At 72.1% G+C, this 230,686-nt stretch carries 166 protein-coding genes, 5 tRNA genes and 1 pseudogene (1 of these 172 running past the window's edge); 75 read left to right on the plus strand and 97 right to left on the minus strand.

Translation table 11 applies throughout. The annotated features are described in order from the left end of the window. The 18 genes and pseudogenes from gatB to ACSRUE_RS45905 form a co-directional block, all read right to left on the minus strand. A protein-coding gene (gene gatB / locus ACSRUE_RS45820; protein WP_441289070.1) for an Asp-tRNA(Asn)/Glu-tRNA(Gln) amidotransferase subunit GatB crosses the window boundary here: on the minus strand, positions 1 to 490 show its 5' portion. It extends 968 nt beyond the left edge of the window; the window shows 490 of its 1,458 coding nt (coding positions 1–490); the start codon lies at positions 488 to 490; the stop codon falls past the left edge of the window. A gap of 51 nt (positions 491 to 541) precedes the next feature. After that, positions 542 to 1,216, minus strand: coding sequence for a NuoI/complex I 23 kDa subunit family protein (locus ACSRUE_RS45825; protein WP_437761792.1), 675 nt, complete (start codon positions 1,214 to 1,216; stop codon positions 542 to 544). Between the two features lie 13 nt (positions 1,217 to 1,229). Then, positions 1,230 to 2,996 (minus strand): complex I subunit 1/NuoH family protein, encoded by a 1,767-nt coding sequence (locus ACSRUE_RS45830; protein WP_437761793.1) that lies wholly within the window; start codon positions 2,994 to 2,996, stop codon positions 1,230 to 1,232. Beyond that, positions 2,993 to 4,675 carry a 2Fe-2S iron-sulfur cluster-binding protein gene (locus tag ACSRUE_RS45835; RefSeq protein WP_437761794.1) on the minus strand — a complete coding sequence of 561 codons (1,683 nt, stop codon included), beginning with the start codon at positions 4,673 to 4,675 and terminating at the stop codon, positions 2,993 to 2,995. Before ACSRUE_RS45835 ends, ACSRUE_RS45830 begins: the two co-directional genes overlap by 4 nt. A 79-nt stretch (positions 4,676 to 4,754) precedes the next feature. Further along, complete coding sequence (locus tag ACSRUE_RS45840) at positions 4,755 to 5,969, minus strand: NADH-quinone oxidoreductase subunit D (RefSeq protein WP_437744025.1); 1,215 nt, start codon at positions 5,967 to 5,969, stop codon at positions 4,755 to 4,757. Positions 5,970 to 5,972: 3 nt separating this feature from the next. Next, positions 5,973 to 6,626 carry an NADH-quinone oxidoreductase subunit C gene (locus tag ACSRUE_RS45845; RefSeq protein ID WP_437761796.1) on the minus strand — a complete coding sequence of 218 codons (654 nt, stop codon included), beginning with the start codon at positions 6,624 to 6,626 and terminating at the stop codon, positions 5,973 to 5,975. Continuing rightward, on the minus strand, positions 6,623 to 7,168 hold the full coding sequence (locus ACSRUE_RS45850; RefSeq protein WP_437769906.1) for an NADH-quinone oxidoreductase subunit B: 546 nt from the start codon (positions 7,166 to 7,168) through the stop codon (positions 6,623 to 6,625). The genes ACSRUE_RS45845 and ACSRUE_RS45850 overlap by 4 nt, the downstream gene beginning before the upstream one ends. A gap of 26 nt (positions 7,169 to 7,194) precedes the next feature. Further along, complete coding sequence (locus tag ACSRUE_RS45855) at positions 7,195 to 7,551, minus strand: NADH-quinone oxidoreductase subunit A (protein WP_437862831.1); 357 nt, start codon at positions 7,549 to 7,551, stop codon at positions 7,195 to 7,197. Positions 7,552 to 7,818: 267 nt separating this feature from the next. Beyond that, positions 7,819 to 8,925: a hypothetical protein gene (locus ACSRUE_RS45860; protein ID WP_437943796.1), complete on the minus strand. Its 1,107-nt coding sequence runs from the start codon at positions 8,923 to 8,925 to the stop codon at positions 7,819 to 7,821. Positions 8,926 to 9,304: 379 nt separating this feature from the next. Continuing rightward, positions 9,305 to 11,833, minus strand: a complete 2,529-nt coding sequence (locus tag ACSRUE_RS45865) for an MXAN_6577-like cysteine-rich protein (RefSeq protein WP_441289071.1) — start codon at positions 11,831 to 11,833, stop codon at positions 9,305 to 9,307. A gap of 226 nt (positions 11,834 to 12,059) precedes the next feature. Then, complete coding sequence (locus tag ACSRUE_RS45870; RefSeq protein WP_441289072.1) at positions 12,060 to 15,011, minus strand: MXAN_6577-like cysteine-rich protein; 2,952 nt, start codon at positions 15,009 to 15,011, stop codon at positions 12,060 to 12,062. Between the two features lie 134 nt (positions 15,012 to 15,145). Next, a complete protein-coding gene (locus ACSRUE_RS45875) occupies positions 15,146 to 16,345 on the minus strand; it encodes an alpha/beta fold hydrolase (RefSeq protein WP_441289073.1) in 1,200 nt (399 codons plus the stop codon). 4 nt (positions 16,346 to 16,349) lie between these two features. Further along, entirely contained in the window at positions 16,350 to 16,478 is a 129-nt protein-coding gene (locus tag ACSRUE_RS45880; protein WP_441289074.1) for a hypothetical protein, read from the minus strand. Between the two features lie 690 nt (positions 16,479 to 17,168). Further along, positions 17,169 to 18,131, minus strand: a complete 963-nt coding sequence (locus ACSRUE_RS45885) for a TIGR02757 family protein (RefSeq protein ID WP_441289075.1) — start codon at positions 18,129 to 18,131, stop codon at positions 17,169 to 17,171. After that, positions 18,128 to 19,819, minus strand: a complete 1,692-nt coding sequence (locus tag ACSRUE_RS45890) for a sensor histidine kinase (RefSeq protein ID WP_437761803.1) — start codon at positions 19,817 to 19,819, stop codon at positions 18,128 to 18,130. Before ACSRUE_RS45890 ends, ACSRUE_RS45885 begins: the two co-directional genes overlap by 4 nt. 12 nt (positions 19,820 to 19,831) lie before the next feature. After that, positions 19,832 to 21,610, minus strand: a complete 1,779-nt coding sequence (locus tag ACSRUE_RS45895; protein ID WP_441289076.1) for a GAF domain-containing protein — start codon at positions 21,608 to 21,610, stop codon at positions 19,832 to 19,834. 491 nt (positions 21,611 to 22,101) lie between these two features. Next, complete coding sequence (locus ACSRUE_RS45900; protein ID WP_441289077.1) at positions 22,102 to 22,743, minus strand: DsbA family protein; 642 nt, start codon at positions 22,741 to 22,743, stop codon at positions 22,102 to 22,104. Between the two features lie 195 nt (positions 22,744 to 22,938). Further along, a pseudogene (locus ACSRUE_RS45905) lies at positions 22,939 to 23,022 on the minus strand (hypothetical protein); the annotation flags it as partial. A gap of 330 nt (positions 23,023 to 23,352) precedes the next feature. Here ACSRUE_RS45905 and ACSRUE_RS45910 point away from each other — a divergent pair. The 7 genes from ACSRUE_RS45910 to ACSRUE_RS45940 all read left to right on the plus strand — a co-directional run bounded on the left by ACSRUE_RS45910 (position 23,353) and on the right by ACSRUE_RS45940 (position 34,665). Continuing rightward, complete coding sequence (locus tag ACSRUE_RS45910) at positions 23,353 to 25,803, plus strand: hypothetical protein (RefSeq protein ID WP_441289078.1); 2,451 nt, start codon at positions 23,353 to 23,355, stop codon at positions 25,801 to 25,803. A gap of 1 nt (position 25,804) precedes the next feature. Continuing rightward, the gene (locus ACSRUE_RS45915) at positions 25,805 to 28,213 is read left to right on the plus strand and encodes a hypothetical protein (protein ID WP_441289079.1); all 2,409 of its coding nucleotides are present in this window, start codon (positions 25,805 to 25,807) and stop codon (positions 28,211 to 28,213) included. Positions 28,214 to 28,347: 134 nt separating this feature from the next. Beyond that, positions 28,348 to 28,692, plus strand: coding sequence for an HU family DNA-binding protein (locus ACSRUE_RS45920; protein ID WP_437297590.1), 345 nt, complete (start codon positions 28,348 to 28,350; stop codon positions 28,690 to 28,692). Positions 28,693 to 28,846: 154 nt separating this feature from the next. Further along, positions 28,847 to 30,076 (plus strand): tyrosine--tRNA ligase, encoded by a 1,230-nt coding sequence (tyrS, locus tag ACSRUE_RS45925; RefSeq protein ID WP_441289080.1) that lies wholly within the window; start codon positions 28,847 to 28,849, stop codon positions 30,074 to 30,076. Next, positions 30,069 to 31,115, plus strand: coding sequence for a hypothetical protein (locus tag ACSRUE_RS45930; RefSeq protein WP_437761808.1), 1,047 nt, complete (start codon positions 30,069 to 30,071; stop codon positions 31,113 to 31,115). The genes tyrS and ACSRUE_RS45930 overlap by 8 nt, the downstream gene beginning before the upstream one ends. A gap of 42 nt (positions 31,116 to 31,157) precedes the next feature. Beyond that, positions 31,158 to 33,269: an alpha/beta hydrolase gene (locus ACSRUE_RS45935; protein WP_441289081.1), complete on the plus strand. Its 2,112-nt coding sequence runs from the start codon at positions 31,158 to 31,160 to the stop codon at positions 33,267 to 33,269. A 58-nt stretch (positions 33,270 to 33,327) separates the two neighbouring features. Then, positions 33,328 to 34,665 (plus strand): metallophosphoesterase, encoded by a 1,338-nt coding sequence (locus ACSRUE_RS45940; RefSeq protein WP_441289082.1) that lies wholly within the window; start codon positions 33,328 to 33,330, stop codon positions 34,663 to 34,665. 36 nt (positions 34,666 to 34,701) lie between these two features. Here ACSRUE_RS45940 and ACSRUE_RS45945 read toward each other — a convergent pair whose 3' ends face one another. The 7 genes from ACSRUE_RS45945 to ACSRUE_RS45975 all read right to left on the minus strand — a co-directional run bounded on the left by ACSRUE_RS45945 (position 34,702) and on the right by ACSRUE_RS45975 (position 42,181). Beyond that, positions 34,702 to 35,310 (minus strand): DUF2914 domain-containing protein, encoded by a 609-nt coding sequence (locus ACSRUE_RS45945; RefSeq protein ID WP_441289083.1) that lies wholly within the window; start codon positions 35,308 to 35,310, stop codon positions 34,702 to 34,704. A gap of 240 nt (positions 35,311 to 35,550) precedes the next feature. Next, on the minus strand, positions 35,551 to 36,885 hold the full coding sequence (locus ACSRUE_RS45950) for a multicopper oxidase family protein (RefSeq protein WP_441289084.1): 1,335 nt from the start codon (positions 36,883 to 36,885) through the stop codon (positions 35,551 to 35,553). A 1-nt stretch (position 36,886) separates the two neighbouring features. Beyond that, a complete protein-coding gene (locus tag ACSRUE_RS45955; protein ID WP_441289085.1) occupies positions 36,887 to 38,368 on the minus strand; it encodes a TolC family protein in 1,482 nt (493 codons plus the stop codon). After that, positions 38,358 to 38,708 (minus strand): hypothetical protein, encoded by a 351-nt coding sequence (locus ACSRUE_RS45960; RefSeq protein WP_441289086.1) that lies wholly within the window; start codon positions 38,706 to 38,708, stop codon positions 38,358 to 38,360. The genes ACSRUE_RS45955 and ACSRUE_RS45960 overlap by 11 nt, the downstream gene beginning before the upstream one ends. Before the next feature lie 391 nt (positions 38,709 to 39,099). Then, positions 39,100 to 40,002 (minus strand): hypothetical protein, encoded by a 903-nt coding sequence (locus ACSRUE_RS45965; RefSeq protein WP_441289087.1) that lies wholly within the window; start codon positions 40,000 to 40,002, stop codon positions 39,100 to 39,102. 23 nt (positions 40,003 to 40,025) lie between these two features. Beyond that, positions 40,026 to 41,561: a S53 family peptidase gene (locus ACSRUE_RS45970; protein WP_441289088.1), complete on the minus strand. Its 1,536-nt coding sequence runs from the start codon at positions 41,559 to 41,561 to the stop codon at positions 40,026 to 40,028. Positions 41,562 to 41,680: 119 nt separating this feature from the next. Continuing rightward, complete coding sequence (locus ACSRUE_RS45975; RefSeq protein WP_441289089.1) at positions 41,681 to 42,181, minus strand: hypothetical protein; 501 nt, start codon at positions 42,179 to 42,181, stop codon at positions 41,681 to 41,683. 518 nt (positions 42,182 to 42,699) lie between these two features. Between ACSRUE_RS45975 and ACSRUE_RS45980 the strand changes: the two genes are divergently transcribed. The 3 genes from ACSRUE_RS45980 to ACSRUE_RS45990 all read left to right on the plus strand — a co-directional run bounded on the left by ACSRUE_RS45980 (position 42,700) and on the right by ACSRUE_RS45990 (position 45,633). Continuing rightward, positions 42,700 to 43,590 carry a homocysteine S-methyltransferase family protein gene (locus tag ACSRUE_RS45980; RefSeq protein ID WP_441289090.1) on the plus strand — a complete coding sequence of 297 codons (891 nt, stop codon included), beginning with the start codon at positions 42,700 to 42,702 and terminating at the stop codon, positions 43,588 to 43,590. 168 nt (positions 43,591 to 43,758) lie between these two features. Next, positions 43,759 to 44,451, plus strand: coding sequence for a glutathione S-transferase N-terminal domain-containing protein (locus tag ACSRUE_RS45985; RefSeq protein ID WP_437761819.1), 693 nt, complete (start codon positions 43,759 to 43,761; stop codon positions 44,449 to 44,451). A 495-nt stretch (positions 44,452 to 44,946) separates the two neighbouring features. Then, on the plus strand, positions 44,947 to 45,633 hold the full coding sequence (locus ACSRUE_RS45990) for a hypothetical protein (RefSeq protein ID WP_441289091.1): 687 nt from the start codon (positions 44,947 to 44,949) through the stop codon (positions 45,631 to 45,633). A 283-nt stretch (positions 45,634 to 45,916) separates the two neighbouring features. Here ACSRUE_RS45990 and purU read toward each other — a convergent pair whose 3' ends face one another. The 3 genes from purU to ACSRUE_RS46005 all read right to left on the minus strand — a co-directional run bounded on the left by purU (position 45,917) and on the right by ACSRUE_RS46005 (position 48,071). Then, positions 45,917 to 46,810, minus strand: a complete 894-nt coding sequence (gene purU / locus ACSRUE_RS45995; protein WP_437719484.1) for a formyltetrahydrofolate deformylase — start codon at positions 46,808 to 46,810, stop codon at positions 45,917 to 45,919. Between the two features lie 94 nt (positions 46,811 to 46,904). After that, positions 46,905 to 47,642, minus strand: coding sequence for a histidine phosphatase family protein (locus tag ACSRUE_RS46000; protein WP_012233128.1), 738 nt, complete (start codon positions 47,640 to 47,642; stop codon positions 46,905 to 46,907). Between the two features lie 123 nt (positions 47,643 to 47,765). Continuing rightward, entirely contained in the window at positions 47,766 to 48,071 is a 306-nt protein-coding gene (locus ACSRUE_RS46005) for a hypothetical protein (protein WP_437761821.1), read from the minus strand. A gap of 317 nt (positions 48,072 to 48,388) precedes the next feature. Here ACSRUE_RS46005 and ACSRUE_RS46010 point away from each other — a divergent pair, with 317 nt between their 5' ends. Then, on the plus strand, positions 48,389 to 48,994 hold the full coding sequence (locus ACSRUE_RS46010; protein WP_441289092.1) for a hypothetical protein: 606 nt from the start codon (positions 48,389 to 48,391) through the stop codon (positions 48,992 to 48,994). Between the two features lie 28 nt (positions 48,995 to 49,022). On the opposite strand, the gene mgtE is transcribed toward ACSRUE_RS46010, so the two are convergent. Together mgtE and ACSRUE_RS46020 are read right to left on the minus strand one after the other, a co-directional pair. Continuing rightward, complete coding sequence (mgtE, locus tag ACSRUE_RS46015; protein ID WP_441289093.1) at positions 49,023 to 50,357, minus strand: magnesium transporter; 1,335 nt, start codon at positions 50,355 to 50,357, stop codon at positions 49,023 to 49,025. 333 nt (positions 50,358 to 50,690) lie between these two features. Next, complete coding sequence (locus ACSRUE_RS46020; protein WP_441289094.1) at positions 50,691 to 51,461, minus strand: Maf family protein; 771 nt, start codon at positions 51,459 to 51,461, stop codon at positions 50,691 to 50,693. 178 nt (positions 51,462 to 51,639) lie between these two features. On the opposite strand from ACSRUE_RS46020, the gene ACSRUE_RS46025 reads away from it, so the two are divergent. After that, positions 51,640 to 53,373 (plus strand): right-handed parallel beta-helix repeat-containing protein, encoded by a 1,734-nt coding sequence (locus ACSRUE_RS46025; protein WP_441289095.1) that lies wholly within the window; start codon positions 51,640 to 51,642, stop codon positions 53,371 to 53,373. 16 nt (positions 53,374 to 53,389) lie between these two features. Here the strand turns inward: ACSRUE_RS46025 and ACSRUE_RS46030 are convergent, their stop codons facing one another. Next, positions 53,390 to 53,602: a hypothetical protein gene (locus tag ACSRUE_RS46030; RefSeq protein WP_441289096.1), complete on the minus strand. Its 213-nt coding sequence runs from the start codon at positions 53,600 to 53,602 to the stop codon at positions 53,390 to 53,392. 45 nt (positions 53,603 to 53,647) lie between these two features. Beyond that, the gene (locus ACSRUE_RS46035) at positions 53,648 to 55,354 is read right to left on the minus strand and encodes a serine/threonine protein kinase (RefSeq protein WP_441289097.1); all 1,707 of its coding nucleotides are present in this window, start codon (positions 55,352 to 55,354) and stop codon (positions 53,648 to 53,650) included. Positions 55,355 to 55,833: 479 nt separating this feature from the next. Between ACSRUE_RS46035 and ACSRUE_RS46040 the strand changes: the two genes are divergently transcribed. Next, a complete protein-coding gene (locus tag ACSRUE_RS46040) occupies positions 55,834 to 56,808 on the plus strand; it encodes a tetratricopeptide repeat protein (RefSeq protein ID WP_441289098.1) in 975 nt (324 codons plus the stop codon). A gap of 18 nt (positions 56,809 to 56,826) precedes the next feature. Here ACSRUE_RS46040 and ACSRUE_RS46045 read toward each other — a convergent pair whose 3' ends face one another. Then, the gene (locus ACSRUE_RS46045; protein ID WP_441289099.1) at positions 56,827 to 58,200 is read right to left on the minus strand and encodes a hypothetical protein; all 1,374 of its coding nucleotides are present in this window, start codon (positions 58,198 to 58,200) and stop codon (positions 56,827 to 56,829) included. 392 nt (positions 58,201 to 58,592) lie between these two features. Here ACSRUE_RS46045 and ACSRUE_RS46050 point away from each other — a divergent pair, with 392 nt between their 5' ends. Then, the gene (locus ACSRUE_RS46050; protein WP_441289100.1) at positions 58,593 to 59,570 is read left to right on the plus strand and encodes a hypothetical protein; all 978 of its coding nucleotides are present in this window, start codon (positions 58,593 to 58,595) and stop codon (positions 59,568 to 59,570) included. A 46-nt stretch (positions 59,571 to 59,616) separates the two neighbouring features. Here ACSRUE_RS46050 and ACSRUE_RS46055 read toward each other — a convergent pair whose 3' ends face one another. From ACSRUE_RS46055 to ACSRUE_RS46085, 7 genes are all read right to left on the minus strand, one after another. Further along, on the minus strand, positions 59,617 to 60,357 hold the full coding sequence (locus ACSRUE_RS46055; RefSeq protein WP_441289101.1) for a hypothetical protein: 741 nt from the start codon (positions 60,355 to 60,357) through the stop codon (positions 59,617 to 59,619). Positions 60,358 to 60,400: 43 nt separating this feature from the next. Continuing rightward, the gene (locus ACSRUE_RS46060) at positions 60,401 to 63,064 is read right to left on the minus strand and encodes a hypothetical protein (protein WP_441289102.1); all 2,664 of its coding nucleotides are present in this window, start codon (positions 63,062 to 63,064) and stop codon (positions 60,401 to 60,403) included. A gap of 1,604 nt (positions 63,065 to 64,668) precedes the next feature. Next, entirely contained in the window at positions 64,669 to 65,574 is a 906-nt protein-coding gene (locus ACSRUE_RS46065) for a hypothetical protein (protein WP_437761833.1), read from the minus strand. A gap of 10 nt (positions 65,575 to 65,584) precedes the next feature. Then, complete coding sequence (locus tag ACSRUE_RS46070) at positions 65,585 to 66,442, minus strand: hypothetical protein (RefSeq protein WP_441289103.1); 858 nt, start codon at positions 66,440 to 66,442, stop codon at positions 65,585 to 65,587. A gap of 273 nt (positions 66,443 to 66,715) precedes the next feature. After that, positions 66,716 to 68,296, minus strand: coding sequence for a vWA domain-containing protein (locus ACSRUE_RS46075; protein ID WP_441289104.1), 1,581 nt, complete (start codon positions 68,294 to 68,296; stop codon positions 66,716 to 66,718). Between the two features lie 11 nt (positions 68,297 to 68,307). Continuing rightward, positions 68,308 to 69,831: a hypothetical protein gene (locus ACSRUE_RS46080; RefSeq protein WP_441289105.1), complete on the minus strand. Its 1,524-nt coding sequence runs from the start codon at positions 69,829 to 69,831 to the stop codon at positions 68,308 to 68,310. A gap of 388 nt (positions 69,832 to 70,219) precedes the next feature. Next, a complete protein-coding gene (locus ACSRUE_RS46085; RefSeq protein ID WP_441289106.1) occupies positions 70,220 to 71,377 on the minus strand; it encodes a zinc-dependent alcohol dehydrogenase in 1,158 nt (385 codons plus the stop codon). A 323-nt stretch (positions 71,378 to 71,700) separates the two neighbouring features. Between ACSRUE_RS46085 and ACSRUE_RS46090 the strand changes: the two genes are divergently transcribed. The 7 genes from ACSRUE_RS46090 (at position 71,701) to ACSRUE_RS46120 (ending at position 81,791) form a co-directional block, all read left to right on the plus strand. Continuing rightward, on the plus strand, positions 71,701 to 72,588 hold the full coding sequence (locus ACSRUE_RS46090) for a DUF58 domain-containing protein (RefSeq protein ID WP_437743979.1): 888 nt from the start codon (positions 71,701 to 71,703) through the stop codon (positions 72,586 to 72,588). A 1-nt stretch (position 72,589) separates the two neighbouring features. Further along, entirely contained in the window at positions 72,590 to 74,656 is a 2,067-nt protein-coding gene (locus ACSRUE_RS46095; RefSeq protein WP_441289107.1) for a vWA domain-containing protein, read from the plus strand. A 260-nt stretch (positions 74,657 to 74,916) separates the two neighbouring features. Next, a complete protein-coding gene (locus tag ACSRUE_RS46100; RefSeq protein WP_437761840.1) occupies positions 74,917 to 76,125 on the plus strand; it encodes a hypothetical protein in 1,209 nt (402 codons plus the stop codon). A gap of 21 nt (positions 76,126 to 76,146) precedes the next feature. After that, positions 76,147 to 78,537, plus strand: coding sequence for a DUF2169 domain-containing protein (locus tag ACSRUE_RS46105; RefSeq protein WP_441289108.1), 2,391 nt, complete (start codon positions 76,147 to 76,149; stop codon positions 78,535 to 78,537). Continuing rightward, entirely contained in the window at positions 78,534 to 80,279 is a 1,746-nt protein-coding gene (locus tag ACSRUE_RS46110) for a pentapeptide repeat-containing protein (RefSeq protein WP_441289109.1), read from the plus strand. Before ACSRUE_RS46105 ends, ACSRUE_RS46110 begins: the two co-directional genes overlap by 4 nt. After that, on the plus strand, positions 80,276 to 80,833 hold the full coding sequence (locus ACSRUE_RS46115; protein WP_441289110.1) for a DUF3540 domain-containing protein: 558 nt from the start codon (positions 80,276 to 80,278) through the stop codon (positions 80,831 to 80,833). Before ACSRUE_RS46110 ends, ACSRUE_RS46115 begins: the two co-directional genes overlap by 4 nt. A 7-nt stretch (positions 80,834 to 80,840) precedes the next feature. After that, positions 80,841 to 81,791, plus strand: coding sequence for a S41 family peptidase (locus ACSRUE_RS46120; protein WP_441289111.1), 951 nt, complete (start codon positions 80,841 to 80,843; stop codon positions 81,789 to 81,791). 18 nt (positions 81,792 to 81,809) lie between these two features. On the opposite strand, the gene ACSRUE_RS46125 is transcribed toward ACSRUE_RS46120, so the two are convergent. Both ACSRUE_RS46125 and ACSRUE_RS46130 read right to left on the minus strand, forming a co-directional pair. Next, entirely contained in the window at positions 81,810 to 84,728 is a 2,919-nt protein-coding gene (locus tag ACSRUE_RS46125) for a hypothetical protein (RefSeq protein ID WP_441289112.1), read from the minus strand. A gap of 321 nt (positions 84,729 to 85,049) precedes the next feature. Then, positions 85,050 to 85,565, minus strand: coding sequence for a hypothetical protein (locus tag ACSRUE_RS46130; RefSeq protein ID WP_441289113.1), 516 nt, complete (start codon positions 85,563 to 85,565; stop codon positions 85,050 to 85,052). A gap of 358 nt (positions 85,566 to 85,923) precedes the next feature. On the opposite strand from ACSRUE_RS46130, the gene ACSRUE_RS46135 reads away from it, so the two are divergent. Continuing rightward, positions 85,924 to 87,651, plus strand: coding sequence for an FG-GAP repeat domain-containing protein (locus tag ACSRUE_RS46135; protein ID WP_441289114.1), 1,728 nt, complete (start codon positions 85,924 to 85,926; stop codon positions 87,649 to 87,651). An 8-nt stretch (positions 87,652 to 87,659) separates the two neighbouring features. Here ACSRUE_RS46135 and ACSRUE_RS46140 read toward each other — a convergent pair whose 3' ends face one another. The 4 genes from ACSRUE_RS46140 to ACSRUE_RS46155 form a co-directional block, all read right to left on the minus strand. Then, positions 87,660 to 88,259 carry a Uma2 family endonuclease gene (locus ACSRUE_RS46140; RefSeq protein ID WP_441289115.1) on the minus strand — a complete coding sequence of 200 codons (600 nt, stop codon included), beginning with the start codon at positions 88,257 to 88,259 and terminating at the stop codon, positions 87,660 to 87,662. A gap of 124 nt (positions 88,260 to 88,383) precedes the next feature. Beyond that, on the minus strand, positions 88,384 to 88,932 hold the full coding sequence (locus tag ACSRUE_RS46145) for a hypothetical protein (protein ID WP_441289116.1): 549 nt from the start codon (positions 88,930 to 88,932) through the stop codon (positions 88,384 to 88,386). A gap of 1 nt (position 88,933) precedes the next feature. Next, positions 88,934 to 90,307, minus strand: coding sequence for an AAA family ATPase (locus ACSRUE_RS46150; protein ID WP_441289117.1), 1,374 nt, complete (start codon positions 90,305 to 90,307; stop codon positions 88,934 to 88,936). A gap of 127 nt (positions 90,308 to 90,434) precedes the next feature. Next, on the minus strand, positions 90,435 to 91,583 hold the full coding sequence (locus ACSRUE_RS46155) for a serine/threonine-protein kinase (protein WP_441289118.1): 1,149 nt from the start codon (positions 91,581 to 91,583) through the stop codon (positions 90,435 to 90,437). A gap of 392 nt (positions 91,584 to 91,975) precedes the next feature. Here ACSRUE_RS46155 and ACSRUE_RS46160 point away from each other — a divergent pair, with 392 nt between their 5' ends. Next, positions 91,976 to 95,137: a VWA domain-containing protein gene (locus ACSRUE_RS46160; protein WP_441289119.1), complete on the plus strand. Its 3,162-nt coding sequence runs from the start codon at positions 91,976 to 91,978 to the stop codon at positions 95,135 to 95,137. 48 nt (positions 95,138 to 95,185) lie between these two features. Here ACSRUE_RS46160 and ACSRUE_RS46165 read toward each other — a convergent pair whose 3' ends face one another. Continuing rightward, positions 95,186 to 96,580: a styrene monooxygenase/indole monooxygenase family protein gene (locus ACSRUE_RS46165; protein WP_441289120.1), complete on the minus strand. Its 1,395-nt coding sequence runs from the start codon at positions 96,578 to 96,580 to the stop codon at positions 95,186 to 95,188. 634 nt (positions 96,581 to 97,214) lie between these two features. Between ACSRUE_RS46165 and ACSRUE_RS46170 the strand changes: the two genes are divergently transcribed. The 4 genes from ACSRUE_RS46170 to pyrE are packed head-to-tail and all read left to right on the plus strand — an operon-like array spanning position 97,215 to position 99,298. Beyond that, positions 97,215 to 97,643 (plus strand): bactofilin family protein, encoded by a 429-nt coding sequence (locus ACSRUE_RS46170; RefSeq protein WP_437761876.1) that lies wholly within the window; start codon positions 97,215 to 97,217, stop codon positions 97,641 to 97,643. A gap of 54 nt (positions 97,644 to 97,697) precedes the next feature. After that, positions 97,698 to 98,012 carry a bactofilin family protein gene (locus ACSRUE_RS46175; RefSeq protein ID WP_012233083.1) on the plus strand — a complete coding sequence of 105 codons (315 nt, stop codon included), beginning with the start codon at positions 97,698 to 97,700 and terminating at the stop codon, positions 98,010 to 98,012. A gap of 3 nt (positions 98,013 to 98,015) precedes the next feature. Next, entirely contained in the window at positions 98,016 to 98,723 is a 708-nt protein-coding gene (locus tag ACSRUE_RS46180) for a bactofilin family protein (protein ID WP_441289121.1), read from the plus strand. Further along, positions 98,720 to 99,298, plus strand: coding sequence for an orotate phosphoribosyltransferase (gene pyrE / locus ACSRUE_RS46185; protein ID WP_441289122.1), 579 nt, complete (start codon positions 98,720 to 98,722; stop codon positions 99,296 to 99,298). Before ACSRUE_RS46180 ends, pyrE begins: the two co-directional genes overlap by 4 nt. An 89-nt stretch (positions 99,299 to 99,387) precedes the next feature. Here pyrE and glyQ read toward each other — a convergent pair whose 3' ends face one another. Beyond that, on the minus strand, positions 99,388 to 100,335 hold the full coding sequence (gene glyQ / locus ACSRUE_RS46190; RefSeq protein ID WP_441289123.1) for a glycine--tRNA ligase subunit alpha: 948 nt from the start codon (positions 100,333 to 100,335) through the stop codon (positions 99,388 to 99,390). A gap of 245 nt (positions 100,336 to 100,580) precedes the next feature. Here glyQ and ACSRUE_RS46195 point away from each other — a divergent pair, with 245 nt between their 5' ends. Both ACSRUE_RS46195 and ACSRUE_RS46200 read left to right on the plus strand, forming a co-directional pair. Further along, a complete protein-coding gene (locus tag ACSRUE_RS46195) occupies positions 100,581 to 101,147 on the plus strand; it encodes a MarR family winged helix-turn-helix transcriptional regulator (protein WP_441289124.1) in 567 nt (188 codons plus the stop codon). A 61-nt stretch (positions 101,148 to 101,208) separates the two neighbouring features. Further along, a complete protein-coding gene (locus ACSRUE_RS46200) occupies positions 101,209 to 103,035 on the plus strand; it encodes a chloride channel protein (protein ID WP_441293200.1) in 1,827 nt (608 codons plus the stop codon). A 5-nt stretch (positions 103,036 to 103,040) separates the two neighbouring features. On the opposite strand, the gene ACSRUE_RS46205 is transcribed toward ACSRUE_RS46200, so the two are convergent. Next, on the minus strand, positions 103,041 to 104,255 hold the full coding sequence (locus ACSRUE_RS46205) for a pyridoxal-phosphate-dependent aminotransferase family protein (RefSeq protein WP_437761881.1): 1,215 nt from the start codon (positions 104,253 to 104,255) through the stop codon (positions 103,041 to 103,043). A gap of 390 nt (positions 104,256 to 104,645) precedes the next feature. Beyond that, a complete protein-coding gene (locus ACSRUE_RS46210; RefSeq protein ID WP_437761882.1) occupies positions 104,646 to 104,903 on the minus strand; it encodes a GlsB/YeaQ/YmgE family stress response membrane protein in 258 nt (85 codons plus the stop codon). 433 nt (positions 104,904 to 105,336) lie between these two features. Between ACSRUE_RS46210 and ACSRUE_RS46215 the strand changes: the two genes are divergently transcribed. Next, on the plus strand, positions 105,337 to 105,636 hold the full coding sequence (locus ACSRUE_RS46215; protein WP_437943745.1) for a CsbD family protein: 300 nt from the start codon (positions 105,337 to 105,339) through the stop codon (positions 105,634 to 105,636). Positions 105,637 to 105,766: 130 nt separating this feature from the next. Here the strand turns inward: ACSRUE_RS46215 and ACSRUE_RS46220 are convergent, their stop codons facing one another. Beyond that, positions 105,767 to 107,134, minus strand: coding sequence for a sigma 54-interacting transcriptional regulator (locus ACSRUE_RS46220; protein WP_441289125.1), 1,368 nt, complete (start codon positions 107,132 to 107,134; stop codon positions 105,767 to 105,769). Positions 107,135 to 107,520: 386 nt separating this feature from the next. Here ACSRUE_RS46220 and ACSRUE_RS46225 point away from each other — a divergent pair, with 386 nt between their 5' ends. The 3 genes from ACSRUE_RS46225 to ACSRUE_RS46235 are packed head-to-tail and all read left to right on the plus strand — an operon-like array spanning position 107,521 to position 110,729. Further along, positions 107,521 to 108,906: a cystathionine beta-synthase gene (locus ACSRUE_RS46225; RefSeq protein WP_441289126.1), complete on the plus strand. Its 1,386-nt coding sequence runs from the start codon at positions 107,521 to 107,523 to the stop codon at positions 108,904 to 108,906. Positions 108,907 to 108,940: 34 nt separating this feature from the next. Continuing rightward, positions 108,941 to 109,210, plus strand: a complete 270-nt coding sequence (locus tag ACSRUE_RS46230) for an acyl carrier protein (RefSeq protein ID WP_012233072.1) — start codon at positions 108,941 to 108,943, stop codon at positions 109,208 to 109,210. 10 nt (positions 109,211 to 109,220) lie between these two features. Continuing rightward, positions 109,221 to 110,729 carry an AMP-binding protein gene (locus tag ACSRUE_RS46235; protein ID WP_441289127.1) on the plus strand — a complete coding sequence of 503 codons (1,509 nt, stop codon included), beginning with the start codon at positions 109,221 to 109,223 and terminating at the stop codon, positions 110,727 to 110,729. 231 nt (positions 110,730 to 110,960) lie between these two features. Here the strand turns inward: ACSRUE_RS46235 and ACSRUE_RS46240 are convergent, their stop codons facing one another. The 4 genes from ACSRUE_RS46240 to ACSRUE_RS46255 all read right to left on the minus strand — a co-directional run bounded on the left by ACSRUE_RS46240 (position 110,961) and on the right by ACSRUE_RS46255 (position 115,389). Next, a complete protein-coding gene (locus ACSRUE_RS46240) occupies positions 110,961 to 111,428 on the minus strand; it encodes a carboxymuconolactone decarboxylase family protein (protein ID WP_441289128.1) in 468 nt (155 codons plus the stop codon). Between the two features lie 310 nt (positions 111,429 to 111,738). Then, positions 111,739 to 113,277, minus strand: a complete 1,539-nt coding sequence (pdxR, locus tag ACSRUE_RS46245) for a MocR-like pyridoxine biosynthesis transcription factor PdxR (RefSeq protein ID WP_441289129.1) — start codon at positions 113,275 to 113,277, stop codon at positions 111,739 to 111,741. A gap of 79 nt (positions 113,278 to 113,356) precedes the next feature. Next, the gene (locus ACSRUE_RS46250) at positions 113,357 to 114,523 is read right to left on the minus strand and encodes a hypothetical protein (RefSeq protein ID WP_441289130.1); all 1,167 of its coding nucleotides are present in this window, start codon (positions 114,521 to 114,523) and stop codon (positions 113,357 to 113,359) included. A 341-nt stretch (positions 114,524 to 114,864) separates the two neighbouring features. Then, the gene (locus tag ACSRUE_RS46255; protein WP_441289131.1) at positions 114,865 to 115,389 is read right to left on the minus strand and encodes a hypothetical protein; all 525 of its coding nucleotides are present in this window, start codon (positions 115,387 to 115,389) and stop codon (positions 114,865 to 114,867) included. 467 nt (positions 115,390 to 115,856) lie between these two features. Here ACSRUE_RS46255 and ACSRUE_RS46260 point away from each other — a divergent pair, with 467 nt between their 5' ends. Together ACSRUE_RS46260 and ACSRUE_RS46265 are read left to right on the plus strand one after the other, a co-directional pair. Next, positions 115,857 to 119,816: a serine/threonine-protein kinase gene (locus ACSRUE_RS46260; RefSeq protein ID WP_441289132.1), complete on the plus strand. Its 3,960-nt coding sequence runs from the start codon at positions 115,857 to 115,859 to the stop codon at positions 119,814 to 119,816. A gap of 1,243 nt (positions 119,817 to 121,059) precedes the next feature. Further along, positions 121,060 to 122,061: a squalene/phytoene synthase family protein gene (locus ACSRUE_RS46265; RefSeq protein WP_441289133.1), complete on the plus strand. Its 1,002-nt coding sequence runs from the start codon at positions 121,060 to 121,062 to the stop codon at positions 122,059 to 122,061. On the opposite strand, the gene ACSRUE_RS46270 is transcribed toward ACSRUE_RS46265, so the two are convergent. From ACSRUE_RS46270 to ACSRUE_RS46290, 5 genes are all read right to left on the minus strand, one after another. Further along, positions 122,049 to 122,417, minus strand: a complete 369-nt coding sequence (locus ACSRUE_RS46270; RefSeq protein ID WP_012233064.1) for a response regulator — start codon at positions 122,415 to 122,417, stop codon at positions 122,049 to 122,051. The two genes, ACSRUE_RS46265 and ACSRUE_RS46270, sit on opposite strands and share 13 nt — an antisense overlap. Continuing rightward, positions 122,414 to 124,558, minus strand: a complete 2,145-nt coding sequence (locus tag ACSRUE_RS46275) for a HAMP domain-containing sensor histidine kinase (protein WP_441289134.1) — start codon at positions 124,556 to 124,558, stop codon at positions 122,414 to 122,416. The genes ACSRUE_RS46270 and ACSRUE_RS46275 overlap by 4 nt, the downstream gene beginning before the upstream one ends. A gap of 285 nt (positions 124,559 to 124,843) precedes the next feature. Next, positions 124,844 to 125,554 (minus strand): glycosyltransferase family 2 protein, encoded by a 711-nt coding sequence (locus ACSRUE_RS46280; protein ID WP_441289135.1) that lies wholly within the window; start codon positions 125,552 to 125,554, stop codon positions 124,844 to 124,846. Positions 125,555 to 125,649: 95 nt separating this feature from the next. Continuing rightward, positions 125,650 to 126,087 carry a rhodanese-like domain-containing protein gene (locus ACSRUE_RS46285; RefSeq protein ID WP_437761894.1) on the minus strand — a complete coding sequence of 146 codons (438 nt, stop codon included), beginning with the start codon at positions 126,085 to 126,087 and terminating at the stop codon, positions 125,650 to 125,652. A 33-nt stretch (positions 126,088 to 126,120) separates the two neighbouring features. Beyond that, positions 126,121 to 127,344, minus strand: a complete 1,224-nt coding sequence (locus tag ACSRUE_RS46290; protein WP_441289136.1) for a DUF1015 domain-containing protein — start codon at positions 127,342 to 127,344, stop codon at positions 126,121 to 126,123. Between the two features lie 265 nt (positions 127,345 to 127,609). On the opposite strand from ACSRUE_RS46290, the gene ACSRUE_RS46295 reads away from it, so the two are divergent. Then, positions 127,610 to 129,268 carry a helix-turn-helix domain-containing protein gene (locus ACSRUE_RS46295; protein ID WP_441289137.1) on the plus strand — a complete coding sequence of 553 codons (1,659 nt, stop codon included), beginning with the start codon at positions 127,610 to 127,612 and terminating at the stop codon, positions 129,266 to 129,268. Continuing rightward, positions 129,261 to 130,838 carry an ArnT family glycosyltransferase gene (locus ACSRUE_RS46300; RefSeq protein ID WP_441289138.1) on the plus strand — a complete coding sequence of 526 codons (1,578 nt, stop codon included), beginning with the start codon at positions 129,261 to 129,263 and terminating at the stop codon, positions 130,836 to 130,838. The genes ACSRUE_RS46295 and ACSRUE_RS46300 overlap by 8 nt, the downstream gene beginning before the upstream one ends. A gap of 32 nt (positions 130,839 to 130,870) precedes the next feature. Here the strand turns inward: ACSRUE_RS46300 and ACSRUE_RS46305 are convergent, their stop codons facing one another. Then, entirely contained in the window at positions 130,871 to 131,887 is a 1,017-nt protein-coding gene (locus tag ACSRUE_RS46305) for an OmpA family protein (protein WP_441289139.1), read from the minus strand. Positions 131,888 to 132,040: 153 nt separating this feature from the next. Between ACSRUE_RS46305 and ACSRUE_RS46310 the strand changes: the two genes are divergently transcribed. The 3 genes from ACSRUE_RS46310 (at position 132,041) to ACSRUE_RS46320 (ending at position 135,776) form a co-directional block, all read left to right on the plus strand. Then, the gene (locus tag ACSRUE_RS46310; protein WP_437761899.1) at positions 132,041 to 132,994 is read left to right on the plus strand and encodes a LysM peptidoglycan-binding domain-containing protein; all 954 of its coding nucleotides are present in this window, start codon (positions 132,041 to 132,043) and stop codon (positions 132,992 to 132,994) included. Continuing rightward, positions 132,991 to 134,226: a serine/threonine-protein kinase gene (locus tag ACSRUE_RS46315; RefSeq protein ID WP_437761900.1), complete on the plus strand. Its 1,236-nt coding sequence runs from the start codon at positions 132,991 to 132,993 to the stop codon at positions 134,224 to 134,226. Before ACSRUE_RS46310 ends, ACSRUE_RS46315 begins: the two co-directional genes overlap by 4 nt. A 104-nt stretch (positions 134,227 to 134,330) precedes the next feature. Continuing rightward, positions 134,331 to 135,776 carry an Ig-like domain-containing protein gene (locus ACSRUE_RS46320; RefSeq protein ID WP_441289140.1) on the plus strand — a complete coding sequence of 482 codons (1,446 nt, stop codon included), beginning with the start codon at positions 134,331 to 134,333 and terminating at the stop codon, positions 135,774 to 135,776. Positions 135,777 to 135,779: 3 nt separating this feature from the next. Here ACSRUE_RS46320 and ftsH read toward each other — a convergent pair whose 3' ends face one another. Continuing rightward, a complete protein-coding gene (ftsH, locus tag ACSRUE_RS46325; protein WP_437761902.1) occupies positions 135,780 to 137,639 on the minus strand; it encodes an ATP-dependent zinc metalloprotease FtsH in 1,860 nt (619 codons plus the stop codon). A gap of 256 nt (positions 137,640 to 137,895) precedes the next feature. Here ftsH and ACSRUE_RS46330 point away from each other — a divergent pair, with 256 nt between their 5' ends. Continuing rightward, positions 137,896 to 138,855: a DUF58 domain-containing protein gene (locus tag ACSRUE_RS46330; protein ID WP_437761903.1), complete on the plus strand. Its 960-nt coding sequence runs from the start codon at positions 137,896 to 137,898 to the stop codon at positions 138,853 to 138,855. Then, the gene (locus tag ACSRUE_RS46335; RefSeq protein ID WP_437761904.1) at positions 138,852 to 141,008 is read left to right on the plus strand and encodes a VWA domain-containing protein; all 2,157 of its coding nucleotides are present in this window, start codon (positions 138,852 to 138,854) and stop codon (positions 141,006 to 141,008) included. Before ACSRUE_RS46330 ends, ACSRUE_RS46335 begins: the two co-directional genes overlap by 4 nt. A gap of 96 nt (positions 141,009 to 141,104) precedes the next feature. Here the strand turns inward: ACSRUE_RS46335 and panB are convergent, their stop codons facing one another. The 18 genes from panB to ACSRUE_RS46425 all read right to left on the minus strand — a co-directional run bounded on the left by panB (position 141,105) and on the right by ACSRUE_RS46425 (position 160,206). After that, positions 141,105 to 142,052: a 3-methyl-2-oxobutanoate hydroxymethyltransferase gene (gene panB, locus ACSRUE_RS46340; protein ID WP_437761905.1), complete on the minus strand. Its 948-nt coding sequence runs from the start codon at positions 142,050 to 142,052 to the stop codon at positions 141,105 to 141,107. Between the two features lie 207 nt (positions 142,053 to 142,259). Beyond that, entirely contained in the window at positions 142,260 to 142,889 is a 630-nt protein-coding gene (locus ACSRUE_RS46345; RefSeq protein ID WP_441289141.1) for a GNAT family N-acetyltransferase, read from the minus strand. 21 nt (positions 142,890 to 142,910) lie between these two features. Beyond that, a complete protein-coding gene (locus ACSRUE_RS46350; RefSeq protein WP_437761907.1) occupies positions 142,911 to 145,163 on the minus strand; it encodes an HD domain-containing phosphohydrolase in 2,253 nt (750 codons plus the stop codon). Positions 145,164 to 145,559: 396 nt separating this feature from the next. Continuing rightward, positions 145,560 to 149,843 carry a DNA-directed RNA polymerase subunit beta' gene (gene rpoC / locus ACSRUE_RS46355; protein WP_437761908.1) on the minus strand — a complete coding sequence of 1,428 codons (4,284 nt, stop codon included), beginning with the start codon at positions 149,841 to 149,843 and terminating at the stop codon, positions 145,560 to 145,562. Positions 149,844 to 149,984: 141 nt separating this feature from the next. Then, positions 149,985 to 154,121, minus strand: coding sequence for a DNA-directed RNA polymerase subunit beta (gene rpoB / locus ACSRUE_RS46360; protein WP_437761909.1), 4,137 nt, complete (start codon positions 154,119 to 154,121; stop codon positions 149,985 to 149,987). Between the two features lie 366 nt (positions 154,122 to 154,487). Beyond that, positions 154,488 to 154,874 (minus strand): 50S ribosomal protein L7/L12, encoded by a 387-nt coding sequence (rplL, locus tag ACSRUE_RS46365; protein ID WP_437297491.1) that lies wholly within the window; start codon positions 154,872 to 154,874, stop codon positions 154,488 to 154,490. 98 nt (positions 154,875 to 154,972) lie between these two features. Continuing rightward, positions 154,973 to 155,503, minus strand: a complete 531-nt coding sequence (gene rplJ / locus ACSRUE_RS46370; RefSeq protein ID WP_437761910.1) for a 50S ribosomal protein L10 — start codon at positions 155,501 to 155,503, stop codon at positions 154,973 to 154,975. Between the two features lie 3 nt (positions 155,504 to 155,506). Next, entirely contained in the window at positions 155,507 to 156,217 is a 711-nt protein-coding gene (gene rplA / locus ACSRUE_RS46375) for a 50S ribosomal protein L1 (protein WP_012233042.1), read from the minus strand. 149 nt (positions 156,218 to 156,366) lie between these two features. Continuing rightward, the gene (gene rplK / locus ACSRUE_RS46380; RefSeq protein WP_437761911.1) at positions 156,367 to 156,810 is read right to left on the minus strand and encodes a 50S ribosomal protein L11; all 444 of its coding nucleotides are present in this window, start codon (positions 156,808 to 156,810) and stop codon (positions 156,367 to 156,369) included. A gap of 117 nt (positions 156,811 to 156,927) precedes the next feature. Then, positions 156,928 to 157,458 carry a transcription termination/antitermination protein NusG gene (nusG, locus tag ACSRUE_RS46385; protein WP_012233040.1) on the minus strand — a complete coding sequence of 177 codons (531 nt, stop codon included), beginning with the start codon at positions 157,456 to 157,458 and terminating at the stop codon, positions 156,928 to 156,930. Positions 157,459 to 157,488: 30 nt separating this feature from the next. After that, positions 157,489 to 158,118 carry a preprotein translocase subunit SecE gene (gene secE, locus ACSRUE_RS46390; RefSeq protein ID WP_437761912.1) on the minus strand — a complete coding sequence of 210 codons (630 nt, stop codon included), beginning with the start codon at positions 158,116 to 158,118 and terminating at the stop codon, positions 157,489 to 157,491. Between the two features lie 88 nt (positions 158,119 to 158,206). Continuing rightward, positions 158,207 to 158,279, minus strand: a tRNA-Trp gene (locus ACSRUE_RS46395). 29 nt (positions 158,280 to 158,308) lie between these two features. After that, positions 158,309 to 158,479, minus strand: a complete 171-nt coding sequence (rpmG, locus tag ACSRUE_RS46400; RefSeq protein WP_012233038.1) for a 50S ribosomal protein L33 — start codon at positions 158,477 to 158,479, stop codon at positions 158,309 to 158,311. Positions 158,480 to 158,488: 9 nt separating this feature from the next. Then, a complete protein-coding gene (tuf, locus tag ACSRUE_RS46405; protein WP_437761913.1) occupies positions 158,489 to 159,679 on the minus strand; it encodes an elongation factor Tu in 1,191 nt (396 codons plus the stop codon). 52 nt (positions 159,680 to 159,731) lie between these two features. After that, positions 159,732 to 159,807 (minus strand) — tRNA-Thr (locus ACSRUE_RS46410). Positions 159,808 to 159,823: 16 nt separating this feature from the next. Beyond that, positions 159,824 to 159,896, minus strand: a tRNA-Gly gene (locus ACSRUE_RS46415). 74 nt (positions 159,897 to 159,970) lie between these two features. Beyond that, positions 159,971 to 160,052: transfer RNA gene (locus ACSRUE_RS46420), tRNA-Tyr, on the minus strand. A gap of 81 nt (positions 160,053 to 160,133) precedes the next feature. Further along, positions 160,134 to 160,206 (minus strand) — tRNA-Thr (locus ACSRUE_RS46425). Positions 160,207 to 160,942: 736 nt separating this feature from the next. On the opposite strand from ACSRUE_RS46425, the gene ACSRUE_RS46430 reads away from it, so the two are divergent. Continuing rightward, entirely contained in the window at positions 160,943 to 162,751 is a 1,809-nt protein-coding gene (locus ACSRUE_RS46430) for a serine/threonine-protein kinase (protein WP_441289142.1), read from the plus strand. A gap of 220 nt (positions 162,752 to 162,971) precedes the next feature. Further along, entirely contained in the window at positions 162,972 to 163,232 is a 261-nt protein-coding gene (locus ACSRUE_RS46435; protein ID WP_441289143.1) for a hypothetical protein, read from the plus strand. A 187-nt stretch (positions 163,233 to 163,419) separates the two neighbouring features. On the opposite strand, the gene ACSRUE_RS46440 is transcribed toward ACSRUE_RS46435, so the two are convergent. Further along, entirely contained in the window at positions 163,420 to 164,901 is a 1,482-nt protein-coding gene (locus ACSRUE_RS46440) for an MXAN_5187 C-terminal domain-containing protein (RefSeq protein WP_441289144.1), read from the minus strand. A gap of 5 nt (positions 164,902 to 164,906) precedes the next feature. After that, a complete protein-coding gene (locus tag ACSRUE_RS46445) occupies positions 164,907 to 165,659 on the minus strand; it encodes a hypothetical protein (protein WP_437761917.1) in 753 nt (250 codons plus the stop codon). Between the two features lie 217 nt (positions 165,660 to 165,876). Between ACSRUE_RS46445 and ACSRUE_RS46450 the strand changes: the two genes are divergently transcribed. The 8 genes from ACSRUE_RS46450 to ACSRUE_RS46485 all read left to right on the plus strand — a co-directional run bounded on the left by ACSRUE_RS46450 (position 165,877) and on the right by ACSRUE_RS46485 (position 174,630). Then, complete coding sequence (locus ACSRUE_RS46450) at positions 165,877 to 167,343, plus strand: prolipoprotein diacylglyceryl transferase (protein WP_437761918.1); 1,467 nt, start codon at positions 165,877 to 165,879, stop codon at positions 167,341 to 167,343. A 3-nt stretch (positions 167,344 to 167,346) separates the two neighbouring features. Then, complete coding sequence (gene hisIE / locus ACSRUE_RS46455; RefSeq protein WP_441289145.1) at positions 167,347 to 168,036, plus strand: bifunctional phosphoribosyl-AMP cyclohydrolase/phosphoribosyl-ATP diphosphatase HisIE; 690 nt, start codon at positions 167,347 to 167,349, stop codon at positions 168,034 to 168,036. 116 nt (positions 168,037 to 168,152) lie between these two features. Next, positions 168,153 to 169,073: a hypothetical protein gene (locus tag ACSRUE_RS46460; RefSeq protein ID WP_441289146.1), complete on the plus strand. Its 921-nt coding sequence runs from the start codon at positions 168,153 to 168,155 to the stop codon at positions 169,071 to 169,073. A 51-nt stretch (positions 169,074 to 169,124) separates the two neighbouring features. Next, a complete protein-coding gene (locus tag ACSRUE_RS46465) occupies positions 169,125 to 170,762 on the plus strand; it encodes a BamA/TamA family outer membrane protein (RefSeq protein ID WP_437761921.1) in 1,638 nt (545 codons plus the stop codon). Between the two features lie 113 nt (positions 170,763 to 170,875). Next, positions 170,876 to 171,637, plus strand: a complete 762-nt coding sequence (locus tag ACSRUE_RS46470; protein ID WP_437761922.1) for a hypothetical protein — start codon at positions 170,876 to 170,878, stop codon at positions 171,635 to 171,637. Positions 171,638 to 171,743: 106 nt separating this feature from the next. Next, positions 171,744 to 172,352 carry a precorrin-2 dehydrogenase/sirohydrochlorin ferrochelatase family protein gene (locus tag ACSRUE_RS46475; RefSeq protein WP_437761923.1) on the plus strand — a complete coding sequence of 203 codons (609 nt, stop codon included), beginning with the start codon at positions 171,744 to 171,746 and terminating at the stop codon, positions 172,350 to 172,352. Positions 172,353 to 172,517: 165 nt separating this feature from the next. Continuing rightward, the gene (locus ACSRUE_RS46480) at positions 172,518 to 173,675 is read left to right on the plus strand and encodes a PEGA domain-containing protein (protein WP_441289147.1); all 1,158 of its coding nucleotides are present in this window, start codon (positions 172,518 to 172,520) and stop codon (positions 173,673 to 173,675) included. Between the two features lie 10 nt (positions 173,676 to 173,685). Further along, positions 173,686 to 174,630, plus strand: a complete 945-nt coding sequence (locus ACSRUE_RS46485) for a hypothetical protein (RefSeq protein WP_441289148.1) — start codon at positions 173,686 to 173,688, stop codon at positions 174,628 to 174,630. A gap of 45 nt (positions 174,631 to 174,675) precedes the next feature. Here the strand turns inward: ACSRUE_RS46485 and hflX are convergent, their stop codons facing one another. Next, a complete protein-coding gene (gene hflX / locus ACSRUE_RS46490) occupies positions 174,676 to 176,544 on the minus strand; it encodes a GTPase HflX (protein ID WP_441289149.1) in 1,869 nt (622 codons plus the stop codon). 227 nt (positions 176,545 to 176,771) lie between these two features. Here hflX and ACSRUE_RS46495 point away from each other — a divergent pair, with 227 nt between their 5' ends. The 10 genes from ACSRUE_RS46495 to ACSRUE_RS46540 all read left to right on the plus strand — a co-directional run bounded on the left by ACSRUE_RS46495 (position 176,772) and on the right by ACSRUE_RS46540 (position 187,915). Beyond that, positions 176,772 to 177,839: a homoserine kinase gene (locus ACSRUE_RS46495; RefSeq protein ID WP_441289150.1), complete on the plus strand. Its 1,068-nt coding sequence runs from the start codon at positions 176,772 to 176,774 to the stop codon at positions 177,837 to 177,839. Positions 177,840 to 178,061: 222 nt separating this feature from the next. After that, the gene (locus ACSRUE_RS46500) at positions 178,062 to 178,955 is read left to right on the plus strand and encodes a M48 family metallopeptidase (protein WP_437761928.1); all 894 of its coding nucleotides are present in this window, start codon (positions 178,062 to 178,064) and stop codon (positions 178,953 to 178,955) included. A 44-nt stretch (positions 178,956 to 178,999) separates the two neighbouring features. Then, positions 179,000 to 180,817, plus strand: a complete 1,818-nt coding sequence (locus ACSRUE_RS46505; protein WP_437761929.1) for a dynamin family protein — start codon at positions 179,000 to 179,002, stop codon at positions 180,815 to 180,817. 127 nt (positions 180,818 to 180,944) lie between these two features. Further along, on the plus strand, positions 180,945 to 181,673 hold the full coding sequence (locus tag ACSRUE_RS46510; protein ID WP_272097502.1) for a GTP-binding protein: 729 nt from the start codon (positions 180,945 to 180,947) through the stop codon (positions 181,671 to 181,673). Further along, on the plus strand, positions 181,670 to 183,274 hold the full coding sequence (locus ACSRUE_RS46515) for a sensor histidine kinase (protein WP_441289151.1): 1,605 nt from the start codon (positions 181,670 to 181,672) through the stop codon (positions 183,272 to 183,274). The genes ACSRUE_RS46510 and ACSRUE_RS46515 overlap by 4 nt, the downstream gene beginning before the upstream one ends. 10 nt (positions 183,275 to 183,284) lie before the next feature. After that, complete coding sequence (thiL, locus tag ACSRUE_RS46520; RefSeq protein WP_441289152.1) at positions 183,285 to 184,274, plus strand: thiamine-phosphate kinase; 990 nt, start codon at positions 183,285 to 183,287, stop codon at positions 184,272 to 184,274. A gap of 42 nt (positions 184,275 to 184,316) precedes the next feature. Then, a complete protein-coding gene (locus ACSRUE_RS46525; protein ID WP_441289153.1) occupies positions 184,317 to 184,592 on the plus strand; it encodes a type II toxin-antitoxin system Phd/YefM family antitoxin in 276 nt (91 codons plus the stop codon). Next, on the plus strand, positions 184,571 to 184,876 hold the full coding sequence (locus tag ACSRUE_RS46530) for a type II toxin-antitoxin system RelE/ParE family toxin (protein ID WP_441289154.1): 306 nt from the start codon (positions 184,571 to 184,573) through the stop codon (positions 184,874 to 184,876). The genes ACSRUE_RS46525 and ACSRUE_RS46530 overlap by 22 nt, the downstream gene beginning before the upstream one ends. Positions 184,877 to 185,221: 345 nt before the next feature. Beyond that, complete coding sequence (locus ACSRUE_RS46535; RefSeq protein ID WP_441289155.1) at positions 185,222 to 186,778, plus strand: AAA family ATPase; 1,557 nt, start codon at positions 185,222 to 185,224, stop codon at positions 186,776 to 186,778. Positions 186,779 to 186,784: 6 nt separating this feature from the next. Then, a complete protein-coding gene (locus ACSRUE_RS46540) occupies positions 186,785 to 187,915 on the plus strand; it encodes a hypothetical protein (RefSeq protein WP_441289156.1) in 1,131 nt (376 codons plus the stop codon). A gap of 152 nt (positions 187,916 to 188,067) precedes the next feature. Here ACSRUE_RS46540 and ACSRUE_RS46545 read toward each other — a convergent pair whose 3' ends face one another. The 6 genes from ACSRUE_RS46545 to sppA form a co-directional block, all read right to left on the minus strand. Then, the gene (locus ACSRUE_RS46545; protein ID WP_441289157.1) at positions 188,068 to 189,735 is read right to left on the minus strand and encodes a hypothetical protein; all 1,668 of its coding nucleotides are present in this window, start codon (positions 189,733 to 189,735) and stop codon (positions 188,068 to 188,070) included. Between the two features lie 30 nt (positions 189,736 to 189,765). Further along, on the minus strand, positions 189,766 to 193,926 hold the full coding sequence (locus ACSRUE_RS46550) for a PAAR-like domain-containing protein (RefSeq protein WP_441289158.1): 4,161 nt from the start codon (positions 193,924 to 193,926) through the stop codon (positions 189,766 to 189,768). Between the two features lie 158 nt (positions 193,927 to 194,084). After that, positions 194,085 to 194,873: a hypothetical protein gene (locus tag ACSRUE_RS46555; protein WP_441289159.1), complete on the minus strand. Its 789-nt coding sequence runs from the start codon at positions 194,871 to 194,873 to the stop codon at positions 194,085 to 194,087. Positions 194,874 to 195,076: 203 nt separating this feature from the next. Then, positions 195,077 to 195,586, minus strand: a complete 510-nt coding sequence (locus ACSRUE_RS46560; RefSeq protein WP_441289160.1) for a hypothetical protein — start codon at positions 195,584 to 195,586, stop codon at positions 195,077 to 195,079. Positions 195,587 to 195,924: 338 nt separating this feature from the next. Continuing rightward, positions 195,925 to 199,335, minus strand: coding sequence for a vitamin B12-dependent ribonucleotide reductase (locus tag ACSRUE_RS46565; protein WP_441289161.1), 3,411 nt, complete (start codon positions 199,333 to 199,335; stop codon positions 195,925 to 195,927). Positions 199,336 to 199,851: 516 nt separating this feature from the next. Continuing rightward, positions 199,852 to 201,651 (minus strand): signal peptide peptidase SppA, encoded by a 1,800-nt coding sequence (gene sppA / locus ACSRUE_RS46570; protein WP_441289162.1) that lies wholly within the window; start codon positions 201,649 to 201,651, stop codon positions 199,852 to 199,854. A gap of 446 nt (positions 201,652 to 202,097) precedes the next feature. Here sppA and ACSRUE_RS46575 point away from each other — a divergent pair, with 446 nt between their 5' ends. The 3 genes from ACSRUE_RS46575 (at position 202,098) to ACSRUE_RS46585 (ending at position 206,065) form a co-directional block, all read left to right on the plus strand. Continuing rightward, complete coding sequence (locus ACSRUE_RS46575; protein WP_441289163.1) at positions 202,098 to 203,690, plus strand: ribonuclease J; 1,593 nt, start codon at positions 202,098 to 202,100, stop codon at positions 203,688 to 203,690. Further along, the gene (locus ACSRUE_RS46580) at positions 203,687 to 204,772 is read left to right on the plus strand and encodes a CHAD domain-containing protein (RefSeq protein ID WP_441289164.1); all 1,086 of its coding nucleotides are present in this window, start codon (positions 203,687 to 203,689) and stop codon (positions 204,770 to 204,772) included. The genes ACSRUE_RS46575 and ACSRUE_RS46580 overlap by 4 nt, the downstream gene beginning before the upstream one ends. 171 nt (positions 204,773 to 204,943) lie before the next feature. After that, positions 204,944 to 206,065 (plus strand): hypothetical protein, encoded by a 1,122-nt coding sequence (locus tag ACSRUE_RS46585; RefSeq protein WP_441289165.1) that lies wholly within the window; start codon positions 204,944 to 204,946, stop codon positions 206,063 to 206,065. 61 nt (positions 206,066 to 206,126) lie between these two features. Here the strand turns inward: ACSRUE_RS46585 and ACSRUE_RS46590 are convergent, their stop codons facing one another. From ACSRUE_RS46590 to ACSRUE_RS46605, 4 genes are all read right to left on the minus strand, one after another. Continuing rightward, positions 206,127 to 206,696 carry a peptidylprolyl isomerase gene (locus ACSRUE_RS46590; protein WP_437761939.1) on the minus strand — a complete coding sequence of 190 codons (570 nt, stop codon included), beginning with the start codon at positions 206,694 to 206,696 and terminating at the stop codon, positions 206,127 to 206,129. Positions 206,697 to 206,884: 188 nt separating this feature from the next. Further along, on the minus strand, positions 206,885 to 208,096 hold the full coding sequence (locus ACSRUE_RS46595; protein WP_441289166.1) for a thiolase family protein: 1,212 nt from the start codon (positions 208,094 to 208,096) through the stop codon (positions 206,885 to 206,887). Between the two features lie 218 nt (positions 208,097 to 208,314). After that, on the minus strand, positions 208,315 to 209,106 hold the full coding sequence (locus ACSRUE_RS46600; RefSeq protein ID WP_441289167.1) for a TPM domain-containing protein: 792 nt from the start codon (positions 209,104 to 209,106) through the stop codon (positions 208,315 to 208,317). 14 nt (positions 209,107 to 209,120) lie between these two features. Then, positions 209,121 to 209,747 carry a LemA family protein gene (locus ACSRUE_RS46605; RefSeq protein WP_441289168.1) on the minus strand — a complete coding sequence of 209 codons (627 nt, stop codon included), beginning with the start codon at positions 209,745 to 209,747 and terminating at the stop codon, positions 209,121 to 209,123. Between the two features lie 214 nt (positions 209,748 to 209,961). On the opposite strand from ACSRUE_RS46605, the gene ACSRUE_RS46610 reads away from it, so the two are divergent. The 5 genes from ACSRUE_RS46610 (at position 209,962) to ACSRUE_RS46630 (ending at position 215,162) form a co-directional block, all read left to right on the plus strand. Continuing rightward, positions 209,962 to 210,498, plus strand: a complete 537-nt coding sequence (locus ACSRUE_RS46610) for an ureidoglycolate lyase (RefSeq protein ID WP_437743888.1) — start codon at positions 209,962 to 209,964, stop codon at positions 210,496 to 210,498. A 15-nt stretch (positions 210,499 to 210,513) separates the two neighbouring features. Next, positions 210,514 to 211,350 (plus strand): TrmH family RNA methyltransferase, encoded by an 837-nt coding sequence (locus tag ACSRUE_RS46615; RefSeq protein WP_441289169.1) that lies wholly within the window; start codon positions 210,514 to 210,516, stop codon positions 211,348 to 211,350. Positions 211,351 to 211,363: 13 nt separating this feature from the next. Continuing rightward, positions 211,364 to 212,032 carry a hypothetical protein gene (locus ACSRUE_RS46620; protein ID WP_441289170.1) on the plus strand — a complete coding sequence of 223 codons (669 nt, stop codon included), beginning with the start codon at positions 211,364 to 211,366 and terminating at the stop codon, positions 212,030 to 212,032. A gap of 226 nt (positions 212,033 to 212,258) precedes the next feature. Next, positions 212,259 to 214,628, plus strand: coding sequence for a (Fe-S)-binding protein (locus ACSRUE_RS46625; RefSeq protein ID WP_441289171.1), 2,370 nt, complete (start codon positions 212,259 to 212,261; stop codon positions 214,626 to 214,628). A 369-nt stretch (positions 214,629 to 214,997) separates the two neighbouring features. Further along, positions 214,998 to 215,162, plus strand: a complete 165-nt coding sequence (locus ACSRUE_RS46630; protein WP_157906386.1) for a hypothetical protein — start codon at positions 214,998 to 215,000, stop codon at positions 215,160 to 215,162. 70 nt (positions 215,163 to 215,232) lie between these two features. Here ACSRUE_RS46630 and ACSRUE_RS46635 read toward each other — a convergent pair whose 3' ends face one another. Then, positions 215,233 to 217,599, minus strand: coding sequence for an autotransporter assembly complex protein TamA (locus tag ACSRUE_RS46635; protein ID WP_441289172.1), 2,367 nt, complete (start codon positions 217,597 to 217,599; stop codon positions 215,233 to 215,235). 272 nt (positions 217,600 to 217,871) lie between these two features. On the opposite strand from ACSRUE_RS46635, the gene ACSRUE_RS46640 reads away from it, so the two are divergent. From ACSRUE_RS46640 to gspC, 3 genes are all read left to right on the plus strand, one after another. After that, the gene (locus ACSRUE_RS46640) at positions 217,872 to 218,432 is read left to right on the plus strand and encodes a ubiquinol-cytochrome c reductase iron-sulfur subunit (protein ID WP_441289173.1); all 561 of its coding nucleotides are present in this window, start codon (positions 217,872 to 217,874) and stop codon (positions 218,430 to 218,432) included. Then, on the plus strand, positions 218,429 to 220,222 hold the full coding sequence (locus tag ACSRUE_RS46645) for a cytochrome b N-terminal domain-containing protein (RefSeq protein ID WP_441289174.1): 1,794 nt from the start codon (positions 218,429 to 218,431) through the stop codon (positions 220,220 to 220,222). Before ACSRUE_RS46640 ends, ACSRUE_RS46645 begins: the two co-directional genes overlap by 4 nt. Before the next feature lie 297 nt (positions 220,223 to 220,519). Then, on the plus strand, positions 220,520 to 221,479 hold the full coding sequence (gene gspC / locus ACSRUE_RS46650) for a type II secretion system protein GspC (RefSeq protein WP_441289175.1): 960 nt from the start codon (positions 220,520 to 220,522) through the stop codon (positions 221,477 to 221,479). Positions 221,480 to 221,505: 26 nt separating this feature from the next. Here gspC and ACSRUE_RS46655 read toward each other — a convergent pair whose 3' ends face one another. Continuing rightward, positions 221,506 to 223,107: a serine/threonine-protein kinase gene (locus ACSRUE_RS46655; RefSeq protein WP_441289176.1), complete on the minus strand. Its 1,602-nt coding sequence runs from the start codon at positions 223,105 to 223,107 to the stop codon at positions 221,506 to 221,508. A gap of 160 nt (positions 223,108 to 223,267) precedes the next feature. After that, a complete protein-coding gene (locus ACSRUE_RS46660; RefSeq protein WP_441289177.1) occupies positions 223,268 to 223,870 on the minus strand; it encodes a hypothetical protein in 603 nt (200 codons plus the stop codon). Between the two features lie 473 nt (positions 223,871 to 224,343). Here ACSRUE_RS46660 and treS point away from each other — a divergent pair, with 473 nt between their 5' ends. Both treS and ACSRUE_RS46670 read left to right on the plus strand, forming a co-directional pair. Beyond that, the gene (gene treS / locus ACSRUE_RS46665; RefSeq protein ID WP_441289178.1) at positions 224,344 to 227,739 is read left to right on the plus strand and encodes a maltose alpha-D-glucosyltransferase; all 3,396 of its coding nucleotides are present in this window, start codon (positions 224,344 to 224,346) and stop codon (positions 227,737 to 227,739) included. A 16-nt stretch (positions 227,740 to 227,755) separates the two neighbouring features. Further along, on the plus strand, positions 227,756 to 228,334 hold the full coding sequence (locus tag ACSRUE_RS46670) for a hypothetical protein (protein WP_441289179.1): 579 nt from the start codon (positions 227,756 to 227,758) through the stop codon (positions 228,332 to 228,334). A 164-nt stretch (positions 228,335 to 228,498) separates the two neighbouring features. Here ACSRUE_RS46670 and ACSRUE_RS46675 read toward each other — a convergent pair whose 3' ends face one another. Then, positions 228,499 to 230,061: a protein kinase domain-containing protein gene (locus ACSRUE_RS46675; protein ID WP_441289180.1), complete on the minus strand. Its 1,563-nt coding sequence runs from the start codon at positions 230,059 to 230,061 to the stop codon at positions 228,499 to 228,501. Positions 230,062 to 230,686 lie beyond the last annotated feature (625 nt).

Consider the following 230,686-nt stretch of genomic DNA (forward strand, 5'->3'; position numbering starts at 1 on the left):
GGAGGTCGGGCTCGCCGACGATCTCGATGAGCGGCGTGCCGGCGCGGTTGAGATCGACGACCGACAGGCCGCCGATGCCGTGGACGTTCTTGCCGGCGTCCTCCTCCATGTGGACGCGCGTGATCCCCGCGCGCGTCTTGCCCGCCTCGGTCTCGATCTCGAGCTGGCCGCGCAGCGCGAGCGGCCGATCGAACTGGCTGATCTGGAAGCCCTTCGGCAGGTCGGGGTAGAAGTAGTTCTTCCTCGCGAAGACGCTGCTCTCCTGGACGGCGCAGCCGAGCGCGAGCGCGGCGCTCACCGCCATCCGGACCGCCTCGCGGTTCAGGACCGGGAGCGCCCCCGGGAGGCCGAGGCAGACCGGGCACGTGTGCGTGTTCGGCGGGTCGCCGAAGCTGGTCGCGCAGCCACAGAACGCCTTGGTCCGGGTGAGGAGCTGCGCGTGGACCTCGAGCCCGATGACCGCCTCGAAGGAGCCGTACGTCGTCGCCATGACCCGGCCTTCTAGCAGAACCTCGGCCGGACGAGAGGCGAGATGCCCGGCTCAGTGATCCGCGTGGTCGCGCGAGAGGCCAGGGTGCGTCGGGTCGCCCGGCTCGTGGCGCTTGTTCGCCGTCAGCCGCGAGCCCGATCGATCGGAGAGGCTCATGAGGAGATCGCGCCGGTAGATGAACTGCTCGCGCGAGTCGTAGGGCACCGCGTGGAGGCCCGTATCCATGCGGATGGCGTCGACGGGGCACGCCTCGACGCAGAAGCCGCAGAAGACGCAGCGGAGCTCGTCGATGACGAAGCTGCTCGGGTACCGCTCGTATCCCTTCCGCCGATCGCCGTCGGGGTACTCGGCCGGCTCGATCGCGATGCACTGCGCCGGGCACGCCGTCGAGCAGCAGAGGCACGCGACGCAGCGGGGCGAGTTGTCCTCGCGCAGCGTGAGCCGGTGGATGCCCCGGAAGCGCTCCGGGTAGGGGCGCTTCTCCTCGGGGTAGCTGATCGTCGTGACGCCCGGCTCGAGCGCGTGGAGCACCGGGTCGGGCTTCTGGCCGAGCACCATCTCCTTCGTGTTCTTGAAGAAGTGCTTCATCGTGATCCCCAGGCCCCTGACCACCTCGGGGATGTAGGCCTGGACGTCGGCGCTCCGGGTCGGGCGCGGAATGGGCTTGCCGGCGATCGGCCTGCCGGCCGGCTTCGTCCACGTGGTGCTGGGGGTAGCTCTCGCCATGTGAGATCCTCCTCTATGCCTGCTGCGGCGACGCCTTGGTGCCCCCCGCCGCCGCCGCGAACCGGGAAGCGGTGGAGTTGACGGTGCGCTGGCGCTCGATCGGCTCGAGGAGGCCGGCGATCAGCGCCACGACCGCCGCGAACCCGCCCAGGGCGACGATCGCGTGGGTGACGTCCGCCGCGACCTGGAGACCGCCGACGAGCCCCGCGGGCGCCGAGTCGACGGCCAGCACGACGATGCCCGTGACCATCATGTTGACGATCGTGAGCGGCAGGAGCTTCGTCCAGCCGAGCCGCATCACCTGGTCGTAACGGAAGCGCGGCAGCGTCCAGCGGAAGAAGACCTGCACCCACGCCATGAGGATCGTCTTGCCGAAGAACGCCAGCACGTAGGTCAGGCTCACGGCGACGTGGGTCATCTTGTACTGGAAGAGCGTCGCGTCGCCGAAGGCGATGTTGATGCCGTCGCGGTCCAGGAACGGCAGGTGATAGCCGCCGAAGAAGAGCGTGACGAGGAGCGCGCTCGACGTGATGAGCTCCACGTACTCGCCCGTCATGAACATGCCGAACTTCATCCCGGAGTACTCGACGAAGTAGCCGGCGACGATCTCGCTCTCGCCCTCGGGCTGATCGAACGGGATGCGCTTCGTCTCGGCCGCGAGGGCCGCGAGGAACAGGATGAACGCGAGCGGCTGGACGAAGATCCCCCACGCGTGCTCGGCCTGCCACTGCACCATGTCGCCGAGCCGGACGCTGCCGTAGATGATGAAGAGCCCGACGACGCTGAGGCCCATCGCGACCTCGTAGCTGACCATCTGGCTCGCGGCGCGCAGGCCGCCGAGCAGCGAGAACTTGTTGTCGCTCGCCCAGCCGGCGAGCGCGGCGCCGATGATGCCGGTGCCCGCCATCGCGAAGATGTAGAGGATGCCGACGTTGAGGTCCGCGACCTGGAGGTTCACGACGTGGCCGCCGCACGTGAACGCCTGGTCGACCGTCCGCTTGAGCAGCGGGAGGTCCCCGAAGCCGAAGACGCCGTCGCCGTTGTCCTCGAAGCACAGCTTGTCGCCGAACGGGATGACCGCGAACGTCACGAGCGCCGGGAACATCGCGAGCAGCGGCGCGAGCGAGTGGAGGAGCCGGTCGGCGTTCTTCGGGATGAAGTCCTCCTTCCAGATCATCTTGATCGCGTCGGCCGCGGCGTGGAGCGTGCCGAGGAGCCGCAGCGGGATCTTGCCCTCGGGCACGCGCAGCGCCGCGTAGGCGCCCGTCACGAGCAGGAGCGCGCCGAGCAGCACGCACGCGATCCGCGCGACGACGGGCGCCGCCGTGAGCGGGACCGCCTGCGTCAGGAAGAAGACCGCGACGTGGGCCATGACGCCCCCGTAGAAGATGCTGCGCGGCTCGACGCGGGCGAGCGCCTCTTCGGCCGGGTTGATCGGGCCGCCGCTGCGGGCCGACGCGCAGAACACGATCAGCCCGAGCCAGGCCACGGCCACCGCGAACTGCGCGGCGGCCACCATCGTCTCGGCCGCGGCCGGCGCGGACGCCGGGCGCGTCGCCGTGAACACGGAGAGGGCCGCGAGCAGCGCCGGCGGGAAGAACACGATGCCCCGCACGACCAGGGACGGCAGGTAGACGACCGCCCGGTTCGGGCCGACGCGGTCCTGCACCATCGCGCCCTGGCGCCGGTCGGCCCAGGTGGCGATCGCCGCCATGTTCAGCAGGAACAGGACGACGATGAGGATCTTGACGATCGCGAGAACGAGCTCGACGCTGGTCATGCCGTGGCCTCCGTCTTCTTCGGCTCAACCCGCGCGCCGTCGGCGACGGCGGGCGCCGGCGCGGCGTTCGCAGAGGGCGCCGCGGCCCCGGCTGGCCCACCAAGCGCCGCGCCGGGCGGCATCGCGCGGCGGAGCTCGGCCAGGGTCTTCCACCCGGTCTCGTACCCGAGCGCGCGCCCGAGCCGGCCGATGAGCTCCCAGGCCGGGCGCGCGTCGCCGTGCGGGAGCAGCGCCCGCTCGCTCCGCTGCGCCAGGCCCTTCCCGTTCACGTACGTCCCCTCGGCCTCGGCCCAGGAGCACGCCGGCAGCGCGACGCGCGCGGCCTTCGCGAGCGGCCCCTCGTGGGCGGCGATCGTCACCACCCCCTTCAGCCGCGAGAACGCCCGCTGCGCCTCGCCCGCGTCGACCTCGAGGTCCGACCCGAGGGCGAGCACGTACGCGTAGTGCCCGGACGCGATCCCCTGGAGCAGCTCCGCGACCGGGCGCGGCGGGGTCGCCGCCGCGATCTGCACGGCGCCGCAGGTGTTCGGGTTCTTGTCCTCGCTGATGAGGATGTCGTCGCCCTGGCCGAGCGGCTTGCCCGACACGAAGAAGTCGGTCGCGCCGAGGTACGTCGTGGCGAGGTGGTAGAGCGCGAAGTTGTCCTCGTTCGAGTGCTGCGCCGACAGGACGATCGCGACCTTCTGCGGGTCGTCGCCGTGGCCGGCGAGCTGCTCCTTGGCCGCGGCGAGCGCGTCGTCGAGGCTCGCGTCGTCGTTGCCGACGAGCGCCGTGAGCAGCCGGCCATCGACCGCGTGCCGGTACGAGAGCATGCCCTCGTCGCACATCCAGTACGTGTTGACCGCCATGTTCTCGCGGGGGCGGTGCCGGTACGGCGTGTTGTTGCGCGGATCGTAGTCGAGGTAGGCGTTGCAGCCCGTCGCGCAGCCCTGGCAGACGGTCCGGGCGCTGCGGAGGAACCAGACGCGCGCCTTGAACCGGAAGTCGCGCGACGTGAGCGCGCCGACCGGGCAGACGTGCTCGGTCATGAGCGTGTAGTTGTGGTCGAGCTCGCGCCCCGGCGAGACCGTGATCTCCCCGAGGTTGCCGCGCTCGCGGACGGAGAGCACCGGATCCCGGGCGAGCTCGTTGCAGACGCGGATGCACCGCGTGCAGACGATGCAGCGCTCGGCGTCGTACACGATGGTCGGGCCGAAGGTGACCGCCTTCGGCTTGTGCACGGGCTCCTGCCGCATCCGCTTGCCCTTGCGCTGGTGCTCCAGCCAGTAGTCCTGGAGGCGGCACTCGCCGGCCTGGTCGCAGATCGGGCAGTCGACCGGGTGGTTCAGCAGCAGGAGCTCCTGCACCGCCGAGCGCGCCTCGGACACGTGGTCGCTGTTGTCGGACAGCACCTCCATGCCGTTCGCGCAGGCCATCTGGCAGGCCGGCTGGAGCTTCGGCTTCGCCGCCGGCACGTAGTCCTGCTTCGCCGCGTCCCAGCGGAGGATGTCGAGGCTCATCGCCGGCCGCCCCGGCGGCGGCATCACCTCGACCAGGCACATCCGGCAGTTGGCGGCGACGCTGAGGCCCGGGTGCCAGCAGTAATGGGGGATGTCGATCCCGGCGCGGTGCGCCGCGCGGATGATCGTGTCACCGCTCTCGAAGGGGATCTCCCTTCCGTCGATCTTGATCGTAGGCATCGTGCTCTCGATTCCCGGCGGGGCCGCGGAGGGCCCTTGCTTTCCTAAGTCGATGACGGGAGCGCTCCTCGCGCCGTCGCTAGTGGTCGCACTCCCCGCCGATCATGTTGAGGGAGCCGAAGGTCGGCACGACGTCGGGGATCATCAGCCCGGTGATGAGCTGGGAGAGCCCCTGCGTCGTGGCGAAGCACGGCGGACGGATGCGCACGCGGTACGGCGTGCCGCTGCCGTCGGACACCAGGTAGAAGCCGAGCTCGCCGTTGCCGGCCTCGGTGTACGAGTAGCACTCGCCCGCGGGCACCTTGATGCCCTCCATGACGATCTTGAAGTGCTGGATGGTCGCCTCGATGGTCGTGTAGACCTCCTCCTTCGGCGGCAGCACGATGCGCGGATCGTCGATGTTGACGGGCCCCTCGTCGGGCATCTGCTCGAGCGCCTGCTCGATGATCCTCCCCGCCTGGCGGATCTCCTCCTGGCGGCACATGAACCGGTCGTAGTTGTCGCCCCGCGTGCCGACCGGCACGTCGAAGTCGAAGCGGTCGTAGACCATGTACGGGTTCGCCCGGCGCACGTCGTAGGGCACGCCGGTCGCCCGAAGCACGATGCCGGTCCAGCCGAGCGCGAGCGCGTCCTCCTGCGAGATCTGCCCGACGCCGTCGAGGCGGTCGAGGAAGATGCGGTTCTTGAGGATGAGCTTCTCGGCGTCGTTCACGAGCGCGAGCACGCGCGCGAGGCCCACGCGGACCATCGCCTTGAAATCGGCCGTGGGCGGCCGCGCCATGCCGCCGACGCGGCCGAAGCTGTGCGTCAGGCGCGCCCCCGTCTCCTCCTCGAAGATCTCCCAGAAGATCTCGCGCGCGCGGCACAGGTAGAGGAACGGCGTGAAGGCGCCGAGCTCCATGGCCATGGCGCCGCTGCAGATCATGTGATCGCAGATGCGCGCCAGCTCGCCGAGGATCACGCGGTAGTACTGGCAGCGCTCGGGCACCGTGACGCCGAGCATCTTCTCGACCGCCAGCGCGAAGCCGACGTTGTTGAGCATCGGCGAGACGTAGTTGAGCCGGTCGACGTACGGGAAGACCTGCGACCACGTGCCGCGCTCGCACATCTTCTCGAAGCCGCGGTGCAGGTAGCCGATCTGCACGTCGGCCTTGTTGATCGTCTCACCGGACAGCTCGAGCACGATGCGCACCGTGCCGTGCATCGCCGGGTGGGACGGCCCCATGTTGAGGAGCATCGGCTCGCTCGGTAGGTCGAGCTCGGCCTCGTCCAGCTCGCGATCCAGGGGTTCCATGGGTCAGCTCCGCTCCTCCAGCGCGCCCGCGCGCTTGCCGTTGCTCACGGCCTCGTCTCCGTCGATCGACGCCCCAGGGCCGTGCAGCGCGAAGTCGTGCGACTGGCGGCCGAAGCTCATGCCCTCGTCGGGGCCGAACGGCGGCAGCTTGCCGGTGTTCGGCACGTCCCGGAACGGGATGAGCGGCTGGATGCGGTTGGCCGGGTAGTCCTTGCGCAGGGGGTGCCCCTCGAACTCCGGGTACATCAGGATGCGCCGGAGATCCGGGTGCCCCTTGAAGACGATGCCGAGCAGGTCGTAGCACTCGCGCTCGAACCAGTTCGCGCCCTTCCACACCGGGACGATCGAGTCGATCTCGGCGCCGTTGCCCTCCTCGTCGCCGACGCGCGCCTTGATCCGGACGCGGTGGTTGCGCTCGAGCGACCGCAGGTGGCAGACCACCTCGAAGCGGGGCACGTCGCCGCGCCAGAGGTAGTCGACCGCGGTCAGGTCGACGAACATGTTCATCAGGGTCCGCGGGTCGTTGCGGAGGAACAGGGCGGCGTCGCGCCACACGGCGGGATCGAGCACCGCCGTGTCGTCGCCGAACTGCGAGTGCGTCTCCAGGACGGCGCCCGGGAACTGCGCCGTGAGGAGCTCTAGGACCTTCTTGCTCATGGCAGGCTCCGCTCCTTGCGCTGGAGGGCGATGAGGTGCTCCGTCGTCTGCGCCGGGTCCTCGCGCGGCTTGACGATCGCCGGCGTGCGATCGCCGCGCGCGATCTTGTCCTGGAGCAGCATGAGGCCGTCGAGCACCGCCTCGGGGCGCGGCGGACAGCCCGGCACGTAGACGTCGCAGGGGATGATCTTGTCGATGCCGGCGAGGGTCGTGTAGTTGTCGTAGAAGCCGCCGCACGAGGCGCACGTGCCGAAGGCGAGCACCCACTTCGGGTCCGCCATCTGCTCGTAGATGCGCTTGAGCGCGGGCGCCTGGCGCTGGCTGATGGTCCCCACCACCCAGAGCAGGTCGGCCTGGCGCGGCGAGAAGCGCGGCACCTCGGCGCCGAACCGCGCCATGTCGAAGCGCGGGCTCGCCATCGCCATGTACTCCATGCCGCAGCAGGCCGTCACGAACGGGTACTGGAACAGCGAGTACTTCTTCGCCCAGTTCAGCAGCGCGTCCACGCGCGTGGTCGCGAAGCCGTGCTCGGAGCCCTCCATCACCCGCGTCGAGGGCCCACCGGCCTTCACTTCTCCCATTCCAGAGCTCCCTTCTTCCACACGTACACGAGCGCCACGACGAGCAGCGCGACGAACGAGCTCATCGTCGCGAGGCCCGTCCACCCGAGCGTGCGGAACTGGACCGACCACGGGTAGATGAGCACCGCCTCGATGTCGAACACGACAAAGAGGATCGCCGTCAGGTAGAACTTCACGCTCGGCTTGACGAACCGCCCGCCCGTCGAGTCGCTGCCGCACTCGTACGGGATCATCTTCTCGGGCGTCGGGTTCTTCGGGCCGAGCAGCGACGTCAGCGTGAACATCGCGAGCGCGATGATCGCGGCGACGAGAAACAGCAGGAACAGGGGGATGTAGGTGGCCATCGAGAGAGCACTCCTACGCGTCGACCCCCTGGAGGGGTCGACCATCTCGCCGAAACGCGCGGCGTCTCGGGGCGAGACCTCGGGGCCCGCGGCCCCGAACCATGCAGTCCAAAAGGTGAGAGCGACGCGGCGATGCTGCCTGAAGCAGCAAAAATCCGAGCGATCCCGGCTTAATCCGCGCCGGATCTAGTCGGCCGCCGCGGGGGTGTCAATGGAGGCGGTCGGTCAACTGGTGGGCAACCGGCCAGCCGCCGGGGGGCCGCGATCCTAGGAGCGGTTCGCGGCCAGGACCAGCCCTCGCCACGCGGTGAGCGCCGTCCCCAGGGTGGCCTCGATCTCCCGGATCTCCTCCACCATGTCGGCGTCCGCCACGCCCACGCTCCGCGCCTCGCGGACGCAGGCGAGGGCGGCGACGAACTTCTTGCGCTGCACGAACGCCCGCGCGAGCAGCGGCCAGATCTGCTTCGGCGGGGCCCCGAGGTTGGCGGCGCGCCGGAGGGGGCCGATGGCCTCGCCCGCCCGGCCGTCGTCGAGCATGGCCTCGCCCAGCCGGCGGAAGATGTCGCCGGCCGCGGCCCCGTCGTGCGCGTACTGGACGGCGAGGCGCATGACCTCCTCGCCCTGGTGCTCCTCGCCGAGCTTGACGCACGCGGTGCCGAGGAGGCCGAGGCCCTTGGCGATCAGGCTGCGGGCGTCCGGGGTGAGCATCTGCCCCTCGGGCGTGCGCAGGAAGATCGCGAGCGGGGCCGGCCAGGTGCCGAGCAGCTGGATCACCTTCGGGAAGTCGCCGCGCTGCGAGGCGACCTCGGCCTCGGCGACCTTCGTGAGGTCGATGGCGGAGCGCGCGCCGGCCGACGCGCGCTCGAGCTCGTCGCGCACGTGCGAGCGGATGCGGGCGCGGAACTCGTTGAGCTCGTGGGTCTCCTCGATGCCGTCGCGCAGGAGGAGGAGGCGCGAGGTCTTCCCCTCGACGGCCAGCTTGCGGAGGCTGTAGCCGTAGAGCGGGGCGAGCAGCAGGTAGCGGACGCCGATGTGGAGCTGGATGCCCTCGAGGTCGGTGTCCCGCTCGGGCGCGGGCGGCGTGGTGTCCTCCGTGAGGAGGGCGCCGACGAGGCGGTGGCGGAAGTCCGCGAGCGTGAGCCGCTGGACGTCGCCGTCGATGTCCTCCTCGCCCGGCGGCGCGATAACGAAGTCGACCAGGGTGTTGTCCGGGTTGCGGCGGTCGACGGTGAGCGCCGTGATGCGGGCGCCCGTAATCATCGAGAAGGCAAAGAACGCCTCGCCCACGATCTCGCAGAGCGCCTGGAAGCTGCCGATGCCGTCGCCTATGCGCTCGAACCAGCCGTCGGTCCGAACGGCATCGAGAGAGAACACGCGTTCCTTTGGCATGGTTCGACCCGGATCACAGGGGCGCGTCCCGGACGACGGGCGCAAGTCCCAAGGGGGCCGAGACTCGCACGGGAGGGCGCCGCTCTCAAGAAAACTCCTAGGGCGTGCGCGTCGACACGTCGCCCGCGTACCTCGCCCGCGTCGCTCACCGACGAGAGCGCTGGCCGCCTTCCATGGCTCCCTGTCGCTCCATGCCGCTCCACCTGCCCCCACGCGCGCCGAGCCGCGCCTCCCCTCCCCGGCCCGTGGCCCTCGAGCCCCCCGGCTCGCCGCAGCGACCGACCCGCCACAGCCGCCGTGCCACCCCGCTCCCCGCTCCCCGCTCCCCGCCGGCCGGCGGGTCACCGAGCGAGGCGCGCCCCGCTCAAGGGAGAGCGGCGATGTTGAGGATGAGATTGCCGGAAGCGGCGCGCCGGCTGTCGCCGATGATCGTGATCACCTGCCCTTCGGTGAGGGTCACGGTCACGCGCGAGCTGGCCATGACCGCGTTGTCGTTGCACGCGAGCTCGGGGCCGGAGCAGCTGTCGCCGTCGTGCACGTGAAGGACGGTGTCGAAGTTCGACGGCAGGGTGTCGATGACGTAGGTCCCGTCCGCCGGCGCGGTGAAGCGATAGACCCTGTCGTTGCCGCTCGACGGGACGCAGCTCGGTGTGGCCGAGTTCGGCTGGAACAGGGTGGAGCCCATCGCCGTCTGCGGGACCGTCGAGCCGAGGTCGATGGGGTTCCCGCAAGTGCCGTCCCCATCGAACAGGCTGATGTTGAGCGTGAACGCGCCCGCGGCATCGGCTTCAGCGCCGTCGACCACGACGACGGTCTCCTGCCCCGCGGCGAGCGGCACCACGAGCCGCGACTGGACGACCACGGCGTTGTCGTTGCAGCCGAGCACCTCCCCGCCGCACGAGCCGGCGCGCACGTGGACGACCGTGTCGAAGCTCGATCCGAACGTATCGAAGACGTACAATCCGTCGGCCGGCGCCGTGAAGCTGTACGCCCTGTCTGCGCCGCCGGGCATGCCGCACGGCGCGCTCACGTAGTCGCCGGCGCCGACGGTCGTCCCCGACACGGTCTGCGGGACGACCGACTCCAGCGCCATCTCCGGGCACGGGGGGCTCGGGGTGCCGCTCACGTTGAGCGTGTACGCGCCGTGCTTCCCGGACGCGCCGTCCACGACCACATACGCCGTCTGCCCCTGCGCGAGGGGCGTGGACACCTGCGATTGGTACGACAAGCCCTCCGCGTCGTCGCTGCACCCCAGCAAGGCGCCCGTGCAGCTGCCGTCGTGAACGTGGAGCACCGTGTCGAAGGTCGAGCCGATCGTATCGAATGTGTACCGGCCGGCGATGGGCGCCGTGAAGCTGTAGCTGACCTCGGGGGAATTGCCCTTGGCGCAGTCCGGCGGGGGCTGGAGGACGTCGTCGAGGCCTGACGTGCGGCCCGTGACCGTCTGCGGGTAGGTGGAGCCGAGATCCACCATGGGGCACGCGGGCGGGGCCCACGCGGCGACGTTCAGCGTATAGGGCCCACGCGCGCCCTCGAAGCCGTCGACGACCGCCACGACCTTCTGGCCGGCGCTGAGCTCCACCGTGGCGCGCGACTGCGACCCTTCTCCTGAGTCGTCGGAGCAGGTGAGCACGTCGCCATCACACGCGCCGTCGTGCAGCTCCAGGATCGTGTTGAACCCGGAGCCGAAGGTATCGAATACATACTTCCCGGCCGCCGGCGCCGTGAAGCTGTAGCTCGCGTCGGGGCTGTCTGCGACTCCGCAACTCGGCCTGATCGCGTCGCCGAAGTGCTCGGTGTTGCCGGTGACGGTCGCCGGGAGCGCAGCGTCTATCACCCACCCAGGGCACTTCGGCGGATCCGCCTTCCCCATGTTGAGCGTGAAATCGCCTTCCGCTCCGTCGAAGCCGGTCACGACGATGAGGACCTGCTGGCCCGCCTCGAGGACCGCGCGGACCCTCGATTGGAGGACCCCGGTGGCCATGTCATCGTTGCAGGCGAGCTGAGCGCAGGTGGTCGCTCCCAGCACCCCGATGGCGGTATCGAAGGTGGACCCGACGGTGTCCAGCGTGTATGTCCCCGCCACGGACGGCGTGAAGCGGTAGACCCGCTCCGACGAGCCGGCGGCCACGCACGCGAGATCGTAGTTCGTCTCGCCGCCGACGGTGGTCCCCGTGATCGTCTGCGGGAAGATGTCGCTGAGCTCGTCGTACGTCCCGAGGACGCAGGTGCAGGCGCCTGCCTGGCATACCGCCCCTCGCCCGCACGCGACGCCGCAGGCGCCGCAGTGGAGCTGGCTCGTCTGCAGATCGGCGCACGCGCCTTTACACGCCGCGAGACCTGCGGGGCAGGCGCAGACGCCCTCGACGCACAGCTGGGCAGGCGCGCAGCTGGATTCACACTCGCCGCAGTTGCGCCTGTCGCTCAGCACATCCACGCAGGCGCCGTCGCACTCCGTGAGGTCACCCGCGCATGCGCAGGAGCCGTCCGCGCAGACGCGCCCCTCCGCGCACGCGACGCCGCAATCGCCGCAGTTCCGCAGGTCGGTCTCGAGGTTCACGCATTTGCCTGAGCAGTCGGTCTGGCCTTCTCCGCACTTCTCTCCGCCCCCGACGCCGCTCCCTATGCCGCCGCCGCCCTCGCCGCCGCCGCCCTCGCCGCAGCGTCCCTTCACGCAGAGCTGCCCCTCTTCGCAGGCGCCGCCGCACGCGCCGCAGTGCTCGGCGTTCGCCTGGAGCTCGACGCACTCTCCATTGCACCGCGACAGCCCGTCTGGGCACTCGCCCGACGCGCTGGGGCTCTCCGCGCAGGATGCCGCGAGGACGCCCCCCGCAGCCAGGAGCAGCGCGGCGGACGACAGGGCGGGCCTGGGGCGCGATCCGGATCTGTTCATAGCCATCCTTGGGGTGCGTGGCCGCTCGAGGCGCGCGGATAACGAGGCGCGCGCCAGGATACGCCCACGGCCGACGCATCCGCAACCGGCGGGGGTGCTCGGCTGGCGGCGCGCAGGTCGAGCCGCGGCCCGGACCGCGCTCGCCGCGCCGCGGAGAGGCGCCCTCGCGGGCTCGACGCGACAGATGCCGTCGTCAGGCCGGCCCCAGGGCACATCCAGCGCGGACTCAGAGCTTGGCGATCTTCAGCGTGAAGTCGCCGGACGCGCCGTTATACCCGTCGACGACCACGGTGATGGTCTGGTTGGGGGCGAGCTCCATCTGTACCTTCGACGCTTGCGAGCTGGTCAGATCGTCGTTGCATTGTAGCTCGGTGCCGGCGCAGCCGCGCGCGTGGACGTGAAGGACGGTGTTGAACGACGACCCGATCGTGTCGATGACATAGGTGCCCCGGATCGGGGCGGTGTAGGTGAACACCGTCTCCGGAGAGGACACGGTCGCTGCGGACACGCATTTCGGCCGCACCGCGTCGGGCTGGCCGCGCGTGGAGCCGGTCCTGGTGAGCGACAGCGGCGATCCGAGGTGGATCGCCGTCGCGCAGGTCCCCGGGCCGGTGAACCGGTCCACCTGGAGCACGTAGTCGCCGGAGCTCGTGCCGAGGCCGTCGACGACGGCGAGGACGGTTTGATCGGCGGCCAGGCCGAGGGCGACACGCGACTGCTTCCCGTCCGTGTTGTCGTTGCACCCGAGCGACGTCCCCTCGCAGCTCTCGTTCAAGATCTGGAGTATCGTATCGAAGCTCGATCCGAACGTGTCGAAGATGTAGAGCCCGTCCTCCGGCGCGGTGAAGCGGTAGATCATGTCGGGAGCGTTCGACGAGGAGCCGCAGGCCGGGCGAACGGACTCCGGTCGCTCCGCGGTGCTCCCTGTCACGAGCTGCGGGACGACGGAGCCGAGATCGATCGCCGTCGAGCAGGTGCCGCCGCCGGAGAACGGCGCAATGTTGAGCGTGAAATCGCCCGACGCGCCCGCGGCGCTGCCGTCCACGAGGAGGACGATCGTTTGCCCCTCGTCGAGCTCCAGCGTCAGCCGCGACGGCGAGCTTCCCAGCGCGTCGTCGTTGCACGCGAGCTCGGCCCCGGAACAGCTGCCGTCGAGGACGGAGAGCGCCGTATCGAGGCTCGATCCGAACGTATCGACGATGTAGGTGCCGGCCGCGGGCGCGGTGAAGCGGTAGGTCACCTCGCCGGCGCCGCTGCCGCAGCTCGGGCGCAGGACGTCGGCCGCATCCGCGGTGCTCCCCGTCACCGTCTGAGGCACCGTCGAGCCGAGATCGATCAGCGGGCACGGGAGGACGAAGGTCTGGCTCACGTTGAGCTGGAAGGCGCCGGAGGCGACTGCAGCGTAGCCGTCCACGACGACGGCGATGGTCTCTCCCTCGCGGAGCATCACCTTCACCTGCGATTGCCGGCCAGAGGTGTCGTCGTTGCACGCGACGCTCTCGCCGCTGCATGTCCCCTCGTGGACGTGCAGGACCGTGTCGAAGGAGGAGCCGAAGGTATCGAAGGTGTAGAGCGCTGTCGCCGGCGCGGTGAAGGCATAGGTGGCCTCGGGGCCGCTGTCGCTGGTGCAGGGCGACGGGACGGCGCTCACGCGATCCGGGATAGCCGTGGTGCCCGTCACCGTCTGCGGAAACGTGGCGCCGAGCGTGAGCTCCGGACAGGGAGGCGGCACGAACTCGGAGACGTTGAGCGTGAATGGCCCGGAGCCGCCGTCGACGCCGTCGACGACCGCGACGACCGTCTGGCCCTCGGCGAGGCTCGCGACGAGGCGCGACGTCTTGGCTCCCATGGCATCGTCGTTGTCGTTGCAAGAGATCACCGTCCCGGAGCAGGACCCCCTGCGCAGCTCGAGGACGGTATCGAACGTGGAGCCGGACGTGTCGAAGACGTACCTGCCAGCGCGCGGCGCGGTGAAACTGTAGCTCGCGTCGGGGGTGTCGATTGAACCGCAACCCGTCGAGACGGCGTCGCCGAGCCCCCATGTGTCCCCGGTGACGCTCTGCGGGAGAGCCGTCGCGAGGGTGTCGAGCGGGCACGCCGGCGGCGCCATCCGGTCGAGGTGAAGGGCGAAGTCGCCCTGCGCGCCGTCATAGCCCGAGACGACGAGGAGGACGCTCTGCCCTTGCTCGAGGGCCACCGAGGCGCTGCCCGTCACGGCTCCCCCGTGATCGTCGTTGCACGCGAGCTCCTCGCAGGCGTCGAAGTCCAGGACGCCGATGGCGGTGTCGTAGCTCGACCCGGCGGTGTCGAACCTGTACCTGCCGGCCTCCTCCGCCGTGAACCTGTAGACGAACTGGGTCGAGCCGACTCCCATGCAGGCGAGCGGGAAATAGGTCTCCGCGCCGACCGTGGTGCCCGTCAGGAGCCGAGGGACCGTCGAGCCGATGTCCTCGTAGTCGCCGGCGGCGCAGGCGCACGCGCGCTCCCGGCAAAACAGCCCCGGGGCGCACGCCGCGCCGCACGCGCCGCAATGCGCCGGGTCGACGGCCAGATCGACGCACCTGCCGCCGCAGACCGCGAAGCCCTCGTCGCAGGCGCACGCCCCCTCCACGCACGTCTCGTGGAGAGGGCAGCGGGCCTCGCAGGCCCCGCAATGCAGCGGATCGCTCTCCACGTCCACACAGCCGCCGCCGCACGCGGTGAAGCCGGAGGCGCAGCGGCAGGCGCCGCCCTCGCACCGCTGTTCGGCCGCGCATTCCTGGCCGCAGCCCCCGCAATGGGCGGCGTCGGTGGCGAGGTCGACGCAGCCGCTGCTGCACGCCACGAGGCCGGAGGCGCACAGCTCGCCGCCCGCTCCGCCCGCTCCGCCCGCGCCGCCCGCTCCGCCCGCGCCGCCAGCGCCCGCTCCGCCCGCGCCCGCGCCCCCGTCGACGCACACGCCCGCCTCGCACCGCGTCCCGCTCGCGCAGACGCCGTCGCAGCCGCCGCAGTGGTCCGGATCGGCCTGCGTGTCGAAGCACGCTCCCCCGCACGGCGTGAGGCCGTCATCACACGGCGCGGCGGCCGAGTCCCCCGCGCAGGACGCGGCGAGGGCGGCAAGGGCGACAAGCGCCGCGATCGTCAGCCAGAGCGCCGTCGACGACGGCTCGAATCTGGCGCGCAATCCGGGGTGACTCATGAACATCCTTCGGCGGACAGGCCGGCCACCGCGTGGCTCCGAGAGATCCGGCGCCGAGGATACGCCTCTTCGCTTTCGCGCTGCAATCGTCGATCACCGCACTTCCACGCGCGCGCGTTCGACCTCCACGGGCGTCAGGCGGCCGGGAGATCCGGCATCGGAGCGGCCTCGTCGGATGTCGGCTGACGCGCCTGGATGGCCTCCAGCGCCACAGCGCCCGTCTCGGGCCCCGGCGCGTCTTCGGCCTGCAGCTCGGGGCCGAGGAAACGAGCGATCGGCTCGAAGAGCTCGACGCCTGTATAGGCGCCGACGGCCAGATCGCCGTGACCGTAATCTTCCCGCGCTCCGAAGTCGCGCCCGAGCACGAGAAAGCGCTTCGGCGTCTCCGGGCGATCGCGCCCCCATGCGTCGAACGCCGCGCGCACCGCCGAGGCGGGGGCTATCCTGTCGGCGCTGCCCGCGATGAACAGGGCCGGCGCCGCGACCGAGGCGAGGCCGTCCAGGGCCCTCTCGCCGTCCACGCGGATCTCCCCGTCGCTCGCCATCCACGCGGCGAAGTCGGCGTTCAGCGCAGCAGGGATGTCTTCGATGCAGTTGACGAGCGCGAGCCGCGTGACGCCGGGAGGCACGTTGCGCGGGTTGGCCACGGCGTGATGGATCGGCGTCGGCAGCCACTCCGACGCGAACGCGACGCTGCGTGCCATGAGGCGGAGCGGGACGCCCGGCAACAGCCGGCCCGGCACGAAGCGCATGAGGCGCACCGGCGTGGTGAGCCGGCCAGGCGAGCCGACGAGGACGACCCGGCGGACCCGATCGCCGGCGACGCTCCGGCCAAGCGCCGCATAGAGGAGCATGCCCCCCATGGAGAAGCCGACATAATCCAGCGAACGGGCGCCGGTGCGCTCCAGGATCGCCTCGATGGCGCAGGGAAGATCGTACCGGACCATGGCGGAGAACCGGACGCTGCGGCGCTCGGCGCGGGTGAGGAGGCGGCCGCTGCGCAACGTCAGCAGCCACACGTCGCGCCCGAGCGTGGCGAGGTGGCGAGCGAGCGAGTAATCGGGGTGGATGTCCTGGTTCCTGTGGTTCGCGGCGAGCCCGTGGACCAGCAGGATCGGCGGCAGGTCCGGCTGCGCCGCCGCGCCGTCCGGGCGCGGGACGCGGCGGATCTCGATCGTCGCGCCATCCTCGGTCCGCAGGACCTCTTCCACGCTGTACTCGAGCGGCAGCGTCAGCCGCTTGACCCAGTAAAGGAGGTGCGCCCACAGCCCGATCGCCGCCAGCGCCGCGAGCGCCAGCGCCACCAGGACGGTTGCCCCGAATGTCCAGACCATACGGTCAATCTACCTGCTGGCGCTGCTTCCGCATGCAGGCAACCTCGACATTCTTTTCACCGGGCAGGATGGACGGAACACAGGCCAGTCGCTCGTCGAGGCCGCAACCCAGTTCGCTCGCCTGGATGATCATGAATCCATGGGAACAGCACGTTTCACGATCATCTCCTGCAGCGCGTGAAAAAGTCACACAGCGTCCCGGAAGCCACTCCACCCCATCGCGCCGGACAGCACGTGGGGCGACTGCCCCTGGCGGAAACGCACGTTGGCAGCGGCTCGTTTTCCCTGGGATTCGCGTCTCGCGGGGACATGATCATGTGCCCAGGCCTACCGGGGCGCGAGATCGAGAGCTCCAGCACAGGCGTGCACAAAGGTTCCAGATCTACCAGCCCGGAACGTGGCATGCGGATCGCAACACACGAGGGCGAGGAGAGAGCTGGCAAGGGTCCCGTAAGCACCCGGGAAAGGGGGCACGGCAGGAAGAACGCCGCAGCAGAGCTCGGGGGGGCTCGGTTGCGGCGCTCTTCTTGCCGTGCCGTCTGCCGGACGGCCGCGCTCACGCGCTTGCCGGAGACAAAATGAAAAAAGCGCCTCGCGGACCTGGGGGGGGAAGGTCTCCGCGACGGCGCTCGCCTGTCATTTTGCAGGCTCTGTGCCGACCCACGTCGAACAGAGTTTCAAATACTTACGCACAGCACAACCAGCCACCATTGCATGGTTGAAAATCACAGTTGCAATCCGATTCAAATTCGAAGGCCCTCGCGTTCTCGATCTGATCGGGGTTGTAGCTGTCCCGGACGGAAATCTGCCGCGCGGGGCGTGTTCACTCGTCCCAGTGGCGGCAGACCGGCTTCACGCCGCACCCCTGGCAGCGGACCGGATCGCGCCGCGACGGGCATTGCTGGAGCATGCCGAGGTGGCAGAGGGCGAAGTCGTACTTGACGGGGTCGGCTGGATCGAAGCCGCGGAGGGCCGCGGTGATCTCCTCTGCCGTCTTCCAGGTGGCGCCCCTGCGATCGGTGAGCCCGATATTGTAGCCGAGCTTCTCGATGTGCGTGTCGACCGGGATGAGGAGGGCCGACGGGGGCACCGGCCACAGGCCGAGGTCCACGCCGTCCGCAGGGCGGATCATCCACCGCAGCAGGAGCATGAGCCGCTTGGCGGCGCTGCCCTTCTCGGGATCGGGGAGGATGTGCGCGGCTCCGCGGTCGTCCGGGCGCCGGTCGAGGCCGCCGGCGCGTCGGATCGCCCGCACCCAGGCCCCGAGGGCCTGGCGCAGGTCGCGGGTGCGCGAGAGCTCGGCCGCAAAGGCGGCGCCGAGCGAGCCCGAGGCCCGCTGCACCCGCCGCGCGCCGACGATCAGCCCGACGAGGTCGCGATCGCGGTAGATCCGGTGCCGGAAGCCGCGCAGCCGCGCCGAGACGGCCCGGGCGTCGTCCGCGGTGAGGGCGATCTCCGGCCCGAGGCGATCGAGCGCCTCGCCGATCTTGGCGTGCAGCGCCTTCACGTTGCCGAAGGCGAGCGACGCGGCGATGAGCGCCACGAGCTCCTGATCGGCCGGGTCCGTGTAGCGATGGACGAAGGAGACCGGGTCTCGCGCGCGGCGCTCCTCGACGGCGCACCGCGCGCGCACCCCGTCGAGCGCCGCCTTGACCGCGGCGCCCCGCGCGGCGTACGGCCGCGGGGGCGCCGCCTCGACCGCGGCGTCCTTCCGCTGCCGGGGCGCCGCCTTGACCGCGGCGTCGCCCGGCCGGGGCGCCGCCTCGCCGCTCCCGCGCGCCCTCACGGCGACCCCGCGTCCGGCGCCGGCTCGGCCACGACCGGCTCGGCGTTCGCGGCGCGCTCTTGCGCCTCCCGGTCGTGCTCCAGCGCGGGGAGCGACACGACGAACGCGCTGCCGCGCCCGTCGTCGGTGAGCGGGCTCTCGACCCGCACGGCGCCGCCATGGCTCTCGGCGATGTGCTTCACGAGCGCGAGCCCGATCCCGCTGCCGCGCACCTGCCGCTCGCTCGCCCGCCGCCCGCGCGCGAAGCGCTCGAAGATGTGCTTCTGCTCGTCGGGATCGATGCCCGGCCCGCGGTCGCTCACCCGGATGGTGACCTGCCTCGCCTGGCGCGTCAGCGCGGCGAGGCGCCCCCCTCCCCCGCCCTCGACCTCCACCGCGACGGCGACGCGGCCGCCGTCCTTCGCGTACTTGAGCGCGTTGTCGAGCAGGTTCACGAGGGCGAGCTCGAGCGCGCGCGCGTCGATCAGCGCCTCGGGCAGCCCCTCGGCGATCGTGAGCTCGACGGTCATCTCCTCGCGCTCGGCGCGGTAGCGGTACATGTCGACGGCGCGCGTGGCCACCTCGGCGACGCTCCCGCGCGCGAACTCGTAGGCGGCCTTGCCCCGCTCGACGCGGGCGAAATCGAGGACGTTCTCGATGAGCGCGGTGAGCCGCTCGCTCTCGCTCACGATGATCTGCAGGTACTGGCGGCGCTTCTCGTCGTTGGGGACGCGGCCGCCGAGGAGGAGCTCGCCGAACATGCGGACCAGCGAGAGCGGCGTCTTGAGCTCGTGGGACACGTTCGCGACGAAGTCGCTCTTCAGCGCCGCGAGCCGCCGCTCGTTCACGGAGGCGAGCACCACGATCGCGAGCCCGGCCAGCGCCACCAGGGCCGAGAAGCCGACCATCAGGATCTCGATCAGGCGCTGCCGCTCGACCTTCTCGCCGAGCTCCTCGGCCGTGGTGAGCGCCATCTGGAGGCGCCAGTTGTAGAGCGTGGTCGGGAAGGGGCGCCCGACGGTGAACTCGCCGCCGATGATGGGCGGGCCGAACACGATGCGGCCCTCCTCGTCGATGACGTTCATCCGGCTCTTCTCGCGATCGAGGTCGCGGAACAGCCGGGGCATCACCTCGTGGACCAGACGCGGCACCTCGTGCCACGCGACGACGAGGAACCTGCGCCCCGCGTGCTCGCGCTGCCAGTAGCTCACGAGCAGGCTCTGCTGATCGATGACGTGGTGGAGGTGGCGCAGCTCGGTCGTGTCGCCCCCGAAGTTCATCTGCGGCAGGAGGCGGGCGAGCAGGAGCTTGCGGAAGGCGTCGTCCTCCCGCCCGGACGCGCCGCGCGAGGCGAACGCGAGCACGTCGTGCGCCGCGTTGTCCATGTCGAGGACCAGGATGGCGCGCACGGTCGGCGTCTCGCGGGCCGCCGTGGGGAGCCACCGCCGCGCGATGACCGAGAGGTTCGCCACGTCGACGTGCGCGGCGACGACGCTGTCCTGGGCGATGATCAGCTTGTCGAGCCGGTCGACGCGCTCGTCGGCGAGGGTGAGCGTCGCGTCGAAGACGGTCTGCTGCCGCGCCTTCTCGATCTGCAGCGTCGTGCGCAGGGCGATCCCGCCGAGCACGAGCACGGCGACGACGATGGCGGGGACGAGGGCGAAGTACGGGACGCGATGGCGCTTCCCGGCGGAGGGGAGGAGGTCCATCGCGCGGCTCCGCTAGCGGGCGGCCTTCTTCGCCCCCGCGGTCACGAGGCCGGGCTCGAGGACCACGCCGCGCGCCCCGACGAACTCGGCGAACTGCTGGCCGATGTAGGTGAGCGCGTTGCCGTCGCTCTCGGAGAACGGCTTGCCGTCGAGCGGGTTTCCGATCTCGAGGAGGCCGAGGTAGCGGCCCGCGAGCTCGACGGGCGAGCAGATGACGCTCCGGAGCTCGACACCGATCGCCTTCCACCGCTCGTCCATGGCGCGCTCGTCCTTGGCCGCGTCGGGCACCACGACGGCGCGCCTCGACCGCATCGCGGCCAGCGGGAGCGGCGCCCGCTCGGACAGCCTGGCGAGGAGCGCGCTCTTGCCGCCGTACTGCCGGACGACCACGAACTCGCGCCGATTGATGTCGAACAGCGACACGAGGCCGAGGGCGCACGGGATCTTGTCGAGCGTGAGCGCGAGGATGAAGTCGGCGCCCGCGAGGGTGTCCTGGAGGAAGTGCAGGTCGCTGCACGCCTCGAACAGCTCGGCGATGAGGTCGTCGCCGGAGAGGCGCCCGTTCTTCGGAGGGAAGGAGGAGCGCCGCCGCGGCGGCGCCGGCGTGGGGGCAGCGACCTCGGGCGGCTCCGGGACGAGCTGGAGACGTGACGGCGCCCCCTGCTGGTCGGCCGGCACCGCGAGCAGCACCACGTCGGCCGGCGGCGTGAGGGCTGGCCGCGGCAGGTCCGCAGAATGCGCGGCGACCGGCGGCGCAGCGTCCGCAGGCGGCGCAGCGTCCGCGGGCGGCGCCGCGTCCGCAGGCGGCGCCGCATCCGCAGGCGGCGCCGCGTCCGCAGGCGGCGCCGCGTCCGCAGGCGGCGCGGCAACCGGCGGCGCTACGTCCGCAGGCGGCGCGACGGCCGGCGGTGAACCATCCGCCGGCGGCGCGGCAGCCGGCGGCACGGCGACCGGCGGCGCCACGTCCGCGGGCGGCATGGCCGGCGGCGGTGCGGTGCCGCCGGTGCGCGGGCGGAACTGGATCTCGGGCTCGGCCGAGCGCCAATCTTTCCAGGCGAGGGTCGCGAGCGGGCTGCGCTGAGGCCGGCCGTCGAAGACGTGATCGAACACGGCGATATGGATGAACTTGCCCGGCCGCGCGTCGTCGATGCGCTGCCGTGCGCGCTCGAGCCGATCGACCAGCAGCGCGCTGACGAGATCGCGCGGGGTGCCGGTCGCGACCGCATAGACGAGCTCTCGGTAGGTGAGCGGCGAGCGCTCGGACGGGTTCTCCTCGCGCTGCGAGATGAGCTGATACGGCGGCAGCTCCGCGGGCGCTCGCTCCGGCTCGGCGCCTCGCTCCTGCGGCGCATCCCGCCCCGGCGCGGCCTCCCCGCCTTTCGCCGGTTGCGCCTGGGCGCCCGCTGGCTCCGGGACGAGGAGCGCGGTCCCCATCGAGATGAACGGGACCGTGGGCGCGATCGGGCGCTTCCTTGCGACACGCTCCGCAGGCTCGGCCGGCTTTGGAGAGGCCGCCCCGGCCGGGGAGGCGCCCGCCGGCGTGTCGGTCCCGTCCGTCAGCGCCGCGTCGTCCGGGGCGCGCTGCACGACGTACCGCACGCGCGTCGCCGGATCGATCGCTCGGTAGCCGCTCTCCAGCAGATCCACCGAGAAATTGTTGAGCGGGCCGCCATCGCCGCGGAGCGCCCGAGCCTTCTGCAGCGCGGGCTGCCACTGCGGGGCCTCGACGCACACCTTCCTGCTCGGCGGAGCGTTCTGGCCTAACGACGAGATCTCGACGAACCAACGCATCGTTTGCGGTTCCAATCCGCGCTGGCGCTGACTGGGTGGCGCGCTCTGGCGCGAAGATCGTTCTACTCGACGCGCGCGAGAGGGGTCAACGCGCAGGCCGCACGGGAGCGCGCAGAGGGCGCGCGGACGCCGTTGGAGGATGGCGCGAAATCTTCTCAACCGGGACCGGCAAGAAGAATCAGGCCTGTCCTGAAATCGCGCCGCCCGCGCGGCGAGGTGAGGCGCCCGCGGCCGAACCCGTTCGCCCACTGAACGGCCGCCGGGTATCCCCGCGTGGGCAGGAGGTCACCCGCTGTCGAGCCGCGCGCGCCATGACGCGCGCGGTGAATGGAACCACCCCGCGTCGTTCGTCTCCAGGCCATCCGCCGTCCTGCGCACAAGCGGGATACCCCGCGTACATCCGATCCAGCCCGGAGGACGCTCCGTGAGGCTCAACGCTGCATATCGCTTCGTGCGCAGCTCGACCCCTGCAAGGGGCCCGCGCACGCTCGCTATCCCGTCTGGCCGACCGCCGCAGGGGGCTGGGCCGGCGTCGGCTGCGCTGCGCCCGGCTGGGCCGCGGGCTTGCCGGCGCCGTGAAGCGACTCTTTCGTGGGGGGATCGTGCGGGCCGAGCGCCCTGTCGACGAGCCGCTTGAAGCGCATGGTCCCCTGCGCCCCGCTGACAAAGTAGTCGTTGATGGCGAAGGACGGCGTGCCGGTGATGTGCAGGCGCTCGGCGAGCTTCCGGTCCGCCTCGACCGCCGCGCGGTGCGCTCCCGAGTCGAGCGCGGCGCGGAACTTCGCGACGTCGAGGCCAATCGCGGCCGCGTGGCGCTCGAGCGCCGCGCGGCCGAGCCCATTCTCGGACGGGTCCTCCCACAGGCGCTGCGCCATCGCCCAGAAGCCGGCCTCGCCCTTCTGCCGGAACGCCTCGATCGACGCCTCGGCGGCGAGGGGCGCCCGCGCGTGGGAGGGGAGCGGGTTGTGCTTGAAGACGAGGCGCAGCTGAGCGCCGTACTTCCTTTCGAGGCCGTCGACGGTGGGGGCGACCTTGCGACAGAACGGACACTCGAAGTCCGAGGACATGACCAGCGTGACCGGCGCGCCCGGGTTGCCCCGGATCGGCGACCCGTCGACAGGCACCTTCCACACGGTCGTATCCTCGGGGGCCGGCGGCGAGGGCGGCTTCGGGGCCGGAGCGGGCGCCTTGTTCCGCTCGGACAGGGCCGCGTAGACGCGCTCCTGCGGGACGCCGGATCGCCGGAGATCCTCGGCCGCCCGGAGCTGCTCGTCGATGAGGGTCCGGAACTTGTCGATAGGCCACGCCCCGCTGACGAACCCCCCGTTGACGAAGGTCGCCGGGGTCCCGTGGATGCCCAGGCCCTGGCCGGCCTCGAGGTCCCGGTCGATCTTCGGCGCGTGCCGCTGCTCGTCGAAGGCCGCGCGGAACGCCGCCCGATCGGCGCCGGCCTCGGCGGCCCACGCCTCGAACGACTCCGGCCGGAGGAGGCAACGGAAAAAAAAGAGCGCCCGCTCGACGGCGGGGGGGGGAGACCGTCACGGGCGCTCTGCAGCTGCTCATTGAGCAGGATGCGGGCCAAGAGCTTCCCTTCCGAGTTCGTGGACTTTCGCTAGTAAAATGTCTTTCCCATTTCAATCCTGAAGCAGCCGCTTGCAAACGTGCTGGGCAGAGCTGGCGGCGCCACGTTCGCGGGTGGGCTCCTCGGGTCAGGCTGCGTGAAAGTCGTGTAAAAGAGCCGCGTGTCACCGTCCAGCGCCGACCCTGGTTCCCCCTCGCCGCCCGGAAGCGCAGCTCCCCGACCGAGCAGCACCTCCCCCGACGGAACGGACGGAACCGGCGACACCGAGACCACCGCCTCCCGGGGCGCCGGCCCGGCGGTGCCACCCGGCTGGCTCGATCGCCTGGTCGCGGCCTGGCCGCGCGTCGATCCGATCCTGTTCGCCGCCTACGCGGGGGCATGCGTCCTCTACGCCGCCGTCGCGTTCTACAGCGCGATGCACCAGCAGACGGGCGGCATGTGGTCGGCGCCGCTCGACGACGTCTTCATCCACTTCGATTACGCCCGCGCCACCGCGCGCGGGTACCCGTTCGAGTGGTCCGAGGGCAACGGCTTCTCGAGCGGGAACACGAGCCTGAGCTACCCGTTCGTCCTCGCCCTCGGTTATCTCGTCGGCTTCCGCGGCGTCCTGCTGATGCAGTGGGCGGCGATCGTCGCGTGCACCTCGATGCTCGGCTTCCTGCTCGTCGGCGCGCGGCTCCTCGAGCCCGTCGGGCGCTGGGCGAAGTACCTGCTGCCGCCCGTGGCGCTCTCCATCGGCGCGCTCGACTGGTCGCTGTTCAGCGGGATGGAGAACGCCTTCCACCTCGGCGTCTGGGCGCTCGCCACCCTCGCCGCGCTCTCGGTCGCCCGCGCGGCCGACGCGCCGCGCGAGCCGGCAACGCGGACGACGCGGACGACGCGGACGACGCGGACGACCGACGACGCGCGTGCCGCGGCGCCGCCGAAGCGCCTCGCCCACCTCGGCTGGGCCGCCGGCCTCGCCGGCGCGCTCCTTTACGCCACCCGGCCGGAGTCGGTCGTCTGCGTGGCGGCGCTGAGCGTGTACGCGGCCATCGCCGTGAGGCGGGCCCACGGCGCGCGCGCGGCGATCGCGACCCTGCTCCGGACGTCGGTGCCCGGCGCGCTCGCGTGCCTCGCCCAGGCGGTCGCCAACCGCGTGTTCACCGGCGAGTGGGCGGCGAGCGGCGCCATCGCCAAGCTGGCGCTGAACAACCCGTACATGACGTCCTCCGAGAAGTGGGACACCTACGAGTTCCTCGCGACGTACGTCGTCGCCCGCAACACCAACCACCACTTCTCGGACGCCCTCCCCTGGGGCTGGCTCGTGCCCGCCGTCGCGCTCGTCCCCCTCGCCTCGCGCAAGACCCGCGGGGCCGCGGCGCTGCTCTGGGTCCAGGTCGTCGGGTGGCTCGCGCTCGTGTCCCTGAACGGTCAGGTCCGCTGGCAGAACGAGCGCTACACCATGCCCGCGGTCGCCTGGCTGCTGGTGCTTGCGGCGATGGGGCTCGCGCTGCTCGTCGCGCGCGCCGCGTGGGCCAGCGGCGACGAGCGCCGCCAGCAAGGGCGGCCGGAGAGCGCCCCGGCCGGGCTCAGAGCGCGGCTCGGGGCCCTCGGCGGCCTCGCGGCCGCGGCCCGCGGCGGCGCCGTGGCGCGCGGCCTCTGGTGCGCGCGCGTCGCGCTCGCCCTCGCCGTGGCCGCGCTCTTCTGGGCGCACCAGCTGCCCAGGATGCGCGACCAGATCTGGTTCTTCGGCCGCGCCAGCCGCAACATCCGCGATCAGCACCTCGTCGCCGGCAAGCTCCTCGCCCAGCTCGACGTGCGCCGCGTCCTCGTCGGCGACGCGGGCGCGCTCCTCTACGCGTCGGACCGGCCCGGCCTCGACCTCATCGGGCTCGGCGGCTACCACGATCTCCCGTTCGCGCGCGCGGGCGTCCACGGCCTGGGCGCCTCGCTGGAGCTCATCGAGCGCATCCCCGCCGACGACCGCCCCGACACGCTGGCCATCTACCCGGGCTGGTGGGGCAACCTCCCGGCCATCTTCGGCAGGCGGATCGCCGCGATCCCCGTCGTCGGCAACGTGATCTGCGGCGGCGCGGAGAAGGTCATCTACCAGGCCGACTGGAGCCCGCTCGCGCACGGCGAGGCGCCCGCGTCGATGCGCGAGGACGAGCGGATCGTCGACGAGCTCGACGTCGCCGACCTCGTGAGCGAGCGGGAGCACGGCTACGCCTTCCCGCGGCCTCAGGCCGGCTTCGTCGGCTTCAGCGTCCTCCCGGATCCGCGCGGATCAGGGCACGATCGCTTCGACGCGGGGCGCGCCATCCCGGGCGGCAGGAGCGAGGCGGCCCGCCTGCGCGCCCCCCGCGAGGGCCAGGGCAGGCTCGTGGTCCGCACCGCCGCGCCCCGCGCCGCCACGATCCGCGTGACGGCGGACGGCCGGGAGATCGGCCACCTCGCGCTCAAGAGGGGCGACGGCTGGACGGAGGCCTCGCTCGACCTCCCCGAGGGCCTGCCCGAGACGTTCACGCTCACGCTCACGCCGGTCGACGGGGAGTGGGTCGATCACCACGTCTGGATCCTCGAGCGCCCCGCGCGCGGCGCCGGCGCGCGCCCGCTCGCTGGACAGTGACGTGCGCGCCGGCCTGCCCCGCGACCCCGCGCAATGGATCGCGCTCGCGCTCGCCGTCGCCGCGGTGCTCGCCGGCGCCTGGCTCCTCCGCCGCTCGCCCGCCGCCGCGCGGGCCGGCCCCGCGCCTCCACGCCCCGGCGCCGCGCGCTCGGGCCGCGCCCCCGCGCCCCGCTCCGGCGCGGCCCTGGGCGCCGCGATCGCCGCGGCCCTCTCGGTCGTCGCGGCGCTGCTCTCGGCCGCGTACGTCGCGGTCTACCTGCGGGGCGGCCCCCGCATCATCGACGCGACCAGCTACTGGCTCGAGGCGCGCGCGATGGCGGCCGGCTACCTCGCGTGGCCCCTCGACGAGCCCGCGGCCTCCGTGCTCGGTCGCTTCCTCGTCCGCAGCGACGCGGCGGGCGACACGATGGCCGGGCCCTCCGGCGCGAACCGCGCGGCCGAGGTCGCGGTCCTCTTCCCCCCGGGCTACCCCGCCCTGCTCGCGCTGGGCTTCCTCGCGGGCGCGCCGCTCGCGGTCGGCCCAGCGCTCGCCGCGGCGCTCGCGATCGCCACCTACGACCTGGCCGCGCGGTTCGCGCCGGAGGGCCCGGCCCCGTCCGGGAGCGCCGCGCCGATCCGCTTCGTCCCGCTCGTCGCCGCGCTCTTCTCGGCGCTCTGCGCCGCGCTCCGCTACCACACGGCCGACACGATGTCCCACGGGCTCGCGGCCCTCTGCTTCACCGTCGCGCTCGCGTCGGCGCGGCGCGCGCTCGACGAGGCCCGCGCCGCCGCATCGACGGGCGCCGCGACGGGGCCCCTCGGTCCGGCGGTCCGCGCCGCCGCGCTCGCCGGGCTCGCCGCCGGCTGGCTCGCGGCGACGCGCCCGCCGAGCGCGCTCGCCCTCGCCGCGACGCTGCCCTTCGTGATCCTGCCGGCGATCGCGCCGGGGAGCGCGGCGGCCGGTCCGCGCGAGGGCGATCCGCCGCCGCGCCCCTCGCCGCGGCTCGCGCGGCTCGCCGCGGCGATGGCGATCGGCGCCCTCCCCGGCCTCGCGCTGCTCGCGGCCCACCAGCGCGCCGCGACGGGCGCCTTCGCCTCGTCGCAGGCCGCGTACTACGCGGTCTCGGACGGCCCGCCCGGCTGCTTCCGCTACGGCTTCGGCGCCGGCGTCGGCTGCCTCGGCGAGCACGGCGACTTCGTCCGTCACAACCTCGCGGAAGGATACGGCTTTCTGGCTGCTGCCGGCACGACGCTGCGCCGCCTGAAGCTCCACCTCGTGGACGCGCTCAACGCCGAGCCGCTCGCGCTGCTCGTGCTCGCCGGCGCCGTGATCGCCTGGCGGCGGCCGCGCTCGCGCGCCCTCGCGATCGCCCCGCTCCTCCAGATCGCCGCGTACGCCCCCTTCTATTTCGACGGCAACTACCCGGGAGGCGGCGCGCGCTTCTTCGCCGACGTGCTGCCGGTGGAGCACGTCCTCGCGGCGATGGCCGCCCTCGCGCTCGCCGAGCGCGCTGCGACGGCGGCGCGCGCGGAGCACGGCCCCGCGCGCCGGCGTGGCGCGCTCCTCCCGACAGCGCTCCTCCCGACAGCGCTCCTCGCGGCGGCGCTCCTCGCGGCGGCGCTCCCGCTCGCCGGCTTCGCCTTCCGCGCGGGCTTCGAGCACGCCGCGCTCCGCGATCGCGAGGGCGGCTTGCCCATGTTCGACCCCGCCGCCGTCGCGCGCGCGGGCGTCTCGCGCGGCCTCGTGTTCGTCGACACCGATCACGGCTTCAACCTCGGCTTCGATCCCGCGCCGGAGGACGTCGCGGTGCTGCGCTACCGGGGCGACGCGATCGACCGCATGGCGTGGGAGGCCCGCGGTCGCCCCCCCGCGTACCGCTACCGCTTCGCGATCCCGGACGGAGGCGGCCTCGCCTCGGTCTCGATCACGCCGCTCGTCTTCGACGCCGAGCCGCCCGGCGAGGCCCGCATCGAGGGCGAGTCGCTGTGGCCGCCCCGCGACCAGCGCGGCGCCTTCGCGCTGCCCGAGCACGCCGGCGGCACATGCGCGTCGGGCGGGCGCGTGCTCGCGGTGCACGCGGCGGGGCGCGGCGAGGCCGTCGTCCGGGTCGGCCTGCCCGCCCCCTGGCTCCGCGGCGCCCGGATCAGCCCGCGCGTGGCGCTCTCGGGCGACGGCGCCGGCGAGGTGCGCCTCCTCGTCGACGGCGTCCAGCGCCACGTCTGGCGGGTCGGGCCCGCCGCGCCGAGCCCCCCGGGCGCGCCGCTCGCCTGCGCCGAGCTCCCGCCGCACCCGATCCCGGAGGACGCCGTCGGAATCGAGCTCGCCCTCGCCCGCGAGGACGCGGCGGCGACCGGGGAGGCGGTGCAGGGGGAAGCCCTCTTCGCGCTCGACGCGCTCTCCGTTGTGGGCGGGAATTCGGTTGACCGCTAGTCCCGTAACATGCGAGCTTTTCATAGGATTCTGTTGTCGTGCGGCTCCTGGAGCGGCGCATCCCCTGGAGCACTGCGGTGGAAAGCGGCAAGTCGAGCGCCGGCGGCGGTCCGCTCGGGTGGGGGAGGTGGACCATGACGAAAAGCGAGCTCATCGACGCGATCGCGGGACGGGGGGAGCTCACCAAGGCTCGAGCGGAGCTCGTGGTGAACTGCGTCTTCGACGCGATGACGCAGGCGCTCCAGCGCAACGAAGGCATCGAGATCCGCGGGTTCGGCAGCTTCACGGTCAGGCCGTACAAGCCCTACAGCGGCAGGAACCCGCGCACGGGCCAGCCGGTGCCCGTGCCCGCCAAGCGCCTTCCGTTCTTCAAGGTCGGCAAGGAGCTCAAGGAGCTCGTCAACGCGAGCCGCGCGTACGCGATCTCGGGTGACGACGACGACGAGGACGAGGACGACGAGGAGACCGACGACGAATGAGAGGCCGCGCGGCGCGTCCATGACGTGACGCGCCGCACGACGTGACGGCGTCGCACGCGGCGCCCTGATCGCGCCCCACGCCCTCGTCGCCGGCGCGCCGAGGCGCGTCGCCCCCCTGGCGGGCGGTTCCGCTGCGCGGTAGAAGCGGGCCCCCATGGTCCCCGCCGAACGTCAGCTCCAGATCCTCTGCAAGGGTGTCGTCGACCTCCACGTCCGAGCCGAGCTCGAGGAGCGGATCCGCGAGGGCAAGCCGCTGCGCGTGAAGGCCGGCTTCGACCCGACGCGGCCCGATCTCCACCTCGGCCACACGGTGGTGATGCAGAAGATGCGGGAGTTCCAGGAGCTCGGGCACCACGTGGTCTTCGTGGTCGGCGACTTCACGGCGATGGTCGGCGATCCGACCGGCAAGAACGAGCTGCGCCCGCGGCTCTCGCGCGAGGAGGTCGTCGCCGCGGCGGAGACCTACCAGGCGCAGGCGTTCAAGGTCCTCGACAAGAACAGGACCGAGGTCCGCTACAACTCCGAGTGGCTGAACAAGCTCGATCCGACGCAGATGATCGAGCTCTGCGCGAAGTACACCGTCGCCCGCATGCTGGAGCGCGACGACTTCAAGAAGCGCTACGAGGAGGCGCGGCCCATCTACGTGCACGAGTTCATGTACCCGCTCCTCCAGGCCTACGACTCGGTCGAGCTCGAGGCCGACATCGAGCTCGGCGGCACCGATCAGCTCTTCAACCTGCTCGTGGCGCGCGACCTGATGCCCCGCTACGGCAAGCGCGCCCAGATGGTGATGACGATGCCGCTCCTCGAGGGCACGAACGCGCGCGTCGAGGACGGGAAGGTCGTCGGCGCCAAGATGTCGAAGAGCGCGGACAACTACGTCGGCATCACCGAGCCGCCGTTCGACATGCTGCAGAAGCTGATGCTCGTCGATGACGGCGTGATCTGGCGGTACATGGAGCTCCTGTCGTCGCGCCCGCCCGAGGAGATCGCCGCCCTGCGGGAGGCGGTCCTCCGCGGCGAGCAGGGCGTCATCGGGGTGAAGGAGCTCTTCGCGCAGGAGATCGTCACCCGCTTCCACTCGGCGGACGACGCGCGCGCGGCCCTCGAGCGGCGCCGCAGCGTCGCGGCCGGCGGCCTGCCGGAGAACATCGAGGAGCTCCAGGTCGCGAGCGACCGCGACACGATCCCGATCGGCAACGCGCTGGCGCTGGCGGGGCTCGCCGAGTCGACCTCCGCGGCGCGGCGCCTCGTGAAGGGCGGCGCTGTGCACCTCGAGGGCGAGGTGGTCAAGGACGAGCAGCTCAAGCTCGAGCGTGGGAAGCGCTACCTGGTCCGCGTCGGCTCGAAGAACCGCCGCTTCGCCTACCTCGTCGTTGGCTGACGCGCCCGGGCGAGCGCCCCGCCGGCGCGCCGTGCTCGGCGGCGTCCTGGGCTGCGCCCTCGGCCTCGCGCTGCCCTCGTGCGGCGGCGCGCCGCGGCCGCCCGCCCGGCCGAGCCCGCCGCTGCCGCCGCTCGCCACGGCGGACCTGACGCGCCTCCTGCCGCAGGCGGGGCTCAGGTGGCTGATCCTCGTCCGGCCCCGCGAGGTCGCGGCGGTGCCGTGGCTCATCCCGTCGATCGCGCTCGTGGCGCCCGAGGAGAACCTGGCCCGGCACGCCCGCGCGACAGGCGTCGATCTGCGGCAGGTGCGCGAGGCCGCGATCGCGTCGTACGCGGGCGCGGGGCCGGCGGGCGGCGCCACGCTCTACGTGGCGCGCCACAGCGGCGATCCGCGCGCCATCGAGCGCCTCTTCCGGCGGCGGCTCACCGGCAAGGAGCGGCGCGCGCTCGATCGCCCCGACGTCGTGCGCGTGACGGGCGACATCGGCACGAAGCCGCACGCGCTGGTGCTGCTCGGCGAGGACGTGGCCTGCGTGCAGGACGGCGGCAGCCCGCTGCGCGGGCCGGCGCGCGTCGCGTCGCTGTACGCGCTCGGGCGCCTCAAGCGCTCGCCGGCGGCGCTCTCGGGCGGCCCGCTGCGCGCGCTCGAGGCCCGCCTCGGCCCGGCGCCCGTGCGCGCATTCGCGCCGGGGCCGTTCGACGGGGAACTCGCCCGCGGCGCGCGGGGGCTGCTCGCGGCGGCGACCGCCGTGGGGGCGGCCGCGAGGCCGAGCGCGCGCGAGGGGATCGCGCTCGCGATCGCGGTGGCGGGCGACTTCTCGACGAGCGGGGAGGCCGCCTCGGAGGAGCTGCTCGCGGCCTGGAACGAGCTGGCGGGCGGCTCGTTCGGCCACCTGCTCGGGCTGGACGCGCCGGTCGAGCCGCCGCTCGCCACCCACGCGCCGGACGCGGTGGCCGTCGCGGTCGAGCTGAACCCCCGGGCGCTCGCCCGGGGGCTCGCGGCGGCGACGGGCGAGCGGCTCGCCGAGATGCTGCGGTAGGCGCGGCGGCGCCTCACCGGTAAATTGGGTGCCGTCAGCGCCATGCCCACCACGACCAGCGGCTTCTTCCTGCAATGCGCCTCCCGCGGCACGCTCGAGCTCCTCTTGCCCGCCGCCGACGCGCCGTTCGGCGTCGAGCACCACCGCCGCGAGGACGCCTCCGGGCCGTGGCGGCACGTGGCGACGTTCGCCAGCGGCCTCGGCCCGGTCGAGGCGGTGTCGCTCATCCAGAGCAACTTCGGCGATCCAGGCCACCTCGAGGCGGTGGCGCGCATCGGGGATCGGCTCGCCGCGTTCTGGTGCGCGCCCTCGAGCGAGCCGTCGTGGACCGAGCCGCGCTTCTTCGCGGACGGCGCGGCCGGCGACCCCGCCCTGATCCAGGGCGGCTTCGGGGGCAAAGGCAACTTCGAGCTCGTGGTGCCCCACGCGGGCGGCGGGATCGCGCACTACCACCGCGACAACGACACCGCGGAGCTCGGCTGGCGCGGCCCGGTGATCTTCGGCGAGGGGCTCGGTCGATTCGAGGCGGTCGCGATGATCCAGCGCGTGGCCGGCGCGCCGCCGGGGCCCCACGCGCCCGGCGACCTCGAGGTCGTCGCGCGCGTCGGCGATCGCCTGGTGATGTTCCGGCGCTCTCCCGGGTCCGGGGCTGCGTGGCACGGCCCGGAGGAGGTGGTCTCCGGGGTCCGCGGGGCACCGGCGCTCGTCCGGAGCACGATCGGCGGACCTGGGACGCTCGAGCTGTTCTCGCCGCTCGCGCGCGTGGGGCTCGCGCGGTGGTGCCGTGACGACGGCGCCCCCGGGGCGCGCTTCCGCGGTCCGACGGTGTTCGCCACCGATCTGGGCCGGTGCGAGGCGGTCTCGGTGATCGAGAGCTGGCCGCTCGGGCGAATCGAGCTCGCCGTGCGCGCCGAAGGGCGGATCGTCCACGCGACGCGCGACGGCGCGGTCTGGTCGCAGCGCGCGATCGTCGGCAACGCGTCCCCTTCCCCGGCAGATGTCCCTTCTCCGGCGACGCTCCCTCCGCCTGCCACAACGACGAATCGCCCGCCTGCGGCGACGACCTCTCGCCCGCCCGCCGCCACGACGAATCGCCCGCCCGCGGCGACGACCTCTCGCCCGCCCGCCGCCACGACGAATCGCCCGCCCCCCTCCACGAGCTCGCCTCCGCCCGCGCCGCTCCCCACCGGCGCTTCGCCGCGGCTGCGCGCCGGGCCGCACCGGGCGGGGTTCCGGCGCATCGGCGCGCTCTCGCTGTCGGCGGACGCCTGCTACCCCGACACGTGGCCGTTCCAGGGCGCGATTTACCGGTGCCCCGCGCGGAGCGCCGCGCTGCTCTACTACCCCGCGTCCGCGGACGGCGAGGAGGCGCCGCTCTCCCCGGGAGGCCCGTTCCCGGTCATCGCGATCGCCCACGAGCGGCGCCTCGCCACGAGCGCGGCCACCACCGGGTCGCCCGCGGGTCTTGCCCAGGACTACCGCCAGCTCGCCGGCGTGATGGCGCACCTCGCGCGCTGGGGCTTCGTCGTCGTCGCGCCCGATCTCTCGTGGCTCACGCCCGACGACGCGCCGCTGCGCCGCGCCGCGGTGCTCCGGGACGCGCTCACGCACCTCCGCGCCGGCTCCCGGGGCCCGCTCCTGGCCGACTTCGCTCGGGTGGGCCTGCTCGGCCACGGGCTCGGCGCGCAGGCGGCGCTCGCGCTCGCGCTCGACGCGGCTTGCCCGTTCGACGTCCGCGCCCTCGCGCTCCTCGCGCCGGCGGGCGCCCCCGAGCGCGCGCTGTCCATCGACGCGCTCGCGCCTCGGCCGGTGCTGGTCGTCCGCGGCACCGCGGACCCCATCGCCGCCGCGGTCCCGGCGGCGCTCTACGACCGCGCGCGCGCTCCGAAGCACCTCGTGACCCTGCCCGGCGCGAACCACTTCGGCTACACGACGTCGCTCGGCCTCGCCGAGCCGCTCGACGGCCACGCCGGGCTCTCGCGGCGCGAGCAGCAGGCGATCGCGATGGGCTACCTCGCCGCGTTCTTCAATGGCTACCTCCGGGACGCGCGCGGCGACCTCGACGCGCTCTCGGGCAAGGCGTCGCTCGAGGGGCTCGAAGCGCGCGAGATCCCGGTCAGCGCCGAGCTGCCTGACGGAGCGGCTGGCTCCTAGGCGCAGCCGGCGGGGCCGCGGCCGGACGCGCGATCGACGCGATGCTACTTTCCGTCGCGTGTACCAGCTCGGCGGCCTCGTCGTCACGCTCGTCAACGGCCTCCTCGGCCTGATCCTCTGGCGGCGGCTGCGCGCGGCATTCCCTCGACATGGGGCGATGATCAGCGGGCTCTGCGCCGCCGGGCTGCTGCTGGCCGCCCTCCCGGCGCTGCTCATGGCCGCGGCGAGCTTCTCGGGGCTGCGCGCGCTCCAGCGCCACGCGCCGGAGCCGCTGGCGCTGATCGCCATGGGCGCGCAGGTGGGCCTGCTCCTCTACGGGTCGCTCCTCGGGCTCGCCGCGCTCACGAGCGCGGCCGTCCGGGCGCTCCGCCGGCTCCGGCCGCCCCGGAACGCCCGGCCTGCGGCCGATGCCCAGCCTGCGACGAACGCGCAGGCCAGCGCCGGCGCTCAGGCCGATCCAGCCGCTCAGGACGTCCGCGGGCCTGCGGAGGTCGAGGCCCGGCCGGAGGCCGTCGACGAGCGCCGCCGCCGCCTCGTCGTCGGCGCGACGTGGGCGCTTCCCGCGGCGGCGGTCGCGGTGTCGATGGGCGGCGTGCTCGCGTCGCGCCAGCGTCCGGTCGTCGTGAGGCTCGCGCTGCCGGTGCGCCGCGAGCTGACGAGCCTGCACGGCGTCACCATCGCGCAGCTCAGCGACGTGCACGTCGGCAGCTTCATGGACGCGGAGCGGCTCGACGAGCTCCGCGACGCCATGAACGCGATCCGCGCGGACATCCACGTCGTCACGGGCGATCTGCTCGATCACCACGTCTCGCAGCTCGAGCTGTCCGCGCGGCTGCTCCGGGGCCTGCGCCCCGCCCGAGGGCAGCTCTTCTTCTGCATGGGCAACCACGAGTACATCGCCGCCCGGTCGGCCAGCGCGGGGGCGATCGTGAAGGGCCTCGAGGAAGCGGGCGCCCAGGTGCTCGTCGACGAGGCGCGGGAGGTCCGCATCGGCGGCGATCGCCTGTGGATGGGCGCCATCGACTACCCGAGCCGCGCGCGCCCAGGAGAGCCCGCCCGGCGCCCGACGCGCGACGGGCTCGATCGAGCGCTCGGCCAGATGCGGGACGACGGCGCGCCGCGCGTCCTCCTCAGCCACCACCCGGGCACGTTCCGCACCGCGCGCGAGCTGCCGTTCGATCTGATGCTGTCCGGCCACACGCACGGCGGGCAGATCTCGCTCGGCCGGATCGGCGATTACGCGCTCACACCGATGCTGCCCGCCGGGCTCTACCACAACGGGCATTACGAGCACGGCGGCCGGCGCCTCCACGTCAACGCCGGCGCCGGGGGCTGGCTGCCGGTCCGCATCAACTGTCCGCCGGAGATCACGCTCGTCGAGCTCGTGCCCGCGTGACGCCGCAGCCTCGTGGATGCGCCCGGCCGCCCTCGGCTACAGCGTCACCTCGAACGGCGCGCGCGCGAGCTCCTCGCCCGTCTCCGACCGCACGACAGCCGTCCACTCCCCCGCCTTCCGCGCCCCGCGCGTGAACGCCCACGTCCGCCACCGCGGCGACGGCCCGACCCCGAGCGTCACGTTCCCGATCGGCTCCCCGCCGCCCGGCGGGACGAACGCCACCGTCACCTCGCCCTCCACGTCGCCCCGGTTCTCGACCTCCAGGTACGCATAGAGCCGCGGTGTCTCCGGCGCGTGGAACGTCGTCCCCGGCGCCACCGGCTCGCGGTCCTTCACCCCCTCCGCGATCACCAGCCGCTTCACCTTCAGCTCCGCCCCCCTCCCCTTCTCCTTGGCCGCACGGCTCCCCTTGCCCCCCTTGTCCGCCACGACATTCGCGTCCGGCGCGGGCGCCGTCACCGTCGCGGCCGGCAGGCCTGCGGGCGCCGCCGCCGTGACGGCTGCAGGCTCGGGGCACTGCGTCACCGCGGGGCACGCGGCAGCGGCCGGCGCCGGAGGCCGCGCGTCGTGACGCTCGCCGCAGCCGACGAGCGAGACCGTGCAAAGCGCCAGATACGTCATCCGTCGAGCCATCTTCATTGCCATCGAAGCACTCCTCCGCGATCCGGGGCGTCCCGGCCTCGCCACCGGATATGGCAAGGCGTGGACCGCTTCTGGCTCATTGAAATCACTGAAGATTTTGGCTGACCTGTGGTCGATCGGCCGCGCCCCGTGTGTCCATCGAGACGGCCGACCCGCGCCGCCGCGATCGACCCGAGCCCCCGGCCTCCTCGATTCGACGCGCGGACGAGGTACCGACCGCGAGCTTTCGCTCGCGTCGAGAGATCACCCGCCCGGCTTCCCTCCAGAAGCGGGGTCAATCCCGTCCGCCCGCATCCGCTCGGCGCTCGCCGGCCCGGCCACGGTGCCGGCCGGGTGCACATACCACCCGGCCGGATCCGCCTTGTCCGGATCGTCGCGGACCTTGAGGACGGTGAACATTCCCCCCATGTCGATGTACGAGAACGGCCCGGCCCCGCCGCGCATCGGCAGGCTGTTCGCGGGGATCGGCATGGACATCTCGCCCATGCCGCCCATCCCCGTGGTCCCCATCGTCATGTAGCCGGGCATCACGCGGCGCATCCGCCGATCGAGCGCGCGGGTCTCGGCGCCGACCATGTTCGGCAGGCCATGGCCCATCTGCATCATCGTGTGATGGGTCATGTGGCAGTGCACCGCCCAGTCGCCCGGCTCCTCGGGGACGAACTCGATGACCCGCGTGCTGCCCACCGGGACCAGGACCGTCGTCTCCGGGTACTGGGCCGACTCGGGGACAAACCCGCCGTCCGTCGCCGTGACCTGGAACGACAGGCCGTGCAGGTGGATCGGGTGGTGATCCATCGGGCCGAGGTTCCCGAGGCGCACGCGCACGCGCTCGCCGCGGCCGACGACGAGCGGCGCCGTCGCGGGGAACGCCTTGCCGTTGAACGTGAGGACGTTGAAATCGCTCATCGCGTTCGGGTCGGGCCGGCGCGCCCCCGCGTTGATCTTCCACTCGTGCGTCATCAGCACGAAATCCCGGTCCACGCGCGGCCCCCTGGGCCTCCTCGGGTGCACGACGAACATCCCCACCGCGCCCAGCGCGATCTGGGTCATCTCGTCGAAATGCGAGTGGTACATGTACGTCCCCGGATACCGCGCGACGAACTCGTAAACATACGTCTCGCCGGGCTCGATCGGGCGCTGGGTGAGCCCGGCGACTCCATCCATGCCGTTCGGCAGCACGAGGCCGTGCCAGTGGACCGTGGTGGCCTCCGGCAGGCGGTTCGTCACGTAGATGCGCAGGCGATCGCCCTCGACCGCCTCGATGGTCGGGCCGGGCGTGCTCCCGTTGTAGCCCCACACCTCGCTCTTCAGGCCGGGGGCGATCTCGTGCTCGAGGGGGCCGGCGACGAGGTGGCCGACCTTCACGCCGTCCACCACGCGCAGCGGGAGCGTGCTGCCGTTCGGCGTCACCACGGCGGGCTGCCCCCCGGGCGCCGCGGTCCGGCGAGGCGGGGCCGTTGCGGCGCCCCCGGCGGGCGGCGCGCCGGGGCGCTGCTGCGCGTGGGCGAGCCCTTGCGTGAGGATGGCGGCGCCGGCGGCCAGACCGCCCGCGTGGATGAAAGCACGTCGATCCATGTCAATGCCCTCCTTCGCCGGTGGCCGGGGCCCTCGGCATCGCCGCGGGAGCTCCGGCCCCCGCGGCCTCGACGCGGCGCCCTGCCAGGAGCGCGTCGAACGCAGCCTTCGCCGTCCAGTGCTCGCGCAGCGCCTCGACCGCCGCGAGCTCGGCGTCGAGCTGCGCTCGGCGCGCCGAGAGCAGCTGGAAGACCCCGACCTGCATCGCGTTGTACTGGAGCAACGTCTGCTCCATCACCCGCTTGCGCGCCGGGAGGATCACGCGCGCGTAGTGCCGCGCGCGCGCGTGCGCGAACGAGAGCCGGCTCTGCGCCTCGCGGACCGCCGAGCGGACGTCGACGGCGCGCCCGTGGTAGCGCTCGAGCAGGCCGTCGAACTCCGCCGCCTGCGCGGCCTCGGCGCCCTGCCGCCGATCGAAGAGCGGGAGCGAGAGCCGGACCCCGGCGCCGAGGACCCACGGGTGCTCGTGCGCCTCGCCGCCCGCGCCGAGCTCCCGCTCGCCGTGCACGCCGATCGCCACGTCCGGCACCCAGCCCTCGGCGCGCAAGGCCCCGGCGCGCCCCGCCGCCGCCTCGAGCCGGCTGCGCAGCTCCGCGAGCTCGAGGCTCGCCCTCAAGGCCAGCGACTCCGCGCGCGGCGGCGTCGCGAGCGCCTCGGGCGCCGCGGGGACCGCGCCGGCGATCGTCCAGGAGGTCGCCGCACCGGAGAGGCCGAGCAGCCGGGTGAGCCGCTCGCGCTGCGAGAGGAGCTCCAGCTCCATCTGCGCGGCCGTGACGCGCGCCTCCTCGTAGCCCGCCTCCTGCGTCGCCACGTCGAGCTCCGGGACGTTGCCCGCCTCGAAGAGCGCGCGGGCGGCGTCGCGGGCCGCGGCGAACGCGTCGAGCGCGCGGTTCGCGATGCCGAGGCGCTGCTCCGCCGCCTGCGCGGCGTAGAACGCGGCGCGCACCTGGTAGCCGAGATCGACGACCGCGCCCGCGGCGCGGTAGCGCGCGGCCTCGTGCTCCGACCGCGCCGCCCTCGCGCGGAGCGGCGAGAGGAGCGCCGACGTGAGGTCGATCTCGACCTCGAGCTCGAGGTGCGCGTGCTCGACCCCCTCCTGCACCGGCGTGACGCCGATCGCGATCTCCGGGTTCGGCAGCTTGCCCGCCTGCTCGAGGTTGCCCCGCGCGACGCCGACCTCCTTCAGCACGGCGCGCAGCTCGCGGTTGTTGAGCAGCGCGATCCGCACCGCGGCGTCCGCGGTGAGCGGCTGCCGCGGCGCCTGGCCGAGGGCGCGCGCGCCGTCGGCCGGCGCCGGATCGACCTCCTCCGACGCCGCGCTCGGCGGGAGCTCGACGCGGGACAGCTCGCGGATCCGCGCCATGTCGGCGGTCGACGACGGGGCGGCGCAGCCGGCCGCGGCCGCCGCGGAGAGCGCGAGGCCCGCCGCGAGCGGCAGGAGGCACGAGGCGCGCGCGCGGGCTCGCCGACGTTCAGTGCGCATGGACGGGCTCCTCGGACGTGGCAGCCGCCGGGCCGCCCTCCGGCGGCCTCGCCGGCGCCGGGCCGTGATGATGGTGGTGGTGGTGGTGCTGGTGAGGGTCGGCGCCGGCGCCCGCGGCCCCCGCCGGATCGAGCCCGACCCAGCCTGCGGCGGGCTCGCCGGGCAGCGGAGGCTCCTCCGAGAGGGCGACGCCGATCCGCGGCGAGGGAGCTTCCGCGGCCTGCGGTGAGGCAGCAGAGGACGCGGGGAAGCTCGCGGGAAGGCTGCGCGGCGCGCAGCCGGCGAGCGCAGCGACGAGCATCAGCAGGGCGTTCGGGCCGGCGGGGTGAGGTGATTTCATGGAAGCCGCTCCAGCGTGGCGAGTGCGATCACGTGCGGGGCCCGAGGGCGACCGCGCCCCGCACCGGCTTCATGCCGCATTTGAGCTCGAGCGCTCCAGAGCTCAGCGCAGGAAGTTGGATCGCCAACAGTGTCGTCCCGGGTTGCATGCATGGCCGACGCGCGCGGCCCGGCGGTATTACACGTCGCCGCCCCTCGCCGCGCGCGGTCAGGCGTGGATGTACACGAGCGTCCCGCCCTTGTCGTTGAACGCGGCGTGCCAGCCCTCGGGGACGGGGGGATCGGTCCACGCGAACAGCCACGCCGCGTCGGCGGGCGCGAGGTTCACTCGACCCGCCGAGCAGCCACAGCAGCTCAACGCGCGCGCTCCCCCTCGCGTCGCCGAGCGGCGTTTACCAGCGCGGGTCGCCGTCGATCAGCCAATCCAGCGCCCTTCGGGTCTCCTCGGCGACAGGCCCGTCGTACCGGTGGCCGGCCTCCTTGCTGCGCGCCACGCGAGCGGGCACCCCTGCCTTGTCGAGGCGCGCCGCGGCCGCGGCCGCGGCGCCGCCGCACCCGGCCTGCGCGCAGACGAAGAGGACCCGCTGCCCGCCGCCGTCCGCGAACGCCTTGGCCGTCGCCGGGGTCCACTTGTCGTGTCCGCCCTCGACCAGCACGAGGCGCGGGAAGAGCGCCGCCCGGCGCGCGGCGATCGCAGAGCCCATGATCGCGCCCAGCGAGAAGCCTGTATAGATCACCGCGCCGGGATCCACGTGCTCGGGAAAGCGCGCCCGCAGCGCCGCGAGCCCCGCGTCGATCTCCTTCTCCAGGCGGGCGTTGCTCTCGTAGGTGAAGCGGACGTCGCTCGCCGACGGCGAATCGGGCCGCGCGACGCCCCTCGGGCACAGGACGAAGACGCCGTCTCCCACGATGTCGCGCCACACCTGGCACTGCCACTCGGGCCGATCGTAGTTGCCGTGCGACGCGATGAGCACGGGACGCCGCGCGGTGGCGCCGATCGGCACCGACACCACGGCGCTCGGAAACCCCTCGACAGGCAGCTCCACGAACGGCGCGCCCGCGCGGAGCGGCGCAGCCCCCGCAGCAGCGGCCGCCGCGTCCCCGTCGGCGGCCGCCGGCGTCGCGCCGCCGTCCGCGGCCTGCGCTGCCTCTTCCCGCGCCGGGGCGGGCGCGACGCTGGGCGGCGCGGGCGCCGGACCGGCGGAGCGGCCTGGGCGGTCGCAGCCGAGCGCCGCCGCCGCAAGGAGCGGAAGCGACACGAGCGAGAGGAACAGGAACGCGACAGGGAACGCCATCCGACCCAGAGGATGACGCTTTCCTACGGGAGCGCCTCCGCGAGCTTGTCCGCGAGCGGAGCGCCCCAGCCGGTCGGATAGTCCCAGCCGGGCCCCGCGCTGAACCCCTCGGCGGTCTTGCCCTCGGTGATGTCGCGGAACGCGGCCTGCACGCCCGCATCGGTGTAGAGCGCCCGGTTCAGCCACCCGGCGACGGGCTTGCCCTGCGCGATCCGGTGGCTGTTCACCGACGCCATCAGCCCGGCGAACACCGGCGCCGCGAACGAGGTGCCGCCGCGCTGATCCCACTCGCCCAGGAAGTAGAGCCAGTACGGGAACTTCGACGACGCGCCCAGCGCGACATCGGAGACCGCGCGCGTGCCCTGCGCGTCCGTCACGACGCTCTCCTGCCACCACGGCGTATCGAAGGCGCGCGATCGGCCCGAGCCGGAGCCGCTCCACGCCACCTCGCGCGCGACCTCGCCGCCGTCGCCGAGCTCGAGCACCGTCCCGCCGACGCTCGTCACGTACGGGCTCGACGACGGCACGTCGGGCCTGCTCGAGTCGCCGCTCGCGACGACGATCGTCATCCCGAGCGCCGCGCCCATGCGCGCCGCCTCGTTGTATTGCTCGCGGATCGGCTGCGCCTCCGTCTCCTCGCGGTGCGCGAACGACGTCGAGAGCACCGACACCTCGCCGGCAGCGATCGCCTCGTTCCACGCATAGAGGATGGAGTGGGTGCGCGCGTCCGGCCCCTGGTACGCGATGAGCTCGGCCTCGGGCGCCATCGCGCCCGACCACTGAATGTCGAGCGTGCTCTCGACATAACGCGTGGAGATCGGATCCGCGGTGACCACTTCGACGGGGTTGTCCCGCGAGAGAATGCCGAACGACCGCCAGAACGACTGGAGATCCCGGGTCTTGAACGTCGCCCCGACCACGACGCCGAGCTTCACGCCCTGCCCGCCGTGGCCGCCGGTGTGGAGCCCTTCGACCCCGTAGGCCCGCGCGATCTGCGCGGGCGTGTACCCCTGCTCCGGCTCCGGCGGAGGGTCCGTCTCGATCGCGCCCCCCTCGGCCGGGAGCGGACCGGTGTCGGCGGGGATCTCGACCGAGATGACGCCCGACGCGAGGTCGATGATCCGCTGCGGCGGCCTGAGCGGATCGAGCGCGCCGAACGTGCGGAGCGGCTTGCCGCCGGCCGCGGGGTTCTCGCGCTCGAAGTCGCGGAGCTCGGTGTCAAACGCGGTGTTGAACTGCTCGACCGTGCCCGCGAACTCGAGCAGGAGCCGGTTCTTGGACCGCCGCCGGATCTCCATCCCCTGCTGGACGAGCCAGTCTTCGACGGCCGCGACGTCGCTCTCGGACGGGGCGTGGCGCTCCATCCAGGTCTCGACCGACATGTACTTCCGGAACGTGTCCGGCTTCCCGGGATCGTACATGTCCTCGATCGCGCTCTCGAGCCCGGGGACATCCCGGGTCGGGAACCCCATCAGCGCGCGGAAGCGGTCCTCCTCCGGCGCCGCGCCGAAGTCCATGTAGATCCCCGCGAGCGGCCGGGGAAGGCCGCTCGGGAGCACGGGTCCGTCTTTTCCGCACGCCGTGCCCCCGAGGGCGAGCAGCGCAGCGCACCAAACCGAGAGCGAACGCATCGACGAGGCCCTGCGAGCGAGGGGGGAAGGAGTCCGTCAGGCGAGGCTCAGCACCACACGTGCTCGATGAGGTAGCAGGTGTAAGTGCCCGGCAGCCATGTCTCGGGGCGCCCGCCGGTCACGTTGTCGATACAGTCCTCGCAGAAGGCGTGGATGCAGTCGGGGTCGGTGCTCTGCGGCTTCGCCCCGGGGCCCGCCGGGGGCTCCTCGGAGTAGAAGAACCCGTCGGTCCTCAGCTGGTCGAGCTCGCTCTCCGACAGCTTGCCGAAGGCGGCCTCGTTCGAGGAGATGCTGAACCGCTCGCCCGACGCCTCGGTCAGGACGGGCGCCGGGTAGTCGCCGTGGTCCGCCTGCTCGATGGCGGCCATCTGCTCCGAGAGCAAGATCTCCTTGCCGTTGCCGGTGGAGAGCTTGATGCGCGCGTAGTCGATGGCCCCCCCGGAGTAATCGAGGGCGTAGACCGTGTCTCGGCTCATGTCGAGGTTCAGGAACTCGCTCGTCTCGAGGGCCTTCGAGACCTCCGCCTGGGTGATCCGCTCGTGCGCCACCGCGTCATCGACGGGAGCCTCCTCCGACGCGCTGCATCCGGCAAACCCGGCCACTGCGATGACGCCAAGCGCAAGACTGAGAGCGAGCGATTTGGAAGAACGGATGGACTGTCGAATCATGATGGCGTTCCTTTCTTATGGGCTCACTGACGGCGCTCGCCTGGCCTCGCGCGGGCCAGCGGGAGCTCCCCCATGTCGGTCCTGCGTCGCTCCTGCAAACGATCGCTTGCTTGTCGGACCCCACGACTCCGGCGAGTCGAGTGGAATGAGGGGAAGATGAATTCATTTCAACGGTGCCGCAGGCCCCCCATACCTGGCAAGTAATTTCCCGGCGCGAAAGAGATTTCCATCGTTCTTTCTGCCGCACAGTGGTCGGGACGGTGCACCGTGCGGGGCCTCGCTTACCCCGAGCCGCAGACGGGCCATGACCCGACTCAGGGGTTGCCGTGGAAGCCGGCCGCGGACATACCGGAGCCTACATGGTGGACGTGGCCAGATCGCCGCTCGGTTCAGCTGCTGTGTCCGCCGAGGCTGCCATCGTGGTCCTCGACGGCCCGCTCGGGACCGAGCTCGCCGCGCGCGGGGTCGCGACGCCGGCGCCGCTCTGGAGCGCCGCGGCCCTGCTCGATGCGCACGGCCGCGACGTGGTCCGCGCGATCCATCGGGATTACGCGCGCGCGGGCGCGACGGTGCACACGGCGAACACGTTCCGCACCAAGCGGAGGCAGGCGGGCGCCGCCTGGGCCGAGCTGGCCGCGGGCGCGGTCTCGCTGGCGCGCGAGGCCGTGCGCGGCGAGGGCCCACAGCACCGGGTCGCCGGCAGCATCGCGCCGCTCGAGGATTGCTACCGGCCCGACCTGAGCCCTGCCGACGCGCGGCGGGAGCACCGTGAGCTCGCGCAGGCGCTCGCGAGGGCGGGCGTCGACCTCCTCCTCTGCGAGACGTTCCCGCATGTCGGCGAGGCGCTCGTGGCGCTGGAGGAGGCGGTCGCCACGGGCGTCAAAGCCTGGGTGTCGTTCACGGCGGGTCCGGGGTCGGATCTGCTCTCGCCCGAGGACATCGGGCTCGCCGCGCGGGAGGCGGCCTCCCGCGGCGCGAGTGCCGTGCTCGTCAACTGCACCCCTGCGACTCGCACGCTCGCGCACATCGAGCGGCTCGCGGCGTGCGGCGTCCCGTTCGGGGCCTACGCGAACGCGGGCGCCGAGGCCGAGGGGCTCGGCTGGGGCGTTGGCGTCGACCAGCGCGGCTCGGCGGCCGCGCGTTATGCGGAGCTCGCGCGCCGCTGGATCGAGGCGGGCGCCACGATCGTGGGCGGGTGCTGCGGGACGGGGCCCGGGCACATCGCGGCGCTGCGCGCGCTCGTCGACGGGGCGAGGCCCGCGCGCGAACCGGCGGGATCGCCGCGCTGAGGCGGCGCGCCCAAACGCCGGTTGCTCCCCCCGGGGCGACGTGCCACCGGTTGTCCGACGAGCCGGGCGGCGCCAGCGCGAAGCGGCGCGGCGCCCGGCAGACACGATCCATCGCCTGAGACAGCACGCCGTCGCGATCGGCGACGACCCACGGACACGGAGCACAAGATGATCGATCTCTATTACTGGCCCACCCCGAACGGCTGGAAGATCAGCATAATGCTCGAGGAGACGGGCCTCCCCTACAGGCTCGTCCCGGTCAACATCGGGCGGGGCGAGCAGTTCAAGCCGGAGTTCCTCGCGATCAGCCCCAACAACCGGATGCCCGCCATCGTCGATCACGACCCGCCGGGCGGCGGGGCGCCGATCTCCGTGTTCGAGTCGGGCGCGATCCTGCTCTACCTCGCGGAGAAGACGGGCAAGTTCATCCCCTCGGACGTCCGCGGTCGTTACGAGGTGACCCAGTGGCTCATGTGGCAGATGGGCGGCCTCGGCCCCATGAGCGGCCAGGCGGGCCATTTCAGTCACTATGCGCCGGAGAAGATCCCCTATGCGATCGAGCGCTATACCAACGAGGTACGCCGGCTCTATGGCGTGATGGACAAGCGGCTCGCGGACCGGCCTTTCCTGGCGGGCGAGTACTCGATTGCCGACATGGCGAGCTATCCCTGGGCGATGCCGCACGAGCGGTACGGGGTGTCGGCCGACGAGCTCCCGAACTTCAAGCGGTGGCTCGATGCGGTGCGCGCGAGGCCCGCCGTCGAGCGCGGGCTCGCGGTCGGAAATGAGCTGCGGAACGCGAGCCAGCCGATGGACGACGAGGCGAAGAAGTGGCTGTTCGGGAAGAAGCCCGAGGCGTGAGCCGCCCGTCCCGCACGCGCAGAGTCCGCGCCCCCCGCGATCGCGCGGTGGTGCGCCCTGGGCGCGCGGCGCCTCGCTGACGGACTGCGACCGGGGCGGACAGACCAAGCGTCAACGCGCCGTCCAGCACGCCAGCGCGCCGCGGGCGACGCACCACAGAGCGTCCTGAGCAGGGCGGGGCCACCAGCGCAGCGCGCCCTGCCGTCAGGGCTTCACGGGGCGCGCGGGGCCGCTGGTGCGCCCTGGCTGGACCCGACACGTCCTTTCGCCGGAGAAAAGGGGAATGAGCGCGCCCCGACGATCCGCTCACCCCGGATCGCGCGGGCTCCGCTGCGGGGCGCCGATCGCGCTGCATTCACGCCCTCGCGGACGTCAAGCACGCCGGGAGCGGAAACGTCTGCACAGCTCCACCAGGCACACACTCTGCTCTGCGGTGAGCCGAGATGTCTGGGCCTGGTGGGCCCTCGCGGACATCGGGGGGAAACGATCATGTCGATGCATAGCAAGATGTTGGTGCCTGCATTTCTTCTGGCGGCTCTGGCCGCCGGTTGTACGGTGAATACGGACGAGGCGGACTTCGATCAAACCGATCTCGGTGACGACGAGATCGGGGCCGTCGACCAAGCGTTGGAGGAGGAGAGAGGCGGATTCGTGGGGATGGGCGCGGCGCAGCTCGCGCCCGGACAGGCCCAGATGGGCCCGAGCAAGGGCGAGATGTTCCCCAGCAAGGGCGTGCTCGGACCCAGCAAGGGCCAGATGCTCCCCAGCAAGGGCCAGATGCTCCCCAGCAAGGGCGCGCTCGGACCGAGCAAGGGCGAGATGTTCCCCAGCAAGGGCGCGCTCGGACCGAGCAAGGGCGCGCTCGGGCCCAGCAAGGGCGAGGTGTTCCTTGGCAAGGGCACGCTCGTGCCGAGCCAGGCCGGGATATTCCCCGGGCAGGCACAGGTGCCGTCCAAGGCCGGGTTCGGCGGTTATGCCGGCCAGCAGTCCAGCCATGGGATCCAGGGCTATGCTGGCCAGCACTCCAGCCATGGGATCCAGGGCTATGCTGGCCAGCAGGCCAGCCTCGGCCAGGCCGCCATCTCCCAGTCGGGCGTTCATGGCCAGTCGGCCGCCCTCGGGCAGCTCGCGCCCGGCCAGCACGGCCAGATCACCGCGCCCGGCCAGCAGGGCCGGCCCTAACGCCTCGCGCGCGCGCTCATCGGGCTCCCAGGAGAGCGCGCCCGGCCGCGCGCACCTCCCCCGCGCTCGATCGCCCAGATTGCCCCGGCCGCCAGGTCGGTCGGGGCACTGTTCTGGAGATCCGCAGCGGTCTCCACCCACCTCTGCACCATGCCGAGCAGAGCGGCGGTCTCCCGCACAGGAGACGGGCCCAGATCGGCGTTTTCGGCGCGGAAGCGCACTCCGGTGCGCTGAGCACCGAAAACGCCGAGGTGGGCCCGTATCCGAAGCGGGTGACCGTCGCTCAAAAAACGACGGTGCGGCGGCCCTCGACGATGACCCGCCGCTCCAGGTGCGCCCGGACGGCGCGAGAGAGGACGAGCCGCTCCACGTCACGCCCCATCCGGGTCATCTCCTCGGGGCCCATCTGGTGATTCACGCGCGCCACGTCCTGCTCGATGATCGGCCCCTGATCCAGGTCCCGCGTCGCATAGTGCGCCGTCGCGCCGATGAGCTTCACGCCGCGCGCGTGCGCCTGGTGGTAAGGCTTCGCGCCCTGGAACGCCGGCAGGAATCCATGGTGGATGTTGATGACGGGCGGCGCCTCATCGAGCATCTGCTCGGAGAGGATTTGCATGTACCGCGCCAGGACGACGAGATCGACATGGTGCCTCTTCAGCAGGTGAAGCACCTGACGCTCCTGCTCGCGCTTGGTCTCCGGGGTGATCGGGATGCAGAAGAAAGGGATTCGAAAGCTCTCGGCCACCGCCTCGAGCGTGGGGTGGTTGGAGATCACGAGCGGGATCTCGCAGCGAAGCTCGCCCGCGCGCTGCCGGAGCACCAGATCGTAGAGGCACGCAGGATCCCTCGTGACGAGGATCGCCATCTTCGGGACGTGATCGCTGTATTCCACCGACCATCGCGCCGAGAGCGACGCGGCGAGCTCGCGAAAGGCAGCCTCGATCGCGCCGCGGGTGGCCGAGCCGCCCAGGGCGGCGACGGCGGCCGGCGAGGCGAGGCCGGACAGATCGACGACGAGACGCATGAAGAAGCGCGGGCCCTCGTCCATGAACGCATCGGTGTGATTGCTCGCGTCGATGATGTTCAGGCCGATGTCGTAGAAGAACCCCGCGAGTCGCGCGACGAGCCCGGGCTGGTCGGGAGCGGCGATGAGGAAGGTTGCGTGAACGGGACCCATCATACGGGTCATGTAGCTCGCCCCGAGGCGGAGGCGCAAGCGCGAGGGCCGGGAGGGACCGCGGGCGGGCGGCTGCCTGGCTGCCTGCCGCGCGCTAGCGCCCCTCGCCGCTCTCGGAGGACGGCGGCCCAGACGGATCATCCACGAGCCTCGGCGCCAGCGTGGAGAGCTCCGCCCAGGGGATGCGCACGGTCCGCTCGACGTCGCGCAGGTGCGCGCTGTCGTTGTAATAGATGAGGTGCCAGGCCTCGGCCCGACCCCAGCGCCGCCTTCGCTGCCAGTGGGTGAGCGAGGTGTGGCGGGTGGCGAAGTGCGCGCTCGGGAAGGCGAGCGCGTTCATCCTGAAGAAGTGGAGGAACGCGACGTCGATGAAGCCGCCGTGGGTGACGACGACGATCGTCCGCCCCTCGTGCTCACGGGTGACGCGATCGAGGGCGACGGAGACCCGAAGCATGAACTGAGCCCAGCTCTCTCCACCGGGGCTCGCCGGCCGGTACGGCTCGCGCTCGAAATCGATCGCGTAGCGCACCATCGCCTCGCCGACCGGCATCCCGTCCGCCTCGCCGGGGCGGAGCTCCTGGACCTCGTCGTCGAGCGTGACGGGCAGCCCCAGGGCGGGAGCGACGATCTCGGCCGTCTGCTGCGCCCGGCGATAGGTGCTGGCGATCAGGACGTCGGCGGGGATCTCGCGCGTCGCGGCCAGGCGATCGCGCAGGCGCTCCGCCTGGAGGACGCCGAGCTGCGTCAGCCCGGTGTCCCCGCGCATCCCGCCCACGATATGGTTCACGTTGACCAGCGCTTCTCCATGCCGGATGAGATAGAGGTTCGTCACGATCTGAGCCTCCGAGGCGCGCGACCTTGTGGGGGGGAGGGCCGCGCGGGGCGGTCCGCGCTCGCTAGGAAGAGCAAGGCCCCCCTCGAATGTCAAGGGTTTGTACCGCCGCCGCGCGGGCGCTCAGGGACAGCCGTGGAAGAGCGCGAAGAGGGCCGCGCTCTCGGAGCAGACCTGCTCGTCGCGCAGGGCGCTGCAGAAGTCGTCCTCCGTGAGGAAGGCCTTCTTTCCGGTGCTGCCCTCGATGCAGGAGATCGAATAGACGAACCGCGAGGCGCCCTCCCCGGGCAAGCCTGGGATCTCCAGCTCGGAGCCTTCGCCCACCTGCGAGCCGCTGCCTCCGGCGTCCTCCGGCGGATCGACGCCGAGCAACGGGAGCACCAAGATGGGAAAAATGCTGAAGAGACCGGCCACGAAATTCGGGATCATGGGTTTACCTCCAACGTCGATGGAAAGGCATCCTCGTACGAGGTAGCCATTGCAGCTGTCGAATCCAACATGCATCCGACAGGCCAGCTCGGGTCGTGTCCGCCCATTGCACAGCGCGCGCGAGCGCGGGGCGAGCCCGCGCGCGCGATCGTTCGAATGCGCGGGCCGCCTGCCCCGTCCGGGTCGGAGGGGCGCGCGGGTCGCCGCCGCGCCGTCACGCCGCGCCGGACCGGCCCGCCCGGGCGCGGCGCGCTGCACCGCCCTTGCCAGCTCGCTCGGACATGGCCTACAAGGCGGGCCATCTGAAGGAGACCCTCATGCACCGTCGCAGCTTCATCGCGGCCGCGCTGCTCGGCTTCGCGGCCCTCGCCGGGTGCGGGCCGCGCTGGCGCGTCGTGACCCAGGCGAGCCCAGACACGTTCGTCGGCCAGCGGTATTTCGCCCTGATGCCCATCGACTACGTGGGCCTGTTCATCCTCGACCAGCGCGAGGACCAGTACCTCGCGAGCAAGGACGCGGACGATCACCAGCGCTTCGTGGCGGACAAGGAGTCCATCAACGAGGAGTTCACGAAGGCCCTGGTCGCCGCCGCCCAGGAGGAGGGCATCGAGGTCGCGCCGTCCGACGGCCCCACGTCGGCGCCGTTCGTGATCAAGCCCTATGTCGGCTACATGAATCCAGGCTTCTACGCCGTCGTCTCCTCGGCCCCGAGCCAGATCCGGCTGACGCTCCGGCTCACGACGCCGGACGGCAGGGTGCTCGATGAGGTCCAGTTCTCGAGCCGCACGGCGTCGCCCATCCCGAACACGAACCTGAGCTCCGCGGACGCGGACAAGCTGAAGCCCGGCGGCCGCTGGCGCGAGGACGGGCGCGTGATCGGCGCGTATGTGGCGCGCTACCTGGCGTCGCGCGTCAGCCCCTAGGCCCGCGCCGCCCGGGCGCTCCCCCGCTTCACAGCAGCACCCCGCGGAGCAGGAGCTCGGCCACGCTGAAGTAGATCACGAGGCCGGAGACGTCGACGAGGGTCGCGACGAACGGGGCCGAGGCGCTCGCCGGGTCGAAGCGGAGCGCCCGGAGCACGAACGGCAGGAGCGCCCCCGCCAGCGTGCCCCAGGTCACGACGCCGACCAGGCTGATCGCGACGGTCAGGGCGAGGAGCGTGTAGTGCGGGCCATAGGCCCCGAACAGCTTCTCCCAGGCGATGACGCGCGCGAAGCCGATGGTCCCGAGGATCCCGCCGAGCGCGAGGCCCGACGCGAGCTCCCGGCGGCTGACGCGCCAGAAGTCGGCGAGCCGGATCTCGCCGAGCGCCATCGCCCGGATGACCAGCGTCGTCGCCTGAGAGCCGGAGTTGCCCCCGCTCGAGATGATGAGCGGCACGAAGAGGGCGAGCACGACGGCGCGGGCGATCTCGTGCTCGTAATACCCCATCGCCGTGGCGGTGAGGAGCTCGCCCACGAACAGCGCGGACAGCCAGCCCGCGCGCTTGCCGAGCATCCTGGAGAGGGGGGTCCGGAGGTAGGGCGCGTCGAGCGCCTGCATGCCGCCGAGCTTCTGGATGTCCTCGGTCGCCTCCTCTTCCACGACGTCCACGATGTCGTCCGCGGTGACGATCCCCTTCATCCGACCCTCGCTGTCGACGACGGGTATCGCCACGAGATCGTGCTCCGCGAAGGTCCGCGCCACCGCCTCCTGGTCGGCGTCCTCGTTGACCGACACGACGTCGGTCTTCATCACGTCGCTGACGCGCCGGTCGCCGGGGGCGATCATGAGCTGCCTGAGCGACACCACGCCGCGCAGCCGCTGCTCGGCGTCGAGCACATAACCGTAGTAGATGGTCTCGAGGTGATCCCTGGCCTGCCGCTTCAGATAGCTGATCGCCTGGTCGACCGTCGCCTCCGGCCGCACGCGCGCGAACCACGGGCTCATCAGCCCGCCGGCCTCGTCCTCGGCGTACGCGAGGAGCGCGATCACCTCGCGCCGCGTCGGGTCGTCGAGCAAGGAGAGGAGCTCCGCCTGGTCGGCCGGTGACACCTCGAGGAGGAGGTCCGCCACGTCGTCGGGCGCGAGCAGGCGGAGCCACAGCTTGCGTTCGCCCTTCGTGAGGCCCACGAGGAGCGCGGCCTGGTCGGCCGTGGGGAGACCCTCGAAGAAATCCTCCGCCTCCTCGCGCCGCAGGCGGCGATAGGCCTGCACCCGCTCCTCGTTCTCCAGGGCCGACCAGGACAGGGTCAGATCAGCCGCCGTGAGCGCCTCGGCCGCGTTGAAGGGCGGGCGTTCCATCATCGCCTCACCTCGTCGAGCGCCTGGCCCGCCCCGTCGGCGTCGCCCGGCAGAAGATGCTCATTCGTGAGGGCCCAGCGGCAGGCTCGACCCTGGAACCACGGTTAGCAACGGGCGCGCCACGGCCGCCCCTCCCTGGGAGCCCCGGCACGCACAGCGCCGCGCCCCCCCGCCTGCGCCGCCGGACAGCGGAGCGCCAGGGGCAGCCGGCAACTTCCTGGTTCCCTCGGGCGTCTTCTCGGCGCTCGGCGACGCGCATGGCGCGTTTTGGCGGGAACCTACCGTATCTCCCAGGATGCAGGCGCTTTCTCCGGCCTGCGTGGAGCCTGCCGGCGCTCAGGCGCGCGCGGGCGGGTCGAGCCGATCGACCCCGAAGCGGCGCAAAAGGCGGCAGAGCGGGACGAGCGGCAGCCCCACGATGGCCGCCTCGTCGGCGTGGCGCACGTCGTCGAACAGCCACGGTCCGTGGTTCTCGAAGAGGTACCCTCCCGCGCTGCCGATGGGCCGATCCAGCTCGACATAGCGGCGGATCTGCGCGCGGCCGAGCGGGCGGACGCGGAGCTCCACCGTGACGGTCTCGGCCAGCGTCCGCGGCTCGCCGGCCGCGAGCGGCACCCCCGGCGGCGCGTGCACCGCGACGGCGGTGTGGAGCGCGTGGACGCGCCCCGAGAGCCGCCCGAGCTGGTCAGCCGCCTCGTCGAGCGAGGCCGGCTTGCGGAGGAGCTCCCCATCGAGCTCGAGCGCCTGATCGGCGCCGATGATCAGGGCGCCTTGCCGCGCGCGCGCGAGGCTCAGCGCCTTGCCCTCCGCGAAGAGGCGGGCGCACGCGAGGGGCGACGTCCCCTCGGGCGCGATCTCCTCGAACGCCGGCGCGACGGCCTCGTACGCGAGCCCGAGGCGATCGAGGAGCGCCCTCCGGAACGGAGACGTGGAGGCGAGGACGACCGGGAACATGGTCGGCTCCATGACACGGAACGGCGCGCGCGCCGAGAGGAACCGCCCGCCTCGCCCCTCGCGCTCCTCCAGCCCCTCGCGCTCCTCCCGCGCTTCACCCGCGCAACCCTGCTCTTCACGCTCTTCGCGGCGTTCGCACCGATTTGCTGTCATTTACCAAAATTTATCGAGAAATGGCAGACGGCGAGGATTACCAGCAATGGTTAAACCCGCTGGGCACACGGGAATAACGGCAGGAATTCCCGCCGTCGGGTGTCGCCTGAATTACCCATCATGCATTTCATTAAAAAGCAGCTTGCACTCGGACTCTACAGCACGCGACAGTACGCCAATGCAGCAACTCAACACAAGGCACCTCGTCACACTCTCTCTCGTCGCGCCGGGCATCGGGCTCTCCGTGCTGCTCGCCGCCTCGCCGGCGAGCGCAGCGACGTACGAGGTGGGGCGAGGCAAGCCTCATGCGAGCCTCGCGGAGGTCGCCCCTCGCCTCGCTGCCGGGGACGTGGTTCTGGTCGAGGGCGACGCGACCTATCCGGGGGATCTGTTCTTCAAGAAATCGGGCACCGAGGCGCAGAAGATCACGATCCGCGGCGTTCGCGTGAACGGCCGCCGCCCCGTCCTATCGGGGGGGAAGAACACCGTCGTCTTCGCTGGCAATCACTATACCTTCGAAGGCTTCGACATCACCGGCGGCTCGGGCCGCTGCGTGTTCAACAAAGCGCACGACATCACGATCCGCGACTCGGTGGTGCACCATTGCGCCGGGCACGGGATCCTCGGCGCCGACTCCGAGTCGGGCTCCCTCACGCTGGAGTACGTCGAGGTCTATGCCTGCGGCTCGGGCGACACCAGGCACCCCATCTACATCGCGACCGACGAGGAGACGCGCCTCGGCTCGGTGTTCCGCATGCGGCACTGCTACGTGCACGACGGCAATGGCGGCAACAACGTGAAGAGCCGCGCGGAGCGGAACGAGATCTATTACAACTGGATCGAGGGCGCGAAATACCACGAGCTCGAGCTGATCGGGCCGGACGGCCAGGACGAGGGGCTCGCGCGCGAGGACTCCGACGTCGTCGGCAATGTCATCGTCCAGACCGGCCAGCACTTCGCCGTGCGCGCCGGGGGCGACGGCACGGGGCAGACGTGGGGTCGCTTCCGGTTCGTCAACAACACGTTCCTGCTCGCCCCCGGGTCGCGGCCGGCGATCAGGATGTTCGACGGGATCGAGAGCGTCGAGCTGAGCAACAACGTGTTCTATCGGCGCGGCGGCGGCGGCGTGGAGGTCTATGTCGACAGGAGCGCGACCTGGAAGAGCGGAACGGCGTTGATCTCGGGCGCCAACAACTGGGTGCCCACCGGCTCCTCGGCCATCCCCGCGGCGTGGACAGGCACGGTGCGGGGCACCGACCCCGGCTTCACCAACCTCAGCGCGCTGGATCTCCGACCGGCGTCGAACAGCCCGCTCGTCAACGCCGGCTCCAGCGCGACGCCGAGCCCGGCAGGGCACCCGTTCCCGAAGCCGCTCACCGTGCCGCAGTCCTCGCCCAAGAGGGGCGGCCGCGCGACCAGCGGACCGCTGCTGCGTCCGGTCGCTGGCGCGATCGACATCGGCGCCTACGAGTCCGGCTCCAGCCTCGCGGCGTTCGCGATGAGGGCCGCGGACGGCGATCGGGACCTCGACGACGGCGACAGCAGCGCCGCGGAGGAGGCGTGGAACGTCGGCGGCGATGCCGCCCCGAGCGACGGTGAGGCGGACGCCAGCGACACCGACGACGTCGACGCCAGCGACGTCGATGCCAGCGACGCCGACGCCAGCGACGTCGACGCCAGCGATGCCGACGCGTCCGCCGGCGACTGCGCCGCGGACGGCGACGACACCGCTGCGTGCTCCGAGGCCGCGCAGGGCAACGCGGACGCCGCGCACGACGCCCACGCCAGCGCGTGCAGCGTCGGCGGTGCGCTCGCGGGCGGTCCGGTCGCCGGATCGGGGGCGTTCCTCGCCGGGGCGGCGGCGCTCCTCGGCGCCGCCCTCCGGCGGCGCAGCCGCCACGCCAGGGCGTGAGCCGCAGCGCGAGCCCTCAGGCGACGCGCGCGCGCAGCGAGCGACGCGCGGACGCCGGGTCGGGCAGCTGAAACGCCGCGGAGCTCTCCCCGCCGCCCACGTGGATCGTGAGCGCGGTCGGGGGGAGCGCCGCGAGCAGATCCTCGTCGGTCCTGTCGCCGCCGAGCGCGATCACCACCGCGTCGGGCCCCATCATGGCGAGCACCCGCGGCACGATCACCCCCCTCACGAATCAGGGGCTAGCCGATGGTGCTCGTCGGGCGCGCCCTGATCGCTACCGGTCGATCCGGATCGACGGCGCCGTGTTCTCCGGAGGGCTGGGCTTCGATGTGGCCGTGGGGGTTGCGGGGCGAACGGGCCGGCCCCAGTTTCGCCTGCCGCCCGAGCTCGTGTTCGACGGCGGGTCCTCGGTCTTCGCAGGCGCCGCCACCTGCGCGAGCCGCGCGACGGTCTGCACGGACATCTCCGACGGCCCCTGGACGATGGAGTAGGGCTGGAAGCCTTCCTTCTGCAGGGTCAGCCGGCGAGGCGACGCGCGCACCTGCTCGTTCGCGATCGAGAGCTGGAGCGGCGTCTGCCCGAGCGATTGCCCGTCCTCCAGGACGTCGGCGCCCGCCGGGATCGACTCGATGATCAGCATGAACGAGGGCGCGCCCTTGTGCTCGGTGGGCGTGCCGGTCGCCGCGGGCGCGGTCGTCGGCGCGGTCGGGACCTCGGGCGTGGCCTCGGGCTGCGCGGGCTTGCGGGTCAGCGCGAACGCGCCCGCCGCCACGACGACCGCGCCGATCGCGGCAAAAATCACCGCCTTGCGTCCGCCGCCGGAGGGGGCCTCCTGCGCGCCGGTCGCGCCCTTGGACGCGCCCGCCGCGGTCGCGGCGGCGCCCGGGCCCGAGCCGAGGCCCGAGGTGCGCCCGCTCGGATCGTCGTCAGTCGACGGCGCCGGGAGCGTCACCGCATCCTTGAGCGCTTGCACTGTGGACGAACGCGACGAGATCTGCACACCGGGCAGCGACTCGAACGAGGTGATCTGCGTGCCGCCGAACGCGGTCGTCACGCCCATGCCGCGGGCGCACTCGCCGAGGCCCTGGATGAGGGCGTCCATCGTCGCGGGCCGGCCGTCCGGATCCTTCGCGAGGCAGCGCATCACGAGCGCCTCGAGCGGCTCCGGGATGTCGACGTCCGGGTTCCGCTCCTTCATGCGCGGCACCGGCTGCTGGAGGTGCGCCATCAGGATCTGGATCGACTTCTCGGACTCGAACGGGACCTTCCCGCAGAGCATCTGGTAGAGGATGACGCCGAGCGAGTAGATGTCGGTCCTGAGATCGACCTTGCCGTGCGAGATCTGCTCCGGCGACATGAAGCGGGGCGAGCCCAGGAACGCGCCCTGCTGCGTGAGCTCCTCCGAGTCGTCGCCCAGCTGCTTCACGAGGCCGAAGTCGAGGATCTTGACCGCCTCCTCCGCGTCCTCGTTGGAGACGAGCATGATGTTCGACGGCTTGAGGTCGCGGTGGACGACGCCGTGCTTGTGCGCCTCGCGCAGCCCGCGCGCGATCTGCCGCGCGATGCGCATCGCCTCGGGCGGCGGCAGGCGCCCCTGCCGGCGCACGCGCCGGAAGAGCGTCTCGCCCTCGAGGAACTCCATCGCCATGAAGAACCGGTCCTGATCGTCGGCCTCGATGCGGCCGTAGTCGAAGACGGTGACGATGTTCGGGTGCTGGAGGCGCGCGAGGATGCTCGCCTCGAGGAAGAAGCGCTTGTGGAAGTTCGGGTCGAGCTGCCTCGAGGCCTGGTTCGGGATCAAGACCTTGATCGCCACCGGGCGCCCGAGCGGGATCTGCTCGCCGCGATAGATCGTGCCCATGCCGCCGGTCGCGAGCTGGGAAAGGATCTTGAACTTTCCGTTGAGCACCTTTCCGAGCAACGGATCGATCGGCTCGCTGCGCGCTACTTCATCGACGACGTTTTCGTTGGCACCACTCATATGAACTCCGTCGCCTTCCCCGTGCGGGCGCGGGCGAGCCCTCCCCTCGGTGACGATGCCTCGCGATGCGTGAGCCTGGACCTCATGATCGTGGGGAGCGTCGGCGCGTGGGGCCGTCGGGGCAGTCTAAACGGAAGAAATGTCCTTGGCGACCTTTCCTCGATCGCCTCCACGATCGCCCCCTTCGTGAGGCAGGGGCCCCCGGTCGAGAGGCCGATCGAGAGGCCGTCCGGGAGGCGCCGCACCATGCGCCGTGCGCCATAGCCCCGATTGACGGGAACCGCCAGTTGCTGGCATCGAGCGTCTGCATCGCACCTTCGCGCCACGAGATCCTGCGAGCAGAGTACACTGCTCCGCGCCCGCGCGATGCTCTTCCGATCATCCTTGGCGTGCGCCGCCGCCGGACGCCGGCCGGTGCGCGCCGGACGTCCCTGCCGGCCTTCTCGCCCTCCCGGGTGGGGACGAGGTAGTAGAGGAGGATGCGACCGGATCGCGCCGTGCTGCGCTGGTGGAGGGGGAGAGAGTACCGGCGCCTACTCGACGTGGCCGCGTCCGAGCTCGCCGGCTCGCGCCACGCCGACGCGGAGGCGACATGCGCGCGGGCGCTCCGGCTCGCCGAGGAGATCTACGGGGACGGGGACGCCGAGCTGACGGCGCCGCTCTACGCTTTGAGCTCGGCGCGGCTCGCGCAGGGGCGGCTGGACGAGGCGCGCGCGAGCTCCGCGAGGGCGATCGCCATCGCCGAGGCGGCGGCGAGCGCCGATCCGCCGCTGCCGAGGCTGCTCGAGCAGCTGGCCGCCATCCTCGAGCGGCAGGGCGAGCTCGAGGACGTCGAGGCGCTGTTCCGCCGGATGCTCGCGGGCTACGAGCGGATGCGCGACCCCGACCCCGTCGAGCTGTCGGCGCTGCTGAACCGGCTCGGCCTGCTGCTCGGCAGGCGGGGGGCCCGCGCCGAGGCGGCGCCGCTCTTCCGGCGGGCGATCGCGCTGCGGGAGGGGGCGCTCGGCGCCCGTCACGCGCTCGTCGCGGAGGCGCTCTACAACGCCGCCACGTTCCTGGAGCTGGAAGAGGACCTCCCGACCGCCGAGCGGGAGGTGATGCTCCGGCGGGCGCTCGAGATCGCCGAGGCGGGGACGGGCGTGGAGGGGGGCCTCCTCGCGTCGATCCTGCACAACCTGGCGGCCGCCCGGGAGGCGCTCGGGGATTCGGCCGAGGCGGCGGCGCTGTACGAGCGCGCGCTCTCCGCGCGGGAGGCGCTGGTCGGGGCCGCCCACCCGTCGCTCCGGCCGACGCTGGTCCGGCTCGCGCAGGTCCACCACGCCGCGGGGCGGCCGTCCACGGCGCTGCCGCTGTACGAGCGGGCGCTCGCGCTCGCCGAGGCGGAGCTCGGGGCGGATCACCCGGTGGCCACGGCGATCGGGGCCTGGATGGCCGAGGCGCGGAGCCGGAGCTGACCCTGCCGCGCCCGTCGATCAGCGCTCGGACGACGCATCGCCGCCGTCGCGCCAGCGCTCGACGAGCTCCGGGAGGACGGTCGAGGCCATCTGGAGCAGGTGCGCCATGTGGTGTTCGGGCGTGTTGCCCCGGAACCCGCGGACATGGAGCTCGCCCACGCTCGCCTCGGTGGTCGGGATCATCTGCTTCTCGAGCTTCTTCGAGACGGCGCCCTCGGCCGCGCGCAGCCGCAGGTGCGGGGGCGCGTCCGACGCGGGCGACCGCTCGACGTGGCGCCCCGCCGCGGCGTCGAGCAGGTAGCTGGCCGTGGCGGTGGAGCTGGCGTACGCGATCGGGTCGATCTCCGAGTGCGTGATGGTGAACAGCAGCTTCTCCGAGGCGGCGAGCTGCGCGGCGCGCGCGAACGAGGCGAGCTGCAGCGAGTTGAGCCCGCTCGGCTGCTCCGGGACGAAGCCGCAGTGGATGCCGTCGGTGACGAGGACCGCGTCGAGGGTCTCGGCGCCGCGGCGGAGCTCCAGGATCTTGGCGACCGCGCCGTAGCCCGCGCTCCACGAGGAGAGGGCGACCCGGCGGAGCCGCGGGGTCGGCAGCCCGCGCTGCGCGAGCGCCCGGTCGATGTCCGCGAGCAGGCTCTCGTAGACGCCCGGCGTCGCGTAGAAGTCCTCGTACGCGCCCGAGCCGATGCCGAGGTTGATGACGGCGACCGCGGCGTTCAGCCCGGCGACCTCGGCGCTCTCGCGGACGAGCTGGGTGTTGCCGTGGAAGTGCAGCAGGAGATCGTAGCTCGACCCGGTGGGCCTGAACGTGTCGGGCGTGAAGAGCACGCCGCCGCGGATCGACGCGTACCCGTCGTGCTTGATCGCGGGCAGCGGCGTCGCCGGCGCGGGCGGCGGCGCCGGCGGCTGCAAGCGCGCGAGCCCCTCCGGCGCGACGGCCGCGCTCGCCCCGACGCCCTCGCGCGAGGAGCGCAGCGCGAGCAGCGACGCGCGGTCGACGGGGCTCATGGCGCGGAAGGCCTCGGCGGAGGCGATCGGCATCCGCGCGGCGATCCCGCGCGCGGCGGCGGCGACGACGACGATCACGGTGGCCGCGGCCAGGACGAACGCCCCGAGGGCGCGCCACACGCGCGCGCGGCGCTCGCCCGGCGAGGGCGCGGACCAGGAGCCGTACGGCCCGGCCCCGGCCATGGGGAAGGGCGGCGTCCCCTGCGGCGTTGGCGGGGTGAAGCCGGGAAGGAACGCTTGCTCCTCCGGCGCGGGGGCCATGTCGAGGGGGGGCAGGTCGAGGGGAAGACCGCGATCCGGGCAACGCTGGACCACGGTCACGGGCGGCGGCGTGGGCGTCGGCGATAGGTCCGCAGGCGACCCGTCAGCGCGCACGTTTCCGTTCATTTCGATACCCCTCCCTTACAACGGGGATGTAGCGCCCGGCCCTGGCTCGCCAGGCGCTGCGTCTGTTCCGTGAGCGCGCCGCATGGCGGCAGCGCGCTGCGTTTCTGCTCCTGCCGTGAGCCCGGGAGGCGTCGCGGCAGGCGGAGCATCGACCAGTACGGTCTCGAGCTCAAGCGGCAACCGTGCCGTACGCGCATATTTAAGCGTGGCCGCAATACCCTGGCCCCTGCTGGAACACGCGTGGGTGAGCCTGTCGGGCGGCAAAGCGAGGGAGCGGGTGGGGTGCGCCCGGGGCTGCGCGGGTGCGCGCGAGCGGGAGCGGGGACGTGAGCACGCCGGCGACGAAACGCGCACTTGCGCCCCTGTCCGGCACCCACCAAGGTGCTCGGCGCTTGCTCTCCCGCGAGGTCCGCTTCCTGCTCGCAGCGACGCTGCTCCATGCCGCCATCCCGCTGCTCGCGCGGATCGCGGGCGCCCCGGGGCCGGCGCTCGAGGCCCGCTCGAGCGGCGCGCGCCGCGAGGTGGAGATCGAGATAGAGCCCGTCGCGCCGCGCGCGCCGGAGCAGGACGAGGCGCGCGCGCCCACGCCACCCACGCCGGACGAGGCACGGCCGCGCGAGGCGGAGCCGGTCCTCGGCCGGACGGCGCGCCGCGAGCAGCGGCCGCTCGCTCCACAAGCGCGGCCGGCGCCGGCGGAGGCGCCGGTCGAGCCGCGGGAGGGTCCCATGGCGCCACCGGCCCCGGCGCCATCGAGCGAGTACGACGGGCCGCCGACCGCCGAGGCGCCGCGCGGGGTCGCCGGCCTCGGGGGGGCGCCGGTGTGGCAGCTGCCCGGCGTTCTGCCGGATCGCGCGCCGCCGGCGCCGGCGCCGACCGCGCCGGCCGCGCCGCGCGAGGTCTCGGCGGACAGGGCCGGCGAGCTGCTGCGCGAGGCGATGCGCGATCGGGACAAGACGCTGGGGCTGGATCTGCCGGCCGCCGGCACGGTCGCGTCCGTGGTGGCGGACGTGGTGCGCAGCGCCGAGACGCCCGCGACGGCGCGCGCGGTGTTCGAGGTGCACCTGAGCGGCGCCGGCGCGGTGCTCGGGGTGCGCGCGCTGTCGTCGACGGCCGGAGCGGCGGCGCTCTGGGCGCGGGTGGCGCGCGAGGCGGCGGCGCAGCTCACCGGGCGCGTGCTCGCGATGACCGCCGCGTTCGCCAAGGGGGCGAAGGTCTACGTCACGGTGAGCTCGTCGGTGCAGATGCCGAGCGGCGCCACGTCGGGCGGGATCCACCACCAGGGCGCGGGCTTCGGGTTCGACGTCGCCGACATCGGGGCCCGGCCCCGCCGCCTTGTCCAGTCGAGCTTTCGCGTCGAGGCGATCGACTGAGGCGATCGCAGAGGCGGAGGCGCGCGACGCGCGCGAGCTCGGGCGATCAGCGGCCCCTGCGCGCCGTCCAGCGCCTATAACGCGCGGCGCTCGCGGCGAGGCCGAGCCAGAGCAATCCGAGCAGGCTCAGCGCCGCCGGGGCGCCGGTGAGCCAGACGAGCGCTGGCAGCGGCGGGCGCGTCGGACAGGGGCGGCGCGTGTCGAAGCGGCAGGCCTGGTGCCGATCGAGCTCCTCCGCAGCGGCGCGGACCTCGGCGACGTCGTCTGGCAGGCCCCGCAGGGCCGCGGAGGCCATCATGTACGCCGCAGAGGCGGCGCGATCGTACGCCGGGTCGGCCGGCACGCGGTCGCGGACGAGCTCGCTCAGCCGGGCGGCGCGCTGCGCCGGCGCCTGCTCGGCCAGCGCTCCGGCGAGGTGCCGAGCGAGCGCCTCGTCGAGCTGCAACGCGCAGGCGACGGCGCGATCTTCCCCAGGCGTGAGGTAGACCGTCTCGCCCGACGCCGTCTGGCGCGGCTCCGTGCCGGACACCGCGACCGGCTTGCGCAGCGCCACCCGCGCCCCGCGGACGCAGCCCGGGACCCTCGGGAGGGCGCGCAGGTGCACCGCGGCGTAGCGCTGGTACGCGACGCCGGCGATCGCGCCGAGCGAGAGCGCCAGCGCGAGGAGCGCGGCGACCCAGCGCGCGCCGGCGCGCGCCCCTGCTCCGGCGCGCGCCGGCGGCGCGGCGCGCTCCTCGACGGGCTCCGGCGCGGGAGCCGGCTCGCCGGAGGGCTCTCGAGACGACATGGCCCGCGGTATGGACAGCCGCGGCGACGCTGTCAATGCGCCGTCACGAGGGGGGCTCCGCGCTGGCGAGGCGCGCCACCTGCGCCCACGCGCGGGCCGCCCCCTCGTGCCCGGTCGCGGCCGCGAGCTGCGCCAGGAACTGCGCGCACGCCTGCTCGCCGTGGGGATCCTCGGCCTCGCGGGCGCGCGCGAGGGCGCTCAGCGCCTCGAGGAGCGCGCCCTCCGTGCGGCCCGCGGCGGCCAGCGCGACGCCGTACGCGAGCAGCGCCCGGGCGCGCTGCGAAGGCGACGCGTCGGCCTCCGCGGCGATCCGGAAGCGCCGGAGCGCCTCCTCCTTCGCGCCGCGCCCGAGCGAGATCAGGCCGGTCATGCGCTCCGCCAGATCGAGGTGCTCGCCGGTGCGGCGGAGCTCGCCCACGAGCCGCTCGAGCGTGCGGAGGTCGCCCTGGACGAGCGCCTGCTTGGCCAGCTCGGCGAGGCGGACCGCGATGTCGTTCATCGACATGACGGGCGACTCCGTGGTCTTCGCGAGCAGATCTCCGGAAGCGTCGCCGCACGGAAGGCCGACGTCCGGGGAGGTCGCGTCGGCAAAGTCCGCGGACGTGTCGTCCGGTTGCGCCGCGGGCGCGCGGGCGTCGTCGCCCGCGCCCTCGCCGCGCGCGCCCTCCGCGGCGAGCGCGTCGGGGCGGGAGCGCTCGCCGATTGGCGCCGGCGCCGCGCGCTGCGGCTCCGGCGCGTCGCCGACCACCTCGATGGGCGTGCGGTAGGTGGGCGGCTGGCTCGACGAGCTGTCCGGCGCCCCGTCCCGGTGATCTCTCGCGGTCTCCTGCTCGTCGGCGAACGCGAGCAGCTCCGCGGCCGAGCCCTCGAGCAGCGCGTCGCCGGCCGCGCGCCCGGCGCGCCCGGCGAGATCGGCCGCGGAGCGCCGATCGCCCGCCTTCGCGGCGTGCCACGCGGCGTCGGCGAGGCCGAGCACGCCGGCGTGATCCTCGACGACCCGCGCCGCGGCCAGGTGCCACGCGGCGCGCTCGCCCGGCGGGACGCCCGCGATCAGGGCGTCGCGCAGCGTGCGCGAGGAGAGCCGCAGCCAGCCAGGCTCCGGCCGGAAGACCCAGCCGGCGCCGAGCAGCGCCGCCTGGACCGCGGCGACCTTCGGGGCGCCGGTGCCGTCGCACAGCGCGTCGATCGCCGCGTCCGACGCGTCCCCGCCGAGCGTCGCGAGCGCGGTGAGCACCGTGCGCTGGCCGATCGCGAGCAGGCGCAGGCGGCCCTCGATCGAGCGGAGCGCGGGGGGCGCGGCGAGCTCGGCGCCGGTCATCGTGCGCGGGGGCCTGCCCCGCCCGGCGCTGCGCCGGCGCGGCCCGACGCTCCTGCCGATCCAGCGCAGCGCGCCGCTCTCCAGCGCCTCGCAGAGGAGCTCGCGCACGGCCAGCGGGAACGCGGGCGCGCGCGCGGCCCAGCGGCGCGCGCCCGCCTCGTCGATGCAGCCGTCGAGGAGGCGGCGGACGAGATCCTGCGCGCCCGGCGCGGAGAGCGGCCCCAGCGTGACCGTCGCGGCCGGGGTGAGCGCGGTGAGCGGCGCGGGGAGCGGATCCGAGCGCCCGAGCCGGGCGACGGCGCGCGGGCCGCCGCCCGGCGAGAGGGCGAGGGCGATCGCGTCGAGGCTCGCGGCGTCGACCTCGGAGGCGTCGTCGACGGCGAGCAGGCCGACGCGGACGTCGGACGGGGCGAGCCACACGGCGAGCACCTCGGCGGCGATCCTCGGCTCGACGCCCTCGCCGGCGAGGAGCCGGGCCAGCGCGGGCTTCAGCCGATCCGGGAGCGCCGGCGCTCCGGCGCGGCCCTTCTCGGCGCGGAGCGCCGCGCGCGCGAGGGCGCGCCGGAGCGCGCCGAACGGCTCGCGCGAGGCCCCGATCGGCGCGACGAACAGGCTCCGCGACGGCGCGAGCAGCCGCTCCAGCTCGTGGAGCAGCCGCGTGCCGCCGGCGCCCGGCTCGGCCCGGACGATCGCGAGGGAGCCGGGGGGCACGGCGAGCTCGGCGAGCTCGGCGTCGCGGCCGATGAGCGGCGGCTTGCACAGGCGCGCCACGCTCTCGGCGACCTGCCTGCGCAGCGGCTGCTGCGCGTCGAGGCGGAGGCCGCGCACCCGGCGCGCGCCGTCGATGCCGCGGTGGGCGCCGAGGGTCATGAGCTCGCCCGAGATCACGGCGGGGAGCGCGGGATCGACGAGCACGTCGCCGGGGAGCGCGACGCGGGCGAGCATGACGGCGACGAGCAGCGGCTGCCCCCAGGAGAGCGCGGTGAAGCGCCCCGCCTCGCCGACGTAGGTCATCTCGCCCTGCGCGATGCCGACCGCGAAGCGCGCGTCGGGGAGCACCGCCGCGTCCTCCGCGGCGAGGGCGGCGAGCAGCACGGCCTCCTCGACGTCGTCGGGGGTGAACTCGAACGAGAAGGTCTGCGCGCTCCAGGCGCACAGGGTGGCGCCGAGCGCCTCGGCGCGCTTCTTCAGCGCGAGCGCCCTCGCGAGGTAGCTCTCCTCGCCGCGCGCGGCGCCGCCGGCGGCGCGCGCGGCGCCCCTCTGGCGCGACGGCGGCGCGGGCGCCCGCGGCGCGCCGCGGCGGCCGGGCCACGGCGCGACCGCGTCCGTGCTGTCTGGCTGCGAGAGGGCCGCAGTACCTCGAAAGGACACGACGATGCGCTCCGGCATTACGGCGAGTGTAGCGGGGCGCGGAGGGCGCGGGGGCGGTTCTCGGCGCGCGCGCCGCGGTACGATGGATCCTCGATGCGCTCGTCTCCCCTGCGCGCCGTGAGGCTGGGCGCTCGCCCTGCGCGCGCCGTCGCGCTCGTCACCGCGACGCGCGCCGTCGCGCTCGCCGCCATGGCGCTCCCCTCCCCTGCCGCTGCGAACGGCGTCTTTCCCTCGGCGGACCAGATCGTGTTCGACCCGGCGGATCCAGCGCGCGCCGTCGCCCGGATGACGTACGGCCTGCTGGCCACGCGGGACGGGGGCGCGAGCTGGCGCTGGATCTGCGAGGGCGCGGTCGGGTACGACGACACGGGCGGCCAATCCCCGCCCATCGCGGCGGCGGCGAGCGGCCGCGTGCTCGCCGCGCTGGCCGACGGGATCGCGGTCGGCGCCGAGGGCGGCTGCGCCTGGGCGCGCGCCGCCGAGCTCGCCGGGCGGGAGGTGATCGATCTCTCGGTCCGGCAGGGCGATCCGTCGCACGTCGTCGCGGTGGCCGCGGGGACCCGGCACGGCCTCTGGGCGTCGCGCGACGGCGGCGCGAGCTGGACCGGCGCGGGGGCGCCGCTCCCGGCGGGCTTTGTGGCCCGGACGGTCGACGTCGCGCCGTCGGATCCGCGGCGGGTCTACGTGAGCGGCCTCGCGAGCGAGGGCGACGCCGTCATGGGGGTGCTCGCGCGCTCGGCCGACGGCGGGGAGACGTGGCAGACAGCGGCGGTGCCGGGGAGCACGACGTCGCGCGAGCCGTACATCGCGGGGGTCGATCCGCTCGACGCCGACGTGCTGTACGTGCGGATCGCGAGCGCGCCGGGGCGCCTGTTCGTCTCGACGGACGGCGGCGCGGCGTTCGCGCCCGTGTTCGCGACCGAGGGCTTCGTGCGCGCGTTCGCGATCTCGCCGGACGGCGCGACGGTGGCGGTGGGCAGCGACATCGACGGCGTCTTCCGCGCGCCCTCGTCGACGCTGGCCTTCGAGCGCGTCTCGAGCGTCGCGCCGCGCTGCTTCGCCTGGACGGAATCGGGCCTCTACGCATGCGCGAGCGAGTTCCTGGACGGCTTCACGATCGGCCGCTCGCTCGACGGCGGCGCGACGTTCGAGCCGCTGCTCCAGCAGGGGTGCATTCGTGGTCCTCTGGAGTGCGCGGCGAGCACAGCGGTCGGAGCGGTCTGCCCGACGGACTGGCCGAGGATCGCGCTGATGACGGGCCACCGGGACTGCACGCCGGACGCCGGTTCACCCGCGGCCGGCGGCGGCACGAGCGCCGTCTCGACCGGCGCAACCGGCGCCGGCGCCGCGGCGGCGAGCGGCGGAGGCCCGGCGACCACAACGGGCTCGGGCGGAGCGCCGGATGGGCCAGGCGGCGGGGCGCGGCCGAGCGACGCGGGCTGCGGCTGCCGCACCGGCGGCGCGGAAGAGGGCCGGGCCGGCGCAGTTGCCGCTGCGTGCCTGGCGGCGGCCGCGGCGGCGCGACGGAGGTCTCGACGCCCTGGCGTCGTCGTACGAGGGGTGCTCGGCTGGGCCAGGACCAAAGCGGAGGGCCTCGTGGAGCCGCTCCGACAGGGGAGGCGTCAGGGAGAGATGACGACCCGCTGCGCGGCCGTCCCGACGTCGCCGTTCGGGTCCTCCAGCGTGATCTCGATGTCGAGCGCTTGTCCCCGGACGGCCTCGACCGGGAGCCCCCGGTCCACCTGAAAGCGCACGCCATCGATCTCGCAGCGGTCCTCCCCGGCCTTGTGCATCGTGACCTGCGCGGTGAAGGGAAGGAGCTCGAACCCCAGCTCGGGGAAGCGCCCCTCCACGGTCAGGCGCGAGCCCATCTGCCGGAGGCCGGTCACGCGCAGCGCGAGCCACACGTGATGGCCCCCTTGAGGGCCCGCCTCGATCGGCACCACCTCGCCAGGCTCCAGCGAAGCGAACGCGCTTTCCCCCTGCCCGATCACGACCGCAGGGTCGCCAGAGCCCGGCGTCTTGCATGCATCGCTCGCCGACGCGATCCACAGCGGATCGTAGTCGGTGAGGGCGGAGGGGGCGATGAAGGGCTCGACGCACGCCCCCGCCGCGCAGGTCGCGCTCGCCGCGCAGGTGGTCGCGCAGCACGCCTCGTCGAGCGAGACGGGCAGGAGCAGACGCCGCCCGCCGGCCGCGCGGGTCGCGCCCCTCCGCGTCACGAGGGGAGCGGCCTCGCCGTCGCGGAACGCCGCGATGGACAGCTCGATCTCCGCGCCGTCGGGCGCTGGCCCGACCACGAGCTCGGCCGGGAGCGACAGCTCTCCCCTGCCATACGAGAGACGCTCGGTGCCCGTGACGACGCCATCCACCTTCGTGGTCGTCTCGATGTGATCGAACTGGAAGCCGACCGCCATATCCGTGGTGAGGCCGATCACCACGAGCGCGTCAGCCGCCTCGCCCGCACAGCCCGCGGAGCACAGGAGGAGCAGCGCGAGCAGCGTCTCGTGGGTCGGCCGCACGCTCACCTGGGGACGCTCAGCTCGACGTGCGCGACGAGCGCTTGCGGCGCCGCGCAAGCCAGCCTGCCGCCGCGGCGAACACGGCGAGCGGCGCGGTGAGGGAGGCCTTGCTCGCAGGCCTGGCGGCGCACATGCCGGCTGCGAGGTTCCCGTCGATGCCGTCTGGACCGATGGTGACCTCCGCTTCGGCCTTCACGCTGATGCCCTGCGCGAGCAGCGCGTTCACGCACGCCGGGATCTGCGATCCGGAGATGATGTACTTCCCGTTGCAGAAGAGCGCGCCGTCACCGCTGCAGGAAGCGTCGCAGTTCGCGCGGAACTCGTGCTCGCAGTCCTCGAATTCCTCGTTCTGACACGTGGTCTGGCAGTCCATGTTCGCGTCGGCCGTGCACGAGCCCCCGCAGCACTCGATGCAGTGCTGGTAGCAGCCGCCATCCACCGTCACGCACTTGGCGCCGCACTCGCTGTCGCAGTTCGCGTCCCACGTCGCGGCGCACTGGGCGGCGTCGACGGCGCCACCGCACTCGACGTCCCGCGTGGTGGTGCACTCGACGAAGCAGTTGTGGGAGCAGATGACATTGATGCCCCTGTCGCAGTCCGCGCTGCACTGCTCGGTGCAGCTGTCCGTGCAGCCCGCCTCCGCCGAGAGGGTGCACTCCGTCTTGCAGACCGGCACGAGCTTCGTGGCGCACGCGGTCTTGTAGATCCCGAGGTCGCTGCAGCCCGCGGTGCACTCGCCCGTGACGCGCACTTCGCAGTTCGACAGGCCCTCGAAGCGAATGTTGCCGCACTCCGGGACACCCGCGCTCGCCGGGAGAGCGGCCGTGAGACAGACGGCGATGCCGGCCAACCCGAACCACATGGATCTTCGCATAGGTGAACTCTCCTCCTCTACGGCCGCGAAAACTCGATCCTACACAAGGCGATCGCGGCGAGGAAGCGACATCTCCGCGGCGCACGTTTGCGGCGCATTAGGACGCGTTGTTGTGTTGTGTACGCGGGTACGCGGAGCGCATGTGGAGACGTGGAGACGTCGGAACGCGTGTTGAGGGGGATCGACGTGAATGGGGGTCACGGGCGCGGCGCGCTGGTGTCACCTAGCGCGCGTCGCTGTCACCTGGCGCGCGCTGGCGGCCTGGCGCGGGGCTCAATCGGCGGGCCAGGGGTTCGGCGGCTCCGCCGGCGTGTAGGGCCGCACGTTCGCCTCCGCCGTGATGAGGTTCTCGATGAACAGATCGACGTAGCGCAGGTCGTCCTCGACGTCGGGGTCCGGGTGATCCGCGAGCCACGCCTCGACGTTCGGCCGCAGCGCCTCGAGCGTGCGCCGCGCGGTGCGGGGGTCGGCGTCCGCGGCGAGCTGGGCGGCGAGCTCGAACCCGGCGAAGAGGTTCAGCATCACGAAGCCCTTTTCGACGGTGTCGCCGGAAAAATAGCCGGCCTCCGGCGGCGCGTCGGGCGCGCTCGGCGCCTCGATGTCGACCTCCTGCGCGTGCGCCTCGCCCGTCAGCGGGTGCCGCCACGACAGCGCGAGGCTGCCCACGGCGCGCGGGTCCTCGACGCCTTGCTGGTCGGGCTTCGGCACGAGCTCGAGCAGGATGGCACCGCCGCCGCCGCGCCGGCCGGAGCCGACGGGCTCCGCGGCGCTCGTCCGGCCGGCGAGGAAGAGGCTCGGGATGTGCACGGCGCCGCCGCGCTCGCCGCCCTGCCAGCCGTTCGTGCCGTACGCGCCGCGCACGACGTAACCGTCGCCCACGGCGACGTCGAGCTCCACGTCGAGCGCCAGCGGCACGAGGAACGTCTTCACCTCCTCGGCGAAGACCTCCTCCACCGCCTTCGGGTCCTCGAGGAAGTAGAAGTTGCCCGCGCCGACCTCGCTGATCCCGCGCATCGCGTCGACGTCGAACTCGGCCCCGACGCCGATGGCCGTGAGGCCGATCCCCTTCTCCGCGTACCCGGCCGCGAGCGACACGAGCCGCTGAGGCGAGGTGAGCCCGGCCGTGGCCACGCCGTCGGAAAGGAAGATCACGCGGTTCTGCCAGGCCGGATCGAGGTGCTGCTCGGCGAGCGCGTACGCGGTGAAGAGCCCCTCGTACAGGTTGGTCGACCCCCGCGCGGTCAGGCCCTCGAACGCCTCCGTGAGCGCCTCCCTGTCCGAGCCCTCCGCCTGCTCGAGGACGACCTCGGCCGCGTCCGAGTAGCGCACGAGCGAGATCCGGTCGGTCGGCTCGAGGGCGTCGATCATCTCGACGAGCCCCGCCCTGACGTAGGCGATCGGGTCGCCTTGCATCGAGCCGCTCGTGTCGACGGCGATGACGAGGTGCAGCGGCGGCCGCTCGAGCGCGCCGAGGTCCACGGGCGAGTTCATCCCGATCTGGATGAGCGTGCAGGGCGACCCGCTGATCATGTTGCCCATGATCCCGAGCAGCCCGTGCATGCACACGTCCTCGCCGCAGGTCGCGGCCGGGTAATCGAGCTTGTGCTCGGCGAAGAAGCCGACGTCGTCGAGCGTGTCCGGCCCGGGGATCTCGCCGTCCTCGAGGATCTGCCGGAACAGGCCGAAGTCCTGCGCGCCGCCCTGGGAGGCGCCCGCGCTGCCCGGGGACGGGGACTCGGGAGGGCCCTGGGGGAGGGCCAACCCGCCGGATTCGCCGTCTGAAGACGCGCAGCCGGCCGCGCCGAGGGCGGCGGCGGCGCCGAGCGCGAGCACCTCATGCATTCGGATCTTCATGGCGTGACCTCCTACGGCGCCGCGGTGGCGGCGACCAAGACCGACTCGAGCAGGCGGGGTTGATCGACGGGGACGGTGAAGCACTCCGCGTCCCGCACCGGCATGTCGTCGGCGCGCACGAGGAAGAGCGTGCCGGCGCCCTCGGCGAGCGCCGCGCTCTCGCCGGGCCGCAGCGAGACGACCCCGGAGACGCCGTCGCCGAGCAGCGACGCCTCGAGCGGCTCGACGAGGCTGCCGCACGCGTCGTGGAACGCGCCGCAGGCCGCGAGCGGCGAGAGATCGGCCGTGAAATGGGCGCCTGGCTGCCGGCCGACCATCGACCAGCGGGCGAGCACGTTGCCGCGCAGCGCGAGCACCGCGTGCGTCTCGCTCTCGATGTGGAGGCCGCGCGCGAACGCCAGCTGGTCCTGCAGGAGCTCGGGGTACCTGCCGCCGTCGATCGCGACGGCGCTCACGCGGAGGACGTCGCCCTCGCTGAACGGGATCGCCTCGGCAGGGGCGCAGAGGAAGAAGGTCTCGCCGCGATCGAGCGTGAGGGCGTGGCACCCGTCCGGCGACGACGTCACGCCGGTGAGGACCCCTGCCCTGCGGACGGGCACGGTCCAGTCGAGGCCGCTCCCCTCGGCCGAGGCGCCGCATGCGCCCGCGGGAGACGGCGTCTCGACGGGCGGCGCCGGGAAGATCGCCGGGTGATCGCCGAGCTCGAGCCTGGCCCCGGCGCGCCGCAGCGTGATCATCCGATCCGCCCGCGGGTTCTCCGTCGATGTGACGAGCTCCTGCTCCGGAAACTCCGCGGCGGACCACGCGAGGAGCGTGAGCGGCAGCCCGTCGGCGTCGATCAGGTAGGCGTCGCACCCCGCGTTGCCCAGCGAGAACGCGCGGCCGGGCGCGATGAGCCAGGCCTCGGCGTTCGCGAACAGATCGCGCGAGAGGGCGCTCGTCGGGTCGTCGAGCAGGACGCCGCAGTCGACCCGCACCGACTCCCGGAGGCGCCGCGCGCGGATGAGCTGCTCGGCCTCCGTCGCGTTGATGATCACGAGCGACGCGAGCTCCCGCAGCTCCCGCGGCCCGCACCCCTCGGAGTCGCCGCACGTGATCGGCTGCTCTTTGCTCGTGGCCACGCAGGCCAGGCTGCCGGCCATCAGCGCCAGGCGGTGGGCGACCGGGCGCGCGGGCGCCGGCCGCGCCATCGCCTCGCCGAGCACGCGGTACGAGGCGAGGAGGACCGGCAGCGCGATGAGATCCGTCGGGTCGACGGTGATCCGCCAGGGGAGCGGCGTGAGCGCCATGAGCCCCTCGACCGCGCGGGCGGCCTCCGGAGCGAGCTTGATGACCGAGAAGACGACGCCGATGACGACGTGCGCGCCGAGGAATCCGCGGCGCGAGGTCACGCGGAGCAGCGAGGCGAGGACCGCGGGCGCGACCAGGAGCCCGGCGAAGTCGCTGAGCTTCCCGGTCAACCACCCAGGGAGCAGGCCGGAGCCCTTGAGGGCGTGATCGTTGAGGACGAGGAGCGCCAGGGCTCCTATCCACAAGGGGTGAAGGAGCGTTCGAGTTGAGCGCAGATCTCGAGCCATCGGGAGCTCTCTTTCCGTGCGATCAGAGGCCATCGCGGGTGGCCGAGCAAGCGAGCGGGGCGCTCGCCGAGGTCCGGCCCCAAGCAAGCGCCATACCCTGAACAAACAAACATCAATTCAGCCAATTACAAAGCAACGCGGCCGCGCGCCCCTGACGCCGGTGTCAGGCGTCAGGGGCGCGCAGCCATGGTTCGCGTGCCCGCGGAGCCCGAGCGCGTGGCCGCTCCCGAGCGCCGGATGTAGAGAAAATTTGAACAGGGAGGCGGGGAGACGGGGAGCTTGGTGGGATTTTACTCCCCGCCTCCCGGCCTCCCTGTGAATTTCCCGAAAAATTCGAGGGGATGCTTCAGGGCCTGAGGACGACCTTCACGCAGTCGTCGAGCTTCTTGTTGAAGATCTCGTAGCCTTTCGGGGCGCGCGAGAGCGGCAGGCGGTGGGTGATGATGTCGTCCGCCCGGAGGTGGCCATCCTCGATGTGCTTGAGGATCCGGTCGATGTAGTTGTGCGCCGGCGCCTGGCCGGCGCGGAGCTTCAGGCCCTTGTCGAAGAGCTGGCCCAGCGGGAAGTTGTCATAGGACACGCCGTAGACCCCCACGATCGGCACGACCCCGCCCCGGCGCACGGCGCTCATGGCGAGCCGGAGGGCCGATATCGTCCCGACCTGGCCGTGAAGGGCGCTGGAGGCCTTCTCGAGGAGGCCGCGGTGCGCCTCCATCCCGACCGCGTCGACGCACACGTCCGCGCCGCGCCCGCCCGTCATCGCGCGGATCGCCTCGACGGCGTCGACCTTGTCGACGTGGACGGTCTCGGCCTTGGCGATCTCGCGGGCCGTCTTCAGGCGGTACTCTTCCCGATCGACGCCGATGACGCGCGCCGCGCCGCGGAGCCAGGCGCACTTCATGGTCGCGAGGCCGACAGGCCCGCATCCGAACACGGCGACCGTCTCTCCCCCCTTGAGCTCGGCCCACTCGATCGCCGTCCAGCCGGTGGGGAGGATGTCGGTCGTGAAGAGGACCTGCTCGTCGGTGAGGCGCTCGGGCACCCTCCGTGGACCGAAGTCGGCGTAAGGGACGCGCACGTACTCGGCCTGACCTCCGCTGTAACCGCCGTAGAGGTCCGTGTACCCGAAGAGGGCGCCGCCCTTGCCCTCGAGCGTGCCGCCCTCGGGGCCGTAGTGCCTGGGGTTGGAGCTCTCGCAATGGACGGGGAGCTCCGCCTGGCAGAAGAAGCAACGCCCGCACGCGATGGGGAACGGGACGACGACCCTGTCGCCCTTCCGCAGCTTCGTGACCTGCGGGCCGATCTCCTCGACGACGCCCATGAACTCATGGCCGAGCACCATGGGCTTCGCCTGGGGGAAGAAGCCGTTGTAGATGTGCAGATCCGAGCCGCAGATCGCGGTCGCGGTGACGCGCACGATGACGTCGGTGGGCTCTTCGAGCCGGGGATCCGGGACGTCCTCGACCCGGACGTCCGAAGGTTTGTGGAAAACCAGGGCCTTCACGGTGCCTCCTTTCGGGTGACACATCGGTACGGGGCGCTCGGCGGCTCCACCGGCCGAGCCGGCGCACGGACAGCGGAACCACAGCGCTGGCTCGCATAAAGCGAGCCACGGAGCAGCGGCGCGCCTGCAGAAGGCGGGAGCTGCGGGCCACGGCGAGCGCGAGCGGGGTGCTCTGCCCCACCGTGGCGGTCTGTCGCGATGCCGCGGAGCGACGCGGAACGACGACGGGCCGGGCGCGGCCGGCGCCCCTGCCGAGCGCGGGCCGCCGCTCCTCCGCGACCCGCTGGCACCTCCGCCCGCGCCGATGTCTACTCCTCTCTCCGATGCTCCCCTCGTCCCCCGAGCCGCTCCTCGGCGCGAGCTTCGTCCGCGAGCTCGAGGTGCTCCAGCGGCGGCTCGAGATCCGCGCCCGCTCCGGCGGCGCGGGCGAGCACCTCGCGCGGCGCCGCGGCGGCTCGGCCGAGTTCAAGGAGCACCGGGCGTACGCGCCCGGCGACGACATGCGGCGGATCGACTGGGCCGCGTACGCCCGCACCGGGGAGCCGGTGCTCAAGCTGTTCCGCGCCGAGGAGGACGTCATCGCCCGCATCGTGTGCGACGCCTCGGCGTCCCTCGACTTCGGGGAGCCCACGAAGCTCGACGCGGCCCGCCGGCTCGCGGCCGCGATCGGGTACATGTCGCTCGCCCGCTCCGAGCGCGCGCAGCTCTTCGTGGCGGGCGACGGCATCGCCCGCGAGCACGCGCCGGTGCGCGGGCGCGCGGGGCTCGCCGCGCTGCTCCGCGCCCTCGACGGCGTGAGGGCCTCCGGCGGGACGCACCTCGCGCGCGCCATCGACGCCGTCGTGCGGCAGAGCGCGCGGCCAGGCCTCCTCTGCGTCGTCTCCGACTTCTTCGACCCCGGCCCGGTCACCGCCGCGCTCGGGCGCGCGGCGCAGGCCGGCCACGACGTCGCGGCCCTCCAGGTCGTCGCCGCCGACGAGCTCGAGCCGAGCTTCGAGGGCGACCTGACGCTCGAGGACGCCGAGACGGGCGCGCTCGTCGACGTGACCCTGGACGCCGCGGCCCTCGCCGCCTACGCGGCCCGCTTCGCCGGCCTGTGCGAGGCGCTGCGCGCCTTCGCCCGCCGCCACGGGGCGACGTACGTGCGCGCGCGGAGCGACGAGCCGCTCGAGGGCGCTGTACGCCGCTTCGTCGCGAGGGGCGTCGACTGACGTGGCCGCCCCGCTCGCACAGGCCTCCGCGGGCGCCCCGCTCGCGCTGCTCTCGCCCGGCGGCCTGTGGCTGCTCGCGCTGCTCGGCCCGCTCGTCCTGCTCTACATCCTCAAGATCAAGCGGAGCCGCCGACGCGTCCCCTCGACGTGGCTCTGGGCCGCCGCGCAGCGCGATCTCATGGCGCGCGCGCCCTTCAGGAAGCTCATCGCCCAGCTGCCGCTCGTCCTGCAGGCGCTCGCGCTCGCCCTCCTCGCCCTCGCCCTCGCCCGCCCCGCCTCGCGCGGGCGCGAGCTCACCGGCGATCACGTGGCGATCATCCTCGACACGAGCGCCTCGATGTCCGCGGCCGCTCGAGGGCCGGCCGGCGAGGCGACCACGCGCGTCGAGCTCGCGAAGCAGCTCGCCAGGGACCTCCTCTCCGGCCTCGCCCCGGGCAGCGACGCGCTGATCGTCGAGGCGGGGCGCGACGCGCGCCTCGTCGCTGCGCTCGATCGCGATCTCGTCCGGCTCAAGGCGGCGATCGACCCCATCGCGGCGCGCGACGTCGAGGGCAACCTCGAGGCCGCGGTGGCGCTCGGGATCGACCGGCTCCGCCAGCTCGGCGGCTCCCGCCGGGTCGTCGCGATCACCGACGGCAACCTCGCCCGCCCCGCCTCGCTGCGCGGCGTGTCGCTGCCGGTGGAGGTCATCACGGTCGGTGATCCGGTCGACAACGCCGCCATCGTCCGCGTCGACGTGCGCTCCGGGAGCGCGGTGGTTGGCACGAGCGGCGCGAGCGGCGCGGACGGCGAGCGAGCGGAGCAGCGCGAGGAGGTGCAGGCCTTCCTCGTTGTCGCGAACTTCGGGGCGCAGCCGCGCGACGTGTACGTGACGATGCGGCAGGACAACGCCTCGGACGTGCTCGGCTCGCGGCGCGTGCTGGTCAAGCCGGGCGAGCGCCTCCCGGTCGTGCTCACGTTCCGCCCGTCGCCCGGCGACTACCGCAAGGGGCTCGTCTTCGAGCTCTCGCCGCGCGACGCGATGCCGCTCGACGACGTCGCCTACGGCCGCGTGCCGGCCGGCGACAAGCTCCCGGTGTTCCTCGCGTCGGCCGGCATGGGCCCGGGCGGCGACGCCCAGGGCGCGCAGCCGGGAGCGCCCTCCGGCGGCTCCGTCTGGCTCGAGCGGGCGCTCGCGTCCGATCCGATGACCTCGGTGACCTCGGGCGCGCTCGCGGATCTGCTCGGGAAGCCCGGGCTCGACCCCGACACGTTCGTGGTGATCGACGGCGCGTGCCCGCCCGATCCTCCGGGGGGCGATCTGCTGATCGTGAACCCGCCACCCGGGCGCTGCGCCGGCACGCTCGTCGGGCAGACGCTCGATCGCCCCACGCTCACCTCGTGGGACACGGCGGATCCGCGGCTGCGCTTCCTGACGCTGGACGGCGTGAACCTGCGCGCGGCCTCGTCCCTCACGCCGGAGGCGGCGACGCAGGAGCTGATCCGCGCCCAGGAGGGCACGATCGCGACCGACATCTCCACCGCCTCGCGGACCGGCACGCTGCTCGGCTTCGACGTGGGCGAGAGCGACTGGCCGCTGAAGGCGTCGTTCGTGCTGTTCGTGCGCAACCTGCTCGAGCAGGCGCGCGCCCACCGCGCCCACGGCATCACAGGCCCCGCGCGCACCGGCGAGCCGCTGCGCGTGAGCGTCCCCGCGACCGCGCGGGACCTCCAGGCCATCGGCCCTGCGGGCGAGCGGCTCGAGGTCGCGCAGCGCGCCGGCGTCGCGGTGGTCGCGGAGACGCCCCGCGCCGGCTTCTACCGCCTCGCCTGGCAGGGACCGCAGGCCGGGTCCGTCGTCGTTCCGGCGAACCTCACGAGCGTCGCCGAGAGCGACCTCACGCCGAGGCCGCTCCTCGCGGAGGGCGGCGGCGAGGTCGCCGTCTCCAGCGCGGCGGGACAGCCGGACGCCCACGTCGAGTGGACCTGGCTGCTCGCGCTCGCGGCGCTCGCCTTCGTGGTCTTCGACGTCTGGTATTTCACGCGCGCGCCGCGGAGCGTCCGAGGCCACGGCAGCCCTGCCGCCTGAGCGACACTGCGGGAAGTCCGGCTGGGAAGCGAACCGCCATGGCGCCGAGGGCGCCATGAAACCAGGGGAACCGGAGGGGGAATGCGGGGACGGCCCTTCCGATCTCCTCTTGGTGGCCTTGCCGTCATGGCGGCTTTTCTGCTGATCCGGGGCAACTTCCCTCACCCGTGTGAAGACCCAATAGGTGTGACGGCGCCCGGCTCTCCGGGAGTCCGCGCACGCCCTTGACAAGCGATGTCCCGCTGGCTCTGCTAGCGCACATGGGCACGAAAGAGGGCGAAGGCGTCGGCGGCAAGTACATCCTCATCGAGGTGCCGAATTTCAACAACGCGGCGAGCGAGGCCGAGGCGATGTCGTCGTATCTGCGCCTCGGCGCGGTGAAGGACCCGACCATCGCCGCGAGCCCGGGCGCGCCGCGCGCCTCCGGCGAGGACCTCGCGGCGCTCGTCACGTCGTTCGTGGACGACGACCGCGTGCGTGACGGCTGCCCTCAGTTCACCCCGGTCGCGGAGCGACAGGCGGAGACGGCGAAGCTCCACACAAGGGGTGGCTGGCGAGACCACTCCGACGGAAACCGCATCACGACGACCCGCGGCGACAAGGTCGAGATCGTGCAGGGCAACTACCGCATGCTGGTTCGCGGCCGGCAGGACCACGACTCCGGCTGGGACGTCTCGGGCGGGCACGTCTCGGAGACGGGCATCACGTTCGAGGGCAGCAGCGAGATTCGCTGGGTGCAGAACTACGACGGTACGTGGCGCGTGATCGAGGAGAGCATCAAAGGCGACGTCTTCACGACGTACCACGGCGACACGCACGACGTCTATTCGGGCAACCTCAAGGAGAGCATCACCGGGAGCGCGGCGCCCGCGAAGGGCAAGGAGAACCCTCGCATCACGGATCGGACGTGGGCGCGGTCGATCGAGTCGTACACCGGCTCCTCGGCGCTGCCGGTGCCGTCGATCAAGGACGAGACCTGGGCCGACGTCATCGAGTCGACGACCACCGCCATGACCATGCGCGACACGACCGAGTGCGCCGGCGCGATCGAGAGCACGACGAAGGCCACGTCGATGGCGAGCACCACCACCGTCACCTCGATGACCGACACGACCACGGCGTCGTCGATGACGAGCACCACGGTGTGCCCGTCGATCAAGGACACGACCATCGGAAACACGGTGTCCACGATCATCGGGTCCGAGACGGAGATCGTGTCGGGCGATGTGGAGGAGCTGACGATCGGGAGCGAACAGTCGATCACGATCGGGACGGTGCTCGACATCACGCTCGCGCTGATGATGGACATCTGCATCGCCGGCAAGATCGAGGTCAACGTCGGCGCCGGCATCTCGGTCGATCTGGCCGCGACCTACGAGATCACGCCGAAGAAGATCCAGGCAGCGGCGCAGAGGCTCGCCACGGGCACGACCCACACCCAGGTGGGCGCGCAGCACAGCTTCCTCTGACGGCGCCCTCGGATCCGGCGCATGAAGATCAAGAACCTGACGCCCCTCGCCTCCGGCGTGAAGCCCTCGTCACGGCGCCCGCCGCGGCCGGAGGTCACGCTCATCGTGCGCGGCACGTTCGAGCTCGTGCACGGCGCCGCTGCCGCGCTGCCCGAGGGGGATCCGCTGCTCGTGCAGGAGCCCCTGTCGGCCGAGCGCCACCGGCCGGAGGACGACGCGCTCTCCGGTGACATCGTGTATCCCGGAGACTTCGCGGACTTCAAGCCGCTCGCCGATCTGCTGCTCCTCGGCACGTGCCACGCGCCCTCCGGCCGCCCCGTGGCGTCGTGCCCTGTCCGCTTCGCGGTCGGCGATTTCTCGAAGGTCCTGCAGGTCGTCGGTCCGCGGACCTGGGTGCCGGGCGTCCTCGGAGACTACCCATCGGACCCGGCCCGCTTCGTGAAGATGCCGGTCGCGTACACGCACGCGTTCGGCGGACCGCGCCACGCGGCGAACCCGGTGGGGAAGGGGCTGGACACCCCGGAGCTGCCAAACATCGAGTCTCCGGGCGAGCCGGTCAAGAGCCGCGGTGACCGCCCGGCGCCCGCCGGTTTTGGCCCGCTCTCGCCGCGCTGGCCCGAGCGCGCCCGGAAGCTCGGCTCCGCGTACGGCCCGGAGTGGCGGAAGGAGCGCGCTCCGTACCACGCAGAAGACTTCGACGTCGGCCATTTCAACGCGGCGCCCGGCGACCAGCAGGTCCCCTTTCTCCGCGGAGACGAGGCGCTGTCGTTCGCGAACCTCCACCCCGACCGTGTGCTCTTCGAGAGCGCGCTCCCGGGCCTGCGCGTGCGCGCCTTCCTGATGGACACCACCGGTCGCTTCCGCGAGGTGCCGATGGTCCTCGATACGCTGTTCGCCGACCTCGACGCCCTCCGCCTCTCGCTCGTGTGGCGCGGCGTCGATGCCGTGCCCGACGCCGAGCTCCGGGGCGTGCGCACGGTGCTGTTCGCGTCCGAGCCGATGGCGAGCCCCAGAGAGCCCGAGGCGCGGTACCGCGCGGCGCTCGAGGCGTTCGAGCGCGATCCGGTGAAGGAGAGCGTGCCAACCTCGTTCGGCGACCCGTGGGCCGCGGTCGATCCCGGTCCGGCGGCGCCGGAGAAGCCCGTGGACCCGCGGCTCGCCGCGCAGCTCGACGAGACGCTCGCGACGTTGCCGTCCGGGTTGCGTGCGGCGATCGCCAGGGCGGTGACCGCCGGCGGCGCGCACACCGGGCGGCGCGGCCTCGATCTGCCCGCCAGGGTCGCCGCCGCGCTGGCAGACGCTCCTTCGCCCGCCGCGCCGCCGCCGGCCGAGGCGCCCTTGACGGATGCGAGGATACGGCCTGTGCTCGCAAGGCGCCTCGCGCAGCTCCGCGGGCTCGCGCTCGAGGCGCGGGCGTCCGGCGCGGCGGTCCCCGGGCTCGAGGCGCTGGAAGCGGCGCTGCGCGATCCCCGCCTGGGCGGCTTTCCCGAGGGGGATCCGGGGGCAGCGAAGGACGCGGACACGCCCTCGCGGGGGGGCGACTCCTCCGGGCGAGACTGGTCCGGCCGCGATCTGCGCGGCGCGAACCTCGAGGGCGCGCGCCTCGATGGAACGCTCCTCGCGCGCGCGGATCTCCGCGGCGCGCGCCTCGCGGGCGCGAGCCTGAGGCAAGCCGTGCTCGCCGAGGCGCAGCTCGGCGACGCGGATCTCTCCGGGGCCGACCTCGCGCAGGCGCAGCTCGCGCGCGCGCGGGCGAGGGGCGCGCGGCTCACGAGAGCGCGGCTCGACGGCGTCTTTGCCGAGGAGATCGATCTGGAAGGCGCCGATCTCGAGGGCGTCGTCGCAGAGCGGGCGCTCCTCCAGCGCGCGAGCCTGACGGGGGCGCGGCTCGCGGGAGCCGCGCTCACACAGTGTCTGTTCGAGGGCGCGCGGCTCGAAGAGTCGGCGTGGATCGGCGCGAGCCTGCTCCGGTGCATGCTGACGCAGATCGCCGGCGACCGCGCCGACTTCACCGACGCGAAGCTCGGGCGCTCGGGCTTCTCGGACGCGCGGCTGCGGCGCGCGCGGTTCACCGGCGCACAGGGCCCGGCCAGCGTGTGGGTGCGCGCGGATCTCACGGATGCAGACTTCAGGTATTCTTCCTTTCACGACGCGTGCTTCTCGGAGGTGGAGGCGGCGGGCGCGCGCTTCTCGGGCGCCGATCTGCGCAGAGCCCGCTTCGATCGCGCGCGCCTCGAACAGGCCAGCTTCGATCGCGCCAACCTGTTCGGCGTGGACCTGCGGAGAGCGACGCTCACGCGCGTGTCGTTCCGGCAAGCGAGCCTGTTCGAGGCGGTCCTCCTGGGCGCCGCGGGCTCGAGCGCCGATTTCGCCGGCGCGAACCTCACCCGGGCCCTCCTGGATCCATCATGACGCCCGAAGAGCTGATCCGTCGCATGCGCGAGACCGACGGCCTCGCCGGCAAGCGGGTGACCCGGTTCGACCTGCGCGGGCGCGATCTCACGGGCGCGCGCATGCCGCGCGCCCGGCTCGTCGACGTGCACCTCGGCGGCGCGGCGCTCTCGGGGGCGGATCTGGCCTCTTCGGAGTGGGTCCGGTGCGTCCTGCGCGACGCCGTGCTCGAAGGGTCGAACCTCGAGGGCGCGTCGTTCGCGGCGTGCGACCTGCGCGGGGCGCAGCTCCGCGGCGCGGTCCTGCGCGGCGCGAAGCTGGTGAGGGCGCCTGTCCGCGGCGCGGATCTCACCGGCGCGGACCTCGGGGGCGCGATGCTCATCAGCGCCGATCTGACGGGCGCGAAGCTCGACGGCGCGCGGCTCGATCAGGCGCGGCTCGACATGGCGAAGCTCGCCGGCGCGGCGCTCGGCGGCCGCACGATCGACGGGGCGTCCTTCCAGAAAGCGGACCTCACCGGCGCGGACCTGAGACATGCCCGCATCACGGGGGCGTCGATGTTCGGCGCGATCCTCCGCGGCGCCGATCTGTCGGGCGCGGCGCTCGAACGCGTGGTGCTGGTCCAGGCCGATCTGCGGGGCGCGCGCCTGCCGGCCCGCATGACGCGATGTGTGCTCGACGGCGCGCTCTTCGGCCCCGGCGAGGCCACGGGCGTGGCGGCGCCGGGGACCGACCTCGGCGCGGCGAAGCTCGCGGGCGCGGATCTCGCGGGCGCGGATCTCGCGGGCTCGTCGCTGCGCGGGGCGGATCTGCGGGGCGCCGACCTGCGCGGGGCCGATCTCACCGGGGCGGTCCTGGCGAGCTGTGATCTCACCGGCGCGGACCTGACCGGCGCCCGCCTCGAGCGCGCCTATCTGCAGGGCGCGGTGCTCGCCGGGCAGAGGCTCGCCGGCGCGGACCTGACGGGCGTCGTGCTGCTCGACGCCGATCTGTCGAACGCCGATCTGGAGGGCGCCCGCCTCGTCCGCGCGGTGCTGGACGGTGCCAGTCTGGCCGGAGCCAACCTCACGCGCGCGCTGCTCCAGCAGACGCTCCTGCGCGGAGCGTCCCTCGCGGGGGCGCGGCTCGAAAGAGCCATCTTCGATCGCACCGACTTCACCGGCACCGATCTCGCGAACGTGCCGCTCGCCGGCATGACCCTGCGCGCCTGTGGCTTCATCGAGGCGCAGCTCGCGGGCGCGGACCTTCACGGCGCCGATCTCTCGGGGAGCAACTTCACCGACGTGGATCTCGCGCAGGCCAACCTGGAAGGCGCGGATCTCCGGGGCGCGACGCTGCTGCGCGCGAAGCTCGGCGGGGCCCGCCTCGCGGGTGTGCGGGCCAAGCTGGCGTTCTTCGGGGAGGCCGAGCTCCGGGGAGCGCACCTCCAGCGCGCGGAGCTGCGGCGGTCCGTCCTCTCGCGCGCCTCGCTGGACGGGGCGGATCTGACAGGCGCGGACCTCGCCGACGCCGTGCTGGCCGAGGCGCACGCGGCCGGAGCGTCGTTCCGGGGAGCCCGCCTCGCCGGCGCGGATCTGTCGCATCTGGCCGCGGAAGGGGCCGACTTCTCGGACGCGGACCTCTCGGGCGCGAACCTGCACGCGCTGCGCGCGGAGAAGGCATCGTGGGGCGGCGCTCGCAGGACCGGCGCTCGCGGGACCGACGTCGATCGTTTGGAGGCCGAAGCGTGGCGCCCGCCGCCTCGGCAGGAGGACAGGACATGAGCCAGCGTGCCACAGCAGAGGTGATCACCCCCGATTTCCCTCGCGCAGAGACAGAAACGCTGGGCCCTGCAGAGGTGCTGTCGATCGAGGCCGGCGACGTGCTCGTGGTCCTGTCGAACGGCGCCGAGCGATACGCCACGATGGCGTTCGTCTCGCCGTACGAGCCGGCCGTCGGCGACGTGCTGCTCGTGATCGGCAAGCGCGACGATCTCTATGCGATCGGCGTGCTGCGCGGCTCCGGGCGCGCGGTGCTGCGGTTCTCCGGCGACGTCGATCTCGCGGCCGAGGGGGGCACGCTGCGGCTCTCGGCCGATCGAGGCGTGGAGATCCGGAGCCCCGAGGTGACGGTGCACGCCTCCCGCGTCACGACCTGGGCAGAGACCCTGATCCAGCGGGCCACGAACCTGTACCAGCGCGTCGCGTCGATGCTCGAGGTCGAGGCGAAAGAGGCGCGCACGGTGGTCGCGGGCAGCTCCGTGCTCCAGGCCAGGACAGCCACCATCGTGACCGACGAGACGACCACGGTGCAGGGCAAGCAGGTACACCTCGGGTGATCGCGCCATGTTGCCCGTAGCGAACCGAGGAGCAGGCCAGTTCATCGCCGCGCCCGACGTGTGCAGGACGCCGCCGGTCGGGGTGCCGATCCCGTACGTCAACGTCGCCTTCAACGCGATGGCGACGGTCTTCGCGGCGAACGTGCTCACCTCGATGATGCCGTCGCTGACCGTGGGCTCGGTGATCCCGATGTCCATCGGCGACGAGCCCGGCGTGATGCACCCCACGATCAAGGGCGCGGCCGTCGTGACGGCGTCGTTCACCAACGTGTTCTTCAACTTCCTGCCTGCCGCGCACCTCGCGTCGCTGACGGCGGGCAACAACTTCAACGCGCCGCTCGGCCTCATCGCCGTGCCCAGCGCCACGAACGTGTTCACGATGCGCACGGGCATCGGCGAGTCGTTGCAGGGCGCGCTGGAGGTCGCGGTCGCGCTCGCGCCCGGGGCCGCCGGCGACGGGCTGTCCGGCGAGATCCTCGCGCCGGGCGTGGGCTGCGTGGCCCTCCCGCGGATCGCCATCGACGGCCCGGCGCTCCTCCACCGCGAGATCGGGCGGCTCCGCGCCCGCGGCATGGAGGTGCTGGTGCTGGACCTGCGCGGCAATCCGGGCGGCGACGTGAAGGCCGCGGTGGAGATCGCCGGCGGCTTCCTCCCCGAAGGCACGCTGCTGGCCACCGTCATCGACGAGGAGGGCGACGCGGCCGAGCACCGCGCGCGGCCGGGAGCGCCGTATACGATGCCCCTCGTCGTGTGGGTCGACCGCTTCACGGCCTCCGCGGCGGAGCTCCTCGCGGCGTGCTTGCAGGCGCACGGGCGCGCGGTCGTGGCGGGCGAGGCGACCTACGGAAAAGGCACGGCGGCGATGTGGGACGCGGGGTGCGCGGGGCGCGGGGCCCGCGTGAGGCTGCCGGACGGGCGGGAGATCTCGACCGGCGGCGTGTTGCCAGATACGGGGTGAGCGCACCGAGCAGGACGATCAGCGCCGCTTGCGCTTGGCCGCTGTCTTGCTCGGCCTGTTCGTCTGCTTCGTGATCGAGGTCCTCGTCGTGGTCGGCCGGGTGGGGGTGGATTGCCGCTGCGCCGTGCGTGACATCGTCGCGCTGTGGAGGCTCCCGACGCTGCTGTTGTCGAGCTTCTTCCTCTTGGAGGGCGGCGAGCGCTCGCCGGAGGCCTCTTTACCGCCGGCGTCGTCACCGCCGGCGTCGTCCTGATTGTCGGTGTCCTGGTTGCCGTCGTCGCCGTCCTCGTCGTCGTCGCTGCTGTCCTCGTCGTCGTCGTCGTCGTCGCTGCTGTCCTCGTCGTCGTCGTCGTCGTCGTCGCTGCTGTCCTCGTCGTCGCTGCTGTCCGGCTCGAAGTCGCTCGCGGCCTCCTGCTCGCTCTCGGGTTCGTCGCCGGCCTCGTCCAGGGTCTTCGCCAGGCCCGACGGCTCGAGGACGAGCGCGTCCATCATCTCGTCGGCCGCCTTCTGATCCGCGGGGTCGTCGCTGACCACGATGACCATCGCCCCATGGTCCGATAGCACCCGGCCCTGCGCGAGGGCGAAGTGCTCTCCCGTGGCCTCCCAGCCACCGCCGCTCCTGGAGTAAAGCTCGTCCTTTTCGACGAAGGCGGTCTTCGGCTTCTCGTTCCTTTTTCCGGGCAGCACGGTCATGAGCGCCGCTTTGCGGACCACGAAGCGCGAGCTGACCACGGCCTTGTCGGCCACCATCGTCCGCTTCCTGTCGAGGAAGGCGCCTTGCCGGTCCTCACCGGACGCGGCCTTCTCCTGAGCTGCAGCTTGCTCCTCCAGCCGGTCGGCTTCTGCGAGGAGCGCCGACGCTTCCGGACGATCCTTGCCCACTGCTGCTTCGCGGAGCCTCCGCGCGCGATCCCTGCCCTCTGCTGCGTCGCGGAGCCTCCGCGCGCGATCCCTCCTCGTCTCGGCGCGCGTCACCTGACGGGCCGATTTCTGCTTCTGGATGAACGCCTGTTCCCGGGCGCGGAGGCTCTGGTAGACCTGTTCCTTGGTGTCGGCGTTGAGCTCGAGGGTCTTCTTCTGAGCGTCGTCGAGCGATGCCTTCTTCTGCGATAGCGTGGTATCCAGCGCGGCCAGTCGCCGCTGGAGGGCCGCGATGTCCTTCTTCGCGTTCGCGCGGGTATCGTGGTTCTCCAGGCTCCTCAGGTCCTTCTCGATGCCCTTGAGCTTTTTCTTGAGCGTCGCCCTGGAGGGGGGCTTCTTCTCTGGCTCCTTGGCTCCGCGCTTGCGCTTGCCGGTGTTCGTGCTGGAGAGCTTCGTGACAGCATTCTTCGCGCCCTCGCTGGCGCGTCGGGCCTTGATCGTCTTGTACCTCCAGCGGGCGTTCTCCACATCGGTGTGGATCTTCTCGATCGTGTTCGTCTTCGATTCCGGATCGAGGTTGAGCATCCCGGGTGGGAGCGACTCGTCGAAGCGCTCCCCGCTGCTGGTCACGACGTCCTGGCCCGCCAGGTAGTGGTCCCCGAGGAAGACCCACATGTGCTCGTCGTCCTTCGATGCGTGCTTGTACGCGGGCTCGACTTGCGCGAACACCGGCCGGCGATCGTTCACGCCCGCGGCGGTGCTGAGCCCCCCTTTGCCCGGCTTGGTGTGCACGTTGACGAGCTTGAGCGGCTTCGCTGAAGGACGGTCCTTCCGCTTGATCGTGTACGCGATGAGGGGGCGCGACTTGCCGGAGGGCGTCTTCACGGTGTCGTCGTCCGTGGTCTGGACCGGCTCGCCGGCGACGACCTTGGGTCTCCCCTTCTCGCTGGCGCTGTGGGTCGGGATGTACTCCACGCCTTCGACCTGGAGCTTCGCCGTGCGCACGACGACGGGATATCGCTCCTTTTGCGCGTGCTTGTCCGAGCCGGTGTGGAGGCGCGGCCCGAGGTGGAGCTCGTACTCGCCGTCGATCCCTGCCTTCCTGGCCGCGTCCTCGAAGGCCTCCTGGAACGCCTCGCCGTTGTTGATCTCGTGGATCACGAGCCCATCGATCGCATGCCCCGCCTGCATCGCGCCGACGAGCATGTCCACCAGGTACTGGGCCTTGGCGTCCTTCTCGCCCTCGCCGCGTATCTCCTTGTCCTTGTTTCGCTTGCTGTAGTAACTGTCCTGCTCGGTCTCCGACGGAGCTTCGTCGAAGATCGCCTCGTCGAAGCCTTCCTCGTCGTCGATGTCGAGCAAGCCGGGGTTCTTGATGTCCTTCCGCGCGCCGAAATGGGACGCGTTCCACGTACCGAGCACGAGCCTGCCGATGCCCTTGTCCCCGTCGAGCGTCAATTGCCGTCTCACGGGCTGGCCGCGGCTATCCGCCGCATCGTCCTGCACGAGGTGATCGAAGATCGATCCATCGATGCTGCCCCGCGGCTGGCCGCGGCTCTCGTCCTCCTCGTCCTCCTCGTCCTCCTCGTCCCCCTCGCTCGCTCTGAGCCAGCCGCCGCCTCCGTTCCAGCCGCCGTCGAGGAGATCGTCCTCGTCACCCCGGCGATGGACGCTGGAGTCATCGTCGGAGAGGTACACAGGGGCGTCATCGTCGCCCTGCCTCTCGTCATGCCTCGACGTCGATACATCGGAGAAAGACTGCACGACGGTGGGCCGCCAATCTCCTGGCCGGCCCGGCTCCTGGATCAGGATGTCGATCCGGCCGCTCCGGTTCTCGATCCGGCGCTGGATGCGTTCCCGCGTGTCTTCGTCGACCACGATGACCGTGCCGTCCGTCAGTTGCATGCCCCGCAGCGTCTGTGGGCTGACCGCCATGGTCTCGCTGCCCTCCATGACCACGATCTCCACAGGGTCGCTCCCTTCGAGCGGCGTCGCGTCCGAGACCTCGTCGGTGATGGTGACGCGCCCGCCGGCAGAGGAGAGGGTGATGTGCCCCATGGCCGCAGGGTAGCTCATCTGCCCCGCGCGTTGCGGTTGCTTGTGCCCCGTGAGGGCCACGCGAACAGACGTCAGCGCGCCTTGTCGGTCATGCCGAGGGCCGTGCCAACCTCGTATGGACGAGGGAACGTCAGGCTGTCCAGGCGCTCGATGACCGTGCTCCATGGATCTTCGGGGGCGAGGTCGGGACCGGTGAACTGCCGTGGTCTTCGACGTCTGGTACTTCACGCGCGTGCCGAGGCCGCTGCAAGGCCGCGGCAGCCCTGCCGCCCAGCGCTGCGGCGGGTCAGCGGAAAGATCGCCAGGGCGCCAAGGCCGCGCCGCGAGGGGCCAGAGGCCCTACCCGGCCATCTCGGCGGATAGGGTCTTCGTCTCGATATCGACCCACAGCTGGAAGCCCCCGGCCTCGAGCTCCTTCGCGTAGAAGATCTTCGGGTAGAGCCGGCCGTTGAGCCTCATTCCTCGCTTGCAGCTCGCCACGATCGCCGCCCTGGTCGCGGCGAACAACGTGGCCACGTTGGTCTTCTTCGCCACCGGGCGGATCGTGACCTGCTCGAGATCCTGACCGCGCTGACGCGCACCGGCGAACTCGAGCAGATTTGCGGCCTCACGGTCGAAGAAGCCCCAGTCCTGCGCGCTGGCCGGCGCCCTCCGCGACGCCAGGTACACCAGCTGATAGCCGCCTTTCAGATACTCGTGAGCCGCGAGACGGCTCGCTTCGACGACGGAGAGCATCGCGCCGCCGTGCGCTCCCTCGAAGCGCTGGAGCACGAGGTGCGCGTTGTGGGTACGAGCGACGTCGGTGATCGTCTCGAAGAGCACCACCGTCGGAATGAATGCCTCTATCGTGGCCATGCGGCGCCTCCAGGGGTGAACGCGTCGTCACTCTCCGAGATCTACATGATACACCACCGGTGGCAACGAACCACACTCTGCCCTGGGCAACCACCCTCACGGCGATCCCGCGAGGCTCCCCTCGGGTGAGCTCTCGTATCCCCGGCTCGGAAGGTTCCTGGTAATCTCGATGAGCTTGGCTCCTGTCCTTTTCCACCGGCGGGCGTCGCCCGCGGGCGCATCCCCCGGAGGTCCCATGGTTACCCAGCGCCGCCCGTGCCGTTCCGGTCGCGCGTTCCCCACCGCGCCTCAACACCGGCCGCCTTTGCCGTGGGCCGCGCGCACCGGCCTGGGTGGGTGGCCTCTCGGCGGCGCGGCGTTGCTCCTCGCGCTGCTCGCGGCGGCCTGCGCCGGGGGCGAGCTCGGGGACGGCGCGAGCGGCGGCGGCGCGAGCAGCGGGGCGGGAGCGAGCGGCACGGGCGGCACGCGCAACCCGATCTGCGAGGTGGGCACGAGCGCCGGCGAGGTGCAGGCGCCCGAGCACCGGATGGTTTTGCCCGGGCAGACGAGCTGGTACGCATCGCCGGTGGTGATGGACCTCGACGGCGACGGTCAGAACGAGCTCATCGCCGCTTACTATTCGCTCTTCGTCTTCGACTCGAGCGGGAAGGAGATCGATCGCGCCGAGGCCGGGGAGGACCGGGTTTACGCGCCGCACGTGGTCGCCGACCTCGAGGGCGACGGCGCGATCGACATCGTTTATGGCAACGGTCATCAGGTCTTCGCATTCGAATGGAAGGACGGGCTCGCGCCGAAGGCCGGGTGGCCGGTGGACACCACCACGGCGGGCAACGCCCCCGAGGTGCGCGGGCTCGCCGCGGCGGATCTCGACGGCGACGGCACCATCGAGGTGGTGGCGACGACGACCCAGACCGCGACCACCGAGGACGGCGGCGCGCAGGTCTTCGTCTTCAGCGCGGATGGGTCGCTCTATCAACCCGCCGCCGCAGGCGCCGCCTTCGCGGCCTGGCCTCGGTACAACAACCAGAGCGGCCCGGGGAACGACGCCGATCGCAACGGCATGGGGCACTCCGGGTTCGGGTGTTATGGGCTCAACGTCGGCATCGGCGACATCGACGACGACCCGGAGCTCGAGATCCTGGCCACCTACGACAACCACCACATCCAGGCGTTCAACCACGACGGTGTGGCCATCGACGCCGCGCCGTATTTCAAGAACCGCGACGACGCGTTCGCCGACCAGCCGCTGACCTGGGGCCAGTTCATCCGGTGGGCGGACCCGAAGGTGGAGGGCGATCATTACCATCTCCATACCGGGACGTGGCCGCACCCGAGCTCCGCCGAGTGGCTGCAATGGACCGCGTCGCCGCCGAACGTGGTCGATCTCGACGGGGACGGGCGGAACGAGGTCGTCGGCGTACCGAACGTCGAGATGCACGAGCCCTACGAGACGCAGGCGTATGCGGTGATGGTGCTCGAGGGCGCGCACGGCGACGGCAGCCGATCGGCGATGCGCAAGCCCGGGTGGGAGACGCTCCCGCGCGGCGGGAGGCCGCTCGAAATCGACGGTTATTACCCGCCGAACGGCGTGCCCTCGCCGACGACGGTGAACCTCCAGGGGGACGCGCGGCCCGAGATCATCGTCCCGATGAACGACGGCTACCTCTATGCGTTCGGCCCCGACGCGTCGCTCCTGTGGCGATACAACTACATGCACGGCAAATCGATCATGTTCGCGACCGAGGCCACCGTGGCCGACCTGAACCAGGACGGATCACCCGAGGTCTTGCTGGCGACGTACGGCGCTCCCGACGAGCTCGACTCGGGCAACCTCGTGATCCTCGGCGCGAACGGCGCGGTCCTGCACGACGTGCCCCTGCCGAACCCCGGCAGCAACGGCAACGGCAACGGCGCGCCCGCCGCGCCGGCGGTGGGTGATCTCGACGGAGACGGCCAGCTCGAGGTCTTCGTGCAGACCTTCGAGCACGGGATGGATGTCTTCACGATCCCGGGATCGGCGGCCAATTGCATGCCCTGGCCCACCTCGCGAGGTGGCCCGCTGCGCACGGGTCAGCCCTCGCGGTGACCCGCGCCTCAGGGCGCGTCGCCCTCGTCCTCGTCGAGCCCTTCCCACCATTCGGCCAGGTCGATCTCGACGTCCTCGAACGGCGCCGCGCGCACCTTCTCGTCTCGTCCGTGCAGCCCCAGCTCGACCCACCGCCCGTTCTCGAGCTGGCTGACCAGCAACGTCCGCCGGACGGGATCCACGTACCAGAGGTGAGGCACGCCGATCTCGGCGTAGAAGCGGCGCTTCACGAGGTTGTCGTAGCCCGCCGTGCGCGGCGAGAGGATCTCGCAGCACCAGTCGGGAACGAGGGAGATGGGCTCCGCGGGCCGCGGCGGCGCGGGCATGCGCGCGCGGCGCCAGCCCGCGACGTCGGGCGATATCTCCGGCGCGCGCTCGATCTGGATGCCCGGCTCGGAGAGGATCCACCACCCTCCCGGACCGCCCCTGCCCCGCTGGTAGGGGTTCTTGAGGTCGGCCGTGATCAGGTCCTCGATGTTCGCGTGAACGAAGCGGGGACGCGGAAAGGCGTACAGCGTGCCGTCGATGATCTCGCCCCGCCAGCCGGGCGGCAGCTCGTCGAGATCGGCGAGCGTGGCGGACCGGACGAGCTTCTCGGCGAGGTTCATGCGCGACCTGCGCGAGCATACACCACCGCGCCCTCCGAGGCTGGAGCTCCCGAGCAGGCTCGGTGCCGCCGAGCGAACGCCGGCACACCTCCCGCGGGTCGATGCCGCCCCCTCGCGCGGCGCTCTATGCGTTTCGGCCGGGCGACGGCTCGTCCGCGGGCAGGCTCTGAAGCCAGGTGACCGCTTCGTCCCAGCGGAAGGCGCGCCTCGGCTCGGCTTCGCGAAGCCGCCGCCATTCCTCGCCGTCGTCGTGGGTGATGATGCGCGATGCGGCGTCGTCCTCGACGGCGAGGGCGATGAGCCAGTCCGTGGTCATCGGCATCTTTCCAGGGATGATCTTGAAATCGGCGATCAGCTCGCCGCCGAGGGTACGCTGCTTCGCTAGCTCCCAATCGCGGTCCGTCGGATACCGCTGGCACAAGCCGTCGGCCCATCGAGCTGCGGTCGGCTGATCGAGGTGGATGTCGACGACCCGGACCCGGTGCACCAGGAGAAAGTCGTCGAACGCCATCCCCGAGAACTGTTCGCCGCTCTCCACCCGCTGCTGCCGCCGTCTTTCCAGGTACACCTGCGCATGGACCAGGACCTCGACACCTTTGCTCCTCGCGAGACGGCAGAGGTCGCGAATGGCCCTCGGGCTGCGCGCTGCGTTCGTATCGATCCACAGCCGCACGTCAGGGATCCTTCGAGGAGCCGTCGCCGATGCCGAGCTGCGCCTCGAGATCCGCCTCCGTCCAGGCTTCCCAGCGGCCCTCCGGCCTGGAGCGCAAGAACCAGAGATACCCGCCGCCCTGCAAACCGAGCTTGTCTCGCATCTCCGCAGGGAGCTGAGTGTAACCGTCGGGCGTGACCCACTGCTCATCGGCGCCGCTCTCGCGCGCGTGGGCGCGGAGCCTGTCGAGCGAGCGCGAAGGCTGCCGCGTAACGAGCGTCTCCCCCTCGGGAGAGCGGCTGAACCGGAGCACCGCGGGGCCGTCGAAGACCTGGACGTGGCTCTCGAGGAAGATCTGGTCGACGATCCCGCGTTGCACCTGCTCGCGCAGGATGTCGCGGACGAGCTCCTGGTTCTCGGGATGCAAGCTCATCTCCGGCTCCTCGATGGCAACAAGGCCGGCACGGGACGTGAGCACGGCCGCGACGAGAGCGACCACCTGCTGCTCGCCCGAGCTGAGCTCGGAGAGCCGTAGGATCTGCTTGCCCCGGACCTCGAAGCGCAGATCGGTGACCTCCCCGCCCGCCACGGGCGCGCGGAGCACGGAGATCTCTCGATCCGACAGGGTCTTGAACCGATGGATGAGCTCCACGAAGACCCGCCAGCGCTCCGTCTCCTCCGGATCGAGCGACGTTGCCAGCGCCAGGAGGCGTTCGGCCGTGGTGGCGGACAGCGTGCTGCCCCCCTCGTCGCGCGCCCCCCCCTCGCCGATGGCCCGGAAGTCTCGACGACGAGCATCCAGCAGGAAGAACGGCTTGCTCCCGGGGCCGAGCGGCGCCTCCAGGGCGTTCTGCAGCGGGGAGATCTCATCGATTTGCAGAACGTCTCCCGTGCCATCCTTCAGTACGACACCGCCCGCGTTCTTGCCCGCTCGCGGCGCCTCCCAGAAGTTCGCGGGGGCGGAACGCCTCCTCTCCAGCCGCAGGAGGACGTCGTTGCCCGACGGGGTCAGCGTGACGCGGAGCGCGCCGAGGCGCGCATCATCGAAGTGAACCTCCACCCGCTGCGGGTCGCGAACACCGGGAGGCCAGCTCCGGTGGTTCATCCACAAGCCGAAGTGTTCGTCACGAACCCCCCACGACAGCTTGCACGCTGCATCCGGGCTCATCCCGCCAGCGCCAGCGACCGCACGCAAGCAGTACGAGGCGACCCGAAAAAACAGGTCGATCGCCGCGAGCGCATTGGATTTGCCGGCCCCGTTGGCCCCGTGAAACACGGGCATCTCGTCCGCCACGCCGTCGGACGTGAAGACGATCTCCGTGGGCTCTCGAAACGTCCGGAAATTTTCGATCACGAGCCGCGCGATGCGCAGCGACGGTGTAGCGCGAGCGTTCACCCGCCAGAGCAGAGCAACACGCGGGCCGCGAGGTCAAGCCATGCATCCGCCGGGCCCTGCTCCAGCCAGTCCGGCGCTCGCTCACCCCACCGCTGCGCCCGGACCGCTCAGCGGCTCGTGCCCGTCCTCAAGGGCAGGCCGTCTGCTCGCCGTGAGGCCGGCCCCGGTGCACCCGGTATACCCGGCGGCGCGACGACCACCGGCGGCTCGGCCGGCTCCGCTCCTCCACCCACCAGGATGCGCGCGGCGTCGCGCCATTGCCCGCAGGGACACAGGGCTCCTCGCAAGGAAGCCACTCCCCCGCGAGCGACACGCCGCGCGCGTCCTCCAGGACGCCCCGCGCCCTCAGCCACGCGGCGAGCGCCTCGCCGAGCTCGCGCATGCTCGACCAGCGCGAGGACGGCTCCTTCCGCAGCCCGCGCTCCACGATCGCCCAGAGATCCGCGTCGAGGCCGCACGTGTCGACGAGCGACGGCACCGCGTCCTGCAGCACCGCCCGCAGGCCGTCCAGCGCGTTCTTTGACGAGAACGGGGGCCGGCCCGACAGGAGCTCGTACAGCATCGCGCAGAGCGACCAGATATCGGCGCGGCGATCGATGTCAGGGACGGCGAGGACCTGCTCCGGCGGCATGTAGTCGGGGGTACCGAAGACCTCGAAGCTCGCCGACGCCTGGCTCGCCTCGCGCTCGGAGACGATCTTCGCGACGCCGAAATCGACGATCTTCGGCTGGAGCCGGCCGCCGCGGCGGCGCACCAGCATCACGTTGTCCGGCTTGAGATCGCGGTGGACGACCCCCTTCTCGTGCACCGCGTGCATCGCGCCCGCGACCGGCAGGAGCAGCGCGATCGCCCGCTCCGGCGTCATCGCCACCTCGCGCGAGAGCGCGCTCCTCAGCGACTCGCCCTCGATGAGCTCCATCACCAGGTAGGGGTCCCCCGCCGCGGTCTCGCCGAGGTCGAAGATCCGGACGACCTCCGCGTGGTTCAGCCGGCCGGCGGCGCGCGCCTCGCGGACGAAGTACTCCGCGAGCTCCGGCGACCGGAGCTCGGGCCGCATCAGCTTGATCGCGACCTCCGACCCGAGCGCCACGTGCGTCGCGCTCCAGACCGTGCCCATCGCCCCCTCGCCGATCCTGCGGACCAGCCGGTACTTGCCCGCGACGAGATCCCTCTCCTGGTGGTGCGCGCTGGGCGCGGGCTCGCCCAGGCCCTCGTCGAGATCCCATGCGCCGCCGTCCGTGCCGCTCCAGGTGTCCGTGGTCTCGATGCGCGACATGATCTCTCCTGCCCCGGCTGCGCGGCCTCGCCGCGCCACGACCGCTCTTCACCGCGCCAAGCAGACGGCGTGCCATCCCTGACAAACATGGAAAGGTGCTCCGATGCGCCGGAGCGCCCCATGAAACCCGCGCGACACCGACAGAGACGCCCCACGGCTGCGCCCATGGGGCACTCGGCCACACCCGCCGAAGCGGCGTCCCCGGGCCCCCGCAAAGATGATTTACTGCGGCTCCCCCGCATGCGGACCGAACGGAGGCCTCCCTGATCCCGGCGGCCGCGCTGCGCGCCCTCCCCTGCGCCGCCACGCTCGCCGGCGCGCTCGTCTTCGCGGCGCTGCTGCGCCTCGCCCTCCGGCGCGGCGCGCTCCGCCGCCCGATCCTGCTCGGCTGGATGGTGGCTGGCGCCCTGCCGGCGCTCTACGTGGGCCTCGTCTGGTGCGGCCTGCTCCCGGACGCCTATCTCCGGCTCGCGCGGCCCTGGGGCGCGCTGCTCGCGCTGGGCGCCACGTCGTTCATCGCGCTCCGGTACCTCGCGCACGCGCTCGCCTCGGCGTACGCCCGCCGGCAGGGGGCGTGGCGCGCGCGGCTCGGCGACTTCCTCGCCCCCTTCGCCGCGTTCGCCGCGGCCATGGCCGTGGCCGGGCCAGAGCTTGGCCGGCCACTCGACCGGCTCACCGTCCTGATCGCAATCGATCGCAGCCGCTCGATCGACCTCGTGCCGAGCGCCGACCGGCGCGTCGCGCAGGAGCTCTCCGTCGCCGAGCTCGGCATGCGCGAGGACGATCGGATCGCCACCATCGCGTTCGCCGCGGGCGCGGCGACCGAGGATCCGCCGCGCCCGCGCTCGCAGCTCGCGGCCCCGCAGCGGGTCGCGCTCGGCCGGGACGGGACGGACCTCGCCGCCGGCATCCGGCGCGCGCTCGCCGAGGTGCCGCCGGACTCCGCGGCGCGCGTCGTGCTGCTCAGCGACGGCGTCGCGACCCGCGGCGACACGATGGCCGCGGCGGCCGCCGCCGTCGCCGCCGGCCTCCCGATCGACGTGATCCCGCTCGAGCAGCGGCTCGTCCCCGACGTCCGCGTGGTCGCCCTCCGCGCGCCCGCGCGGGCCGACGAGGGTGAGGCGCTCGATCTGCGGCTCGTCACGTCGTCGCCGTCCCCGGCCGAGGTCGAGATCCGCCTCCGCCGCGACGGCGAGCTCATCGCCCGCACCGAGGCCTCGATCGCCGCGGGAGAAGACGTGCTGCGCATCCGGGAGAAGGCGCCGGGGCCCGGGCTGCACCGCTACGACGTCGAGATCACCGCGAAGGATCCGAGGCTCGACGAGGCGGCCGAGGACAACGCGGCGAGCGCGTTCCTGCGCGTCCGCGGGGCCGCGGCGGCCCTCGTGCTGGAGGGCGACGCCGGGCAGGGCGCGTTCGTCGCGCGGGCGCTCGCGGACGGCGCGTTCCGCGTGGACGAGGGCGGCCTGAGCCGCGTCCCCGCCGATCTCGGCGAGCTCGCCGGTTACGACGTCGTGGTGCTCAGCGACATCCGCGCGTCGGATCTCTCGCCGGGCCAGATCGACGCGCTCGCGAGCTACGTCCGCGACCTCGGCGGCGGGCTCCTCCTGATGGGCGGCGATCGCAGCATGGGGCCGGGCGGCTACGCGCGGACGCCGCTCGAGGAGATCTCGCCCGTCGCGTTCGACCTGAAGCAGGAGCGGCGGCGGGCGAGCCTGGCCGAGGTGATCGGCATCGACATCTCCGGGTCGATGGCGGCGACCGCCGGCGCCCACACGAAGCTCGAGCTCGCCAACGAGGCCGCCGCCCGGTCGGCCTCGCTGCTCGGCCCCGGCGATCGGCTCGGCGTCGCGCACGTCGACACGGCGGTGCGGTGGAGCGTGCCGCTCGGGCCGGTCGCGGACGGCGCCGCGATCGAGAAGGCGATCCGCGCCGTGGGCCCGGGCGGCGGCGGCATCTACGTCGACATCACCCTCGAGGCGGCCTACCAGGCGCTCGACCGGGACACCTCGAGCCTGAAGCACGTGCTGCTCTTCGCCGACGGGTCGGACGCGGAGAACATGGGGCCGTGCCGCGCGATGGTGGAGGCGGCGATGCGCCGCGGGACGACGACGAGCGTCGTGGCGCTGGGCCAGGGCAACGACGTGCCGGAGCTCGAGGCGCTGTCGCGCATCGGCGGCGGCCGCTTCTACCTCGTCGAGGACGCCACGCGGCTGCCCGCGGTGTTCACGCAGGAGACCATCATGGCGGCGAAGAGCGCGATCGTGGAGGAGCCGTTCCACGTCGCGCTGGGCGCGCCGTCGTCGATCACCGCCGGCGTGCCGTTCGGCGAGGCGCCGCCGCTCGGGGGCTACGTGGTAACGGTCGCCAAGAGCCGGTCCACGGTGTTGCTGTCCGGGCCGGAGGGCGATCCGGTGCTCGCCGTGTGGTCGGCGGGGCTCGGCCGGGCCGCCGCGTTCACGAGCGATCTCAAGGGCCGCTGGGGCGCCGCGTGGACGCGCTGGCCCGGCGCGGCGCGGATGATCGCGCAGGCCGCGCGCGACGTGACGCGCAAGGAGGAGGATCCGCGCGTGCGCCTGGAAGCGGACGCGTCGGGCGGCGAGCTGTCGGTGCGGGCGAGCGTGATCGGCGACGACGGGCGTGCGCAGTCGTTCCGCCGGCTGGTCGTGCACGTCGCGGGGCCCGACGGCTTCTCGCGAGAGCTGCCGCTCGAGGCGACGGGCGCGGGCGCGTACACGGCGAAGCTTCCGCTATCGCGGCCGGGGACCTACGTGGCGGTGGCCCGGGACGAGCTCACGGGGGAGGCCGTCGGGACGACGGGAGCGGCGATGACCGCCGGCGAGGAGCTGCGCCCGACGGGCAGCGATCTGTCGCTGCTCGGGCGGATCGCGGAGTTCACCGGGGGCAAGCGGCGCGACACGCTCGCGGGCATCTTCGAGGATCGGGCGTCGAAGCGCTTCGCGTACCGGGACGCGACGCCGAGCCTTGTGTTCTTCGCCGCGCTCGCGCTGCTGCTCGCGGTGGCGGCGCGGCGGCTCGCGCTGCCGGAGGCGGCGGCGGCGTGGCTCGCGCGGGCGGGAGAGCGGCTCCGCGCGGCGCGGTGGGGAGCCGCCGCGGAGCCGGCCGCCGCGGGCGCGACCGTGGGAGCGCTGCTGTCGGCTCGGGAGCGGGGGCGCGAGCGGCGCGGGGGCGCGCAGGCGGGACCGGCGCTGGGCGATGACGGGCGCGGCGGGGGCGCGCAGGCGGGGGCGATGCCAGGGAGGACAGCGCCAGCGCCGCCTGCGGGGGCGCCGGGACCTCAACCTGGGTCGGCGGCGTCGTGGCCTCAACCTGGTTCGTGGCCTCGACCTGGGCCGGCGGCGGGGCCCCAACCTGGGTCGGCGCCGGGGCCTCAACCTGGGCCGGCGGCGGGGTCTCAACCTGGGTCGGCGCCGGGGCCTCAACCCGCGCCCCCGGAGAGCGGACACGCAACGGGCGCGGGCGGCGCGGCGCCGGAGGGACGACCGCTCACGGCGGCGGAGAAGATCTTGGCGCGGCGTCGTGGGCGGAGGTGACGCGACTCATGACGGAGAACTTCTTGTGGTTTCAACCCGTTTGTCGCTCTAGGCGAGCGCTCCGCCGGCGTGCACCGGCGCTGCCGGGTGTCCCGGCGGGAGCCCGATGCGCTGCCGCACCTGCGCGATGCCGACGCCCACGCCCCCTGCTGCGAGCGCGAGCGGCCACGGCTTCCCGGTCGTCTGCCGGATGAACGCGCGCACCCGCCCGACGTCCTCGAGGACCGCCGTCAGGCGCGCCGGATCGTTGAAGTTGTTCACGAAGGCGTTGGCGAGCGCCTGCTGCCCGCTCGTGTTGTCCGCCCGCCCGTCGCTGCCGTATTGCGCCATGAGGAGGTGGGCCATCGGGGGCGACACCCCGGCGAGCAGGATGTTGTTGAACCGGTCGGTGGGCCCGCCGTGCCGCGCGTAGAAGCGATCGAAGGTGCGCGTCATCCAGTCGGCGTCGAACGGGCGCTCGCCGTGCTGCACGATGCACTCGACCAGGTTGCGCGCCATCTTGTTGCCGTTGTTGGCGCCCTGGCCGCCGATCGGATCGATCGACATCGCCGTGTCGCCCAGCGGCGTCACGATCCGGCCGGAGGGCAGCCGTCCGACGGGCTTGCGCACCGCGGGGACGACCCGCCCGTTCTGCCATCCGTGCTTGTCCGACAGCTCGGCGCTCCTGAACCACTCGTAGTCCCAGGGGATGAGCTCCTTCATCAGCCCCTTGGCGATCGCGACGATCTCCTCGCCTGACCTCGCGCCCTGGAACCTGTCCAGCGGCCCTCCGGGCACCGCCTCGAAGAGACAGTTCCAGCTCGGTCCCACGTCCTTGTGGTGGTAGGGCACCCAGAACGCCTCCCCGAGGCCCGCGAACAGGTTGAACTTGACCGGCAGCATCGGGATGCCGTCGAACCCGAGCTTCGGGCCGGTCACGCACATCATGACGACGTTGCGCTGCGCCTCCGTGTGGACGTTGCGCGCGGCGTCTCGCTCGAACAGGTTGCACAGATCGCCGCGTCCAGCAGCGACGACGGTGAGGTCGTTCTCGGCGGCGATCGTGTCGAGCCGCGCGATCGTGACGGGCTCGATCACGATCTTGCCGCCTCGCCGCTCGAGCTCGAGCATCCACCGGTGGCTCTGGAGCCGGAGATCGATCGCCAAGAAGGGCCGCTCCAGGCGCCCCGCGAGCGTCAGGAGGCGGTTGCCCGGGGCGGCGCACGCGGTCACCTGGGCGCCGTGGCCCTGGGGCGCGGCGTCTTCCCAGAAGGCCAGGCCGAGCTCGCGCTCGAACGCGAGCGCCACGTCGAACCGCGCCGCGATGCCGGTCGGCTTCGACTCGTTGAGCCACTGCTCCGGCGTGCGATCCGAGTACAGCGTCACCTCGTAGCCGGCCTTCACCAGGCCGTGCGCCGCGAGCAGCCCGGCCTGTCCAGACCCCACGATAGCTATCTTCCGCATGAGGAACCCCCGCGTTGGTTGGTCTGCGCTCGCCCCCACGGGCGACGCGCGCCGAGCCATCCGAGTCGGTTCGCCGTCAGGGCCACAGCAGGCGTCGCGAGCAAGGAAAGCCCAGTCAAGAGAGACCGTATCACCCGAGCCAGCCCCGCAGGAAGCGCCCCCCTCGCGCGCTCGCAAGCGCCGTCGCCGCGCATCGCCGCGCATCGTTCCCCGTTCCCCTCGCGCGCTCCCCTTCCGCGTTCCCCGCCGGAGAGAGCCCTCGGGGGAGGGGGCGTCGCGCGGGGGGGCGAGGGGGAGGGCCCCACGAACCCGAGCGCCGGCCCGCACCGCAGCGACGCCTCACGGACTCCCCACCTCCGTACAGCCGGCCATTGCCACCAAAAGGCGCGAGTTCGTGGGAGGGCCCCCTCGCCCCCCCGCGCGACGCCCCCTCCCCCGAGGGCTCCGCTGCAGTCGGTCCATGGAGCGAGCCAGCCACCGAGGCCGCCCGCCGGTTGCGAGGCGCAGCCGCTTGGAGTAGCGTCCGCGCCGCCGCGGGGCCGGGCGATCCAGTTCGCCCAGCTCCAGCGGACGAGCCGGGCGTCTGGTGCGCGCCCCGGCTCGCGCGGCTCCCTCCCGCGCACAGGAGACGAGAATGGCCCGAGGTTCGACAACGACGCGCAGCGAATCGGACGCTGCCGAATCGCTCATCGGACGGGGCGCCCGCATCCGCGGGCGCGTCCATGGCGACGGCTCGCTCCGGGTCGAGGGGAGCGTCGAGGGCAACATCCAGCTGTCTGGCGACCTCGAGATCGAGGACGGGGCGACGGTCACCGGCGACGTCGAGGCGAGCTCGCTCGTCGTCTCCGGCCAGCTCACGGGGGACGTGGCGTCGCGCGGCCCCGTCACGATCCGGGCGACCGCGCAGTACGCCGGAAACGTGGGCGGCAGCGAGGTGATCCTCGAGGAAGGCGCGGCGTTCGCCGGCCGCATCGAGGCGGAGTTCGACCTCCCGGCCGAGCTCTCGGAGCGGACGACCGGCGGGCGCGGGCAGGCCCCGCGGCGTGAACCGGCAGGGCGGTAGCGCGCGTTGACGGACGAAGAATCGCGCCGCGAGGGCGCGGCGAGGAGCACGAACGTGGCGGGTACGATCATCGGAAACGGGCTCACGATCGAGGGCGAGATCACCTCCGACGAGGAGGTGATCGTCGCCGGGACGGTGCGCGGAAAGCTCACCGTCGAGGGGCCTCTCACCATCGACGCAGGGGCGCTGATCGAAGCGGACATCGGGGCGGCGTCGCTCCAGGTGGGCGGCAACGTGACCGGCAACGTCACGGCGGCCGATCGCGTCGATCTGCTCGCCGGCGGTCGCCTCGTCGGCGACGTGAAGGCGTCGCGGCTGACCATCGCGGACGGAGCCTCGTTCAAGGGCAACGTCGACATGGACGTGTAGCCGATGACCGCCCAGTCCTCGATCGGGCCGACGACGGCCATCCGCGGCAACGTGCAGGGCGACGGGGATCTCGAGATCCTCGGCCGCGTCGAGGGGAGCGTCGTCATGACCGGCGACGTGACCATCGGCGAGGGCGCGCTCATCCAGAGCGACGTCCGCGGGCGGCGCGTCGTCGTCCGCGGCGCCGTCGCCGGGAACATCTCCGGCGACGAGGCCGTGATCCTCGAGCCCGGCGCGCGCGTCGTCGGCGACCTCGGCGCGCCGCAGATCGGCATCCACGCGGGCGCCCTGGTGCGCGGCAACGTCACCACCGGCGCGCCGCTCGCCGCGGCCCCCGCCCCCGCCCCGGCGCGGGCCGCCGCCGCTGCACCAGCGCCGCGCGCCGCGGCGGCGCGTCCGGCGCGCGCGCCGGCGGAGCAGCGCGCGCCTGCGCCGCCCGCCCGGCCTGCGCCGCGCGCCGCGCCTGCCCCCGCGCGCCCCGCCCCGGCGGCGCGCCCCGCCCCGGTCGTCGAGGCGAGGCCCGCTCCTGCGCCGGAGCCGCGCCTCGCGGCCGTTCACGACGACGAGGAGGCCGATCTGTCGGCCTCGGCCGCCGGCGAGGGGGACGAGCCCGAGGCGGCCGAGGGCGCCGGCGGGCCGCCGCCGCCCGTGGTCCCCGCGCTCCGGAAGGGGGCCGCGAAGGCCTCGCTGCGCAAGCGGGGCGGCCGGTGAGCGCCGCCGGCGCCTCGGAGCAGGAGCGGCTCGTCGCGCTGCTGCGCGAGCGCTCGTTCGAGCAGAAGCGCGTCGTCCTCGCGTCCGGCCGGGAGAGCGACTTCTTCATCGATTGCAAGCAGTCGGTGCTGACCGCCGAGGGCCACGCCCTCGTCGGCTCGCTCATGTTCGAGGCGCTCGGCGCGCTCCCGCGGTGCGAGGCCGTCGCCGGCGTCGAGCTCGGCGGGTGCCCCCTCGCGAGCGCTGTGTCGCTCACGAGCTTCCTGCGCGGCCGCCCCCTCCCCGCGCTCTACGTGCGCAAGGAGGTCAAGGACCACGGCTCGCGGCGCCTCGTCGAGGGCGATCGCGGCCTCGTGCCCGGGATGCCCGTCGCGATCCTCGAGGACGTGATCACGACGGGCGGCTCGACGCTGAAGGCGGTCGAGAAGCTGCGCGCTGCGGGCGCCTCGGTGGTCGGCGTGATCGCCCTTGTCGACCGCCTCGAGGGCGGCGCGGAGGCGATCCGCGCGGCGGGGCTGCCGGTCGTCGCGATCTGCACCCGCCGCGACTTCATCCCGGACAACCCGCCCGGCTGAGGCTGCGCGACGCGCGGCCCGGCCGAGACGACGGCGCGCTGCCCGCCGCCTCGGCCGCGGTGCGCTGCTCCGCCGCCTCGGCTGCGGCGCTACTCCGCCGCCTTCGCCTGCTGCTCGCCGAGGAGCGGGTAGCCGAGCGCCTCGCGCTGCGCGACGTACGTCTCGGCGACCGCCCGCGCGAGCGCGCGGACCCGGCCGATGAAGCGCTGCCGCTCGGTGACGCTGATCGCGCCCCGCGCGTCGAGGACGTTGAAGCGGTGGGCCGCCTTCACGACGAAATCGTAGGCCGGGAGCACCAGCGCCTTCTTCGGATCGATCGCCGCCCCCTTCGCCGCCGGATCCGCGCCCCGGTACAGGAGCCGCTTCACCTCGGCCTCGCAGACGTCGAACGCCGCGAAGTGCTCGGCGATGTCGGCCTCCTCGAAGTTGTAGGTCGACCACTCCCACTCGGCGCGCTGGTAGATGTCCCCGTAGCGCACGATCTTCCCGCCCCTGTCCGAGTAGACGACGTCGTAGATGCTGTCCTTGTCCTGCAGGTACATCGCGATCCGCTCGAGCCCGTAGGTGAGCTCGCCGGACACGGGGCGGCAGTCGATCCCGCCGATCTGCTGGAAGTAGGTGAACTGCGAGATCTCGAGCCCGTCGATCCACACCTGCCAGCCGAGCCCCCACGCCCCGAGCGTCGGCGACTCCCAGTCGTCCTCGAGGAACCGAACGTCGTGATCGAGCGGGTTCGTGCCGATCGCCCGCAGCGACTCCAGGTAGAGGTCCTGGATGTCGATCGGGCTCGGCTTGAGGATCACCTGGAACTGGTGAAACTGCTGCATACGGTTCGGGTTCTCCCCGTAACGACCGTCCGCGGGCCGCCGGGAAGGCTCGACGAAGGCCACATTCCAGGGCTCGGGGCCGAGCGCGCGCAGGAACGTCGCCGGGTTGAAGGTGCCGGCGCCGACCTCCGAGTTGTACGGCTGCACGATGAGGCAGCCGCGATCGGCCCAGAACTTCTGCAGGGTGACAATGAGGTCTTGGAAGGTCATGGGAGGGCCGGTTCTTAGCCTGGATCGCCCGCGCAGGCGACGCCCCGCGTAGCGTCACCCGCACGGTCCGCCCGGCGCGCTGCCTCCGGGCCCGCGCGCCGCGCGCCGGACGCCGCACCGCCGCCATCCACCGCCGCCCGCGACCGCCCCGTCGAGGACGGCCCGCCTGGATCCGCCCCTGCCCCGCGGAGGCCCGCAGACTGCTTGCGGTTGACCGGCGAGCGGCGTAGGTTCCGCGCAATTATATGGGAGCCCATGGTTCTTCGACGGCGCGCCGGAAGAGCCCCGCGCGGCAGGCCCCCGGCGGGCCCGACGCGCAGCGGGTCATGGATGCGATCCGCGCGATCGTGCAGCGCCTGCGCGTCTCGTCGCGCGCGTGCGAGCGGCAGCTCGGCCTGAGCAGCGCGCAGCTGTTCGTGCTGCAGCAGCTCGATCAGGCCGCCGCGTCCTCGATCGCCGAGCTCGCGCAGCGCACGCTGACGCACCAGAGCTCGGTGTCGGTCGTTGTGACGCGCCTGGCCGAGCGGGGGCTGGTCACCCGGCGCGCCTCGCTCGAGGACGCGCGCCGGACCGAGATCTCGCTCACCCCAGCCGGCCGCGCGCTGCTCCGCCGCGCGCCCCGCACCGCCCAGGCCGAGCTCGTCATCGCCGTCGACCGCCTGCCCGTCGACGAGCGCAGCGCGCTCGCGCAGAGCCTCACCACCCTCGCCCGGGCGCTCGGCGTCGGCGACGAGGCCCCCCCGCTGTTCTTCGAAGGCGAGGAGACCCCCGCCGGAGCCAAACCCAAAGCGACACACCGCGAGGAGAGCTGAATTGTCCAGATTGAACGGCCCGCCCCCACCAGTCACCGAGAGCATCCCTGTCGCCCCCTCGATGGGCCCGACCCTCGAGGACCTCCGCGTCCCCGCCCCCAGCGCCGCCGTCGACCGGCGGGTCGTCCTCGTCAGCGGCCTCGCGATCGTGCTCGGCGGCGTGGCCTTCCTCGCGGCGGAGCTGCTCACCGCGCTCATCGCCGTCATCACGAACCTCGCGTTCTTCGGCCGGCTGTCCGCCGCCCCCGCGTCGCCGGCCGAGCACAACCTGGGCCTCCTCGTGCTCGTGGTGCCGATCGCCGGCGCGCTCGTCGTCGGCGTGATGGCGCGCTACGGCTCGCAGGCGATCCGCGGCCACGGCATCCCGGAGGCGATGGAGCAGGTGCTGTTCAACCAGAGCCGCATCCCGCCGCGGATGACGCTGCTCAAGCCGCTCTCCGCGGCGATCGCCATCGGCACCGGCGGTCCGTTCGGCGCGGAGGGCCCCATCATCGCCACCGGCGGCGCGCTCGGCTCGCTGGTCGGGCAGCTGCTCCGGATCACCGCGGACGAGCGCAAGACGCTGCTCGCCGCGGGCGCGGCGGCGGGCATGTCGGCGACCTTCGGCAGCCCGGTGGCGGCCGTGCTGCTCGCGATCGAGCTCCTGCTCTTCGAGTACCGCCCGCGCTCCGTGATCCCCGTCGCCCTCGCCGCGACAACGGCGACGGCGGCGCGCCTCTGCGCGGGCCACACCGCGCCCGCGTTCGAGATGGCGTCCGTGGCGCCCTCGACCGGCCCCGCGCTCGCCTTCTACATCGTGCTCGGCGCGGCGCTCGGCCTCGCGGCGACGGGCGCCACCCGCGCGATCTACGCGATCGAGGAGGCGTTCGAGCGGCTGCCGTTCCACTGGATGTGGTGGCCGGCGATCGGCGCCGTCGCGATCGGCGTCGTGGGTTACTTCGCGCCCCAGACGCTGGGGGTCGGGTACAGCAACATCGACGACATCCTGAGCGGCCGCCTGGCGCTCGCCGCGCTCGTGTCGCTGTCGCTGATGAAGTTCGTCTCCTGGTCGATCGCGCTCGGCAGCGGCACCTCGGGCGGGACGCTCGCGCCGCTCTTCACCGTCGGCGGCGGGCTCGGCGCGATGCTCGGCTTGGCCGCGACCGCGCTCCTCCCCGGGCTCGGCGTGGACGCGCGCGTCGCCGGGCTCGTCGGGATGGCGGCGATCTTCGCGGGCGCGTCCCGGGCGCTCCTCGCGTCCGTCGTCTTCGCCTTCGAGACGACCCGGCAGCCGATGGGGCTGCTACCACTGCTCGGCGGCTGCAGCGCGGCCTTCCTCGTCTCCAGCCTGCTGATGCGGCACTCCATCATGACGGAGAAGATCGCCCGCCGCGGCGCGCGCGTGACGGTCGAGTACGCGGCCGATCACCTGGCGCAGATCACCGCCGGCGAGGCCGCCTCGCGCCCCGTCGTGACGCTCGCCGCCGACGATACGGTCGAGGCGGCCCGCGCCTTCCTGCTGTCGCAGGCGGCGGGCTCTCGCCACCAGGGCTTCCCGGTCGTGGACGACCGGGGGGAGCTCGTCGGCGTGGTCACCCAGCGCGATGTGCTCACCGAGCAGGCCGGTACCATCTCGATCCGCCACCTGGTCCGGCGGCCGCCCGCCGTGGTGTTCGAGGACAGCTCCCTGCGCGAAGCCGCCGATCACATGGTCACCGAGGGGGTGGGGAGGCTCCCTGTCGTGTCCAGGCATGCCCCCCGCAAGGTCCTCGGGATCCTGACGCGCAGCGACCTGCTCGACGCGCATCGGAGCCGGATCGACGCCGGCCAGCGCCGCGAGCAAGCCCTTGCCGCCGCGAGGCGCGCAGGTCCGGCCATCCCGGACCGCGCCACCGTGGGGCAGAGCTAGTCCAGCTAGTCCACGAAGTAATCGCGATCGCCTGCCAGCCCCTGCTCGAGCGCGGCCATTCCCTTGGCGACGTCGAGCTTCACGCCCTCTCGCTGGAAGCTCATGCCCATCGCGTAGAGCGTCTTGAACAGGTTGTGCGAGCGGCACTGCTCGCCCATCTGGCCCACACGCACGATGTTGAGGCCGAAGGCGCCCGAGATCTCGACGCGGAAGGCCTTGGTCATGTACTCGCGGATCCGCGCGCTGTCGACGCCGGGCGGCAGCTTGATGGCGAGCACGCTGTTGAGGCGCACGTCCTTCGACGCGAACAGCTCGAGCCCCATGGCCTCGAGGCCCGCCTGCATGGCCAGAGAGCTCATCTCGTGGCGACGGAACCGCCGCTCGAGCGTCTCCTCGCAGACGAGGCGCAGCGCCTCGTGCAGCGCGAGCACGCCGGGCACCGGCGCCGTGTAGTGGTACTGCTGGTAGCCCCAGAACCGCTGCGCGCGCGTCGCGTCGTAGCACCAGTGCGGGCGCGGCAGGGGGCGCTCCTCGACGACCTTCCACGCGTCCTGCGAGAACGCGCAGGCCGAGACGCCCGGGATCGACGACAGCGCCTTCTGCCCGCCGACGATGCCGACGTCGATGCCCCACTCGTCCATGTGCACCGGCATGGCCGTGAGCGTGACCACCGCGTCGACGATCGTGAGGGCGCCCTGCGCCTTCGCGAGCTTGCAGATCTCCGGCATCTCGACCATGCGGACGCCGCAGGACGTCTCGCCGTGCGCCATCGTGACCACGTCGTAGCGCTGCTTCTTCATCGCCTCCCGCACGTCCGCGAGCGTCACGGGCCGCCCGGGCGGCCCCTCGAGGAACGTGACATCGGCGCCCACGCCGAGCGCCATCTCGCCGAGGCGCCCGCTGAACGTCCCCACCTTCAGGCAAAGGACCTTGCGCCCGGGCCAGCACAGGTTCGCCACGGCCATCTCCATCGCCGCGGACGCGGGCCCGGCGAGGCCGAGGATCTTGTCGCTGCGCGTCTGGAACGCATAGGCCGCCATGTACTTCACGTTCTGGATGACGCGATCCATGGTGGGGCCGAGGTGATTGATGATGACCCCGTTCGCCTGGGCCACCGCCTGCGGGATGGGCACTGGACCGGCGCCCATGAGCAGCAGCGGTTCGGACGGCAGGATCGCGGCGAGGGGCGTGATCGGCGGGGGCAGGATCGAGAACGACATGGCCAGGACCTTGGGTAAAAGCGCGGAGCGCGCTAGCAAGCCCAAAGCCTCCTGCGGCGTCAAGCGTTACCCGGCGAGCGGGCGCGGCGCCGGGGGAAACGCGGCGCCGGACTGAGCGCAGGCCGCCGAAGGCCCTGCTCGTCGTACGCCCCTGGGGGATGGGCCGCGCGACGAGCAGGGCCCCTCCGGCCGGCCGAGCGGGACGGAGCGCGCCGCGCCGCCCGGGCCGAGATCGCGCTCACGGGCCGCGTCGCCTCCTCCGCAGCTCCTGCTCCCGGCCCGAGGTGCTCCCGGATGTTACAGATCGGGGCGGCGGATCCAGAGCGCCTTCATGCAGCGCCGCGGGCCGGTATCGGGCGTGGCGCCTCAAGCGAGGATCGCCCCGCCCGCTCATGCCACCGTACGGCGCCGCACGATCGCCTGATAGCCGGCGGTCAGCAGGATGGCGCCGATGAGCGACATGAAGAAGCCGGCCGGCTCACCCTCACGGTACATGAACAACATGCGGCCGAGCAGCCCGCCGATGAAGGAGCCGACCACGCCGATGATCATCGAGACGACCCACCCGCCCGGCTCCCGTCCAGGGACGATGAGGCGCGCCAGAGCACCGACGACGAGGCCAAACAGGAGAAAGAGAATGAACGACATGGTGAACCTCCCAGAAAGGAGCGAGGCGCTCCTCGTTGCTATGCAGGCTGTTCAGCAAACGCCGCGCCACGCCCTGGAGTCCCGGCTCTCCACAGACGCCCAGCCGAGCTGAACGCCGCGGACAGAGCGCTCGCATCACCGCATTCACCGCGAAATCCGACCGCAGCGCGGCGCGCCCCCGGGAGAGCGGGGGCCGTCCGGTCGGAGCGAGGGATTGCTTGCTTGTCCGACGCGTGGCGTATTGCCTCAGGTGAGCCGAGAGGCAGAGCGCGGGCGAGGTAGCCTGCCCCAATCGCCCTTCCGCGTCCTCGAAAAGGCCGTTTGCGATGGGATGGCGCACCGGTTGCTAGATCTCGAGGTTGCCAATGCGAGGTCGACGGCGGCGGCGCGCAGCAGAGAGGCTCTGCGGCGGCCGCGCCACGAGGAGGATGCAATGAGCAACGCAAGCGATCGCAATGAAGGGGCCGCCGAAGAGCTGGGCGGCAAGATCAAGAAGGGCCTCGGCCAGCTGCTCGGCGACGAGCAGATGGAAGCGGAGGGCCGCGCCAAGGAGCTCCGGGGAAAGGGACAGAAGGAGGACGCCAAGGCGAACGAGCGCGCGGAGGGCGCGATCGAAGAGGCCGCCGGCGCGATCAAGAACCGAGTCGGCAAGCTGGTCGACGACGAGCAGATGGCCGCCGAAGGGAAGGCCAAGGAGCTCAAGGGAGAGAACCGGCAGAAGGCCAATCAGTAACCAGCGAGAGGGCGCGCCCTGGCGCCGCCCGCCGGAGCTCCGGCGGGCCGCCTCCGGCGCCGCCCTGGCCGGTCACCCCTCACCAGACGCGCGCGCGGCCGTCTCCGGCGCTGGCCCGCGGGCCCGGCCGTCACGCCTCCGTCGCCGAGACGCCGTGCCGCTGGAGGAGCTCGCGCAGGTGGCTGCGGTCCATCCGCGCCGCGCGGGCGGAGCGCGAGAGGTTGCCGCCGTTCGCGCGCACGAGCGACGTGAGGAACGTGCGCTCCCAGCGCGCCACGGCGCGCTCCTTCGCCTCGCGGAACGACAGGCTGAGCTCGTCGTCCCGGGGCGCCGGGAGCGCCGGAGCGCCGCTGTCCGCCCCCTCGGAGCCCATCATGGCTTCGCGGAACAGCGCGGGATCGATCATCAGCACCGCGCGCTCCACCGCGCCGCGGAGCTCGCGGACGTTGCCCGGCCAGTCCTGCCGCATGAAGGCCTCCAGCAGCTCGCCGGGGGGGCTCTGGTCCTGCCCCTGCGCGAGCTGCCGGTAGAAATGCGCGGTGAGCAGCGCGATGTCGTCGGGGCGCTCGCGCAGCGCGGGGACGCGGAGGCGGACGATGTTGAGCCGGTAGTAGAGATCCGACCGGAAGTTTCCGCGGTTCACCTCCTGGCGGAGATCGCGGTTGGTCGTCGCGATGACCCGGATATCGAGCTTGGTCGGCTCGATGGTGCCGATGCGCCGGATCTGCCGCTCCTCGAGCACGCGCAGGAGCTTCGGCTGCATGTCGAGCGGGAGCTCGCCCATCTCGTCGAGCAGCACGGTGCCGCCCCGCGCCGCCTCGAAGGCGCCGGCGCGCGCCGCCTGCGCGCCCGTGAACGCCCCCTTGGCGTGCCCGAAGAGCTCGGCCTCGATGAGCGTCGGCGGGATGGATCCGCAGTCGATCACGACGAACGGCCCCCCCGCGCGCGGGCTGCTCTCGTGGATCGCCTCGGCGAGCAGGCCCTTGCCCGTGCCTGTCTCGCCCTCGATCAGCACCGTCGAGTCCGACGCGGCGATCCGCGGCAGCGCCCCGAAGATGCGGCGCATCGCGGCGCTCTGCCCGAGCACCCGGCCGAACCGCTCCTCGTCGCCGAGCGGCTCGCGGATCTCCTCGGCCAGCGGCTCGAAGCGGAGCGTGGACTGCCCGACCCCGAGCGAGGCGCCCGGCAGGAGATAGGCCGCCTCGACGCGGAAGCCGGAGAGGGTCGTGCCGTTCTTGCTGCCGAGATCGCGGAGCAAGAACCCCCGCGGGGTGACCGAGATCACGCAATGGTGCCGCGACACCGCCCGGTCGGTGAGGATGAGCTGGTTGCCGGGCGCCGTGCCGATCACGAACTCCGTCGCGTCCGACGTCTGGGACGCCCCGGCGTCCGGGCCGGCGGTCACCTGCACGCGGAAGCGGCTGAACGCGATCTCCCTGGAGCGGACCTTGAGGAGCGCCGTCTCGGCGCTCGGGTGGATCTTCGGCTCGGACGCCATTTCGCCACTCTACCACAGGGAGCGCTGCGCGAGATCGCCCGCCGGCCCGCTCGCCCCGGCGCGCGCAGCAGCGCCGCGTGGCGTTGACGTCAGCGCGCCAGCGCCGCGCCCCGACGGCTCGCCCCGGGAGAGCGCTGGCTCGCCACCGTCAGGGCCTTTGAACCCGTCACGATAACGTGCCGGATAGGGGCAATATGGGCCCCATCGTAAATACCATTTCTTTTGTCGTCCCTTCCGGAAGGATAGGAGGGGTGACCGGCGGCCGGGCGCGGCAGTCACGGCAGGCGCGCGCTCACCGGCGCCGTGGCGAGCCCGCTTCTCGCGGCGCCGCCGCGCCCGCGTGCTCCCCTTGTCGCTGCGGCGCGCGGCGGCTAAGAGGTCTCCCCATGATGCGAGGCGCGCGCAGCGATATCACGAAGGCCGTCGGCGACACGCCGATCGTCAAGCTGAACCGGGTCACGGAGGGGCTCGAGAGCGACATCTATGTGAAGTGCGAGTACCTGAACCCGGGCGGCAGCCACAAGGATCGGGTCGCGCTGAACATGATCCGCGACGCCGAGGCGAACGGGCTCAAGCCCGGCGGGACGATCGTCGAGGCGACCAGCGGCAACACGGGCGCCGCGCTCGCCATGGTCGCGGCCATCCGTGGATACAAGTGCGTCTTCGTCATGCCGGACAAGATGTCGCAGGAGAAGATCGCGACGCTGCGCGCCTATGGCGCCCGCGTCGTGGTCTGTCCCACCGCCGTCGAGCCCGACGACCCGCGCAGCTACTACCAGGTGGCGAAGCGCATCGCCGACGAGACGCCGAACTGCTTCTACGCGAACCAGTACCACAACCCGTCGAACCCCGAGGCCCACGTCCGGTCCACCGGCCCCGAGATCTGGGCGCAGTGCGGCGACGAGCTCGACGTCTTCGTCGCCGGCATGGGGACAGGGGGCACCCTGAGCGGCATTGGCAAGTTCCTCAAGGAGAGGAAGCCGGAGATCAAGATGGTCGGCGTCGACCCGGTCGGCTCGCTCTATTACGATTACGTGAAGACCAAGCGGATCACGAAGCCGTTTGCCTACAATGTCGAGGGGATCGGCGAGGATTTCTTCCCGAGCACGATGAACCTCGAGATCATCGACGAGATCATCCGGGTCGACGACAAGGAGTGCTTCCTCATGACGCGGGACCTCGTGCGGCTCGAGGGCCTCTTCGTGGGCGGCTCCGGGGGCGCGGCGGTGGCCGGCGCGATCAAGTACGCGCGGCAGAGCGGGAAGAAGGAGAACATCCTCGTCCTTTTGCCCGACGGCGCGTCCAAGTACATCTCGAAGATCTTCAATGACGACTGGATGCGAGAGAACGGCTTCCTCGAGGAGGACAAGGGCCTCGGGACGGTGCGCGACCTGCTCGCCGTCAAGCCCAGCGGGGCGGTGGTCACCGCCGACGCGAACGCCCGGGTCCGCGAGGTCATCGACATGATGAAATCGCACGGGATAAGCCAGCTCCCGGTGACCCAGGACGGCAAGCTGCGCGGCATGGTCCACGAGATCGACCTGCTCCGGCACCTCGTGACGGGGAGCGGCACGCTCGACTCGAGCATCGGCGGGCTCGTCGAGAGCGACTACGCGACCGTGACGCCCGCGACGAAGGTCGAGCTCCTGAAGGGCGTCCTGAGCGACGCGAAGATCGCGCTCGTCGTCGACAAGGAGACGGTGCTCGGCGTCGTGTCCAAGATCGACCTCATCGACTATCTTGCCCGCAAGGCGACGCCGGCCATCGGCTGAGCGCCCGGGCTCCGGCTGGAAAGGGACCATTGCGGTGACCTACGATCTCGACACGGTGCGGCGCGCGCTGCACGACCATATCGCGAAGGAGATCCTGCTGCGCAAGGCGCCGCTCGCCCTGGACGAGGATCTGTTCGCCGGCGGGTCCGGCTTCGACTCGATGTCGCTCACGCGGGTGCTCGTGTTCATCGAGCAGCGCTTCGGCGTGAAGATCCCGGACGAGGAGGTGGACCTCGACGCGGTGTCGACCGTGGACAGCATGGCGCGCTTCGTCGCCGGCCGCATCGCGGCCGCGCAGGGCTAGCGGGGAGCGCGTGGCCGGCACGTTCCGCCTGCGCGCCGAGGACCTGGCCGCGCGCGGCGACGCCATCGCGCTCGCGTCGCGCGGCGCCGCGATGACCTACGCCGAGCTCGCGGCGCGCGCGGCGGCCGTGGGCGCGGCGCTCGCCGGGGCCGGCGTGCGCCCGGGGGACCGGGTGGCGCTGCTCTCGCTGGGCCGGGCGCACGACGAGCCGGTGGCGCTCGCCGGGGTGCTCACGGCCGGCGCCGTGGCGGTCCCGCTCGACGCGACCGCGCCGCCGGCGCGGCTCGGGCGGATCGCGCGGGCCCGGGGGTGCCGGGCGCTCGTGCTCGACGCCGCGGCCGCGGGCCTCGCGGACGGCATCGACGCCGAGCTCGGCGGCGGCCTGCCGCGCGTGGAGCTCGACGCCGAGGGGCGCGCGCTGCGCGGGGCCGCGCGCGCTGACGCGGGCGGCGACGGCGGCGTCTGCGACGACCGCGCGCAGGACGTCGCGTGCATCCTGCACACCTCGGGAAGCACGGGCGAGCCGAAGCCGGTCCCCATCACGTGGGCCGGGCTCGACGCGTTCACGGCCTTCTGCATCGACCTCGTCGGGCTCACGCCGGCGGATCGGGTCCTCCGCGTGGCCGAGCTCGTCTTCGATCTCGCCTGGTTCGACCACCTCGCGACGTTCCGCGCCGGCGCGACGCTCGTGACGATGGCGCGGCGCGACCTCGCCTCGGGCCGCGCGCTCCGCGACGCGGTGAGCGCGCTCGCGCCGACGGTCATCTACGGCGTGCCCTCGATGTTCATGAAGCTCGTCGCGGCGCTCCCCGCGGCGGACGCGGGCGCGCCGGCGCCGGCTTTCGCGCTCTCGCCCCCCGTGCGCGCCATCCTCTTCGCCGGCGAGGTCTTCCCGCCGCGCGAGCTCGCGGCGCTCGCGGCGCGGGCGCCCGGCGCGGCGCTTTACAACCTGTACGGCCCGACCGAGACGAACGTCTGCACGTTCCACCGGGTCGACCGCGCGGCGCTCGACGGGGCGAGCGAGGTCCCGATCGGCGTCGCGTGCCCCTACGCCGCCTGCGCGCTGCGCGCGCTGGACGCGGACGACGAGAGCGGCCGGGTCATCGAGGGCCCCGGGACGGGCGAGCTCGTGGTCTCGGGGCCGACGACCGTGGACGGCGGCCCGTACCGGACCCGCGACCGGGTGGAGCGCAAGGCCGACGGGCTCTTCTACTTCCGCGGCCGCATCGACCGGATGGTGAAGATCCGGGGCTACCGGGTCGAGCCGGGCGAGGTCGAGGCCGCGCTGGCGTCGCACCCCGCGGTGCGCCAGGCCGCGGTGATCGCCGTGGAGGACGCGCGGCTCGGCAAGACGCTGCGCGGCTTCGTCGCCCTCGCAGGGGACGCGGACGACCGCTCGCTCAGGCTGTACCTTGCGGAGCGGCTGCCCCCGTACATGGTCCCTGAGAAGATCGTTGCGATGGACGAGCTGCCGCGGACGTCGACGGGGAAGATCGATTACCGCGCGCTGCCCGGGTGAGCAAACATCACGGCTTCTTTCTCAGGCTCATGCGCGTGCGGGAGCGAGCCCTCCAACCGCCCTCTGGCACACTCGAGGAGTACGCGCGGTGTAAAGGGCATCCCGCGGGGCGCGCGCCGAGGGCTCACCGCATGAGAAATTAGCAGACATTGGGCTTGCCGATGGATAGCGCCGTGCGCGGCCACGAAGGCGAGGCCGCGCAGGACCAAGGCGGCGCGGCCGCGCGCCGGCTCACGCCTGCTCCCGCTTCGCCGACCTGTGGGAGCCAGGCACGGCCCGGGTGGCGAGCACCACGCGGTTCCAGGCGTTGATCGTCACCACGGCCCAGGTGAGATCCATGATCTCCCGCTCCGAGAAGTGCTGGCGTACGGCGTCATAGACGCGATCGGGCACGTGCTCTGCCGCGACGAGCGTCACCGCCTCGACCCACTCGAGGACGGCCCGCTCGCGCTCGCTGTAACAGGGCGCTTCGCGCCACGCGCTCAGCATGTAGAGCCGCCGCTCGTCCTCACCTGCGGCCCGCGCTTCCTTCCAGTGCAGATCGATGCAGTAAGCGCAGCCGTTGATCTGCGAGGCGCGGAGAAACACGAGGGAGATCAGCGTCTTCTCCAGCCCGCAGCGCTTGACGTAGGAGCTCAGCCCGAGCATCGCTTGATACGCCTCGGGGGCGACGCTCTCGTAATTCATGCGTGACTGCATGGGTCCATCCTCCGTGGTTTCCCTCCGCCCGCGCCGGCCACCCCGCGCGCGGGCACCTGGCACGACTGCGGGAGGTCGCCCTGAGAAGCGAACCGCCAAGACGCCGAGGCTGCCAAGAAACCAGGGAAATAAGAGGGGAATGCCGGGACGGCCCTCCCCCTCTTCTCTTGGCGGCCTCGGCGCCTTGGCGGTCTTTCTGCTGATCCGGGGCAACTTCCCGCAGTAGAGCTAGAACGCACTTTCTAGGCAGCGCGCCGGGCGAGCGCGAGATCCACTTCGTCCCGATCGGCTGGATCCACGTGCGGGGCGCTCAGCGCTGGCGCAGCGCGGCCTTCAGCCGCCGGACGCCCTCGGCGATCTCGTCCTCGGGCAAAGCCGCATAGCCGAGCAGCAGGGCTCCCCGTCCGGCGGAGCGCGCGCGAAGCTCGGACAGCGCGACGCACCGCACGCCGCTCGCCGCCGCGCGCTCGGCCGCAGCGCCGTCCGCGCGCCCGGTAGGCAGCCAGCCGAGGAGGTGCATGCCGGCGGGCGCCGGGCCGACCTCGAGCAGCCCCGACAGCTCTCGCTCCGCCGCCGCGACCAGCGCGGCCTGGCGCCGCTCGTACAGCACGCGCATGCGGCGCACGTGGCGCGCGAAGTGGCCCTCGATCATGAAATCGGCCAGGACCGCCTGCTCCAGCGAGGGCGACGACACATCGGCCAGCGCCTTGGCCGCGACGAACGCGTCGACCAGCCCCTCCGGCACCACGAGGTAGCCGAGCCGCAGCGACGGCGAGAGCACCTTGCTGAATGTCCCCGCGTAGATCACCCGCGCGCCCGGCGACAGGCCCTGAAGGGCGGCGAGCGGCCGGCCCGCGTAGCGGAACTCGCTGTCGTAGTCGTCCTCGAAAACCCAGCCGCTCGACGACCTCGCCCAGTCGAGGAGCGCGCGTCGGCGCTCGAGGCTCATCGTCACGCCCAGCGGGAACTGGTGCGCCGGCGTCACGACGGCGAGCCGCGCCGAGCGCGATCGCCGGACGGCCGTCGCCACGTCGAGCCCCTCGCTGTCCACCGGGACCGGCACCGGCGTCGCCCCGGCCGCGATCAGGGCGCTGCGCGCCGCGGTGTAGCCCGGATCCTCGACCCAGACCGGATCGCCGGGATCGAGCAGCACCTCGGCAGCGAGCGAGATCGCCTGCTGGGCGCCGCTGACCACGATGACCTCGTCCGGCGTGCACCGCACGCCCCTCGCGGTGACGAGGTAGTCGGTGATCGCCCGGCGCAGCGGCGCGTACCCCTGCGGCTCGCAGCGCGTCAGGAGCGCCTGCCACGAGCGGTCCCAGCGCCGGCTCATCAGCCGGCCCCAGGCGGCGGCGGGGAAGGCGTCGAACGCGGGCACGCCCACCTGGAACGCCCAGCCGGCAGGACCGCGCGGCGCGGTGGCGCGCAGGAACGGCGACGCCGCCCCCGCCACGAGCGCGCCGCGCCGCGAGAGGGAAGCGCCATCCAGCGAGGGCGCTGGCCGCGGCTCGGAGCTCGGCCGGGCGAGCAGGACGCGCTCCGGCGGCGCGTCGGCGACGTACGTCCCGGAGCCGATCCGGCCGCGCAGGTACCCCTCCGAGAGGAGCTGCGCGTACGCCCCGAGCACCGTGTTGCGCGACAGGCCGAGGTGCGCCGCGAGCGCCCGGGTCGACGGCAGCTTGCTCCCGGACCGCAGCCGCCCGGCGACGATCGCCCCGCGCACCGCCTCGTAAACCTGCCGGTGGAGCGGGGCGCTCGACGCCGGATCGAGCACCACAGCCGCCACCGCGCCCGCGGGCGGAGAGGTCCGCCGCGGCCGCTTCGCCGAGGTCTTCCGCGTCAACGACACGCTCTCCGACGCCTCGGAGGAGGGTCGGGGGAGGGCTCGCCGGGCGGCCCGCGCCGCCCGCCCCTCCCGCCGGGGCGCGTCAGTGCGCCCCGATCTTCGCGCCCGCGCTCGCGCGGGCCGACGCCGACGCCTTGAAGCTCGGCTTGGGGATCGAGATCTTCGGCGCCTTGATCTGCACGTTCACGCTCGGCGGCGTCACGCGGACGCTCGGCGCCTTGACGTGCACGTTGGCCTTCGCGTTGGCCTTGGCAGCGGCGCCGGCCCCCGCGTGGACGTGGACCTTCGGGTCGATGTCGGCCTTCGCCTTCAGGTCGGCTTGCGCGAGGGCGTGGACGTGCGCGTCCCAGTCCGTCTTCACGCGCACCTTCACCCGCGGGGCGCGCGCGTGGACGGCGAACGCCGCCCCGGCCCGGTAGCCGCACAGGGCCACCGCCGAGCGACCCGCGTTCCGCACCGCGATGGTCAGCTTCAGCGGATCGGCGGCGAGCGCGAGCTTGCCGGTCAGGTACGCCCCCGCGGTCACCCCCGCGGCCGCGGTCGCGGCCACGTCCGCGGTCGCGACCGCCGGAGCGAGGACGACGACCTGCGGCGCCTCGGCCACCACGCCGAGCGTGATCTTGCGCTCGCCGATGTCGATGGGCTTCAGGTCGGCGTCGAGCACATAGACGCGGACCTCGCCGCTCACCTCGTCGACCAGGAGCTCGAGGCGGTCGTCGCCCACGATCTCGATGCGCCCGCCGTGCGGGCCGAGCTTGCCCTCCGGCAGCCCGAGCTCCGCCGACGCCTTGGCGTTGGCGAAGAGCTCGGCCGTGCCGCCGGCGGGCACGTGCAGCGTCCCGTTCCACGGCTTGCCGGCGACGTTGAGCGTGTAACCGATCTCGGTGAGATCCGCCTCCAGCTTGGGGCCGGCGGCGACCAGGAGGCCGGTCTTCGCGTCGAGCGTGAGCGGCACCGTCTTCTCCCCGGAAGCGTCCTTCCACACCAGCGTGCCGCTGACGTCCTCGCGGATCGGCTTGCCGTCCGGACCCGTGACCGCGGCCTTGACGTTCCCGTCGGCAGCGACAATGAAGGCGGCCTTGCCGCTCTCGTGCTCCTCGACGTAGGCGCCTTCGCCGATCGCCGACTCGGCGGTGGCGGTCACCTCGACCGTCGCGTTCGCCTCAGCCGGCTGCTCGCCCTTGCCGCAAGCAGCCGCGGCGGCGATCAGCAGCAGGGCGAGCACTCCGGAAACCTTGGTGATCTTCATGAAATCCTCCTCTGTACCAGCGAACCCTCGGCGCGAGCCGCGACTTCGCTTGAGCCGAGACGCCGAGGCCTGAACCTCCCCGGGCGCGCCGGCTGCGGAGCCCATCATACGCCGAGATGCCCTGAAAGGCGCGGACGAGCACGAATATCGGTAGGAATCAAAAGATCCAGGGAAACAGAGGTAGGACAATGGCACTCACGGCCGCCAAGCGGCCGTGTCGTGCCTACCGGCGATTCGTTCAGGCAGCGAGCCGTGCGTCCACGTTGACCGCGACGATCGATGATCGATCGCCGATGATCGGTGGCCGATGATCGGTGGCCGCCCGCGCCCCGGCGCCGTGTTCAGGGGCTCTCGGCGCCCTGATCTCCGCCCATGTCCAGGATCTGCGGGCACTTGCGCGCCACCGCGTCACACTCCGGAGGAGCCGCATCGAGCGAGCTCAGCGCCGAGTCGCACGTGAGCGCCCGGACCCGCTGCGTCTGGGCGAGCAGGCAGACCTCGTACTCGGCCACCGTGGCGGAGCAGCCGGCGCGGTGCTCGGTCGGAGGCATGCAATCCGCCGCGTGGTCGTCCTGATCCGCGGCCGCCTCGTCGGCCGTGGAGAGGCACTCGTCCTTCACCGTGCTGCACGGCTGCCCGACGGCGGGAGACGCGACGAGCCCCAGGTACTCACAGGCATCTTCCTTGGAGAGCTTCACCCTCGCCGCGAGCGAATCGCAGGCGGATTGGACATCATCGGCCGTCAGATCCCTGAGCTGCTTGGAGCTCACGGCGCTGTCCGTCGGGGCGGAATCTGCGCCTTCGCCGCCGCACGCGGCGAGGGACAGGACGGTCAACAAGGCCCCGAGATGAGTCGAATGCTTCATTCGTTGGTTCCCTTTCTAAGTGCGGCCGCCAGCGCGGGCCGTGAGCGCACCGGGAGCAAACCGTGTACCGCGAGCTCAGCTGTGCACGATGGGATCGCACGGCGCGGTCGAAGCTCGATGAAACGGGACAACGACATCGGAGATGTCGAATCCACCAAGCGGGGAAAGCAGACGATCCCCGGCGGTCCGCGCGCCGCGAGAGAACCGAGACGTCCCCGCCCGAGCGCCGCGCGAGCCACGCTCCGCTGCCTGATGTGTAGTCGCCTGTCGGTGCGGCAGCCCCGCCGCGCGGCGTTCGTGCGATGAGCTGGCCTCCACACAGACCTGTTGTACGGTCGGCCGCGCCGTGACATCATCGCGCGCCGTAGGGTGGATGTACTCAGCTCCAGCGTGGATATCGGGAAACCGCTTTTGACCTACCACCTGGGGCGAATCCAGGCCCGGGCCAAGGCTGCGTCGGCCCCTCGATGATCACGACGCCGAGCTCGGGACAGGCCAGGCACCCCCCGGATGTCCCGGTGTCCATCGGGCCGTGGCGGGTGCTCGCGCCGCTCGGCCGCGGCGGGATGGGGGTCGTCTACCGCGCGCAGCACAGCGTCACGGGCGCGCTCGCGGCGCTGAAGACCGTCTGCGTGGGCGACGAGAGCCTCGTCTCCAGCATCCGCCGCGAGATCCACGCGCTCCGGGGCGTCGAGCACCCGGGCGTCGTGCGGGTGCTCGACGAGGGGGTCCAGGGCGGGATCCCGTGGTACGCGATGGAGCTGATCGAGGGGCGCACGCTCCGCGATCACAACCAGGAGCGCTGGCGCGCCCGCGGGAGCGTGAGCAGCGAGCCGACCGTGAGCGTCTCCACGGCCATGAACGCGCAGGCCAGCACCGCGACGGCGGAGATCGCGCCCGCGTCGATCATCCCGCGCTCGTACCAGCCCTTCGCGCCGCGGCCGTTCCACCGCGCGGCGGGCGGCGCGCTCCGCCAGGCGCTGACGCTCCTCCGCGCGATCTGCCGGCCGCTCGCGTACGTCCACGGTCGGGGCCTGGTCCACCGCGATCTCAAGCCGGACAACGTGTTCATCCGCCCGGACGGCACGCCGGTGCTCTTCGACTTCGGCCTCGCCTTCCAGTTCGAGGGGCACACCGGGCGCGACGTGCTCCAGGCGGGCGGCAGGCTGATGGGCAGCCCCGACTACATGTCCCCCGAGCAGATCCGCGGCGACCTCGTCGACGCGCGCGCGGACCTCTACGCGCTCGGCTGCATGATCTACGAGGCCGTGACCGGGGGCGTCCCGTTCCTCGGCGACTCGAGCTCCGTCGTGCTGTCCATGCACCTCTACGCCGAGCCGCTCCCGGCCTCCGAGCTCGTCGCCGACGTGCCTCCCGCGCTCGACGCCCTCATCGCGCGGCTCCTGAAGAAGCGCCCCGAGGACCGGCTCGGCTACGCCGACGAGGTCGCGACCGCCCTCGCCGAGCTCGGCGCGGCCGACACGCCGCCGCGCGACTGGAGCGGCGCGGCGCGCGTGCGCGTGCGCGTGCCGAACGCCCAGCCGTACCTGTACCGGCCGCGCCTCGCCGGGCGCGGGGAGGCTCTGCAGCAGATCACCGCGGCGCTCGAGCGCGCCCACGAGCAGCGCCAGGGCAGCCTCGTCGTCGTCGGCGGCGAGAGCGGCGTGGGCAAGACGCGCCTCGCCGTCGAGGCGGCGCACCAGGCGGCGCTCAACCGCATGGCCGTGGTCACGGGCGCGTGCGCGGCCGTGTCCGCCGAGGTCGAGCGCGAGGGCGCGGTCAAGGCCGCGCCGCTGCACCCGTTCCGCCCGCTGCTGCTCGCGGTGGCCGACCGGTGCAACGAGCTCGGCCCCGCGGGCTACGACGCGCTGCTCGGCCCGCGCGGCAGGGTCCTCGCGCCGCACGAGCCGTCGCTCGCCCAGCTCCACGGCCACGACCGCTACCCCGAGCCGCCCGAGCTGCCGCCGGACGCGGCCCGCTACCGGCTGCGGACCGCGCTCGCCGACACGCTCGCCGCGTTCGCCGCGACGCGGCCCGTCCTGCTCGTGCTCGACGACCTCCAGTGGGCCGACGAGAACTCGCGCGCCGTCCTCGAGCACCTCGACGCCGACTACTTCGCGGCCCATCCCGTCGTCCTCCTGTGCGCTTACCGGACCGAGGAGACGTCGCCCGCGCTCTCCTCGCTCCTCGGCGCCCCCTGGGCCTCGCGGCTCGAGCTCGGGCGGCTCGACCGCGGCTCGGTCGGGCGGATGGTGCGCGACATGCTCGCCCTGGACGAGCCGCCGGAGGCGTTCGTGCAGTACCTCTTCGAGCAGTCGGAGGGGAACCCGTTCTTCATCGCCGAGTACCTCCGGGCCGCGATCCAGGAGCGGGTGATCTACCGGGACGAGGCCTACGCGTGGCGGATCCGCGCGGGCGCCGAGGGCGCCGCGGCAGAGCGGCTCGCCCGCGCCGCGCGCGAGAGCCAGCCGCCCGCGCCGCTGCCGCTGCCGGGCTCGCTGCGCGAGCTCGTGGCGCGCCGGCTGTCGGGGCTGAGCCGGGAGGCGCTCGCGCTCGCGCGGCTCGCCTCGGTGCTGGGCCGCGAGCTCGAGGAGCGCCTGCTGCTCGGCGCCGCGGGCCTCGCCGAGGTCGACGCCATGGACGCGCTCGCGGAGCTCGCCCGCCGCCACGTGCTCGAGGAGACGGATCCGGGGCGGCTCGGCTTCGTGCACGACAAGCTGCGGGAGATCGTCTACGCGGGCATCCCCGAACCGGAGCGGCGTGCCCTGCACGCCGCCGCCGCGCGCGCAATCGAGCAGCGCCACCGCGACGCGCCGGGCCTCGCGCTGTCGTACCCGCTCCTCGCCCACCACTATGGAATCGCGGGCGCCGTCCAGAAGACGCTGGAGTACCTCGACAAGGCGGGCGCCCAGGCCCTCGCGACGGGCGCCTCCGGCGACGCGGTGGATTTTTACAAGAGGGCGCTCGACCTCGACGGCGCTCACCCGCCGGAGGAGCGCGCGCCGCCGCTCCGGCGCGCGCGCTGGGAGCGGCGGCTCGGCCAGGCGCACTACAACCTCGGCGATCTGCTCGGCGCGGAGCGGCACTGCGCGGCGGCGCTGGAGCTGCTCTGCCGGGACGAGGCCGCGTGGCTCCGCGCGGGGGAGCGGGCGGCGAGCGGCCGCGCGGGCCTCGGGCAGCGGCTGCGCCCGGCGATGGCCTCGCTGAAGCAGCTCGGCCTGCAGCTCGCGCACGTCGCTGGCCTGCCGGCCCCGGTCGCGCGCGACGCGGCCGAGCGCGAGCGCCTCGCCGAGGCGTCGCTCGCGGCGGAGAAGCTGTCGGAGACCTACCTGTTCCGCAACGAGCCGACGCTCGCCTTCCTGGCCGCGCTGGCGGCGACCAACGCCGCGGCGCGGCTCGGCCCGTCGCTCGCGCTCGCGCGCGGGTACGCGACCCTGAGCGTCGCGTTCGGGTACGTCCCGTGGAAGGCCGTCGTCGACGCGTACGCCGCGCGCGCGACGGCGGTCGCCGCGGCGCTCGACGACCCGCAAGGCGTCGCGTTCGTCTCGTGCCTGCGCGGGCTGACGGCGCTCGGCGAGGGCCGGTGCCGCGACGCGCGGGCGCTGCTCACCCAGGCCGAGCGGCTGGCCGAGGCGCTGCACGACCGCCGCCGCAAGGAGGAATGCATCACGCTGCTCGCCGGCGTGGCGTACTCCGAGGGCCGCTGGCGGGAGGCGCTCGACCTGTACGGCGCGCTCGTGATCGCGTCGCGCGAGAGCGACAACGCGCAGGGCCACATCTGGGCGGAGAGCGGGCGCGCGCAGTGCCGGCTGCTGCTCGGCGACGGCGAGGGCGCGATCGCCATCTTCGACGCGCTGTCGGCCGAGGTGCAGCGGCTCGGCGACCGCACGCAGCAGATCACGCACGGCCAGGTCGCGCTGGGGCACCTGCTCCGCGGCGCTCAGGGCGAGGCCCGCGCGGCCGCCGAGCGGACGCTCCCCATGCTCCGCGAGGGACAGCCGGCGGGCTACCACTGCCTGTACGGCTATGCGGCGGCGTGCGAGGTGCTGCTCGCGCTGCTCGAGGGCGCGCCGGGCTCGGCGGAGCGGCGCGAGCTCTCGCGCCTCTCTGCGGAGGCATGCCGCGCGCTCGGCCGGTACGCGCGCATCTTCCCCCTCGGCCGCTCGACCTCGCTCCGCCTGCGCGGCCTCGCCGCGTGGCTCGCCGGCGGCCACGCGCGCGCGAGGCGGCTCTGGGCCGCGGCGATCGCCGACGCCCTGCAGCGCGGCCTGCCCGTCGAGGAGGCGCGCGCCCGCTTCGAGCTCGCGCGGCACCTCCCGCGCCGCGAGCCGGAGCGCGAGCGCCAGATCGCGCGCGCCGCCGCGGTCTTCTCCGCGCTCGATCTCCAGTACTGGCGCGACCGGGTGGCCCGGCTGCACGAGCGCTAGGACCTCGCGTCCCGGACGAAGAACACAAAAAAAGAGCGCCCATTCGACGGCGGGGGGGGGAAGCCGTCACGGGCGCTCTGCCCTTCAGCTTTAGCAGGACACGGGCCAAGGGCCCGACCTTGCTCGATTCATGGAGTTGACCTTAAGGATGCTCCTGACGTCTTTCGAACCTGAGGTTCTGGATTGCAGGTCTGAACACGATGGCCGCGCGGGGGCGCGGCTCGATCCGGCGAAGCTCGGAGACGAGAGATGTGATGTCCGGGCGCTGATGGATCACAGGCATCCTCCAGTGTGAGCGCCCGTCGCATGATCGATGAGGTCGGCGCTACAGGGAGCGCTCTGGTCACCGTGGCGGCGGGTGAGATCCGCCCGGAGCACCTCACCCGTGCGCCGGCGGCGCGGCGGCGGCGGTGAGCCGTATCACCGCGTCAGGAGCCCGCTCCGGGGAGGACCGCCTCGATCGTCCACGTCCCCCTGCGACAGAGCGGTGGCCGAGGGTCCCCAGGGCCTCTCCTCGAGTCCATCGCCTCTGTCTGGAGCGGACGCCACGCGGGCGCGCCGAGCGCGGATGATCGCTTTGGACCGTGGTCACAACCACAGATCGGGGCCGTTCACCGCAGCACGCACGGCGCGATGACAACCGCTGAATTCCCCCTCTCACGAGCGCGTCTAGCATCGCGTCCGATCGCGAATCGGAGCGTTCCCGTCGCGCCGCTCACCGAGGCAGACCGAGCAGAGAAAGAGGCTCGCCCCCGGCGCTCACCCGCCGTCACGTGAGGCGCAGAGGCCATCCGCCAGGAACTCCGGAATAATCCATGTGCCTAGAACACCTGAGCTACCGCCGAGACGGAGCGAGAGGGGGCCGAGACGTCAGGCCATCACTGACGTTATCCGTTGGACAATGTATCGACCCAGGGTATACACCGACGATCATTGACGGCATGTTCCCAACACACCGGCAAAACACACAGGGAATCCATGCATTATCTCCGGCGCCCGTGCCCTGGACGACGAATTTCCGCGTCGACTGGGAGACGATAAGGCCTCATAAAGGAAGGCGAACAGGCGTCACCGCGCATCTCTCGGAGGATCGGAAAGTTCTACACGGTAGAGCGCCACCATTCATCACCGGCGCAGGCGCCCCAAGCAAACAGGGTGAGCTACGTCCATAATCGCCAGTGACCGCGCGAAGCCAGGGCGACACACCGGCGACAAGCACGTTCAACGTGCGGCACTCGACATCGTGAAACCTACTCAACACATCTCCTCTCGACCGCCCTACCTGCCCGCTGCCGCACCGGCATCGGAGCGGACTCCCTACCAGCCGATCTCGGCGATCGTCGGCTCATCGCACTATCGGGCCCTGTCGGACGACGCGTTGAAAGACGAGGACAACGCCGCGTGGGTGCTCGGCCTCGCGCCCGACGTGAAGCGGGCGTGGCTCGACCGCATCCGCTGGATCCGGATCGTCGATCGCCTCGCCGAGAACGAGCGCATCGAGCCCCACGCGCGGCGGTTCAGCCGCTTCATGGTGGCGTGGAGGCGCGTCCGTTCCTGCGGCTTCGTCGATCCGTGCTGCCCCTTCGCGCGCGAGCTCTCTGCCATCCACGCGCTGTGGCTCCGCCGCCCCGCGCTCGATCGTCCCGACCCGGACGAGATGCAACCGCGCTCGCTCGCCGCCTGGGACGCCTACTTGCTCGCCCTCGCCGACTACCACGCTCCCAGCCTGCTCATCCGCACCCTGAAGGAGCACGACACGATGCTGGTGCGGCTGTCAGGCCATATCTTTCAGCTGGTTCCGTTCCTGACGAAGGAGCACTGGGACGCTGCCGGGGAGTTCGGCCGGCTCGATCAGTTCTTCAACAACCTGAGGGACATGCAGGAGGACGCCGATCGCGGCATCTGCTACCTGCCCGAGGAGGAGCTCGCGCGCCACGGGGTCACGCGCGCTCAGGTGATCTCCGGGCGGTGCGTCGACACGCCCGGATACCAGGCCCTGATGCGGTACTGGCTCGATGAGGTCATGCCAGCGCTCTACGCGCGGGCGGCGCCGTTCATCGAGGCGCGCGGCCTCCACCCCTCGCTCCAGATCATGAGGGAGTGGAGCCTGCGCCGTTATGCCCGCATCACACGGGTGTTCCGCGCGACCGGCTTCGATCACCGCCGGTTCCCCGCGCGGTACTGGGCCGAGGTGCGGCGCGACCTCGCCGAGCGGCGGCAGCTCCTCCGCGCTCACCCCGTGTAACGCCTCACCGTCGAGAGGAGCGCGTCCGGCTCGAACGGCTTGCCGAGCCACGCGTCCGCGCCGACCTCGGCCGCCCGCCGGTGCGCGTCCGCCGCGGCGGTGAGCACGACGATGGGCGCCTGACGCCCGTGCCGGACCTCGAGCTCGCGCGCGAACTCCGGGCCGTTCATCACCGGCATCTTCATGTCGAGCAGGATGAGATCCGGCAGGTCGTGCTCCAGCTTGGCCAGCGCCTCGCGACCGTTGCACGCGATCTTGACCCGGTAGCCGTCCTCCTGGAGCACGAGGGAGACGAGCGCCACGAGATCCGCGTCGTCCTCCACGAGGAGCACCGTCTTTGCGTGTCTGTCGCTCATCGTCGATCGGCCGCGGGGGCCTCGCTGCTGAGTGGAAGGGTGAAATAGAACGTGCTGCCGCTGTCCTCCTCGCTCTCGAACCAGATACGACCGCCGTGGCGGGTGATCATGTCCTTCGCAAGGAACAGCCCTATCCCCATGCCGCCGTAGTCGTGTCGCGTGTCCGTGTGCGCGCGGAAGAAGCGCTCGAAGATCCGCTCCTGCCTGTGGGCGGGGATGCCGACGCCCTGGTCGCGCACGGACACGACCGCCTCGAAGCGCGGCGCCGCGCCGTGCCGCTGCGAGAAGAGCGCGGCGTCGCAGGAGGACGGCGGCGACGACGCCGGCGCGCGCTCGGCGACGGCGACCGTCACCTCGACGTCGCCGCCGTCGGGCGAGTACTTCACCGCGTTGTCGAGGAGGCTCGCGAGCACCTGGCGCAGCCGCTCCGGATCGGCGCGCACGACGGGCGGCCGCTCGGCGTCGAGCGACAGCCGCACCCGGTGGCGGCTCGCCGACTTCGCGACGCGATCGACCGACTCCTGCACGAGCTCCTTCAGATCGACGTCCTCCTCGGAGACCTGGAGCACGTCGAGCGTGACCTGCGAGATGGCCAGGAGATCGTCGACGATGCGGTTGATCCTGTCCGCGCCGCGGTCGATGGCCTCCAGCATCTTGCGGCGCGGCGCCGGCAGATCGTTCGTGTTGCGCAGGAGCGCGAGCGCGTATCCCTTCATGATCGCGACCGGCGTCTTGAGCTCGTGCGCGCCGACCCGGATGAACTGATCCTTGACGAGATCGAGCTCCATGAGCTCCGTCACGTCGCGGGCGACCGCGACCGCGCCGAGGACCGCCCCGCCCTCGCTGCGGATCGGCGCCGCGCTGGTCCTCAGGAAGACGTCGCGGCCCACGCGGCCTTCCGCGAGCACCTGCTCTTCCTGCACGATGGTCTCGCCGGCGAGCGCCCGCACCATGGGCAGCTCGTCGCGCGTGAAGGCGCGGCCGTCGCTGTGGCGCATCCGGCCGAGGTCCATCACCTCCTCGACCATCCGGCCGGCCTGCTCCGAGCGGCCCGAGAGGCCGAGCAGCCTGAGCCCCGAGGCGTTGATCATCGTCAGCCGGCCCTGGCGGTCGCACGCGAACACCCCCTCGACGAGGTTGTCCAGCACGGCCCCGAGCTGCGCCGCGCGCTGCGCCGCGTCCTGCAGCAGGCGCTCGCGCTCCGCCAGGTAGCTCCTCGTGCGCCGGGACGACTCCTCCAGGCGATCGACCATCGCGTTGACGCCGCCCGCCAGCGCGCCGATCTCGTCCTTGAAATAGATCGGGATCCGCTCCAGCCGGTCGACCTCGCCGCGCTGGACGATCTTCTGGATGACCGCGGCGACCTGCTGGAGCGGGCCCGCGAGGGCGCCGGCGAGGAAGCCCGCGCAGACGGGCGCCCAGGTGACCGCGACCATCGAGAAGATCGCCAGGGTGAGCTTCAGGCCGGGCTTGGCCGGCCCCGCCGTCTCGCCGAGCACCATCGCCGCCATCCAGCTCGTCGGCGCGATGGCGAGGCAGGCGCCGAGGATCACGAGGCGGACGGCGAGCGAGTACCCCTTGCCGGGCATGGAGAGGCCGCGCTCGCGCGCGATGAGCGAGATCACGCCGGCGGCGGGGGCGAGCAGGCGGCCGAGGATGCTGTAGGCGAGCGGCAGCGCGGCCGCGAACAGGGCCAGCGCGAACAGGGCCAGCGCGACGCCGCGCTGGACGCCGAGGGGGCTCTGGTCCGGCGCGATGAGGTAGAGCGCCATCGTGACCGGCAGGTACAGGAGCCCCCACGACACGGCCCAGACCGTCGCGAACGCGAGCGGGGTGTCGTAGGCGGCGTTCGCCGCGGCGAGGACGACCTCCTCCGGGGGCGCAGCGCCGCCGCTGCTCGTGTCCTCGACGCCCGCGCCGCTCTGGAGGCGATGGGCCACGGCGTACTGCCGCAGGCGCTCGATCGGGCGCAGCATGTGGACGAGCAGCGCGATCAGCCCCCCGGTCTTGACGAGGTACATGAGCCCGATCAGCCCGAGCAGCCGCGCCTGGACTGCCGAGTCCACGACGCCGAGGAGGCGCAGGTGAGCGACCGGGACAAGCAGGCTGTACGGCAGCTCGATGCCGAATGCATAGGCCACGACCCGAGGGGTGAACGACAGAGTCCGCGACCTCCCCGGATTCCAGATTCTAGCCCAGGCGGCTCGGCTGATGGCCACGTCCGTCACCCCCCTTGTTGAAGCATGGCTGCGGGGTTCGCGCCTCTGGGGCCTCTCCGCGCCAAGTTGATGAGTCAGGTCGCCAGGCAGCTTTGCTATGAGACCAACGAGCGAGTTGTCGACCGTTTTGCGCAGCGGCTCGTGTCGATTCGCTCGACTCCCACTCACACGTTCCGTCCGCGCGCGGGCGTTCTGCGATTTTCCTGATCAGCTCAGGGAGTGCCTTATGGCGTTCCTGGCAATCAGGAAAAGAATGGTGAGCACGTGGCGCGCGCGCAGGCCGCTCGCCTCACCGCGGTAGACGGGACGCACGCTGACCTCGCAGACGCGGAGCCGGCGAGCCGCGAGGGCGGCGAGCAAGTCGTTCGGATAGCCGTAGCGGGGCCAGAGGCCGTCGAGGTCGAGCGCGTCGATCGCGCGGGCCGAGATGGCGGTGTACCCGCACTGGCTGTCGGAGAGGGCGTCGAGCCCCGCCGCGCGGCGGGTGAGCGCGGCGAGCGCCGCCGTCGCGGCGAGCCGCTGGAGCGGCATGACGCGCCACACGTCGGGGTGGCGCAGCCGATCGCCCTTCACGTAGTCGGCTTCGCCCGAGGCGATCGGGGCGACGACGCGCGGGAGATCGCGCGGATCCATCTGCCCGTCGCCGGCCATGACCGCGACGGCCGAGGCGCCGAGGGCGCGAGCGCGCCGGTAGCCAGCGACGATCGCCGCGCCGACGCCGCGGCACTCCGGGTGGACGAGCACCTCGAGGCGCTCGTCCCCGACCGCGCGCGCCATCTCGGCCGTGCCATCTCGACTGGCGTCGTCCACGACGATCACGTGGTCGACAAAGGCGGGGACCGACGCCGCCGCCTCGGAGATCCATCGCGCTTCGTCCCGCGCGGGGATGACCACCGCGACACGCGCACCGTGGAGCACGCGGATTCCTAGCGGAGCGAGCGGTCTCCGGCAACGCGATCGACGCCGCGACGACACGCTCGGCGCCGCGGTGCGAGCCGTGCGCGCCGGACGTATTACCTGCCAGCGCTCTTGCGGAGCTCGGCGTAGGAGCCGCCGGGCGTGGCCGTCTCGACGGGCAGCCCGGCCGGCCCCCACCCCGGCTCGGTGATCGCGCCGAACGCGTCGCGCGGCCCCTCGAAGCCGGCGCGTTGCTCGATGACGGCCGTGTAGCCGGCCGACACCATGGCCTCGGCCGCGCGCATCGAGCGCTGTCCGGACTTGCAGCCCACGATGATCTTCGCGTCGCTGGGATAGAGGGCGCGGACCACATCGAGGAAATCGGGGTTCTGCTTCATGCCGCCGGCGCCGGCGTGCATGAGCGGCACGTTGTGCGCGCCGCTCGGGTGCCCGGCCGCATACTCGGGCTCGCTCCGGACGTCGAGGTAGAGATACCCCTCCTCGTCGATGAGCTTCTTGGCCTGCTGGGGGGATACACGCTTGATGTCCGCCATGGGGCGCAGTCTACCCCCGGCGCGGCGCGCTCGTCAGAACGTATGAATGAAGAGCCCGCTGCGGAGCTTCGGCTCGAACCACGTGCTCTTCGGCGGCATGAGCAGCCCCGCGTCGCTCACCGCGAAGAGCTCGTCGATCTGCGTGGGATAGAGGTGGATCGCCATCGTGAACGCGCCCGAGTCGACGCGTCGCTCGAGCTCGGCGACGCCGCGGATGCCGCCGACGAAATCGACGTGCTTGTCCCGGCGGGGGTCGCTGACGCCGAAGATCGGGCCGAGGATCTGGTCCTGGCAGATGGAGCAGTCGAGCGAGGCCACCGGGTCCTTCGCGTCGAACGACCCCGGGCGGACCCTGGCGGTGTACCAGCGGCCGCCAAGGTAGAGCCCGAAGGTCCGCGGCTCGGCCGGGGTGGCGGCCGCGCCGTCCCTCGCCGGCGCGACGTCGAGCCGCTCGCCGAGGGCCGCGAGCAGCGCCTCCGCGCTGCGGCCGGCGAGGTCCCGCACGACGCGGTTGTAGGGCATGATGTTCATCTGGTCGTGCGGGAAGACCACGGCCAGGAAGACGTCGTGCTCGCCGCCGTCGCCGCGCAGCTTCCTGTGGACGCGCGCCGCCGCGGCGCTGCGGTGGTGGCCATCGGCGACGTAGAGCGTCGGGATCGCCTGGAAGCGCTCCTCGAGATCGGCGGTCGCCGCGCGGCCGAGGACCCAGAGCTTGTGCCCGACGCCGTCCGCGGTCGTGAAATCGTAGATGGGCGGCGACTGCAAGGCGTCCGCGACGGCGCGGTCGATGCCTGCGTCGGCGCGGTACGTGAGGAACACCGGCTCGTCGTGGGCGCCGAGCTCCTCGATGTGGCGGGTGCGGTCGTCCTCCTTGTCGGGGCGCGTCTTCTCGTGCTTCTTGATGACGTCCTGCTCGTACTCGGCGACCGAGGCGCAGCCGACGACGCCGATCTGCCGGTGATCACCCATCCTCTGGGCGTAGAGGTAGAGGTGCGGCTCCGGGTCCTGCGCGAGGTCGCCGCTCGCGATGAGATCGGCGAGGTTCTGCGCGCCGCGGGCGTAGACGGCGTCGTCGTGCTCGTCCGTCCCCTCGGGCAGGTCGATCTCGGGGCGGGAGACGCGGAGGAAGCTGTGCAGGCCTCCCGCCGCGAGGACGCGCGCCTCGGCGGTCGAGATGACGTCGTACGGCGGGCTCGCGACGCGAGCCACCTGGGCCTGGGGGGGTCGGTAAGCGCGGAAAGGTCGGACGGTAGCCACGGGGAGCGACTAGCCCAGCGGCCTGGGCGCGTCGAGGCGGCTCGCGCGGCGGGAGCCGCGGCTGGCGGGGCGGCAGACCGCGCGGCCCTCGTCGCCGGCGCGGAGCCCTCGGCGCCGGCGCGTAGCCCCGGCGACGGCGGCGCTCATGGCCGCGCGCGGCGCGTGCTAGGAGGGACTCGCGCCGCGAGCCGCTCGCATCCGCTCGCCGCCGCACCACCCCGCCCGCGCACTACCGCGCGCCGCACGAAGAGCACGAAGAGGAACCTTGTCCAGCTCCGGTGAGTCCTACCCTCCGCCGCGCTATTCGACGCTCCCGCCCGGCTCGGCGGACGACGATCTCCCCCTGCCGGGCGAGATCACCTCGTTCTCCCGCTCGCGATCCCGCCGCCTGATCGCCGTGGGAGGCGGCCGCGGGGGCGTCGGCAAGGCGACGCTCGCGGTCAACCTGGGGGTGTACTTCGCGCAGCTCGGGCGCGACGTGATCATCATCGACACCGACGCTTACAGCCCGGGGCTGCACGCCGCGCTGGGGATCGAGGCGCCGCCGCTCGTCACGCGCGAGGACATCGAGGAGGGCAAGGCCGAGCCGATCGCGACCACGGTGCCCGGGCTCCGGCTCGTCCCGACAGCGTACGACCCGATGACGGCCACGCCGCTCCGGCCGAGCCGCGCCGCCTACTGGATGAAGATGATCCAGGAGCTCGACGTCGACTACGTGATCGTCAGCCTCGGCGCGGCGACCGGCTCCTCGACGCTCGACCTCTTCCTGCACGCCGACGTCGGCATCTGCGCCACAACGCCCGAGCCGCTCGCGGTCGAGCACTCCTACCGCTTCTGCCGCGCGCTCTACCAGCGCACCTTGCGCCGGGCGCTCATGAAGGAGCGCTTCAAGATCCGGCTCGTGGAGAAGGTGGCCGCGTCGCTGCCGGCGCTCGCGACGCCGCGCGACTTCATCATGGAGGTGAAGCGGTTCGACGAGGGGGTCGCGTCGCTCGCGGCCGCGCAGCTGCCGCGGGTGAAGCCGCACCTCGTGGTCAGCCAGACCCGGCACCGCTCGGATCTGGAGCTCGGCCCCGCGATGAGCGCCGTCTCGGAGCGCTTCCTCGGCATCTCCCTCGACTACCTCGGGCACATCGAGCACGACGACGCGGTGTGGCTGACCGCGCGCCGGCGCCAGCCGCTCCTCATCGACAGCCCGACGTCGAAGAGCGCGCGCAACCTCGAGCGCGTGGCCCGGCGCATCCTCGCGCTGCTCGCCGCGCGCGACTCCCGCCCGGCCGAGGCGCACGCGCGCGCCCTCGCCGCCGCCTCGAAGAGCGCCGCGCCGCCGACGCTCTACGAGGCGCTCGGCCTCGCGCGGACGGCCGCCGACGACGAGATCCGGCGCGCCTACAAGCGCCAGCGCGACACCTACCGGGAGGGGAGCCTGCCCGTGGTCAGCGTGCTGAGCCCCGCGGTGCTCCAGAAGGAGCAGGCGCGCATCGAGGAGGCGCACGACACCCTCCTCGATCCGGTGCGCCGCCGCGCGTACGATCTCTCGACCTACCCGGACGATCCGCGCACGCAGCTCGGCCCGGTGCGCGCCGAGAACGCCGCCGCCGCGGCCGAGCTCGCCATGCTCCAGGCCGAGCTCGCGCGCGAGATCAACGCCGAGACGCAGTTCAGCGGCGCGCTGCTCCGCAAGGTGCGCGAGTCGCAGGGGGTCGAGCTCACCGACATCTCGCAGCGGACCAAGATCTCGCTGGCGCACCTCCAGGCGATCGAGAACGAGGCGATAGGCGACCTGCCCGCGACCGTCTACGTACAGGGATTCGTTCAGGAAATTGCCAAGTACCTGCGGCTCGATCCGGCGCAGGTGGCGAAGACCTACATGCGTCGCCTGCGCGAGATCTCCGCGGGCTCGCGCGCCAAGCCGCATGGCTGAGGCGTCGCGCGGAAGCGACGGGGCGGCGCGGATCGGAGGCGGGCGCGACGGGCGCGGCACGTGCGGCACATCAGCACGCGCCGGCGGGGATCTCGCGTTCTCGGCGCTCGCGTTCGCGCTCGCGCTGCTGCCGCGGCTCTACGTGGCGATCGCGTGGGCGCGCGAGCCCGTGTGGGACGGCCATTACTACGATTTCGGCGCGCGCCGCATCGCCGCCGGGCTCGGCTACTCGGACGATCTCATCGTCGGGGGCCAGGCGGTCTGGCACCCGTGGTGCCATTATCCGGTCGGCTACAGCGGGTTCCTCGCCCTCGTCTACCGGCTGTTCGGCGCCGGGCCGCACGCGGCGACCGTCGCGAACGCGGTGACCGGCGCGCTGCTCGTCGTCGTGGTCCATCGCCTCGCCCGGTACGCGACCACGCCGGCGCGCGCCCGCGTGGCGGCGCTCCTCGCGGCGCTCTCGCCGGGGCTCATCGTCTATGCGGCGCTCGTCATGACGGAGCCGCTCGCGGCGCTCGGCCTGGTGACGGCGCCGTGGCTGCTCGCGCGCGACGCCGCGCGCGGTCGCCCGGCCCGCGGCGCGGTCCTCGCGGGCGTGGCGCTCGGGCTCTCGGCGCTGGTACGACCGCAGAGCCTGCTCTGCGCGCCGGCGCTCGCGCTGCTGGCCATGCGCGGCCCGGCGGCGTCCGCGCCCGGAGGAACGGCGGCGACGGCGGCTGGAGGGGCGGCCGCGTGGAAGCGCGGCGCGCTCGCGGCGGCGCTCGCGGCCGCGACGGCCCTCGCGGTGGTGGCGCCGTGGACGATCCGCAACTGCCGCGTGATGGACGGCTGCGCGCTCGTCTCGACGAACGGCGGCTGGAACCTCGCCATCGGCGCGTTCCCGCGCGCGACGGGCCGCTTCGAGACGCTGCGCGCGGGCGACGGCTGCCCGATCGCGCGCGGCCAGGTGGCGCAGGACCGCTGCTGGATGGCCGCGGGGCTTCAGTGGATCAAGGAGGACCCCGGTCGCTGGCTGGCCCTGATCCCGAGGAAGCTGGGCTTCACCTTCGATCACGAGTCGTTCCCGATCGGCTATCTCGGCGAGGCGAACCCTGCGGCGTGGCCCGAGGAGCGGCGCGCGGCGGGGCGCCGCGTGCTCACGGCGTCGCACCTCGCCCTGCTGTCCACCGCGGCGCTCGGGGTCGTGGCGATGCCGCGGCGGAGGCCGCGGCGGGAGCTCGTCGCGCAGCTCCTCGCGCTCGCGGCGGTGCTCGGGCTGGTCGCGCTCGGGGTGCTCGGCGACGGGCACGCGTTCTGGCCGCTCGCGGTGGCGATCCCGCTGATCGCCGCGCTGCCGCTGCCGGGCCGGCCCGCGAACGGGGGTGTCGTCGGCTACCTGGCGTTCGCGGTCGCGTCGGTGGCGCTGACGCACGCCGTGTTCTTCGGCGAGGACCGGTATCACATGGTCGTGACGCCGGCGCTGTGCATCCTCGCGGCGTGCGCGCTCCGGCGATGCGCCACGAGGTCCTCGTGGACCTCTTCAGAAACCGATCTTCCCTCGCCGCCGAGATCCTCGGCGTCACGCTCCTGACCTACGCATGAACGGCCGCCACCACACGCGCGTTACCGGCCGCCGGCCTCCGCGTCCGCGCCGGTCGGATGCTCCTGCTCCGCCACCAGCGCGATCTCGATCCGCCGGTTCCTCGCCCGCCCTGCCGCCGTGTCGTTCGGCCCGACCGGGCTGAACTCGCCATAGCCGACCGTCGACAGGCTCCGCGGCGACATCCCGCGCTCGACGAGCCGCTTGACCACCGCCGTTGCCCTCGCCGCCGAGAGATCCCAGCTCGACGAAAACCTCGCGCTCTTCATCGCCTTCCGGTCGTTGTCCGTGTGCGCGGCGACCTGAAAGCGAAAGGCCGGCATCGTCCGGAGCACGCCGGCGATCTCGTCCAGCGCCGCCCGCCCTCCCTGCGTGAGCTCGGCCCTCGCGCCGTTGAACAGCGCGTCGCTCGGCACCTCGATGACGAGCTGCCCGCCGCGGAGCCCGACACGGACCTTCCCCGCGAAGGCCGCGCCCTTCAGCCGCTCCACGGCGTCGCGGATCCCGGCCGCCCGCGCCTCCGCTGCGGCCTGCTTCCGGCGCAGATCGTCGAGCTTGGCCCGCGTCTCCGCGAGCTCCGCCGACAGGCTGCCCCGCTCCCCGGCGAGCTGCCCCACGCTCTGCCCGGCGCTCCGGAGCCGCGCGGACAGCTCCTCGTTCATGGCGGCGAGCTCGTCGAGCCGCCGCGCGAGCCCCGCCTCGGCCGTCGTCGCCTCGGACAGCCTGAGATCGCGCGCCCGGAGGTCGTCCGAAAGGCGCGCCAGCTCCTCCTCGATGACGGCGGCCTGCGCGGACCGCTGCGCGGCCTCGGCGCGGGCGCTCTGGGCCTCGGCGCGGGCGCTCTGGACCTCGGCCCGCGCCTTGTCACCCGCCTCGCGCTCTCTCTGGATCTCCGCGCGCGCCTCGTCGTACAGCCCCTGCCGGACGAGGCAGCCCGGCGTCGCCAGCCCGAGCAGGCCGGCCGTGAGGAGCCGCGCCGCCGCAGGCGAGCGCCGCGAGAGCCACGTCGGGATCCTGCCGGACGTCGTCATGTCTTTCATGCGTCGCGCGCACTCTGGCACGAAACCACGGGCGCGACGAAATCGTGGCAAACGTTCCCCGCGCGCCGCCGCGCGAGCGGTCGCGCGGCGTCCCACGGCGCGCGATCCCCTGGTACCCTCGGCGGCGTGATGCCTCGGCGAGCTTGGTTTTCCGTGGGCGCCCTCGCGGCGACGACGCTGGTCGGCAGCGCCGCGGCGGCGTTCCCGCACGTCGTCCGCAAGGGCGAGACCCTCGCGCAGATCGCGGAGCGCACCTACGGACGCGTGCAGATGGAGCAGGTGCTCGTCGCCGCCAACGCGCTCGACGCGGGCGCCGGCGTGCCGATCATGCCCGGCCTGCGGCTGGAGGTGCCCGCGCTCGGCCACCACCGCGTCACCGCGGGCGAGACCTGGGCGATCCTCGCGGAGCGGCTGCTCGGCACCGCCGACCGGAGCGACGTCCTCGCGATCTCGAACGACACGTGGCCCTGGCTCGAGCCGACCGACGGGCAGGAGATCATCGTGCCGTACAACCTGCGGTACGTCGTCGGCCAGCACGACACCCTGCTCACCATCGCCTATCGCTTCCTGGGCAAGCGGGACCAGGCGTGGATGCTCGACAAGTACAACCACCTCAAGCAGGACCCGCTGCGCCGCGGCATGGTGATCCTCGTCCCGCTCACGGATCTGCCGCTCACGGCCGAGGGCAAGGCCGAGGCCGCGAGCTCCGGCGCGCTGGTGCGCTCCGAGGGGGCCGGCCGCGCGCGCGACGCCCAGCGCCGGGTCGACGCCGAGCTGCCGCAGCTCGCCGGCGACGTGCGGAGCGGCCGCTACATCGACGCCGTGGCGCGGGCGAGCCGCCTGCTCGGCTACGGCGATCTCGCCCGGGTGCAGATCGCCACGGTGCAGCGGCACCTGCTCGAGGCCTACGTCGCGCTCGACGCCACAGGGCTCGCCGAGACCGCGTGCGCCGCGTGGCGCGAGGCCGACCCCGCCGCGCGGCTCGATCCCATCGAGCTCAGCCCGAAGATCGTGCGCGCCTGCACCTCGTCGACGGAGCTGCACCTCAGGGCGCCTTCGCCGGATCCCGCGCCGCCGATCCCGGCGGACGCGGGCGGTGGGCGGTGACCTCGCTGCAGCCCGCGCCCGATCGCCTGCCCGCCGGGCACGGCGTCGCATCGCGGTACACCGTCGAGTCCGTCATCGGCGAGGGGGCCTCCGGCGTCGTCTACCGCGCCACCCGCGACGAGGACGGCCAGCGCGTCGCGCTGAAGGTGATCCACAGGCACCTCTCGGGCACGCCCCAGATCTTCAGGCGCTATCACCGGGAGGCCGCCATCCTGGAGCGCGTCGAGGGCCCTCACGTCGTCCGGATGCTCGACTTCGTCGAGGAGGGCGGGCTCCTCGTGATCGCGCTGGAGCACATCGACGGCAGCTCGCTCGAGGAGCTCCTGCGGGACCACGCGCCGATCGAGATCGACCTGGCGATCGAGATCGCCCTGCAGATCTGCGCCGCGCTGGAGACGGCGCACGCGGCGGGCGTGGTGCACCGCGATCTCAAGCCGGCCAACGTGCTCATCGAGCGCCCGGACGGGCGCGCGGGCGCCGCGCCGTCACCCTTCGCGGGCCGCGTCCGGGTGGTCGATTTCGGGCTCGCGAAGGTGGTGCACGGCGAGCAGCAGACGACCGGGCTCACCGAGAAAGACATGATCTTCGGGACGCCGGAGTACATGGCGCCTGAGCAGGTGCGCGGGGAGGACGTCGACCCGCGCAGCGACATCTACGCGCTCGGCTGCATCCTCTACGAGATGGCGGTCGGCGCCGTGCCGTTCAACAAGCGGACGCCCATCGCCGTGATGACGGCGCAGATCGCCGAGCAGCCGCTGCCGCCGCGCGCCAGCGAGCGCTCCGGGCTCATCTCGGCCGGCCTGGAGGCCGTCATCCTGAGGGCCCTCGCCAAGAGCCCTTCCGAGCGGCACCCGAGCGCCAGGGCGTTCGCCGACGCCCTGCGCGCCTGCCGAGAAGAACGGCGCGTCGTGCACCACACCCCCGCGAGCCTCGCGGACGCCGTCTCGATCACCGATCTCGCGCTCGAGCGGACCGGCCTGGATTACGCCGCGCCCGTCCAGGACGGTGCTTCCGTCTCGGGCGTCGGCCACGTCGACAAGCCGGTGACGCCCAGGGAGAGCGCGGTGCGCAGGGCGCTGCCCGAACGCACGGCCGCGGTGGTCCGCGAGACGCCCGCTGGCCCTGCTCCGACGGCGGGCGGCGCATCGCGTGAGCTCATCCTCTGGACCGTGGTGGCCATTCTCTGCGCGGCCGCGGGCATCGTGGTCGGCACGCTGTTCGGGGCGCGCTAGGACGCGCTGGAACGCAGCTGAAACGCAGCTGGGACGTGCCTGGCGCGCCGCCATCGGGGGCTGCGGCTATGGCGTGGAGCGCGAGGATCGTGGTAATCGTTCTCATGCGTTCCTTGCTGTCCGGCGGCGCAGCCCTCGCGGCTCTCCGCTCTGCTCGGCCCCGGCGGCGGCGCGCTCTCCCCTGCGCCGCCGCCGCGCTCGCCCTCTTCGCCCCCGCGGCCGCTTCGGCGTACGACTCGCTCGCCGTGCCGTGCGCGGACGACCCGCTCCAGTGCGCGCGGGGACCGCTCACGTTCCAGCGCAAAGACGCCATCCCGCTCGGGCTCGACTTCGATACAGGCTGGGTCCCGCCGGGCTCACCGCTCCAAGTCAGCCTCGGGGCGGCGGTCTACGCCGACACCCAGATCTCGTTGAGCGGAGCGCTCGAGGCGTCGTGGCCAGAGGCGCTCGCGCTCAAGGCGCCAGGCGCCCCGGAAGGAGGCGTGTTCAGCTGCGATATCGGACTCGATGTCAGCGCACAGGGACGCATCAGCGTTTCCGTCCTGGGCCAGGACTTCGACTGGACGGGTGATATCCCCTATGTGCCCCAGATCGATTTCCGGGTGCACGCCCGAGAGCAGTTCGACGCCTGGGGCTGGGAGCCGGGCATCACGCTGGAGAGCTCCACCGCGCTGCAGCGCGTTGCGTCCGTGTCGCTCGGCGACCTCATCGGCGGCTCGATCCCCGGCATCGACGGGAGGTTCGAGCTCGACATCGCGATGGACGTCGCGGCCCGCTACACGACCCATCGCGTGGCCATCGAGACGCTCGATCAGGCGACGGTGAGCGGAGGCGACGTCACCTCCGAAGGCGGAGCCTCCTCCGTGGACTACCTGGGAGGCCCGTCGGTCGAGCTCAACGTTCGTCCGGAGGGCTCGGTGCGGTACGACGGCACGCTCCACCTCGTCCCCGCGTTCAGCGTCAGCCTGCTGGGCCGCTCGTGGTCGATCCCGCTCGCCGACATCCCGCTCGCCTTTCCGCTCACCGAGCGCGAATGGGTCTTCGAGAGCGAGCGCGTCCATGTGCCGCTCCCGGACCTCGCGCTGGACAAGCAGGAGATCGATTTCGGCGCCGTGGAGGTGGGGCAGGCCAACGTGGAGCTCGTCCGGCTCTCGAACGCGGGAGAGGCGCTGCTCGATGCCGTCGTGACGACCGACGACGCGGAGAGCTTCGAGCTCGCGGACGCGGCGCTCGGGATCGACCCGGAAACGGAGATCGACCTCGCGATCCGCTTCGCGCCGAAGGCCAGCGGCGAGTTCGCGGCGACCGTCCTCGTCGAGTCCAACGACCCCGACCGGCCCGTGCAGAGGATCGCGGTGCGAGGGATCGGCGTCAGCGAGCCGGAGGCCCCGGCAGGCGGCGGCGAGCTCGCGGAGGAGGACGGCGGCTGCGCCTGCCGCGCGTCCGGGGGCGCGCCGCGCGGCAGCGCCGGCGGCCGGCCCTGGGCGGCCGCCGGCCTGTCGCTCGCCGCGCTCGCGGGCGGCCTCAGGCGCCGGCGGCGCGCGGCCTGAGGCTCACGCCGCGCTCGGCGGGCCCACGGCGATCTTCCGCCGCGTCGACACGGCCGCGATCTCCTGCAGCTCCTCGCCGCGCAGCGTCTCCTTGAGCACGAGCGCCTCCGCGACCGCCTCGAGGCCCTCGCGGCGATCGACGAGCAGCTGCTTGGCCTTCAGGTACATCTCGCCGAGCCGCTCCCTCACCTCCTCGTCGACCTCGCGGGCGGTCTCCTCGCTGCACGTGCGCTCCTCCTGGAGCACGCCGAGCATCGGCGCGCCGACGGTGCGCGCGAGCGCGGCCAGCCCGAGGCGCCGGCTCATCCCGAGGCGGGTCACCATCTCGCGGACGAGCGCCGTCGCGCGCCCGAGATCGTCGTGCGCGCCGCTCGACACCTGCCCCAGCGCGAGCTCCTCCGCCGCCCTGCCCCCGAGCATCACCGTGACGCGCGACTCGATCTCCTGCTCGGTGACCAGCTGGCGCTCGTCGCGGGGCACCTGGATCGTGACGCCGAGCGCGCCGATCGTGCGGGCCACGATGGACACCCGCTCCACCGGATCGGCGGCCGGCAGCGCGAGCGCGACGAGGGCGTGCCCGGCCTCGTGGTAGGCCACGCGCCGCCGCTCCTCCGCGGTCATGATCTGCCCGCGGCGCCGGAGCCCGAGCTGCGAGCGATCGAGCGCCTCGTCGAAATCGGCCTGTCCGATCTCCCTCGCGCCGCGCCGCGCCCCGGACAGCGCGGCCTCGTTGACGATCTTCGCGAGATCGGCGCCGACCATGCCCGGCGTGCGGCGCGCCACGAGCCCGAGATCGACGTCGCTCGCGAGCGGCACCCGCCGCGCGTGGACGGCGAGGATCGCCTCGCGGCCCCGCAGATCGGGCCGATCCACGATGACCTGGCGATCGAAGCGCCCGGGCCGCAGGAGCGCCGGATCGAGCACCTCGGGGCGGTTGGTGGCGGCCATCAGGATCACGGTGGTGCGCGCGTCGAAGCCGTCGAGCTCGGCGAGGAGCTGGTGGAGCGTCTGCTCTCGCTCGTCGTGGGTCGCGAGGGCGCCGAGGCCGCCCCGGGTCCTGCCCACGGCGTCGATCTCGTCGATGAACACGATGCTGGGCGCGCTCTTGCGCGCCTCCTCGAAGAGCTCGCGGACCCGCGCGGCCCCGAGCCCCACGAACATCTCGACGAACTCGCTCGCGTTCAGCGAGAAGAACGGCACGTTCGCCTCGCCCGCCACCGCCCGCGCGAGCAGCGTCTTGCCGGTGCCTGGCGGCCCGATGAGCAGGAGGCCGCGCGGGATCCGCCCGCCCAGCGAGCGGTACCTCGAGGGCTCCTTGAGGAAGTCGACGACCTCGACGAGCTCGTCCTTGGCCTCGTCGACGCCGGCCACGTCCGAGAAGCGCACCGGATCCTGCCTGGATCGATCGTAGATCTTCGCCTTGCTGCGCAGGAACCCGAGCGGCCCGCCGGCCCCCTGCCCCGCCCGCCGCAGCATCATGAAGAACGCCACATTGATGAGGAGGAGCGGCAACATCCAGATCGCCACCTGCACCCACACCGACGTCTGGGGGCTCTTCGCCTCGATGCGGACCTGCTTGTCGAGCAGCGCCCTCACGAGCGGCTCGTCCTCGACGCCGGGCAGCCGCGTCACGCGGACGCGCTCCTCCGGTCGTTGCGGGCTCTCGCGGCGGATCAGCTCGATCTCGTCGGGCTTCACGATCGCAGCGGAGATCTCCCCGCGCCGCACCTCGGCGACCGCCTCGTCGTACGGCACGAACGGGCGCCCTCGTGACCTGACGATCCCGGAAAGGACCAGGATCCCGATCGCGATCAGCAGGTACCCGAGCCACGCGCGCGACGCCGGCCTCTTCTCGTCAGCCATTCCACGGAGCTGATGTGCGGCGGGCGTCGCATCGGCAAGCCCTCGCCCCCGGAAGAACGGGAAAGCCCACGAGAAAGGCGCGCGAGGGAGGGAGCCGAGGAGCGTCCCCGAGCGCGGCTCGGCGCGCCGCCGGCGCGCGGCTGCCGCGCGTCCACCCCGCAGCGCCGACGCACGGCAGCCGCGCGTCCACCCGCAGCGCCGACGCGCCGCTGCCGCGAGGTGATCGCCCGGTGGATCCAGGCTAAGAAGCGACACCGTGCCGCTCGCCTCCGACCGCGCCTCGCTCGCCGCGTTCCCCATCGACTGGGGCGGGCTCGCCCCGCTCCGCCTCAAGTCGCGCGCCGTCGCCGAGGGCGTCTACGCCGGCATGCACCGGAGCGTCCGCAAGGGCGCGGGCGTGGAGTTCGGCGGCCAGCGGCCCTATGTGCCCGGCGACGATCTCCGCTTCTTCGATCGCCGCGCCCTGCTCCGCCACGATCGCCTCATGGTGCGCGAGTTCGAGACCGAGACCGATCGCGCCCTGTGGCTGTGCGTCGACGCGACCGCCTCGATGTCGTACCGCGGCCGGCGCGCGCCCGGCGCCAAGCTGGCCTACGCGGCGCTCATCGCCGCGGCCATGGCCCGCGTCGCGCTCGCCACCGGCGACCCGGTGGGGCTCGCCTGGCTCGGCGGCGCCGGCACCCACGGCCTGCCCGCGATGGCGGGGCGCGAGGCGTTCGAGCGGATCGTCGGCGCCCTCGAGGCCACCTCCGCCGCCCAGGACTGGAGCGGCGACGCCGGCGCCGTCGAGCGCGCGCTCGCGCCCATCGCGAAGAAGGCCCGCCGCGGCGCCGTCGTCCTGCTCATCTCGGATCTCATCGATCTCGCTCATGAATCCGGCGCGGCCCCGTCGGGCGCCGATCGCGCGCTCTCGGCGTTCACGTCGCTCAGCACCGGCGGCCGCACGCTGATCGCCCTCCAGGTCCTCGATCCCAGCGAGGCGACGCTCGACTTCGAGGGCAACGTGCGCCTCCGCGCGCTGGAGGGCGGCGCGGTCGTGGAGGCCGACGCGGGCGCGGTCCGCGCGCAGTACCAGGCGCGCCTCGCCGCCCTGGCCGAGGCCTGGTCGCGGGCGCTCGCGTCGCGCGGCGGCCGCCTGCTCCGCGCGACGAGCGCCGATCCTCCGACCGACGTCGTCCGCGCGCTCGTGCAGGCGATCGCCGAGGTGCGCCGATGAGCTTCGTCACGCTCGGCGCGCTGCTGGTCGCGCTGCTCGTCGGCGCGCCGGTCGCCGCGCACCTCCTGCGCCGTCGCCGCGCCGAGGAGCGGCCGTTCCCGCCGGCGCGCCTGGTCCCGCCCACGCCGCCGGCGGCCCGGCGCCGGAGCCTCCTCGAGGACCGCGCCCTCTTCGCGACCCGGGCCGTCTCGGTGCTCGCGCTCGCGGTGCTCGGCGCGACGCCGCTCCTGCGCTGCTCGCACCTGTCGCTCAGCCGCAGGGCCGGCGCGTCGGTCGCGCTCGCCATCGTCGTCGACGACTCGCTCAGCATGCGGGCGCGCCCGGACGGCGCCGAGGGCGCCGCGCGCGACGGGCGGTCGATCAACGATTCCTCGCACGCGCCCTCGCGGTTCGAGCGCGCGCTCACGGCCGCGCGCGAGCTCGCCGGCGGCCTCGCTCCCGGCGACGCCGCGGCGCTCGTCCTCGCGGGCGCCCCGGCCCGCGTCGCCCTCGCGTCGACCACCAACCTCGCCGCCGTCGGCGAGGCGCTCGCCGCGGTAGCGCCGTCGGACCGCGCCACCGACATCGACGGCGCCCTCGCGCTCGCCCGCGATCTGCTCCGTGGCCTGCCGCAGAGCGACAAACGCATCGTGCTCCTCAGCGACCTGGCGGACGGCACGCCCGGCGCCCCGCCCATCTCGGGCACCCCCGACATCGCCACGTGGGTGCCGCTCCAGGAGCTCGAGGCGACGGGCCAGGACTGCGGGATCGTGCGCGCCGATCGAGCCGGCCAGAAGGCGCGCGTCCGCGTCGTCTGCACCGCCGCGTCGACCGCGGCGCGCGGGCCCGACGTCGCCGTCGCGCAGCGAGACGGCGGCGCGGACGCGCCGCCCGCCGCGGGCTCGGCCGCCGCAGGCGCCTCGGCGACAGGCGCCTCCGCCGCGGCGGGGCGATCCCTCGAGGTGCGCGCCGGCGACGCCGTGCTCGGCAAGGTCGCGCTCGATCCGGCCCTGCGTGCCGAGGAGCTCTCGATCGACCTCCCGGCCGGGACGCCCGAGATCCTGATCGCCGCGCTCACCGGCGGCGACGCGATCGCCGAGGACGATCGCGCCCCGATCATCTCCGCCGGCGGCCCGCTCTCGATCGCGGTCGTGGTCGACCCCGCGACCACGCACGTCGAGACGGGCGGCCCGCCGCCGCTCGAGCAAGCCCTCTCGGCGCTCGACCTGGAAGCGCAGATCAGGCCGCTGCCCTCGGTTCCGGAGCACGCGGACGAGCTGGCCGCGCACGCGGGGCTCATCATCGACGATGCGCCCGGCTTCACGCCGGAGGTGCGCCGCTCGCTCGCCGCGTGGGTCGAGCGCGGCGGCGTCGCGCTGCTGACGCTCGGCCAGCGCGCCGCCGCAGCGCCGCTCGGCGCCGGGTTCGAACCGCTGGTCCCGGGCGTCGTCCGCTGGTCGGCCTCCCCGGTGCCCGGCGTGGATCCGGCGACGGCGGGCTGGCTCGGCCCGTCCGCGCCCGGCCTCGCCGACGTCGCCCCGCGCGGCCGGGCGACGCTGGGCGCGGAGGCCTCGGAGGGCGCCGAGGTGCTCGCCCGGTGGGCGGACGGCGCCCCGTTCCTCGTGCGCCGCCCGCTCGGGCGCGGCGTGGTGCTGTTCATGACGCTGCCGCTCAGCACGGAGGAGAGCGACGTCGCGCTGCGGCCCGCGTTCCTGTCGTTGCTCGACGGCTTCGTCGGCGCCGCGCGCGCCCGCGGCGGCGCGCGGCGCCTCGCCGCGGGCGAGCTGTGGACGTTCGACGGCTACCACGACGTCAAGGTCGAGCGCGTGCGGGTCGACCGCGACGGGGCCTCGCAGGGCTCGCGGTCGCGCGAGGCGCTCCCCGTCGCCGAGGTCGAGCGGCGCCTGCGCGTGTCTCCGCCGCTCGCCGGCCTCTACGAGCTCACCCTGGACGGCGAGCGCTCGACGCGCGTCGTGTCGGTCCCGGAGCGCGAGATCGACCTCCGCCCGCGGCGCGTCGCCGAGAGCGCCCGCGCGGCCGAGCTGGGCGGCATGGCCGCATCCATCGACGGGTCGCCCTACGTCGCGCTGCTGCTGCTCCTGTTGCTCGCGGTCGAGCTCTTGCTGCGCGCCATCGGAGGGCGGCAGGAGCCGGCGGAAGGCCAGGCGAGCTGAGGCTGGCCCCCTCCGGCGCGCTTGCCCGTGCCTGCCGGCGCGGAGCAGCCGGCGTCGAGTCGCGTCAACCGACCGCGCCGCACCGCGCTGCCGCGCTCAGTGCGTCTGCCAGTGCGGGGGGATCTCGTCGGCCGGCGCGAACTCGGTCTTGGCCGGCGCGGCGGGCACGCTGGCGGCCCGGCGAGGCCCGTTCGGCTTGAAGCTGTGCTCTGCAGCGGGGAACGAGCGCGACTGCACCTCGTCCACGTAGGCGCGCGTCGCCTCCACGATCTGGTCGCCGACCTCGGCGAAGCGCTTCGCGAACTTCGGCGTCAGCTCGCGGAACATCCCGAGCAGGTCGTAACAGACGAGCACCTGCCCGTCGCAGCCGGCCCCGGCGCCGATCCCGATCGTCGGGACGGAGACCGCGGCGGTCACCTCCTGCGCGAGATCCGGCGGGATGGCCTCGAGCACGATCGCGTAGGCGCCCGCCTCGTCGAGGACGCGCGCGTCGGCGATGAGGCGCTCGGCCGCCTCGTCGCCCTTGCCCTGCACCTTGAAGCCGCCCATCGCGTGCACCGACTGCGGCGTGAGCCCGAGGTGGCCCATCACCGGGATGCCCGCGGCGACGATCCGGCGCACGTGCTCGGCGATCTCCTCGCCCCCCTCGAGCTTGATGCTCTCGAAGCTGCCCTCCTTCATCATGCGCCCGGCGTTCTCGAGCGCGTGCATCGGAGAGAGCTGGAAGCTCATGAACGGCATGTCGCCCACGACGTGGGCCCGCCGCGCGCCACGCGCCACCGCGCGCCCGTGGTAACAGATCTCCTCGACCGTCACGGGGAGCGTCGTCGTGTGCCCCTGCACGACCATCCCCAGCGAGTCGCCGACGAGCAGCAGATCGGCGCCGCCCTCGTCGAGCAGCCGCGCCATCGTGAAGTCGTAGGCCGTCACCATCGCGATCGGCGAGACCCCTTTGCGCGAGCGGATCTCGGGGACCGTGACCTTCGTCGAGCGCTGCGCTGGCCTGCGTGCGCTGCCGCCACCGTTGCCTTGCGGACCGTACATGTGCCTCCGGGTCGCGGCCGCACCCGCGGTCCACGCCTCGGGACAAGCTAGGGCGGCGCCCGCTGCGGGGCAAGACGCGGCGCGCGGCGGTCGCGGGCCGGGAAGCCGCAATCTTCAGCGTTCTCGCCTGGTTGCCGTCTGGTCGCCGCCCGGCAGGGGCGAGCGGCCAGGACGCCGCGCAGCGGCGCGATCACAGGAGCGGCCGGATCAACCGTGGCGGGGGCCGGCGCCGCGGACGGGGTGCGCTGCCCCCGTCGTTCGCGACCCACCCGGAGGCGCGGACCTCGGGTTGGTCAGCGCGGTCAGGACGTGATCGCGCCAGGCGCCGTCGATGAACAGGTAGTCGCGCGCATACCCCTCGACGGCGAAGCCGAGGCGCCGGAGCAGCCGGCCGCTGCGCTCGTTGTGCGGCAGGTAGTTCGCCATCACCCGGTGGAAGCCGAGCGTGTCGAACATGTACGCGATCGCCGCCTCGATCGCCTCGAACATCAGGCCCGAGCCCACGGCGCGCTGGTCGAGCGAGTAGCCGAGGGTCGCGGCCTGGAAGGCGCCGCGGACGAACTGCGTGAAGTTGCAGACCCCGATCACCTCGCCGCCGGGGGCGCCGCGCCACTGCAGCGCGAGGCGGAGCGCGCGATCCGCGGCGAAGTCCTCGTGGTCGCGGAGGAGGCGCTCGCGCCAGAACGCCTCGGTGTAGAAGCCCTCGGGGCGCGGCGGATCCCACCGCGCCAGGTGGTCGCGGTTGCGCTCGAAATAGGCGAGGTAGCGGCCAGCGAGCTCGACGGGAGCGATGAAGAGGCGCAGCCGCGGGGTCTCGATGCAGACGGGGCTCTTCAAGGGGCCTCCAGCGCGGCGCGCCTAGGACAAGGTCCCTTCGTCGAGGCGCCGCATCCCTTCGAGGAGCAGCGCCTCGGGTGACGCGGTGATGCTGCGGGTGCTGGGCGAGAAGCTCGGGTCGAGGCGGAAGTCGCCCTCCCGGAGCGTGAGCATCCGGTAGAACGCGTCCTCGCCCTGCGCGCCGGCCCAGAGCGCATGGACGACCTGCCCATCGGCGAAGTGGATCTCGCCGGCCATGGAGTTCGCCTGGATCTTGAGCGCGCACGTCTTCCGGCCGTGCCAGAGGATCTGGATCATGTCCGGCAGGCCCATCTCGGCGAGCGAGCCGGACACGCCGCGGGGGACGGCGGTCGTGGAGCGCCGCTCGATGAGCTGGCGGAGCTTGGCGGCCATGACGTCGGTCGACGCCGGCTTCGAGACGAAGTCGTCGACGCCGAGATCGAAGGCGCGCTGGGCGGTCTGCCGGTCCGTCTTCGCGGTGAGGATGACCCACGTCTTGTCGCGGCCGAAGCCGAGCTTCAGCGCGTCGGCGCGGAGCGCGAGGCCGGCGTCGGGCTCCTCGAGGTCGATCTCGCTGACGACCACCTCGATGTCCTTCGTCTCGAGCTCGCGGCGCGCCTGCGCCACGTTGCGCGCGATCGAGACCTCGAAGCCCTGCTCGAGCAGGCGCAGCTCGAGCACCGTCGTCTCCTCGGGATCCGGGTCGACGATGAGCGCCTGGTGCCGATCGGAGAGCAGCTTCGCGCGCATGTCGTCGCCCGTCATGACCTGGCGGAAGAGATCGACGATGTTCGGATCGAAGATGGTGGCGCGGTACTGCGCGAGCACGTCGCAGGCCTCCGGCGGGCGGAGCGCCTTGCGGTACGGGTTGCGCGGGTTCTGCGTGAGATCGGCGTAGGTGTCCGCGACCGCGAGGATGCGCGCGCCGAGCGGGATCTCCTTGCCGGACAGGCCATCGGGGAAGCCGCTGCCGTCGTAGCGCTCGTACATCATGCTGATCGCCGAGACGACCTCCTGCGGCAGCCCCACCGACTCCATGAGGTGCGCCGGAAGATCGACGCTCTTCGTCGCGGCGAGCCGGTGCCCCTCGTACTCGGCCACGTTGAGCGCGGTGAGGTGGTACGGGCCGTTCTTGCCGAGGTCGTGCAGGTAGGCCGAGGCCACGTAGCTCGCGACCGTCGTCGGCGGCAGGCCGATGCGCTCGCAGAGCTTGCGCACGATGCGGGCGACCGTGGAGGAGTGGCCTCGAAGGTCTTGCCGCGCGTTCTCGAGCAGGCTCACGAGGACGTTGAGCGTCTCGACGTACGCGTGGGTCGTCGTCGGATGCGGCGGCGGCGGGGGCGGCGCCGCGGCGACCGGCGCGGAGATCGGCGCGGGAGCGACGTGCTGCTGGGGGGGCGGCGATGGGGGCACCGGCGTGGGCGGGGGCCCGGCCGGGGCCACGCGGGGCGGTGCGGAGGGCGCCCGCATCACCGCGGGCACCTGCGGCGCCGTGACGAGCGCTGCAGGCACCGGCGCCGCCTGCGTGGGCGCCGCGTGCGCCGGCTGCACGTGCATCGCCTGCGGGTGCATCGGCGCCGCCTGCGTGGGCGCCGCGTGCGCCTGCAGCCCGTGCATCGTCTGCCCGTGCATCGTCTGCCCGTGCGCCGGCTGCGGGACCACCGCCGGCACGTGCGTCATCGACGCGCGCTCGTGCGTGATCGAGGCGCGCTCGTGCGTCATCGACGCGCGCTCGAACGGGTTATTGCTGTTGGTGTAGAGGATCTCGTCGAACGAGTTGACCGGGCGCAGCAGCGAGTTGAACGCGGTCGTGTCGCCCCGGTAGTGGTACGCGATGGCCGCGCGGACCGCCGCCGGCCTGGCGACGATGGCGCGTACGTCCCGCACGCCCGCGGCGAGCCGGATCTCGTGCAGCGCGACGTCGTTGTCGGGATCCGCCGTCGCGACCGAGAGCGTCGTGTTCCGATCGTCGAGCAGCACCGGGAAGACGCCGTGCAACGTCGCGGTGATCGCCGAGACCTTGGCGAGCACGCGGGGCTCGATGATCGCCTTCGAGAGCTTCTCGGTCGAGACGAAGCGGGTGTTGTGGACGGTCGCGATGAACTTCAGGAGCTCGGCCTCGTTGACGATGTCGAGCTCGATGATGACGTCCTCGATGCGGCCGCGCGTACGCATCGCGTACTCCACCGCACGACGGTGATCGTCCGGGGTGATGCGCCCCTCGAGGACGAGGCGATCGGCAATCCGCTGGTTCAATCCTTGAACGGAAGCCATCGAAACCCTGATTCTACCCAGAAATTGGAGGTGGCGCGCCCAAGAACCCTCGCGGAACGGGAGCACGCGGGGAGAGCTGGCCAGCCGCTCGCGGCGTATGCAGCCATGGGGTGCGCTCGAGGAATGAGAGCAGAGCTCGGCGCGGCGCGCGAGCCCCGTGAGCATTCCAGCCGACGCCGGTTGGCTGGCGATGCCCGCGCGACCCGATACGCTGCGACGTGGAAGTGAAGACTGGCTCCGGGTAGGCGCGCGCGCCACGTCCGGCGCGGCTCGCCAGCCCGGTGAGCCGGGGGCGAAGGGCAAAACGCCTCCCGAGCCGCCGCGAGCGCGCTTCGCGAGATGGGCGGCGCGCCCGGGGTCGGGGTTGGATCCCGCCCTGGGCGCGCCTGCAAGCCGCTACTCCTCGTTCACGGCCGTGAGCGTCTCCTCGGGACGCGGCCGGGGGGCGACGTACGGCGCTTGCGCCACCGGCTCGCCCTCGACCACGACCTGGAGGCGCTTGTAGGCAGGCAGCCCCGTCCCGGCCGGGATCAGGCGGCCCATGATGACGTTCTCCTTGAGACCGCGGAGATCGTCCGTCTTGCCGTTGATCGCGGCCTCGGTGAGCACCTTGGTCGTCTCCTGGAACGACGAGGCGCTGATGAACGACTCGGTCGACAGGCTGGCCTTGGTGATGCCGAGGAGGAGCGCCTCGGCGATGGCGGGCTTGCCGCCGCGCTCGAGCACGGTCTCGTTCTCCTTCTCGAAGATGTGCTTCTCGACCTGCTCGTCCACCAGGAAATTCGTGTCGCCGACCTCGCGCACCCGGACCCGCCGGAGCATCTGCCGGACGATGACCTCGATGTGCTTGTCGTTGATGCCGACGCCCTGGAGCCGGTACACCTGCTGGATCTCGTTCACGAGCCAGGCCGAGAGCTCCTTCTCGCCCTTCACCCGGAGGATGTCGTGCGGGTTCGGCGGGCCGTCCTGGAGGGGGTCGCCCGCGCGCACCCGGTCACCCGGCTGCACCTGGATGTGCTTGCCCTTCGGGATCAGGTACTCGCGCGCCTGATCGCCGAGCGCGTGCCCGTCCGGCGAGTACGGCGTGATGATGACCTTCCGCTTGCCCTTCGTGTCCTTGCCGAACGTGACCTCGCCGTCGATCTCGCTGATGATCGCGTGATCCTTCGGCTTTCGGGCCTCGAACAGCTCGGCGACGCGGGGCAGACCGCCGGTGATGTCCTGCACCTTCGTCGTGTCGCGCGGGATCTTGGCGATGACCTCGCCGGCCTCGATGAGATCCCCCTCCTGCGCGACGATGTGGGCGCCGACAGGGAGCAGGTAGCGCGCCTCGAGCTCGCTGTTCGGGAGCTTCAGCGTCTTGCCCGACTCCGGGTCCTTCAGCGAGATGCGCGGGCGGACGTCGGCCGCCTTCGACTCGATGACGACCTTTCGCGAGAGGCCCGTCACCTCGTCGAGGCGATCCTGCACGCTGACGCCCTCGATGAGGTCGCCGAACTTCACCACGCCGGAGACCTCGGTGAGGATCGGCGTCGCGAACTGGTCCCACTCGGCGAGCAGCTCGCCGGGCTTGGTGCGCTCGCCGTCGGCCTTCTTGAGGATGGCGCCGTAGACGAGGCGGTTGTGCTCGCGCTCGCGCCCCGTCTCGTCGACCACCACGATCTCGCCGTGGCGGTTCATGACCACCATGGTGCCGTCCTTCTTCTTCTGGACGACCGCGCGGCGGAGGCGGACGGTGCCCTCGGTGCGGGCCTCGAGGTAGCTCGCCTCGATCTTGCCGCGCGCCGCGGTGCCGCCGATGTGGAAGGTGCGCATCGTGAGCTGCGTGCCCGGCTCGCCGATCGACTGGGCGGCGATGATGCCCACCGCCTCGCCGATGTTGACCCGGTAGCCGCGCGCGAGGTCACGCCCGTAGCACAGCGCGCAGACCCCGCGGCGGAGCTGGCACGTGAGCACCGAGCGGATGACGACCTCCTCGATGCCGGCGTCCTCGATGGACCGCACCGCCTGCTCGTCGAGCTCGGTGTTCGCCGTGATGAGCACCTCGCCGGTGAGCGGGTCGACGACGTCCTCCAGCGCGACGCGGCCGAGGATGCGGTCGCCGAGCGGCTGGATGACCTCGCCGGCCTCCTCGAGCTTCGCCACGCGGATGCCGTCGAGCGTGCCGCAGTCGAACTCGGAGATGACCGCGTCCTGCGCCACGTCGACGAGCCGCCGGGTGAGGTACCCGGAGTTCGCCGTCTTGAGCGCCGTGTCGGCGAGCCCCTTCCGGGCGCCGTGCGTCGAGATGAAGTACTGGAGCACGCTGAGACCCTCGCGGAAGTTCGCGGTGATCGGCGTCTCGATGATCTCGCCGGACGGCTTGGCCATCAGGCCGCGCATCGCGGCCAGCTGCCGGATCTGCTGCGTGGAGCCGCGCGCGCCGGAGTCGGCCATGATGTAGATCGGGTTGAAGCTCGGCTCGATCGACTCCTTGCCCGTCTCGTGGTCGACGACCGTCTCCTTGCCGATGCCGGCCATCATCTCGGTCGTGACCTGGTCGGCGATGCTCGCCCAGATATCGACGATCTTGTTGTACCGCTCGCCGTCGGTGATGAGCCCCTCCTGGTACTGCTCGACGACGCGCTCGACCTCCTTCTGCGCCTCGCCGAGGAGCACCTTCTTGGCCGGCGGGATCACCATGTGATCCATGCAGATCGAGATACCCGCCCGCATCGCGTGGTCGAAGCCGAGCGTGCGGAGCCGGTCCGCGAGGAGGACGGTCTCCTTGTTGCGGTGGATGCGGTAGCAGACGTCGATGAGCGCCGAGAGCGCCTTCTTGTCGAGGGTCTTGTTCGCGTACTCGAACGCGACCCCCTTCGGGAGGACCTCGGAGATGATGACGCGGCCCACCGTCGTCTCGACGATGCGGCGCTTCACGTGGCCGAACTCGTCGAGCTGCGGGTTGCCCTCGTCGTCGATGATCGGGACGCGGACGCGGACGCCGGCGTGCAGCGCGACCTCGCCGTTGTCGTACGCCATCCGCACCTCCTCGAGGGAGGCGTAGACGCCGCGCAGGTAGCCCTGCGCCACGCCGTCCTCGCCGAAGGCGAGGGTGTCCGCGCGGTACGACCCCTTCTCGAACTTCCGCTCGCGGGTCGCGTAGTAGAGCCCGAGCACGATGTCCTGCGTCGGGTTGATGATCGGCTTGCCGCTCGCGGGCGAGAGGATGTTGTTCGTGCTCATCATGAGCACGCGCGCCTCCATCTGCGCCTCGACCGACAGCGGCACGTGGACCGCCATCTGGTCGCCGTCGAAGTCGGCGTTGAACGCCGCGCAGACCAGCGGGTGCAGCTGGATCGCCTTGCCCTCGATGAGGACGGGCTCGAACGCCTGGATGCCGAGGCGGTGGAGCGTCGGGGCGCGGTTCAGGAGCACCGGGTGCTCGCTGATGACCTCCTCGAGGATGTCCCAGACCTCCGGGCGCTCCTTCTCCACCATCTTCTTGGCGCTCTTGATGGTGTTGACGTAGCCGCGCTCTTCCAGCTTGTTGTAGATGAACGGCTTGAAGAGCTCGAGCGCCATCTTCTTGGGCAGGCCGCACTGGTGCAGGCGCAGCGTCGGGCCCACGACGATGACGGAGCGGCCCGAGTAGTCGACGCGCTTGCCGAGCAGGTTCTGGCGGAACCGGCCCTGCTTGCCCTTCAGCATGTCGGAGAGCGACTTGAGCGGGCGCTTGTTCGGGCCGGTGATCGTCTTGCCGCGGCGGCCGTTGTCGAACAGCGCGTCGACCGCCTCCTGCAGCATCCGGCGCTCGTTCCGGATGATGATCTCCGGCGCGTTCAGCTCGAGGAGCCGCTTCAGGCGGTTGTTGCGGTTGATGACGCGGCGGTAGAGGTCGTTGAGATCGCTGGTCGCGAAGCGGCCGCCGTCCAGGGGGACGAGCGGGCGCAGATCCGGCGGGAGCACCGGGATCACGGTCAGCATCATCCACTCGGGCCGGTTGCCGCTCTCACGGAACGCCTCGACGACCTTGAGGCGCTTCGCGAGCTTCTTCCGCTTGGCCTCGCTGGTCGCGGCGCGCATCTCCGTCCTGAGCAGCTCCGCCAGGCCGTGGACGTCGACCTGCTTGAGCATCTCGAGGATCGCCTCGCCGCCCATGCCGGCGCTGAACTTGTCGTCACCGTACTCGTCGAGGAGCTGCAGATACCGCTCCTCGCTCAGGAGATCGCCCCGCATGAGGCCAGTCTCCTTGGGATCGATGACGATGTACGCCTCGCAATAAAGCACCTTCTCCAGGTCCTTGAGCGTGATGTCGAGCATGTTGCCGATGCGCGACGGCAGGCTCTTCAGGAACCAGATGTGGGCGACCGGCGTGGCCAGCGAGATGTGCCCGAGCCGCTCGCGCCGGACCTTCGACTGGATGACCTCGACGCCGCACTTCTCGCACACGATGCCACGGTGCTTCATGCGCTTGTACTTGCCGCAGTTGCACTCGTAGTCCTTCACAGGCCCGAAGATCTTGGCGCAGAACAGACCATCGCGCTCCGGCTTGAACGTCCGGTAGTTGATGGTCTCCGGCTTCTTCACCTCGCCGTGCGACCACTCGCGGATCTTCTCCGGGCTCGCGAGCGAGATGCGGATGGCGCTGAACGACAGCGGGTCCTTGGGCTTCTCGAAGAAGCTGAAGATGTCACGCATGGAGACCTCCGGAGACAGAAACGAAACCGATGAACCTGTCCGCGCCCACTGTTTGAGCCTTCGGGAGCGCGCCGCCCGCGCGGCGCGCCTCCCCTGCCGTCACCGAGAAGGCGCGCGGCGCTCGTGACGTGACCAACTGCATCACTCCTCTTCCTCCGCGGCCGACGCCTCCACGCCTGCGCTCGTCTCGACCAGCTCGACGTTCAGGCACAGCGACTGGAGCTCCTTGATGAGCACGTTGAAGCTCTCCGGCAGCCCCGCCTCCAGGGTGTAATCCCCCTTCACGATGGCCTCGTACATCCGGGTGCGGCCCATCACGTCGTCGCTCTTGACGGTGAGGAACTCCTGCAGCGCGTAGGCCGCGCCGTAGGCCTCCATCGCCCACACCTCCATCTCGCCGAGCCGCTGCCCGCCGAACTGCGCCTTGCCGCCGAGGGGCTGCTGCGTGACGAGCGAGTAGGGCCCGATCGAGCGAGCGTGGATCTTGTCGTCGACCAGGTGGTGGAGCTTCAGCATGTACATGATGCCCACCGTGACGTTCTGATCGAAGGCGTCGCCCGTGCGCCCGTCGAAGAGGATCGCCTGACCCGAGGTCGGGAGACCTGCGAGATCGAGGGCGCCCTTGATGTCCGACTCGTGCGCGCCGTCGAACACCGGCGATCCCATGAACACGCCCTCATCGACCGTCTTGACGAAGCGCTTGACGTCGCCGTCGTCGAGGTTGTCGAAGAAGCCGTTCATCGTCTCGTCGCCCGCGTAGATGGCCTTCAGGTGCTCCTTGATCTCGGCGCTCGCCCGCTGCTGCTCGATCATCTGCGTCAGCTGGTTGCCGAGCTCGAAGGCGCCCCACCCGAGGTGGATCTCGAGGATCTGACCGACGTTCATGCGGCTCGGCACGCCGAGCGGGTTCAGCACGAGATCGACCGGCCTGCCGTCCTGCAGATACGGCATGTCCTCCTCGGGGAGGATGCGGCTGATGACACCCTTGTTGCCGTGGCGGCCCGCCATCTTGTCGCCGACCTGGAGCTTGCGCTTGATGGCGATATAGACCTTCACCATCTTGATGACGCCCGGCGGCAGCTCGTCGCCCTTGGAGAGGCGATCGATCTTGTCGCGGAAGTGCTCCTCGCGCGTGCGGACGAGCTCCTCGAGGTCGCGCAGGATCTGCTGGACCCGCTCGGCGTCGTCGACGGGGATCTCCCCCCAGTACTTGCGGGGGATCTCGGCGAGCGAGGGCTCGTCGATGATGGCGCCCTTCTGGAAGAGCACCTTGCCCTTGTCGTCGACGAGCTTGCCCGTCGCCTCCTTGCCGAGGAGGAGCTCGCGGATGCGGCGGAAGAACGAGTCGCGGAGGATCTTGATCTCCTCGTCGCGCGTCCGCTCGATCCTGGCCCGCTCCTGATCCTCGATGTCCCGCGCGCGATCGTCCTTCTCGGTCCCCTTGCGCGAGAACACGCGGGCGTTGATGACGATCCCGCCGACGCCGGGCGGCACCTTGAGCGAGCTGTCGCGGACGTCTCCGGCCTTCTCGCCGAAGATCGCCCTGAGCAGCTTCTCCTCGGGCGAGAGCTGGGTCTCGCCCTTCGGCGTGATCTTGCCGACCAGGATGTCGCCCGGCCGCACCTCGGCCCCGATGCGCACGATGCCGGAGTCGTCGAGGTCCTTGAGCGCCTCCTCGCCGACGTTCGGGATGTCGCGGGTGATCTCTTCCTTGCCGAGCTTCGTGTCGCGGGCGACGCACTCGAACTCCTCGATGTGGATCGAGGTGAACACGTCGTCCTTCGCGATGCGCTCGGAGACCAGGATCGAGTCCTCGAAGTTGTAGCCCTGCCACGGCATGAACGCGACGAGCACGTTCTGGCCGAGCGCGAGCTCGCCCATGTCCGTCGACGGGCCGTCGGCGAGCACGTCGCCCTTCTTCACCACCTCGCCCGTCCTGACGACCGGCTTCTGCGTGTAGCAGGTCGACTGGTTCGAGCGCTGGAACTTCATGAGGTGGTAGATATCGGGCACCTCGGCGCCCTCGCCCTCGGCGCGGACGACGATGCGCGTCGCGTCGACGCTCTCGACGACCCCGGGGCGCCGCGCGATGACGCAGACGCCGGAGTCGCGGGCGAGCCGCTCCTCCATGCCGGTGCCGACGAGGGGCGCGTGCGACACGACGAGGGGCACGGCCTGACGCTGCATGTTGGCGCCCATGAGCGCGCGGTTCGCGTCGTCGTGCTCGAGGAACGGCACGAGCGCGGCGGCGACCGACACCATCTGGTTCGGCGCGACGTCCATCAGCTCGACCATCTCGGGCGTGACGATCTTGAACTCGCCGTTGTAGCGGGCCGAGACGAGCGACTCCTTGAAGCGGCCGCCCTCGTCGAGGTTCACGGTCGCCTGCGCGATGTACTTGCCCTCCTCTTCGAGCGCGGAGAGCCAGATCACGTCCTCGGTCACCCGGCCGTTCTCGACCTTCCGGTACGGCGTCTCGACGAACCCGAACTCGTTCACGCGGGCGAACGTCGACAGCGACGCGATGAGGCCGATGTTCGGACCTTCCGGCGTCTCGATCGGGCAGATGCGGCCGTAGTGGGTCGCGTGGACGTCGCGCACCTCGAACCCGGCGCGCTCGCGGGTCAGGCCGCCCGGGCCGAGCGCCGAGAGGCGGCGCTTGTGGGTGACCTCCGAGAGCGGGTTGGTCTGGTCCATGAACTGCGAGAGCTGGGAGCTCCCGAAGTACTCCTTCACGACCGCGCTGACCGGCTTCGCGTTGATCAGATCGTGGGGCATGAGCGTGTCGATCTCCTGCGACATGCTCATGCGCTCCTTGATCGCGCGCTCCATGCGGACGAGGCCGATGCGGTACTGGTTCTCCATCAGCTCACCGACCGCGCGCACGCGGCGGTTGCCGAGGTGATCGATGTCGTCGACCGAGCCGCGCCCGTTCTTGAGCTCGATCAGGTGACGCACGGTCTCCAGGATGTCCTGGGGCGTGAGCACCGTGAGATCGAGCCCCGGCCGCTCGTCCTCGGGGACATCCCGGTAGAACTTGTAGTTCAGCTTCAGCCGGCCGACCTTCGACAGGTCATAACGCTCGGCGTTGAAGAACAGGTTGTGGAACAGGGTCTTGGCGGTCTCGAGCGTCGGCGGATCGCCCGGCCGCAGCCGCCGGTAGATCTCCAGGATCGAGTCCTCCATCGTCTTCACCTTGTCGGTGAGCAGCGTGTCGCGGAGGTACGAGCCGACGTTCAGGCCGTCGATGAAGAGGATGCGGAACTGCTCGATGTTCGCGTCGCGCAGCCGCTCGAGCTTCGCCTCGGTGAGCTCCTCGTTCACCTCGACCACGACCTCGCCGGTCTCCGGGTCGACGATGTCGTGCGCCGCGACCTTCCCGACGAGCTCCTCCGGCTCGAGGCTGAGCCGCTCGAGCTTCGCCTCCTTCATCTTCCGGATGGCGGCACGGGTGAACTTGGTGTTCTTCTTGACGATGACGTCGTTGCCGATCTTGATGTCGCGCGTCGTCCGCTGACCGGCCAGGAGATCGTACTCGATGCTCTTCGCGTACTTTCCACCCTTCTCGAGGTACACGGTCTCGGTCGAGTAGAAGTAGTTCAGCAGGTCCTGCGTCGAGTACCCGAGCGCGCGCAGGAGCACCGTCGCGTGCATCTTCCGCCGGCGATCGATGCGAACATAGATGATGTCCTTCGGGTCGAACTCGAAGTCGAGCCACGAGCCGCGGTACGGGATCACGCGCGCGGAGTAGAGCAGCTTGCCGCTCGAGTGCGTCTTGCCCTTGTCGTGATCGAAGAAGACGCCGGGGCTACGGTGCAGCTGGCTGACGACGACGCGCTCGGTGCCGTTGATGATGAACGTGCCCGTCTCGGTCATCAGCGGGAGCTCGCCGAAGTAGACCTCCTGCTCCTTGATGTCGCGCACGATCCGCTCCCCGCCGTCGCGGGTGTCGTAGATCATCAGCTGGTTCGTGACCTTGATCGGCGCCGAGTAGGTCATACCGCGCTGGCGGCACTCATCGACGTCGTACTTCGGCGGCTCGAGGTTGTACGAGACGAAGACGAGCTCGCTCGTGCCGTTGAAGTCTTTGATCGGGAAGACCGAGCGGAACACCGCCTGCAGCCCGACCTCCTCCCGCTCGTTCGGCGGAACGCTCATCTGGAGGAATTTGTCGTAGCTCGACTTCTGGATGTCGATCAGGTTGGGGACGTCGATGATGCGACGAACGCGACCCAGGTTCTTACGGACGCGGAAGTTGGATTGGACGACCGACGGCATCGATTTCCTCCGGCTCACACGAGCGGTGCGGGGCGGGCGCACGGCTCGAACCGAGCAACGAACACGAAGCTACGCACGAATGGCGAGCGAGCGTCCCCAGGGAATGAGGACCCAAAACATCTTGGTTGTGGGGGCAGAGCGGACCGCGTGGCGACCCATTGAGCTCCGACGTTGGCCGAGGACCCGCACCCGCGGTCCTCTTCAGGATTGACCGAGGACCCGTACTCGCGGCCCTCTTCAGCGTTGCGCGAGGGCCCGCAAACGCGGTCCCGTTCATCAGACAAAAGCGGGACGTGCGGCAGGGACGACCGCCCCTGCCGCCGTCCGCCGGCGGATCCCGATTTCCCTTGCAGGGAGCGGTGATCGTTACTTGAGCTCGACGGTAGCACCTGCCTCGACGAGCTTCTTCTTCATCTCCTCCGCGTCCGCCTTGGAAACCTGCTCCTTGACGGTCTTCGGCGCGGCCTCGACCAGGTCCTTCGCCTCCTTCAGGCCCAGACCGGTGATCTCGCGGATCGCCTTGATGACGCCGATCTTGTTGCTGCCGGCGTTCGCGAGGATGACGTCGAACTCGGTCTGCTCCGGGGCCTTCTCGGCCGGAGCGGCGGCCGCCGGGCCGGCCGCGACGGCGACGGCCGCGGGGGCAGCCTTGACGCCCCACTTGTTCTCGAGGTCCTTGATGAGCTCGGCGATCTGGATGACAGGGAGGTTGGAGAGGTAATCGACGACCTGCTCGCGCGTGATCTCAGCCATTGCAAGACTCCTTCAAACTCTTCTGCGCGCCCCGGGGAGGGGGCCATGTAAACCAAAACCAGACGGGCGCAAGGCCCAATTGATACGAAAGCACCCTCTCAGGCCTGCTTGCCCGCTTCCTCTTCCTTCGCCTTCAAGAGATAGGCGAAATTCTGGAGAGGCGCGTTGAGCTGCTGCACGAACTGCTGGAGCGGCGCCTGCAGCGTCGCGAGCAGCATGGCACGAAGCTCATCCTTGCCGGGCATCGTCGCGAGCTGCGTCTCGACGGCGTCCCCCGAGAGGATCTGCCCCTCGATGAGCCCCGCCTTGATCTGCAGCTTCTGGTTGTCCTTGCGGAACGCCTTGACGACCTTGGCTGCCGCGCTCGGATCCTCGTAGCTCCAGGCCACGCCGGTCATGCCGGTCAGGCTCTTCGAGAGGGTCTTCGCCCAGGGGTGCTCCTTGATGGCGTGGCGGACGAGCGTGTTCTTCACGACCCGGTACTCCACGCCGGACTTCCGGAACTCATCGCGAAGCTTGGTGACCGCCTCGACGTTCATCCCCTTGAAGTCCAGGAAGACCGCGGAAGTCATCCGCTCGAACTTCTGCCGGACGGAGCCGATCAGCACTTCCTTCTGGGATCGTTCCATGGGCTACGCCTCCTCCGTCTTGCCGATGAAGTGGACCGGGTCGATGCGAACCCCGGGGCCCATCGTCGAAGACATCGTGATGCTCCGGAGGTAGATGCCCTTCGCCGTCGCCGGCTTGGCCCGGACGAGCGCCTGGATCAACGCGTCCGCGTTCACGTGGAGCGCGTTCTCCGCGAAGGAGACCTTGCCGATCCGCGCGTGCACGATGCCCGCCTTCTCGACGCGGTACTCCACCTTGCCGGCCTTCGCCTCCGAGACGGCCGTCTTCACGTCGAACGTCACGGTCCCGACCTTCGGGTTCGGCATCAGGCCGCGCGGACCGAGGATACGGCCGAGCTTGCCCACCAGACCCATCATGTCGGGCGTGGCGATCACGCGATCGAAGTCCATGAAGCCTTCCTGGACCTTGTTCACGAGATCCGCCTCGCCGACGAAGTCGGCGCCGGCCGCCTCGGCCTCCTTGGCCTTCTCGCCCTTGGCGAAGACCAGGACCCGGAGCGACTGCCCCGTCCCATGCGGGAGCACGACCGCGCCACGGACCATCTGGTCCGCGTGCCGCGGGTTGACACCCAGCCGGACCGCGAGGTCCACCGTCTCGTCGAACTTGGCGGGCGCCGCTTGCTTCACGAGCGCGCACGCCTCCTGCAATGTGTACTTTCGAGCGCGGTCGACGACTGCCCGCGCTGCGACTTTCTTCTTGGCGACTTTCGGCACATGCCCTCCTTCTTAACGGCTCTCGCCTCCCACGGTGCGCCTCAAACTACCGTGGTAAGTCTTGCTTCTGGCCCGCTGGACGCCCCTCTCGGGGCGCCAGCGCGGCGGGGCGCTGCATCCCCGAGACGGCGGGGAGCGCCACGACCACCTCAGTCGACGACGTCGATGCCCATCGAGCGCGCCGTGCCCGCCATGCTGCGCATCGCGGACTCGAGGTTCGTCGTGTTCATGTCCTGCATCTTGAGCTGGGCAAGCTCCTGCAGCTGCTTGTGCGTGACCTTGCCCACCTTGACCTTGTTGGGCTCCTTGGAGCCCGCACCCGGCTTCTTCTTCGTCTCCAGCCCCGCCGCCTTCTTGAGGAGCACGGAGGCCGGCGGCGTCTTCATGATGAACGTGAACGAGCGGTCCGAGTAGACCGTGATCACCACCGGGATGATCATGTCCCCCTGCGCCGCCGTCCGCGAGTTGAAGTCCTTGCAGAACGCCATGATGTTGACGCCGTGCTGGCCGAGCGCCGGACCGACGGGGGGCGACGGGTTGGCCTTGCCCGCCGGAAGCTGCAGCTTCACGTACCCTGTGACTTTCTTCGCCATGATGAATCTCGCACCCTATCGAACCGCCGCCCGACGGGCGGTCTACCATTCAGAGAAACAGCGAAGCACCGCGGAGGCGCGGTGCTCGCCCGCAGGTTTGCAGCCGTCCGTTCCTGGCTAGCGCTTCTCCACGGCTGAGAAGTCGAGCTCAACGCTGGTGGGTCGGCCGAAGATGCTGACCTTCACCTTGAGCTTCTGCTTGTCCATCTTCACGTCATCGACCGTGCCGGTGAAGTTCGCGAAGGCGCCGTCGAGGACCCGCACCTCCTCACCCACCTCGAACGTGAGCCGCGGCTTCGGCTTGACCGCCCCTTCGACGATCCCCCGCCGGAGATTGTCGATCTGGACGATCGGGACCTCCTGCGGCGTCTGGTTGCCGATGAAGCCGGTCACCTTGGGCGTGTCCTTGACCAGGTGCCAGACCTGCTCGTTCATCTCCATCTCCACGAAGATGTAGCCGGGCAGACTGAGCTTCTGACGAACGCGGGTCTTACCGCCGGGACGGTTCTCCGTGACCGTCTCGCTCGGGATGAGGATCTCGCCAAACCGATCTTCCAGGCTGTACTGCTTCACGCGCTGCTGGAGCGCGTCGCGCACCTTCGCCTCGTATCCCGAGTAGGTATGGATGACGTACCACTTCTTGGCCATGGCGCTTGATTCCCTCAGGGTCTCCCTGCTTCAGCTTCCATCGCCGTAAACGATGTTGGTCACGAATGCCCAGAAGCGGTCGAGCAGCGCCAGGTAGAGGGTCGCCACGGTGGTCGTCGCGATGACGACGAACGTCGCATTCGTCACCTCTTTCTTGGTCGGCCACTTCACCTTCGCCAGCTCGGCGGCGACATCGTCGCTCCAGGCGCGAAGCTCGGCGTTGCGGAACGCGCGCAACACGACGACCAGCGCGATGACGCCGCCGGCGATCATGCCGTACGTCGTCTTGTCGTCGTCACCCACCGCGGAGAGCGCCGGCAGCGCCCGGCTGAACCAGTCCTTGTTGGCGAGGGTCGCCCAGACGCCATGGACGACCTTGCCGAGCAGGTAGGCGAGCAGCATCCCCGCGGCGAAGAAGCCGGCGAGCACATAGCGCTCCGAGCCGAGCTGAGCAGCCGCGACCTCCTCGTCCTCGGCCTCGTCGGCGTCGTTCGATTCATCGGCACGCGGCGCCCCGGCGTCCTTCGCGTCAGCAGCCCCCGTCCCCTCGCTCTGCGTCACGAGGGACGAGTCCTCGGCAGGCGAGCCCGGTCCGGATTCTTCCGGCGCCTCGTCCCCCGCGACCTTCGTCGGCGGCTTGTCTTTTTGACCCTTCGCCATAACAACACCAAACGCGCCGACCCGCGGCAGACAACTGCCTGCTCGGTGAGGATCCAGGGGGCGGCCCTGAGGCGCCCACATCCCCCGGCAGGGGCAGAGAGGCTCGAACTCCCGACCTGCGGATTTGGAATCCGCTGCTCTACCAACTGAGCTATACCCCTAGAATCGCTGCGCCTTCCCGAGCACTCGTTCACTTCGTCTCGTCGTGAACCGTGTGCTTCTTGCACTGCTTGCAGAACTTCTTGAGCGACACCACCTGGTCCGGCGCCTTCGTGGTCTTGTAGTTCCGCGACTTGCACTCGCGGCAGGCCAGTGAGACGGCGATGCGCGCCGCACGCCACCCACCGGCCTGCTCGCCCACGTCGGCCTCCTACGCGAGGATCTTGGTGACGACGCCGGCGCCCACCGTCTTGCCGCCCTCGCGGATGGCGAAGCGCATCTGCTCCTCCAGCGCGACCGGGGCGATGAGCTCGATCGTCATCGTGATGTTGTCGCCCGGCATCACCATCTTCACCCCCTCGGGGAGGTTCACCGTGCCGGTCACGTCCGTCGTCCGGATGTAGAACTGCGGCCGGTAGTTGGTGAAGAACGGCGTGTGGCGCCCGCCCTCCTCCTTCTTGAGGACGTACACCTCACCGGTGAACTTCGTGTGCGGTGTGATCGACCCGGGCTTCGCCAGCACCTGGCCGCGCTCGATCTCTTCCTTCTCCACGCCGCGGAGCAGACACCCGACGTTGTCGCCCGCCTGCCCCTGATCGAGCAGCTTGCGGAACATCTCGACGCCGGTCACGACCGACTTCTTCGTGTCCTTGAAGCCGATGATCTGCACCTCGTCGCCGACCTTGATCACGCCGCGCTCGATGCGGCCCGTGGCCACCGTGCCGCGGCCCTTGATCGAGAACACGTCCTCGATCGCCATCAGGAACGGCTTGTCGATGTCGCGCACCGGCTCGGGGATGTAGCTGTCCAGCGCGCTGAGCAGCTGCTGGATCGTCTCCTCCCACTTCGGGTCGCCCTGAAGCGCGGGCAGCGACGCGCCACGGACCACCGGCGCGTTGTCCCCGTCGAACTTGTACTTCGACAGGAGCTCGCGGACCTCCATCTCGACCAGGTCGAGCATCTCCGGGTCGTCCACCGCGTCGCACTTGTTGAGGAACACGACGATGTGGTTCAGGCCGACCTGCCGGGCGAGCAGCACGTGCTCGCGCGTCTGCGGCATCACGCTGTCGAGCGCCGACACGACGAGGATCGCCCCGTCCATCTGCGCCGCGCCGGTGATCATGTTCTTGATGTAGTCGGCGTGCCCGGGGCAGTCGACGTGCGCGTAGTGGCGGTTCGCCGACTCGTACTCGACGTGCGCCGCCGCGATGGTCACCGTCTTCGTCTCGTCACGGACCGTCCCGCCCTTCGCGATGTCGGCGTACGAGATCGCCTTCGCCAGGTTGCGCTTCGACTGCACCTTGACGAGCGCCGCCGTGAGCGTGGTCTTGCCGTGGTCGATGTGGCCGATGGTGCCCACGTTCACGTGCGGCTTCGTACGAGTGAATTTCTCCTTGGCCATCGAGATGTCTCCTGCCGAAATGAAGTTCGCGGCTGCGTTTCGCTGTCCTCGCTGGAGCCCACCATCGGGATTGAACCGACGACCTCGTCCTTACCAAGGACGTGCTCTGCCAACTGAGCTAGGTGGGCAAACGACCGACCACGGAGCGGGCGACCGGGTTCGAACCGGCGACGTTCAGCTTGGAAGGCTGACGCTCTACCAACTGAGCTACGCCCGCGGGCTTCCGTCGAGAGTGACCCCGGCGGATCTGGTTCCTGGTCGGACCGCCTTCGGAGCGAGACGTCGCTCCGGTGGAGGGTGATGGATTCGAACCATCGTAGGCATTGCCGGCAGATTTACAGTCTGCTCCCTTTGGCCGCTCGGGCAACCCTCCAGATTTTCTCTATTTATTAGATTTTACCGGCTTTGTCTCTGCCTTGACCTCCCGAACCACCGACCTGTTGCCCTGCATCGGAGCTGACGAGGGGACTTGAACCCCTAACCCCCTGCTTACAAGGCAGGTGCTCTACCGATTGAGCTACGCCAGCGGCATCCACCCGCTGCCCGTCCCCGGGCTCCGGGAAACGTGCGTGCTGACCTAGCGAAATGTCCCAAGACCGATCACTTCTGTGCGAGCAATCAACTCCCGGCCCTGCTGGACCGCCTGCCTGCACGGTTCGGAGTGTCCCGACCGGGCTGGACCGCAGCGAGGTGAAGCTGTTGGTGCCGCTCACGTCGCTCCGAAGGTAGACGAGTCCCGCGAAGGGAGGAGGCTCTTAGCCCCCTGCAAGAGACGTGTCAAGCGGTGTGCATCGTTTTCGTCCGTTTCGCTGGAATCGGCTGCGAGAGCGCTGTCTGACCGCGCCGTCGAGCTGGGCGGTCCAGAGCGCCGGCGTCCTCCGACGGCGCCGATCTCGCTCGAGCGCTCCCGATTTTCAAGGGCGGACGTCTGAGGAGCACGCTCCCGCGGCGCGCGGCGCAGCGGCGAGGCGCTCACGCAGCTGCTCGCCCGGGCCGCGAGCCCGCGCCGAACGCCGCGCGCTGCGACGGCGCGCCTCGGGCAAGCAGCCGCGTGAGCGCAAACGCTAGCGAAGACGAAGGGCGCGAAGACGACGACGAGGACGAGGGCGCGCGTCGGCCGCGCCTCGGGCGAGCGAGAGGTCCCTTGCGCTCCGCTCGCGGCTGCTGCGATCCTGCCCGGCGCACGCTCGCCCGGGCGCGCCGCGGAGCGGCCCGAGGCGACGATCGCGTTCCGTCATGCTTCGGGGGTAGAGGTTCGATCGCATGGAATGTCCCGCTTGCCATCAGCCAAACATCGATGGGGCGCGCTTCTGCGCCACGTGCGGCGCGCTCCTCCCTGTCGCGCCGGTGGAAGCAGACCCGCTCATCGGCGCCATCGTCGGCGGCCGGTTCCGCATCATCGGCGTGCTCGGCGAGGGCGGGATGGGCCGCGTTTACGACGGCGAGCAGCCGATGGGGACGTCGGTGCGGAAGGTCGCCATCAAGACGCTCCTCTCGCAGCACGCGAAGGATCCGCAGGTGGTCGCGCGCTTCATGCGGGAGTGCGGCACGGTCAGCGAGCTCGAGCACCCGAACACCATCAAGGTCTACGACTTCGGGCAGACGAACACCGGGGAGCTCTACATCGCGATGGAGCTCCTCAACGGGCAGTCGCTGGAGACGGCGCTCGAGCGGGGCGGCGCGCTCTCTCCCGAGCGCGTCGATCGCATCATCGCGCAGACGTGCGGGTCGCTCCAGGAGGCCCACGAGAAGGGGATCGTCCACCGCGACCTGAAGCCCGCCAACATCTTCTTGACCAAGCGCGCCGGCGAGGAGGACTACGTCAAGGTCCTCGACTTCGGCATCGCGAAGCGCGACGAGCGCAGCGCCAAGGCCGAGCAGAAGCTGACCCAGCAGGGGACGGTGCTCGGCACCCCGCCGTACATGAGCCCCGAGCAGTTCACGGGGACCGAGCTCGACGCGCGGAGCGACGTCTACTCGCTCGGCGTGCTGACCTACGAGATGCTCACCGGGCGCCTGCCGTTCGACGCCGACACGCCGTGGGCATGGGCGACGCAGCACATGACGGCGCAGCCGTTCCCGTTCGAGGCCGTGCCGATGGGCGCCGCGGTCCCGCCGAAGATGAAGGCGGCCGTCATGAGGGCCCTCAGCAAGAGGCGCGAGGACCGGCAGCAGTCGGCGCGGGAGTTCTACGAGGATCTCACGATCGGCGCGGGCGCCCGCCTCTCGGTGCTCGCGGCGGCGCCGCGCACCCTCGTCGGGAGCGAGGCGCCGACCAGCGGGACGGCGCTGATGCCGTCACGCTCGGGTCAGACGCAGCTCGGGGAGCCGCTGTTCGTCGCGGGGCCGCCCACGGGATCGGGACCGCTGAGGACCGTCGTCAACCATCAGGCCCATCAGGCCGCGACGGTCATGGATCAGGCGGTCGTGCCGGCGCACCCGGCCGTGCCCACGGGCAGCGGCCAGGTGTTCCCCGCGCCGCCGCCGGCGCCGCAGAAGAGCAAGGCAGCCCCGATCCTCGCCGCCGTCGCGGCCGTCGCGGTGCTCGGCGTCGTGGGCGTCGTCATGATGACGAAGGGGAGCGGCGGGAGCACGACGGAGGAGAGCACGTCGACCGCGATCCCGCTGCCCACGGGCGCGCCGTCGGTGACCGTGGCGTCGGATCCCGTGGGCACGCCCACGAGCACGCCCACCGCCACCCCGGAGCCTCTCCCGCCCGAGCCCACCGGCCCGGACAAGACGGCTCCGGACAAGACGGCTCCGGACACCCCGAAGAGCACGTCGACGCCGACCGCGACCACCGGGCCCAAGGTGTCGCCGCCCGGCAACGAGAAGGCGGAGCAGGAGTGCAGGGCCGCGATCAACCTGGCGAACGGCGGCAACACGGATCTCGCAGTGAAGCGCTTCGCGTCGTGCGATGGCCCGAAGAAGGCCGAGGCGAGAGCCGCCATCAGCGCGAGCGCCAAGCGGGCGGTCGCGTCCAAGGGGTGTGCGGCGAAGTCCCACGCCTTGGCCGCCGCGCGGATCGGGGCGGGTGAGGCGATGTCCCAGCTGCCAGCGCAATGTCGGTAAAGGCGGCGAGCCGGATCGGGCACAACGCTCAGCGGGTCCCGCCTGTTCCAGGCTTGCCTTGACGCCTGATTTTGACCGGTGCTAGATCCTGCCTCGACAGTTCTGAAAGTTCAGTGGACGCCGCGCCCTGGCTTAGTTTGGTCGGCGCTTGACTTTGGAACATGGGGGAGAAGGTCGCTCACGGGAAATGGGCAGTAAGATTCGTTTGGCCGCGCCTCGAATGAGCTGGCGCGACATATGTCGATCGAAAGAGTTCGCTGGGCGATGGATCGCCCTTGACAATGTCAAATACGTTCAAGGCTGTTCCCAGCCGGCCGAAGCCGACGTTGTGGACGCCGACGATGACCTGGCCGATTTATGCGCGAGGATGCGCGAGGCCGACCGCACGGCGTGTGCGATCCTCTTCGTCGAGGACGACACCGGAGTACCTGCGCGGGTCCAGCGACTGCCGCAGCTTTGGCGCCGCGTCGCGCATCACTGATCCGCCGGAACATCCTCACCCGCCCAGTCCGGCCGTCTGACGACGGCGAGCGCCCTCGGGAGCGTCTCAGCGAACCGAACGTGCCTCGGGACGCCCACGCTCCTGGCGTTCGCCGCGCCGAACGTCGGTCGCGCGCCGGTCCCCGCCTCGGGACGCCGCGTCCGCCCTGCCGCCAGCCGATCTTCGGCTACTTGAGGATCGGCTTCAGCAGGGTCTTGCCGTCCTTGACGACAACATCGTAGTCGACGGACTTGGCCGGGTTCGTCGCACGCAGCTTCGCGGCCTGCGCGCGGAGGCTCTCGGCCAGGCGCTCGTAGGTGACGCCGGCCGTCGACTCACGCGCGGCGCGCTTCGTCTCGACGTACTTCGCGTAGATCTGACGCAGCCGCTGCTCCGGGAGCTCGTCGTCGCGCGCAGCCGATCGCTGCGGGGGCGCGGGTCGCGCGCGCACCGCGGCGTCGAGGCCGGCGCGCGCGGCCTCCGGGGGGCGCGACGGCGTCCGCGGCGCCGTATGCCGAGCGCCGCTCGCCGCGCCGGCCTCGGCGGCGGGCGGCGCGGTGGAGCGGCGGCGCCGGGCCGACGGCGGGCGCTCCGAGTGGACGCGCTCCTGCCGCCTCGCTCCGGTGCCCTTCGCTTCGCCCGCTGCAGCGACCGCTGGGGCTTCGGCCGGAGCGCCAGGAGAAGGCTTGACGGGGCCCGGGGGCGGCGGTCGCTTCGGAGCGGGCGGAGGCTCGGGCGCGACGTCCGTCAACGCGTCCGGGGGCCCGGCCGCGGCCTTCGCCGCGTCGCCGGCCTTGGTGCGCTGAGCGCGCATCTCCGCCGCGAGCTCGGCGAGCCGCTGACGGCTGTTCGCGCCCGCCGCAGGCTGAGCCTTGTCGGCGGCCGGGCGCGCCGGCGGCCTCGCGCCTGCTGGCGAGGCCTCGGCCGGCTTCGCCTCTGCCGGCTTGCTCTCCGCCGGCTTCTGCTGGGGCCTGGTCAGGCCGAGCCCCCGGGGCAGCCCTCCCAGCGGCGCGGGCTTCACGGCCGCGGCGGCCTGCGGCATGGCAGGCGGCGCGAGCGCGGGGCGCACCGGCGAGCTGGCGGGCGCCGCGCTCGACGCCTCCGGCGCGGTCAGCGGCGCGACCGCGGCGCGGGGCGCGGGCTGCTCGGCGGCCAGCGCGGCCAGCGATCGCTTTCCCAGAAGCGACGCGGCGGGCAAAGGCGGGGGCGCCAGCGTGACCGCCTCGTCGTCGACGTCGATCTCGTCTTGATCGCCGCTGTCATCGGCGCGGTGGACCGGCTCGCGCGCTGTCTCCTGCTCCTCGGCGAGCTCCGCGTAGCGCTCTGCCCGCTTGCGGCCGACGATCGTGAGCGCTTCCTTCGCTCCGACCCGCTTCGCTGCGCGGATGACGTCGCGGCGGTACGTGCCGTTCTCGATCTCGCGCGAGATGCGGCCCCAGTACTGCTGGAACGTGTTGTAGCGCTGGATCAGCATCTGGAACTTGAACCGGAGCCCGGTGTTCCTGATCTGCTCCCGCCGCATCACCCAGATGCGACGCTCGACGTCCTTGCGCGGGATGAGCGGCTCCAGCCGTTCGATCCCCATGAAGTACTGCTCGTAGAGCGCGCGCAGCCGCTCGATGCGCGTCTCCAGCTCCTCGAGCTCCCGTTCGACCTCGCCCGATTCCATCGCGGCTAGAGGGGCGTGATGCGCAGGTTGTCGAAGCAGACCGGCGCATCCCATGCGTTGAAGCCCATGTGCTCGTGCCCTGGACCGGAGAGCGGCGCAGGGTCGCTGAGCTCCAGGTACTCGACGTCGTTCACCGACCAGGAGAGGGTCCTGCCGTCACGACGCTCTATCCGGAAGCGATACGGTTGCCCCGGCGCGACCGGCCGCGCGCGGTCGTCGTCGCTGTCCGGATCCACGTCGATCTCCAGCCGTTCGGCGCTGTGCTCGTCGAGGCGCGCGAGCACGTGCTTCGTGTTCTTCCACCCTCCGAGGATCACGAGGTAGCTCGTCGCGTTCGTGTAGCTCGCCGCCGTCGCCCCGCTCCGACCGTCTCCCCAGAGCTCGACCTTGAGATCGCCGTCCGGGGCCTCGGCGATGGCGTCGAACTCGATCCGGGCGTTCTCCGGCAGCGGCCGCTTCAACCACACGCCGCGGTTCCTCGCGGCGCGCACGCAGAGCTGCCCCTCGTCGATGGCCCACTTTGGGCTCAAGGCGTTCCAGTCGGCGCCGAGCGCCGGCCGGTTGAAGTCGTCCTCGAACACGCCCGCCCCCGGCGCTCCCGGAGCGGCGCCCGCGGTCTGCGAGGAGACCGTCGGCGCGACCGTCCCGGCTGGCCGCGCGCTCACGTCCCCCGTGGCCGGCCCTTCGGGAACACACGCCGCGCTCACGAGCAGTCCAGGCACTGCGAGGACCCCGACGGTGGCACGGCCAGAGAGCACGGAATCGATGCTAGCAGCGGCGCGCGCGGACTTCGAGAGCCGCTTCGCGGGCGCCCCGTCGACAGGGTGGGGAGAACATCGCGCTGCGCCGGCGGCCCGGGCACATCGAGATCGCCCGGCGCGGTTGGACCCGCGTCAGCGAACGCTTTGGCTCGCTGCGTCATGCGCGAGAGACGATGCTTGATGGTCCCCAAGCCCAGGCGTAAGGAGAGGCGCCATGCATCCCATCCTGTTCCGCGTCCCGCTGCCCGCCTGGACCGTGCCCCTTCTCTGGGTCTTCCTGATCGCTGCGGGCATCGCTTTCGCGGGCGCGATCGGGCTGCTCATCGCGAAGAACAAGCCAGGCGCGACGGCCGCGGGCATCGCAGGCGTCGCGCTCGCGGCGATCGCCTCCCAGGTCACGGAGCAGACCTACACCCTGGGTCCGCTGCCCATCTATAGCTACGGTGTCATGCTCGGGCTCTCGCTCGTCGTCGGCTGGTACCTGACGCTCGGGCTCGCGGAGCGCGACGGCCTGCCGAAGGAGACGATGGCCAACTGCTACGTCGTCACCGCCGGCGCCGCGGTCATCGGGTCCCGCGTGCTCTACATCCTCACGAACCTCGACGAGTTCGACTCGTTCAGCGCGATGTTCGACATCCGCCGCGGCGGGCTGGTGGCGTACGGCGGCTTCCTGGGCGGCTTCCTGGGCTCGTACCTGTTCCTGCGCTCCCATCGCATCCCGCTGCTCCCCTGGGCCGACGTCGCCGTCCCGAGCCTCGCCTCGGGCCTGATGATCACGCGCATCGGGTGTTACCTCTTCGGCTGCGACTTCGGCCGGCCGCTCGGCGAGACGGCGCCCGCCTGGCTGAAGAAGCTCGGCACGTTCCCGCGCTGGGCCGAGGGCACGCTGGACCACGGCAGCGGGTCCCCGGCGTGGGTGCAGCACGTCAAGGAGCGCGGGCTGGATCCGAGCTCCGAGGCGTCGCTCGCCGTGCACCCGACGCAGATCTACGAGGCGCTCGTCGGCGCAGGGCTGCTCGCGCTCCTGCTCCTCGCGCGCCGCCGGCAGAAGTTCCGTGGCGAGATCTTCCTCATCTTCACGTTCTCCTACGGCGTCTGCCGCTACCTGCTCGAGCTCCTCCGCGACGACGCGGAGCGCGGCTCGATCCCTCCGTCGCTTTCGGAGCACGTGTTGCTCCCGGCCGGCCTCGTGATCTTCGCCGTGGCGTACACGATCGGGTTCTCCCACCTCCTCCGCGACAACACGGTGCGCAAGGTGACGCAGGTGCTCTCCTTCGTCCCCGCGATCGCCCTGTACCTGGCCCTCAGGCCGGAGACGTTCGCCGCCTCCGCGACCCTCCAGTACTCGACCTCCCAGGCCGTCGCGCTGGCGACGGGGCTCGCCGCCTCGATCGCGTTCGCTGTCTATCACAAGGCCGCCCTGGACCACCCGGAGCAGGCGATGGCGCTCAGCCTCCCGGGGAGCCCCGCCGCGGCCGCCGACAAGCAAGCGGACGGCGACGACGACGAGGACCAGGACGACGAGGACGAGGACGACACGCCGGGAAAGAAGCGGACCGCGCCGTCGAAGGCCGGCGACGCGCCGCCGCGGGCCAGGCGCGGCAGCGCAAAGGACGAAGGCCGGGCGACGGCCCGCGAACACGGCGCCGCCGAGGCGCCCGACACCACCGGAGAGGCATAGACCGTGAAGATCGCATTCGGAGAGGGCAAGCTCGTACCGGCCGTCGTGCAGGATCGGCTGACCGGGCAGGTCCGGATGCTCGCGTACATGACGCGGGAGTCGCTCGCCAGGACGCTCGAGACGGGGCGCGCCACCTTCTTCAGCCGATCGCGCGGCGAGCTCTGGGAGAAGGGGGCGACGAGCGGCAACACGCTCGCCGTGACGAGCATCCACGCCGACTGCGACGGCGATGCGCTCCTGATCCTCGCGGAGCCCCGCGGCCCGACGTGCCACACGGGGAGCGCGAGCTGCTTCTTCCGGCAGGTCGATGCCCGCGGCGACGGGGAGCCCGAGGCCGCCGACGAGGGGCAGGACGCGTCCGCGCTGCTCGAGTCCCTCGAGCGCGAGATCGAGGCGCGCAAGGCGTCGTCGGCGACGAAGAGCTACACCCGGAAGCTGCTCGACGGAGGGGCGCCGCTCATCGGCGCAAAGCTCGGCGAGGAGGCCGGCGAGCTGGCCCAGGCGATCGCCGGGGAGAGCGACGAGCGCGTCGCGTCCGAAGCGGCGGACGTCATCTACCACCTGCTGGTCGGCCTCGCGTCGCGCGGCGTCCCGCTGCGCGCGGTGCTCTCGGCGCTCGCGTCACGCATGGGCACGAGCGGCCTCGTCGAGAAGGCGTCGCGGGCACAGAAGGACAGCTCGGGAAAGCCGTGACGCGCCGCGCGCCGCTGCCTCGATGCGGCGGCGGCGCACGCGAGAGCGAGGCGGCAGGCGGCGAGGCTTCGCCGCCGCAGCTGCGCGCCGGCCCCCGCCCTCCGTGAGGGCGGCGGATGGGCTATTCTGGAGGGGTGAGCCCGTTCCGTGAGCCGCCCGGCATCGAGCTCGGCCCGCTGGAGGTCGGCCTCGGGCGCGCGGCGCGGCGAGCCATGGTGGGCCTCATCCCGAGCGGAGGACGGCTCATCGCGCCGGACGGCTACGCGCGGCCCCTCCACGGCGAAGGCGGCTCCTGGCGCGGCCGCTCGCACACCGCAGGCGCGCTGGGCTCCCTGGGGCTCTTGCTGGCGTCGGCCTGCGCCTTCGTCGCGGCGACCGGCGGCTGGCAGCTGCGCGGCCTCGAGGCCACGGCGGTGACGGTCGCGCTCGTGATCGCGGGCGGAGTCTCGCTGGCCGCGGTGCTGCGCGCCGTCGATGCGCCGCGCGACCGGCTCACCGTGCGCGGCGCGGTGGTCGGCAGGGCGGCGAGGCGCGCGCTCCGCAGGGCAGGGCGCCTCGCGCGCCACGCGGAGCGCGCGCCGGACAGGTTCGGCCCTCGCCGCGTCGCAGCGCTGCGCAAGACGTTATCCATGCTCGCCGATCCGCTCATCGCGGACTGGATCCCAGCGGACGTGCGCGGCCGCGCCGAGCTCCTCCTCGCCCGCGCCATCGCCGCGAGCGTCGGCCCGCGCTGGGCGCGCGAGGCCAGCGTCCGGACCGAGGTCCGGGCGCTGCTGCTCGCCGCGGCCGATCACCTGATCGAGCCGACGCCGGCCCGGCAGGACCTGCTCGTGCTGGCAGAGCGCACGGAGCCCGCCCCGGCGCCGCGCGACGCACGTTGGCCACAGCGCGTGACCGCCGCGGCGCAGATCCGCTGCAGGGCGCCGTCGCCCCCCGTCCCCTCCGACGCCGTCGCCGAGGACGCCGCGGCGGAGGTCGATCTCGACGCGACCGATTCCTCCGGTGAGGCGATCGATCGTGCTAGGGTGCGCTGCTGAAGGGCGCGTCGCCGACGCCTCGGGAGGCATCGGCGGCGTTGCAGGAATCCCGTGAATCCACCTCGATTCCGGAGCTCTTCACGCTCCCGGGCCATCCCCCTGCCCCCTGCGCTCGGCCGCGCCCACCTCGCGCTCTGGTGCGCGTTGCTCCTGGGGACGTGCCCGAGGCGCGCGCTCGGGCAAGGCGCGGTCGGCGCCGGCGCAGAAGCCACGGCGCAGGAGCGAGCGCCGCGCGCTTCCGCGCCCCCCCACGCGGCAGCGCTGTCGCCCGGCGCGGCAGCGCTGTCGCCCGGCGCGGCGCTCCAGGAGAGGCATCGCGTCCGGTACACCCTCGACGGCATCGAGATCCGAGGCAACGTGCGGACCGCCGCGCGCGTGATCCTCCGCTACGTCAGGTTCCGCGCGGGGGACCTGCTCGACGTCGAGGATCCGGAGATCGAGCTCACGCGCTACCGCCTCCTCGGGACCGGGTTCTTCGCGTCGGTCGGGTTCTCGCTCCGCAAGGGGGCCGAGCGCGGGAGCGCGACGCTCGTGATCGATGTCGTCGAGCGCAACACGTTCGTCGTGCAGGACCTCTGGCTCGGCATCGCGGCCGACGAGGACACCGCGGGCAACGCGAAGCCGCTCTCCGCGTTCACTGGCGTGCAGGTCGCCGAGACCAACCTCGCCGGGACAGGGATCACGCTCGGCGCCGGCGTCGGGCTCGCGGCGGACCAGCTCGCGCTGAGGACCCGCTTCGTCGACCCCGCCTTCGTGGGGACCCGCTGGTCGGCCACGGTGACGGTGCTCTACAACGACGCCCGTGACTTCTTCGGCAACCGGGACGTCCTCTTCGAGTCCCCGTTGCTCGAGCAGCGCGAGGTCACCGGCTACGCCGTCGTCGCCTACAAGCGGTTCGGCGCGACGCTCGGCACGGGTCACGACGTCTCCTCCTCCTCGCGGCTGTCGCTCGACTACCACCTGGAGCAGATCGACGCGACCGTGCCCACGGTCGCCTCGCACATGCGCGGCAACAGCCGCGAGCCCATCGAATTCGACATCCTGGGCGGCAAGACGGTGCTCTCGTCGCTGCACGCCGCGATCGATCACGACACGCGCGACGCGCCCTTCCTCGCGACACAGGGCACGCTCGCGTCGGTCTCGGTCACGGTGGGCGTACCGCCGTTCGGCAGCGACTACGGCTACCAGAAGTTCGAGTTCGGCGCGCAGCGCTGGTTCCGCCTGCCGCTGCGGCACGTGCTCCGCGTCGAGGCGTTCGCCGGCGCGATAGCCGGGGACGCGCCCTTCTTCGAGAAATTCTACGTCGGCGATCTCACCGACCTCCTGCCGGATCGGCTGCTCGATCTCGCGCCCGATCGGAGGCAACCGCCGAACTTCCTCGGCACGGACATCATCGAGGTCCGGTACGGGGACTTCGCCGCGAAGATCGAGGCGGAGTACCGCATCCCGGTCTACGCCGGCCGCGGCTCCATCTACGGCGTCGATCTCTTCGGCGCCGCGGGCCTGTACGGCCTCGCGACGCGCCGCGAGTTCACCGATGCGCCGAGCGGATACGGGGGCTTCGCCCGCGTGCCCGTGGACGTCACCTACAACCTCGGTCTGCGGGTCGACACGGCGGTCGGCGGGGTGACGCTCGCGTTCTCGAACCTGCTCGGGCTGATCCCGGCGCGGCGCGGTGCGCGGAAATGATCTGCTCGATCTGCTCCCAAGCACATCGCGGATCGAAGCGCGCGACGCGCGACGCGCGGCGCGCGGGCGGAGGCCGCCGTACCTGGCGCCTCCGAGAGGCGCGGCGAGCGCTCGTGGCGCTCGGCCGCGGAGCGGCGCGCTGGCTCGGGATCGCGCTGCTCGCGGCGCTCGCCCTCCGGGCGAGCTGGTCGATGGCCCAGGAGGGGCCGGGGCCCAAGGACATCGCGGACGCGGACGCGCAGCAGGCGCTCGGCGCGCCGGCCGCGCTGCCCACCCGGGTGGCGAGCCTCACGCTCGACAAGACGATCGTGCAGCTCACCGTGGGCTTCCGCGACGTCGTCGACGGCGAGATCTCGAAGAAGCTGCTCAGCGGGCTCCCCACCGTCATCACGATGCGCGGCTACCTCTTCCACGAGAGCGGGGGCAACCCTGTCGCGCTCGCCGCCAAGAGCTGCAGGATCGTCTACGACCTCTGGGATGAGGTGTTCCGGATCCAGCTGATCCAGGCCGGAGGTCAGTCGAGCACGGTCGCGATCAACGTCGAGGGCGTGCTCCGCAACTGCGCCGAGGCCCGGCGGCTGCCGCTCGTGGAGCGGTCGCTCGTCCGCGACGGCAGCCGCTATTTCGTCGCCGTGCTGATCGAGGTGAACCCCATGAGCGCCGAGATGCTCGATCGCATCAAGCGGTGGGTGACCCGGCCGCCCGGCTCGACGGCGATCGGGCCGGGCGACTCGCTGTTCGGCTCCTTCGTCGGCCTGTTCGTGACGCGCATCGGCAACGCCGACCGGAGGCTCGCCTTCCGCACGCAGCCCTTCTTGCCGCCGGTGCCGCCGCCCAGCCCGCCTCCTCCTCCCCAGCGGTCTCCCGGCCGCTGAGCCACGCGCGCGGCCGCCTCGCTCGGCGTCACGCCCCTCGCCCGCCGGGCGGCGCGCCGGTCTACACTCGTCGCGCGGACGCTCTGTTCGCGTCGGCTCCACCCCCATGCGCCTCTTTCCCATCGCGCTCGATCTCAACGGCCAGCGGGCGCTCGTCATCGGCGCGGACGGCGACGCGCCGTACACCGTGGAGCGCCTCCTCTCGGCGGGCGCTCGCGTCTCCGTCGTCGCGCCAGGGCAGGTCGACGGGGCCATCGAGCGAGCCAGCCGGGAGGGGCGGCTCGATCTGCGCCGGCGAGCATTCCTGGAAAGCGACCTCGCCGGGGCGGCGATCGTGTTCCTCGTGCCGGGCGACGAGGCGCTCTCGCGGCGCCTCCACGGGGAGCTCGCGGGCGCCGGGCGCCTCGTCTGCACGCTGGATCGCCCCGAGGTGTCGAACTTTGTCAATCCTTCGGTGGTCTCTGCCTCCGGGCTGACGATGAGCTTCAGCAGCCATGGCGTCAGCCCTGGAACGATACGGCGCATCCGGGAGGACCTCGGCGCCCTCTTCTCGGATCCTCGGTTCGCCCGCTACATCGAGGCGCTGCGCAGGCTCCGCGAGAGCCTCCCTCGGGGCCCCGAGCGGGCCGCGCGCATGCGCCGGGCGACCCTGGGCTTCGGGCTGGAGGCGAGGCTTCGGTTCCCTGCATGGCTGGAGCGGGGCGACGAGCCTTGATGTCCGAAGAGGCCGCGCCGGAGCGCCGGGGGCGCGGGCTTCGGTGCGGGCTTCGGTAACAGAGAGCGCGCGGCCCCGGATGAACGCGAAACCCCTTGTGTAGAGGGGCCTTCAAGGCTTAAGTGGGCGCCCACGCGACACTATCCGCGCAGGAGGGCTTACGGTATGCGTTCACGATCGGGCCGGCTGACGATGTTGACCTCGGCGGCGATGGTCTCTGGGCTCCTGACGCTGACGGGCGTCAGTCCGGCATCTGCGCAGACGGAGGCCAAGCCGGCAGCGCCCCCGGCAGGTAAGCCGGCCGCTGCGACGCCGCCCGCGGCCGGCGCGACACCTCCCGCGGCCGGTGAGCCCGCGACGAAGGTGACCACCACCAAGCCGAAGAAGGCGCTGACCGAGAAGCAGAAGAAGGACGAGGCGAAGAAGCTCTACAAGGAGGCCGAGGCCAGGTTCGACAAGGGCGAGTACGCTGTGTCGGCCGACCTGTACCGCCAGGCGGACGAGTACGTGCCCGGCGCCGCGCCGAAGTACAAGCTCGCCCTGTCGCTCGACAAGCAGGGCCTCGTCACCGAGGCTGTCGCGGCCTGGCAGGCCTTCCTCGATTCGAAGCCGGACGCCGAGAAGTTCAAGGAGAAGATCGCCGAGGGCCAGACGCGCGTCGAGGCCCTGAAGAAGACGCCGGCGAAGGTGAAGGTCGCGACCGTCCCGGAGGCGCCGCCTGGCCTCAAGGTCGCGGTCGACGGCGTGGCCCAGACCGGCAAGGAGCTCTCGGTCCCGCCCGGCAAGCACACCCTCACCGTCTCCGCCGAGGGGTTCGCCGACGCGAGCCAGGAGCTCGAGGTCACCTTCGCCGAGGCGCGCGAGGTCAACGTCACGCTGACGCCGCAGGCGCCGGCGCCGGTCGCTGCGGCGCCCGCGCAGCCCCCTACCCCGCCGCCGCCCGCCGACGTGCCGCCCGCGCAGCCGCCGCCGCCGGCCGCGCCGATCGAGTCGCGCTCTCCGGTGCCGGCCTACGTCACCCTCGGGCTCGCGGGCGCCGGTGTGGTGGTCGGGACGATCTTCGGCATCCAGGCGCTCGGCGCGAAGAGCGACTTCGATGACGCCCCGACGACCAAGACCGCGGACAAGGTCGATCGCTTCGCGCTCATCGCGGACATGTCCTTCGCGGTGGCGCTCACGTTCGGCGTCACCGGCGCGGTCCTGCTCCTCAGCGACGACCCGGCCCAGGCGAAGGCCGCAGCGTCGAGCGTGACGAAGAAGGCGTTCGTCACTCCGTTCGTCAGCCCGACAGGCGGCGGCGCCGCCGCGCGGTTTACCTTCTAAGGGGACTACTATGTGGAAGAAACAGCACCTTCTCGCGATGGCGCTCTGCGCTGGCGCGCTCTCGGCGCTCGGGATGGGCTGCGAGCTCATCGCCTCGGTCGATCGCTCGCGCATCCCGGGGGACGAGAACGTCCCCAGCGACGGATGTTCCGACGGCACGATGAACAACGAAGAGACCGATGTCGACTGCGGCGGTTCCATCTGCCCGAAGTGCGACACCGCCAAGGCGTGCACCGCAGCCACCGACTGCGCGAGCGGTTTCTGCGCCGACGACGTCTGCTGTGACGCCGCCTGCGACGCAGAGTGCGACGCCTGCACCGCCGCGCTCAAGGCGTCGGGCGACGACGGCGCGTGCGGCCCCTCGAAGGCCGAGACCGAGTGCGGCGAGGCGACGTGCTCCGAGGGCGTCGAGACGAGCCGCGGCACCTGCGACGGGGAGAGCGTGGAGTGCGCGCCCGGCGAGGAGAAAGCGTGCGAGGAGTTCGCCTGCAATGAGGCGGCCAGCGCCTGCCTCACCGAGTGCATGGAGGACGCGCATTGCGCGAAGTGCCACGAGTGCGCAGACGGCGCCTGCGTGCTGGCCGCGGCCGGCACGGAGGGCCTGGGCTGCGACGAGGGCCAGGCGTGCGACGCCGCGGGCGAGTGCAAGCCCGCGAACGGTCAGGAGTGCGACGCCGAGAGCGAATGCGCCAGCGGGCTCTGCGTCGACGGCGTCTGCTGCGACACCGCCTGCGACACGGCGTGCATGGCCTGCAATGTGAAGGACTTGGAGGGCACCTGCTCGAACGTCCTGCTCGGCAGCGAGGACGGGGCGGACTGCAGCGGCATCAACGTCTGCGACGGCAAGGGCGCCTGCAAGCTGGCCGGCGGCGAGGACTGCACGACGAACGAGCAGTGCGCGAGCGACAAGTGCCTCCCCTCCGTCTTCACGTGCGGCGAGATCCCGACGCCCTGAGCTCTCCCCGGCCCCCGCCGGGCTCCCCGTGGAGCCCGGCGGAGCTCACGCCTCGAACGTCCCTCTCACACGCGCGCTGATCTCTCCTGCCCTGGAGCTCGAAGGCGGGCCCAGCACCGTCATCGACTCGGCTTCCCCCTCGAACAGCCCGCCGTCCCCGAGCTCGCCCTCCGCGGCCTCCGCCTCGTAGACAGGCACCATCGCGGCCTCCTCCCAGCGGCTCTTGAGCCGCTCCGCGAGCTTCGCGAGCAGCTCCCGCGTCGTCTCCCGGTCCGTGGCGGACAGGACCACCGCGTCCGGGTGCCCGAGGAGCAGCCGCCGCCCCTCCGCCGGGGCGATCAGGTCCGCCTTGTTGAACACCACGATGCGGGGGATGCCGATGAGATCGAGCTCGGTCAGCAGCGCCTCGGTCGTCTCGATGTGCTGGTCGCGCGCGGGATCGCTCGCGTCCACGACGTGGAGCAGGAGGTCGGCGTCGGCGGCCTCCTCGAACGTCGCCCGGAAGGCCGCGAACAGGTCCTTCGGCAGCTCCCGGATGAAGCCGACGGTGTCGGTGATCACCACCTCGCGCTCCTCGGGGAAGCGCAGCCGCCTCGAGCGGGTGTCGAGGGTCGCGAACAGCTTGTTCTCGGCGAGCACGTCGGCGCCGGTCAGCGTGTTCAGCAGCGTGCTCTTGCCGGCGTTCGTATAACCGACGATCGAGACCACCGGCACGCCGAGCCGGGCGCGGCGGCGGCGGCGCTGCTCGCGCTGGCGGGAGAGCCGCTTCAGCTGCGCCTCCAGGAAGCTGACGCGCTCCTTCGCGCGGCGGCGCCCGATCTCGAGCTTCGTCTCGCCCGGACCGCGCCCGCCGATGCCGCCCGTCAGGCGAGACAGGGAGTCGTCCTTCTGCCCGAGGCGAGGGAGCGTGTACTTCAGCTGGGCCAGCTCGACCTGGAGCTTGCCGTCCGACGACTCGGCCCGCTGGGCGAAGATGTCGAGGATGAGCTGCGTCCGGTCGAGCACCTTGAGATCCGTGTGCTTCGCGATCGCCGAGGCCTGGGAGGGGGTCAGATCCCGGTCGAAGACCAGCGTCTCCGCGTCGAGCTCCGAGGCGCGCAGCACGACCTCGTCCAGCTTGCCCTTGCCGAGCACGAGCCGCGGGTCGAGCCGATCGCGCAGCTGGAGGACCGTGTCCGCGACGTCGACGCCCGCGGTCCCGGCGAGCTCGGTCAGCTCGCGCAGGCTCTCCTCGGCCCGTGCGAGCGCGCCCGCCTTGGATTTCTCGGCGACGTGGACGAGGATCGCGCGGCCGTCCTTCGCCGCGACCGACCGCGTGCGCGACCGCTTCGTGAACTCGTCCTCGAGCGCCTGGATGAGCGCGCCGAAATCGACGTCGGCGCGGCCGATCGCGACGGGGCCCACGGTCCGATACGGCAGCGCCGCCTCCCGGCGGCCGTCGCCGCGCCCCTCGGCCTCGTCCACGGTCACCGTGACCGCTTCCTTCCCGTGGACGGGCACGTTGTACGCGTACTGGAGGGTCCGCGGCTCGCCCTGCGGGGTGAGCTGCACGGCCGCGACCAGGTCGAGCCGGAGGCGGACGAGATCCACGAGATCGTCCCGGGTGAGCGGCTCGTTGAAGAGGTGCGTGTGGACGAGCCGCAGCGCCCTGAAGCGGCCCTGCGCGGCGCGGAGGCGCCCGATGTCCGGCAGCATCAGCCGGGTCGCGTCGCCGACGATGACGTAGTCGATCTCGCCCGAGCGGTGCACCAGAGCGCCGACCTGGCGCCCCGCCTCATGCGACGCCTCGGCGAGCGCCTTGATGAGCTCGGGCGTGGCGATGCTGGCGAGCGGGACCTTGCGGCGGTAGATGCGCTCGAGGGTCTTGGTGGCCTGGGGGCTGAGTCCGGTGGTGTTTCCGTAGAGGGTGGGCATTCGATAGTCGAAGGGGGATGTCGCTCCCGCTCACTCGATTTCATAACGCACGCGGGGCCGGTCCGCGACCAGGGGCACCGCGGATCTGCGTGCGGAGCGCGCATTTTCTCGTCGCTCGTCCCCCTTCCGTCTTCCGTCGCCTCCCCGTCCGTCGTCGCCTCCCGCCCGGCGCGCTCCTCCAGGTTCCTGTGGAGGCCGCGCGCGAGACGAGGCTACCCTGCGCCGCGATGGCCATCCTGACCCCCCTCTCGCTCGCGGATGCCCGCCGCATCGGCGCGCTCTACGGCCTGGAGATCGCCGACGTGCGCGGCCTGCTCGCCGGGAGCGTCAACTCCAACTTCGCGCTGACGCTCGCCGGCGGCCGCGGACAGGTGTTCCTGCGGGTCTACGAGGAGCAGCAGCTCGGCGCCGCGTCACGCGAAGCGCGCATGCTCGAGCACCTCGCGGCCGGGGGCGTCGCCACCCCGCAGCCGCTCCGGCGCCGCGACGCGGCGCCCCCCGACGCGGCGTCCGTGTCGGAGGGCGCCGCGTCGGAGGGCGCCGCGTTCGTCGCGGAGCACGCTGGAAAGCCGGTCGCGCTGTTCCCGTGGGTCGCGGGAGCGTCGCTCTGCCAGGCGCGCGTCACGCCGGACGCGACCCGCCGCGTCGGCGCGGCCCTGGCGCGGGTGCACCTCGTCGGCGCCTCGTTCGAGGGGGCGAACGCCAGCCGGTTCGACCTCGACGGCCTCGACCAGCGGCTCCGGGGGCTCCGTTCCCCTGCGCCCGCCACAGGCGCGACGTCGGCGCCCCCCGCTCCCGCCCCGGCCCTCCCGCCCGACGTGGCCGCCGCCGTCGACGAGCTCACCGGCCGGCTCGAACGGGTCCGCGCCGCGGCGCCGCGGACCCCCGGCCCCCAGACGCTGATCCACGGCGACCTCTTCCGCGACAACGTGCTCTGGGAGGCCGGCGAGATCTCGGCGCTGCTCGATTTCGAGAGCGCCTCGCGCGGGAGCGCCGCGTTCGACCTCGCCGTCACGATGCTCGCGTGGTGCTTCGGCGACGATCTCGACCCGGATCTCGTGTCCGCGCTCGCCGCCGGCTACACGGCGGTGCGGCCGCTCTCAACCGAGGAGCGCGACCGTCTGTTCCACGAGAGCGTGATCGCGGCGCTGAGGTTCTCCATCACGCGCATCACCGATTTCGAGCTCCGCCCGAAGGGCAGCGGTGTCTACAAGGACTTCCGGCGCTTCCTTGCGCGGCAGCGGGCGCTCGAGCGCCTCGGCCCGGAGGGGCTCCTCGCGCTGCTCGGCGTCTGATCCGCGCCGACGCGCGCCCGGTCCACACCGGGCCCGCGCCTGACGTCTCCCGCTGTCCGATCACCGTCCGCTCGCCGTCTGCTCGGCGCCTCCACCGTCTTCACCGTCCGATTCCGGCCCGATTCAGATGTGAGCGGAGGTCGTCTGTGATTTTGCGTTAACTTCGCTGCGCCTGGCGATGGCGGCGTTGCGCGGTCCCGGCCCGGCCGTTACCTTCGCCGGATGGCACAGGTCGGAACGCTCGATTTCAAGGGCTTCATCGAGAGACGGAAGGGCCAGCGCGCGGGCGGCGGGGACGGCGCGGGCAACGCGTATGCCTACGTGTCCGACAAGAACACGCGGCTCGCCTTCGAGAAGATGCGTCCGGTCGAGCTCGCCGTGACCGCCGCGGTCAGGCTGTTCAAGACGGTCGGCAAGAACGAGCTGCTCGGCCACGCCGTCAAGGTCGGCCCCGCGCAGTTCCCGCGGGTCCACAAGCTCGCGGTCCACTGCGCCGAGACGCTCGGGATCACGACCCCGACGATCTACATCGTCAACAGCCCCACCCTCAACGCGGCCACCTACGGGACGAACGACGACTCGTTCATCATGGTGCACTCGGCGCTGGTCGATCATTTCACCGACGACGAGCTGCTCAGCGTCATCGGCCATGAGTGCGGCCACATCCACAACAGCCACGTGGTCTACCTGACCGCCATGCACTACCTGACGCGGATGGCGTCGGTCTTCGTGAAGTGGATCGTCGGTCCGGCGATGCTCGCGCTCTCCGGCTGGTCGCGCCGGGCCGAGGTCACCTGCGACCGCGCCGGCCTGCTCTGCGCGAAGAGCCTCGACGTCTCGACGCGCGCGCTCACCAAGCTCGCGCTCGGCTCGACCAAGCTGTACGAGGAGCTCAACCTCGAGGCGTTCATCGCCCAGCACGAGGAGGGCAAGGGCGGCGTCGGCAGGTTCGCCGAGTTCACGGCCAGCCACCCGTGGCTGCCGAAGCGCGTCCTCGCGCTCCGGGCCTTCGCCGAGAGCGAGCTCTACAAGCGCCACGCCGGGCTCGGCGCGGGCGGCCTCTCCATGGAGGAGGTCGACGAGAAGGTGCACGAAGTCATCAAGATCTGGGGCTGAGGGGCTCCCGCTCCTGGCAAGGCGCAAGGCCGAGGTAGACGCACATGCTCGAATCCTTCCACAGCCGCAAAGACGACGTGACCGGGGCGCTCAGGGAGCTCGTGACGTTCGCCGAGTCCCTCGGCGCCAAGAGCGTCGCGGCGCGCATCTCGAACGATCTCGTGAAGAAGCTCGACGCCGATCGGTTCCACCTCGTCGTGGTCGGCGAGTTCAACCACGGCAAGACGACGTTCGTGAACGCGCTGCTCGGCGCCTCGATCCTCCCCGTCGGCGTGACGCCCACGACGGCGGTGATCCACCACCTCGAGTACGCGGCCGATCCGCGCGCCGAGGTGGTCTACGCGTCGGGCGAGCGCACCGGCCTGCCGTTCGAGGACGTGCGGGCCTTCACCGTCGGCGGCGAGCGCTCGTCGAGCGCCGGCGAGGTGAAGTTCCTCGAGGTGGGGTACCCGGCCGAGCTCCTGCGCGAGCGCGTGGTCCTCGTCGACACCCCCGGGGTGAACGACCTCTCGCTCCAGCGGGCGGACATCACCTACAGCTACATCCCGCGGTCGGACGCCGTGCTGTTCCTCATCGACGCAGGCCAGCCGCTCAAGGAGAGCGAGCGGGTCTTCCTCCAGGAGAAGCTGCTCGGGCAGTCGCGCGACAAGATCCTGTTCGTCGTGACGAAGCGCGACATCTGGAGCCAGGACGAGGAGGTCGAGGCGCTCGCCTACATCCGGAGCGAGCTCGGGAAGCTCGTGAAATCGCCCGTGGTCTTCCCGATCTCGAGCGAGCGGGCGCTGGAGGGCGATCGGCCCGGCAGCGGGATGCCGGAGCTGCTCGATCACCTGACCCGGTTCCTCGCCGAGGAGCGCGGGCGCATCCTGCTCGACAACGCGCTCGGCGAGGGCCTCGAGTCCGCGCGCCTGCTCGGCAAGGGCGTGGACGCGCGGCGGCGGGCGACCGCGATGTCGCGCGACGAGCTCAGCCGCCGCATCGAGATGATCGAGAAGGACCTGGCCGGCCAGTCGCGCACCATCGAGGAGCGGCGCGCCGGCATCCGCGAGGAGGTGAGCGCCATCCGGGCGTGGGTGCACCGCGATCTCGATCGCTTCGTCGACGACGTGCTCCGGCAGCTCCCGGCGATCATCGACGAGGCCCACACCGACGAGATCAAGGTCTACCTCGGGGCGTTCCTGGAGCGCACGTTCGCCGAGTGGGCGCAGGCCGAGACGAAGGAGATCGCCACGGCGCTCGAGGCGCTCGCCGAGAAGACGATCGCGCTCGTGCGCGAGGACGCGCACGACGTGGCGAAGCGGGTCAGCGAGGCGCTCGGCGGCGACGTGAAGACGCCGAACGTCGAGGTCGACACGTTCGGCTACGACGTCGGCGTCTTCGCGCTCTTCACCATCGGCCTCGGCGTGATGTTCACGAACGCCCTGCTCGGCGGGATCCTGGCGCTCGCGGCGCCTGTCCTGGCCGTGTACGTGAAGGAGAAGGTCGAGGCCGAGACCCGCAAGAAGGCGAAGGAGATGGCGCCGATCGCGCTGCGCGAGGCCGCCACCCGGATCGGGCCGAAGCTCGACGAGATGATCCAGGAGTTCGCGAGCCGGCTCGACGCGTGGGTGGTCACGGCCGGCCAGGAGCTGCACCGGGAGGTCATCGAGGTCCTCAAGGCGGCGCGCGAGGAGCGGGTCCAGGCCGAGCCGAGCAGCGAGAGCCAGCTCGAGGCGTGCGACGCCCAGGCCGAGGCGCTCCGGGCGCTGACGTCGCGCCTGGAGGGGCTGCGGAGCGCGCTCTGGACCGTCGAGAACGGCGAGAGCAGGCCGATCCCCCCGCCCGTGTCCAGCGTGCCCAACGCGCCCGGCGGCTCGGCCTGACCTCGGCTTGAGCGAGCGCACGCCTCCTGACAAGGGAGGAGGAGGAGGAGATCCGGCCCAGCCCGACCTCCTCCGCCCTGCGCCGTGGCCATATCCAATCGTCGGGCGCTCATGCGAGAATGCGGCCGTGCAGCTCGACTTCGCAGCCCGTGAAGTGACGATCAAGCTCGTCTATTACGGCCCGGCGCTCAGCGGCAAGACGACGAACCTCGTCTCGCTGCACGGCCTCGCCGGGTCAGACGCTCGCGGACGGCTGATGACGCTCGAGACGCAGGACGATCGGACGCTGTTCTTCGATCTCCTGCCGCTCACCTTCCGCGCGAAGGACGGCGACGTCTCGCTCCGCATCAAGCTGTTCACCGTGCCCGGCCAGCCGATGCACGCCGCCACGCGGAGGCTCGTGCTCCAGGGCGCGGACGGGGTCGCGCTGATCGCCGACTCGCAGATCTCCGAGACGCAGCGCAACGCCGAGGCGTTCTTCGATCTCCGCCAGAACCTGCGAGAGAACGGCCTCGATCTCGCGAGGATGCCGCTCGTCATCCAGTTCAACAAGCGCGACCTGCCCGACATCCGGAGCGACGAGGAGCTGGCGCGGCTCGCCGCGCGGGGCAAGGAGCCGGTGTACAAGGCCGTCGCGACCCGCGGCGTGGGCACGGTGGAGACGCTCATGGGTCTGCTCCACCTCACGTGGGAGACGCTCGATCAGACGCATCAGCTCTCGAAGCGGCTGTCGATCAGCGGCGAGGAGCTCCTGAACAGCGCGGCGCGCCAGCTCGGGGCGACGAGCTCGGTGAACGACCTCCTGGCGAGACGAATGGGCGGCAGCCTCGAGAAGAGCTCCCGGATCGTTCCATGAGGCCCGACGCCCACAAGGGGACGCCGGCGGATTTCGGTCTCGACGACGACGATCTCCTCGGCATGCCGGGCTCCGCGCCGATGCCGTCGGCGCGCGTCGCGGACGGGCCCAGCTCCTCGAAGCGCGACGGCGCGTCCAGCGCGCCTGAGCCCGCGACGCTGCCCCCCCCCGCGGCGGCGCCGGTGGTCGACCTGGTCGGCATCGGCCCCCTCTCGCTCGAGGATCTCGTGGATCGCCAGGCCCTCGGGGAGATGGCGGCGTCATTTCACAAGCTGTTCGGCCTGCCGATCCGGATCCAGTCGATCAACGGCGCCACGCTCGCGGAGTCGGGCGCGCTCGCGCCGCTCCCGCCGCTCGGCGGCCTGACGGGGGAGCAGGAAGGCCGGCGAGCGAGCGTGGCGCCGGCGGATCGGACGGCGAGGCAGGGCGCGCCGGCCGGCAGCGAGGTCGCGGATCCCTGCTTCGAGGGCGCGCTCTACCAGGTGTTCCCGATCGAGTACGACGGGCGTGCGATCGGCCGGTCGATCCTGGGCCCCTACCTCCCCGACGGCCTCGACGATCCCCCTGCCGCGCAGATCGAGGCGGCGTCCCAGCTCGATCTCGCGCCTGCGGCGGAGGGGCGGCCGCGGACGCCGCGGCTCCGGCCGGAGCGGCTCGGCGCGATCGCGGACCACCTCCGCTCGGTCCTCGATCTGATCCTGTTCAGCGGGCACAAGTCGCTCCTCACCTCGACGATGCACGTCGCGTCGATCCGCGAGAGCTTCCGTGAGCTGTCGCAGAAGAACGCCGAGCTCGAGCAGGCGTACGAGCGGCTGAAGGCTCTCGACCGGCTCAAGTCGAACTTCCTGGCCACGGTGTCGCACGAGCTCCGGACCCCGCTCACGTCGATCATGGGGTACAGCGAGATGCTCGCCGAGGGCATCGGCGGGCCTCTGACCGATGAGCAGCGCGAGTTCATCGATACGATCCGGTCGAAGAGCGAGCAGCTGCTCGGGCTCATCATGAGCCTCCTGGATCTCTCGAAGCTGGAGAGCGGCACGTTGATCGTGCATCGCACCGAGGTGGCCGTCGGCCCGGTGCTCGTCGAGGCGGCGTCGACCATCGCGCCGGCTGCCTCGAAGAAGGGCGTCGAGCTCCGGATCCAGGCCGAGGACGATCTCCCGCCGGTGCTGGGGGACGGCGACCGGCTGCGCCAGGTGTTCATCAACCTCGTCGAGAACGCGGTGAAGTTCACCGAGGCGGGGGGCGAGGTGCTGCTCGTCGCGCGCGCCGTGAGCGAGGACGTGGACGACCTCCCCGGGCTGGTGCTCGTCGCGCCGCTCCAGCAGGCGGTCGAGATCCGCGTCGTGGACACGGGCATCGGCATCCCTGCGGGCGAGCGGCTGAAGGTGTTCGACCCGTTCTACCAGATCGATCAGAGCTCGACGCGGGAGCACGGCGGCACGGGGCTTGGTCTCTCGATCGTCAAGCGCCTGGTCGAGGCGCACAGCGGCACGGTCCGGATCGAGCCGAACGAGCCGCACGGCACCGTGTTCGTGGTCAAGCTGCCCACGGTCGCCGGCTCGCCGGCGAACAGCGTCCTGCCGCCCATCTTCCAATGAGCGGGCTCCCATGAGCGGGCGCTCCGAGTGGAAGCGCATCGACATGCTGCGCGCCGTGCTCGGGGGCGCGACGGGCGACCACGTGCTGTGCGGCATCGGCGATGACGCCGCGATCCTCGCGCCGGTAGCCCCGCGGGACGGGGCCCTCCCGGGCGCCCCGGAGCCGCTCGTCTGGACGGTCGACAGCGCCGTCGAGGGCGTCCATTTCCGGCGCGATCTCCTGGGCTTCGAGGATCTCGGCTACCGGGCGACGATGGCTGCGGCGAGCGATCTCGCGGCGATGGGGGCGCGCCCGGTCGGCCTGCTCGCCGCGCTGGTGCTGCCTCCAGACGTGAGCGACGACGACCTCGGCGCCCTCGCCGCGGGTCAGCGCGCCGCGTGCGACGAGATCGGCACGGCGATCATCGGCGGGAACCTCTCGCGGGGCGGCGAGATCTCGATCACCACGACGGCGCTCGGCGTCGCGGCGCTGCCGCTCCGGCGCGACGGCGCGCGGCCCGGCGACGCGCTCGCGCTGGCGGGTCCGGTCGGCCTCGCCGCGGCCGGTTTTGCGCTGCTCGACCGCGGCATCGCCCCGGCCGGCGCGGCGGCTGAGCTGGCGCTCCGCGCGTTCCGCCGTCCGGTGGCGCGCATCGAGGCGGGCCTCCGCGCGGCGGCGCGCGCCCGCGCGGCGATCGACGTCTCCGACGGCCTCGTCGCGGACGTGGCGCACCTCGCGCGCGCGAGCGGCGTGCGTGCGCTGCTCGATCCCGCGGCGCTCGTGAGCGCCGACCTCCGCGACGCCGCCGCGCAGCTCGGCCTGGACGCGCTGGATCTCGCGCTGTACGGCGGCGAGGACTACGCGGTCGTGGTCGCGGGCCCCGACGTCGGGCAGCTCGCCGGCTTCGTGGCCATCGGCCGCTGCGCGCCGCGCGAGGAGGGCGCGAGCGACGTCGCGCTGGTCGGACCGGACGGGCAGCTCACGAGCCTCGTGGCGCGGGGGTACGACCACTTCGCCTGACGCCGCTTGCCGCGCGCGGGCAGAGTGATACTTTTGTGATACATGAACGCGCCCGCCATCAAGCCGGTGACCGAGATCAAGCGTCACGCGACGGAGATCATCGCGCAGCTTCGAGCGGATCACGTGCCGGTGCTGATCACGGAGCACGGGCGCTCGGCGGCGGTCCTGCTCGACATCGAGAGCTACCAGGGCTTGCTCCGGCGGCTCGAGATCCTGGAGGGCATCGCGCGCGGCGAGCGAGCGCTCTCGGAGGGGCGCGTCGCCTCGCATGACGAAGCGAAGGCGCGGCTCGACCGATGGCTCGACGAGCCGCGCTGATCTGGGCGGCCCCGGCGCTCGATGACCTGGACGAGATCGTCAGCTGGATCGCCCGAGAAAACCGGAGGGCAGCCGCGGAGCTCACCCGTCGCGTGCTGGCCGGGGTGGAGCGCCTGCGCGATCACCCGGAGTCGGGGAGGTGGGTGCCGGAGATCCCGAGCGAGCGCTACCGCGAGGTGATCGTCCCGCCGTGTCGGATCATCTACCGGCGGGAGGGCGCGAAGGTGCTCATCGTCCACGTGCTCCGCTCGGAGCGGCTGCTCCGGGCGGACCGGCTGTTCTGACTTCTTGCGACGATCGCGCCTGGCGCCTCTCCACCCGTGCCAGCAACAGCGCTCGCGAGCGCGCCTGGCGTTCTCCCAACCGCGTCCGCGGCGCTCGCGAGCGCTCCTGGCGTTCTCCCAGCCGTGTCCGCGGCGCTCGCGAGCGCGCCTGGCGTTCTCCCAACCGTGTCCGCCGCGCTCGCGATCGTGCCGCGGGTTCTCCCAGCCGCGTCCGCCGCGCTCGCGCTCGCGCCTCGGGTTCTCCCGACCGCGTCCGCCGCGCTCGCGCCTGGAGTTCTTCCCGGAGCAGGACACAGCCCCTGCCCCGTTCTTGACCGCTTGCCACCCGTTCGCTACCCGAGTCAGGTGAGCCTAGAAGCGTTCGGCGTGAAGAACCTGCGGTGCCTGACGGACACCGGCCTCGTGCCGATCCGGCCCATCACCGTCCTGGTCGGCCGCAACAGCTCGGGCAAGAGCACCTTCCTTCGAGCGTTCCCGCTGCTCCGGCAGAGCGTGGAGACGCCCCGAGACAGCCCGATCCTCTGGTATCACGAGCGGTATGTGGATTTTGGCTCGCTGAAGGATGCCGCCTCCAGTCGGCTCGTCGAGCCGGAGGTAACCTTCCAATTCCGGCTGCGGCTGCCAGAGCAGGCACAGGTCGCTCTCGGCGACCCTGCCTTCGACATCGCGGTGACGCTCGCCGGAGGCGAGACCCCTCATGTGAGGGGCTACGAAATTGGCGCCGAGGGCCATGTCGTCCGATGGGAGCTCGACGCCACGGGCCGGCTCCTCAGGCTCGTTGCGAACGACGAGACAATCCAGACCGAAGCGCCTCTCTCGCTGGGAACGAAGTCGTACCTGCTGCCGACCTTGCAACCAGGCACGGAGCCGACGCTGAGCTACCACCAGGTGCCGGAAGGGCTCGTACCCGAGGCGATCGACTACCAGACGAAGGCAGATGCGGTCCTGCTCAAGCCGCTCGCCGCGCTGCTCGTTCCTTTTTTTCACGGAAACACGTCGGCGGACACGATCGACGCGGTGGCCGACGAGATGTTCCTTGGCAAGCGAAGCGCCATGCTGAAGCGGCTCGTCTCCCTCTCGGATCACGCTCAGTTTCAGAAAAGGGTGGGTGGTCTCGGCCCCGGCGACGACGGGTTCGAGCGCATCGCCTCCGCAGCAGCGGCACGCATGTCGCCCTACATCATCGAGGCAGCCGATCTCGTCCTCGCCGACCTCATGAGCCGCGTCGCGTACCTCAAGCCCCTTCGCGTGAGCCCGGAGCGCGCCTACCGCATCCAGAACCTCGCCGTCGATGAGGTGGATCCCGACGGCAAGAACCTCCCCATGTTCCTGCGCTCGCTCTCCATCCCCGAGGCGGAGGACTTCGCCCGCTTCACCCAGACCACGCTGGACTTCGAGACGAAGGTCCGCACGACCGGGATCCACGCCGAGATCCTCGTCAAGGAGGGCCGGGCCAAGGGCTTCGTCAACCTCGTCGATGTGGGCTTCGGCTACTCCGAGGTCCTCCCGCTGGCCGCCGCCCTCTGGGCGGCGTGCATCCGCCCCCGCATGCAGAAGCGGGCCCCCGCGCCGCTCGTCGCGATCGAGCAGCCCGAGCTGCACCTCCACCCCGCCGCCCAGGCGAAGCTCGCGCGAATGCTCGTGGAGGCGGTGTCCGGGAGCGGCTCGAAGATCATCGTGGAGACGCACAGCGAGTCGCTGATCAACGGCCTCGGCAAGCTGATCCACGAGGGCCATCTGAAGGCCGAGGACGTGCAGATCGTCCTCTTCGACAAGGACGAGGAGACCGGCGAGGCCGAGGTGCGCCTCGCCGGCTACCGCGACAGCGGCGCCCTCCACGACTGGCCCTACGGCTTCCTGTCCCCCGTCGCCGACCGACGTGTACGCTCCGCGGCGGAGTGACGCGCGGTGCTTCTCCACCTCCACGAGTCCGCGGCGGCGGACGCGCTCTCGAACAGCGCCACCGCGCGAGGCTCGCACGCGTCCATCGAGAACCTGCTCCTCGCGCACTTCGATGGCAATCACGTGATCTCGCTGCGCCCCGAGGACGCCGAGGCGCTCCTCGGCTCGGCGCACAGCTGGTCCCCGCGCGCGCGGCGAGCCCTCCAGCACGTGGACGAGAACTTCGCCCAGATCGCCGGCCTGCGTGACGAGGTCCCCTGGTCGATCGAGCTGGGAATCGGCGCGGCGTTCGACGGTACGGCGCGCGAGGTCCCAGGCGGCCGGAGGGTGATCCGCGCGCCGCTCTCGGCTTTCGACCGGACCCACAAGACGGCGTGCTGCGTGCTCCTCGGCGAGAACCGGACCGACGCGGGCCTGTTCGCAGAGCTCGGCATCATGATGCTGGCCCAGCGTCGCTGGGAGGCGATCGACATGGTCCACGAGGCTCGCGGCGGCGGCGGAGACACGATCGCGAGCGAGTTCCGTAGCCTCGCTGATCAGGGTCGCATCGTGCTCGCCATCGGAGATACCGATCAGCGACACCCGGGTGGCGCCGTCGGCGGCACGTACCGCAAGCTGGCCGAGGCCGCCAGGGACCGTCCGACCTACCAGCGCGCCCGCGCGCTCCACGTGCGCACGGCAGAGGCGCTGGTGCCGCTCGCGATCTACCGCGAGGTGCTCTCGTCGCCCGAGCGCCTCACCCGCATCGACAGGATCGCCCAGCTGCTCCGCTCCGCGCCGGCCGACGTCCTCCGCTATGCGCACCTCAAGGACGGGCTCCGGCTCCACCAGGTCGACAACCCGCGGACGCCGGAGGAGGGCAAGTACTGGTGCCGGATCGCGAAGAACTGCGGGCGCGACCGCTGCAACCAGGCATCCCGCGAGCAGTGCACGAAGCGGGAAGAGTGCAGGTGCTACGTCGTCGACGCGCTCGGCGCGGACGCGCTCTCCGACGTTGTGAGCTGGGTGCAAGCCCGCAAGTCGAAGCGAGATCTCGCCAGGCGCTTTCACCTGCTCGCTAACGAGGACGCCGCCCTGAAAGAGCTCGCCGACGAGGTGCTGGCCTTCGGCCTCGCGCTCGCGCCGCTCTCGACGTGAGATCCGAGCGCCTGCTATATCGCGGCGGTCTTGGCGAGAAGCGTCGCCTCGGCCTCAACACTCTCGGCTCGCGAGGCAGATCCCTGGCAGGATTTCTGAAGCGCGGAACCAGCTTTTCGTCAGCCCAGGGGTGAATTGCGGCAGGTGAGCGCTCATGGTCGCTCGGGCTGTCCACCGCCGGCGCACTCGATGCCGATGCGCAGCACGACCTCGCCGGCGCCCAGGTCGACGCCGAGCAGCGCAGCGTCGCCCAGGGCGAGCAGGAAGCGCAGCGCGTGCGGGGCGATCCGGAGCGGCGGTGACAGGCGCAGCGCGTCGCTCCCCTCGTCCACCCACGCGATCCGGCAGGCGTCGCCGACGTCGAGCGCGAGCGCGAGGTGCGACACCGAAAAGGCGTGCAGCACGGCGCGCCCGGGCAGCGGGATCCGCCGGGGCGGCGCGCCGGCCACGCCGCGGCGGACGATCGCGCGCCCGCCCGCCTCAAGGTGATCGCGCCCCACGACCCGCGCCGAGGGCGGCGCGCCGAGCCCGAGGTGCACGAGCGCCTCGAACGCCTCGCGCTCCTCGGGCGTGGGGCCGAGCGGCTCGCCCAGGGGCGGCGCCGCAGCCGGCGCGGACCAGGCTGCGGTGATCGCACGCGCCGCGGCTGCCTGCTCTGGGGTCGCGGCGGGGTGCACGGCCACGACGTTCCCTCGCGCGTCGAGCTCCTGCACGCCGCCGCCCTTGCCCACGAGCAGACGGCCCTCCCGGACCGCAAGGACGGCATCGCCAAGGAGCTTGCCGAGGACGGTGCGCGCGCCGCTCTCGAGGCGCACGATGTCCTGGAAATCCACCGCGTATACCGCCGCGTCGCCAGCGGCCACCGGGCGGCGCAGGTGCAGCGTGCTCGATGCGCCGACCAGCGAGGTGGGCTCCGGCAGGGCGAACGGCGCCGGGAAGAGCCGCTCGCGGAGCAGATCCGCGTCCTCGCTGGACGCGAGCCGGCGCACCGCGTCGATGATCGCCTCACGGAGCCTTCCGTCGAGCGGCGCGAGCTGGGCGCGGGCGCCTGGGGAGAGCGGCCCGAGGTCCAGGAGATGGCGCCCGGCGCCCGCGAGCGCCTGGTCGCTCGGACGGGACTGGAGCGCGCGCTGGAGATCCTCGCCGAGGAAGCGGCCGAGCAGGCGCCGCGGGAGCAGCTCGTAATCGGGCCGGCGCGCGAACGGCCCGGACCCGGCTCCGTACCATTCCAGGAGCCCTCGGGCCTTGCGCATGTTCGCGCCGGCCTGCTCGATCCACGCCGCCGCCTCCAGGGTGTGCCAGGGATCCAGGAGGCGCTCGATCGGAGCGCACCAGGGGCCCTTGAGGTTCGGCGGGATCGCCTTGCGCCATTCGCACCGCGCGCGCTCGCCCTCCTCGCTGCTCCAGCGCGTCACGTCCTCGAGCGGCTCCGGTACGCCGTGCGCGGCGAGCCACTCGAGCAGCGCGCGGTCGTCACGCAGCTCGGCCCAGCCGCACCACTGCTTCCAGTCGAGGCCCCGCCAATAGATCGAACGGTTCTCCGGGTACAGGTCCACCCGGCCCACCGGCCCGCCCTCCGCCGCAAGCACGATTCCGAGTTGCGGCAGCCCGTGCGGCGCGCGGCCGCGCTCGTCGAAGGAAGCCTTGTGCTCGTCGATCTCGAGCGCCCCTCCGAGGACCTGCAGCGCCGTCCGGTCGAGCTCGGCGAGGACGCGATCGCCCCCGTCGACCACCTGGCCCCGGGACGCCGCCGCGAGCGCGCGCTGGAGGTCCTCGTTCCGGGGAGGGCGGCCGTAAGGATAGGGATTGATGAAACGCACGAGCTCGTCTCGCTCCTCGCTCCGGGCTGATCAGCGCCGGCGCCGGCCGCGGCCCCCTTGCCGGCCGGGGCGCGCCTCGACCCAGGTGCCTTGATGCACGTACGGCGTCGTTCCGCCCGTCCAGTTCGGCGCCATCATGCCCGGGCCCCATGCGTGGCCGCCCGGCCCCACGGACGTGGTGCCCGCGTAGGTCGCGGCCGGGTTGGCCGAGCGCGCGCCGCTCGCGATCGCCCGGGTCTCGTCCGCGACCGCTTGGAGCACGCTCGGCCCGTTGCCAGCCGCTGGGGTCGCGCTGTTGCACGCGGACAGCTCGACGCGCCGCTTTCGCCCCCGCTTCTGGCCGCGGAACCCCGCCGCCGTGAGCCGCTGCCCGAGCTGGCGGCCGTCGATGTACCCGTTGCCCCACTCCACCAGGTTGGGCGCGCCGTGCGTTGATACGATGACGTGATCCTCTCGCGCCAGGCTGCCCGGCGTGAGCTGATCGTATCGAAGCACGCGCGCGCCCGGGTGCTGTGCCTGAAGAAGGGCGACGTGCTGCTGGATGGTCGCGTCGGCCGGCGCGCCCACGACGATCGTCGTGAGCCCGGAAGGGTCGATGAAGATCGTGACGTTGGGGACGAACCCGATCTCCTGCAGCGCGCCCAGCAGGCCGAGCGGGTCGGGGGTCAGGAAGACGTGCGTCGCCGGGTCGTAGAAGCGGTGGCGGTTGTAGTGCAGGCCGGTCACCGCGTCGGCGCGCTGCCCGGCGAACCGGAGCGCGCCCGGATCGCCCGTCGCGCGCGCGACGCGGCCGAAGGCGCCGAGATCGATCTCCGACGCGCGCCCGTCGCGGTGCAGGTAAAGCCACGGCGTGGAGGCGGCGTCCGTCACGACCATCCGCCAGTCCTTGCCGTCGCGCGCCTCGAGGAGCGGCGTGAAGCCGTCGTCGTCGAACACGCGCTGGATCGACGGGCCGCTCGTCGGGCGCTCCTCGACGAGGCTCTCGCCATCCCAGCCGAACCAGGTGCTCTCGCCATTGCCGTGCGCCTGCGCGACGCAGCGGCCGAGGGGGTCGTAGAGGTAACGGACGGCGAGGCCGTCGCCGCGGACCGCTGCGACGAGGCGGTCGCGCTCGTCGTACTGGTAGCGCCAGGTCTGCAGCGGCCCCTGGCCGGCGCGGCCCGCGAGGCGGCCGCGGGCGTCCCACTGGATCTCGGCGCCGCCCGCGCGCAGGGGACGGCCGTCCCCGCCGATCGACCACGCGGGGCCGCGCGACGGGATCGGGGTCCCCTGGGGCGCGTACGCGAACTGCTCGTCGGCGCCGAGGCCGTGGAGGCGGAGCGGCCTGCCCTCGACGTCGAGGTCGTAGCGGCGCGCGCCGCGCTCGCTGTCCTCGACCGCCGCGACCGGGCCCACCCGGCTCCAGGTCCACGCGCGCGTCCGGACGGGCTCGCCCCGCCCATCCAGGATGGCGACGCTCTCCGGCATGCCCTGGACGTCGCGCGACCAGACGAGCGCGCGCGTCCCGTCGAGCCGCCTCCGCCGCGACTCGCCGCGCGCGTCCCGTTCGAAGGCGAGCCCGTCCGCCTCGGCGGCGGCGACCTCGAGCGACGCCGGCGCGCCATCTTCCTCGCGCCGGTGCACCTCGACCGACCACCCCGTCGCATAGCGACGCTCCAGCACGCGGCCCGCGTCGTCGAAGCGGCGTGCGACGACGAACGCGAACCCGGCGGCCTCCTGGACCTCCCGGACGACCCGGCCGTCCTCGTCGCGCTCGAACGTGACCATCACGTCCGCGTTCCGCGCGCGCGTGAGGTGGCCGAGCGCGTCGTACTGGAGCTCCTCCACGAGCCCGCCCGAGGTCTCGAGCTTCGTCACGCGACCGGCGCCGTCGCGCTCGTAGCGCACCCACGTTCCGTCGGCGTGGGTCGTCCGGACGAGGTGGTTCGATCCGTCGTACTCGTACGCCGTGATCGAGCCGCCGAACGAGGTCTCGCGGGAGAGGTTGCCGCAGCCGTCGTAGTCGCGCGCATGGCGCTCGCCCGCGGCGTTCTCGATCCAGCGGAGCCGGAGGAGCGCGTCGTAGCCGAGCCGGAATCGCCTGCCGTCCGGGCGCACCACCTCGACGAGCGCGCCGGCGACATAGCGGTACCTGGTGATCCCGCTCGCGTCGGAGCGCGCGGTGACGCGGCGGCTGGCGTCGATCTCCAGCTCCTGGACGTTGCCGTTCGGCTCCTCCAGGCGCACCAGCGCGAAGCGCGAGTCGTACGCGAATCGATAGACGCCGCCCTTCGGGGTGCGCGCCTCGACGGGGCACCCGAACAGATCGAAGACGTACTCGTAGACGTCGCCGGCCGGCGTCTCGACCCGCAGCGGGTTGCCGTGCGCGTCGTAGTCGTACGTGAGCTCGGCGCCGTCCGGCCCGGTGGACGCCCGCACGAGGCCGTGCGCGTCCCACTCGAGGGCGTGCTCGCGGCCGCGCCAGTCGACGCTCCCGGTCGGGACGCCCCTCCGGTACGTGGTGCGGGTCTTCTTCCCGTCGGGCCGCGTGCGGACGATGGCCTGCGCCTCTTCGTCGACCGCGTCTCGCCAGGTCGCGCCGCCGGGCTCGGTGACGCTCGCGAGGTGCCCCGCGGCGTTGTACGACAGCCGCGTAGTCCGCCCGCCGCCGTCGCGGATCGAGAGCAGCCTGCCGACCGTGTCGTACGTGTAGGTGCGCGCGTGGCCGCGCGGATCGACATAGGAGGTCACGAGGCCGAGCGCGTTGCCCGTGTATGTGTGGGTCGCGCCCTCGCCGTCGATGACCACGGTCCTGCGCAGGGCGGTGTCGTACGAGAGCCGGGCGTGGTGAATGCCCCGGGCGCCCGGGAGGCAGGGCGCGCCGAGCTCCGCGAGCACGTCGCGGCCGGCGATCTCGCCCCACGTCTCGACGCACCGCCTGACGCCGTCGATCGCCTCGTACCTGAAGCGGAAAGCGAGCCCGTCGGGCAAGATCTCCCGGATGAGGTAGTGCTCCTCGTCGTACTCGTACCGGATCTCGGCGCCGCCCGCGTCGATGACCCGCACGAGATCGCCCGCACCGTCGAGCTCGTAAGTCACGGCACGGCGGGTGTGCGGGGTGCCATGCTCGTCGGTCGCGGTCACCTCCCACCAGGCGAAGGGTCCCTGGCGCTCGAGCCGGGCGCGCCGCCCGACGGCATCGACGATGCCCGTGAGCTCATCGCCTCGCCATTCCAGGGTGGCCTTGTTGCCGAACGCGTCGCGGAGCTCGACGAGCGCGAAGCGCTCCCCCGGGCCGGCGCGGCGCAGCACCCGCACGAGGCCGTCATCGTCTTCGACGAGGAGATCCTCTCCGACGGCGGCGACGCGAACACCGAACGGCAGGAGCAGGACCTGATCCTGCGCGGGCCAGGAGAGCACCTGGGTGCGACCGCCCGGCGACGTCAGCTCGAGCGCGTCGCCGCGGCGCCGAGCGCTCCAGGCGAGATCGTGCGACCACCCCCACCCCATGCCGCAGCGGTGCCGCACCGCCGCGGTCGAATAGCTTCGCTCCAACGTCACGACCAGGGGCCCCGGCAGCTCGACGTCCGCGACCGGGTTCGTGTACATGGCCCCTGTCACGACGTCGACCGGGTGCCCCGCAGACGCCTGGCCGTCCGCAGACGGCGGCGCGGGTGGGCTCGGCGGCCCCGCGCCCTGACCGCTGCCCCCGCCGCCCCCGCCGCCGTTGCTTGGGCCCTGAGGGCCGCCGCCGCCCGGACCGCCGCCGCCCCCGCCGCCCCCGCCGCCCCCGCCGCCCCCGCCCGCGGCGTTGCTCGCACTCGCGCCTGCGCCGACAGTGATGCTCTTGTTCATCTGGCCCATGCTGCCCGTGATGCCGGCCATGCCGAGCTCGATGAGGACGTTGGGCGCGCCCAGCCAGGGGAAGCACGGTCCTCCCGTGTTGAGGCTGACAACCTCTTTGAGCGTGCCTGGCTCGTTGCCGTGACAGGCCTTCATGCAGCCGCCGACCGTGAGGATCTTCGCCCCTTCGATCTTGGTCCGCATGCACGGATCGATGATCCCCTCGGCCACGGTGCCCATCGTCGGATATGGGATCGGCAGCGGACTCGGCGCCGCGGGCGTCAGGCACACGCTGACGGCCATGCCGGTCATCTGGTGGCCCGACTTCTCCGTGATCGTGTCCATGTGAAGGGCGGTCACCTTGGCCATGACGCTCTCGAGCGTCTCACGAGAGGTGCCCCGTCCTCAATGCGGAGGTCGGCGTGACGCGCGCGGGTCCGTGTCAGCCGACCTCGCGATCGCGCCCGGCGTTCTCCCGACCGCGTCCGCGGCGCTCGCGCCCGGCGTCGCGACGACGGCGTTCGCGCTCACCCGCCGAGCGGCGCGGCCGCCTCGGGCTCCACCGGGGCCTCGCCCCCCGGCTCTGCCGGCGGCGCGTCGGCCTCGATCTGGCCGGGCCGCCGCGAGGACGGGCGCACCCGCGCGGCCAGCTCCGGGTGGCCCGCGAGCCGGAACAGCCCCACGAGGAACGTCGCGGCGCGGCTGAACCGATCGTCGTACGCCGCGATCGCGGCGGTCTTGGCGAGCAGCGTCGCCTCGGCCTCGCGCGCCTCGCGGGCCACATCTTTCAGGTGGCCGCGGAGCGCGCCGCGCAGGCCCTCGATCCGGAGCACCGTCTCCTCGGTGTCCCAGCGGATCCCCTTGCGGCGCGGCTTCGGCAGGTCCCTGGCGCCGAGCGCGCGCGCCACCTCGCCGGCGAAGCGCTCCAGCTGCGCCGGGTCGCGCGGCGTCGCGTCCGTGAAGCCGAGGCGCGCCAGCGCCGCGGCGCCGTACAGCCCGGTGAGCCACTCGCGGAGCTCGGTCAGCTCGGTGTACAGCGCGGCGGCGGCCTCGTCGCGGGCCTCCCGCGGGGCTGCGTCGTCGGCGAGCTCCGCCTGGTGCGCCTCGTCGGCCGCCACCATGCGATCGCGCGCCTCGGCGAGGGCGCGCGCGACGATGTGCGTGAAGAGCGAGACGTCCGGCATCTTCTCTCCCTTGCGCAGGTGCGGAGAGAGCAGCGCCTCGAGCTCCGCGGCGATCCGGCCGGCGTGGGTCTCGCCGGACGCGACGACGGAGTTGGCGCTCTTCTGACGATCGGTGACCAGCTTCGAGGGCATGACAGCTCCTTCCCGTGAGGATCGATGCGCGGCGGCGGGCGCCATCGCCCGCCGTCGCGGCGCGGAGGAACGCCGCGCAACCGCGCAGGCTACAGGGTCCGGCCGCGCGCCCTCCATGGCCGGGCAGGTTTGCGGCGCTCGAGATCGCCGGATCGGGGTGGGGTGCCGCGACCCGGGACGAGGCGGTGCCCGGGCCGCCCGGCTCAGTTGCACTCGGCGGGCGGAGTGGTCCCGGCGAGGCTTGCTCGGATCTGGGTCAGCGCCTTGGCGCGCGGGGTCTTCCCGCTCTTCACGAGCTTCTCGATCCCGGCGCAGAGATGCGATGCCGTCGCTGCCTTCGACTTGGCTTCCGGCGACTTGCCCGACTTGGTGGCGACGGCGTGGAGCGCCGTGCAGCACGCCTGGATGGAGGCGCCTCCTCCCCGTGACGTCGTCGTCCCTGTCGCCCCCTCGGCCGTTGCCGCCCCAGCATCGGCTGCCGCCGCAGCCCCGGCGGAAGCCGCCGCCGCGGGCTCCTGACCCGCCGCGGGCTCCTGGTCCGCCGTCGGCTCCTGCGTCGCTGTTGCCGTCGGCACCGGATCGGCTGCCACGGGCGCGACTGTCGGTGCAGGCGCGGGGATTGTCTCCGGCTCTGCTTCTTCTTTCCGGCAGGAGCTCGACAGGATGCTGCAGACAAGAGCGACGAAGGCGATGGACGAACGCGACGGGCTCATGCCCCGTCTTCTACAGAGCTTCTCCGAGCGCATCCATACGGCTGCCCGGGTACAAGCCCGTACGGCCCCGCCCGCCGCCCTCCCGCGCCCGCCTCGCCCAAACGCTCCGCGATCACCCCCACCCTCCCCCTTCCCCCCGAGTCGGCGGGGGTGGGGGTGACGAGGGAGGGGCCGGCGGGGGAGGGCCCCACGAACCCGAGCGCCGGCCCGCATCGCAGCTCAGCCCCTCAGATCCGTCTCCCCCCGTTCACGAGGCAACAGCCACGAAAAGGCGCGAGTTCGTGGGAGGGCCCCCCGCCGGTCCCTCCCTCGTCACCCCCACCCCCGCCCGTCGCAGCTCAGCTGCATCCCATGCTGTTGCCGCAGTTGAGGCACTTGTAGCAGGCCCCGTTCCTCACGGTGATGTGCCCGCAGCCGTCGCAGACCGGCGCGTCGCCCATCATGTCCTCGAGCTGCGCGTCGAGCGCGCTCGCCGTCCGTCCCCCGCCCTCGACCAGCGCCGCCGCGGCCGGCGCGCTCGACGAGAACGACGCCACGCCGCTCTCCTGCGCCCGCGACTCGACAGGGTCCTCCATGGCCGAGGTGACCGGCTGGACGTGGGCAAGGTCGTAGCGGTTCAGGTACTCGACCCCGAGCACGCGGAAGAGGTAGTCCACGATCGACGTCGAGATCTTCACGTAGTCGTGCCCCTCGACGACGCCCTGCGGCTCGAAGCGGGTGAAGGTGTACTGCTCGACGAAGGTCTCGAGCGGCACGCCGTACTGGAGCCCGATCGACACCGCCATCGCGAAGCAGTTCATCATCGAGCGGAACGCGGCGCCCTCCTTGTGGAGGTCGATGAAGATCTCGCCGAGCGTCCCGTCGTCGTACTCGCCGGTGCGGAGGTAGATCTTGTGCCCGCCGACGCGCGCCTCCTGCGTGAAGCCCTTGCGCTTCCTGGGCAGGCGGAACCGCTCGGGCGCCGCCGCCGAGGGCGACCGCGGGCGCGCCTGGCTCGCCAGCGCGGTCGCTGCCTGGACGACAGGCGCGGGGACCTCGGCCTTGCCCTTGCTCTCCTTGCCGTCGCTCGAGCTCGAGGTCGACGAGAGCGGCTGCGACGCCTTGCAGCCGTCGCGGTAGAGCGCGACCGCCTTGAGCCCGAGGCGCCACCCCTCCTCGTAGATCCGCTGCACCTCCTCGACCGTCGCGTCGTTCGGCAGGTTCACGGTCTTCGAGATGGCGCCGGACAGGAACGGCTGCGCGGCCGCCATCATGCGGACGTGCGCCATCGGCGCGAGGTACCGCCGGCCCTTCCTGCCGCAGCGGTTGGCGCAGTCGAACACCGCGTAGTGCTCCTCGCGCAGGTGCGGCGCCCCCTCCACCGTCATGCGGCCGATGATCGTCTCGTTCGCCTCCTCGATCTCCGCGGCCGAGAAGCCGAGGTGCTGGAGCAGCGAGAAGCCGAAGCGCGCCCGCGACTCCTTGGAGACGCCGAGCCTGTCATAGGCCTCCTCGCCGAGGATCCAGGGGCCGAAGGCGAGATCCAGATCGAAGACGCCGGGGATCGCGGCCTCGACCTTCGCGAGGTCGTCGCTCGTGAGCCCCCGCGCCTTGAGCGACGCCCGGTTCACGTGCGGCGCCGCCAGGAGCGTGTTCGTGCCGGAGACGTAGGCGACGATCTCCTGCACCTCGGCCTCGGGGTAGCCGAGCCGCCGGAGCGCCTCGGGCACGGACTGGTTCACGATCTTGAAGTAGCCGCCGCCGGCGAGCTTCTTGAACTTCACGAGCGAGAAGTCGGGCTCGATGCCCGTCGTGTCGCAGTCCATCAGGAGGCCGATGGTGCCGGTCGGGGCGAGCACCGTCGCCTGGGCGTTGCGGTAGCCGTGCTCCTGCCCGATCCGGACCGCCTCGTCCCAGTCGGCGCACGCGGCCCGCCAGAGCGACTCCGGGCAGCGGTCGCGGTCGATCGCGTAGGCGGCGTCCCGGTGCATGCCCATCACCCGGAGCATCGGCTCGCGGTTCCTGGCGAAGCCGGCGAACGGCCCCTTCGCGGCGGCCATCTCCGCCGAGACCCGGTAGGCGTGGCCGCAGAGGATCGCGGTGAGCGCGCCCGCGACCGAGCGCCCCTGATCGGAGTCGTACGGGATGCCCTGCAGCATGAGCAGGGTGCCGAGGTTGGCGTAGCCGAGCCCGAGCGGGCGGTAGTCGTGCGAGTTCTTCGCGATGCCGCGGGTCGGGTACGCCGAGAAGTCGACGAGGATCTCCTGGGCGACGAAGAACACCCGCACCGCGTGGCGGTAGCCCTCGATGTCGAACGAGCCGTCCTCGCGGAGGAACTTGGTGAGGTTCAGGCTCGCCAGGTTGCAGGCCGAGTCGTCGAGGAACATGTACTCCGAGCACGGGTTCGAGGCGTTGATGCGCGCCGTGTTCGGGCAGGTGTGCCAGCGGTTGATGGTCGTGTCGTACTGCACGCCCGGATCGGCGCAGCCCCACGCCGCCTCGGCGATCTGGCGCCAGAGATCCTTGGCGCTCAGCGTGTCGACGACCTCGCCGGTCGTCCGGGAGCGCGTCTCCCACGCCGCGCCCGTCGCCGCCGCGCGCATGAACTCGTCGCTCACGCGCACGGAGTTGTTCGAGTTCTGCCCGCTCACCGTGTGGTACGCCTCGCCGTTGAAGTCGGAGGGGTACCCCGCGCCGATGAGCGCCATCGCCTTCTTCTCCTCGCGGACCTTCCACTGGATGAAGTCGACGATCTCCGGGTGGTCCATGTCGAGGCAGACCATCTTCGCGGCGCGCCGCGTCGTGCCGCCGCTCTTGGTCGCGCCGGCGGCGCGGTCGAACACCTCGAGGAAGCTCATGAGCCCCGAGCTCGTCCCGCCGCCCGAGAGCTTCTCCTGCTTCCCGCGGATCGCGCTGAAGTTCGTCCCCGTCCCGGACCCGTACTTGAACAGCCGGGCCTCGCTCTTCACGAGGTCGTAGATGCTCATCAGGTCGTCCTGGACCGCCTGGATGAAGCACGCGGAGCACTGCGGCCGCTCGTAGGCGTTCCGGGTCTCGACGATGTCGTCGACCGCGCCCGCCCCGTTCGTTCGAGGCGCCGACGCCTTCCCGTTGGCGCTCCCGTTCCCCGCGTCGGCCGAGGCCTCGTTCCAGGCGTAGTTGCCGCCCGACCCCTCGATGCCGTACCGGTGGTAGAGCCCGCAGTTGAACCAGACGGGCGAGTTGAACGCGCCGTACTGGTGGACGAGCAGGTAGGCGAGCTCCGCCTCGAAGGTGTCCGCGTCCTTCGCCGAGGCGAAGTAGCCACCGAAGTGCTCACCCGCCTCGCGGATGGTGCGCGCCAGCCGGTGGACGACCTGGCGGACGCTCGTCTCGCCGAGCTCCTTCTTGCCGTGGATCCCCGCCTTGCGGAAGTACTTGGAGACGACGATGTCGGTCGCCAGCTGCGACCAGCCGGCGGGGATCTCGGCCCCTTCCATCTTGAAGACGACCGAGCCGTCGGGGTTGGTGATGACGCTCGAGCGGCGCTCCCAGGTGACCTCATCGAGCGGATCCGCGGCCCGGTGCGTGAACCGCCGGTCGAACCCGAGCCCGCGGGGGCGCGAGGCCCCCTTCTTCGCGCCCTTCTTCGAGGCTGCGCCGTCGACCTGCGCCTTGGCGGCCCCCCCGGTCACGGGACGAGCCTCCCCCTCTTCCTTCGTCCGTGCCGTCATCTTGCCGTTCCCGGCGGGGAGCTTACCGCCGTCACCCACAACTGCCGACTGGGCCATTTCCAAGTCCTCCTGTGAACCACCGCACCTGGCGGTGACCCGGGTCCTACCGAAAGCACAAAGAGTTCCCTGGAGAAGTCCGAGGCCTCATCGCCTCGATCTCCACAGGTCTCGTCGCTTCTCCCCTACTACCTGCTCGAACGTTCCGTCTTCAGACCAGTGAGCATAGTTTCAGGTGCCATGCCTGAAAGGCGTGCGCCGACATGCGGGAGCGCCTGACCGCTTGCTATCCAAACTCGCGAACGGTCCGTGCGTCAAGGAGAACCGCTACATGTTGGGATCTCCCTCCGAACAGGGCCCACATATAGGGCCTCTCTGTCCGGTACGGGATTCCTAGCGATCCGTGATCAGTTCTGAACAGGTGCTACCCACCGGGCGCACAGATTACGCACAGCTTCTCCCGCGAGAAAATCCGCCTCTTCCCGGGAATGCGCCAACCAACCACCCGCTCTTCCACGGAGCCGGGCAAGGCGCGGGCGCGCGCCGGGCGCGGCGTGGTCCCCCGGCCGTCGCCGCCTAGTCCAGGTCGCCGGCCTCCGCGCAATACGCGAGCACCCGCTCCCCCTCGCAGTGGACGGCGAGCGCCACCTCCTGGGCGATCCCTCGAAGCCCGAGGAGCTGGAGCAGCGTGGGCACCGGCGCCGGCAGCAGCGGTGGAGGTGGGATGTACCGCGACGCGCGCACGATGGCCGGCTCGATGGCCGCCGCCTTGGGCCCGATCATCTGGCGGAGCTCGTGGAGCGCCCGCTCGAACCCGCCGAGCATGTCGACGAGGCCGCGCGCCTGCGCGTCGGCGCCGCTGTAGACGCGCCCCTGCGCGAGCGGCTCGATCTCCTCGACCGGGCGGCGGCGGCCGCGGGCGACGACGCGGAGGAACGCCGCATAGATCGCGTCGAGCTCGCGCTCCACCACCGCCCGCTCCCCCGCGTCGAGCTTGCGCGACGGCGAGAACAGGTCGGCCCGCGCGCCGCGCTTCACGACGTCGGTCGAGACGCCGAGGCGCTCGAGCAGCGGACCGAGCGCGAAGCGCGCCGAGACCACGCCGATGCTCCCCGTGATCGTCTGCGGCTGCGCGACGATCGCGTGCGCGGCCGCCGCCACGTAGTAGCCGCCGCTCGCCGCCACGTTCGACAGGCACGCCACGACGGGCTTCACCTCCGCGAGGCGGGTGACCTCGTGGTGGATCCTGTCGGACGCGAGCGCGGAGCCGCCCGGCGAGTCGATGTGGAGGATGACCCCCTGGACGCGCGGGTTCTGCCGCGCCGCGCGCAGGCTCGCGACGAGCCGCTCCTCGCTGGCCAGGGAGGCGCCCCGGAAGCGGGCGCGGCTGACGATCGCGCCGTGCACCTCGACGACGCCGAGGACGGGCCGAGGCCACACCGGCGTCATCGAGAGGGCGCGCCGCGCGCCCAGGTAGCGGTCCGCCGACACGAGGCACTTCTTCGAATGCCGCGCTGCAGCGCGAGCGCCTCCGCCCGGCGCGCGGTCCGCGTCTTCCGCGCCGATCTCGGCGCGGCGCGGCGCAGCGGTCGCGCAGGGGAGCGACCCCGCCGCGAGCATGTGCTCGAGCTCGTCCTCGTACGCGACCGCGTCGACGATGCCCCGCGCGACGGCCTGCTCCGCGCCGAAGGGGGCCTCGTCGATCCACAGCGCGGCCGTCTCGCGATCGACGCGGCGCCCCTGGGCGAGCGCCGCGGTCAGGTCCCCGAGGCGCCCGTCGAGCAGGGCGCCCACCTGCTCGCGCTGCGCGGCGCTCATCGTGTCCCGCACGAGCACCTCGCCGGCGTTCTTGTACATCCCCTTCGCGAACACCTCGGGCTCGACGCCGACCTGCTCCAGTGCGCGGCGCACGTAGCGGCCCTCCACCGCGAACCCGAGCGGCGACACCAGCGTCTCGGGCCCGACGACGATGGCCCGCGCGGCCGAGGCGAGCAGGAGCGTCGTGGTGTCGGCGCCCATCGGCAGGTAGGCGACGATGTCCTTGCCCCCCGCCCGGATCTCGAGGAGCGCGTCCCGCAGCGAGGCCGCCACCGCCGGCCCGGCGTGCACCGACCGCATCCGGAGGAGCAGCCCCGCCGGGCGCGGATCCCTCATCAGGTGCTTGCCGAGCTCGCGGACGCGCTCCACCGAGAGCGGAGCCCTCTTCCTCCGGCGCCACGGGAGCGCGAGGCGGACCCGGGGGGGCTGCAGGTCGACCACGCGGCCGTCGATTTCGAGGACGACATACCCGCCCCGAGGTGCAGCAAACGCCCAGCGGAGCGCGCTGACGGGGAGCAGCAGCAGGCGGAGGACATTGACGAGCAGGGCAGCGATCACCGGAGGCTCCTCGGAATCAGGGGGACAGGCGACGGAGAGGCGGCTCGGCGTCCGCCGGCGGTCACGATGGGGTGGGGAGGGAGACAGGGTGTGCAGGAACCGGTCCGCGCGGCGCGGGATCCGGCGGTGAGGTCGGCGTTCGCCTGGCCCCGGCGCTGGAACTGGAAAGAGAGAGCGTGACGCAAGGGGCCACCCTGTGGCTACACTGTCGCTCCAAGTTTCGAAGGGGACGGCGAGCCGATGTGGGTTACGTCTTGAAGAAGTCGTCCTCTCTCTTTCAGACCAGCTCAGCAAGCCGCGGGCCGTAGGCCCCCGGCGCCCTGGGTGGCAGACCCCCTCCACCGAACGTGCATCCCGAGCAGAGCGCCCCCGCCCCGAGCCAGCTCCCCCTGCCACCGCCGTCCACCCTGCGGCTCGTGCCCCTCGGAGGGCTCGGCGAGGTGGGGATGAACTGCCTCGCGCTCCAGCAGGCGGATGGGCTGCTGCTCATCGACTGCGGGGTGACGTTCCCGAGCACGGACCTCGGCGTCGACGTGTACCACCCGCGCTTCGATCACGTGCTCGCGCTCCGCGATCAGGTGCGCGGCATCGTGCTGACGCACGGCCACGAGGACCACATCGGCGGGCTGCCGTTCCTCCTGCGTCACCTCGACGTCCCGGTCTGGGGCCCGCCGCACGCGCTGGAGCTGGTGCGCTACCGGCTCGCGGAGCACGCGCTCGAGGACAAGGTGCGCCTGCTCCCCACGCAGGTCGGGCGCGAGGTGGCGATCGGCGGCTTCGTCGTGGAGCCGCTCCGGGTGACGCACTCGATCGTCGACGCGACGGCGCTCGCGATCCACACGGCCGCGGGGCTCGTCGTCCATACCGGGGACTTCAAGCTGGACCCGACGCCGCTCGACGGCGAGCCGACCGACGAGGCCCGCTTCCGCGCGCTCGGCGACGCCGGCGTCCGGCTGCTCCTGTCCGACAGCACCAACGTGGACTCGCCCGGCGAGGCGGGGAGCGAGCGCGCCGTCGCCCACGCGCTGGCGGAGCTCGTCGAGACAGCGCCGGCGCGCGTCGTGGTCGGCGTCTTCGCGTCGAACATCCAGCGCCTCCTCGCCCTCGGTCAGGCCGCGATCCGGGCGCGCCGCAAGATCTGCCTGCTCGGCCGCAGCGTGCAGACGCACGTGCGGGCCGCGCAGACCGTGGGGAGGCTCCCGTGGCCGAGCGACCTGCTCGTCCCGCCCGAGGTCGCCTCCTCGATGCCGCGCGAGCGGCTCCTCGTCATCGCGAGCGGCACGCAGGCCGAGCGGGCCTCCACGCTGACGCGGTTCGCCTCGGGGACGCACCCGCTCCTGCGCCTCGAAGAGGGGGATCGGGTGGTGCTCTCGAGCCGCGTCATCCCGGGCAACGACCGCCCGGTCGTCGACATGATGGCCGGGCTGCTCCGCCTCGGCGTCGAGCTCGTGACGTGGTCGACGGATCGGCGCGTCCACGCGAGCGGGCACGCGCACCGGACGGAGCAGGCGCGCATGATCGACCTCACCCAGCCGCGCGGCTTCCTCCCCGTGCACGGCGCGCTGCACCACCTGACGCGGCACGCGGAGCTCGCGCGGGAGCGCGGCGTGTCCGAGGTGCTCGTCGCCGAGAACGGCCACGTCGTCGAGATCGGCAAGACGCAGCCGCTCGGCCGGAGCGGCCGGGCCGTCGCCGGCCGGGTGGCGACGGCGGGCGGCGAGGAGCTCGGGGAGGAGGTCCTCCGGGAGCGAGCGAACCTCGGTCGCTCCGGGGTGGCCTTCGTGTCGCTGGTCGTCGATGTGCACGGCGCCCTCGCGGCGCCGCCGCAGGTCCTCGCCCGCGGGGTCACCGGGGAGCTCGAGGGCGGCGCGCTGAGGGCCGCGGCGCGCGCGGTCGCGCAGGCGGTGAACGACTGCGAGCCGCGCGCGCGGCGCCGTGACAACGACATCATCGAGATCGCCCGGCTCGCGGCGCGCCGGACGCTCGAGGCGAAGCTCGGGAGGCGCCCGCTGGTGACGGTGGCGCTCACGCGCCTGTGACGCCGCTCGAGGGGAGCCCCCCGCCCTCGGGCGGCGGTGGCGCCGAAGCCGGCGGCGGCGGCGGCGGCGGCGCGAGGCTCTCCGCGCGAGATTTCCTGGGTCCAGTGCTGCTCTCCCACATCGAGCGCGTCCGCGCCGATGCGCGGCGCGTCGTCGCCGCGAGCGAGCAGGGCGAGAGCGCGGAGCCGGACGCGGAGGCGTTGCACGACTTCCGGGTCTCGCTTCGCCGGCTCCGGACGCTGCTCAAGCCGGCGCGACGCATCTACGGCAGGAGGCGGCTCCGCCCCGTGGCCGAAGGGCTCCGTGAGTTCGCGCGGGCGACCGGCGCGCTGCGCGACGAGGAGGTGCTGCGCGAGACGCTCACCGCGCTCGATCTGGACGAGGCGGCCCGGGCGGCCGTCGCAGGATGGGTCGCGCAGCGCGCGGGCCGCGAGCGCGAGGCGAGGACCCACGTCGTCGAGCTGGTCCGGCAGGATCGCCCGGACGACGCGGGCGCGACCCAGGCCGATCCGCCAGCGGACGACGCGGGCGCGACCCAGGCCGATCCGCCAGCGGACCAAACGGGCGCGACGCAGGCCGACACGCCGGTCGCGGGCGAGCGGCCCCGGCTGGAGCATCACCTCGCGCGCCTCGAGCTGCTCATCTCGCGCCGGAAAGCGAGGAAGCGCGGCGCCGAGGCGCTCGCGAGGCGAGCGATCGGTGATGCCCTGGACGACGTGCGCGCGCTCGCCGCGAGCGATCCGGGCGACGGCGCGGCCATGCACGCGCTCCGGATCCGCTTCAAGCGGCTGCGCTACTCCGCGGAGACGTTCTCGCCGCTCTTCGGAGAGCGCGCCGAGCGCACCGCGAAATCCGCGACACGGATGCAGCGCCGCCTCGGCCAGCTGCACGACGCCGACGAGGCGCTCGCGCAGCTGAGGAGAGCGGAGGAGCTGGCGCCCGACGCGCGCGCGCCCGTCATCGAGGCGCTCGTCGCAGAGCGGGCGCGGCTCGCTCACAAGGCGACGGAGGAGCTCGCGCGGGAGCTCGAGACGCTCACATCGCTCTGGTCGGGCGATCCCCGCGCGCTCCCGCGCGGATGACGCAGCGCGCGGGGCGCGGCGCAGCAAGGAGCGTCGCGGCAGGCGCGCTTCGGACGGGGCGAAGGGTCACCGGGATTGCCGGCTGCGGAGCTCGCCGTGCGGGCGGGCGCTTCGTGGTACCGTCGGTCGGGCTCCTTCGAACCGAGGCGAAGCCCGCCGATCCCGGAGGTCGTGTTGCGCCGCTCTGCCTTCCAAAGCGTCACCGCGCTCGTCGCTCTCCTCGCGGCGAGCGCCTGCACCCAGGACTTCGACCAGTTCGAGCCCGAGCTCTTCCCGGGACCGTCCGGGAGCGGCTCCGGCGGGGCCAGCAGCTCGGGCGGAGCTGCCAGCAGCTCGGGCGGAGCTGGAGGAGGCCAGACGTCGGCTGGGAGCACCACGACCAGCAGCGGCGCCGGCGGCGGCGAGCGGTGCGCCAACGGCGAGGATGACGACGGCGACGGCGCCGTCGACTGCGCCGACGACGACTGCGGCGGGTTCGCCTGCGTCGCCGTGCCCGATGGCTGGCAAGGGCCCGGCCTCCTGTACCAGGGCCCCGAGGCCGCGGACGTCGCCTGCCCCGAGGGCTTCCCCGAGCGGGTGGACGTGGGCGGCCGCGATCCCGTCGACACACCCGCGACCTGCAGCCCGTGCGCGTGCGGGGCGCCGACCGTGGCGTGCGAGACGCCCGCGGTCACGGTGTACACGCGTGGCGCGTGTGGCGGGGCGGGCGTGACGCTGCCGGTGCAGACGGAGGACTGCATCAACATCGGCGGCGACTTCCAGGCCGGCAGCTACAGCGGCGAGGCGCCCGGCGTGGATTCGGCGACGTGCGCTCCGTCGGGCGGCGAGGCGACGTTGCCGCCGCCGCGCTTCGGGATCGAGGGGCTCGTGTGCGCCGCCGCGTCGGACGCCGGCGGATGTGAGGCCGGCGAGGCCTGCGCCCCGCGAGAGATCGATGCGCCGTTCGAACAGGGCGCCTGCGTCTGGCGCGACGGCGAGCGGAGCTGCCCCGAGGGGTTCGGCGAACGACACGTGTTCGCGAGCTCGATGGTCGACGACCGCGGCTGCACGCGGTGCACGTGCGACACGGGCGGCGTGCGCTGCGCGGCGACGCTGACGCTCTTCGGGCAGAGCCGCTGCCGGGGGCCCGGTGAGACCGTGCCGTTCAACGGGGCCTGCGTCGACGACCCGCCCCCCGCCACCTCGGTGTCGATCGCGGTGACCGGAAGCGGCAGCTGCCAGCCGCGCGGCGGCGCCCCCAGCGGCGAGGTCGAGGAAGGCGACGACAAGATCACCGTCTGCTGCGCCCGCTGAACGAGCGAAGCCCCGCGCTGGCCGCGCGGCGCTGAACGGCGCCGCGCGGCGCGCAGCGCGCCTACTGCCGGAAGATCTCGACGCGCTCGAGGACGACGTCCTGGTTGGGCCGATCGCGCGTGGTCGCCACGTTGGCGATGCGGTTGACGATGTCCTGCCCGCCCACGACCTTACCGAACACCGTGTGGCGGTTGTCGAGGTGCGGCGTCGGCCCGTCGGTGATGAACCACTGCGCGCCGTTCGTGTTCTTGCCGGCGTTGGCCATGGAGAGCACGCCGGCGCCCTCGTGCCGCAGCGAGGGGTTGAACTCGTCGGCGAACTTGTACCCGGGGCCGCCCGTGCCCCAGAGCTGCGCCTTGTCCGGGTAGCGCGAGAGCGGGTCGCCGCACTGGATCATGAACCCCGAGATCACGCGGTGAAAGCGGACGCCGTCGTAACAGGGAGTCCCCTGCATCCCCTGGCCGGTCTTCGGATCGGTCCAGTTGATGGTGCCCGTGGCGAGACCGACGAAGTTCTTGACCGTGTTGGGAGCGCCCTCCTCCTCGAGCCGGACCGTGATGTCACCGAGCGAGGTCTTGAGCCGAGCGTGGAGCTTGCCGGTGCCGGGCACGTTGATCGGGGGGAATTCCATCAGGCCTTCTCCTTTTCTTGGCCGCCGAGGCGGCGCCGTCAGTTCTTGGCCGCCGAGGCGGCGCCGTCAGTTCTTGGCCGCCGAGGCGGCGCCGTCAGCCGAGGGAGGTGAGCCGCGGGCCCCCCTTCCTGCGTTCTGCTGCGGCGGTCTTATCTCATCTGGCGCCGCGGACGAGCGGCGAAATGACCTCACGCGCGCTCGAAGAGCGTCGCGATGCCCTGGCCGACGCCGATGCACAGCGAGGCGACCCCGACCTTGGCGCCGCGCGCGCGCATCGCATGCACGAGGGTGCACGCGATCCGCGCGCCCGAGCAGCCGATCGGGTGCCCGAGCGCGATCGCTCCGCCGCGGACGTTGACGCGCGCCGGGTCGAGCTCGAGCGCGCGCGAGCACGCGAGCGCCTGCGCCGCGAACGCCTCGTTGAGCTCGAAGAGGTCCACGTTGGGGACGCGCAGCCCGGTCCGCTGGAGGAGCTTCTTCACGGCCGGGATCGGCCCCTCCCCCATGAGGTTGGGATCCACCCCGGCGGTCGCCGTCGCGATCACCCGCGCGCGCGGCGTCGCGCCGGCGGCCTGCACGGCGTCGCCCGAGGCGAGCAGGAGGGCCGCGGCGCCGTCGTTGAGGGGCGACGAGTTGCCCGCCGTGACGGTCCCGCCCTCGCGGAAGGCGGGCTTGAGCTTCGACAGCGCCTCGAGCGAGGCGTCGGCGCGCACGCCCTCGTCGCGCTCGAACAGGACGGGCTCGCCCTTCTTCTGGGGGACGAGCACGGGGACCACCTCGGCGGCGAAGCCCCCCGACTCCCAGGCGAGCGTGGCGCGCTCGTGGGAGAGGAGCGCGAACCGGTCCTGTTCGTCGCGGCTGATGCCGTGCTTCTTGGCCACGTTCTCGGCCGTCTCCCCCATCGACTGGAGCTCGAACCGCGCGGCCATCCGCGCGTTCGGATAGCGCCAGCCGAGGGTCGTATCGTAGACGGTCGGCGCGCTCCGCTCGAAGCGCTCGGCCTGCTTGGGCATCGTGAACGGCGCGCGCGTCATGCTCTCGACGCCCCCCGCGATCGCGCAGTCGGTCTCGCCGGTGGCGATCATCCGCGCGGCGTCGGCCACCGCCTCGAGCCCCGAGCCGCAGAGGCGATTCACCGTGACGCCCGGGACCTCGTAAGGGAGACCGGCGAGCAGCGCGGCCATGCGCGCGACGTTGCGGTTGTCCTCTCCGGCCTGGTTCGTCGCGCCGAAGACGACGTGATCGAGGCGCGGCGCGAGCGAAGGGTTGCGACGCACGAGCGCGTCGAGGACGTGCGCCGCGAGGTCGTCGGGGCGGACCGTCGCCAGGGCGCCGGCGTAACGGCCGATAGGGGTCCGGACAGCATCGACGACAAAGACAGGGCGCAGGGCAGCAGCCATGACGAGAGCGTAGCGTCGCCTGGTCAGCGCGCAGCGGGAGATCGCGCGCGCCCTGGAATCTCCGCTCGGCTCGACGCGCGCCGCGCCGGCGTCGATGTCGCGTGTGCCCGCCCGGTCACGCCAGGGGTGAGCACAGCGACGGATCGACAGGCCGGCGCGGACGCCGACCGATCGGCCCGATCCGTCCTGCACAGGGTGAAGGGGCGGCGCGCAGCGGCTCAGTAGCTATCGCTGGATCCGCCCCCGCCGGAGCGACCGCCGCCGCCGCCACCGAACCCGGATCCGCCGCCGCCGCTGCGGCCGCCACCGCCGCCTCGGAAGAGGATCGCCTGGAGGACGAGCCACAGGAACCAGCGGAAGGAGGGCGAAACCAGCGCGAGCACGAGCGCCGCCACGATGGCGACGACCGTCACGCCGACCTTGATCGGCGAGACCGGGGCGGGCGCCGGCCGGGCGCCGGGCGCCGGCCGCCGTTCCCCCTCGGGTGTCCCGGCGACGAGCGTCCTGGCGATCTCTGCCGTTCCCTGGTCGATGGCGTCGCGGAATCGATCCTGCCTGAGCAGCGGGTTGATGGTCTGCCGGATGATGTCGTTCGACTGGAGATCCGTGAGCGCACCCCCCACGCCCTTGCCCGTCTCGATCCGGACGCGCCGCTCGTTCGGGGCGATCACGAGGAGAACGCCGTTGTCGGCCCCGCGCTGGCCGAGCTGCCAGGTGTTGAAGGCCTCGTAGGCGACGTCCTCGATCGTCTCGCCTTCGAGGGAGCCGGCCACGAAGGCGACGATCTCGAACCCTGTCTCGCGGCGGATGCGATCGAGCTTCGCGTCGAGGGCGCGGATGTCGGACGGATCGAGCCGCCCGGCGGTGTCGACGACGTGCCCCGTGAGCGCCGGCGGCGTGAAGTCGGCCAGGGCCGGCCGCGCGACGAGCGCGCAGACCAGCGCGAGCGCGGCCGCGACGGCCCTGGCCACGGCGCGCAGCCGCGCCCCGCTCGTGCCGATCCGGCGCATCGCCGCGCCCCTCATCAGAACGAGACCTTCGGCGCCGACTGGACCTCGGGAGAGGCGGTGAAATAGACGCGCGGCTTGAACGGCTGGCCCGTCGCCTTGTTCACCACCTGGCCCCGGATCTTCAGGAGCTCCGCGTTGTACTCGCGCGCCGCCTGGTTGTACTCCTGGCGCGCTCGGAGGATCCGGTTCTCGATCCCCTCCAGCTGGACCTGGAGGCCGTGGAAGCCCTGGTTCGCCTTGAGATCAGGGTACTGCTCCTGCACCATGAGGAGCCGCGAGAGCGAGCCGCTGAGCTGCTCCTGCGCCTTCTGGAAGGCCTGCACCTTCTCCGGATCCGTCAGATCGTCGGCCTTGAGCTGGACGCTGGTCGCGCGGGCGCGCGCCTCGGCGACGCTCGCCAGCGTCTGCTCCTCGTGCTTGGCCGACCCCTTCACGACCGCCACCAGGTTCGGGACCAGGTCGTAGCGCCGCTGGAGATTTGCCTCGAGATCGGACCATTTCTGGGCCGCGATCTGATCTTTCTCGACCAGCACGTCGTAGCGCTGGCAGCCGACGACGGACGTCATGACGGCGAGCACCGCCAGGAACAGGGAGGCCACCGCGAGGCGCTTCCGAAATGTCGATTTGTGAACAATCCGCATGACTGGCTCCAGGGTCGCTTGCATTACCCGCCGGGGTTGCGTCGCGAGGCGCCTTGCAAAACCCGGCCCCATGGCGCTCGCGGCGGGCTGGCGCGCTGCGGCGGGCCCGCGACGTGATACCCTTTCCCTGTCGTGCCCTCGGCCGGCGCGCTCCATGCACCGCGCAGGAGGGCCTCAGGGAAGCCACACGCGTGGCGCGCCGCCACAGTCGCCCATGACGATGAGCCACCGCCCGCGCATCGCAGCCCATTCGCTCAGCCCCGCAGCGTATGCGCCGTACGGCGACATCCTCATGGCCTCGCCGCACGGCGAGCCCGGCAGGCCTGCCAACCAGGGGACGGCGCGGCGCTTCGATCACCTCGCCGCGATCGAGAACCTCCGCCCCGGGCACGCCTCGCTGAACGTCTCGGTGTTCCGCTGCGCTCCGCGCTCGAGCTTCCCGCTCCCGATCGCCCTGCTCGAGAAGCACCCCGGCTCGACCCAGGCGTTCGTGCCGATGAGCGCGCGGCGCTACCTCGTCGTCGTGGCCCTCGGCGGCGACCGGCCCGAGCTCACGACGCTGGGCGCCTTCATCGCCCACGGCGCCCAGGGCATCACCTATCGCCCCGGCGTGTGGCACCACCCCATGATCGCGCTCGACGCCGAGGCCGACTTCGTCTGCCTGGCCTGGGAGGACGGCTCTCCCGGCGACTGCGCCGTCGTCGAGTACGCAGAGAGCGAGCGGATCGCGGTCGCGATCGACCTGCTATAGAGGCGCCCCCCCGCCATGCGCCGCTCGACCCCCAATTGCTCGTTCGTCGCGCAGGAGCAGCGAAGGCTGCTCGCCGCGCTCGACTCCCTCGACGTCGCCGACGTCGCCCGCATCCTCGAGGAGTTCGTCACGGACGAGCGCAGGGCCCGGCTGCGCGGCGTCATCGCGGCGCGGCTCGACGCCGTCACCGTGGCCATGGATGCGCCGCACGATCCGCACAACGGGGCCGCCGTGCTCCGCTCCTGCGACGCGTTCGGCCTGCAGCGGCTGCACATCATCGAGCGGGCCGAGCAGTTCCTGGTCTCGAACACGGTCTCGCGCGGCTCCGAGCGCTGGGTCGACGTGCGCACGCACGCGACCACCGAGGCCGCGATCGCCGCGCTCCGCGCCTCGGGGCACGAGCTCGTGGCGACCCACCCGGAAGGCGAGCTCACCCCGCGCGACCTCTCGAGCATCCCCCGCCTCGCGCTGGTGCTCGGCAACGAGCGCGACGGCATCCGCCCCGACCTGGCCGCCGCCTGCGCCCGCGCCGTGCGCGTCCCGATGCGCGGCTTCGCGGAGAGCCTCAACGTGAGCGTCACCGCGGCGATCCTGCTCGAGCACGCGACGAACGGCCGGCCCGGCGACCTGCCGGAGCCCTACCAGATCACGCTCTACGCGCGCGCGCTGGTGCTCACCGTCCCCCACGCGGCGGAGATCCTGGCCGCGCGGGGCATGCACCTGCCCCTGCCCCTCGGAGGAACGCCGCCCCCTCCCCCGAAGCCGCGCGGCCCCAGGCCGCGGAAGCCGCCCGCGCCGCCCGCGCTCGAGACGCGCAGCGCCGGCGCCCCGCGGGAGCCCGAAGGCGGATAACATGCAGCCCCCCATGCGAAGCCCCGGTCCCCCGCCGCGCGCCCGTCGCGCCGCGCCGCGCCTGCCGGCGTCTCGCGGCCTCCGCGCGCGCCTCGCCAGCGCGGCGCGCGGCGCCGCCGCCCTCGCCCTGCTCCTCGCCGGCTGCATCGAGGTGCCGCCGCCCCCGCCCAGGCCGCCCCTCCAGCCGAAGGACATCCAGGTCCCCGAGGGCGTCGGGCTCGAGATCGCCTGCACACCGACGGGCGTCGAGCTCTGCTTCGACGCCCGCGACAACAACTGCAACGGCGTGATCGACGAGGGCTGCGGGCTCCACACCGGGATCCTCCAGTTCACGATCGCCTGGGAGGAGCCCGAGGCCGACGTCGATCTCAACGTCTATGACCCGGCGGGAGAGCTCGCGCGCGTCGGGGAGCCGACGGCGAGCGGCCTCATGAAGGACCGTGACTGCCCGCGCGTGAGCGGCGAATGCCAGGAGCAGAACGTGGAGAACGTCTTCCTCACCGAGGGCGAGCCGGCGCGTGGCCGCTACCGCGTCGTCGTGCGGCTCGACAAGCTGAACGACGCGACGGCCCCCATCCGCGTCCGCCTGAGCGCGCGGGTCGGCCAGCGGTCGTACAGCATGGCGCTCGATCTGTCTCCCTCCGCCGCGACCGAAGAGAAGAGCGTCGAGTTCACGCTCTGAGCCGCTCGCGCGGCGCTCCGCCCGCGCCCTCGACGCGCCGCCCGCGCCCCCGCCGCGCGAGGCGCCCCAGCGCGCACCGACGTATCCGCCCTTGCAAGAACAGAAATCCGGCGAAGGAGCCCCGCGCGTTCCTGCGCCGCCGCGCGGTTGACGTCCGGCAGCCGCCCACCTTAAAAGATGTGGCCATTTTACACCTGGAGACGCCCCGCGAATGAATCCCACGTGGATGCTCACATTGCTCGTCGGCCTCTTCGCCGCCTTTGCGTGGAGCGCCAACCGGCGTTGGCAGCTCCTCAAGGTCGGGCGCGGGGAAGACCGGCTCGACCGGATCGCCGAGCGCCTCAAAGGCACCTGGGAGTACGCCTTCCGGCAACGGAAGATGGGTTACTACCCGCTCGCCGGGCTGGCGCATAAGCTCATCTTCTTCGGATTCCTGGTTCTCCTGCTCCGGACGCTGATCCTGTGGGGGCGCGGCTTCGACCCGTCGTTCGATCTGTGGATCCTGGGGCACGAGCCGGTGCGGCTTCCGGGCATCGGCGCGGTGCCGCTCGGCGGAATCTACGAGTTCGTGAAGGACGTCATGGCCACGCTGGTCGTGATCGGCGCGCTCGTGTTCATCTACTACCGGGCGATCAAGCGCGAGCGGCGCATGACCCTGTCCGGCGAGGGGCTCCTCATCCTCGGCATCATCGTCACGATGATGGTGAGCGACATGCTCTATGACGGCGCCTCGCTGGTGCTCCACCACCGCTGGTCCACGGCGGCGTGCGGCCCCGCGGACGCGGCGCTCTGCGAGCGCGTCGCCACCGTGACGGCCCCGTTCGCGGGCGTCCCCGCGGACCCGGCGGCGCTCCGCTGGCACCTGTTCCCGGCCCCGGCGGGCTCGCTGTTCGCCGTCCTCCTGAGCGGCGCCGGCCCGGGGGCGCTCGTCGTGCTCGCGCACATCGGGTTCTGGACGCACGTCACGCTGGTGCTCGTGTTCCTGAACCTGCTCCCGCACTCGAAGCACTTCCACATCATCACGTCGATCCCGAACGTCTTCACGCGCGACATCGGGGCGCGCGGCCGGCTGCCGCTCGTCGCGGGCACCGCCGAGGCGATCGGCGAGATGGTCATGAAGGCGGCCGAGGAGCCCGAGAAGGCGGCCCCGGTCGGCGTCTCGCGCATCGAGGATTTCACCTGGAAGGCGATCCTCGACTTCTACACGTGCACCGAGTGCGGCCGCTGCAGCGACAACTGCCCGGCCCACAAGACGGGCAAGATCCTGAGCCCCAAGCAGCTCACCCTGGACCTGCGCGATCACCTGTACGGCCGAGAGGGGGAGTTCATCAACAGGCCGGGCGGCCCGCGAGGCGAGCAGCGCGCCGCCGGCGACGGCCACGCGGCGCAGGCGAACGGGACCGACGGGGCGGCGGCGCAGGACGGGCAGGCGGCGGAGACGCAGGAGCACGCGGAGCAGGCGGCGCCGGAGAACCCGGTCCCGATCCCCGAGGTCGCGTACAAGCCGGTCGACCTCGTGGCGAACGTCGTCCATCCGGACGTGCTCTGGGCGTGCACGACGTGCCGGGCCTGCGAGGAGCAGTGCCCGGTGATGATCAGCTACGTCGACAAGATCGTCTCCATGCGCCGCCACCTGGTCCTCGTGAAGGGCGAGTTCCCGGCGGAGCTCGGGAATCCGTTCAACGCGATGGAGGTCAACGGCAACCCCTGGAACCTCGCGCGCATCGACCGCGGCAACTGGGCCGAGGGGCTCGAGATCCCGACCATGGCCGAGAAGCCGCAGGCCCCCGTGCTCTACTGGGTCGGCTGCGCGGCGAGCTACGACGACCGCGCGAAGAAGATCGCCCGCGCGACCGCCAGGCTCCTGAAGGCCGCCGGCGTCGACTTCGCCATCCTCGGCCAGGAGGAGACCTGCACCGGCGATCCGGCGCGCCGCGCGGGCAACGAGTACCTCTTCGCGATGCTCGCCGAGCAGAACGCCGCGACCCTGAACGGCTACAAGGAGCAGGGCGGCATCCGGAAGATCGTCACGACCTGCCCCCACTGCTTCAACACGCTCGCGAACGAGTACCCCGACTTCGGCGCGAAGTTCGAGGTCGTGCACCACACCGACTTCCTGCTCGGCCTGGTCGCCGAGAAGAAGCTCGTCCCCAGCAAGCCGGTCGAGGGGAAGGTGGTCTTCCACGACTCCTGCTACCTCGGCCGCTACAACGACGTGTACGAGCAGCCGCGCGACATCCTGAAGCGCATCCCCGGGTTGCAGCTCGTCGAGGCCGAGGGGTGGAACCGGCAGAAGGGGCTCTGCTGCGGCGCCGGCGGCGCGCAGATGTGGATGGAGGAGCAGAACAAGGACCGCATGAACGTCAAGCGGACACTGCAGCTGCTCCAGACGGAGGCGAAGACCATCGCGACCGCCTGCCCGTTCTGCCAGACGATGATCACCGACGGCCTCAAGGATCAGTCCAAGGAGGAGTCGATCCGCCAGCTCGACGTGGTCGAGCTGCTCGAAGAGAGCTGCGCTCTCGACCGCTCGGCCGGCAGCCGCCCGGCCACCGCCCAGGACGCCGCCGAGACGGCCGCGTCCGCCAGCGCCTGATCCGCCAAATTCCGCTGTCATTGCACACAAGAACGACGCGTCATGCAGGTTATGACGCGTCGTTCCAACGCGTTCGCCTACATGTGCGCCCTGGACCAAGCCTGATGGTGTTCAGGCGCAGCCTTCTCGTGCGTCCCGTCTCGGCCTGAGCTAGATTCGGCCCTGCCGCCGGAGGTGGATGTGATTGAAGGCGCTCTGAAGGGGACCGCGAACCTGGATCCCTGCCCTACGCCGGAGGGGACCGCAAATGCGGATTACCGGCTCACGGGGACACTGGCCCATCCGATTTGCGTCTCGGTCGACGCGATCGCCGACAACGCGCTGCGTGCGCGCCAAGCAGCCTCAGGCGCAACCGAGCACCGCTGCGACGTGTGCGACAGGGCCATCGCGGGAGAGCCGCACGGGCGCGGCCTCTACGTGTGGTCGCGCGGCGACGAGCTCCGGTTCGAGGAGCCCGCCCTGTGCTGCCTCTGCTCGGTCGCCATCGGGATGACCGCGCTGTCCGCCTGGAACGTCGAAGAAGAAGAGGGCTGATCGCCCGCTGCCTGCTTGAAGGCGCGGGCCCCCGCCGCCCTCCGTCGCCCGCCGGACGGAACACCGCACGTCAGAACGCCTCGCCGATCGCCAGGTTCACGGCGATGGGCAGCACATCGAACAGCTTGCCCGGTGGCCGCTCGTCCTCGGGCCAGCCTGCTGCCTCTGTCTCGTTGCAGACGCCGAGCACCTGCAAGCAGGGGATGCGGTAGCCGACGTCGAAGCGCAGCGGTCCGACCGGCGTGACGTAGCGCAGCCCGAAGCCCGCCGAGAGGTGCAGGCGCTGCGCTCCCGAGCGGAACAGCCGGTGCTCCCGGGTGACGTCGCCGGCGTCGGCGAAGATCACCGTACCGAAGCTCTCGCCGAGCGGTATCCGCAGCTCCAGGCTCGTCTCCCACAGCAGACGGCCTCCGATGGGGACCAGCGGGGCGTCCTCCTCGTCGGCGCTGCCGCCGGCCCTCAGGCTCGGCACGCGGGCGTGCGGGCCGACCTCGTTGTACCCGTATCCGCGGTTGCTGGTCGCGCCGCCGCTGAAGAACCCGCGGAACTGCATCAGCTGAAGGTCGGCCCCCACGTCTCTCCGGCAACGGTCCCTGTCCACGCCCGCGAGGGCGTCGCAGCGGGCAGGATCCACGGAGGCGTCGCCGTAGTCGCCCGTGAACAGCCACCCGGTCATCAAGCGGAAACCCAGCGTCCATCTCCTCGAAACAGGGAGGTAGGCGCGAAACTCGGGCTGAAGGCGGATGTCGCGCGCGGAGTGAAACCGCCTGTCCCGCTCGTCCTGCGCCTTCTCGCCGACCAGGGCCTCCGCGATCGCGGTGTCGAACGCCAGATGGCCGGCCAGCTGCGTGTCCAGCGCGATGTAATAGCCGTGATGGGGGGTGACCCTATCGGGCTTCCCCGCCTCGTTCAGCCGGCGGTCATAGGACACCAGCGCCTGGAGGTAAGGGATGAAGAGGGTCCCGAACCCGGAGGGCAGCCGCGCCGAATTGTAGGTGAACGGGCTGTTCAGCTGGACGTTGTAGAGGAGGGCCGCGTTCAGGTCCGATTTCAGGAAGGGCCGCTCGACGCCGATGGAGCCGACGTACTCGCGGTAGCCGACGATCGCGTGCTCCGGAGCCTCCTGGGCAGCCCCTGGTGCAGCGCCTGCCCCCCCCTCGCCGGCGCCGCCCTGCCTGTCCGGCTTGGTGCAGAACTCACCTGTCTGGGGGCAGTAGAGCTTGAACGAGCCGCGCAGCACCGCGGCCGTGCGCCGCTCGATCGCCCCGGGCTGGCGGAGCTCGGTCCGGAGCTGGATCTCCGGCAAGAGGCGGAACGTGTCTCCGAGGTCCTTGCCGAGCAGGTTCGAGAACTCCACCGGGTAGAAGACGAGCCCCGGCCGGGCCTCGACGCTGAAGCGGCGCAGCCCCCCGAGGAAGTTGCGATCTTCCCACCCGGCGACGAGGTGCGCCTCGACGCGCGAGCCGACCTCGGCGCCTCCGCCGAGCTTCACGGCGCGCAGCGCGGCCGGCTGCACGGAGAAGGTCACGGGGACGACCGGGTTTTGGGGCTGTCCGGGCGGCGCGAGCTCGGGCTTCACGGAGACGGCGCCGAACACGCCGAAGTCGGCGAGCGCCTGCTCTGCGTCCGCCAGATCCGCGGTCGAGAAGCGCTCGCCCTCCTCGACGCCGATCGCCGTCCTGACGGGCCCCTCGGGCAGCTCGCCGAGCCCCTCGAGCTTGACCTTGCCGAACCTGCACTCGGGGCCGAGCTCGATCGTGTAGCGGATCCGCGCCTCGTTCTTCACGAGGTCGACGTCGACGTGCCCCTCCACGTTCGCGTAGGCGAAGCCGCGATCCGTGAGGACCCGGAGCAGGTTCTTCTTGAGCTCCTCGTACCGCGCCTCGTCCAGGCGCTCGCCGACCTTGAGCTCGTCCTTCGCCTCGGTCACCGGCCGGCCGATGTCCCTGCCCTTCTCCAGGGTCCAGTCCCGCCACGCGAGATCCACCGACGCGATCTTCACCGGCGCGCCCTCGGAGACGACGATGCGCACCCGCACGCGCCCCTGCTTGCCGGGGCCGCCGAACCGCTGCACCCGCGCCGCCCGCACCCGCGCCCCGTAGAACCCGCGCGCGCGGTAGTACCGCTCGATGCGGGCCAGGTCCCGCTCGAGGACGAACCGGTCGAAGCGCTCGTACTCGACCGTGAGCGCGTCCCAGACGCTCAGGATCGGCACGGGCTCGAGCGCGCCGCCGAGGAGGCGCGAGCTCTCGGCCGTCGCGATCCGCGCGGCGAGCTCGTCGCCGCTGATCACGTCGACGCCCTCGAACGAGACGTCCTCGATGGCGCACCCGCTGAGGTCGGGACGCGTACACGCCGGCGGTTGACGCGAAGCGGCACAGGCAGAGGCCCCCAGCACGGCGAACATCACGAGCGCTGCGGCGGCGGGACGAGGCATCGGGACCTGGACAACGGAGAGAGAACTTTCGGCTGTGCCTGCCGAAGCGCAATCGCCCCGAGGTGCGCGATGGCGAGGATTCAACGTTACGCCTGTGTTTTCGATATGCTGCGTCCGCTTCGGCCGCCGTGGACCTCGCTCCAGTCTGGGCGGCCTTCGGAGAGCGGCGCGAGCGAGGGAGAGCCTACGAGATGGCAGAGCCGACGCAAAAGGAACCTGGTGCCGGTGGGTACCTCGGACATGGATTGCCGCACGAACCTGGGCCTCACGGGGTGCCCACGAGCGCCGGCGCGCCGTCCGCAGGCCCGGCCCCCGAGGAGCGGCGTGGCGCCCTGAAGGTGCTCGTGGCGATCGGCGGTCTGGCCTGCGCCGGCGCGATCGCCGTGCCGGCGGCGAGCTTCATCGCGGCTCCCGCCGCAGGCAGCGCCGGCGCCGCGGGCGGGCGCGAGCGCTGGGTCCGGGTCGGGCGCCTCGCGGACCTCCCGCCGGGCGAGCCGCGGCGGCTCAAGGTGATCGGCGAGGAGCGCGACGCCTTCACGGTCGCGAAGGACCAGATGCTCGGCGCGATCTGGGTCATCCGGGAGGGCGAGAAGATCCGCGCGCTGAGCGCCACGTGCCCCCACCTCGGCTGCGGGATCGAGCTCAACGACGACAAGAAGAGCTTCAACTGTCCGTGCCACGCGTCGCGCTTCGGCCTGTCGGGTGCGCCTGAGACGGGGCCGTCCCCGCGCCCCATGGATCCGCTCGCGACGCGGGTCGTCGACGGCTGGCTCGAGGTGGACTTCCGGCGCTACCGTGACGGGGTCGCCGAGCTCCAGGAGATCGCAGGATGAGCCTCGGTGACTGGCTGAACGAGCGCATAGGGCACCGCGAGCCGCTGCGCCGGTTCCTCGACGCGCCCATCCCCGGCGGCGCGCGCATCGGTTACGTGTGGGGAGGCGCCCTCGCGCTGCTGCTGCTCGTCGAGGTCGTCACGGGCGCGCTGCTCATGTCGGCGTACGCCCCGAGCGCGACCACGGCGTGGGCGAGCGTCGCGCACATCAACTTCACCCTGCGCGCCGGGTGGCTCATCCGAGGCCTCCACTACTTCGGAGCGCAGGCGCTCGTCATCCTGGTCGCGATCCACGTGGCGCGGATCGCGCTCCACGGGGCGTACCGCGCGCCGCGCGAGATCGGCTGGTTTTTGACCCTCGGCCTGCTCGGCGTGATCCTCGGCTTCACCTTCACGGGCAACCCGCTCCCGTGGGACCAGGACGGCTACTGGGGCGCGCGCGTCGAGACGGGCATCATGGGCTCGGTCCCGGTGGTCGGGCCGTTCACGCAGCAGCTCGTCATCGGCGGGAGCTCGCTCGGCCACCTGACGCTGACGCGGCTCTACGGCCTGCACGTCTTCGTGCTGCCGGCGGTCATGGCCTTGCTGCTCGCCGCGAGCTTCGCGCAGTTCCGCAGGCACGGCTTCGGCACGCCGCACGGCGCCGACCTCGGCAAGGCGGATCGGTTCTACCCGAAGCAGCTCGGCCTGATCCTGCTGGCCGTGGCGCTCGTGCTGGTCGTCGTGTTCGATCTCGCGGCCATGGAGCACGGCGCCCCGCTCGAGGCGCCCGCGGATCCCGTCAGCGACTACAACGCCCGCCCCGCCTGGTACTTCCGCCCGCTCTTCGAGCTGCGCAAGTACTTCCCTGGCTCGCTGGAGCTCATCGCGACCGTCGGCCTGCCGGGGGTGGTCGGGCTGTACCTTGCCCTGCTGCCGTTCCTCGACAGGAAGCCCGGCCCGCTCCGCGCGCGGCTGCCGGCGCTCGCGCCGCTGTTCTTGATCGGCCTCGGGGCCGTCGGCCTGCTGGGGAAGTCGTTCGTGAAGGACGCGAAGGACGAGGGCTTCCAGCGCTCGGAGGCGCAGAGCGCCGCGCGGACCGCGCGCGCGGTGGCGCTGTTCAAGCAAGGCGTCCCGCCCGAGGGAGCGCTCGCGATGCTCCGGAACGACCCGGAGACGCGCGGCGAGGACCTCTACAAGAAGGAGTGCGCGAGCTGCCACCGGCTCAACGATCTCGGCCCGCCCAAGGACAAGCAGACGGCGCCGGACCTCACCGGGTTCGGGACGAAGGCCTGGGCGCTCGAGGTGCTGAGGGATCCCGACGCCGACCACCTCTTCGGCAAGACGGCGTTCAAGGAGATGATGCCGTCGGCGGTGAAGCCGCCCGCGGATCCCGAGGCGGCGAAGGTGTTCACGCCGATGAGCGCGGCCGACCAGGAGACGATCGCCGCGTTCCTCGAGGGGCAGGCGCGCGGGGAGCCCGGCGCCGGGACGCCCGGCGAGAAGATGGTCCGGCAGCGGTGCACGAGCTGCCACCGGCTCGACGGCAAGACCGACGACGAGGAGTCGGCCGCCCCCGAGCTCCGCGGCTGGGCCTCGGTCGCGTGGATCGAGGCGCAGATCACGAACCCCGGCAGCGGCAAGGCCTACCCGCCGGCCGCCATGGCGAAGGACCTGGAAGGCCACATGCCGGCGTTCGAGGAGAAGCTCTCCGCGAGCGACCGGAAGGTCCTCGCCGCCTGGGTGTACCGCCGCGGCCGCGGCGAGCCCGGGACGACGGTCGCCGCCAAGGCGCCCGACACGAAGCCCTGAGCGAGCCGCCCGCCGGCGCTCGCTGCCCCACCCTTTCCTCCTCTCGATCTCCCTCTCGATGAGCGCCGCCGCGGCGCGCGCGGCTCGTGGACGCGCACCGATCCGTTCGGGTCAAGGCGCGCGCCCTGACAGGCGCTCGCGCGGGCGCTCCGGCGCGACGGGCCGGCACGCGCGGTGCTGCGCGTCCCGAGAGGGAGGGTCGGTGGCGACATTGTGCACGGTCGCCTCCACGCCGGCGTGCGCGCGGCGCTCGCCCCGCGCGCGGGCGGCGATCGAGCCCCAGAAAGAGCAGGACCCGTGGACCTGGATGCGGCTGTGAAGCACCACTTCCTGTGGATCGCGGGCACGATGATCGCGTCCGCCGCCTACTTTCAGGCGTCGGGGGTGTCTCACTTGATCGGGAGGACGATCATCCCGGACAGAGCCGCAAGGCTCGCTTCCACGCCCCCTGCGTCCCGCCCCGCGCTGCGCGACGGCCTCCACGCGACGAGCGCGGAGGCGATCCTCCAGCGCAACCCGTTCGACTCGGCGACGGGGCCGCTCCTCCCGCCCCCGGGCGGCGCTCCCGAGGAGCGCGCGCCCGCGGCGCACGGCGATCCGTGGAGCGATCCGACCTGCGACGCCGGACGCGTGGTGCTCATCGCGGCGTCGCAGGACGCCGCGTGGTCGTTCGCGGCCATCGAGGGCCCCGACGGGCAGACGCAGCTCCGCCGGCTCGGCGGCGACGCGGCGGGAGGCACGCTCACGCGCATCGCGTGGGACCGCGTCTGGATCACCGCGGGCGGCGCCCGCTGCCAGATGCAGCTCGGGAAGCTCGGGAAGAGCGCGCGCGAGGAGGCGCCCGCGCCGCAGCCTCGGCCTCAGGCGAGGCCGGTCGGGAGCGACAACAACCTGAACGCGATCCCGCCGGAGATCGCCGCCCGCATCCGGCGGGTGAGCGCCACGGAGTTCAACGTCGACCGCGCGGCGGTCGATCAGATCCTCGAGCAGCAGGCGCTCCTCATGCGCTCCGCCCGGGTGACCCCGGAGCGACGAGGCGACCAGGTCGTCGGGCTGAAGCTCAGGATCAGGCGAGGCTCGCTGCTGGAGACGCTCGGGCTGGAGAGCGGAGACACCCTGAGGTCGATCAACGGCTTCGACGTCACCGATCCCCAGAAGGCGCTGGAGGCCTACGCGCGGCTCCGGACCGCGAACCGCCTGTCCGTCGCGATCGAGCGCGGCGGGCAGCTGATGACGGTCGACTTCAACATCCGCTGAGGACCCGGGCCGGGCGCGCGCGGAGCTCAGCCGAAGGCGTCGACGGCCGCCCTGGCCGCCTGGCCCGAGAGCGACGGCGGCGCGACCGCCTCCCACCACGCCGCCGCGTGCTGCTCGGTCCAGTCGGCGTCCATGCGGAGCGCGGCGAGCCGCTCGGACAGCTCGCGCGCCGACCGCGGCCGCCGCGCGGGGTCCTTCTCGAGGCAGTCGAGCACGATGCGGTCGAGCGCGGGCGGGATCGCGCGCGCCGCGCGCTTCGAAGGCGCGACGGGCGCCTCCGTCGCGTGGAGCAACATCGTCTTCATCGCCGTCTCGGCCTCGAACACGAGGGCGCCGGTGAGCAGCCAGTAGGCGACGCACCCGAGCGCGTAGAGGTCGGTCCGGCCGTCGATCGGGCGGTCGCCCAGCACCACCTCCGGGGCCATGAACGCGGGCGTGCCGGTGATCGCGTTGTCCGCCGTCAGCTTGGAGGGGTCCGCATCCTTCCTGCGCTGGGCCACCAGCCCGAAGTCGAGCACCTTCAAGAAGTCGAGATCTGCGCCGTAGCGGCACAGGAAGAGGTTGGCGGGCTTGATGTCGCGGTGCACGAAGAAGGCCTTGTGCGCCTCGTGGAGCGAGTGGCAGGCCTGCCGGAGCAGGTGGACCACGCGCGCGGGCGGCTGCGGGCCGTCCAGCTTGACGAGGGTGTCGAGGTCCATGCCATCGAGCAGCTCCATCACGTAGTAGAACGACCCGTCGCGGGAGACGCCGAAGTCGAAGATCCCGATCGTGTGCGGCGATCGGAGCGCGGCGGTCGCCTGCGCCTCGCGCTCGAACCGCGCCTTCGCGTTGCCGTTGCTCGACGGCTCGCCCTGGAACGCCTCGGGCCGGATCAGCTTCACGGCCGCGGGGCGGGCGAGCATCCGGTGCTTCGCCCGCCACACCTCGCCCATGCCGCCGCCGCCGAGCCGCTCGACGAGCCGGTAGCTGCCGAGCTCCCGCGCCGCGTCGAGCTTGCGCCCGAGCCCGAAGACGACGCGCGACACGAGGACGGAGAGCGCGAGCGCGATGACGCTCGGAAAGAAGCGGCGGAGCATCGCCTCGCGCGAGGGCGGCTCCATGAAGCCCGAGCGGACGAGCACCCAGAGGCAGGCCGGATCGGTGAGGATCGCCAGCGTCGAGGTGAACAGCGTGCGCACGCTCGGGGCGGGTACGATGATGGGAAACATGAGCACCCAGACGGCCACCGGCGGCCATCCCGGCAACACCGGCCCCTCCGGCCACGGCTGCGCGTTGGAGATGACCGAGAGCAGCGCGGCGCCCAGGATCTTGTAGGCGAACGAGAGATCGACGATCCGCGGCGGCGACAGGAGCCCCTTCCGCGCGATGACGAAGAGCGCGGCCGAGACCAGCATGAACGGCAGGAAGACCGCGACGCGGATCGGGTACGGGCCGAGCTCGAGGCCCGGGAAGATCTCCGACACGAGGAAGCCGAGGGAGCCCGCCACGATCGTGCAGAGCGCCATCCACGCGACGCGCCTCGTCGCCTCCTGCTCGAGGTCCGGGGGCAGGCGCGACGACAGCCACTCCCAGCGCGGCCTCACGCAGGCCTTGCTGGCGTCGGGGCCGAGGAAGACGGTCTCGCTCATGGAGTCGCGCGCGCGGCCCACGGCCGCGTCGGTCTGCTCTAGAGGAGGAGGAAGGCGGCGGGAACAGAAGAGTCGCGCGCGAGGCGCACGCCTCCCGGCGCGCGCACGGCCGGGCGTCTTCGCGCGCAGGCGGGCTCGGCCAGCCTGCGCGCGGGGAGCGTTACTTGATGAAGACCTGCGCGGCCGCGATCCCCGCGCCCTTCGTCGCCTTGAGGATCACCTTGCCCGGGCCGCCGATCGGCAGGGGGTTCTTCCAGCAGCCGGAGGCCTTGCCGCCGAGCGTCGCCGCGGCGCCGGTGGTGCTGTCCTGCGCGAGCACGACGGGCGGCAGCGCGGGCGCGGGCTGCGAGACGAGCTGGATGTCGAGCTCCTGGACCCCGAGGCCGATGCCGACGACCGTGTAGCACTTGCCGGGCGAGATGTTGATCTGCTGCTCGAGCGCCTGGCCCTCCTGGAACTGCCCCGCGAACGGCCCGCCGTCCGGCTTCATCCCCGGGGCCTCCGTCGTGCCCATCCCCTGCAGGATCGGCGTCGCGGCCACCGCGGCGACCGGCGGGATCGGCGTCGCGGCGGAGCCCGCGGGCGCGTCGGTGGTGGTGGGCGTGGGCACCGCCGTCGCCGGCGTGGTCGGCACGGCGGAGGCGCACCACTGGCCCGGAGGGCACGGGTTGTTCGGGTCGATCGTCGGCTCGGGGGTCGACGAGCACGCGAGCGCTCCGAGCGCGGCGAGCGAGAGCGGGAGTACGTGGAAGACACGCATCATGAGAATGCTCCTTCGATGGGCATGAGCTCGCCCGATCGCAGAACGAGTGCCAGCGCTTCTTACACCGGCTGCGGTTCGACGTGTGGGTCGAGCTCATGAAGCAGCGATCTCGACAGCGCGCGGGTGCAAACCGTGCGGAAAAGGGGGCAGCCGGGCGCGACCGGACGCAACCGAACGCGACCGAACGCGACCGGACGCAAACAGAACGGCAACGGCGCCGCTTTGCGCCCCGCGCGTGGCGTGCTACCGAAGTCGGGCACGCGTGGTCTTGCAATCCCGAGTAGCTAAACTATACACGTGATCCGCGTCATCTGCGTGGGGACGGCAGTGCGCGCCCAGTGGCGGACTCCGCAGCGTGCCTTGCCTCCTGGCCCTCTGGCCCGGGCGGCGTGCTCACGCCGCACAGGGCCCGAGCCGCTGCGTCCCGTGCGCCCGGCGTCGTCGCGCGGACAACGCGCATCGCCGGAGCAGTCATGAGCCAGGATCAAAAGCCCCCTCCCGCCGAAGGCAGCGCCCTCTGGTACAAGGACGCTATCATCTACGAGGTCCATGTCCGCGCGTTCAGCGACTCGAACGCGGACGGCATCGGCGACTTCGAGGGACTCGTCGATAAGCTCGATTACCTCCAAGATCTCGGCGTCAGCGCGATCTGGCTCCTGCCCTTCTACCCCTCTCCGCTGCGCGACGGCGGATACGACATCGCGGACTACGCCAACATCAACCCGTCTTACGGGACCCGGCGCGAGTTCGCCCGCCTCCTGCGCGAGGCGCACCGCCGCGACATCCGCGTCATCACCGAGCTCGTCCTGAACCACACCTCGAACGAGCATGAGTGGTTCCAGCGGGCGCGGACCTCGCCCAAGGGCTCGCGCTGGCGCGATTTCTACGTGTGGAGCGACACGCCGCACCGCTACAAGGACGCCCGGATCATCTTCAAGGACTTCGAGACATCGAACTGGGCCTGGGATCCGGTCGCCAACGCCTATTACTGGCACCGCTTCTACTCCCACCAGCCCGATCTCAACTTCGAGAACCCGGACGTCCACGCCGCCGTCTTCAAGGTGGTCGACTTCTGGCTGGAGATGGGCGTCGACGGGCTCCGGCTCGACGCCGTGCCGTACCTCTACGAGCGCGAAGGGACGAACTGCGAGAACCTGCCGGAGACGCACGAGTTCTTGCGGAAGCTCCGGCGCCACATCGACGCGAATTTCGCCGATCGCATGCTCCTCGCGGAGGCCAACCAGTGGCCCGCCGACGCCGCGGCGTACTTCGGGAGCGGCGACGAGTGCCACATGAACTTCCACTTCCCGCTCATGCCCAGGATGTTCATGGCGGTCGAGCTCGAGGACAGCTTCCCGATCGTCAACATCCTGAAGCAGACGCCCGTGGTCCACGAGACCTGTCAGTGGGCGACGTTCCTCCGGAACCACGACGAGCTGACGCTCGAGATGGTGACCGACGAGGACCGGGACTACATGTACCGCGTCTACGCGCAGGAGCACACGGCGCGGATCAACCTGGGCATCCGCCGGCGGCTCGCCCCGCTCATGAAGACGCGGCGCAGGATCGAGCTGATGAACGCGCTGCTCTTCTCGCTGCCGGGGACCCCCGTCCTCTACTACGGCGACGAGATCGGGATGGGCGACAACATCTATCTCGGCGATCGCGACGGGGTGCGCACGCCGATGCAGTGGAGCGCCGATCGGAACGCCGGATTCTCCAGGGCGAACCCGCAGAAGCTCTATCTGCCGATCATCATCGACCCCGAGTACCACTACGAGGCGATCAACGTCGAGGCGCAGCAGCAGAACCCTGCCTCGCTCCTCTGGTGGATGAAGCGGCTCATCACCCTGCGCAAGCAGAACAAGGTGCTCGGCCGGGGGACGATCGAGTTCCTGCACCCGGACAACAACAAGGTGCTCGCGTTCATCCGCGCGCACGCGGACGAGCGGCTGCTCATCGTCGCGAACCTCTCCCGGTACGCGCAGCACGTCGAGCTCGATCTCGCGCGCTTCGAGGGCATGGTGCCTGTCGAGCTGTTCGGCAGGAGCCGCTTCCCGGAGATCACGAGCCGCGGTTACCCCCTGTCGCTCGGTCCGCACGACTTCTTCTGGTTCGCGCTGGAGCAGGCGACGCCGGCGAGCTCCGCGGGCGACGCCGAGGCGGCGCCCGCGATCACGACGAAGGCCTCGTGGCGGACGCTCCTCTCCCCGGAGGGGCGCAGGGTGCTCGAGCCGGCGCTCGGGAAGTTCATCGCGGCGCGGCGCTGGTTCCGCGGCAAGGCGCGCACGCGGCGCGCCACGACCTTCGCGGACGTCATCCCGATCCTGCGCAGCGAGCAGACCGCGGCGGAGCACTACCTCCTGCTCGCGCGCGTCGAGTACACGGACGGCTCGCCGGAGACGTATGTCGTGCCGATCGGCTTCGCCACGGGCGACTACGCGCGGACGCTCGCGACGCGCGCGCGCCACGCGGTGATCGCGGACGTCACGATCCGCGATCCCGAGCCGGAGAGCGCGGCGGCGCCGGAGGGCGTCCTCTACGACGCGCTGGCGACCCCGGAGTTCGCCGCGCTCGTCCTCGCCGCGATCCGGGCGCAGGGGGTCGCGACGGGCGCCGCCGGCGAGCTCCACGCGCTGCCGCTCGGGACGACGCTCGAGACGCTCGGCGCCGAGAGAGAGCTCCCGGCGCGCATCTCCGAGAGCGAGCAGAGCAACACGACCATCATTTACGGCGACAAGCTCCTCCTCAAGATCTTCCGGCAGGTCGAGGAGGGCATCAACCCGGAGCTCGAGATCGGCCGGTTCCTGACGGAGCACCAGTTCCCTGCCACGGCGCGGCTCGCCGGGGCGATCGAGTACCAAGCCCGCGGTCGCGAGACGACCACGGTGGCGATGCTCCAGGAGTACGTGCAGAGCCAGAGCGACGCGTGGACGAGCACGCTCGAGGCGCTGAACCGCTTCTTCGAGCGGGTGCTCGTCGACGAGGAGACCGCGAAGGGGGGCGCGCCGCCGATGCCGACCGGCACGCTGGTCGACGCGTCGCGCGCGACGCCGCCGCCGCTCGTGAACCAGCTCATGGGCACCGAGCTCGTGAGGATGCGGCTGCTCGGCGAGCGCACCGCGCAGCTCCACCTCACGCTCGGCAAGCAGAGCAAGGACCCCGCGTTCGGGCAGCAGTCGTTCTCGACGCTGCACCAGCAGTCGATCTTCCAGTCGGCGCACGGCATGCTCGCGCGCACCTTCGCGCTGCTGAGGAAGCGCGAGCGCTCGCTCCCCGAGAACGTGCGGGAGCAGGTGGCGGCGATCCTGCCGCGCGAGGCCGAGATCAACGCGAAGCTCCAGCAGATCGTGTCGAGGAAGTTCGACATGCCCCGCATCCGGACGCACGGCGACTTCCACCTCGGCCAGGTGCTCTCGACGGGCGACGACTTCATCCTGATCGATTTCGAGGGGGAGCCGGCGAGGCCGCTGAGCGAGCGCCGCTACAAGCGCGGCCCGCTCCGGGACGTGGGCGGGATGCTGCGCTCGTTCGACTACGCCGGCTCATCGGCGCTCCGGGACGCTCGCCTCCGGCCGGAGGACGTCGCCGTCCTCAAGCCGTGGACCGACGCCTGGGTGGCGTGGATCTCCGCGAGCTACCTCGCGGGATACATGGAGACGGTCGCGCGCGCTCAGGCGACCGCCGAGCCGCGGACCGACGAGACGGCGGCGTATGTGCCCGCGAGCGACGCGGACACGGTGCTGCTGATCGACTTCTACATGCTCGAGAAGTGCATTTACGAGGTCGGCTACGAGCTCAACAACCGGCCTGACTGGCTGGACATCCCGCTGCGCGGGCTGGAGCGTCTGATCACGCCCAGAGCATAGGAGCGCTGGTGGCGCGATGATCCGGCTGGAGCTCGCGGGCATGCATACGCGGTTGCACTCGACGTTGTGCGGCTCGTGCCCGCAGGGCCCGACGGGTTGCTGCGCCAGCCCGCCGGGGGTCGAGTGGTCGGACATCGGGCGGATCGTCTCGCTCGGCGGCGCTGGCTGGCTGCTCGAGCAGATGGCCGCGGGCAACCTGCGCCCGGGCCACCGCGGCCTGCTCATCCTGCGGGTCGAGCCCCAGGGCAGCGATGGCAGAGCGCTCCCCAAGAGGTGCGCTTTCCACGGTCATGAGGGCTGCACCATCCCCCCCGAGCGGCGCGCGGCGACGTGCAACTACTATGTTTGCGATGACGCCTTCGCGCACGGAGGCGAGCCTCGCGGGGCCCCTGAAGCGCTGGCCGGCCGCAAGGCCCATGACGCGCTCGTGGATCTCTACGGGAGCTGGGATCTCGATCTCGCCGCCCGCATACGCGAGCGCTGGCCGGACGGGCCTCCGTGGAACCTCGATTTCCTCGACTGGCTCGGTCGAGAAGTCCGCCGCCTCGCCGCCAGGGCCGCGCCCTCCATGCGTGTCCTCCGGGCCGGCACCTGAAGTATCCCCTCGAATTTTCATGGAAAACTCACAGGGAGACGGGGAGCAAGATGCCACCCGTCTCCCCGTTCGATTTCCCACCAAAAATGCCAACAAAGGAGCGGAGTTTGTCAGGCCCGGCAAACGAACCTGCGCCCGCTCCAGCGCGGCGGTCACCCGCCGCTCTAGTTCGAAGGGATCGCGCTGACGTCCTGGCGCCGGAGCGCGACGGTGCGCTCGACGACGTCCGACGCGGAGAGCTGCAGGAAGATCGACACGTCGACCCAACCGGCCCTGGACACGACGACGACCTGCATCCCTTGAGGCAGCTCGACGCTGAGGGGCGTCTTGCCGAGCATGGTCCCGTTCCAGCTCACGTTCGCGTCCGCGGGCTCGCTCTTGATCGTGACCTTGGCCTTCATCGGGCTCGGTTCGGTCGCCGACGCAGCCGTGGGCACCGGGGCAGGCTGCTCCAGCGCGCCGGGCCCCAGCGAGCGCTCGCGGAACATCACGAAGGCCCCCGCGGCGAGCAGCGCGACCACCCCGAGCACAGAGGCGAGATACCCGCGCTGCCGCCAGGACGAGGCGCGCCCCACCGTCGCGCCCAGGCTGCCGGGATCGACGGCCGGGGGCTCGTGATGATGGTTGGCGGGGAGGCTGTGGCTCTGATCGCTCAGGAGGGGTAGACCGGCCGCGGTCGCGGAGGGCCACATCGAGCGGTTCATCCCCATGACCATCGAGGCGCGGGGGAACTCTCCTACCATCGAGGCGCGGGGGAACTCTCCTACCATCGAGGCGCGCTGGATGTCGCCCGCGACGTCCAGCGAGGTCAGGTACTCGAACTGCGCGGTGACCTGCTGGCGCACGAGCGCCCTGCTCTCCGCGAACATCTCGAGCACGTGCGCGCCGAGCTGCTCCGTGCGGACGTCCTCGCCCGAGCTCCGCAGGTAACTCTCCAGCGCGTCGCCCATCTCCTGCGCGGTGGCGAAACGTCGATCGGGATCCCGCTGGAGCGCCCTCGCCACGATCTCGTCGAGCGCCGGGTCGATGTCCGGCACGACGGTGGAGAGCCGCGGGATGTCCCGCGTGAGCAGCTGGTGCATCACGGCCACGTGATCGCCATCGAACAGCCGCCGCATCGCCAGGAGCTCCCAGAGCACGATGCCGATGGCGAAGATATCGGCCCGCCGATCGACGTCGCCGCTCGCCATCGCCTGCTCGGGCGCGGCGTAGGCCATCTTGCCCTTGAAGGTTCCGCTCTCGGTGTGCGCCGCGTTGAGGGCCGCCTTCGCGACGCCGAAATCGACGATCTTCACAGCTCCGTCGTACGTGACGAAGATGTTGTGGGGCGAGACGTCGCGGTGCACGATGCCGAGCAGACCGCCGTCGAAGTCCGCGAGCTCATGCGCGTAGTGCAACCCGCGCAGCGCCTCGGCGATGACCCTGACCCACGCCCCCCGCGTGAAGCTCGCGGCGCCAGGACAGCCGCTCACCACCGCCCTCACGACGTCCTTGAGCGGCTGGCCCTCGAGGTACTCCATCACGATGAAGTACCCGCCGCTCTCGCCCCCGATCTCGTAGGTCTGAACGACGTTGGGGTGATTGAGCCGGGCCGAGAGCTTGGCCTCGTCCAGGAACATCAGGACGTAGCGCGGGTCATCCGCCATCCCGACGCGGAGACACTTCACAACTACGAGCTTGTTGAACGACCCGGGCCCGCGGGAGACGGCCAGAAACACGTCTGCCATCCCGCCACGACCCAATTTTGCAATCAGGCGGTATCGACCAAGCAAGCTGTTGCTCGCTTGCTGGGTCGAAGAGATGGTTTGACCGCCTGAATTCACGACATCCCCCGCTATAAGAGCTTAATTAGCCCGTTGACCTGGAGTTTGCAAAGACTTTTACGCCTGGAAACAATCCGCGCCGCCTGTAGACGCGTGCCGCGTTGCTCCATCGCCTGACCATCCATCGTGATGTCCTGGCGCACCGCTCCATCGCCGGATTGCTGCGCCAGGTCACCCCTCCCGCGCCGCAGATGTCATGGTCCTAACGAAATGGCCCCGATCGAACCGGCTCGCACGTGACCACACACACACCGGGTGCTCCTGTCGGCACACCCGGTGTTCCGCCACCGCTCCATTGTACACCAGGCGCTTCAGGAGCGGTGGAACTGGATGCGTGTCGCAGGTCGATCCTTGAGGCCCCTCAGGGTCGCACGAGACCAGCGGAGCACAGGCCCGCTGGCACGAGAACGGGCCAGTCAGTAATGGCGCATACATGTTCGGGGTCGAGGGCGACGGCTCCTGAGCGGACAGGACGACCTCGGCTTCCCTGCGGAGCCCGGGGCTCCGCAGGAAATCGACGTCCGCTCTG

Origin of the sequence: Sorangium sp. KYC3313 (assembly GCF_052075895.1) — a bacterium.
Classification (GTDB): domain Bacteria; phylum Myxococcota_A; class Polyangia; order Polyangiales; family Polyangiaceae; genus Sorangium; species Sorangium cellulosum_B.

Bases quoted from the DNA above. Each gene is read 5' to 3' on its own strand.
- ACSRUE_RS46105 (WP_441289108.1), top strand. From the start codon at position 76,147: ATGAAGATCAAGAACCTGACGCCCCTCGCCTCCGGCGTGAAGCCCTCG.
- ACSRUE_RS46460 (WP_441289146.1), top strand. From the start codon at position 168,153: ATGGGCTATTCTGGAGGGGTGAGCCCGTTCCGTGAGCCGCCCGGCATC.
- ACSRUE_RS45880 (WP_441289074.1), bottom strand. From the start codon at position 16,478: ATGATCATCCAGGCGAGCGAACTGGGTTGCGGCCTCGACGAGCGACTG.
- ACSRUE_RS45890 (WP_437761803.1), bottom strand. From the start codon at position 19,819: ATGGACCTCCTCCCCTCCGCCGGGAAGCGCCATCGCGTCCCGTACTTC.
- ACSRUE_RS46125 (WP_441289112.1), bottom strand. From the start codon at position 84,728: ATGAGCTACCCTGCGGCCATGGGGCACATCACCCTCTCCTCTGCCGGC.
- ACSRUE_RS46100 (WP_437761840.1), top strand. From the start codon at position 74,917: ATGGGCACGAAAGAGGGCGAAGGCGTCGGCGGCAAGTACATCCTCATC.
- tyrS (WP_441289080.1), top strand. From the start codon at position 28,847: ATGGTCCCCGCCGAACGTCAGCTCCAGATCCTCTGCAAGGGTGTCGTC.
- ACSRUE_RS46350 (WP_437761907.1), bottom strand. From the start codon at position 145,163: ATGGCTTCCGTTCAAGGATTGAACCAGCGGATTGCCGATCGCCTCGTC.
- ACSRUE_RS46255 (WP_441289131.1), bottom strand. From the start codon at position 115,389: ATGAAGCATTCGACTCATCTCGGGGCCTTGTTGACCGTCCTGTCCCTC.
- ACSRUE_RS46590 (WP_437761939.1), bottom strand. From the start codon at position 206,696: ATGGAATTCCCCCCGATCAACGTGCCCGGCACCGGCAAGCTCCACGCT.
- ACSRUE_RS46040 (WP_441289098.1), top strand. From the start codon at position 55,834: ATGCGACCGGATCGCGCCGTGCTGCGCTGGTGGAGGGGGAGAGAGTAC.
- ACSRUE_RS46060 (WP_441289102.1), bottom strand. From the start codon at position 63,064: ATGCCGGAGCGCATCGTCGTGTCCTTTCGAGGTACTGCGGCCCTCTCG.
- ACSRUE_RS46200 (WP_441293200.1), top strand. From the start codon at position 101,209: ATGGGCCCGACCCTCGAGGACCTCCGCGTCCCCGCCCCCAGCGCCGCC.
- ACSRUE_RS45835 (WP_437761794.1), bottom strand. From the start codon at position 4,675: ATGCCTACGATCAAGATCGACGGAAGGGAGATCCCCTTCGAGAGCGGT.
- ACSRUE_RS46090 (WP_437743979.1), top strand. From the start codon at position 71,701: ATGCTCCCCTCGTCCCCCGAGCCGCTCCTCGGCGCGAGCTTCGTCCGC.
- ACSRUE_RS45825 (WP_437761792.1), bottom strand. From the start codon at position 1,216: ATGGCGAGAGCTACCCCCAGCACCACGTGGACGAAGCCGGCCGGCAGG.
- ACSRUE_RS46225 (WP_441289126.1), top strand. From the start codon at position 107,521: ATGATGCGAGGCGCGCGCAGCGATATCACGAAGGCCGTCGGCGACACG.
- ACSRUE_RS46025 (WP_441289095.1), top strand. From the start codon at position 51,640: ATGCAGCAACTCAACACAAGGCACCTCGTCACACTCTCTCTCGTCGCG.
- ACSRUE_RS46565 (WP_441289161.1), bottom strand. From the start codon at position 199,335: ATGGCCCAGTCGGCAGTTGTGGGTGACGGCGGTAAGCTCCCCGCCGGG.
- ACSRUE_RS46195 (WP_441289124.1), top strand. From the start codon at position 100,581: ATGGGAGCCCATGGTTCTTCGACGGCGCGCCGGAAGAGCCCCGCGCGG.
- ACSRUE_RS46115 (WP_441289110.1), top strand. From the start codon at position 80,276: ATGAGCCAGCGTGCCACAGCAGAGGTGATCACCCCCGATTTCCCTCGC.
- ACSRUE_RS46160 (WP_441289119.1), top strand. From the start codon at position 91,976: ATGGTGGCTGGCGCCCTGCCGGCGCTCTACGTGGGCCTCGTCTGGTGC.
- ACSRUE_RS46435 (WP_441289143.1), top strand. From the start codon at position 162,972: ATGAGCTGGCGCGACATATGTCGATCGAAAGAGTTCGCTGGGCGATGG.
- ACSRUE_RS46525 (WP_441289153.1), top strand. From the start codon at position 184,317: ATGAACGCGCCCGCCATCAAGCCGGTGACCGAGATCAAGCGTCACGCG.
- tuf (WP_437761913.1), bottom strand. From the start codon at position 159,679: ATGGCCAAGGAGAAATTCACTCGTACGAAGCCGCACGTGAACGTGGGC.
- ACSRUE_RS46240 (WP_441289128.1), bottom strand. From the start codon at position 111,428: ATGCAGTCACGCATGAATTACGAGAGCGTCGCCCCCGAGGCGTATCAA.
- ACSRUE_RS46305 (WP_441289139.1), bottom strand. From the start codon at position 131,887: ATGAAAGACATGACGACGTCCGGCAGGATCCCGACGTGGCTCTCGCGG.
- ACSRUE_RS46130 (WP_441289113.1), bottom strand. From the start codon at position 85,565: ATGGCCACGATAGAGGCATTCATTCCGACGGTGGTGCTCTTCGAGACG.
- ACSRUE_RS46495 (WP_441289150.1), top strand. From the start codon at position 176,772: ATGGCCATCCTGACCCCCCTCTCGCTCGCGGATGCCCGCCGCATCGGC.
- ACSRUE_RS46170 (WP_437761876.1), top strand. From the start codon at position 97,215: ATGGCCCGAGGTTCGACAACGACGCGCAGCGAATCGGACGCTGCCGAA.
- ACSRUE_RS46595 (WP_441289166.1), bottom strand. From the start codon at position 208,096: ATGGCTGCTGCCCTGCGCCCTGTCTTTGTCGTCGATGCTGTCCGGACC.
- rplJ (WP_437761910.1), bottom strand. From the start codon at position 155,503: ATGGAACGATCCCAGAAGGAAGTGCTGATCGGCTCCGTCCGGCAGAAG.
- ACSRUE_RS46625 (WP_441289171.1), top strand. From the start codon at position 212,259: ATGCTCACATTGCTCGTCGGCCTCTTCGCCGCCTTTGCGTGGAGCGCC.
- ACSRUE_RS45845 (WP_437761796.1), bottom strand. From the start codon at position 6,626: ATGAGCAAGAAGGTCCTAGAGCTCCTCACGGCGCAGTTCCCGGGCGCC.
- ACSRUE_RS45990 (WP_441289091.1), top strand. From the start codon at position 44,947: ATGCATAGCAAGATGTTGGTGCCTGCATTTCTTCTGGCGGCTCTGGCC.
- secE (WP_437761912.1), bottom strand. From the start codon at position 158,118: ATGGCGAAGGGTCAAAAAGACAAGCCGCCGACGAAGGTCGCGGGGGAC.
- ACSRUE_RS46500 (WP_437761928.1), top strand. From the start codon at position 178,062: ATGGCACAGGTCGGAACGCTCGATTTCAAGGGCTTCATCGAGAGACGG.
- ACSRUE_RS46670 (WP_441289179.1), top strand. From the start codon at position 227,756: ATGATCCGGCTGGAGCTCGCGGGCATGCATACGCGGTTGCACTCGACG.
- ACSRUE_RS46450 (WP_437761918.1), top strand. From the start codon at position 165,877: ATGCATCCCATCCTGTTCCGCGTCCCGCTGCCCGCCTGGACCGTGCCC.
- ACSRUE_RS46550 (WP_441289158.1), bottom strand. From the start codon at position 193,926: ATGGCCAAGGTGACCGCCCTTCACATGGACACGATCACGGAGAAGTCG.
- ACSRUE_RS46205 (WP_437761881.1), bottom strand. From the start codon at position 104,255: ATGTCGTTCTCGATCCTGCCCCCGCCGATCACGCCCCTCGCCGCGATC.
- ACSRUE_RS46055 (WP_441289101.1), bottom strand. From the start codon at position 60,357: ATGTCGTCTCGAGAGCCCTCCGGCGAGCCGGCTCCCGCGCCGGAGCCC.
- ACSRUE_RS45920 (WP_437297590.1), top strand. From the start codon at position 28,348: ATGACGAAAAGCGAGCTCATCGACGCGATCGCGGGACGGGGGGAGCTC.
- ACSRUE_RS46480 (WP_441289147.1), top strand. From the start codon at position 172,518: ATGCGTTCACGATCGGGCCGGCTGACGATGTTGACCTCGGCGGCGATG.
- ACSRUE_RS46675 (WP_441289180.1), bottom strand. From the start codon at position 230,061: ATGGCAGACGTGTTTCTGGCCGTCTCCCGCGGGCCCGGGTCGTTCAAC.
- nusG (WP_012233040.1), bottom strand. From the start codon at position 157,458: ATGGCCAAGAAGTGGTACGTCATCCATACCTACTCGGGATACGAGGCG.
- ACSRUE_RS46530 (WP_441289154.1), top strand. From the start codon at position 184,571: ATGGCTCGACGAGCCGCGCTGATCTGGGCGGCCCCGGCGCTCGATGAC.
- ACSRUE_RS46210 (WP_437761882.1), bottom strand. From the start codon at position 104,903: ATGTCGTTCATTCTCTTTCTCCTGTTTGGCCTCGTCGTCGGTGCTCTG.
- ACSRUE_RS46070 (WP_441289103.1), bottom strand. From the start codon at position 66,442: ATGCGAAGATCCATGTGGTTCGGGTTGGCCGGCATCGCCGTCTGTCTC.
- ACSRUE_RS45945 (WP_441289083.1), bottom strand. From the start codon at position 35,310: ATGGCAATGAAGATGGCTCGACGGATGACGTATCTGGCGCTTTGCACG.
- ACSRUE_RS46045 (WP_441289099.1), bottom strand. From the start codon at position 58,200: ATGAACGGAAACGTGCGCGCTGACGGGTCGCCTGCGGACCTATCGCCG.
- ACSRUE_RS46645 (WP_441289174.1), top strand. From the start codon at position 218,429: ATGAGCCTCGGTGACTGGCTGAACGAGCGCATAGGGCACCGCGAGCCG.
- ACSRUE_RS46220 (WP_441289125.1), bottom strand. From the start codon at position 107,134: ATGGCGTCCGAGCCGAAGATCCACCCGAGCGCCGAGACGGCGCTCCTC.
- ACSRUE_RS46320 (WP_441289140.1), top strand. From the start codon at position 134,331: ATGCGTTCCTTGCTGTCCGGCGGCGCAGCCCTCGCGGCTCTCCGCTCT.
- ACSRUE_RS46120 (WP_441289111.1), top strand. From the start codon at position 80,841: ATGTTGCCCGTAGCGAACCGAGGAGCAGGCCAGTTCATCGCCGCGCCC.
- ACSRUE_RS46620 (WP_441289170.1), top strand. From the start codon at position 211,364: ATGCGAAGCCCCGGTCCCCCGCCGCGCGCCCGTCGCGCCGCGCCGCGC.
- ACSRUE_RS46430 (WP_441289142.1), top strand. From the start codon at position 160,943: ATGGAATGTCCCGCTTGCCATCAGCCAAACATCGATGGGGCGCGCTTC.
- ACSRUE_RS46635 (WP_441289172.1), bottom strand. From the start codon at position 217,599: ATGCCTCGTCCCGCCGCCGCAGCGCTCGTGATGTTCGCCGTGCTGGGG.
- panB (WP_437761905.1), bottom strand. From the start codon at position 142,052: ATGTACGGTCCGCAAGGCAACGGTGGCGGCAGCGCACGCAGGCCAGCG.
- ACSRUE_RS46515 (WP_441289151.1), top strand. From the start codon at position 181,670: ATGAGGCCCGACGCCCACAAGGGGACGCCGGCGGATTTCGGTCTCGAC.
- ACSRUE_RS46035 (WP_441289097.1), bottom strand. From the start codon at position 55,354: ATGAGTGGTGCCAACGAAAACGTCGTCGATGAAGTAGCGCGCAGCGAG.
- ACSRUE_RS45935 (WP_441289081.1), top strand. From the start codon at position 31,158: ATGCCCACCACGACCAGCGGCTTCTTCCTGCAATGCGCCTCCCGCGGC.
- treS (WP_441289178.1), top strand. From the start codon at position 224,344: ATGAGCCAGGATCAAAAGCCCCCTCCCGCCGAAGGCAGCGCCCTCTGG.
- ACSRUE_RS46610 (WP_437743888.1), top strand. From the start codon at position 209,962: ATGACGATGAGCCACCGCCCGCGCATCGCAGCCCATTCGCTCAGCCCC.
- ACSRUE_RS46020 (WP_441289094.1), bottom strand. From the start codon at position 51,461: ATGACAGCAAATCGGTGCGAACGCCGCGAAGAGCGTGAAGAGCAGGGT.
- ACSRUE_RS45855 (WP_437862831.1), bottom strand. From the start codon at position 7,551: ATGGCCACCTACATCCCCCTGTTCCTGCTGTTTCTCGTCGCCGCGATC.
- ACSRUE_RS45830 (WP_437761793.1), bottom strand. From the start codon at position 2,996: ATGACCAGCGTCGAGCTCGTTCTCGCGATCGTCAAGATCCTCATCGTC.
- ACSRUE_RS46615 (WP_441289169.1), top strand. From the start codon at position 210,514: ATGCGCCGCTCGACCCCCAATTGCTCGTTCGTCGCGCAGGAGCAGCGA.
- ACSRUE_RS45965 (WP_441289087.1), bottom strand. From the start codon at position 40,002: ATGGCGTTCCCTGTCGCGTTCCTGTTCCTCTCGCTCGTGTCGCTTCCG.
- ACSRUE_RS46560 (WP_441289160.1), bottom strand. From the start codon at position 195,586: ATGAGCCCGTCGCGTTCGTCCATCGCCTTCGTCGCTCTTGTCTGCAGC.
- ACSRUE_RS46075 (WP_441289104.1), bottom strand. From the start codon at position 68,296: ATGAAGATCCGAATGCATGAGGTGCTCGCGCTCGGCGCCGCCGCCGCC.
- ACSRUE_RS46155 (WP_441289118.1), bottom strand. From the start codon at position 91,583: ATGTCGCGCATCGAGACCACGGACACCTGGAGCGGCACGGACGGCGGC.
- ACSRUE_RS46600 (WP_441289167.1), bottom strand. From the start codon at position 209,106: ATGCGCCGGATCGGCACGAGCGGGGCGCGGCTGCGCGCCGTGGCCAGG.
- rpoB (WP_437761909.1), bottom strand. From the start codon at position 154,121: ATGCCGTCGGTCGTCCAATCCAACTTCCGCGTCCGTAAGAACCTGGGT.
- glyQ (WP_441289123.1), bottom strand. From the start codon at position 100,335: ATGACCTTCCAAGACCTCATTGTCACCCTGCAGAAGTTCTGGGCCGAT.
- ACSRUE_RS45895 (WP_441289076.1), bottom strand. From the start codon at position 21,610: ATGCGTTGGTTCGTCGAGATCTCGTCGTTAGGCCAGAACGCTCCGCCG.
- ACSRUE_RS46555 (WP_441289159.1), bottom strand. From the start codon at position 194,873: ATGCCCTCGAAGCTGGTCACCGATCGTCAGAAGAGCGCCAACTCCGTC.
- ACSRUE_RS46180 (WP_441289121.1), top strand. From the start codon at position 98,016: ATGACCGCCCAGTCCTCGATCGGGCCGACGACGGCCATCCGCGGCAAC.
- ACSRUE_RS45865 (WP_441289071.1), bottom strand. From the start codon at position 11,833: ATGAACAGATCCGGATCGCGCCCCAGGCCCGCCCTGTCGTCCGCCGCG.
- ACSRUE_RS46140 (WP_441289115.1), bottom strand. From the start codon at position 88,259: ATGAACCTCGCCGAGAAGCTCGTCCGGTCCGCCACGCTCGCCGATCTC.
- ACSRUE_RS45840 (WP_437744025.1), bottom strand. From the start codon at position 5,969: ATGGAACCCCTGGATCGCGAGCTGGACGAGGCCGAGCTCGACCTACCG.
- ACSRUE_RS46660 (WP_441289177.1), bottom strand. From the start codon at position 223,870: ATGATGCGTGTCTTCCACGTACTCCCGCTCTCGCTCGCCGCGCTCGGA.
- rpoC (WP_437761908.1), bottom strand. From the start codon at position 149,843: ATGCGTGACATCTTCAGCTTCTTCGAGAAGCCCAAGGACCCGCTGTCG.
- ACSRUE_RS46165 (WP_441289120.1), bottom strand. From the start codon at position 96,580: ATGCGGAAGATAGCTATCGTGGGGTCTGGACAGGCCGGGCTGCTCGCG.
- ACSRUE_RS45950 (WP_441289084.1), bottom strand. From the start codon at position 36,885: ATGGATCGACGTGCTTTCATCCACGCGGGCGGTCTGGCCGCCGGCGCC.
- ACSRUE_RS46270 (WP_012233064.1), bottom strand. From the start codon at position 122,417: ATGAGCGACAGACACGCAAAGACGGTGCTCCTCGTGGAGGACGACGCG.
- purU (WP_437719484.1), bottom strand. From the start codon at position 46,810: ATGGGTCCCGTTCACGCAACCTTCCTCATCGCCGCTCCCGACCAGCCC.
- ACSRUE_RS45875 (WP_441289073.1), bottom strand. From the start codon at position 16,345: ATGGTCTGGACATTCGGGGCAACCGTCCTGGTGGCGCTGGCGCTCGCG.
- ACSRUE_RS46505 (WP_437761929.1), top strand. From the start codon at position 179,000: ATGCTCGAATCCTTCCACAGCCGCAAAGACGACGTGACCGGGGCGCTC.
- ACSRUE_RS46215 (WP_437943745.1), top strand. From the start codon at position 105,337: ATGAGCAACGCAAGCGATCGCAATGAAGGGGCCGCCGAAGAGCTGGGC.
- rplL (WP_437297491.1), bottom strand. From the start codon at position 154,874: ATGGCTGAGATCACGCGCGAGCAGGTCGTCGATTACCTCTCCAACCTC.
- ACSRUE_RS46605 (WP_441289168.1), bottom strand. From the start codon at position 209,747: ATGCGGATTGTTCACAAATCGACATTTCGGAAGCGCCTCGCGGTGGCC.
- ACSRUE_RS45955 (WP_441289085.1), bottom strand. From the start codon at position 38,368: ATGCGCACTGAACGTCGGCGAGCCCGCGCGCGCGCCTCGTGCCTCCTG.
- ACSRUE_RS46010 (WP_441289092.1), top strand. From the start codon at position 48,389: ATGCACCGTCGCAGCTTCATCGCGGCCGCGCTGCTCGGCTTCGCGGCC.
- ACSRUE_RS46250 (WP_441289130.1), bottom strand. From the start codon at position 114,523: ATGAAGATCACCAAGGTTTCCGGAGTGCTCGCCCTGCTGCTGATCGCC.
- ACSRUE_RS46475 (WP_437761923.1), top strand. From the start codon at position 171,744: ATGCGCCTCTTTCCCATCGCGCTCGATCTCAACGGCCAGCGGGCGCTC.
- mgtE (WP_441289093.1), bottom strand. From the start codon at position 50,357: ATGATGGAACGCCCGCCCTTCAACGCGGCCGAGGCGCTCACGGCGGCT.
- ACSRUE_RS46335 (WP_437761904.1), top strand. From the start codon at position 138,852: ATGAGCTTCGTCACGCTCGGCGCGCTGCTGGTCGCGCTGCTCGTCGGC.
- hflX (WP_441289149.1), bottom strand. From the start codon at position 176,544: ATGCCCACCCTCTACGGAAACACCACCGGACTCAGCCCCCAGGCCACC.
- ACSRUE_RS45960 (WP_441289086.1), bottom strand. From the start codon at position 38,708: ATGAAATCACCTCACCCCGCCGGCCCGAACGCCCTGCTGATGCTCGTC.
- ACSRUE_RS46005 (WP_437761821.1), bottom strand. From the start codon at position 48,071: ATGATCCCGAATTTCGTGGCCGGTCTCTTCAGCATTTTTCCCATCTTG.
- ACSRUE_RS46260 (WP_441289132.1), top strand. From the start codon at position 115,857: ATGATCACGACGCCGAGCTCGGGACAGGCCAGGCACCCCCCGGATGTC.
- ACSRUE_RS46110 (WP_441289109.1), top strand. From the start codon at position 78,534: ATGACGCCCGAAGAGCTGATCCGTCGCATGCGCGAGACCGACGGCCTC.
- ACSRUE_RS46285 (WP_437761894.1), bottom strand. From the start codon at position 126,087: ATGGCGGACATCAAGCGTGTATCCCCCCAGCAGGCCAAGAAGCTCATC.
- ACSRUE_RS46300 (WP_441289138.1), top strand. From the start codon at position 129,261: ATGGCTGAGGCGTCGCGCGGAAGCGACGGGGCGGCGCGGATCGGAGGC.
- ftsH (WP_437761902.1), bottom strand. From the start codon at position 137,639: ATGGCTGACGAGAAGAGGCCGGCGTCGCGCGCGTGGCTCGGGTACCTG.
- ACSRUE_RS46655 (WP_441289176.1), bottom strand. From the start codon at position 223,107: ATGAGCGAGACCGTCTTCCTCGGCCCCGACGCCAGCAAGGCCTGCGTG.
- ACSRUE_RS45985 (WP_437761819.1), top strand. From the start codon at position 43,759: ATGATCGATCTCTATTACTGGCCCACCCCGAACGGCTGGAAGATCAGC.
- ACSRUE_RS46485 (WP_441289148.1), top strand. From the start codon at position 173,686: ATGTGGAAGAAACAGCACCTTCTCGCGATGGCGCTCTGCGCTGGCGCG.
- ACSRUE_RS45870 (WP_441289072.1), bottom strand. From the start codon at position 15,011: ATGAGTCACCCCGGATTGCGCGCCAGATTCGAGCCGTCGTCGACGGCG.
- rplK (WP_437761911.1), bottom strand. From the start codon at position 156,810: ATGGCGAAGAAAGTCACAGGGTACGTGAAGCTGCAGCTTCCGGCGGGC.
- ACSRUE_RS46575 (WP_441289163.1), top strand. From the start codon at position 202,098: ATGAACTGCCTCGCGCTCCAGCAGGCGGATGGGCTGCTGCTCATCGAC.
- thiL (WP_441289152.1), top strand. From the start codon at position 183,285: ATGAGCGGGCGCTCCGAGTGGAAGCGCATCGACATGCTGCGCGCCGTG.
- ACSRUE_RS45850 (WP_437769906.1), bottom strand. From the start codon at position 7,168: ATGGAGGGCTCCGAGCACGGCTTCGCGACCACGCGCGTGGACGCGCTG.
- ACSRUE_RS46440 (WP_441289144.1), bottom strand. From the start codon at position 164,901: ATGGAATCGGGCGAGGTCGAACGGGAGCTCGAGGAGCTGGAGACGCGC.